The following is a 223,892-nucleotide window of genomic DNA, read 5'->3' as shown; positions in this document are numbered from 1 at the left end:
CACGGGTGCCCCACCTCCCGGAAAAGAACTGTTCAACCCATATTACTGACCGCCAGATCTACTATGGCGGCGGGGCGTCCAATATCGCTGCCGGCATTGCCACCCTTGGCGAGCGTGTCACGCTCCATTCCTGCGTGGGCAGCGATTTTGCCGGGAGTGATTATGACCACTGGATGACGAATCTTGGGATCCGCCAGCAGTTTTTCGTTATTCCGGATGCTCACACGCCAACGGCGTTCATGTTTACTGATGACAACGGCGACCAGATGACCTTCTTCGAGTGGGGGGCATCCCGGGCATTCAGGACCGCGGAGGCGCCCTCCCTGCCGCTCGTGCATATGGCGACAGCGGACCCCGAGTTTAACTGCAGGGTCGCCGCGAAGAGCGAGTTTGTCTCTTTCGATCCCGGGCAGGACGTGTTCTGGTATAACAAAGAACAGCTGGAGTCGATTATCATCAATACCGACATCCTCTTTGCGAACCATCACGAGGTGAAGCAGATGTGCACCACGCTGGGGATCACCCGCGAAGCCCTCATCGGCAAGGTCAATATGGCAATCTTCACCATGAGCGGCGACGGGAGCACTCTCTATACCGGGGGGGCCGAGTATTTCATTCCGGTAGTACCGGTGACACTCGCTGATCCTACCGGTGCAGGGGATTCCTATCGCGCAGGGTTCCTCTCTGCATACGTCCGGGGGTATCCCCCCCTTACCTGCTGCAGGATCGGCACAGTGACCGCATCATTTGTTGTGGAGCATGTCGGCTGCCAGACGCACCTCCCTGACTGGGAGACCATGTTGTCCCGGTACCGCCAGCACTTCGGGGTTCTGGATGCACCACAGAAAAAGGGGGAGGCTGCATGAGCTGGGCGGCGCTCACATCCGGTGGAAAAGATTCGATCCTCTCGTGCCAGAAAGCAATCGACAGTGGCAAAGATGTACAATATCTGGTCACCGCACGCCCGGAAAACCGCGACTCCTATATGTTTCACTCTGCGAACCTGGATGTCGTACCGGTCATTGCACAGGTCGCCAATATGCAGTACGTGGAGATTACCACCGAGGGAAACAAGGAGGAGGAACTTGCTGACCTTGAGTCCGGACTCGCACGTCTGGATGTCGAAGGGGTGATTGCAGGGGCAGTTGCTTCGGAATATCAGGCAGAACGCGTGAAGGCGATCACTGACCGGCTGGGGCTGGAGTTGTTCACCCCGCTCTGGCATATGGACACCGAACTCCTCCTGCGGGAAGTAGCCCTGCTGATGGATGCGCGAATCATCGTCACTGCAGCGGAAGGGCTTGATGCAAGTTTCCTTGGCGCCCGTATTGACGATGCACTTATCCAACGGCTCAAACGCGTTGCCGCAACACGACGCATTAATCTCGCGGGAGAGGGTGGGGAGTATGAGAGTATCACGCTGAACGCACCGTTTTACTCGCGCCCGATCACCTATTCTTCAGCACAGATTCATTCAACACCTGACCGCCATGAACTTGTATTAGGAGGGTTTGCATAATGGCGCAAAGCAGTGATGTGAAACTGGGACAACTCACCCGGTATATTTTCACTGCACCCAACTGGAAACGATCTCTTCTCCTCATTATACTCCTCGGCCTGATCATCGATGGGGCAAATGCCCGTGCATGGCTGAGCCTTCCTTCTTCAGGAATTATCGCATTTCCCGTACCGGCTGTTATTAGTAATTACCTGGCCCTGCCGGAAAAATTCCTGTTTTCCGGTACGATTGCATTCACCATTCCCGCTATCGCCGCACTGGTCCTGACGAAGCCGATCATCGAATACAGCGGGAAGACCATGACCTGGAACCGTTCTGCCCTGCTCGCACTTGCCTGTACGGTTTTCGGTGTTATTATCACGCTCGCGGCACTGGCAGTTTCGGTCAAGCTGATACCCCTTTTATATGCAATCTCACTGGGCTTTATTTTCGGGCTCCGGTTGTTCGTGCTCGTGGCAATAGCGGATTACCGGGTGCCAAAGATGATCATACCGGCCCTCACCCAGAGCGGTGTGGGCGTCCTTGCCGGTATGTTCTTGTTCTCTCCCTCGTTTGGCATTTTCGCACTGGTCCTCCATATCGTTTTCGGGCTTGGTTTTGCCATTCTTATCTGGATGATCGAACGCCCGCTACGGAAAGCATTCAAGATCCGCGGGCTGGCCTTCATCAACGCATTCATCGCCCACATGACGGATGGATCCAAGGGCATGGAGGATTTCTTCCGCGAGATCGGGGAGGAGATCTTTGTCCCTCAGGTGAGTTTCTTCTTCCGGAGAGAGCAGGGAGAACAAGTCATGTTCACCGTCCCGAACCTGCATCCCGGCCCGATGGGGGAGATTGGCGGGGGTAATCTTCCCAAGATCCTGCACGATAGTTTCGACGACGAGACACTGGTTGCACACGGGTGCGCCACACATGACTTCAACCTCGTATCGGAGTCCGAGAGCAACAAAGTGATCGATGCCCTGAAAAGATCCCGGGAGGATCTGACCTATTCGACCGGGGCGGGCAAATCTGACATCGTGTCGGTGGGATCCGTTCAGGTTCTCTGCCAGAAATTCGGAGATTCCGTGCTCCTTGTCACAACGCGCTCTCCTCACAGGACGGAGGACGTAGACTTCTCGATCGGAGCGACGATCATGGCCGAGGGCCACCGCTGGTTCCCCAACGTCGCGGTTGTTGATGCCCATAACTGCATGACCGATCTCTCGTCCCCGGTTCTTCTTGCAACACTGACCGCAACTGAGTACCAGCAGGCATCCATTGATGCGATGGAAAAATGCCATGCTTCCCCCGTTCACCCGTTCCGCATCGGGGTTTCCCACACGAGGCTCCCTTACAGCAGGGAGCAGGGATTCGGCGATCTGGGAATACAGGTCATGCTGGTGGATGTGGTGGGGCAGCGTACTGCCTATGTCCTCATCGATGGAAATAACATCGCTGCCGGGGTGCGGGAAAAAATCCTGGAACACGTCCTCATCCTTGTCGACCGTGCAGAAGTGATGACTACCGACTCCCATGTCGTAAACACCATCACCGGAAAAAATCCGGTCGGCATGCATGTCCCGGTTTCCGAATTCCTTCCCTTTGTCATGCAGGCTGTCCGCGCAGCCGCTGACGACCTGACACCCGCAGAAACCGCAGCCGGCACGGCACACTGCGAGCATGTCGTTGTCTTTGGGTCCAACCGGATATCCCAGCTTGCAAGCACCGTGAATGCGATGCTGGTATTTGTTGCCCCCCTCTCCCTCGCGATGCTGCTCCTCGCGTTTCTCCTCTCGCTGGTTGCCTATGCCGTGATGGTGTAGATGGCATTCCCGAAAAAATATGCATTATCATTCTTTTTTTAATCCGGGTCTGTCTGACCGCAACATATATTCGTGAGCAGGAGGGTATTCTCCTGTAACAGAGGAGGATTGGATACCAGAACGTGCTCCATAATCCAGGTAGTTCGTACAGCGGTTGAATTCCAGATAAGGTTACAGGTGATCAGATTTCATCCAGCCACACTCCTGATGACCCGCTGGATCGGCGTTGACCTCAACACAACCGGCCATGTGGCCGTTGCTGCCGACCCTTACAGCGGAAAAGTAATGAAACTGGGGAAAAATATCCACTATGTTCACAGCCATTCCCTGAAGAACTGTACAAAATTATACAAGGAAGGCAAACTCTGGAAACTTAAAAAAACCAAGACGCGCGAGAGAAAAAAATTCAAATCCGCACTCCATGCCATCTGCCGGCAGATCGTTTCCTTTGCGGAATCGCTCGGGACCGGTATAAAGTTCGAAAGACTCTTTTCCACCCGTTACTCGCATCGCAAAGACTCTTCAAACCCGTTTGTGTTCTCCTTTGAGAACGGGTCGTTCTTCTCACTGCAACACCTGGTAGAGAAGCGGGCGCTGGAAAGAGGAATTCCGGTGATATACGTCAACCCGGCCTATACATCGAAAAGGTGCAGCCGCTGCGGGCAGTTTGGGAGACGGACGCGTAAGCATTTCGAGTGCCCGCACTGCGGGTTCGTGGCGCATGCCGATGTGAATGCCGCATTCAACATCGCCACAACATCGCTGCGGAATGCAGTACCGGACAGCCTATCGGAACGGGTAAGTGAACGGACCCGGTTATCCAAAAAACAACTGCGGAGACTTACACGGGCGGAGATCAAGCCGTATTTTACCATCCCGGTTATTGTCATTCCACCGGTCTGTGACAACCTGCTTGCAGCACCTGAGTAATCCTTTTTTGAAATGTCCAAGACTCAGGATGATTAGGTCACAATCGGCGATGCATGGGCATCGAACGGGTTGGTCCGCATTGCAAGGGAGAACAGGTACGGGTAGTTCGCCTTCAGGTGCTGCATGTAGACCAGCCATTCGCGGATCAGGAACCCGTAGACCCGGTTGATGTCCCCGGACAAGTGGGCATAGTCAGTATCCGGAAGATCGACAAGCCGGTCACGGACCCGCAGCTCCTCGGTCACATGGAAGAGCGCCTGCATCAGCTCCGTGAATGTGTCGTGTTCGATCAGGTACGGGTTCTCCAGCATCGCAAGCATCAGGGGCTTGTTCCGGGATAAAAAACGGTTCAGCTCCGAAATATCGAGACTTGGACTTCGGATCACGGTTTTGTGCTCCGATATGAACGTGCCTGAACGTGCAAAATCACTATCCGACCAGGTGCTGGAGATGACAAGTGCGTCCCGGATTTCATCGATCGCCGGATCGACTGCGGAAAACATCCGGAGCAGGGAGGTCCCGACTTCCGAGAAGAAAACCCCTACAAGCATGTCCATCTTACGCGTGCGCTCGGTATATTCACGCTCGGCAATGAAGTACTCGACGGCATTGGCTGCAACGGCGACGAAACAGCCGACACCGGTCAGGATGATCACAAGGGTAATCACTTTACCCGGGACCGTATGAGGAGAAATATCGCCAAATCCAACCGTTGCAATTGTCACGATGACAAAGTACAGGGCATCAAAGGGGTGCAGGTCTTCAGCAAGCATCAGGCCGATTGTGCCGCAGATGACAACAACTGCAAGGACCGTAATATAGACCTGAAGCCGGAACCGGAGCCCTTCCTGCATGCACTTTTCTCTTACCCGCTGCTATAAAAGTGCTGCGAATACGGATGAATACCCCCGACCAGATTCGAACTGGTGTCGCCGGATCCAAAGTCCTGCATGATTGACCGCTACACTACGGGGGTGGATCGTGTCTTGGATGAATACACTCGGCAAATTTTCATAAAGAAAATTTGTCCTATTCCATTTCGCGCATGAGATATTAAAATCAGCATCAGGAACAAAAATTCAGGATTCACGAGGGAGCCGGTCCGCGGAGCACGTTCGAGTGCGCCGAAGGTGCACGAAGCGTGCGCAGCGGGGCGGCGGTGAGAAGACCAACATGATACCTATCACCATGATCCTTCTGTTGACATGAAGATCGGTCGAGACTGTTCGTTTCCGCTGCACTCCGGCTCGCTGGCACTCGCCTCCATTCCGCTCCGCTCACAGACTCTTCCTTGCTTTCCGGGGTTACCCTGTTGGTACGAAGACGCTGCTGGCGCCGGAGCATCGCGACAAGCCAGGGGCATCATCATTTCAATAAGGCAACTCCAAAAAACAGTGAAGTGATGTGAGTGGAACGGGCGCAAGCCCGTGGAGACGAACATGACCGAGCGTCTGCGTGCCAACCACAACCCTTATGTTGGATCGGTTCAAAAATGAACCATGTGGAACAAAATTTGACCAATGAAATTGTTGCGCTCCTCATCAAAGAGGATCTTCATACCCGGGCCATCGCCGAACAGCTCAGCAGCAACCACGCCACGGTTCTGCGCAAACTCCGCGATCTCACCGAAGAGAACATTGTTGATTTCCGGATGGAGGGGAAGAACAAAGTCTTCACCCTCAAGCGGACCATCGAGAGCAGGAATGCCGCGATAATCGCTGAAATCTACAAACAGTCCTCAGTCGTGAGCAGGTATCCGGTCCTGCGGGGAATTGTCCAGGCTATCCAGGAGATGCCGGAGATCCCACTTGCCATCCTGTACGGGAGCTATGCAAAGGGCCTTGCAACAAAAGGAAGCGACATCGATATCTATATCGAAACATCCGACTCCCACAAGAAGAAACAGCTCGAACAGAAACATTCGTCACTCAGTGTGAAGATCGGAGTATTCGATACCAGGAACTTGCTTATCCGGGAAATAATGAAAGACCACGTTATCATCAGAGGCTTTGAGGTGTACTTTGACAAGACAGGGTTTTTTAAAGAAACTGCATAAGGATGCCACGCTCCAGCTGGTAGCTCCCAGCGATGAAATGAAGACTGCTTACCTGAAAAAGTCTGAAAGCCACCTCACATCGGCCAGGCTGCTACTCGACAATGATCTCTTCGAGCAGTGTGTCTCGATGGCCTATTACAGCATGTACTACTCGGTCCTGGCCCTCTTCTTCGCCACGGGCATCAAGTGCGAGAATCATACGGCAGCAATAATCCTGCTCACAGAAGTCTTTGCCATCGATAATACCGATCTGGAATATGCAAAGACCGAGCGGATTGACAAACAGTATTATGTTACCTCCGCACCGGTCCGTGATGACGTGGTTACACTTATCAGTACGGCGGAATCATTCAATGCAGAGCTCCTTGATGTCATCGACCGGCTGACAAACGAGAAGATTGAAAAGTTCCGGAAGAAATTCACAAGCCTGATCTGATCATCGGTGAATCGGGGAGGTGATGGTTCCCTGAGGTTATCTGTCGCCGCACACGTCGCACGCTTCGCACAGCTTGGCCGTGCTCGCACCTGCTCCACGACCGGCTTACGTCGTTCAACTATCTATAACCCCTATTTTTAGATCTTCGTCGGAAAAAATGACCTTCATATTCGCGGTCCGGTGGCCTTTCCGGGGCCCGTATGGGGTAAAATAAGTGGTAAAAACCGGCACGATTTAAGGGCCGTTGGTGGCCTTTAGGCGGGGTGAAATTCTGCCGTATTTTGGAAAACAGATCAATAATAGGGCTTATTCTCCATAGGAACAGAAAAAAAGAGTTTTTCGGGGTTTTCCGGTATTGACAGGGATATCGGGACAGGAAACGGAGCCCGAATAGGGCTTATTTTCCCTCAGGGTCAGTATCTCCATTTCCCGCTATAAAACAGAAGGGATCCTCTGCCATAAAATTCCCCTCCACGGCATGTGCCCGGACCCGGCATCCTCCGCCACAGAGATCGCGATAGGTACAATCACCACACCGGCCCCTGAACCGGGCCTGCTTTTCCCGGAACCGGGCGAGAACAGGATTGGAACCATCCGACCAGAGCTTACTGAACAGCCGGCCTCTGATATTCCCGACGAGAAATTCCGATGAGCGGGCGAACTGGCAGGGATACACATTTCCTAGTGCGTCGATATTTGCAACACGGGTACCGGCACTGCACCCACCTTTTAATGATTCCAGCAGCTCCCGAGCTTCAGCAAGATCTTCCGATCCGTCCTTTTCCATGGAAGCGAGCAGGTGGATACAATCCTGCGGAGCATCGACCGTGAGGAACTCCATTGCTGCGGGATCGGTCTCCTTTGCTTTCCGGTAGAGGAGACTGAGGGCTTCGATCACCTCGTCCCGGTCCAGTTGCAACCGGGTATAAGAATCACTTCCCCGCCCTGTCGGCACAAGCCAGTACAGGCAGAAGCGGGAGGCTCCGAGCGAGAGTGAGAGATCAACCAGCGATTCAAGTTCCCGGCAGTTCTCCTTTGTGAGTGTAACCCGAACTCCGCACCGGAGCCCAGCTTCCTTACAGGAGGCGAATGCTCTGATCGTCTGCTCAAACGCACTGGGTGAATTCCGGAACCGGTCATGGGTCTCTGCCCGTGCACCGTCCAGCGAGATTCCGGCATACTCGATCCCGCTGTCCTTGATCCTGCGGGCAATCTCAGGAGTGATCAGCGTACCGTTGGTGCTGATTGCCATTTTGAGACCACAGTTTTTAGCATAACGTGCCAGATCCCAGATATCCTCGCGCAAGAGAGGTTCTCCACCGGTGAACAGGATGAGCGGGACACCCATATCCGCAAGGTCATCGATGACGATCAGCGCTTCAGCGGTCGTGAGTTCTCCCTCAGTTGTGCGTCCCGGTCCCGATTTGCTGTAACAATGGGTACAGCTCATGTTGCAGCGATTGGTGAGATTCCAGAAAACCACCGGCCGGTACATCCCCGAGAATGCCAGATAACTGCTGGGCACATCGGTCTGTGGTTTGTGGCGGTGTCGCATCACACCGCTCACGGTTCCCCGTCCATGCATACATTGCGTAATCCGGTTCATAGGATTCCTCCTCCGTTCTCCCTCATCCGAACATTCGGCACACGCTTAAACTCACGGGTGCTGAAGAGGACCGCATAATCCGGGCAGCCGATCTTTTCTGCAACAGCCCTCACTTCGTCAAGCACCTGATCTTTGCTATACCCGTGATGCACGGTATAATGGGTGTACTCCCACCGGCCCGGTATTGGCCTGCGTTCATAGCAATGGGTTACGGAGGAAAATGCAGCGAGCAGTTTTCCAAGGTCGTCTCCTCCGGATCCTGCCGGTTTCCACGCCACAAGGGCATTTGCGGTAATATTTACCTTCCGCTGATCGATGCGGGCACGGAATTTCCGGATGATACCAGCTTCCTTCAGGAGCCGAATCCGATCCATTACTTCGTCACCGCTGAGGCCGAACCGTTTTCCGATCTCTTCAAAGGGGGCCGGGACAAGTGGAAGCCCGTGTTCCAGTTCCCGGAGCAGGTGAATATCAATCGGGTCCATCGGTATTCTCCCTGATTTGTGCGGGCAAAAAGGAGAACCGCACATCAATTTTTATCTTTTTTATCGTTGGCAGATCGAGAACATCAGGTTCCGGTATGTCCGTGCGTTGCAGGATCTGATCCAGCACGTTGCGGATACCGTCCTCGTCTTGTGCAGCTATCGTGAACCAGAGAGAATAGTAATGATCCCGCTGGAAATTATGCGATACTTCCGCATAGCTGCTGATGATGGCTGCGATCTCGTCCATTCTATCCTCCGGTACGTGGAGGGCAACCAGTGTTGCGGCATGCAGGCCGAGATGCCGGGATTCAAGCACGGGGGTTATGCCCCGGATAATTCCTGTATACTTCAACCGGTTCATACGGCTGATTATCTCAGTTTCCGTAATCCCCAGCCGTTCAGAGATCGCTTTCCATGGCCGGGATACGAGCGGGAGATCATCCTGCAGGGCATTGAGGATTGCCAGATCGGTCTGGTCCGGCAGGAACGAGCCGCTCATGAGGTCACATCTCCGGGCTGATACGGGCACCACGGATCTTCACCACAGCACTCCCCGTTGAGCGTATCCGGCGTTGCAAGACCGTCACACCAGAGGGGAGAGGTCGCGTCCTCCCGCCGGTATGCCCGGGCCCGGCATCCGCCGCAGGATGTTTTGTACCCGCACTGCCCGCACTTTCCCGTCAGCCGTGACGGATCGCGGAGTGCGGCAAAGAGCGGGGAGTTGTGCCAGATCTCTGAGAACGGCGTTGTCCGGACATTGCCGGCGCTCACCGGCAGGTATGGGCAGGGGGTTACATCGCCATTGGCAAAAATCCGGCAGTAGGTGATGCCGGCAAGGCAGCCACGTCCCCATACCGGGTTGGTAATACCAAGCTCATCTACTATCCTGCGGAACTGTGGAGCGCAGGTAGGGCGGATGTTGAGGTCGCTGTCCCGGTACCGGATAAGGATCTGTCGGATCATCTCCTCGTATTCCGCCGGGCTGCGGGGCTCGATCTGCCGTGCCCTGCCGGTAGGAACCGGGAAAAAGAGCTGGTAATCATGGACCCCGAGAGACGTCCCGAGTCCGATAACATCTTCTACCTCATTAACGACCGATCGCATCACCGACATGTTGATCTGGACTGCGATACCTACATCGCGGCAGTACCCGATGGCCCGGACTGCTCTCTCCCAGACACCCTCAAGACCACGGAAGAAATCGTGGGTGGCAGGGTCTTTCGAATCCAGGCTTATGGCTACAGCCCGGATTCCCGCTTCCTTAAGTTTTACCGCAGTCTTCTGATCGATGAAGTACCCGCTGGTACCCATGACCATCCGGAGTCCCTGCTCCGTACCATACCGTGCAATGGCATAGAGGTCCTCGCGAAGGAGTGGTTCGCCTCCGCTCAGCACAACGACCGGTTTTCCGGTCTCGCAGATCTGATCTATGACGGAGAATGCTTCCTGTGTGGAGAGCACTCCGGCTGCTTCCTGTTCACCCGCGTCCACATAACAGTGGGAACACTTCAAGGGGCACCTGAGGGTTATGTTCCACGAGATGATACGCGGTGCATCTGCTGTACCGTTCAAAGTTTTTCGTCCCTTTACTACCTGACTCACTTTGAGGTAAGAGAGTAAAAAATATTTGGTGTGGGCATACCGGGGCCGTTAGCCATGGAGGCCGAAGAACCGGAAAAAATCTTTTCCATACGAGCAGAAGCCACAGTATGGGTGTGCCGTTTTACGAAAGTTAATGTGGCCTGAGGGAAAAGGCATCATACAGGTTTTGCCTGGATAGTCTTCCCTCCAAGGCTGAAAATGAGGTGCCAATTCCATGGAAAAGAAGAAACTCATAACCGCTGCCGGCGCACCGGTCCCTGACAACCAGAATGCCATCACGGCTGGTTCCCGCGGACCCATGCCCCTGCAAGATGTCTCGCTTATCAGCACTTCCGAAAGTAAGTATGATGTAGTAATGTTGTAATTTATGGAACAGACACCGATAGGAATGTGATGTTATGACTGACAACAGCAAGTGCCCGGTAACGGGCATGACAAACAAACAAGGAACCGGCCGGGGCAGGTCCAACCGGGACTGGTGGCCGAACCAGTTGAACCTCAGGGTTCTTCACCAGCACACACCCCTGTCCAATCCGATGGGCACGGAGTTCAACTACGCTCGGGAATTCAAAAAACTCGACCTGGCGGCCGTGAAGAAGGATCTGCGGGCGCTGATGACCGATTCGCAGGACTGGTGGCCGGCGGACTTCCGCCACTACGGCCCCTTGTTTATCCGCATGGCGTGGCACAGCGCCGGCACGTACCGCACCGGTGACGGCCGCGGCGGCGCCGGAGCCGGCCAGCAGCGCTTCCCGCCCCTCAACAGCTGGCCCGACAATGCGAACCTCGACAAGGCGCGGCGGCTGCTCTGGCCGATCAAGCAGAAGTATGGCAGGAAGATCTCATGGGCCGACCTCATGATTCTTGCGGGCAACGTCGCCTTGGAATCGATGGGATTCAAAACGTTCGGCTTCGGCGGCGGGCGCGAGGATGTCTGGGAGCCGGAAGAAGACGTGTACTGGGGTTCTGAGAACACCTGGCTGGATGACAAACGCTACTCCGGTGAGCGGAACCTCGAAAATCCGCTCGCTGCCGTGCAGATGGGGCTCATCTACGTCAATCCGGAAGGCCCGGGGGGCAACCCGGATCCGATCGCGGCGGCGAAAGATATCCGCGAAACGTTCGCCCGCATGGCCATGAACGACGAAGAGACGGTTGCGCTCATCGCCGGTGGCCACAGCTTCGGCAAAACCCACGGCGCCGGCCCTGCGTCTCATGTGGGGCCTGAGCCGGAAGCGGCCTCCATCGAAGAGCAGGGGCTCGGCTGGAAGAGCAGCTTCGGCACCGGCAAAGGCGGTGACGCGATCACCAGCGGCCTCGAAGTCACCTGGACCAGCACGCCAACGAAGTGGAGCAACAACTTCTTCCGGATCCTGTTCAGCTACGAATGGGAACTCACGAAGAGCCCGGCCGGTGCGCATCAGTGGCGACCGAAGGGTGGCGCAGGTGCCGGCACGATTCCAGATGCCCATGACCCGTCGAAGCGTCACGCTCCAACCATGCTGACCACCGACCTTTCCCTGAGGTTCGACCCTGCCTACGAAAAGATTTCAAGGCGCTTCTACGAGCACCCGGAGCAGTTAGCAGATGCATTTGCCCGGGCATGGTTCAAGCTGACGCACCGCGACATGGGTCCGCGCACACGCTATCTCGGCCCGGAGGTTCCTGCCGAAGAGCTCATCTGGCAGGACCCCGTCCCTACGGTCAATCACCCGTTGATAGATGAGCAGGACATCGCCTCCCTCAAGGGCAGGATCCTCTCTTCGGGGCTGTCCGTATCCCAACTGGTATCGACCGCCTGGGCGTCGGCGTCCACCTTCCGTGGCTCCGACAAGCGCGGCGGTGCGAATGGCGCACGAATCCGCCTCGCACCGCAGAAGGACTGGGAAGTCAACCAGCCGGCTGAACTGGTGAAAGTGCTGAATACTCTCGAAGGTATCCAGGGTGATTTCAACAGCGCGGCCTCCGACGGTAAGAGGGTCTCGCTTGCGGACTTGATCGTCATGGCTGGTTGTGCAGGCATCGAGCAGGCTGCGAAGAAGGCCGGTCACGATGTGACGGTCCCCTTCTCGCCGGGACGCATGGATGCCGTGCAGGAGCAGACCGATGTGGTCTCGTTCGCCGTGCTCGAACAGATCGCGGATGGCTTCCGCAACTACCTCGGGGGCCTGTACACCGTGTCGGCCGAGGCGTTGCTGGTTGACAAGGCGCATTTGCTGACGCTGACCGCACCAGAGATGACGGTGCTCGTTGGCGGCATGCGTGTGCTGGACACCAACTTCGGACATACCCGGCACGGCGTTTTCACCAAGAAGCCGGGAGCGCTAACCAACGACTTCTTTGTGAACCTGCTCGACATGGGCACGGAGTGGAGGGCGGTATCGGACGCAAAGGACATGTTTGAAGGGCGCGATCGCAAGACTGGCGAAGTCAGGTGGACCGGCACGCGTGTCGATCTCATCTTCGGTTCGAACTCCCAGCTCCGGGCTCTGGCCGAGGTTTACGGAAGCGAGGATGCGAAAGAGAAGTTTGTCCAGGACTTCGTGGCAGCCTGGAACAAGGTGATGAACCTTGACCGCTTCGACCTCGCATGTAGGCCAGGGGTTCGGGGACCTTCGGGAAATTCACGGTAGCAAAGGACATCAAGAATGCGGAAGATGTAAAGAACCCGCCAAAACGTGGCAAAAGCAATATTTAATTTTCATATTTTTCTTTTCGGGCATCATACAGAAAGGGTGAATTCCGGGAGTCCCTGCAACCAAAACCATGCGTGCGGGGTTCCTGCTCCCAGGTATATATGAAGTACATTAAGGATCTCTGAATGGTAAACATCTCAAAAGAGGGGCAGGTCTTTAAGTTCGAGATCTGCGGTAATGTAGTTGTGGTAAAAGAAAGCGGCGGCGGCGAACTGGTCTGCTGCGGCGAACCCATGCAACTGGAGAGTGAGTAAGAAGGGTTGTAAAAAAAGCAGGAGCTCATAAGGCTCCGGTAAAAAAGCCGGTAGCGATGAAAGGATCGGAAAAGGAACTCAGGACCCTTGAGAAGAAGATCGGCAAAGTGCCGAAGTTTTTCAGGGAACTGACAACGAAAGAACCCGAGATGTTCAACCTCGTTATGAGATTCGAGCAGCACATCTGGGATGATGGCAAGATATCGGGCAAGACAAAAAAACTGATCGCGATTGCGATTGCTGCCGCCCTGCGGGACCAGCATGCAGTCCGCGCCCATCTGGCCGGTGCAAAGAATATCGGGGTCACGAAAGGAGAAGTTGAAGAGGCGCTCCGTGTCACATTCCTGCTGTCGGGTATGCCCGCCTATGTCTATGGTAGAGCCCAGCTTGACGAAGTGATGAAATAATCCATTATTTTATGACGAACTGCCGGAATACATTTTTTCCGAATGAAAAAGAGAGAATGATGATCCTTGGTTATTCATTCAGGAAAAAGGTCATAAATTATATGTGGTTGGGGATTATAAGGATACCTTTTATTTTATTAAATGGGAGACGTCAAGAATTGTACTTTGGCGGGATGAAAGGATCCCCGGATTCTTACCGGATATATGAAAAAACAGATATATTAAAGAAAGATATTTGGTCGGATAGATATTTCTTCAGGATCCAATCATAATGTCAGTGGGTTTATCCGGGCTTGCTTTCTTTACCGGTTCTTTTGATTCAGTCATTCTTGTCTCTCCATGCTTCTGTGGGTGGAGAGGTGGCTCTTCATATTTCTGGATCTGTTTTGGGAGCCGGGCCAGTATTTCCTTACTTACCTTGAGTTGTTCTTTCAACACCACGGATAATTCCACCAGGATTTTGTTTTGTGAACTGAAAAGAATTTCAAGTTCGTGACTTTGTATGGTACCCTGCTCGGAATCCTGCGAGCTGCCCTGCTGTTTTTTGATAAATTCGCTACGGCGTTTCCAGATTTTGCTAATGCTGTCAATCCCTTTTTTCCGTGTGGGAAATGCTTCCCGGTAACGCTTATAGAATTCATGGCTGTCATTACATTGAATGACAAGATCCATTTCAGCATCATCGATTTTTTCATATTTTCGTTTCTGGACCCGCGACATAGGTACTCCTGCACTATGTCGACAGACCGGGAAAAAAGAATTGCGGTATTAATTCGATCAGTTTTCCGTATTGTATGCCAAAAACCGCACTATATAATTATTTAATATTGGGATTTTTTTCACATTTTTCTTTATGAATGTCATGTTCCGAGAGGAGTTTTGATTCTTATTTAAGAAAAATCGGAATGCGCGACAATTCACGAGACAATTTGGATTTTCAAATTTTTTTATTTTGTCTGTTTTTTCTCCATAATAATGTCAAAATTCGATTTATCCGGGAATTATTTTTTTTCACGAGAGAAATCGTTTGTCAACTTGCTCATGAATGTAATATACGTCAAAATCCAAATTATTTAAAAATTTTTATTACCGTAGATAATCCGGTATAGATCCATTTTTCCAAATAATTTAGATCGTGAGATTTTCATCGGAATCTCGTATTGTTTGGATAAATCTGGATTTTCGAAAATTCCCAAACAGAATCACGATAATATTTAGGATTTTATGGTATTAGAATGGGAAATTCAAATTAATTTAATTATTTTAAAAATTTCCGAAGGAGATTTGATTTTCAAAAAATCGAAAGAGGCATATTTCTCTCGGCAACAAAGGAAAATTCAATAAATTTAGATATGGTATTATTTAGATAAGTGTCCGTCGATACTAAATTATTTGCTTAGAGCACGGAATTCAATTTTTTTGATAATTATGTTTATACCGAGTGAGATTAGATAATTAAAAAAATGAATTATTTAATTTTTCATTCGTAAAAATTATTAGAATGGAAAAATCTTGGAAATCTCAAAACATTCAGACGTAAAAGCAACAATAATTCTGAAGATCAAATCTTTCCAATTTAAGGGAGGATAATTGATCCGAAGTGAACATATTCCCTATCAATATACATTTTTTATTCAGGCCAATCCAGGCTGACTTCACAATATTACAGATTACATAAAATAACAACAATTTCTGACGTCGGTATATGTGAGAGTCCGTCCAGATATCCTGCTAAATCTTATTGATATCCATCGGTGCCTTACCCAATCGGATTAATCAATAACATCTATTACCATTCGGTTCACTAAACGGATATTGACCATTGACACTTGAGTGAGTGGCATCACTGCAAGATCGGAAAATTAATATGGGATTTGAATATAGCATCATATGGTTTATAATAAGAAGAAATAAAAAAATCAGGCTTTCCCGTTTGATTCGGAAAGGGGGAAATACTGCTGGTATACCTGACGTCGTTCGTCGATATCCGTATGCAGATAAATTTCAGTGGTCTTGATAGAGGTATGGCCAAGATTCTCCTGTACCACTCTCAGGTTTTTCGAGCGTTTGTATAGTTCACTTGCATAACTGTGACGGATTTTATGGGGGGTGATTCCTGAGGGGGCATAGTGCTTAAAAATATGCTGAATTGCTCTCGAAGAAATGTGTTTCCCCTGTTGCCCTACAAACAACGGACCGACAATCCGGTTTCCTATGAATTTAAGGATATCAGCAAGCGTATCCTCATCGACAAAAACAAGGCGGATCTTGTCCCCTTTCCCACGGATCCTGATCGTATGTTCATCGAAATCGATATCTTCGATATTCATATTGCACAGTTCGGAAACACGAACCCCGGTGGCATAGATTGTCCTGACAATGAGTTTATCCCGAGGATCATCAATCGAGTCAATGAGACGAAGCACCTGGTTATGCTTCAGGTACTTTATATCCTGCTGCTTTATCCGGGGGCGGTCGATACCGGTTAAGGGATTCAAACCAACAACCCCTTGGGTACACAGGTAGCGGTAAAATGAACTCATGGTCGATATTATCCGGTGAAATGTTTTCGGCTTATATGTCTGCATTGACGAGACAAAAGTCAGGAAATCATTGATGATGACCGGCGTCACTTCAACAGATGTATCCAACCGGGCCTTTTCAAAATCCTTCCAGTAGAAAACGAGCTTAGTCACGTCCGTATTTCGCCTGAGCCAGACATAATAGCCGAAATGTTTAATGACCTGCTCATAGCTGTCAAGCGTACGGGGAGAGTAATTTCGCATGCGGAGATAGTTCCGGTAGCTTTTAAGCCATTCCGAAAAATACCCGCTTTCCATGCTCTATTCTATTTTATCTCAAATAAATAAAGGTTTGCGCAGAATACCTATTCTGCGACAAATAGAAAACTGCCATATTTCTGCAGTTCTTTGAGTGATTTTTAGAAGCCCCCGGTTCTCGACTTTTATTTTGATCGTTAAGTATAACAAAAGGGATATTTTATCTAGGTATATAAATATCTGTGTTATTTGTTAAACATATATGACCAATTACACATTTTTCCATTGTTGAAAACAGGGGTTTTTTCAATTACATGGTTCAATTATCCCTAGGCCTTGGCTAAACGCTCCCAGATACGCAATATAACGTTTTTCCGTCGGGAGGATAATGGAAATACTCCCCAGCGGGTTTCTGGAAGATTATTAATATATTTTATTCAATATTGGTTATTTGTAAAATTAAACAGGATAAGAGATGCTGCCAGGGTTTATCCAACAAACGGGTCATCTTAATCAACGTCAGTTAACACATTATCAAGCCCTGTCATTAAGGATATTTTCCTAGTAATAATGTCTGATCCGGAGTAACGTTGGATTTTCATGACGATGGGATAAAAACCCAAGGAATTATTTATGAAGTATTCACGAATTTTTATTTCATATATCTCGGGTTCTGGACGAGGAGTAATACCACTCATCAACCCACGATTCGATATAAAATTTATCTAGATATTACTCACGATTCAGGATTGATCCCAAATTGCTCTGATCAGTAAGCTGCTCAATAGTCTATCCGTAAAAATACGACCAGGCGGGTTCAATTATTGAAGCCTTGCAGCATTTTTGTTGTATTCACTTCCAAATAATAATTCAGATAACAGGGGGTTGGTTTTAATTTCATCTTCTTGGGAGCCCTTATCAGGCATTAATTAACGACAATTATAACGGTGTAATGGAAAATCCAGGGAGATTAACCTTTTTTAACTATTTGATGGTTGAAGCCACGCCGAAAAACTAGAACGTAATCATTACGAGTGCCTGGATTAGTTCAAATGGTTCGATTTGTGGTACCAACTGCGACTTTTAGGGTCATAACTCAATACATCGGTTTGGAGTTTTATCGGATATACAGTTTCGCTGAATAAACGATGTAACTGATGCTGGGCAAAGTAATCTTCCGACGAATTTCGGATCCTATACTGGTAAATTGTCTGCGCGTGGGTTCGATCGTTCAGGTTTCAAGAAGATTGGGAATTTTTTCTGCACATCCGTTATTCAGTTAAATTGAGCGATATTTTCTAAAATGGCTTCAAATTTGTTTTATAATAAAAAATATACCATTCTGCAAAATTTGTAATATAAACCATATGATGCTATATTTAAACGTGAAAAGATTGGGATCATTATGTCGATCGGTTAATCCCACATAAGAATACGTCACCCATTCGACACGCCCCCCCTTTCAGCCTCGGCCTCTGGGGGGCGGAGCAGAGAATCTTATGAACGAGAAAACACGTGAAGATCGGGGGGGAGGAATTTCAATTAAATAGCCTTCCGACTTTAAAGAATACTCTATCACTAGGAATATAGAGGTAAGCAAGGGAACCATCGGTAATATTCAATGATGAATGGAAGATATCCAGATGCTGAATCCCCGTCAAGTGGCAGAGATTCTTGGAGCTCATCAAAAACGGTCCACCTTGGCTCCGTTCAGGTAAACTACAAGGAACTAAAATATCCTATCATGCCTAGAGAATATTTCGATCGGCTCTTGATTCCTATATTGCGGGCGATAGTAATACGCAGCTGAAGCAGCAACCGACACGCCCCAAGGGAATGTTGGGAATCGACCAGTTCATTACATTCTAAAAAACTGAAAGAAGATAATAAAGAAGAGCAGGAAATGCGAAATAGATCAGCCCCCCCGTCAAAGATGAAACATCACATTCGGGATATTATGGAAAAGCAACCCACGAAGAATGATTTCTGTCTGCATATCGATGGAAGCAGCTAATGATGAAATAACTGGGTTTGGGTAACGTTTTAGATCATTTAATAGAAGAGTCTTCGCTGGTATACCACATATGTTATCTCTTCTCACCTGAAAAACTCTCAAAAGCCGTGGTTATTTTATAAATAATAAACCACATAATGCTATATACAAAACTGAAAAATTCGATCAATCAGTACTTCATCGACCGATGAAAAGCCGCAGATAAATAGGACGTATACTATATGGACGAAAACGGTATTCAACAGGAAATCAACAAGTATAAAAAATTCAAAAAGGTCGATGGTGCAACCTATCGGAAGGTGAACCAGTTCCTACGTAAACGAACATATATTACCGCACGCGAGTGGGCCCTTGCCAGACTGTGCACGGATTTCCGGACTTCAGGGGGGGCTGAGATGACATTTATTGGAAAACACCTGCCCGAACTCGTCCCCTTTATGGAGGACACTTATACCCCTCAGGCAGTAAACCAGGCGCGGAATTCATTTAAGAGAAAAGTGAGGAAATCCAGTGCAACATTCTTCTATGGTGCGATGTGCGGTTTTTTTACTACCGATGAACTTGACGACCTTCTTTTTGAAGCGAGTGAGGTGTCAAGGTTTCTCCTTGAAGTCGAAGGCACAACCCTTGATATTGATGAGGAGATCGATATCGAAGACAGGATTACCAAAGTAATGAGGAGTGTCGGGGAAACTGCAAAGACTATACTTAAAGCGCGTGCGGAGGAGAGCAATGTTCCCGAAAAAACACAGGATACGCAATCTAATTCCCCTGCAGATCTTCAGAATGTTGTAATAGCCCATTCAGCTGCAATTCATGCTGATAAAAGTCGGATGAGTAGTGCACTCCATGATGAATCCAATCTGCCCAAGATCCCCACAAACAATACAAGCTCACGGCAGGAAACGGTCCTCACGGAAAAGCATATAGAAAATGATCATCAGGATTTTCAGATTTCAAAAGAACAACCTGAAGGTGAATCATCCCCATGAAAATCATTCAGATTGCCGGCAGGTCCAATTCGGGAAAAACTACCTTTATCAGAAAACTTATCCCAGAACTTAAAAAGATTGGTCCCGTCGGGGTTATTAAACATCTCGGGGATCATGAGTATCACCTTGAACCGGGAAAAGACACTACCCTTTTTCATGAAGCCGGCGCAGATATCACGACGGGGATCGATGCAAAAAAGACGGTATCTGTGATACAGGGTACGGATCTCGATGCTGTCTTACACTTTTATGCTGACAGGGGCACGCATTTCGCAGTCATTGAAGGGTATAAACAACGGTCCTTTGCAAAAATCGTGATTGGAAACCTTGAAATCGATCGCTGTGTTATATCCAACCCGACTATTGACGAAGTAATAAAATCACTCAATCTCTTTGACGATTTTAAATAACTACAACATTAATAAGTGGTACCGTATATGACCGTAAAAAAGATGCAGAAAAGATTGTTTGGAACAAATGGCGTAAGAGGAGTTGTGGGAAAAGATCTCACACCGGAACTTGTAATTGCAATCGGTGAGGCTCTTGGTTCAATGCGGAAAGGCAGTATTGCAGTCGGACGTGATACGCGTACTTCCGGTGAAATGTTGATGAAAGCCATTAAATCCGGTCTTCTTGCGGCCGGATGCAATGTTGTCGATTGTGGTATCCTTCCAACACCCGCACTTCAATATATAGTCAAAGGACAGTTCGATGCAGGAGTAATGATTACCGCATCGCATAATCCTCCGGAGTATAATGGCGTCAAAGTTATTGAACCAGATGGAACTGAGATGGGAGATGAGGAAACCGTAAAGTTGGAACAACGAATATTTGATCGATCCTTTATAATTGAGCCATGGGACAAAATCGGAAAGGAGACACTGGCTCCTGCACTTATTGAACAGTACATCATAGCAATAACACACCAGTTTCCGGGTCAGCCCGGGAAAGGAATGGCGGTTGTTGCCGATCCGGGATCAGGTCCAGCATGCCTTACAACGCCGCGAATACTCACGGAAATAGGATGCAGAGTAATAACTATTAACGGGATAATGGATGGGAACTTTCCTGGCAGATTACCGGAACCCTCTGAGGATGGTTTAAAAAATTGTGCTGCACTGGTCAGGAGCAGCGGTGCAGCATTCGGTGTTGCACATGACGGGGATGCAGATCGCGCCGTATTCATCGATGAAAATGGAAGGTTTATTGAAGAAAATCAGGAATTTGCGCTGATTGCACAACATATCTGCCATCACAAAAAAGGGGTAGTTGTCACTCCCGTTAGTACTGGACAAATCGTGGAAATGGTGGTAAAAAGGGAGAATTGTTCATTAGCGTATACTCCCGTCGGGAGCATTTACGTGGCACGTACTATGCGATTGCTCCTGGAGCAGGGAAAACCGATAATTTTTGGGGGTGAAGGAAATGGGGGATTAATTTTTCCTGAACACCAGTTTTGTCGGGATGGAGGCATGACTGCAGCAATGATGGTTTTTCTTCTCGCATCAACCGGAAAAAAACTTTCAGAACTTGTCGATCAACTTCCCAAACGTGCCATTATAAAGGATAAAATTACTACAAAAGAGGGGGTAAAAATACTTGAATTCCTTAAATCGGTTCATCCCCGCGATATACTCGATGAGACAGATGGAGTGAAAATTTTCAAGGGTAATACATGGGCACTTATACGGACAAGCGGAACTGAACCAATTGTCCGTATAATCATAGATTCTGATACCCGTGATAAAGGGATTGAATTCTATAATGAAGTGAAAAACCAGATTGATCGGGCCCTGAAGGAGTAAGAGGTTTTAATCTGAACCCGGAAGGATTCTGATTTTTTTTCGGAAAGTGATTTTGGATTGATTTTCAAAACGATCCGGGGAAATGAGTGTTCCCTGACCGCGTTTATCAAAATTAGCTGAATAATTTTCCACCATTTAGGAAAAAAACGAAAAATTCGGCTTATTATAACTAAATAAAAAAAAATTGCAGGAATACGTTATCGAAAATTTTATTAAATACATCCGTCAAATTCAGTTTACCAATTAGTAGCCAGCCACCTGTGATAAAGAATGGTCCGATCCATCGAGATATTCCGTGATATACAAAAAGTTCTTCCACCCGAAGATTGGAAGTCCCTAGAGTCTATTGTCGCCGGCTTAGAGAATCAGCAGGGTCGGCGTGCTCGAAAAAATATTGTAGCCGAGATTAACAGGGTCATCATAGAAACAGCACTTAAAAATAATAAGCCGGAACTTCTTTTGGCACTTCCGGAAATTCAGAGTAATGAAATCGACGAATTATTCTCACGTATCATTAAACAATATATATCCACGAAAGACAACAGATGGTTAAAATCTGTATTTTCGTTATCAGAAAAAATTAGTAAAAAAAGTAACCAGTCCCAGGTATTTGCAACGATTGCCCGGGATCTCATTGATGCCGGTGTATCCGAGGCTGCCCCAGAGCTCATCGATCAGGGAATGAGTATGTTAGATCGGATCAGTTTCCGAAAATACCGGTCCGACATAATGATCGATATCATCCCATTCCTTATTGACTGGGCAATAACAACACGTAGCCAAAAACTTCTCTATACTTCTCTTTTTCTCATCGAAGAAATCGGAGACATTTCAAAACAGGCCGTATTACACGCAGAACTTGCAAAGGCATTAGCCACCATTGCGATTCTGGAAAAAGATCGTGATTTGTTCTTTGAGGGTCTCCAGAGTGCAACCACGATCCACCAGAAAATTCGGCGACAGGATTGCATTTCAGGGATCATTGAAAAGGGAGCCAAGTCCGTTTTTGGAAAAGAAATGGCAGACATTCCGCAATTTATAGGTAATTTTACAGGTATTTCCCATGATGCCTACCTTGAAATAATCAGTGCACTAACGGAACAGCTGCTTGAGAGAGTAAAAGATAAAAAACAGATCATTACTATTCTCGAACAATTGTGCGGTGATAAACCGGAAATCACAGGAACAATTGTCATTGATCTGTTGAAAAAAGCAGAACGATCGGGAGATCCATGGTTTTTATCTACAGCAATGGATCTCCAACAACATATTTCAGAAGGCGATGAATATCCAATACGTGAAATGGTTCGTGCGGGAATCTCTGTCGCCCGCAATTCAAATGACATGCGCGTTCTTTCCGGGCTTATTCCGGTTATTGACAGTCACTGCAGCACTCTTGTTTTATCCCGGATTTATCTCCAGTTTTCCCAGATTATGCTTTCTTCCGGCGATTTTAGTTCTGCCCTTGGAATCTTTGGAAAAATCAAACATGAAACAGAGAGCCTTTCTCCCTATACAGAATGTCTGGTCCATCTGTTGAAAGAAGGAATTCTTAATGACAGCATCCCCCTGATTTACAATAATATTCTGGTGAAACTGAACCGGGATACAGTGAATAATGCAATCTACCGGGCCATCATAGAAGTGAGTAAGGATTGTGCATTCAAAGATCTGATTGCCCACATTTTATCAATCAGGAATCTCATTCTGCTACACCCGAAACCAGATCACCTTCTCCTTGAAAGTATTACAATTCTTGTAGATCGTGGTTTTCTTGACTTGCATGACCCTAGCATCCTCATCAGGTTTGCTGAATCCATAAGGGAGCAGCCACTTAAAGAGAGGGCGATATCAAATATCGTCATAAAAATTGCAAAAATTGGAGTTAAGGCAAAAAACCGTGATTTCCTCCAGAGAGCTGTTGGTCTGACGTGTGAAATTGACGGTCAGAATACCAGGTCTGCTACCCTGAGCAGTATTATCGATGAGGCATCAATTCTCGCTGCCCAGCAAGGAGATCTTGACCTGCTTCTCCGGATGAAAGTCTGGAGTAATTCGCTTCTTGAAAAAGACCTGGCTTCCTATGCGATGGCAAATATTATCGACGGTGTGATAAAATATGCCATTGATAGACAATCCTGTGAAGCCCTTGAAGAGGCTTATCTCATCGCGGATGAAATCAATGATCCGTCACTAAAAGTGCAATTGTTTGAACGAATTGCCGAATGTTTTGTAAAAATTGGCTGTATTATCCTTAAAAATCCACAATTCCCTACACCCGGTAAAGATTATACAACTATATCTCTGCCATTTGAACGGGGTCTGGAGATAATAAAAAATAACATAAAACCACCACAAATCTCTCTCAAAATTGCAGGTATTATTGACATCATCATTTCGTTTTCCCGAACCAGTAACAATCTGGATTATATTATACCTCTCGCGATGTATGCAGTAGAGATAGAGAATTCCTATGAGCGGGATGCAATGATGTCCCGGATCGTTTCAAGTCTGAACGAAGACATCACACATCCGAATTCCACCGATCCATATGAAACTTTGGCATTTCTTCTTCGGAGAAATGACTTTTCAAATTCAAATCCTCTTGTTATCGGACTGATGCATCGGATTCTTCAGATGGTGAATGATCCCTATATTAAACTCACGGGATTATGCGACCTTGCAGACTTGTTGGTAAGGTTAAGAAAAACAGATCAAGCACAACAGGTTCTTGAAGAGGTCGTTATTGATCTGGGGATTCTTTCCGAGGGGTATCAGAAAGTGCTTGTCCTGACATATCTTGCGACATCATATAGCCAGATCGATGTTGCCGTTGCTGCAGAGTATCTGACACGGGGGATACAACAACTTGACACCGTTGAATTTGACAAAGACGCAATGACACGCCGTCAGATAGTGTTTGCGATTGTCAGATTAAACGCCATTCACCCGGATAATAAATGGTATACGACCGCACTGCATATTGTCGAGAAAATTGCAGAACCTGTGGAATACGTCAACTCACTTATAGCAATTTATAATCTCGTCCGGAAAGATAAAGAACGCTGCAGCGAACTGTTAAATTATATGGAAGATGCCGTAGAGAAGATCTCTTCACCTTATGAAAAAGCTTCAATCATTCTCACTATTGTTCCACTTACAATGCAAAATTCTGATGCTGAACTTACTCTCAAGCTTCTCAAAAAAACGGAACTCCTGACAAAAAAGATCAATATTCCGTCGATTGCAGACACCATCCGAAACAATATCGCTGAGTTCTACATGTTGCTTCACCAGAAAAACCATGATAAAAAGATACTCACACATGCAATCCAAATCACAAAATCCATTGATGATGATGAGGTCCGACTTTACCGTCTTGAAAAAATGGGATACACGGAGATGTATGAGATCACCCCTCAGTTTGTGAAAATCAAGTCCCTTTCAGAAAAGATGGTAGAAGAGGGCATTCATCCCAATCATGTTGCTACGCTGGAGCGACTGGTCAGATCGGTAGCAGATCGGGGAAGAAAGGCAATTTTTTTCTGTTACCTTTCCATTTACTTCAAAAAAGAGGGGCAAGAAAAAATCTCTCGTAAAATGATCCAGAATTCAATAAAGGAGGCACGGATCATTCGTCCCCTTTCCCGCAGGTCATTTGTCATGTGTGATATAGCACTGAAGATATTTGCAGCGGGATGTGAGCACTCTGCACAGGAAATTCTCGATCTTGCCATCGATGCTGCAACCAATATCCGTCAGTCCTCGCTGAGAGATGAAGTATTTGATGAACTGGGTCTTGCGATTAAAATTATGCAGAGAATGCAATGATGAAAACTGTTAAGATTTTTATCACTGGAAGAGTCCAGAAAGTTGGATTCCGGGCTTGTATCCGTAAAATTGCATCTGATCTGAATATCGCCGGAACTGTTGTTAACCTGTCTGATGGGAGAGTCCAGATATATGCAACCGGCGACTCGATGATCCTTGAAAAATTTGTATCAATGATTTATGGCTGTCCCCGTGCAGTAATCCGGGATATTCGGATTATTGAAATTCCATTACGGGCATTCGAAGGTTTTTTCATTGTTAAATCCGAAGAGCGGATCAGTACAGAATTTTAAAATCGCTGTTATTTTTCAGTGAGGTGTAAAAATTGTATACCTGTTCATTGACTTTTTCAGTTATTATCGTCGTGTAAAATGATTTCATGATGGTAGATATTACATCATCAGACATCAGGCATCGATCCTGAGTCAGCTCGAAATCTGAAAGTGTCAGGGATTCTCTTGCCAGATGAAACACAATGGGGTCAACCATTTCTGATTTTAAAGGTTCTATGAGATCATGAACAAGGCTTCCGTTACCTTCATGCATCAGCCCCATATCTGGATTGAGACGCGCTCCAATTACCGCTATGTAACAATTTCCGTATAACATTGCATACCCAAACGAAAGCATTGCATTAATCGGATCGGTGTGTGGTCGTATTGTCCGTCTCCGGAATCCGAGATCCGCCGGCATATTCCGGGACATGATTTCGTAATACATATCCGAAGTAAGTTTGTGCAATCTTCGTATCTCATCCAGTTTAATGAGGTACTCCAGTTCCTCCAGTGATTTTCGGAGAAATTCAAGCTCCCCTTCGTAAAAAAGGGTCACATTCTGAGATTCCTGAATGCGTTCGATGGCAAACAGCCTGGATTTTATCGATGCCTGCGCAATGGCGATCGCATAACGCTGGCGGGGGATGGTCTGCTGGTACTCGCAAATCTCTTCCCGATCCCCAACACTATATGGTTTTATAGTCCCGATGGGTGTTCCATCAGGATCAAAAAACGTAATATATGTTCCATTCCTCACCAGCTGTACAATAGTCATCGAACTAATCGTATGACCTCCGACAACGAGGAGATTTTGTATCTTCTCAAGAGGGTAGTGCTCGGTATTATTTTTCTTCTGAACAATCAGGTGTTTCTGCGTCGATTTGATATGGGCACCAAAACCACTGACCGACAACCAGGGATATTCCAACACTTTCAACACCGACACAATACTGTCCAACTTTTCTAAATACTACCACAGCTCCACGGATTAATTCATCGTTTTGCAATGTGGTGCATATGATGCATGAATTCCCCGGTGCGAACTAAATCCGGAAGTAAATTCATTCGTTTCGGTGGATATAAAACGGTAGCAAGCGCTATATACACTCGTCATGTTATAGCATAACAGGGTGCCACAGATGTTCTGGGATAAAAAAATTGAGACACTGAAACCTGATGAGTTGCGGGAACTTCAGCTCAAACGTCTGAAAAAAACACTTCATCAGGTTCAACACGTTGCATTTTACCGAAACCTTCTCTCAGAGGCCGGCATTAAAAAATCCTCCATCAAATCTCTCGAGGATATCCGTAAAATACCATTTACCAAAAAGCAGGACCTCAGAAACGGATACCCGTTTGGTTTCTTTGCAGTCCCGCTTAAGCAGGTTGTGAGGATCCACACCACTTCCGGAACTACCGGAAAACCAACAGTGGTCGGATATACGAGGAATGATCTGGATACCTGGTCAGACCTCATAGCCCGGAATATGACCATGGTCGGCATTACACAGGATGATGTCTTCCAGAACATGGTCAATTATGGCATGTTTACCGGAGGTCTCGGGTTTCATTACGGGGCAGAGAAGATCGGGATGACCGTTATCCCCAGTGCAACAGGAAATACGAAACGCCAGATCGAGATGATCGATGACTTTGGTGTTACCACGATACACTGCACCCCCAGTTATGCCATGCACCTTTCAGAAGTGGCTGAAGAGATGAAAACGTCCCTTGACTCCCTGAAGACGGGGCTTTTCGGGGCAGAAGCCTGGTCGGAAAGTACCCGAAAAGCCCTCGAAAACCGACTCGGAATAACTGCATATGACTCCTATGGCATGAGTGAGCTTTTCGGCCCGGGTGTCGCATTCGAATGCCAAGAGCGGGATGGCCTGCATATCTGGCATGACTGTTATCTTGTCGAAATTATCGATCCCAAGACCGGTGAGCCAGTATCTGATGGCGAACGTGGTGAACTGGTCGTGACTCCTCTCGCCAAAGAGGCCATGCCGTTACTCAGATACCGCACTGGGGACGTCACCATGCTTATGGAGGATGGATGCCTGTGCAGGAGGGGCAAAAAAATTGCCCGGATTACCGGAAGAAGTGATGACATGCTTGTCATCCGGGGAATCAACGTGTTTCCCTCGCAGATTGAGCATGTGCTCCTGAAAATCCCCGAGGTAGGCAATCAGTTTATGGTATATATTGACAGAATCAATCATCTGGATGAGATGACTGTCGAAGTTGAGATCAACAGGGATTACTTCAGCGGGGAGCTGGCAGACCTTGCACGACTCCAGAAAAAAGTTGTCAAGGAACTACGGGATTCGCTGGAACTGAGAACCACGGTCAAACTTGTTGAACCCGGATCCCTGCCACGGTTCGAAGGAAAATCAAAGAGAGTCATCGATCGAAGAGAGGTGATTTAATGGTGTTGTGGGACCCCCGCATTGAAGAGATGCCGAAAGCAGACCTCCAGAGAATGCAGTATAAGCTGCTCAAGAGTCTCGTGTACCGGCTGTATAGTTTTTCCCCCTTTTATCACGACCGCATGAAGGAGCAGAATGTTCATCCCGACGATATTCGCGAACTTTCTGATGTCCGGAAACTTCCGTTCATGTTCAAACGTGACCTGAGAGACAATTACCCGGACAGGATTTTCACTGCAACCAAAGAGGAACTGGTCCGGTACCATGTCTCGAGCGGGACTACCGGAAAACCAACGGTTGTCGGGTATACCCAGAACGATCTGGATCTCTGGACAACGTCCCTTGCCCGTGGACTGACATCAATCGGACTCGGGAGAGGTGATGTAATCCAGGTAAGCTACGGGTATGGTCTGTTCACAGGAGGACTCGGCGTTCACTATGGCGCTGAACGTATCGGTGCAACCGTCCTTCCGACCAGCGTCGGTAACACCGAACGACAGATCGAACTGATGCAGGATCTCGGTGCGACAGCCATTGCATGCACCCCTTCTTATCTCCTCCACATCGGGGAAGTTGCAGAAAAGATGGGGATAAATATACAGAAAGATACGAAACTCCGGACAGGAGTTCTCGGCGCTGAGCCATGGACAGAACGGATGAGAACCCGGATCGAAGAATGGCTGGGCATCAAGGCGTATGATATTTACGGCACCAGTGAACTATCAGGCCCGATGTTCACGGAATGTTCAGAGCAGAAAGGATTCCATATCTGGTCTGATCTTGCACTTACTGAGATTATTGATCCCAAGACAGAAGAACCGCTGGAAGCTGGTGAAACGGGAGAACTGACCATTACCATACTCCAGAAAGAAGCCCTTCCCATGATACGATACCGCATCGGGGATATTGCATCAATGGAAGACGATGTCTGTCCCTGCGGCAGGACCCATCCGCGGATCCAGAGGATTCAGGGACGGGTTGACGATATGTTGATCATCAGGGGGATCAACGTCTTCCCCTCGCAGATCGAGTATGCCCTGATGACCATCCCGGAAGTGGGCCAACATTTCCAGATTGTTGTTGAAAGGAAAGGCGCTCTTGACGACATGCTCGTCCGGGTGGAATTGAGTAAAGGATCATTCAGTGACAAGATCAATGATCTGATGCAGGTACGGCAGAAAGTAGAGCACCGGCTCAGGAATTCACTAAATATAAATGTCGATGTCGAGCTTGTTGAGCCGGGTTCATTACCCAGATTTGAGGGTAAATCGAAAAAAGTGATTGACAGGAGGTCGTTGTAAATGGACACGAAAAAATTTGTGATTAAACAGATCTCGATATTCTCAGAAAACCGTCCAGGGCGCCTTGCGGCAATTGCCCAAGCACTGGGAGAGGAGAATGTCAACATTCTCGCGTTCAGTATTGCCGAGGCAAATGGGTTTGGGGTGGTCAGGGCGCTCGTTGATCATCCGGAAAAAGCCCATGACAAGTTGCAGTCTCTGGGTTTCAATATTGCCTTTACTGATGTGATAGCAGTCAAAATGAAAGATCAACCCGGGGGATTATTTGAGGTTGCAAAAATCCTGGGAGATGCTGGTATCAACATCGAATATTCGTATGCCTATTCCGGAAAAGAAGGGGCGGTACTCATCCTCCGTGTCGATCAGGTAGAGGACGCGATAAAAAAGATTAAAAATTCAGGCGCAACCCTGCTGGAACGATCTGTCTTCCACTAAAAGGCGTCATTTTTTTTCCCATTTTATCAGTTGTACAACTTCAGAGAGCGTACTTCCCCGTTGGATCTCTTCGCGGATGCGCTCTTCGTTTTTCCTGACTTCGAGCGCCCTGCGGGCAATTTCGTACGCGCGCTCTGCAGGAATGACAACAACCCCGCTTTCATCACCAACAATCCAGTCACCGGGTCGCACATATTGTCCGCAGCACTGGATTTCTGCATTAATCTCTCCCAAGCCTTTGGGTTCACCGGCATTGGGAACGATCGCTTTTGCAAAAAGGGGATACTTCATTGCCCTGATATCATCAACATCACGAACCGCCCCGTCAATGACGACCCCGGCAATCCCTTTTTTCACGCAGCTCAGCGTGGCCAGCTCCCCCCAGGGGGCAACGTGGGTTCCCCCGTCATTGTTGATAACGATGACATCCCCCTTATTGGCCACATCAATCGCTTCAACAGGTTTTGCCCAATCACCGGCAAATGTCTGGACCGTGACCGCCCGGCCAACCAGTTTCACCTTGCCGCATATCGAGAGAACACCAGTCATCGCCCCTTTACGGTGCATCGCATCGGTGATATTAGGTGAAGACACCTGCAGGAAAAGGTTATGCGTTTCTTCATCCGCTGATTTCTTTTTAGGGATTTCTCGTGCAGGCGCGTCCATGCCGGAACGGATTTTTTTCGTTGAGCCGGTTACATCTGCTGAACGGACTATATTTCCTCCGACAATTACAATTTCTGCACCGCACCGGACGGCCTCTCCGGCACGATCTGCGTCGATTCCGCCGGCAACTGCAAGGGGTACATGGATTTGGCCTGATAACGTGATCAGAAGTTCTACTGAATCCTTTCCTGTCATCTGTTGATCAATCCCGACATGCGCACAAATAATGTGAACACCGAGAGATTCCAGATGCTTTGCACGGGATACCGGATCATTGACATTGATCAGGTCAGCCATGATCCGTACTCCATAGAGCTGTGCCGCCCGGATAGACTCAGTAATTACAGAATCATCAGCATCTGCAAGGATACAGATAATATTGGCACCGGCTTTTGCTGCCATCTCCACTTCAAGCGTTCCGGTATCTGCAACTTTCATATCTGCAACAATAACAGAATCCGGAAAATGTTCGCGCAAGGATCGTATTGCCTGCATACCCTCGCTCTTGATGAGAGGTGTGCCGGCTTCGATCCATTCGGCTCCGCCATCTACCGCTTCACGTGCGATCTGCATTGCACGATCCAGATCAAGAAGATCCAGTGCCACCTGAAGGATCGCATGTTTCATGATTATTGATCTGATGTGCCCGATGCTTAATGATTACGAGAGCCGGGCGGAACAGATGCCGGATTACCGATCTCCTAGTGATGAGAACGATTGCCCAGCTGCGGCATCGGATCAATTCAGGTTGACAAAAAGATCCCCTTGTAATTTTTCGAAAAACCCGATTGTCAGCGTGATTTATCCTGACAAACAAAAATTTATGATTCATCATATTTTTCAAAAAACAGGGTTTTTTTCTGGTCTTTTTTGGATGCAAGAGAGATCTCGGAAGGAGCACCGGCAGCGACCAGGGATACCAGCGTATATTTTTCCGGTGCATTTAACAGGGTTCTTACCGCTTCTGCATAGGGTTTTTTGTCTCCAGCCACCCAGCAGGATGACACGCCATATGCCTGTAATGCAATGATCAGGTTCTCAGTGGCTGCACAACAGTCTTCGAGGTAATATGTCTCCTTTTTCTCGCCGAAAATTGCGAAACAGACGGCACAATCAGCAATAAATTTTCCGTTCTCTGCAAGGCCAGCAATTTTTTCAAGTGTCTGTTTATCCCGGATTACGCCGAACAGCCATGGTTGTGTGTTTCGTGCAGTCGGAGCGAGTGCTGCACATTCAACTGCATCGCTGATAACCCTCTCATCGACAGGATCGGGTTTGAATTTCCGGACACTATGACGGGATTTGATGACCGTAGTTACAACATTCATACAACGCAATGGGAAATTCAGGTAATAAAAGATTGCGAATTTTTAAAATGAGATTCTAGTCTTTCTTCAGGAAAAACACTATTCCAAAAATCAGGGCGGCAATAGCACAGGCCGATTCAAAACCCGGGGATTTCGTGTGCACAGCTGCCGGTAGTGTTGTCGCTTCGGTAACCTCTGTCGTCAGAGTTGTGGGTGAAGCGGTTGGTAAAATCGTTGTTGGCGGCGCAGTTGTGATCGCAGGGGCTTTTGTCGGCGTTGCAATTAGTGTTGTCGTCATGGGGGTAAACGTAATCACCGACGTTGTTGGATTTGTTACGTACCCTTTATTTCCACTCAACGGGTTATTGTCCTGGTTGAGCAAACTAACCTGACTACTGACAGTTTTACCGGCCTGTTCATAATTATTCTTCATGGAATTTACATTGCATTCTACCCAGATCTGATAAGTCCCTGTGGGGTACGTGACACGGTTGCTAGTCCCCCAGATCGGCCCGGTATATTGCGGAGTTGAGGTAAGGTGATAATCAACAATGGATGTGACGGTTCCTGCATTGTTGATGAGCGACGAATAAGTCCCCCCGTCCGGACTCTGTACCTTAATCGTAACCGGGACATAGCTAACCCCGGTTCTCTGTGTCATCTGGACAAGGTTAGAATCTATCCTGAACTGGAGATCGTCGTCTGTTGGCACCCATTTGTCAGTGACATCAACATTCACGGTGGTATCTTCAATTCGTAGATCAAGTTGCGGATCCGCAACAGTAAATGCCGTACCGTTGTCCCTGCTGATAGAGGCCATGTGATACCAGTTACCAGTATGCGTTTGAAAGTCTGTTGGGTAAACAGAGAAGCTTGCAGGATTTGATACTGGTATGGTTTTGTCCGGAGCGCTTGTGTGGATGGCTGCTCCGGAAGCCCACCATCCCAAGATCGTATCACCTTCCATCGCTGCTGTAATATCAAGACCCTGTTCTCCGATAAAAACAGTATTGCCAGGACGGATGGTGCTGATAGGTGCAGCAGCTCCGGCGGAGCACGTCAATATAAGACAACTGATTACAAGGATTATGCTTATTGTGATGTAGTTGGTTGTCATATTCATCCATCTCTTTTTTGAATATATAATATTTACAAAAGGGAAAGTCTGAAAAATACATAGGAATAGTACCGAGAAAAGAGAGGGGAAGAATTACGTCTTGTTTTCCAAGGTTATACCATTGAAATTCTCAAAAACACGTTTTCCCTCAAAGGTGTGACTGACTTCCGGGTGCCACTGGAGACCGTAAATATGTTTTTTTGGGAGTGCAATTGCTTCATTATTACAGATGGATGACCGGGCAAGGAGAGTGAATCCTTCCGGTATCTGGGATACTTCATCCGCATGAGATGCCCAGACATTCATTTTTTTCGGGTATCCAATAAGAATTTCATCGGTTTCGCAGATCTCAACACCAACCGGGCCATATCCTCCACTCTGCCCCGTATGCACTTTTCCACCGAACCGGTTGGCAATAATGTGAAGACCGAGGCAAATACCCAGAACCGGTAATCCCAGATCCAGATACTGGCTGCAGTTTCCGGCACGCTCAATCGCCGGTCCCCCCCCCAAAATTATACCGCGACACTCCTCCCTGATCTCTTCGGGAGGAGTCGTATTGGGAATGAGGGCTGCATCAATATCAAGGTCCCGCAGTGCCCTATGGATGAGATGGTTGAACTGTCCGAAATTATTAACCACGTAGATCGGAAGCATTGCTCTAAATATTTATTCTGGAATCCTATAAGTCTGTTCAGCTGCAGGCATTTACAACAGAAAGTATTCGTTCCCGGATAGATTCTTCGGAATGCCCCATGAGATATGCAAGGCACATGGCACCACCGGCTCCGAACCCTTCCTTGACCTCCCCAATACAGTACCTTGCAAGACCGGCATGGCCGAGTGTCCCAAACCCGGGATCTACGTAAAAAATACGTGCGCCGATCCGGCTGGCAAGGTAATCCACATTGGCGGTGGGATCATCCCGTACATAGGAAGTGGTTACAACAGCAGGCGGGGTCATCCCCATTGCCTTCGCGAGTGCCGCGACGGATAACATCTGGGTGCCGCCGGCAAGCAGGATATTCCCGGTATAGGATTTGATCATCCCCGCAGCCACAGGCATCATAGGATCACCGGTATAACGGATGATATCCAGAGGTGTGGTTACCTCATCAGCAGTAATTCGTCCAAGTGCCTTGGAGCATATATCCTCCTTTATGGAGAGAGGATTATCGATGAAACTGCTGCTCACCGCTGCATCATATCCCAGTGCACGCAGAACGCAGAGGGCAGTAGTTGTTCCGCCCGGCACGCATTCCCCGATGACAAGAAGATCGCTGTACGGTGAGAGGAATTTCCCTAAGGTTTCCCCGTGACTGACGAGGGCGTGCGCACGGGGAACTGCATCACGGAACCGGGGGTCTTCGCCAACCATCCCATAGACATCGTAGCACGGGACCGTCGGGGTGTGCCGGAGGCCGGCGTTGACAAACAGGGGCTGGAGCCCGCAAAGGGAGACCATTGCCCGGGTGATAGATGAGGGCGTCGGGCAGCCGGTCGGCGTATTTGGCTTAAAAGGATGACTGGTGACTGTACCGGTTGCAATGAGTTCCGCATCAAGTATCGGCGTGAGCAGGGTTTTTTCAGGAGTTGGACCGGCGCCGGAGACCCCCGGGACCGTGGACAGCAGGGTGTTGGCAAGAATGCCGCAAAAAACCGGTTTTGTAAAGAAAAGTGAGGGCTTTTCCGAGAGGAATCCCATAACAATCAACGTATAAATTCTCACTATGAAAGGTTGAATCTATCGATAAATAAAATCCACAACGATATAATAGCTCAATCAGTACAACTCCTATTGATATGTTTGAGATAGAACAACGGCTGCAGAGTTACGGTATTACGATTGATGACATGGTCTCTGCTGCGATGGGACTCTATGTCTCCCATGGAATGCCGGATGACCAGGCGGCAACTGAAATCAGGAAGAAAATAAAAAAATATCTGGATGATCCCAATGTGGCATCCCTGCTCCTCGGCGCCATCCTCCTCGAGGACGAATTGTATACCAAGCGAAAAAACTCCGAGATCGCAGATGACCCCCTATTCCTGCTCAGTGATGAAATTCTCGGGATGGCAATTGCAGAATGTATCGGGGGAACCTATGCCCGTTTCGAATTTACCCGGTACGACCAGAAAAAACCCGGTATCCTTGCAAAACTTGGGCCGTTCCTCGATGACGCTGTTGCCGGGCTGATCGCGGGTTGCACATCACGGCTCTACAGCGAATCCTTATGAAGACAATTCTTTCATTACTGCAGTTTACAACGGTCCTGCCCCTCGGGAAAGCGCAGGATCTCGAGCATTTCGCCAGACGTTCCTACCTGTATCCCGTTGCAGGGTATGTAATCGGTGCTCTGGTTGCACTGCCGGTTTACTTTATCGCAAACCAGACGATTGCTGCAGCGGTTGCTGTTGCCCTCATCATTCTGATCACCGGTGCACATCACTTTGACGGATTGCTGGACTTTGGCGACGGACTGATGGCACAGGGTGACCGGGAAAAACGTATCCGGGCACTCACAGACCGGAATGTTGGCGCCGGGGCTATTGCACTCGGGATCGCTGTGACACTCCTCCTGTTTGCCGGTCTGCAGGAGACCGCTGCGATCGCATGCGCACTGATCATCGGAGAAGTCTGCGCAAAGTTTTCCATGGCATTCCTGACCGCGTACGGTACACCCTTCAAGGAGGGCATGCACAGTTATCTCCACCGCTTCGCGCAGCCCGGTTTCCCGGCTGTTTCCTTCCTGTTGTGCCTGCCGCTTTTTCTCCTGCCGGTTGCACCGGTAAAAATATTTGGCGCCATGATCCTCATGTTCCTCTGTCCGGTGATCCTTCTGGGGATTTCCCAGCGGCTCTTTGGGGGAGTGAACGGCGATGTTGCCGGTGCATCCAATGAGATAACCCGGGCGCTGGTGATCGTGGGGATTGCACTTCTCTGATTTTTGGCTAGGAAAATATCCCCACTCCGAAGACATGGCATAAGGAGGGGAGCATGACCTTTGTTCATGCGCTGGGTCCGAACCTCGTGAACTTCGTGTAAGTTTTTAGATCAGTTTTCAGGATTGGTTGCAGAGGTAGTGTCGGGAAAAATTTCAATCGCGATAGTGAGGTGTCAGTAAACCTGCCAACAGGTGGATAATTATCCAACTGTTGGATGTACAACTAACACCAGTTCAATTTGTCAGGATGGGGGAGGGATACGATCGATCAGACTCCGCTGAAATTTTTTGAGGGGGTTGTCTGAGATTTTTTTCCATTAGGTTGGGCGCAGATGATCTTTATTATCAGAACATCAGTAGTAAAAAATTCAAAGACGAAAAAAACAGTTTTGAGAAGGAGTCTCATATCTTCATTGTATGGTGTGAAAATCCGGGCATTAAGAGTTGCGGAACTCATTTATTAGTAGAGACCGAGATATCCGCTGTTTCCATCATCGTCACATTCAATTCCTGAACCATCCCGTATGAGCGTATTGAACATCATCGCGGCATTCATCAGGTTTTCATCTCCTGCAACCCCCCGCCGTATGTCATTGAGCACCTGCATCTGGGGAGTTGGTACAACCCGGTTCCCCTCCCGCACACCCTTGCAGTGCCTGCAGTACGCGCAGTGGCTGTATACGGATACATCTCCATCCGTACAGGAAACACTGACCCGATTTTTTTTCTCATCACGCTGGAGCGGCAATGTCTTCATACAATGATAGTTTTCGGGCATCCGATATGATGTTGTCGATGCACTATTTACACCGAAAAATCCGCCCGGTCAATCGAAATAATTTAAATAGATGACTCTCATATAAGTAATACTCGCATAAACTGACTGTAAGCGGACAGTCCCACATTTGGAGGATCACGTAAATGGCATCTGACAAGCCCCATATGAATCTGGCTATTATTGGCCACATCGACCACGGAAAGTCAACCACCGTCGGACGAATGATGTTCGAGACCGGCGCTGTACCGGCACACATCATCGAAGGCTACCGCAAAGAAGCGGAGTCCAAGGGTAAGGCAACCTTTGAATTTGCATGGGTTATGGACAACCTCAAGGAAGAGCGTGAGAGAGGTATCACCATCGATATCGCCCACAAGCGGTTCGACACTGCCAAGTTCTACTTCACGGTCGTGGACTGCCCAGGCCACAGAGACTTCGTCAAGAACATGATCACCGGTGCATCCCAGGCCGATGCTGCTGTGCTCGTTGTCGCAGCTCCCGATGGCGTCATGGAGCAGACCAAGGAGCACGTATTCCTTGCAAGAACTCTGGGCATTACACAGATCATCATCGCAATCAACAAAATGGACGCGGTAAAGTATGATGAGAAGCGGTTCAACGAAGTCAAGAAGGATCTCTCAGATCTCATCAAGATTGTAGGGTACAAACCGGAAGAGACTCTTTTCATTCCGGTTAGCTCTCTTCAGGGCGTCAACATCAAGGTAAACAGCCCAGAAACCCCGTGGTATAAAGGACTGCCACTGATTGCAGCACTCGACACCTTTAAGGAGCCGGCAAAACCAACCGACAAGCCCCTGCGCCTGCCGATTCAGGATGTTTACAGCATCAGCGGTATCGGTACTGTGCCGGTCGGCCGTGTTGAGACCGGCATCATGAAGAAGGGAATGAAAGTCTCCTTCATGCCCGCCAACAAGGATGGGGAAATCAAGTCCATCGAAATGCACCACGAAGAGATCCCGCAGGCAATTCCCGGTGACAACGTCGGGTTCAACGTCCGCGGTATCGGCAAGGGCGACATCCGCCGCGGCGATGTCTGCGGGCCTGCCGAGGCACCCCCGACCGTTGCAGATGAATTTACTGCACAGATCGTCGTGCTCCAGCATCCGAGTGCCCTGACGGTCGGGTATACTCCGGTATTCCACTGCCACACGACCCAGACTGCCTGCACATTCATCGAGCTCAAGAAGAAACTCGACCCCCGTACCGGCCAGACCAAGGAAGAGAACCCCACGTTCCTCAAGTCCGGTGACGCAGCCATAGTCGTCATCAAGCCGACCAAACCGATGGTCATCGAGAACGTCAAGGAACTTCCGCAGCTCGGCAGGTTTGCTGTCCGGGATATGGGTCAGACGATTGCCGCCGGTATGTGTATTGCCATCCAGCCAAAACAGATGAGATAATTTTTTGGTGGGTACCATGCAGAAAGCCAGAATTCGCCTGACAGGAACGGACTTCAAGAAAGTTGAGATGGTCTGTGACAGGATACGGGAGATTGCAGAACGCACAGGTGTGAATCTGGCCGGCCCGATACCGCTTCCAACCAAACGGCTGGTTGTACCAATCCGCAAGAGTCCTGATGGTGAGGGAACTGCCACATGGGACCGCTGGCAGCTCCGTGTCCACAAGCGCCTCATTGACATTGATGCAGATGAGCGTGCACTCCGCCAGCTGATGCGCATTCAGGTGCCAAAAGATATCGGCATTGAGATTGTTTTAGAGAGTTGAGGGTGCGGCGTGCAGCAGGCCGCTCTTTTTTCCCATAAAATCAGACAATTTTTTACGTTTGAACGTGTTTTTCTTTTGATCTTCATTATTGCCATATTCTTACGGTTCTGGCAACTTGATCTTAAATTGTTTCATCATGATGAGGCCATCCATTCATGGTTTTCATACCAGTTATTGACGAAAAGCACCTGGGCATACGACCCGAGTTATCACGGGCCATTCCTCTATTTCGTCACAGCCGGGATGTTCTCTGCATTCGGTGCCTCGGATCTGGTTGCACGGTTGCTGCCTGCACTGTTCGGGGTCCTGCTGATCCCCCTTGTTTACTGCATTTATCGTATCGGGTACATCAACCGGAACCAGACCCTGCTGGCAAGTCTCTTTATCGCCATTTCTCCCGACATGGTATATTTCTCCCGGTTCCTCCGGCATGATATCTTCATGCTCTTCTTCACCTTCCTGCTTGTCGTTGCCCTGTTCTATTACTTCGAACGGGGGCAGTTCCGTTTCGCCCTCATCGCAGCAGTTGCAACAGCAGGGGCACTCTGTTGCAAGGAGGAGATGCCAGTTATCCTGCTTATCTTTGCATCATACTTCCTTTTTACCATATGGCAGGGCCGGTATACCCTGCCTTTGCGGTGGAAACAGGATCTCATTGTATGTATTCTTCTGGTCGTTGCTCTCTGTTGTACTCTTTATACGGGATTTGGTGGGCATACCGAAACTATCGTAGGACAAAACTTCAGTGTGGCAACGAATGGAGTTCATTTTGAGATCACAACAACCGGGTGGTACCAGGCCATTGACCACTGGATAGCGATGCATAATGAGCAGCGCCTAGGGGGGCCTTGGTTTTATTATATTCCACTAGATTTGCTCTATGAACTGCCAATATTTATCCTTGCGACAATAGGAACGATCCAGATCCTGTTTTCAGGTTCCGGTCTTTCATTGTTCTACCGGCGTCTGAAAAACTGGATTGCCAACCGCCACTTCCAGCTTTCCACCAGTGACCTGGCCGCAATAAGCATCGATCAGTTGAAAAAAACGCAACAGTCAGGATCAAAATCAGAGGATTTTTTCAGGTTCTGTGCGTATTGGATGCTCCTGACCATGGCATTCTATGCATATATCGGTGAAAAAGTACCCTGGCTCATCATCCCCCAGCTCCTTCCGATGTGTTTTGTCGCCGTGTATAAACTCAACTGGCAGAAAACTGCAATCGCCCTTCTCGGGTGCATATTCCTTATTGTCATGACCTGGCATGTTGCTTTCATTCCGGCAGATATCAACGAACCCATTGTCCAGGTTCAGAATTCTGAGGATATGCGTGAAGTGATGCAACTCATGGATGCCTCTGACAGGATTGTCATTGCATCCAAGGATTACTGGCCGCTTCCATGGTATTTCCGTGGGGACAGGTGGAATAAGATCACGCTTTACAGTACAGTTCCGGAGGAAAAGGAACTCACGGAAAATCATCCGGGGGTCATTATCCTTCACGATACAGAGAGTCTGCCTTCGATCGCGGGATATGATAAAAAGACGTACAAGTTGTCATACTGGTTCTCCTTCTATGATAACAACCAAAGATTACCCGATTACTATCTCCACCGTGACGGTAAAATGGGCAGCATCAACATTGACGTCTTCACTCTGCACAGAGCCGGGTAACGGGCTCCGTTTCCTTGTATCACCATCACAAAATTACAATTGTTTTGTCTATCGGCGCGGGTAATTGACATCTCCTGTTTCTGGAGGGATAGATAAATTCCTGTATTCCGAGATGATTTCACCTGCATATCCCGGAAATAATCAACGTTTTCCCAAGGGTTACAGGGAAAAAGAGAATGCGGTATTGAAGGGATTAACCGAGCTCGTCCCAGCGTGAGCGTTTACGGTAGATGATCACACCGACTACAGCAAGTACGACAACAATCACACCGATGATAAGGAATATGCCACCCGGTAGTGTCGGAAGTGAGGGTAATTGCCATCCGGACATCAGTTGCTTCTGGCGAGCCAGTGCATCGGTGTAGGATTCATTGCCTTTAGAAAAGGCATCAGAAGCCTTGGAACGGGCCTGATCAAAATTCCCGCTGGTGATCGCGTCATTTGCATTTGAAATATATTCCACCGCAACTTCCCTTTTCGCGACAATGGCCGAAAGCTGTGCATCGTTTGCGGTACTCTGGTTACCTTTGAACCATGCAATGACAGCATCGGCATTATTAATCGGGACCTGTGCGTTTGCCACTTCACTCTCTGCCCATGCCTTGTCAACTGCTGTTTCACCAGCATCGAGAGATGCTTGTGCAGCTGTCAGGTCATTCAAGGCATCAGTATATTGTGTTGCAGGCCTTGATGTGGCTGTTGTGATTTTAGCTTGGGCATCATTATAGTATGTTTCAGCTGCCGATGTATCTATACCAATGGCACTTTTTTCATCGATATCAGATCGAAGTGTCTGGAGGTTGGTGTTTTTATCTGATACTGCTTTTGTTACATCACCGGTATTGATAATGAGCGCGGTTTTATTGACCATTGAACTGGTAACAGTATTTCCATTAGTGTCCACTTCCTTGACGTTAACCATGATCTTTTCAGTGGTCGTATCCACCGTCGGTGTGGTACCTTCAAGAGTGATACGGAGAGACTCATCTACCTTCGAAGGATAGGAAAGTTCGAAACCACTCAGGTCGAGCGTTTTTCCGCCAACGGGGTTCCGGGGATTTTCAACACCATCCAGAATTAGTGTGTAGGTCCATTTCGGGTTCGTCAGATCTGTTGTCAGCACCAGATCACTTCCGGCGGGAAACGTGACGTCCGATGTCGCCGAAAACCCGACCTTGAATGAAACCGTAACTGGAGTGCTGGGCGTCAGAGATCCGGAGGGGTCAATTGTCATCCCTTCAACAGAAAATGCCGATACAGCAGGAATGCATAATATTAAAGCAATAACTGCAAGAATAATCAGTTTCGTTAATCCTCTCATCATCAACCTCACTCAAACAAAGGATCAATCCCTTCTTCAAACATACTCGATTTTTTCTCTTTTGACTTAATAACATCTTCTTTTGTTTCTTTTGCGATATCAAGGAGTTCCTTGATTCTCGGTGCATTGCCAACGGTCGCCAGCATCACGACGGCAGCCACGTACTCGCTGTTGACAGGATAATCCCCACCACGCACTTCAACGCCGGCAATATTTTCTTCCACCCAGCTCTTTGCCTTCTCAACACCCTTACGATCCATCTCATCAGGAGGTCCGGCAAGGAGAACCAGCGCACGCTCCGCCGTTGAGTAATCACAGGGGAGGGTCAGCCGCCCGAGCATCGCCCGGCGCACAAGGGCAACGATCTTGGCTGACCGGTCCTCACCGAGCAATACCTGCTCGCTTGCCTCCTTCTTGGGCCCAAATTTGTCTTTTAAGCCACCAAAGATCCCCTTCTGCTCTTTAGTGCGTTTGCTCATCACTTCACTGATCGCATAACCGACTGAGGTGATACCGCCGCCACGGAGGGTGTTGATGATCTCACTTGAGTCAACCACCATCTCACCGACGCCCATCCGGCTCACTTCACCGGCCCGGAAGAGAACGCCAAACCGTCTCACAACCTCATTGTTCAGGCGCTGGAACGCCGATTTGACACTCTCGCCCTCATTTTTCCAGGCACTATTATCGAAAATAAAAGTATTATCACATTCATTCACCAGTGTTGTAAGACTTCGGGCTGCATTGTAAGAATAGAGCCTCCCTTCCTCGGGTGCGGGAATGATGCCAAGGGCATATACAGGTTCACGGTAAATGCGCTTGAGATGGCGGGCGAGCACGGGAGATCCGCCGGAACCGGTGCCTCCCCCCAGTCCTGCAACAATGACAAATGCATCCACGTCGTGGGTTCCCCGGATGTCAATGGCGCTGATGATACTATCAATTTCATCGGCAGTAACACGGGCCCCGGTCACGTTGTCGGTGCCTACACCGTGACCCTTGACCATCGTTTGGCCTATGAGGATCCTGTCCTTCATCTCGATGTTTTTTAATCCCATCAGGTCCGTTCGCGCGGTATTGACGGCAATGCCTCTGAAGCTGTTCGTCCCGAGCTTCTTGTCCTGCTCGATGAACATATCGACAATTTTGCCGCCAGCCTGGCCAAATCCTATGAAAAATACCCGCATCCGGTGACACCATCCAATGGGCTAACAGATACTTATTTTCTTTTAATTCTTTTAAGTCCTTTTGCTGATATGAACCTTTATTTCAGCAGTTCAAAAACCTTCTTATAAGATCTTCGAGGTAGCAACCACAAATCCGGCGTTTTTTCCGGAGCCTTTTTCATTTCGCCCCCAAAAGTACTATAGATTACCAGCTATGAAGATCGGGATTATCGGGGGAGGATTGACCGGACTTGTCGCAGCCCATGCAGTTGCGGGAGAGCACGAGGTAGTACTCTTCGAAAAAATGCCCTATCTCGGGGGTTGTCTCTCATCCTACAATATGAACGACTATTGGATCGAGCGGTATTACCACCACTGCTTCTCCTCAGATACGGCACTGTTCGCACTCCTGAAAGAGATCGGGGTCTCCGACAAGCTGGAATGGATGAACGGGACAACGGGGTATTTTGCCCGGAACCGGATTTTTCCGCTGAATACCCCGCGGGAGATCCTGGCCTACCCGGAACTCACGCTCCTTGACAAAACAAAACTGGCCTGGCTCGTGTTGAGGGCGAAAAAGATTGATCTCACCGCGCTCGATGACATCCCTGCTGACCAGTATATCATCGAAAACCTTGGAACCAATGTATATTCATCGTTTTTTGAGCCTCTTCTGAAAAGCAAATTCGGTGACCGGAGAAACGAAGTCTCCGCTGCATGGCTGATCAGCCGCATTGCCATCCGGTCAAACAGGGGCGTATCCGGGGAGAGGCTGGGATATCTGAACGGGGGGTTCCACCAGATCATCGGGGCGCTGGAGTCTGCCGTAACCCGAAAAGGCGGAAAGATAGAGAAACAAACCCCGTCATCTTCCCTTTCACGTGACGGAAGTGTCTGGACGCTCAACGGCACCCGGTTCGATGCCGTGATCTCCACCATACCGCCCCAGGAACTGGAACGGATAGGGGGACCAGCCTTGCCACATACCCCTTACCAGGGTGCAGCCTGCCTGACTCTTGCAATGGACCGTCAGGTAACGAACGGGATATACTGGCTGAACATGAAGGACTCCGCACCCTATGGTGCAGTCGTCTCCCATACGAATTTCATACCGTGGGAGCGGTATGGGGAACACATCGTCTACCTTGCGTCCTATTTCTCCGGAACTATCCAGGCTCAGATCGACAAACGGATGATTACTGATTTCTGCCGGAAATTTTCTGTTTCCGAGCATGAGATCCACTGGCACCGGATGGCGATAGACCCGTGGGCAGGGCCCGTTTTTACAACAGGGTATCGTTCCCTCATTCCCGGTTACGAACAGGCAGGCCTCTACATGGCTGGCATGTTCTCGCGGACAAATTATCCTGAGCGCAGCATGGAGGGATCAATACGGGCAGGAAACGAAGTAGCAGAATGCATCAGACAACGGGGGCTGCATGACAAAACCTGAAGTATCCGCTATCATCCCGGTGTACAACGATCGGTTTTCACTGGAGACGGCACTCCCCGTCTCTGTAGAGACCCTCTCCAGAATTACGCCTGCCTTCGAGATCCTTATTGCAGAGGATGGAAGCAATGACGGAAGCGCTGAATTCGTCAAGGAATATCGTAAGAGTGACCCCCGTATACGTCTCCTCCACAGCGATGCACGCCAAGGGCGGGGACGAGCATTGAACAGGGCTATCAGGGATGCTCAAGGATCAATCGTTTGTTACTTTGACGTTGATCTCGCGACGGATATGCAGCATCTCCCGGAGCTTATCGGAGCAATCCGCGAGGGTTATGATATTTCCACCGGCTCGAGGCTTCTTCCCGACAGCAACATTGTCCGTACCGGTGGCCGTGAAATTGCGAGCCGGTCATACAATTTCCTCGTGCGATTGTTTCTGTCCAGCAGGGTTTACGATCACCAGTGCGGGTTCAAGGCGTTCAACCGGGAACGTATATTGCCAATCCTGTCTTCCATAAGGGACAATCACTGGTTCTGGGACACTGAAATTCTTGTACGTGCCCAGAGGAACCGCTACCGGGTCAGGGAATTTGCCGTGCGCTGGCGTACGGGCAAAGGGACAACGGTCAAAGTAAAGGATGTCTTTACGATGGGCGAAGCAATCCTCCGGTTGTGGTGGCAGATCCATGTATCGAAAAATTAGTACAATCGTCGTCCCGACGCTCATAGCCATTGGCATCGTAGGCTATATGCTCTACAACGTCAGGGACGAACTCCTTGTCGCACTCCAACATATCATACCGGCATATCTTCTCCTTGGGATTGTGATCTGCCTCAGTGCCTGGTGGCTCCGCGGGTGGAGATACCACACGATTCTCAGAAGCCTAAACTATTCTGTCGGGATCACGGTATCAACGGCATGTATCTTTGTCAGCCAGACTGTTAATCTTGTCGTCCCTGCCCGGCTCGGGGATTTCGTCCGTGTATTCATCCTGAAGCACGAATACAACACCACATATTCCGAGGGAGTTTCCTCGCTCGTCGTAGAACGGGTCTTCGATATTTTCACGGTTGCACTTCTCGGGGCGATCTCGATCGTGTTTGTTCTCAATGTACCAGCATGGTTCATGACCCTGATCATCGTGCCGCTTGTTGCCGGGGTCGTTTTTTTTATCTTCCTGCTCTTTGTCGGGAAATTTTCCTCAAAGAACAAGTACATCGTCATTATCCTCAACATGCTCCATGAGATCAAGCGGGCCTCGCTCACCCTTCGTTCCATTGCCACCCTTGGGACTTCCTCGATCGTAATCTGGCTCCTTGACATCCTTGCCTGCTTTGCCGTAGTGATGATGTTTGAACAGCAGGTTCCCTTTGCTACCATTGTGCTGGCGGTTGTTATCGGTAACCTTGTAAAAGCGGTTCCGCTTACACCCGGGGGTATCGGCACCTATGAACTCTCACTGGCCGTGACATTCGAGCTTGCCGGGGTCGATCCTGCAGTTGCAACTTTGATTGCTGTTATCGATCACTTAATCAAGAACCTCATCACCCTTGCCGGAGGCATCGTATCGATCTACTACTTCGGCGACTGGGTTATGCCGAGTATCAAAGAGGCATTCAATACGAAATTTGGGGGAGGGAAGAAGCCTGATACCTCCTGAACAGCAGGTTATCGCCGTACTCAGCTGGCTCGTTGTCCTTACACTGCTACAGCTTGCAGTGTATCCTTCCCTGAAGAAGACATTCGGCAGCTTTGCTTTTCCCGTCGCATTCCCTGTTTCATTGCTCATATTTACCCTCGTATCCTGGTACTGTGGCCTCGCGCAACTCCCCATTCATGCAGCGCTCCTCCCGTTTCTCGGTCTTGCAACCTGGCATCTGTACCATCATGCCTACCGGATCGATGAACTGAAAGCGGAATGGCACTGGGAGGCGCTCTTCCTGGTCTGCTTCTTCCTCATGCTGGACGTCCGGTTTGTCAACCCGACGATCTCGTACGCGGAAAAGTTCATGGACCACGGGTTCCTTGCGTCGGTTATCAGGAGCCCGGTCGTCCCGCCCCTTGACCCGTGGTTTGCCGGAGGTTCCCTGAATGTCTATTACTATCTCGGGTACTGGATGCTGGGGTGCCTGGCCATCGTCAGCGGCGTACCATCCACTATCGCGTTCAACCTCTCCCTGCCTACGGTCTTTGCCCTCTCGGCGGTAAGCCTTTACGCAATCGGGACGCTCCTTCTCGATCGCTTCCGGTGGCTTCCGCTTATCGTCCTCATATTGCCCAATCCCGCACTTATCTTCCAGCTCATTACCGGAAGAGCTGTGAACCCGGCCTATGATCCGTCTCTGTCGTGGCTGGGCACAAGGACCATCACAAATACCATCAACGAATATCCGCTCTTCTCGTTTGTCTGGGGAGATGTCCATGCCCACGTCATATCGATCTTTAACCAGATCTTCCTGATCTTCCTCCTCCTCTTCGTGTATCGGCGTTGGGAGACATTAAACCGTACTGCAAAGGGGATGGTGATGGCCCTCATCGCCATCAGCCTTGGTTCGATGCCGCTCTTCAATACGTGGGACGTGCTCATCTATGCCCCCATTGTCCTCGTTATCGGTTTTCTCATTCTCTGGAGGAACCGCACGACCATCGACCGGTCCGCATGGGTGTTCCTGCTCGCGGTCCCTCCAGTATCAATCCTCTGCTACCTGCCGTTCTACCTCCAGCTCAAGACCAATACCGGTGCGGTTGCCTTTGTCCAGACACCATCAGATCCCCTTCAGTTCCTCTTTGTCAACGGGATCTTTATTGCCATTTTCTTTGCCCTGCTGGTACCGGAGGTCCGTAAGAGGCCGTGGCTCCTGCTCGTAGCCCTGCCGTTTGTGGTTGCAGGGTACACTGCAGCAGCAATCGCCATCATCCCACTCGTATATTTTGCGGTTAAAGAAGACCGGGACTTTACAGACCTCCTCGCTGTTTTCGGCCTTACGATCCTCGTCGTCTGCGAACTCTTTTATATGAAAGACAATATGGGGGAGGCTTATTTCCGGATGAACACGGTCTTCAAGTGCTATCTCCCCGCCTGGCTGATGCTCGGCACCGCTGCATTCGTGAAGATGGGACAGTGGCTCTCGTCATGGAACCGGGTACCGGTCCTACCTGCCCGTACTACGATCATCATCTCCGTGATAGTCGTATGCCTGCTTTTTGCAGCGCCCTTTTCAGTGAGGTATCAGTCGGGATACGGGACCGGGACGCTCGATGGGCTTGCCTATCTCTCCACTACCCATCCAGGAGACGCGGGAGCAATTGCGTACCTCAGGGCTCTTCCCGGTAACGAACGCATCGTAGAGGCGGAAGGGGGCGATTACACGTATTATTCGCGGGTCTCGTCCTTTACCGGTATCCCCGCAATCATCGGCCAGCCTTTCCATGAATTTATGTGGAGAGGCGACGATGCCGGCTGGTTTACCACGAGGAAAGCGGATATCCGGGAAATCTACGAAGAACCGGACATGACCATCCCGCTCATGAAAAAATACAATGCAACCCTGTTGTATGTCGGGGACGCGGAACGCGAGCGTTACAATGTCACCCTCCCGGGTACCGGCCTCACGAAAGTATATTCAGCGGATAACACAGAGATTTACCGTCTTTCGGGATAATCCACTCTCCGCTTCTCCCATGAGATCCGGGATTCACACAACCCGATCACGCCGTGGCACAAACATTTATTTCCGTTCCTGTCGAACTGATATGGCTACATCATTATTTACTGATGAGTAATGAAGGAGCATACACTCCTGAATGAGGTGAGTTATGGCAAAAGGTTACGTTAAAACAGAGGCTCCAGAGGAGCTCCAGAACAAGGCGCTCGAAGCCCTTGAAGTTGCAAGAGATACGGGTAAGATCAAGAAGGGATCCAACGAGGCAACCAAAGCCATTGAGCGCAGTATTGCAGCGCTTGTGCTGATTGGTGCGGACGTTGAGCCCGAAGAGATTGTGATGCACCTTGCCCCGCTCTGCGAAGAGAAGAAGGTTCCCTATATCTTCATCAACAAGCAGAATGACATCGGTGCCGCAAGCGGCCTCGATGTAGGCTCTGCCGCGGCAGCTATCGTCAAGCCCGGCAAGGCAAAAGAGACGATCGATGACCTTGCCAAGCAGCTTACCGCGCTGAAGGCGTGAGGGTTCTGTTATGGCAGATGATGCAACGCCAGCCGAAGTGATCGAGGTTATAGGTTCGACCGGCATGCACGGTGAGGCAATGCAGGTCAAGTGCCGCATCCTCGACGGCAGCAACAAGGGACGGATCATCACCCGCAACACCGTGGGCCCGATCCGTGAAGGGGATGTCATCATGCTCCTCGAAACCGAGCGTGAAGCGAAGAAAATGTCGAGGCGGTAAACGATGGTCGAACAACATGTCTGCAGTTTCTGCGGCCACCAGCTCGAGCCCGGCACCGGCAAGATGTTCGTGAAGAAAGATGGGACCATCTTCTTCTTCTGCTGCACGAAGTGCCAGAACAACCACAAGCTCGGCCGTGTTCCACGCCGCGTTGAGTGGACCACCGCAGGCAGGAAAGCGGGTAACAAGAAGGAGTGATTCTGCTATGGACCGCACCTTTGTGATGGTCAAGCCCGACGGGGTCCAGCGCGGTCTGGTTGGCGGGATTGTCTCCCGGCTTGAGGAAAAAGGTCTCAAGCTCGTTGCAGCACGGTTCGAGAAATTACCTGAGCCACGGGTGACTGAGCAGTACAAGGAACACCTTTCAAAACCGTTCTTCCCATCGCTGAAGCAGTATATCATGGGGGGTCCGTGTTTCCTCATGGTCTGGGAGGGCAGGAATGTGGTTGCGATCGTCCGCAAGGCGATCGGTTCCACGAACCCCCAGGAAGCGGCACCCGGCACGATCCGGGGCGACTTCGGCATTGACATCGGCAGGAATGTGATCCATGCATCCGATTCCCCGGAAAGTGCAGCCCGCGAGATCGGCATCCATTTCAAAAACAACGAAGTATTCACTTATACGCGGATCGACGAATCCGTGTTATACGAATACTGATCTTTCCTTTTTTAGACCATAATCTCTATTAGCCTTCCGCACCGCACTATCCATAATGGCCGGGGATTTGCTCAGTTTTACGCTGCTGACTTTTTCTTCGATACTGATTATCGTAAATCCGCTTGGTGCCACCCTCGTTTATGTTTCCTTAACGACTGGCCTTGATAAACCTGCCCGGCATACAATTGCCAGAGATTCCTGCCGGTTTGCCCTCCTGATCCTCCTTTTTGTGGCCGTGCTTGGTGCATGGATCCTCCAGCTCTTCGGCATTGGCCTTGAGGCGTTCCGTATCGCCGGTGGAATCCTGTTGTTTGGCATAGGTATGGAGATGGTTTATGCCAGGACATCCCGGACCAAACTGACTGCAACCGAGAAGTATGAATCCCGGGAGAATGATGATGTTGCCATCATGCCCCTCGCGATCCCGATGATCGCGGGGCCGGGAGCCATCACTACAACCATCGTCATGATGAACGAGGCGATCGTCATGACACCGATTGCCATTGCTGTCGTCTTTATCGCAATCGCGGTGTCAATCGTGATCACGTATTATATGATGCGGAATTCAGATTATATCATAAAACGGGTAGGCCAGAGGGAATACCGGGCGATCAACCGCCTGATGGGTATGCTGCTCATCGCGATCGCCGTGCAGTTTGTCATCAATGGCATCAAGCTGGCGTTCCCCATGCTGACCGGAGGATAAGAATGGGGGACTGGGATCTAATATCGGTTGATCTGGTGCTGATCGGCAGCAGTATCACTGTCACCGGTACCATTATTGGAGCTCTGCTCATGGGCATTACAGTACATATGGCCTCGTTCCTTTTCCTGACAACCGCCGTACTAATCGTCATGAGCGCAGTCCTCGTTGTCTGTAATACGCCGCAAAGCCCTTTCCCGATCTGAAAAAGACATTTTTATGGGTGATTCCACGGTAATCAGGATATGCAGTGCCCAGATCGCGAGCGTCTGGGAAGACCCTGAAAGAACATTGCAGAAAGCTGAAGTGTTTGTCAGGCATGCCGCATCCTCCGGTGCGGCGCTCGTCTGTTTTCCCGAGCAGTTCGCTACCGGCTGGGACCCGCTCCCCCGCAAAAATATCCAGAATATTCATGGGAGCATCGTATCATCCCTTCAAGCATATGCGAAAGATTACGGGATTGGTATCCTGGGATCATTCCGACAGGCAAATGATACCCTCCCAAAAAATACTGCTGTGGTTATTGGCAGTGATGGCAGGATTCTTACAACCTATGCAAAGATGCACCTGTTCTCATTCGGACATGAGCAGGAAGGAAACTCGCCGGGTACAGATCTGGGCATGTTTACCCTTGATTCGCTTACCTGTGGTATTGCCATCTGCTATGACCTGCGGTTTCCCGATCTCTTCAGGCTCTATGCCCGGAAGGGTGTGCAGGCCGTTTTTGTTCCGGCCGCATGGCCTCATACCCGCATCAGGCACTGGGAGCTCTTTATTCAGGCACGGGCCTTAGAAAACCAGATGTATATCATTGGCGTGAATACAACAGGTCAAAGTCCGATCGACCCTTACTCTGGTGCCTCTATGACTGCTGACCCACATGGAACCATCATCAGCAGGGCAAACGAGGCGGAACAACTGCTCTTCTGTGACCTCGACCCGGAGGTTGTTATGACGGCACGGGCTTCCTTCCCGGTAGCAAAGGACCGAAAAGAAGAGGTCTACCGTGTATTATCCAATGAGGATCGCTGACACCGGTTGATGATAACAGGCTTCCCATCCGGAAAACCGCACGCCTATATGTGTAAAGAAGACCAATACTATTCCATGTACCATCTCGAATGCGTCAACTGTGGAGCCACCTATCCCGCTGACGAGATCCTGTATAATTGTACAAAATGTGGTCACCTCCTTGCCGTGAAATACCCGCTTGATGAGATCCACGTCACCCGGGCCGCATGGGACAAGCGACCCCTTTCTGTCTGGAGATACAAGGAGCTGCTGCCCGTCCGCATCGAGCCGGTTACCCTGCAGGAGGGCGGTACCCCTCTTTATCACCTGAAAAAACTCGGCGAAGAGATGGGCATTCCCCACCTTTATGCAAAACACGAGGGGATGAACCCTTCCGGCTCGTTCAAGGACCGGGGCATGACCGTCGGGGTCTCGATGGCACTCCAGCTCGGGAAAAGGAGCGTCGCATGCGCAAGCACCGGAAACACGTCAGCCAGCCTCGCTGTTTATGCCGCAAAGGCCGGCATCCCTGCAGTCGTCCTGCTCCCAGCCGGCAAGGTGGCGATTGGCAAGGTCGCACAGGCCCTCATGCACGGTGCAAAGGTCATCTCCGTCCGGGGCAACTTCGACCGTGCCCTCGAGATGGTCCACGATCTCTGCCTCTCCCACGGGCTGTACCTGCTCAATTCCATCAATCCCTACCGGCTTGAGGGGCAGAAGACGATAGGGTTTGAGGCGGTCGACCAGCTTGGCGGCGTGCCGGACCGGTTCGTCCTGCCGGTAGGCAATGCAGGCAATATCTCGGCGGTCTATAAGGGACTGCTGGAGCTGCAGGAACTGGGATTCATCGACCGGCTCCCGATGATGACCGGGATCCAGGCCCAGGGTTCGAGTCCCGTGGTCCATGCAATCCGCGAGAACCTGCCCGAAGTAGTGCCGGAACTGCATCCCGAGACCGTTGCAACAGCAATACGGATTGGCGCACCGGTCAATGCGGAAAAGGCCCTGACGGCAATACGGAAGACCGGCGGGCTCGCCGAGTCCGTAACTGATAACGAGATCCTCTGGATGCAGCGGGACCTTGCGCGTAAGGAGGGGATCGGTGTGGAGCCGGCCTCAGCAGCTTCTGTAGCCGGCATCCGCAAACTGGCGGAGAATGGCATGATCGACCGGAACGAGCGGATTGTCTGCATTGTTACCGGCCATCTCCTAAAAGACCCGGACACGGTGATCAAACAATGCGAACCCCCGATCGAGATCAACGCGGACCTGCCTTCGCTGCTCTCTGCACTGCACTTGTAATTGTCCTTGCAGTCATCCCTGCCGCAGCGGCGCTCTCGGCAGACTATGCGGTCCTGCCGAACGGTTCGACATACCGGGCGGTAATTGAAGTAACGGATATTTCCCGCTACGAGTTTGCCGATGTTGGGTTCATGGGGGAGAGTGTCCCGGTGCAGGTTGCAGATGTGCAGCTTTCCGGCGACTGTTCCCCGTGCAAGTATAACTGGAGCCGATCTTGGGGAGCTCCTTCATCGATCGAGTTTGAGAAGGGGAACTATACGGTCTCCTATCTTGCACCGCTCCACGACAATAACCTGCAAGGTACATTCACCCAGCCTTATCACGTGAACGTGACCATTCCCCAGGAATTCGATGTGCGCAACCCGCTCCTTGCTGGCATCAGCCAGGGCGCGAACGTGACCCGGTATGCCGACAACACGACCACGGTACAGTGGAACAAAACGGTCATGTTCAATGTACGGTTCTATGATCCTGGACAGGAAGAGATCCTCTGGTTCTTCCTGCAGTTCATGGGCATTCTTGTATTGGTCCTCGTTATCATTCCCTACATCCTGTCGATGAAGAAGATCGAGTAATTTTTTTTAGACCCGTTTTATTACGGAAATCCCTATCGGAAAATTTCCCTTTTCCACGTCATACGGCACGGGAGAAGGAAAGAAACGTATATACGGCACTATCTCCAACAAAATAGAAAAAAGAGGATTATCCATGCTTCTTGAAAATGCAGCAGTAGGAATTGTCCAGCTGATCGTTGCCCTTATCTTTGCAGTTGTCGCCCTGTATATCGGCTTCGCAGTGCTCGGCAAGATCACCAAGGACATTGATGAGGAAAAGGAACTTGCAAAGGGTAATACAGCCGTCGGCATTATTGTCGCAGCGGTCTTTGTTGCCATTGCCCTCGTTGTCGAATCCGGTGTCAGCGGCCTTTCGTCAGGCATCAGCAAGGCGCTCGCTGTCGGGCTCTTTTCAACCGACGGCCTGCTCACCATTGGTCTCTCAATCTTCCAGCTTCTCGCTGGGATTGTCCTTTCAGTCGGATCAATCTACCTTGCGCTGATACTCCTTGACAAGCTGACCAAGGGTGTCGAGGAATTCGAGGAGCTCAAGAAGGGCAATGTTGCCGTTGCGCTCGAGATGGGCGGCGTGATTATTGCAGTAGCTTGGATCATACAGTCCGGTGTTATTGGCATCACTGCGGCTCTGGCCTAATTATTTTCCTTTTTTGTCGTAATCGTGTAATGCTGCCGCTTCAGGATTTCATAGTGCTGGTGCAGCCGCCCCGTATTCACATCAAATTCTGGTGCAGCAGACTTAGGGTGTTTTTTCGGTTTTTCCCGCAAGCATACCTGCTCCGGAACGATTTTGTAACGCACTTATGATCGCGATGAAAAATTTGTAATCACGATCAGTAGGGTCGAACAAAAATTTTCAAGCACGAAAGTGATCGCGATTGAAAAAAATAAAACGCGATCATTGCATATGACCTGAAGGCCCTTACGTCTGATATACCTTTCTTTCCTGTGGAGATTTTTTTGGTTTTCGAACGCGATCGTGATCGCGTTTGAAAAATTCAGAACGCGATCAGTGGGGTCGATTAAAGAATTTCAAACGCGATCACATGGGTCGGTTGGACAATCTTGAGCGCCTTTATATCGATGGGTTATGGGATTGAGCTGAACGCGATCTGGTGCAGATGGTTGGAGTGTTGTGGTGCAGGACAATACTGGATACAGGTGACAAGATCAGGAGAACTGCACCGCATGTACAACCAGACAAACCGGATGATCAGAGCGGATTGAAGGAGCAGCGGATACTACCAGGAAATTATGGAGCAGAACGGAATAAGAAAAGATAGTATTCTGAATTTACTGGTACCCGAATGACTTCAGGGTGACTTCAGGGTTAACCGCACCGACATGGTAAACAACACCTTCAGTGAGCTCGTTGATAATGACTTCGGCCGGCGAAAAGAGCGAGGTATCGATCTGGTAGAAATCGAACTTGGCTTCCTTGAAGATCTCGTAGAACGGCTTGCCGTAACCCTTGGACTTGTTGCTCGGGATCTTTTCAAGATAGTCCTTGATCTCGGGAGCCTTCATGGTCAGCGAGATCCTGCCGTGATAGATGGTCGCGTCGTTCGTCGTGCCCATCGCCTTCGTCGCGTCCTTCTTAACCGGTGGAATAGGTGCGGTTCCCATCGCGGCGATGATCTTCTTGGTATCGAACCCGAGCTCGTTGAGCTTGTAAATTGCAGTCTCGACACAGCGCCCCGAAACCTGGATCGAGCCGACCATGGACGCGGTTGGTGCAACGACCGCACAAACATTTGCCACGTCAACATGGCATTCCTCGGCGATCTTGTTCATGACATCCGCATTCGGGAGGTGATCGCTCTCGAGACAGATGACGGCACAATCATAATCGTCCTCGTACTCGATGACTTCGAAGGTGTGCTTCGGCTTGAGCGAGAGGGCCCGTGCCGGGCCGCTACCCATGGCGAAGTAGTTGCCAACCTTCACAGTCCAGCCCGCTTTCTGTGCGCCAAGACATGAGATGGACGGGAAATCCGTGTTCACGTCGATGAAAGGCATCGGGATGCCCTTGATCTCGCCCATCCGGAAGTTGACTTCCCCCAGACCACCCATGCAGATCTCAGTGAAGGCCCTGCCGGCAGCATAGCCACCGCGGACGCTTACACCACAATCGACGATACGTGCGCCATTGTCCAGTTCATGGTAGGCGCAGTTGAATTCCTCGGCCAGATCTGCCAGATTATCAAAAATTTCCAGTGCCAGTTCGTTAACACTCAGCATTATAGAAAACCCCTGCATTATTACAGAGGGTCTGGGAATAGATAATATTTTTCAAATATTGCGTCATGATATTACGTCGTGATACGAGTTCGCCGTCAGGAGAGGTATTCCAGCACCTTTACCGGGTCGTAGCGGAGGGTGATGATCCGTGTCCTGCCCTTGCCCTCGCGGTACTGCAGATTGATGAGGCGCACTGCATCCAGTTTCTTGACGATCTCGTAGAACCGCGTGTACCCGATCGAGAGTGATTCCTTGACGGACTTGTACACATCCCCGGCGTTCATCTCATGCTCTTTCCGGCTCCGCTCTGCGAGCGATTGGAGGATCTGGCGTTCCTCTCCCTTGAGGGTCTTAACCGTATACGCGAGGTGGAGATACCGGGAGATCTCGTATGCCCCGCAGATGTCGTCCCGCTCGATGTTGCGCCGTGCTGCCCGTTCTGCGGAAAGCGTTGCACGCTTGAGGAGGTCAATCCCGACCCGGAGGTCCCCGCTCTTTAAGGTCTGCTCGACCACAAGGTCCAGCAGCTCCTCGGGAAGGACACCGGAGAACAGGCCATGCATCACGCGGGCCTTCATGATCTCCCGCACTTCCGCATCGCCATAGGGAGGGAAGTAGATCTCGGTGGGCCGGAAGACCGATGCGACCCGGGCGTCCACGGCACGGGTGAGGTCTACGTCCATATCGCTGATGATGACAATCACCCCGATCCGGGTGCCCTCATACGTCTCATGCGAGCGCAGCAGCGTGTAGAGCACTTTGTTGATCTCGTTCTCGTAGAGGAGGTAATTCGCATCGTCGAGCGCGACAAGCAGGACGATCTCCTCCTTTTTCAGGTGACGGGCGACCGCATCGAAGACCTGCTTGAACGATGTGCCGGAGGAGGGGGGCAGGTGGCCGACGAGTTTCTTGTAGATCTGGGAGATAATGGCAAACTTGGTATTGTCAATCTGGCAGTTAATGTAGACCGGCACGAGCTTCTTGGTGGTCTCCTCTATCTCCTGGAAGAGCTTCCGGATGCTCGTGGTCTTTCCTGTGCCGGGCAGGCCCTTGCAGACGCTGTTCATCGGCCTGCCGCCGCGGAGCCCGGGATTGATCTGGAACGCCAGCTCCCGCATCTGGTCGTCCCGGAACTCGAACTGCTCAGGAACGTAATCGATCTCCAGCACCTCGGGATCCCTGAACAGCGTCTCGTCCCACATCAGCAGGTTCTTTTTCATCTCACTACACCTCTACGCGATCGGTATTAACTGCATTGATTAACAGTCCCCGGAAGGATAGGAGTTCTTTACAAAAAGCGTTTTGTGGTGCGGACAAACTTATATCGCCCAACACACGAAACAAAAAACGAGCCTGAGTGCGGCAGATGATGAAAGTTACCCCCACTGATCAATGATGACGCATGGGATCTGATGCCGCACTGCTCATGAAAAGAGGAAGTCGAGGAACCCGACCGCGTTTTTCATCCCCAGGCTTCCCGACCGTGCCGCCTTCTCCGAGAACTCTGACGTCCCGTCCTTTCCTTTGCCACGGACAACGAACGGCACCGGGTCGCGGGTATGGGTCTTGGCGCGGATCGGTGTCGGGTGGTCGGGCAGCACCACCAGCACGCCGTCGAACCCGTCATGGATCATGCCGACGACTCCGTCGACACTCTCGATCGCTTTTACCTTCTCCTCAATACTCCCGAGGTGCCCCGCCTCGTCCGGCGCTTCGATGTGGAGGTAAACAAAGTCGAGATGTTTGATCGCCTCAAGGGCATACTTCCCCTTGGCTTCATAGTCAGTGTCAAGATAGCCGGTGGCACCCGGTACCGTGATAACTTCCATCCCCGCACAGCGGGCAATGCCTTTGAGGAGATCCACCGCAGAGATGATCCCACCCTTTTTCCCGTACTTCTTCTCAAACAACGGGAACGCAGGTTTGCACCCCCCGCTCCACGGCCAGATCTGGGTCGCCGGGCGTTTACCTGCGGCAACCCGGGCACGGTTCACCGGGTGATTGTCGAACACGGTGCGGCTCTTCTCCATGCACTGCAGAAGCAGCTCCGCATCCTTGCCTTTCGGGAGGTACGGGGCGATCCCCTGCCCTACGATGTCGTGCGGGGGAGTGGACGTGGCCCCCTCTCCTCCATGGATGATCAGGAGGTTCCGGTAACTGACACCCGCCCGGACCAGAACATCGGGGATTTCGGGCTGGAGCGAGGTAAAGAGCTCCTTTCCCTCCGCACTGGAGATGTGACCGCCTGAGAAGTCCGCCATGGTGTGATTCTCAACGGTCACGAGGTTGCAGCGGTACGCGACATCATCAGGGGCAAGGTCGATCCCCATGCTCATCGCCTCAAGCGGGCCCCTGCCGGTATAGTATTTTTCCGGTGCATAGCCGAGAACCGCCATGTTCGCGATATCGCTGCCGGCCTCGTAACCGTCGGGGATGGTCCTGAGCATCCCACAGGCACCCTCCCGTGCCATCCGGTCCATATTCGGGGTTCGTGCATATTCAAGGGGAGTCTTCCCGCCCAGCTTCGCAAGCGGCTCGTCCGCCATGCCATCACCGAGAACGACAATGTATTTCATGAAAAGCCTCACCGTTCAGTAAGCAGGTCCTTAACCGCGATCCGGACGCTCTCGCGTGACCCGGTCTGCGGCTTCCACCGGAGCCCCTTGATCTTCTCAATGGAGAGCTGCATCTTCGGCACATCGCCCACCCAGCCCCGCTCGCCACCGGTAAACCGGAACTTCGTATCGGGCAGGTGCATCTCCCCTGTCACGATCTCTGCAATGCTCTTTACATCGATCCAGTCTTCGGAACCGATATTGAATGTGTTGACCTTCCCCCTGGCCTTCCCGGTCGCGTAAAGCATCGCCGCGATGCACTCATGCACCTCGATATAGGACTTGGTCTGTTTTCCATCACCGAGGATCTCAAGCTCTTTCGGGTTCTCCTCCAGCTTCCGGATGAAATCGGTGATCACACCGTGGCCGCTTCGCGACCCGATGATATTGGCGAACCGGAATATCCACGCCTTCATGCCAAACGAGTGGCAGTATGCGGAGATCAGCGCCTCGCAGGCGAGCTTGCTCGCACCATAGACCGAGATCGGTTCGAGCGGGGTATAGTCCTCGGGTGTCGGTATGACGGTGGCATCGCCATAAACTGTGGATGTGGAGGTGAAGACCAGTTCAGGAACATCGTGGAGGCGCATCGCTTCGAGCACCCGGTACGTGGCCATGATATTGTTCTGCATGGTCGGGTCGGGGTTGACCGCGCTCTGCCGCACATCGGGATCCGCCGCGAGGTGGAAGAGCCGGTCTGCACCATCAATGTGTTCCTGCCAGCCATCTTCAAGCAGGTCCATCTGGACGAACCTGACATTGTTATCATCGATATGCCGGGCAATCGTCTCCCTCTTACCGGCACAGAGCGAGTCGATCACAAGGACCTCGTTGCCCTGCGCCACGAGCGTGTCCACAAGATGCGAGCCAATGAACCCGGCTCCGCCTGTCACCAGATCAAACATCAATACCTATTATGTTACCCATGCTATAGGATTACTGCTATGTTCATAGGGATCGATCACGGCACGACTGCTATGCGGTTTGCCGGGGAAGCCCGCGAGTTCAAGCTGTCGCGGGAAGCCGCAAAGGGCTTCCGTATCGCCGATCTCGCCCGCATTTGTCCTGTCGATGAGATTGAGGGCATCGCGGTATGCTATTCGATGGGCGACAACTTCTCTAAAATCACCTGCATAGGAAAAGTGCAAAACCGGGGCCTCGTCAGCCGCGAGGGGGCGGGGAAGCATATCGGCGGTGGGACACGGGTCTTTGACGAGGTGGCAGCAAGCGGCATCCCCGCCATCGCGATCCCGGGGCTCCACCGCGGATCCCCGACCGACCCGCGGTTCAAAGCCTATTCCCACCAGACCAGTCCCGAGAAGATTGGCATTGTCTACGAGATCTGCCATGATCTCGGGGATGATGTGATCGTATCCGATATCAGCTCCAACACCGTCACCCTGCTCATCTCCGGGGGAAAACTGGTCGGCGCTTTTGATGCCTGCATCTTTGCCCCGGGCATGCTCCACGGTGCCTTGGATGTCGATGCGATCCGTAAAATCGATGAAGGAATCTGCACCGCAAACGAGGCATTCCAGCACGCGGGCGTGAACTTCTCCGTCACTGAACCCGAGCGCATGCGCACAGTCGCCATGTTTGCCGCCATGGAATGCGCAGCGATGAGGCTTCTGAACCCCCGCGCTGTGGTGGCGCTGGCTGGCAGCCTTGCACCTGTCGTTGCACCGGAAGTCACTGCCATTCTGGGCTCAAATGTGGCAGTATACGATGAATGGTGCGCTTCGCGCGGTTGTGCAAGAATTGCGCGGGACGTTTTTTCCGGGAGTCAGGAGATCCTTGGACTCGGTGTGGATCTCTAGATTTATATTGATTTATCATGTAAGATTATTAGGGATTTTTCTTGAGAGAACTACGCATCCACGGCAGGGGTGGCCAGGGGTCTGTCACCGCTGCCGAACTCATTGCCGTCGCCGCGTTTGAAGGCGGCGTCTACGCCCAGGCCTTCCCGGCATTCGGTGTCGAGCGGCGCGGTGCCCCGGTCCAAGCCTTTGTCCGGTTCGATAACAAAAAGATCCGGCTCCGCAGCCAGGTGTACGAACCCGATTACATCATAGTTCAGGACAGCACGCTGATCAAGGACGTTAACGTCTTTCAGGGCGTCAAACCCGGAGGAATCGTAATCGTCAACACAGAGAAGAAGCCGGACTATAAAATACCGGAAGGTGTGAAACTGATCACGATTGACGCGACGTCTATCGCTCTCAAGGTACTCGGGCTGCCGATCACCAACACGACCCTGATGGGTGCGTTTGCGGCAGCGTCTGGTGAAATCCAGTTTGCAGCACTGGAGAACGCACTTAACCACCGGTTCCCGGGTGAACTGGCAACGAAGAATATTGCTGCGGCAAAGACCGCGTTCGATACCGTCAATGGGGCAGCATAATGGCGCTTACTGTTGGCTGCCGCGCCCGTCCGGGAAAGTCGCGGGACAACAAAACCGGTTCGTGGCGGGTCTTTAAGCCTATCTTCGACCACGAGAAGTGCTCGAAGTGCGGGATGTGCCAGACCCTCTGTCCCGAGGGCTGCATCCACGAAGATGCGGAGGGCACATTTATTCCTGATTATGCCTACTGCAAGGGATGCGGGATCTGTGCCGAAGAGTGTCCGAAGGAAGCAATTGCCATGAAACAGGAGGAGAAGTAGATGATGGAGATAACAGAGGGATCACACGCGGTCGCAGAGGCAGTCCGGCTCTGCCGCCCGCAGGTGGTCTCCGCCTACCCGATCACCCCCCAGACCCATATTGTCGAAGCGCTGGCGGATTTTGTTGCCAACGGTACACTCGATGCAGAATACATCAATGTCGAGAACGAATTCTCCGCACTCTCAGCCTGTGTTGGTGCCAGCGCGGCAGGCTCACGCACCTACTCCGCCACGACATCGCAGGGGCTCGCCCTCATGTTCGAGGTCTGCTTCAACGCGGCCGGCATGCGCCTGCCGATCGTCATGTCCATCGCGAACCGTGCCCTAGGCGCCCCGCTCTCGATCTGGAACGATATGCAGGATTCCATCTCGCTCCGTGACGCAGGATGGCTCCAGTTCTATGCAGAGGACAACCAGGAGGCCACGGATCTCCACTACATCGCGTACCGCGTTTCCGAGGATTACAAAGTCCTCCTTCCCTCGTTTGTCTGCTTCGACGGTTTCATCCTCTCCCATACCTACGAGCCGGTCGACATGCTGACGCAGGCAGACGTGGACAGGTACCTGCCAAAGTTCTCACCACCGGAACGGCTTGATGCAGCCGACCCGATCAGCTTCGGCATGTATGCAACACCCGAATACTACCTTGAGTTCCGGTACGAGCACGACAAGGCCCTCAAGGGGGCACGGGATGTCATCGCAAAAGCTGGAAAAGAGTTCGCAACACTTTTCGGCAGGGACTACAGTGCGATGGTGGAGGGGTATCAACTAAACGATGCCGAGACGGTCATCGTTGCGATGGGTTCGCTCTGCGGCACGATCAAGGATGCGATCGACGAGATGCGGGCCGACGGGAAGAAAGTCGGGCTCCTGAAGATCCGCGTCTTCCGCCCGTTCCCATCGGAAGATGTAGCGAAATTCATCAAGGCAGCACAACAGGTACAGCGCATCGCCGTACTGGACAAGAACATCTCGCTCGGTGCGAAAGGGGCAACGGCCCTCGAAGTGAAGGATGCCCTCTACGGCTCCGCCGTTCCCATATGGAACTATATCCTCGGGTTAGGGGGGCGTGACGTGAGAAAGAAGGACATAAAGGATATCGTTGCACTTGCAGAGAAGGGGCAGGGCGACCAGTTCTACGGACTGAGGAAGGAGGTGCTCTGATCATGGCTGAGAAATGCAAGACCTGCGAGCTCTTCGATTCCGGCCACCGCGCCTGCGGAGGGTGCGGAGCGGCACTCGCTGCACGCCTCGTAACGAAAGCTGCCGGGACGGAGACTATCGTTGTCTCTTCGACTGGTTGCATGGAAGTTTTCTCCACACCCTATCCAGAGACTGCGTGGAAGGTCCCGTGGATCCACTCGCTTTTCGAAAACGCCTCTGCTGTCGCATCGGGCATCGAGGCTGCGCTGAAAAAACAGGGACGCAAGGAGAAGATCGTCATCATGGCCGGTGACGGGGCAACCTTCGATATCGGGATGGTCTGTATCAGCGGCGCATTCGAACGCGGCCACGACTTCACGTACATCTGCTACGACAACGAGGCTTACATGAACACCGGCATCCAGAGGTCCGGTGCCACGCCCTACGATGCCAGCACCACCACGAGCCCCGCGGGTTCGCACTCGTTTGGCAACAAGCGGCCCAAGAAGGACATGCCGGCAATCCTTGCCGCACACGGGGCTCCCTATGTGGCAACCGCGTCCATTGCCTACCCGGCCGATCTCATGCAGAAAGTCGAGAAGGCGATGGGCACGCCAGGGCCGTGCTACGTACAGGTCCATGCACCGTGCTGCACGGGATGGGGCTTCGAAGGCGACCAGACTATCGCCATCGCAAAGCTCGCCATCGAGACCGGCCTGTGGCCGAATTTCGAGATGGTCGACGGCAAGGTTACCAAGGTCAAGAAGGTTGTCAGGAAGCCGGTCACGGAGTACCTCAAGACCCAGAAGCGGTTCCGCCACCTCTTCAAGCCAAAGCAGCAGGACGCCGAGATTGCCGCTATCCAGGCAATCGCTGACCGGAATGCAGAAAAATATGGTCTCGACATCAAGCTCAAGAAAGAGTGACAGGTTTTTCGAAATATTTTTCTTTTTTTAGGTTCTCATCCAGCGATAGTGGCCTTAATAAAAAAAGGGCCGGAAATCAGCAATGTTATTAATCCCAAGGTCGACATTAGTAAGTTACCGGGCTCGTGGTCTAGTCGGTTATGACGTCGCCCTTACACGGCGGAGGTCGCCGGTTCGAATCCGGCCGGGCCCATCTTCTTATCAATTAAAAAATGTTAATTTTTGGTGATCTCGACCAGCGTGATCTTCAGGGTCAGGTTCTGGCCTGCCAGGTCAGAATTCCCATCCCACGTGACGGTGGTGGGTGTGATATTGATGATTTTTACATGCGCTACCGCATTATCGGACTTTCGTATTATCTGGTAAGGCTGTCCCACAACAAACGTTGTATTCGGCGGCAGCGAAGATAGGCTGACGGTCTGAACAAGCGAGGGCTGGTAGACGCCGAAGGCCTTCTCCGGGGGCAGTATCACTGTTTTGGTCTGATTCTGCTGCATGCCGATTACAGCATCCGGCAGGCCATAGGGGATGGTTGCTGTCTTCCCGATCGTAAACACAAAGGGTGTTGAACCCAGGTTGGATTCTACAACGGTACCATTATCGAGAGTCCCGGTATAATAAATCGCAACAGTATCACCTGTTTTTGCATAAAACGGATTGAAAAAATAAAATGCGATCGCTGTGGCAACGACCAATATAACAACGATGCCGATCGCGTATTGTTTCATCTTTTTTTTACGTGCAGCAACGGCCTCTTTGCCCTTCACCTTCTCTGATTGCTTCATAGTGTTCTTCTGTACCTTGATCTCACAACCATTATACAATTGTCTTTGCTCTCTGAATCCCGGCTGCATTCTCGAAAGGAGCGGGATGAACACAATTCTTTAGGGAAGTAGGGAGACCGCTACTATCACGATTGCACGGTATTTATACCCCAAGAACGAATGTAGTGGTGTTCATTATGCCTGATGAAGTGAGAGTCGCAGACGTGCAGGGAAGGAAGGTCCAGTGGGATCCTGCGCAGATGCGCAAAATCCAGGAGCATCCCTGTTTTTCAGAAAAGGCCTGCCATAATTTCGGGAGGTGCCATATCCCGGTCGCGCCAAAGTGCAACATCCAGTGCAACTACTGCATCCGGGACTTTGACTGCGTCAACGAGAGCCGGCCCGGGGTTACGACACGGATTCTCAACCCCGACGAGGCGATGGACATGGTCAAAAAAGTGGTGGACAAGTACAACTACATCAAGGTCGTTGGTATTGCAGGGCCCGGGGACCCGCTCGCAAACGAGGAGACCTTTGAGACGCTCCGCCGGCTCCACGAACAGTACCCGAATGTCATCAAGTGCATCAGCACCAACGGTCTCCTGCTTCCCGACAAGATCGATCTTTTACAAAAATATGATGTCGGCAATATCACGGTGACGCTCAATGCGATAGACCCGGCAATCGGCGCGAAGATCTACCAGTTCGTCGACTACAAGGGCAAGCGATACGAAGGGATTGAAGGTGCAACACTCCTCCTCTCGCAGCAGATGAAAGGCATCGAGGAAGCGGTCAAGCGCAATATGATTGTCAAGATCAACACCGTCTACATCCCCGGGATCAACGAGGACCATATCCCCGCGATCGCAAAGAAAGTCGGCGAGATGGGGGTCTATACGTTCAACCTGATCCCGCTCATCGCCCAGTACAAGTTTGCGAATATCACCCCGCCAACTCCGGAAATGAAACGGAAGATGCAGGACGAGTGCGGGAAATACGTCAAGCAGATGCGGCACTGCCAGCGCTGCCGTGCCGATGCGATCGGCAAGCTCGGCCACGATGTCCAGTCGTGCATGTACGAGAACAAGTAACCCCTTTTTCAGATCGGCAGCGATCCCTTCCCTACGGCATCCGCTGGTAGTTCAATAAGGCAGATGCCCGTAAGGTTGCCCGCACCCGGACGGGCAGTGCATGCATCCACGCAGAACGTGCCGCTCAGGAACGTCATAGGGGCCGGAGTCAAAAAAATATCAGATCCTGATACCAGCAAGCGATCCCGTCGCCAATTCCTGGGAACGACCAGTGCTGATGATCGCGTTCATCTCGTTGATAACCGGCTGAAGTTCTGTCGGGACAGCAGTATCCTCGGTTATCACGCTCTTGGTATGGTACGTGATGCTGTAACGCATGAAATCCGCGCCGCCATGACGGGAGGTGTAATTCCCCTGCAGCGTATCAAATTCTGCCTGTTCGAACAGCCGGTTTATCCTGGCGAGCTCGGTCTGGTTGACCAGCATCTCACGGTTGACCGCCCTCGTAGAGATCACTGCTGCCCCATTATCAAAAATAACAAGGCGATCATCGACTCCCGCAATGCCTCCGGTACGGTGATAGTCAAGCAACACCACAGGGGGAATAGGACTGCCAGTCACAGGTGTCCTGGCACCGAGACATCCCGATGCCATGACTGCCAAGATGAGGAAGACCAGAAATGACGTTATCCATTTCCTGATAGGCATCACTCCGTTGCAGTAGCGGGTTCCGGAACGATCCCGGTCAGATCTGCAGGACATCCGCCTTTGCCGGTTTCCCCGCGGCTTTCCGTTCCGGAAGAACCTCTTCAAGCGCAGCAACAAGGCTGTCGACTTTTTCGTTGTTGAACGTAGCCCGGAACGCGGCAATCTCGGCAGAGTTCATGATCATGATACCTTTCTTCTTCATCGGAAGTCCGTTGGCCCCAATAGGGTTGATATCGATGGCAAGGGATGCGGCACGGTTCTTTGTCGCAGGGAGCCGGATAATGGAGACGCCCTTTACTGACGTATGTTTGCGTTCCCAGTCCTGCCCTTCTTCGATGAATGTTTTGAGGGTTTCTGTTAATTCCATGACAAGAACTATTGATTTATATATTAAAATGCTATTCGTTCCGAAGCGAAAGTAATCGAACGGTTTTTTTATTACCGCGGTCTGTCACTCTTTTTCTTATGCCAGTACCGGTGAGTTAAAACACGCTTGAATCCTAACTGAATATACGCGCTGCTTCAGCCGGGTGTCATCCTATGCCAGTCATTACTCTTCCTCCGGACCAGCCGTTCTCACTGGACCAGACGCTCGGATGCGGACAGGTATTCCGATGGGACCAGACTCCCGATGGCACATGGTGGGGTGTCGTGGGCAGTCACGTGATCCGAATACAACAGGAGGGACGGGAACTCACATTTGAAGGCGCTCCGAAACAATTCATCCGGGAATATTTTTCCCTTGACATAGATCTCGGGCCGGTCCTCTCTTCCATTGACTGCAACCCCTTCATCCACGCGGCGATCGGGAACTGCCATGGGCTCCGGCTGATCCGTCAGCCGAAATGGGAGTGCCTCGTTTCCTATACCATCGCAACCAACTCCAACATTCCGACGATCCGTCGCAGGATCGCCGCGGTCGCAGAGCGGTTTGGCCATAAGATCACATTTAAAGGCAGGGTGTTTCACTCGTTTCCGAACCCGGATTCGATCTCATGCGAAGGCCAGGACGCCCTCGCCTGCTGCAAGCTGGGATACCGTGAGCCTTATGTATTCAGGACCGCGTGTGCCATACCTGATCAGGAGGTCTGGGAAGACACCATGAAGGCCCTGCCATATAACGAAGCAAGACGGGAACTCATGGAACTCCCGGGTATCGGCCCCAAGGCTGCTGACTGCATCCTCCTCTTCGCATTCCAGAAGTACGAGGCCTTCCCGGTGGACGTATGGATACGGCGCATCATGCAACAGCACTACCTACCGGAACTCAGCACAGGGACACCCCTTACTGGAAAGGAATACGATGCAATCCGCCGGTTCGCCCTGAAGCACTTTGGGGAATATTGCGGCTATGCACAGGAATACCTGTACGCGGCGAGAGAAGGATAAAAAAGAGAGGGCGCGCCGGGAGTTTTTATGTCCCGATATCCCAGCTGCATCTGTATTTCTTCTGCTCCAGACTGAGCGCATCAATCGAAAGACCGAGTGAGGAGAGCTTGAGGTTAGCCACCTGAATGTCGATTTCCTGCGGGACCTCATACACGCCGCCCTTCATCTTTTTGCCGTTCTTCGCGATGTGGAGGGCGCAGAGCGACTGGAGGGCGAAACTCAGGTCCATCACTTCGATCGGATGTCCCATACCCTTGGGGGTCGCGAGGTTGACGAGCCGGCCCTCGGCAAGGACATGGATTGCCTTTCCTTTGAGCATGAACGTCTCGATGCCATCGCGCTGGATGGTCTTGTCGGCGTTCTTGTGGAGCCATCCAATGTCGATCTCAACATTGAAGTGGCCGGCGTTTGCAAGGATCGCACCGTTTTTCAGTTTCCTGAAGTGTTTTGCGGCAATGACTGCCACGTTGCCGGTCGTGGTGACGAAGATGTCGCCGATGGCAGCAGCCTCGTCCATGGACATGACCATGAACCCGTCCATGTGCGCTTCAAGGGCACGCCTCGGGTCGATCTCGGTAACAACGACTTTTGCTCCGAGACCATGGGCCTTCTTTGCAAGTCCGCGGCCACAGTAGCCATAACCAGCGACAACGAAGTATTTCCCGGCGATCAGGGTATTAGTCGTAATCATGATTGAGGTGAGGGCACTCTCCCCGGTCCCGTGGACATTGTCGAAGAACCGCTTCATGGGGGTGTCATTCACCGCAATGACCGGGAACTCAAGCTTCTTGTCCGCTGCCATGGCGCGGAGGCGGTGGATACCGGTTGTTGTTTCCTCGCAGCCGCCGATGACCTTTTTGAGGAGGTCGCGCCGCTTGGTATGGATGTAGTGGATGAGGTCCATACCGTCGTCGATGGTGATGACGGGTTTTGCATCGAGGACGCTGTTGATAGCAGCGTAATATTCCTCAGTCGTGCAGGCACGCTTCGCATAGCAGTGGACATTCTTCACATGGTTGAGCGCCTCTGCCACATCATCCTGCGTGGAGAGCGGGTTGCACCCGGTGATATGCACTTCGGCACCACCGGAAGCGAGGGTGGAGACAAGGTTTGCCGTCTTTGCCTCAACATGGAGGGCCATGCCAATCGTCATGCCGGCAAATGGTTTCTCCTTCACAAACTGTTTCCTGATAGCAGCAAGCACCGGCATATACTGCGCAGCCCATTCGATCTTCAGCTTTCCTGAACTCATGAACATCCTCGTAACATGGGAGAACTGGAAACCAGCGCTCCCGGATACTGACTACCCTATGAATAGGCACGCCAAGTTACATAAAAACTCCGTGAACGGCAGCCGTATGGGAAATGTAATAGTATCCGCCGCCCAAGCTGTATCCAATGGTGCTGACGCGACGGATCATCCCCTGCCTCGATCTCAAGGACGGCAGGGTGGTGAAGGGTACAAACTTCCTCGGGCTCCGCGATGCCGGGGACCCGGTGGAACTTGCCGAGCGGTACAACGAGCAGGGCGCAGACGAGGTGGTGTTTCTCGATATCACTGCTTCCAAGGAGAAGCGGGGCATTATCGTGGAACTGATCAAGCGGGCCGCTGACCAGCTCTTCCTTCCACTCACGGTCGGCGGAGGACTCCGGTCCCTTGATGATATCCAGCAGATCCTCCGTGCCGGCGCGGACAAGGTGAGCGTCAACACGAGTGCAGTCCATGACCCCGCCCTGATCACCCGCGGGGCCGGGGCGTTCGGCACGCAGTGCATCGTGGTCGCAATGGACGTGCGCCGGAATTTTTTCCCCAATGAGAAGGCCATCCCCGTTCATCTTGACGACGGGAGGACGTGCTGGTACGAGGTCGTCATCTATGGAGGGAGCAAACCGACCGGCATCGATGCAGTCGCATGGGCACAGGAAGCAGAGGAGCGGGGGGCCGGGGAGATCCTGCTCACCAGCATGGAGACCGACGGGACCAAGAACGGGTTTGACATCGCGATCACCTCAGCTATCTCTGATGCCGCAGGGATCCCGGTCATCGCAAGCGGGGGCGTCGGGACCCTCGAACATTTCTACGAAGGCTTCACCCGGGGAAAGGCAGATGCCTGCCTTGCGGCAAGCGTCTTCCACTACGGCGAGTTCACGGTAAAGGAGGTAAAAGAGTACCTCAGAGGACGGGATATCCCGGTACGGCTCTGAGGTCGAGCTCAAACGCAACCACGGGGTGCTCGAGCTCAAACGCGTTCAGCACGGCAGGATGGATCTCGCCAAAGACCCCGACTTTTTTATTGCCGACAAGAATATCCGCCCGCCTGCCTTCGATAAATGCGGGATCTTCGGATTCCTTCACGGTACAGGCAATGGACAGCTCGTGCAGCATTGCATCGGCACAGGCATACGCCTCTGAGAAATCTGCATCCGGGTGCGTGCTGACACCGGCTGCCTGCTGGTGGGTGACGCAGCTCTCGACCACGTCGCCGACAGAAAATAGGCGCTGGGGGAGTTCGCGGTGCCGGTTCAGGGTGAGAAATTCGAGGAGCAGGGGGAGGAGCTCGGTCCTGACCACGGTATTTTCAATACTGATCGGGTGGAGGACGTGGAGGACGCCCTTCTTCTCCTCACGCTGCATCTTCTTGTAGAGCACGTCCTCGTTTGTCAGCGTGAACGGCATCACTTCGAGGTAGCCGAGACCACAGAAGCACTCCCGTGCGATCATCGCAAAACTCTGCACCGGATGAGGCTTCCCGACCGTGAAGGTCGACGGGGGCAGGGCCTGGAGGTTCTCGTACCCGTACGCAATCGCGACATCCTCAAAGATGTCCCAGTCGTGCATGATATCGGCACGGTAGCACGGGACCTGCACCCTGACCTTTTCGGCACCCTCCGGCCGCGCACCGAACCGCATCTTTTCGAGGAGCGTTGCCATCGACTGCGCGGTGAGGTCAATGCCCAGCAGCCGGGAGCATTCCTTGACGCTGACGACCCGCTCGGCAGGTGCCAGCGTGGGGGTCTGGGAGCCGTTGATCTCCACGCTTTCGATAGTCGCCCCGGCTTCCGCCATCGCCGTGCAGATGATGTTCACGGCTACACCCACGGCCTTCCGGTCGGTGCCGGTCGTATCGAGGAGGATGTTCTTCGTATCGATCGTCACCCGCGTCCGTTCTCCGTTGATGATCGGGGGGAACGAGAGGACGTGGTCATCGTCGTCCACGATGAGCGGGAAGAGAGGGAAGTCTTTTACAATCTTCGCGTAATCCCTCCCCTTCGGGTGCTTCTCGAGGATCTCATCCATCGTCATCTTCTCGGTGAAGTCGAGGGGGATGAATCCCCGGCTGCGACGCGAGGCGATGTAGTGGAACGGGGGGTTGACCGTGTCGAGATCATGGATACCGATCGCCACCTTGCTCCTGCCCCGGCCGACCGCCCAGTGCAGGGACTCCTGCAGGGACATGATGCTCTGGATCGACTCGTCATCGAACGATACCCCGCGGATCACCGCTGCCCCGAGAACCGGCCGGATATCGGCAAGGGCGGGGTCGACGGTGAATCTGATCCCTGACGGCTTGACCGGGTACACCGGAAGCCCGGTCTCGATACCAAGGAATCCACGCATCGCCCGAGCCACGCCCTCGGGTGAGAAGAGGTCGGGCCGGTCCGGGAAGAACTCCACGTCTGCGTGGTCCTCCTCGGTCCGCTCGATATCGGAGCCGATGAGGGCGATCTTATCAAGGATTGCCTTCCGGTCTGTCCGGGTCAGGCGCTCGAGGTACCGGTAGGGAAGCGAGATGACCGCCATCAGGCACCTCCCTGGATCTTACGGTACGCCGGGGTTTCCCGCAGGAACGCGACATCGCTGCGGTGAAGGTGCCGCAGATCTTTCAGGCCCAGCCGGAGCATTGCAATCCGGCTCACGCCAAGTCCCCACGCGAGGACCGGGTACTGGATGCCGAAGGGTGCGGTGACCTCCTCGCGGAAGACACCCGCACCGCCCATCTCGATCCAGCCGATGCCTTCGACATACACTTCGGCATCGAGGCTGGGCTCGGTGTAGGGGTAATAGGACGGCTTGAACCGTACGCCCTCAAAGCCCATGCGGTGGTAGAACTCGCGGAGGATCCCGAGCAGGTTGCCGAAGTGGACATCCTCGTCCATCACGATCCCCTCGAGCTGCTCAAACTCTGCAAGGTGGGTCGTGTCGATCGTCTCGCGCCGGTAGACCCTGCCGATGCAGAAGGCCTTGACAGGAGGGTTCGGGTTCGCTGCGAGATACTGGATGGAGAGGCTTGTCGTGTGTGTGCGCAGGACACACTGCTCGGCCTTCGCCTCCTTCCATGTGCCGCCCCAGCCGGTCGAGGATGTCTCCCCGCCGGACTCGTGCATCGCCTTCACGCGCTCGTACCCCTTCGGGAGGGGGAGTGTCTCGCCGAGGTAAAAGGTGTCCTGCATCTCGCGGGCCGGGTGGTCCTGCGGCTGGAAGAGGGCATCGAAGTTCCAGTAGGCCTGTTGGACGATGCTGCCGTAAAGTTCGGTGAACCCCATGTCGAGAAGGATCTCCCGCATCTCATCGATGATCCGCTGGTACGGGTGGATCTTGCCGGGATACGCCTTCTTCGGGAGCTTGGAGACATCATACTTCCGCAGGTTTGCAGTCTTCCATGCACCGGAGAGGATCTGGTCGCGGGTCAGCGTGCCGGTCTCTTCCCGCAGGTCAAGGCCCTGTCCCGCAAGTGAGAGCCCTGCCGGGGTTGCCGAAATAACATACTTCACCGATTCGGATTCCCGCAGGATCCCGCGTTTGATCAGTTCCTTTGTCTTCGGGTCAGCGGAAGACGGTTTTTTGAGGGCGGCTTCATCCGCATCGGTTGAGGCGCCCGGTGTTTTTGCCACAGAGGTTCCCTCAACCTTCACGAGCCCCTTCTTGCGCAGCTGGCCAAAGCCGATCCTGAACGCCTCATGTTTCTGGAGATCGGCAAGCTGCGTTCCCGGCAGGAGGAAACGGAGGAGCTGGGTCTCAGGGAGGCCGTTTTTCGCGTAGGTTTTTCCTTCATCCGTATACACGAACTCCTTTACCACAATGCGTTCAACGCCAGCAAGTCCCTTGTCCCCGGCTAGGTGTGCCCACTGCACGACCGCTTCCGGGGTCGCACCCATGACGGAGGCGAGGTGCTCCGCATCTGCCTTGTGTTCCTTCTCGAGCGTTGCCAGCAACCGTTTCTCGTTCTGCGTCAGTTCCGCCATGTCACACCTTGATCCTGTCTGCTGCCGCGTTCATCTTCTCCCTGAAATCGTGCAGGAATGCAACTACCCGCTCAGCGGTCTCCTTCTTGCACTGGCCGCATGTGATCTCCCCCGCCGTGCATTTTCTCCGGATCTCCGCAAGTTCCGCATCGTCTGTCACCATGTGGAAGAGGTTGAGCAGGTAGAGCGAGCACTTGTCCGGCTCGCCGCCGAGGCGTTTCTGCTCCTCAAGGGTCATTCTCCCGCCGGTGATCCCGCTCATCACCTTCTTTCTCACCACAGCCTCGGACTCATAGAAGGAGATGATGCTCTCCGGGATGCTCGAGGACATCTTCCCGCCAGTCAGCCCGGGCATGAAGATATGGTAAGTGGACGAGGGGGTGAAGAATGCAAACCCGCCATGCGCCCGTTCGATCTCGCGGACTTTCCCTTTCACGTCTGCACACTGCACGCCTTTAATGTCGACGTGCCCTTCGTATTTCTTCGCGTGCGGGAACGCCTTCTTCACCGCTTCCATCGCCGCATCAGGGGCATTCTTCGACCGGACGCTGATGTAACCGTCGCGTTCCTCGACCGTGAACATACGCATCTTGTGGGCGATCCCGCGGGTGAGCCGGATGTGCGGGTCCTGGTCAACCCCGACCGGCACCACCGTTGGGGCAGGTTCCCGGTCGATCTGGGGATAAAGGATATCGGCGACCTGCGTGATCACGGCGTCCGCGTGAGCGAGGTCGGTATCGGGACCAAAGCCGTAGATGGCGGTCAGTTCCGAGAAATTGACCTTGGTCGCTGCCTCGAAAGCTAGGTCCTTGAGCCGATTGTTTTTGCTCTGGAAGAAAGTCTCACCTTCAAACCCGAGGGCATAGAGGCAGGCAAGGTACTCCTTCCCGTATTCGTTGCACTTCTCCCACGATAGGCCGCGGACCGCATGGGCCTCGCGGTCGGCGATGGTGATGTAGCCGTTGCCACCCTGCTGCACGTGCCAGACCACCTCCTTCATCACCATCAGGTGGCCGAGGTGCGGGTGGCCGCTCGGCATGAACCCGGTCAGGATATGAAAGGGTGTCCTGTTCCTTATTGCCTGGGCGATGGGACGGTAGTCCCGGTGCCCGACTACGATGCCCCGTCGCATGAAGTAGGGGATCTCCGGGAGTTCTGCCATGACCGGGGCAATGGGGTCGATGCCGAACTCGGCAAAGGTCTTCCCGATATCGAGGGACGGCGTGCTTGACCAAGGGTTGATCTGAGGTTCCTGCATGGTTAGCTCACAGTTTTATCCGTGCGAATTCGACGAACTGGATTCCGGAAGAATGTACGGCGCCAAAGAACATCTTCTTTTTGACGCTGTGCGCCATGCGGACCGACCGCGAGATGACGCTCATGGGAAGGGTAGCCTCCTTCTCCACGGCATGGACCAGCAGGTCGGAGTGGACGTTTTTGCCACAATATACCCGGAAGTGGTGACCGAACTTGTAGCCGGTGCGGGGGGTGAACCCGTGACCGCGGAGTTCGGTATAGACCGTGTGCTTCAGGGTGAGTTCCCGATCGGCCTCGCTTGCCAGGGCAAGGAATTTGTCCGGACTCACGGGCTCGCTGCCTTTTTTCAGGAGGACCGTGCCTTTTCCCATGAGATAGAGGAGCTCCACCGGGGCGAGCATGAGACGTTCCGCATCAAGCCGCTTACCGTAACCGGCCTGCTCGAGCCCGGAGTGGGCCGGCACCCGCACCATGGCGGACTTGCCGGTTAGCATCGCATCAAAACTGGGGAGTTCCGACACATCACTGCAGGCATCCGCCAGCTTCTGGAGCTTGATTTCGTAATACGTAAGCTCCTCCTCGTCATCCACCACCGCAAGGACATACTGCTTCCGCATGTTCCTCGACGTAACCACTTCCTCGATCAGTTTCCCGAAATGGATCGGATCGCGTTCCGAGAGGACCCGCACGAGATAGAGTGACTCTCCGGTACCAGGTTTTTCCCCCCTGCGGAAGACCCGGAAGTCGTGGGGACCGGGCTGGACTACGTACCCCCGTTCCCGCAGGTCGCGGTACACGAGGAAACTGCGCATAAAATTGCGCTGGTCGGCAAATTCGGAAAAGAGAGTATCGAAACTATACCCAGCGACCTCGATCTTCTGGCGGTGGAGGAGATAGAGAGCCTCCTGAGGGGAGAGCCTTATACCCTCTTTCTCCATGCGCCCGTACCCGCTCTGCTCGTACAGGGAGCACCCGTCTTTCCCCAAACGGATCACGGTGCCGTCAAATATTGCCTTCACTGCCGGATCTATTGTTGCTGAAGGATTATAATGGCGCGTGGATACATGGGAAGCGCACCAAACGTGCATGAACGGGCCGGTCTGTATTCCATAGGAAATACAAAAGGGATACCGGGAAATTGCAGAGCAATGCGTTTAAAAGGGGAGATATCGAACCTGTATACTCAGATCGTATCTCATAAGTATGCTTAATTGCACGTCCCTGAGAGTGATTTCATTCCGGGAATATTTGGGTAATACTATAAGATACATCGATTACCCACACCGGAATCATGTAAACAGCCAATAACCAGTGGCGGAAAAATGATGGTGCATCAGATCAGCGACCATGGATGCCGATGCAGGAGCATGCTCAACCTCGCGGGTTTCCTCCCGCGGTCAGCCGCAAACGGCCCCGGCATCCGGGCCGTTGTCTGGGTTCAGGGGTGTCCGATCCGGTGCAGAGGCTGCTTCAACCCGTTATCCTGGTCCTTTTCTCCAATCAATATAGTTCCTGCAGACGAGCTTGCCGGCCGGATCCTCGCAACCTGGGGTGTTGACGGAGTCACCTTCTCCGGCGGGGAGCCCTTTGCACAGGCTGATGCACTCGCATCTGTGGGAGAGTGGGTTCGGGAGGCGGGGCTTACGGTCGTAACATATACGGGATACACGTACGAAGAACTCACCGCACGTGATGATCCTGCCTGGAATCGCCTCCTTGATGTCACAGACCTCCTCATCGCCGGCCCGTATATCGGGACCATGGCATGCAACGACCCATACATCGGTTCTTCGAACCAACAGGTCATAACCCTGACCGGAAGAATCCGCCCGGAGTCCCTGCAAGAAAAGGCACCCGAAGAGATCATTGAATTTTCCATCGCTCCTGACGGTATGGTCACGACCACAGGTTTTCCCAAGGAGACCATGGTTCGTCAGATCGCTGCCCGCTGCCGGGGAGAGTGAGACAATGTCGCATTTCAGCCGTATCAGGACAACCTTCCGGCACCGTGAGGCGCTCATCCAGTGCATGCAGGGGCTGGGTTATACGGTCGAGACCGATACGACCATCACGGGGTACCACGGCCGGCATAACGTGGATATCGCTGTGAAAAAATCCGGAGGATACGGCCTGGGATTCGTGAAGAACCCGGACGGCACGTACGACATGGTAGCAGACTGGTGGGGCGTTTCGGGAAAAGGCGAAAAGAAGATTGCCGAAGAACTGAAACAACAGGCCGAGACCATCCAGAAAGAATACGCAAAAAAAATGGTACTCGAACAGACGGTCGCGGACGGATTTGAACTTGTCTCGGAAACCGAAGAGAACGACGGGACAGTACGGATTGTCGTCAGGAGGTGGAAGTAGGCCATGCAGCTCGCCGAACCCGATTTCTCCCGCAGGCTGAACGTTTCGCTCCGGGCCCGGGTCACCCTGATCGTGGTGATCACACCGGAAGAAGAGAGAGTGGTGTCGCAGATCCGGGAGGTGTGCGAGACCTGGGACCCTCCCCGCCAGTGCATTGCGTGGGACAGCGTTGATGGTTTTTCCGTCATCGCCGGCAATAAAAATTTCCTCAACCAGTCGCGGGACCCCCTCACGGCACTCGACGATATTGTCAAGACCGGTGACGATGCCGTTATTGTCCTCAAGGACTTCCACGAGTTCTGGAACAACCCGCAAGTGAAACGCCGGATCCGCAACTTCTCGCAGCAGTTCCGGTACAACCGTCGGACGATCGTAATCGTGACCCCGACACCCCGGGTACCGGACGAGATCCGCGACGAGGCCGTGATCGTTCACTTCCCTCCTCCGACAGCAGCCGAACTCTCTGCCGACCTCGACACCCTGCTTGCTACGAGCGGCATCACCTGCTCACTGTCGCCCGGAGGCCGGGAAAAGATCATCCAGGCCGCGCTCGGTATGACCCTCAACCAGGCACGCAGGGCATTCTCCAAGGCGATTGTCACCCGCGGCACGCTTGATGACCGGGATATCGATGCAATCATTGCCGACAAGAAGGACATCCTGAGCGCCTCGGACGCGCTGGAGTTTTACAGCTACACCGAGGCTCCGGAGAACGTCGGGGGCCTTGCGGTCCTCAAGGACTGGCTCAGCCTGCGCGAGCGGGCGTTCACGCAGGACGCACGCAACTTCGGACTCCCGGCGCCTAAAGGCATCGCGCTGATCGGCATACCCGGCACAGGCAAGAGCCTGACGGCAAAGATGATCGCTGACCTCTGGCACCTCCCCCTCCTCAGGCTTGATGTGGGGGCACTCTTCGGCAGCCTTGTCGGCGAATCCGAGGAGCGGACGCGGCGCGCCCTCTCGCTTGCCGAGACGATCAGCCCGTGCATTCTCTGGGTGGACGAGATCGAGAAGGCGTTCGCGTTCGGCAGCGGGGATGCCGGCACAAGCCAGCGGGTCTTTGCCCATCTTCTCACATGGATGCAGGACAAGACCTCCCCGTGCTTTGTCGTAGCAACAGCCAATAACATCTCTGCCCTCCCGCCGGAACTGCTGCGGAAGGGCCGCTTCGACGAGATCTTCTTCCTCGACCTGCCCACAATCGAAGAGCGGCGCGAGATCTTCACAGTGCACCTGAAAAAGCGCAAATGCCTCCCTGCAGAGTTCGAACTGGACACCCTCGCAAAGGAGAGCGAGGGCTACGTAGGCGCCGAGATCGAGCAGACGATCATCGATGCAATGTACCGGGCGTTCAGCGAGAACATGCGCCGGGTCACGACCGCTGACATCCTTCTCTGCATGAAGACGCAGGTCCCCCTCTCCGTATCGCAGCGGGAGACCGTTGCCGCACTCCGTGCCTGGCTCGCGGAAGGGCGAGTGCAGTCCGCATCGCGGGCGTCAACCCCCCTTTCAGGGAACGGGAAAACGATCGCGCTGGAGACCTTCGATACCGGGCGCGCGTGAGCCTCGATGAAGATCGTCCCCACATTTCCGGTCATCGGCCCCATGCTCTACCGGCGTTCGGTCAAAGTGATTGCCGGGGATGCGGGGGAAGGGGACGCCCAGGCAGTCCGTACGCTGGCCGGCATAGCCACGACGAGCTCCGATGCATCTGCACGGGCGATCGCGCTCGATGCCCTTCACACCCTTCGATCTCAGGACGCCATCGATGCGTTCTGCAACGAAGTGCTGGCCCTCGGGGACCGGAAGCTTGAAACAATTGCAGTCACTCATGGATATATTCCCTCGGAACCGGGGCTACGGGCACTCTTCCTGTATATCACCGGGCAGGAAGAGACGTTGTGCCGGTTTGATCCAGACGCCCATCATCCAATCCTCGCTTGTGGGTATGCCGCGGCACCGGAAGGGATCAAAGCCAGAACGCTCCGCAGTGCTTCAGACACCCGTATGGGCCGGATTCTCGCGCGTGCACTGATCGGGGCCGATCCGGTCCATAGTGCAGGGACGTGGTCGTATGGCGAGTGGGAGGTTGTGACAGCGAGCCTCACTGTTTCGGACGCATGGGACGTGCTGTGGCTTCTGGTATTTTCCGCACCCCCGTCTCTTGCGGTTGTGGTCCTGAACGACATGAAATCTTCCGGCTGGACTCCGGGTGGCGACGGGAGGCTGGTCTTTGAAGAGCTGGTCCGCGACCTGCCGGAATCATGGGCCTGCCCGGCACCAGAAAAACCCCTGCTCTCCATAGGAAACCATGACAGCCGGAGCCTGCGGCTTGCGTTCTCCCGGGATGGCACGCTCCTTGCCACCGGCAACGGCGACGGGAGAATGGTAATCTGGCAGGTATCATCAGCCCGGCTCCTCGCATCCATTACAACAAATGCCGGATCCATCGGCTTCCTTGCATTCACGCCGGACAACTCGTGCCTGATCTCGGGCGGGAACAACGGAACGCTCAACTGCTCTGCCATTCCTTCAGGAAACAAAATCTGGTCGTACGCGGACAAGAACCACCAGATCTCTTCCATTGCAATGTCCGGTAACGGGGAGGAGATTATTGCCGGGGATGAACGCGGAGGGCTTATCCGTATCGGGTGCCTGACGGGAAAGACTCTTCAGGTTCTGCAGGTGCACCCGTCCCCGGTGACCGCTCTCTCTTCGGCCCCTGAGGGAAAGGCCATCGCACTGGGCCATGCCGACGGGACCATATGCTGCTGTGACGTCGTGACAGGGACGGAGATGTGGACCGTGCCGGGCACCGGTGATGCTATCCGGGCCCTTGCGTTCACGGAACATGCTGACCAGCTGTTCGTGGTCCATGAACGTTCCCTCCCGGTACTCAGAGACGGAAGAAGCGGAGAGCTCGTATGGATATACGCAGGGTACTCCAGTCATCCTGCCTGCCATGCGATATCAGCAGATCGAAGGATAGCCGCAATCGGGGGCGATGATCACATCCTCCGGCTCTGGAACCTGACGGAGAAGAACCCGGCAGCGGAAGTTCCTTTCTACAGCCGCCTGGCGACCTGCTGCGCCATGACTCCTGACGGCACCCTGCTCGCTGCCGGCTGTAACGAGGGAACGGTATATTTTTTCAGCGTTCCCGACGGGAGGAGGATAAAAGAATTCCGGGAATATAAACGGCCGGTCTCTGCCTGTACCGTATCTCCGGACAGCACCCTCCTTGCTACCGCGGGATGGGACGGAACCGTCACGCTCCGGGGCATCCCCTCCGGGGAACTTCTCCGGACCCTCCGGCGCCCGGCCGGGGCCGTAACCGCCCTTGCCCTCACTTCAGGTGCTGGTGGCACCATGATAGTTGCCGGGACTGCGGATGGCACGGCACGGCTCTTCTCGCGGGAGGATGGCTCCCTGGTCCGGTCCATCGATCTGTACACGCCGTCGGTCAGGACCCTCGCGATCAGCCATGACGGGACATATCTTACCTGTGCCGGAAGCGACGCTACCCTCCGTATCTGGGACCTCCCAAAGGGCAGTCTTGTTACCACGTGCGATGGTCTCACAACAACCGTGCGGTGCCTTGCATTCCTTCCGGATGCAACCGCATGTATCTCCGGCGGATGGGAAGGGGTGGCGAGGATCTGGAGCGTGCCTGACGGGAAACCGACAGGGACACTTCCCGGGCACTCCAGCACTCTTACCTGCTGCTGTCTCGATCAGACGGGACAGGTTCTCGTGACCGTTAGTAATGACACAACCGTGCGCATCTGGGAATTGGCAGGGGAGAAGAAGAGCACTGTCATCAGGGATGCCAAAAAAGAGGTGAGTTGCTGTGCAATTTCACGGGACAGTACCCTCCTTGCCACCGCGGGCCCTGACCCTGTGATCCGGCTCTATCATCTGCCCGGAGGTACAGCAGCCGGGACGGTCCCGCAGGTCCCGGGGAAACCCACGGCACTTGCATTCACCGATGACGACCTCGCAATCGTTGCGGGATACGAAACGGGCATCCTTGCGTTCTATTCCGTGTACGGGCGTTCACTGATCCGGACGCTGCCCGCCCATGCAGGAGCAGTCACCGGAATCGTTGCCGTACCCGGTGATGACAGTATCATAACCAGCGGTCTCGACGGGATGATCCGTATCTTCCGGCTCCCCTTCATGCGGCCCCTTTCACAAACAACTCTTGCCGATCTCTATGCTGCACGGGAACAGGAACAGGCGGCCAGCCTGACTGCCGTTGCTGAGCAGTGGAGGTTCCTCCACCGCATGCTTTCCATCCGGTTCCAGAACGAGATCGAACTCTGCCTGGCATTCCGCGATGCCGGGATGTATGATATCCAGATCGTCGGGTGATACTGGTGGACAGGTACGCACATTCCTCCGGGCCGGCCATTCGTCTCAGCGTGGATTTCGGGGCCGGAATACTGGTCGTCGGGATCTCAGAACAGGACGGCTGCGGGTACCGGACCATGGAGTTCCCCGGCTGGTCGCAGGAAATGCCCGGCACAGGAGCCGATGGACCAGTCCATGGCATACCGGTTTTGATCCATTACGATCAGGACGGGAGTCGGACAATCGGCGATGAAGTTGAACGTGCAGGTTGTTCCGATCATCCCTCTACGGCGCGATGGATCCGGAAATACCTGCTGGAGGGAAGCCCGGTGCAGATCCCGGCCGGCACGGACCGACGGATCACGTTCCGCGATACTGCCATGGATTTCCTGGGAACCGTCCTTGCACGCGCTGCACGGGAGTGCCCCGGGAGCCCTGCGGTTGTCTTTGCCATTCCCCCGGATGCGCCCGAATGGTATGCCAGATGGCTCGGGAGCATCGCCCGCGGGGCCGGGATGACGTCGTGGTACACACTCGATGAGCATGCTGCCGCAGCTGCCGGGTACAGGTTGTATGTCGAAGAGGGGAAGGCATTTCTCGTCATCCGTTTTGATGAAACGGGTCTCATTGTGTCCGTTGTCCGGCGGGAGGGATCATCGGTTCATTTCCCTGCCGGGGAGCTGCGGGTGGCAGGACAGGCATGCGATGATACCGGGTGCAGGGCGCTCGATGGCTGGATTGCACAGGATATGCTTGCACGGAACCGCATGAGGTACGCTGGTGCAAAAGCCCGGCAGATACACGAGACGATTATGGGCAGGATCGGGGAGGTGTACGAACAGCTGGCAGCAGCTGACGATGCCGGGCTTGAGGTTGCAGCTCCGCTCACCGGAACAGCCATTTCTGCCAGGATATCCCGGTACGATATCGATCGGATCGTTACGGAACACGGGTTCCCGTCAGTCATAGACCGGACAACCGGCCGTGCACTGGCAGCGGCACGCTCCCGCGGGTGCGGGGAGGAACCGCCCGTCGCCATCCTGATGACCGGGAGGGGGTGTGCGATACCAGCGGTGCAGGAACTGGTTAAAAAGCGGTTTCCAAATGTTCCCGTCCTGTGCGATCGTCCCTTCGACGCTGTTGCCCGCGGAGCTGCGTTGTTCATACCCCGTGAGAACAGGCATGACCGGATCAGGTACGACTATGCGCTCCGGTACTGGGACCCGACAGCCCGCAAGCACCGGTACCGTTTCCTCGTGCGCAGCGGGACCCGGTACCCCAGCGCAGGCCAGGTCGCCCGCATCACCATCAGCGCCGCGTACGACGGGCAGACCCACCTCGGCATTCCCCTGTACGAGATTATCACCGCGGCGGATGCCCATGCACCTGCCTTTGAGCTGGTCTCGGATGCCGCCGGAGGGATCCGGGTGGCCGGACCGCCGGACGATGCCGGTACCGGGAGCAGGCCGGTGCTGGTAAACGAACGGACACCGACGCTGCTGGCCGCCGACCCGCCGGCGTTCAAGGGAGACCCGCGGTTCGAGATGACCTTCACGCTCGATGCAGAAAAACACCTGCGTGTTACGGTACGCGACCTTGTGACCGGGGTCCTCGTAAAAAAGGATGCACCGGTGCACAGGCTGACATAACTGGAGGAGAGGAAATCATGGAAATGCAGGAAATGGAGATCATGATCGACAACGAGGGAAGGATACAGGTTAAAGTGAACGGGGCGCATGGTGCTGACTGCCTTGCACTCACTAAAAACCTTGAGGATGCTGCGGGAGTAGTGGAGGAGCGGATATATTTACCGGCATACTACGAGCAGCCGGTGAGCGAAGAGCAATACACCCGTATCCAGCGATACTAAAAAATTACCGGGCCAGATCCCTCACGGCCTGTATGTTGCCCCGGTCGTCCCGCCGGTCGTCCACGGGGGTCTCACAGATAAGCGGGAGGGCGACAAAGACCCTGTTGTGGAGGATCCGCCGGAAGCCGTCCTCACCGATGAACCCAAGACCGATGTGCTCGTGCCGGTCAAGGCCGCTGCCCCGGTCGCCCTTGGTATCGTTCAGATGGATGACCCGGAGGTTCGAAAGGCCGACCTGCTCATCAAGCTGCCCGAGCGTTTCAGCGATCCCCTCCTCGGTCCGTAATTCATAGCCCGCCGCGAACGCGTGGCAGGTGTCGAAGCAGATGCCGATCCGCTTCTTCTCTTCGATCCCGTCCATGATCCCCCGGATGTGCTCGAAACTGCTCCCCACGCTGTTCTTCTCCCCTGCGGTATTTTCAAGGATCAGCTGCACGGCATTCTCCGATGTGCCGAGCGCCGTATTGATCGCCGTGATCACCCGCGCCCTTCCCCCCGCAATCCCGTCGCCAAGATGGTGGCCGAGATGGGTCACAAGATAGGGGATCCCGAGCGTGCCGCACCGGCCGAGTTCGGCGGTGAGGGTTGATACCGATTTCTCCCAGACTTCCGGTTTAGGTGAGGCAAGGTTCGGCAGGTAAGGCATGTGGTCGACCGGTATGAGGCCGGTGGTCCGGCACTTTGCCCGGAAGGCTTCGCTTACCTCACCGGCGATCGGCTGGTACCCCCATCCCCGCGGGTTGCTCGAGAACATCTGGAACACATCGCATCCGGCATCCTTCGCCCGGTCCACCGCAAGGTCGAGGGAACCGGCAATCGAGACATGGACCCCGACTTTTACCATGCACTGTACTCCTGTATCATCTGATCAAGAATCAGGTAAAGGGGTATTTGGGGGTTGTGATAGGGAGAGCCAGTACCCCTCCATCTCCTGCAGTTGCCGCAGGATCCCGGGCCTGCCGGCTGAGGTACCTTTCGGGGCCCATTCATGGAAAAAAAAGTGCAGGCTTATTTCATGCGGTACGTAAGCAGTGCCGCACCAAGACCCACTGCCCCAATCACGGCAAGCGGCAGGCTGCCGGACTTTGTGGTCGGGACTGCAGTCGGGACGGGAGTGGGGACAGTTGTTGGGGTCTGGAGGAACTGCTGGTCGAAGCCGATCGGCGGCACGACCTTGACGATATAGACCGAGATTGGTTGCGGGCCGGTCATGCCGGTTCGTCCTCCCGCGCAGGTTTCTGACGACCCCTCGCCATTTACAAACGTGACCTCTATGCTTGAGCCATCATTCCTGCCATTGTATAGCAATACCTGGCGGGGTTCGAGGGTCTTTTCTAGAACCCTGGTCCCGCTGCTCAGTACATTCACAGAAGATGTTGCCGCGTTGCAGGTGGTCCCAAAACAGGTGGTGCAGTCGGAAGCCGTGGTAACGTCCAGCGCATAGTCCCCGACCAGCGGGGTCGGAATGGTGCCGGGGTCCCCGACAAGGCCGGTCACGTACTCGCCGGCCGGAAGCGAATTGTAGAGCTTCGCGATGGTGATCCAGGTCCCCCCGGCGCCGCCAAGGCTCGTGGCAACAACCGTATCCCCGACATTGAAGATCGTGTTGGCACTGTCGCTTGGCATGCTCCCGGTCAGGGTGGTGTCGCTCATGGTATTGAACGAACAGACCGGGGCACTGCCGGACGAGTAACTACAGCCGTACTGGAGCGGGTTCTCGATCGTCAGGGTATTATTATCCTTGCTGATTGCCGATATCGTGCCCTTGACCGTAACTTCCTGGATGACTGCGGCGGCCGGCAGCACGCACAGGCACAGGACAAGGGCAGTGATGAGGGTAATGACGGTAATATGTTTCATTCCTGCAGCTCTCCTTTACAGAGTTCTATAACGAGAATCACCGCGGGACAATAAAAAGATCTCCGTCTGGCACGTACTCTTTTTACAAAGGAGGTCGACCATCTTACCATGCAGGTGACCTTCCTTGGTACCAACGGCTGGTACGACAGTATGACCGGCAACACGGTCTCGGTCCTGATCCAGGCAAAGGACTACGATATCATCCTCGACGCCGGCAACGGCATCGCGAAGGCCGACCGGTATATCACGCAGGACAAACCGGCATACCTGTTCCTCAGCCACATGCATATCGATCATATCGCCGGGCTGCATACCTTGTGTAAATTCCGGTTCCGGAAGGAACTGGAGATCTTCACGCAGGAGGGTACAAAAGGAATGCTTGAGGCGTTTGTCGCCGAGCCTTATACGGTGCCGTTCAAGGAACTTCCCTTCAAAAACAGCGTGCACGAGCTGGCCACAGGGACACACAACCTCCCCTTCCCGGTCACCTGCCTCCCGCTCGTCCATCCCGCGCCCTGTTTCGGGTACCGGCTGGAACTCGATGGCAGGGTGATCGCGTACTGCACGGACACCGGAGCCTGTGACAATGCGGTGACCCTCGCACGCAACGCCGACCTGCTGATCACCGAATGCGGCCTGAAGCCTGGCGGGGAGAGCCCGGACTGGCCGCACCTGAACCCGGAGATGGCCATCTCCATCGCAAAACAGGCACATGCCCGTCGGCTTGCCCTCACGCACTTCGGGGCGGAAGTCTACCGCACCCTTGAAGAGCGACGGGCCGTGCAGGAACGGTTTGCACCGGAATGCCCGGGGCTGGTTGCGGCGGTGGATGATCTGACGATTGAGGTGTGAGAATTTTTCCGGGGATGCGGCGGGCTGCCGTGCACCGCTGTAATTTTTAATTTTTCCTGTACTTCGCAGCGGCGGTTCAAAGAAAGAACTTCCGGGTTATACGAATCCAGCCGCAAAATGAGTTCTGATTTTTAATTGCGGTGGCAAATTGCGGTCAGATTTCCGCATCAACCAATTAGTATATATTCGGTTTTTTAAAAAAATTAGGTACTGATGCTGCCCCGTACATCCAGCCCCCGTCTCAAGGCGAAGCACCACCGGATCGTTGCAAGAGGCGGAGGCCGGCACTTTTACAACGTGAGTATCCATACGCGGCCGGTCCGGCGCGAGCTACGGGCCGGTCTGCGGACGGGCGGGGTGATGGCATGAGCCGGGAGCCGCGATCCTACCGGGCGCTTAAGGATGGCTGTGAGATCACCCCGTTGTGGGGCACCGTGCAGGTTGCAGAGTACGGCCCGGAGAGCCGGTATGATTTCACCATCACGGAGACCCTGCCGGTTGCATTTGTCCGCATGAGATTTGCGGGCCGGATCCTTGCAACGCTTGAAGAGATCGCCGCGAACTTCCACGATGACATCCTCCGGCTCCGGCCGATCGCAAACGTGGCCGCCATCTCCCGCGAGCTCTGGCTCCGGTCCAAGCACGGCACCTGGCGGTTCTTCCGCATCGAAAATGCCGGTCTTATCGAACTGGGCCGGGACGGCAGACCGCTAGGTGTGTAGGGGATTGCGTGAACTCAAAGGCCGGAAAAATAAATTTTTGCGGGAATTTTTTGATAAATTTTTAATTTAAAAAATTCTTTTAAAAAAGTCCGAGGGTTTTTTTATTTTTTTGTTAATGGAATCGTTCGATGCAGGCAACGATCTTCTTCACCAGCACTTCGGCCTGCTTCAATGCAAACTCTGCTTCACTATCCGTGATGGTGCCGGCAGTGTCGTAGACAGAACTGTTTCGCTTGCGCCGCATCCGGTCAAAGGTGATGGTGTCGCTCTGGTCAAGAAATTGTTCTGCAAATTTTACGACTGCTACGTGCTGGTTTGCCCCGTCGGGCCGGTAACCTTTTGAGAACATGAGGGCGCGGCCTGCCTGGAGAACTGCGTTGTACGCAATGGTATAGGCCCAATCCTGATCGTTTGCAAGGATGGTTCCGGCAGTGGCTAAATCGCGGCGGGCGTGCGCCAGGGCATCATCCACTTTTTTCTGGTCGAAGGGAAGTTTTCTGATGAGTCCCTGTTGTTCAAGATCGTCAATCATCACAGGTTCCGGTGATCACGATCTTGGGTTCATTGATTACATTCTTTACGAAAGGATCTCCGCTCTCTCTTCGTTTCCGGAATTCACCGGGCTGCATGAGCGTGTAGTTAATCTCGCGTGCGAGGGCCTGCTCACTCTCATGCACGAGGGGAATGAGCCGGTTTTCATCCACGTCGCCTACGATGAACAGGTCGATGTCGCTCTTTGCGCCGGCAGTTCCGCTGGCAAACGATCCGTAGATGAAGATGCACTGGATCTCACCGAGGGCTGCAAGGTTCTCCCCGATGTGCCGGGCTACGCCTTCGGTCTTGAGCACGATCTTCTGCAACTCTTCGTAAAGGTAGAAGTCGCGGTTGACGGTGTAGTACTGCTGGATGCCTTTCTTCTTTCCGGTGATGAGCCCGAACGATTCGAGATTGGCGAGTTCACGCCGCACGGAGTTTATATTTTCGTGGGTCATCCGCACGATCTCGCGGACGTAGACTTCGCCCTCGGGGTTGAGCAGGAAGAGGGTCAGGAGTTTTACCCGGGTCCGGGACGGGATGATCGCTTCGAGCATGAATACATAATGTATTCTCTTGAATAAAAGATGTATCCAATAGGGGGAAGGGGATGATCCTAGATCTGTCCGGAGAGGAGTCTTTTTGGGAGAGATCCTCTCCGTCGGAGAATACCCTGTTTTTGGGGATGGTCGAATCCGGGCCCCTACAGGGCTCCGATTACCCTTTTTGGGGGGTCGGAAGGGAATAATTCGCGAAAATGGGGGTGAGTTTCGGCTGTTTTTGCGATTTTTACACCTGTGACCGGGAGGTCATATTTAGCCACGTTACAGCGAAGAAACGGGTCCCGGGACAGGTTTCAGTTTGTGGGGGGCCCGTTGGGAGGGGGTTTTCTCCGACGGAGACGGGGGGTCTGACGCTCAGGCGCCGCGTGGGCTTGGACCGGCACCGTCGGCCCGCCGCCACCACGCTCATTTGCAGCCACACGCCGGATAGGAGCGAAACATGGCGGACGATCATATGCTGTTTGATAAGTCCTACGAGAAAATTATTACAGAAAAGATAGACAGAAAATCACGATGTATTTAGTTCAACTAGTCCCAATTTTTCCAGAATAGTGTTGGTTTTGAAATGACGTGATCTGGAAAAATGATGGATCGTTGAATTTAATATATGAATGAGACCACTCCTCTTTGAATGAATAATACTAGAAAAGTCGTGAAAATTTTCATCGCGTCCCCTAGTGATATTGTCAAAGAAAGAGAATTTTTTCGAGAGATAAGTGAAGAGACCAATAAAATAAAAGCTAACGCTTTAGGTATACATCTTGAAGCAGTAGGTTGGGCAGAAACAGATCTCGGATGGGGGAGACCTCAAGAAAAAATTAACAAAGATCTGAATAACTGCGAGCTTGTTGTCATTATTCTTTGGATGCGATGGGGAGTAACAACCGGGATCTATTCATCCGGAATCGAGGAGGAATTCGCTGTAGCAAAAAAACGGTATAATGAGACAAAAAAACCTGAAATACATTTATTTTTCAGAGATATCCCCGATGATCGGAGATTAAACCCGGATGATCATATATCACGAGTACTAAAATTTAAAGCGGAAATTGAATCTGCGAAAGAGCTCCTTTTCTCTCGTTATGAAAATCCTGAAGGTTGGAAAAAGCAATTTCGGATTCAATTGAATAATTGGTTCGACAGACAACCATTTGGTATTTCTGAAAAACTAAAAGAAATTGAGAATTATAAGGAAAAGACTGAACGATTAGAACTTTTACAAACAACTATTCAAAATAAAAATGATCGCGTTGCCTTGGATCTAATTATCGACGCAAGAGAGAAGGCAAAGTCAGGTCTAATAACAAAAGCCGAAAAAGGACTTATTGATGCTAATGCACTCTCTCAAAACCCTGCGGTGATTAATCGTTATGGTCTGTTTTTAATCGAAATTGGATTAATTGAAAGAAGCAAAATTCAGTTTAATAAATTATTGGAGATTGAACCATCGAAAAATGATGATCTTATTACCGCTATTGCTTATGGAAATCTGGGAATATCCCATCAACTTTCTGAAAATTTTGAAGAGGCATTAACTTGTTTCAATAAAGCGATAGAATTCAACAAGAAAATTGGTCGAATTGAGGGTGTTGCCAGTCAATTGGGAAAGATCGGTATAAATTTTCGTATGCAAAAGAAATTCGATGAGGCAAAACCGAATTTTATCAATGCTCATAAACTCCTTTTAAAAATCGGAAATACCAGAAAGATTGCAATTAGTTTTTCCAATTTGGGTTGGTTGTATTATGACCTCAAGGAGATAGAAAAGGCACAAAATGTTGTCAAAAGTCTTTACAGTATTATGATGGACAAGAGTTTGACAAAGGGATTGGTTATCTTTGTTTTAATATTGGGATATACCTCACACAACTGAACAGATTCGATGATGCAAAGGATTTCTTTAATTCAGGAGAAAAGATTTTTTCTTCTCTGAATCTACTCCAAATAGTCGCCGATATTTATGGCACTCTTGGAAATTATTTCTTTGACAAGGGTTTGATCCTTGTGGCAATTGATTATTACAATGATGCTCTGGAAAAATACGAGCAATTAGGAGCAGAAGAAAAAATCGCACTTTCTTATTGCAATTTGGGTGTTGCGAACATACAATTACAAAGATATGACGAAGCGAAAGAAAAACTTGAGAAATCATTGGTAATTTATCAAAAATTAAAACATGTTGATGGAATGGCATTAGTTTACAAAAATTTAGGATGGCTCTATGAACAAATTAACGACTATGATAATGCCGAAAAAGTATACGAAGCGTGCGCAAATTGTTATAAAAAGTGATTAATGATCTCTCGGTGGAAAGATTTCATCTGGGTAGGGAAGTTGATCATTTATCCTTCGTAGAAATTCCAGATATCTTCGCACATCAACAAAGAATTCATCGAAAGATCCAATATCTCTGTCTTGATATGCGTGAACTGCATTTCGTCTTTTCTGGATTTTCTCTATCCATGAATCCCACTCTTCGTCTCCGTTTCCCCAGATCCGTTTTTTGAAAAAATGACGCATTCTCTCAAATTCCAAACTGTCAGGATCAATCAAATTCCCCCTTTTTTGATTGTATCCTTATCGTTCTGGTAGTCCATATAATAGACAGACAAGAATAATTTCATAGTTCCTTCAACGAGACTTCCCAGATTGACCCACGCGAGAATCAATTGGCCACTCTCATTATCTGGATTCGGTTCAGCGAACCAAATTTTTAGACATCTCGATAGGGATACTTGCCTATCAAGACGGGACTTACTCAATAGCCGAGACGCTTCTATCGGTGCCCATCCATCTGCCTTCATCCAGAAATGTCTCAAACGATCGTTGAGGGTAACGATACGGTCTACGACTTCATCAATGGACATTTCTTCTTGTTCGGCATACGATTATCAGCTATTTAACACAAGTCACATTTTCTTTATTTTCTACCAATTCTCCTCTGAATGCCTTCCCCAGCACCACCTGCGTCAACCGCCGTGCCTCGGAGAGGCCCTGAGGCGGGGAGCCCGCATAAAATTTTCAGTTTTCCGGTTCTCCTGAACAATTACTTATTGAGTTTTTTCATCACCCACGCCATGTTGGCGCCCAGCGTCTTCATCGTGGCGATCCCCTCGTCATCATGTTTCACGTCGCCTGGCGCGAGGCCGATCCCGACATTCCAGTAGGACGAGCCCGGCACCACCATCTGGTTGATAAAGAAGAAATGGTTCATCGAGTCGAACGCGTGGATTGCCCCGCCACGGCGGACAGCGACCACCGATGCCCCGACCTTGCGCCGGAACATAGCGTCATTGGCCATGGCAACAAAGCCCGCCCGCTCGATCAGCGCCTTCATGTTCGCCGATATGTCGGCAAAGTACGTAGGCGAGGCAAGGATGATCCCGTCGGCATCAAGCATCTTTTCTATGCAATCGTTTACGATATCGCCCGTGATTGCACAGCGCCTGTCCTTCTTCTCAAAACACTTCATGCAGGCGATGCACCCGGGGATCTTCTTTCCTGCAAGCTGCACGAGTTCAGTCTCGATCTTTGCCTTTTTCAGTTCCCTGAACACCGCATTGACCAGGATCGCTGTATTCCCATCCTTACGGGCACTGGCGTTGAATGCAACAACCTTCATCTTACTCACCTTATGACTATCCTCTCACCGGACAGTATAAAAATTCGCCCGCAGCCGGCACCCGGGACCGTCCTCAGTGCGCCATGTTAAGACCCCTGACACCAAATAGTGGTGCGATATGAATACACGTATACAGTTTTCCGATCTGCACCTCTCACGGGAGATCGCGAAAGCAATAGAAGATATGGGCTTTGAAGAGCCCTCACCCATCCAGGCACTCGCCATCCCCCTCATCCAGGCCGGCCGTGACGTGACTGCGCAGGCCCAGACCGGTACCGGCAAGACCGCAGCATTCGGTATCCCCATCATCGAAAAGATCGATCCGTCCCGTCGGACCGTGCAGGCCATCGTGCTCTGCCCGACCCGTGAACTTGCCATCCAGATCGCCGAGGAGTTCTCAAACCTCCTTGCCCACCTCCCCCGCATCACGGTACTGCCGATTTACGGTGGCCAGCCCATCGAACGCCAGCTCCGCGCACTGCAGTCAGGCGTCCACATTGTCATCGGCACACCTGGACGCGTCATGGACCACCTTCGTCGCCGCACGCTCCGGCTCGATGACGTCACAACCGTCGTGCTGGACGAGGGTGACCAGATGCTCGACATGGGGTTCATCGACGATATCGAGCTGATCTTAAAGAAAGTCCCGCAGAACCGCCAGACCCTCCTCTTCTCTGCCACCATGCCACAACCGATCCTCGAGATCTCCCGGAAGTTCCAGAACAAACCGGAGTTCGTCCGGGTCGAGTACGCGGAGCTGACTGTGCCGCAGACCGAGCAGAGCTACATAGAAGTGAAGGAACGCGAGAAACTCGACGTGCTCTGCCGACTCATCGATATGGTCGATCCGCATCTTACGATCATCTTCTGCAATACCAAGCGCCGCGCGGAAGATCTCTCCGGCAAAGTCCGTGCACGCGGGTACCGCGCGGATGAGCTGCACGGGGACATGAAACAGTCCCAGCGGGACCGGGTCATGGGAGGGTTCCGGAAGGGCGTCATCGACATCCTGATCGCGACCGATGTCGCGGCACGCGGTATCGATGTCGAGGATGTGGACATTGTGATCAATTACGATGTGCCGCAGGATGTGGAGTATTACGTCCACCGCATCGGCCGTACCGGCAGGGCCGGGAAGAGCGGCAAGGCTGTCACGTTTGTCGCCCCGAAAGATTTCACCAAACTCCGGGAGATCATGCATTATGCAAAGGTCCAGATCACCCGCATGCCGGTGCCTTCCCCGAGCGATGTTGCCCAGTCCAGGACCCGGGGGGTGCTGGAACGGGTGCGCGAGACGATCCAGGCCGGCGGCCTCGAACAGTTCGTGCGGATCATCGAGGAGGAAACCGAAGGGGATCACAGCACGATCGATATTGCCGCCGCCCTCCTGAAGATGCAGATGGACGTGGGCATCGAGCCGCTGGCAGAGAAACCCGGCGAACTCGATTTCGGGGATACCGGTGCGGAATCAGGCATGGTCCGGTTCTTCCTTGGAGTGGGGAGGCAGCACAAGGTCGCCCCCAAGGATATTGTCGGGGCAATTGCCGGTGAGACGGGAATTCCCGGTAAGGCGATCGGTGCGATCCGGATCCTTGACTCCTACTCATTTGTCGAAATACCGAAAGAGCATGCCGCGGAAGTCTATACCATTATGAAGGAGCGGACGATCCGCAACCAGCCGACGGGAATTGAACCGGCATCAGGAAAACGGGCGTAACCGTCCGGAAGGTAATTCTTTTTTCCATCTTACCCTGAAAAACCGGTGATGGCGAATTTCCTCACCCATCGGGCTATACCGTGCTGCACGATATTCCGGAAAAGATACCTATGGGACAAAACACTCAAATACCCTCCCGTGAAACCTTCCGGTATGAAAAAGATATTAGTCATTGCCTTGACACTGGGATTCTGCCTGGTACTTGCGCTTGTTGCCGGGTGTTCCCAGCCGGCAACACCTGCTGCCACTCCCGCACCGACGACAGTCGCGACGACCGAAGCAACGGTCGCACTCACCAGTGCTCCCACTGCCAGTTCAGACTTCCTCACGCCCGGCGGTGTCGAGACCCTCCCGGAGATCTGGAGCATCGAGATGCAGGTGGGGAGCAACGGGGAGTCCATCAATCCGCAGATCACCACCACGCTCCGTGGCGGCAAGGGAATGAATGTCGTCCCGGAGATCGATGTCAAGATCACGAGATCGGATGGTGTCGTGGAAACTGACAGGATGGTCCAGCCGCTCTCCGTCGGTAAAAACGTCGTTCTTGCCGGCACGACAAAGAATACTGACCGGGCAGAAGTCTGGGCAATTACCCCCAACGGGGATAAAGTAAAGATATATGATGCGTACGTGCCGTTCCGGTCGTACAATTAATTTTTATCTTTTTTTGGCATTCGTTCCTTCAAATTCAGGCATCAGACCGGTCGTCCACCCTTGCAATGTAGAGCGTGATCAGCGTGTTGAAAAGCCCGACTGCAATGATTGCATATCCCTAAGGCTCGTCACAAAATGGCGGCATCAGGACAACCCGGATACCATTGACCATAACAAAAAGATCGATAAGACAACTCATCACTTTCGATAGGGTCTGCATTCTCTGCCTCTGTTCCCTTCACTGGAAGATACCTGCCGGGAGTTTAAGCCCTTGCATTTCAGCAAAACAATTGCCCGCAGGTGATTCAATCTGGTCATCTTCCAGCGATGATAAATGGATAACGGCTACCTTGGCACACCGATATCCATTCATTTTTCTCCTGTGCGGCAGAACAGAATAGGTACGGGTCCGGGACCCCGGGATCAACCGGGAGCCGGGACATTTCCAGGCAAAAGAAAGGGACGAATCTCATGGGTACTGCGCTCCTCACCGACCTCTATGAACTCACCATGGCCCAGAGTTTTCTCGAACACGGGAAGACCGGAACCGCAGTCTTCTCCATCTTTGCAAGGACACTTCCCGATGAGCGGAATTTCCTTGTTGCCGGAGGCCTTGATATGCTGATCAACCAGCTGGAGATGTTCCGGTTTACCCGTGAGGATATCGTATACCTGGAAAGCCTTGCCATTTTCAGTGATGACTTTCTTTCCTACCTTAAAGAGTACCGGTTTGCCGGGACCCTTTCCGCGATACCGGAAGGATGTATCGTGTTCCAGAACGAGCCCCTTGTCCAGATCGAGGGACCACTCCCCGAAATCCAGATCCTGGAGACCCTGGCATTGAACTGTATCCATTTCGGGACCCTCGTTGCCTCGAAAGCAGCGAGGATTATCGCAGTCAGTCGCGGCAGGAACGTTGTCGAGTTTGGTTTCCGTCGCTCCCATATGCCCGATGCAGGAATTGCGGCAGCCCGGGCGGCCTATATCGCGGGGTTCTCCGGTACCTCGAACCTTGAAGCAGGAAAAAGGTTCGGCATACCGGTTGTCGGGACCATGGCACATTCCTATGTGATGCTTTTTACTACTGAAGAAGAGGCATTCCGGGCATACCAGTCCTCGTTTCCCGACCGGGGCCTCTATCTCATCGATACCTATGACACCCTTGCCTGCACGGAGACTATCATCAGGCTTGCCCGCGAGGGTGTGCCCGTAACCGGTATCAGGATCGACAGCGGGGATCTGGCGGACCTCGCAGTGAAAGTGAGGGGACGGTTTGACCGTGCCGGGCTGCCCCACATCAAAATTTTTGTGAGCAGCAACGTGGACGAGTATTCCATCGACCGATGGCTGGCCGGGGGTATCCCGATTGATTCGTTCGGAGTGGGGACACATTTCATCACCTCCTCGGACGCGCCGTACCTCGACATGGTGTACAAGCTGGTGGAATATGAGGGGGGGCCCCGGTTCAAGACCAGCCCCGGTAAGACAACATTTCCTTACCGGCGTCAGGTAGTGCGGCATTACAAGGATGGGGCCATGGATTATGATGAGGTCATCAGGATGGAGGGGCATGAGGAGGGGGGCCTTGTCGAACCGTATCTCCGGGCCGGCAGGCTGGTAAAACCGCTGCCTGCGGTGGATGATATCCGGAAACGGTGTGCGCAGGAACTCATGTCACTGCCGGAACGGTTCAGGACCCTTGCAAAGCAGGAGTATTGTGTCCGGGTGCAGCAATGAGTTGTGCCTCTCCGCAGCCGGGAATATGGGGATTCCCATCGTCTTTTGCAAAAAAAGAGTGTGGTCTCCTGTCGTATTTTTCTCCACGCCGTATGGGGTGATCGCCGTTTCACTTGTACCCATTCCCTTCCGCATTGCCGCCCTGATGCAGGAGCGCAACAGCCTCTTTGAGTACCCCCTGGAAAGGCTCACCGGCATCATCCGGGATGTCGGGTTCCGGTGCACGTGCTGTGCAAAGTGCTGTACCCGCACCTTCAATGGGCATGTCTTCCTGCTCGACCGGGATGTGACTGCCGTGAAGAAAATCGATCCCGCGGCGCTTGAGCCGGCACCGGACCCGGAGTTCTGTGATCAGAACGGCACATTTTATGTCTCCGGCTATGCCCTGCGGGCAAAGGCCGATGAACCGGGTTCCTGCTGGTTTTTGGAGAACGGCCGGTGCCGGATCTATCATGACCGGTTTTCTATCTGCCGCATCTACCCGTACATGCTCCACCGCGAACCGGATGAGACCGGGAAGGTAGACTGGCGGCAGATCTCCGGGATCGATCGGCACGGGGAGTATAACCAGGTGATTCCGGAGAAGGAATGCCTGGCAACCGCCCGGGAAACAAAGGAGTTCGAAAACGCATTCCTGACCCAGGAGATCACCTTTCTCGAATGCATTCAAAAGTATTTTACCCGGCACCGGCTCCGGCACGTGCAGAAGGTGTATGACGACCGGATGCGGGCCTTTAAGAGGGGTGAGCCAATCCGGGTGATGGTGTTTTATGATGGCCGGTTCGAAGAGCATACCAACCTAAGGGAATGAATCCGGAACGTCCCTTCCGCACCTATCCTTTCATAAATGTTAACCGTATCGCCACCCCTTTTTCCGGTTGTCCGGGTATCCCGTTATCAGCCTATACGCGGCCTCCCTAGGCTTCAACCAGCATTTTCATGATATGAAGTCCGAGACCGTAACTCCTGTGCTTCTCCGATCCCTGCATGAACCGATCGAATATACCTTCCTTTGCAGGATCCGTGATGTCCCGTCCCATATCGGTGATCGAGATCTCCACCGTGCCATCGCCCGGAAAACGGGTTGATAGAGGGATTTCCACGTCACACCCGCCAAACTTGATGCAATTTGCCATGATATCAGAAAAAATCGTGGAGAGCATAGGGTCCGCAAGCACCGTTATCCCGCTGTTTTGCCACCGGATAGCGATGCCGGGAAACGAAAGGACCGTGCATCGACGGCCCGGAAAAAACGATATACTGGCTGATGGGTTATACCGGGCGGGATGCTTATGTGCCGCCATCGTGTTGATCCCAGAATGTGGCCAGCACCCTCCAGATCCTTTCACGCAATGCAGTAACCGATCCATCGCAGTCCGAAGATCGGGCAGCGCTGCGAGCCCGTTCCGGTTCGTAGAGCGACCGGTTGATCTCGATCTGGAGCCAGGGAACACCTTTACGCCAGTAATGTGCGTTTGATATAAACCCGCCGGAGAACGGGTTGTTGATCGCCACTTCGCTGCCAAGGGAGAATTCTGACCGGAACTCGTCCGCGAGGGCGTTTATCCAGGATTCGGGGCAGGTCGCAATACTGCTTTTCCTGGCCCGTCCCTTCCGGTCCCCGTTGTTTCCCAGGCAGATCAGCGGCCGCCTCCTGCCTGCATCCTTCTGTTCACCGGATCCCACGGGCAACATCGAATGGCAGTCAAATGCAATCTTCACCCCCCGATGATCGATCAGCTCGTCGATATGCTGGTGATACGGAAAGTACCACGCCATCATGAGACGGTGGATCAGGTTCATATCAGGAAACAATCCTTCGCGATAGACCGTCTTCCCGTCAATCGTCCGCACCTTGATGATGCCATCCGGATCGCGGGGCGGAATGGGCAGCGGGGGACGGTTGAGATCGACCGCCATACGGGATACTGGTGTTTCGATAAAGGCCTGAACAGAACTGCCAAAACTGTACAACGCCCGCGTCACGGGATCGCTGTAATACCGGATTTCGTGCCTGCTGAGCGCAAGACGCCCGGCCAGTTCCTGCGGGATGTCCGTTCCTCCGTGCGGGATGGAGATCAGGAAAGGATAGCGTGGTGTCACGGTACCTGAATATACGATCAACGTGGGAGTTAATGTTTTCATGGTCCCGGAAACCTGTCAGTTCTGGATTTCTCCGGTAAAAATCGGATCAGTCAGGATTTACATATAAAATCAAGAGCAAAAAATCAAGAGCAGATCCCATCCGGATGCCGAAGTACCTTCCTACCGTTCCCAGATGGTATCCCTCTTGTAAGTAATCTTACTGATACGGTGGTACGGAATACACGTGGTTTGATCTCCTGATACGATCTCGAAATAATATGCATCGAGGTTGCAGATGTCCCGGCCACTGACACAGGAGCGATCCCCCGGAACCCCCCGGTTGACATAACACACGATGATGTCAGAAAAAGTATAGCGCTGATCATGCCAGTATTTCAGGAGAAGTTTATGGCTCGTGAGCATAGAACATCAACTGTACTGAGGGGTGGTATATCGCGGGAACGTTTTAGGATTTCCCGAATAACTGCGGGAATCCTCCATCCGGTCTCATGATCATGGTTTTTCGGAAAGGAATGACTGCAATTTCGTGTGCAAATAATCCATTACGGCTTGTGCAGATACCTGCCATGGGAAAACTCTGTAAAGTCTTTTTTACATGATTGGGGCATTTATAAAGTCCGTTCCAGTGGAAAGAAAGGGGTATAAAAGTATTGTCAAATTGCCGGATTGGCTGAATACATAAAAAAAATTTATGAAATCCATAATGCGGTTACAGGAGAACGATTTTTTTTCCTCCGGATCGGCTCCGTTTTGCACGCTGGAAAGAGATTGCTGATACGTTTTATCATAAGCAATTACCCCCGTACCGCAGGTACTTTTTTTCAGACTATATTTTTCAGGATGAACGCAATGCCAAAATCAGATCTTTTTCTGTGTACCGGTCTTTGTCATTCGTTTCGAAGGCTTGATAGGGCCCGGGGGGTTCGTATGAGCGGGCAGATCGTCGCCATGGGGATGTGAATGCGGGGTATGTTTTGGCGGGAGCGGGGGCTTTTTCAGGGTTTTGTGTTCGGGATGGGGGAGCGGATGATTGAGCGGATGGTGACGGGCATCTTCCAGATGTCGCCCCCGGTCCATGCCGGATCCTGACTTTGGGGGGACCTTCTTCCCGGTTTCCTTGGGCCGGTTCGGTTGTCGTGGAGACATAATCAGTAATTGGCTCCCGGATAATAAAGAAAGCGACGGGGATCCTGTCCCCCAATGATCGTGATAAGCGAAAAACCCCGCTTTGCTTTGAAACTGGATCGTATCTCTCAAAAAAGAGTGCCTGTTTTCCCATCCTCTCTTCCTGAGCAGGCCAGATACATCTAGCCCCGCTTGTACCCGAATTTCCTGAGCAGCCCCGTCCTCCACGCAACATCGTCAGGCCCTTCAACTCCTCTCGGTTTCTCTCCATCGATCACGCCCATGATCCCCCTTCCCTGTAAAGATTCCGCGACAATGACTTCCGCAGCATTCGCTGTCGCACAATAGATGGTGCAGACTTCCTGGATCAGCTTGATCGCATTCAGAACATTGATCGGGTAACAGTCCCGCAGGAGGAGGAGGAATGAATGCCCTGCACCGATCACCCGGGCGTTGTCCCGCGCAAGGGCGATCAGATCCTCATCATTCCCGTCAAGACGAATAAGGCAGTCACCGGATGACTCGCAGAATGCAAGACCGAACTTTGCGTTCGGGACAGCCCCGGTAACGGCCTCGCTTATGTCTTCGACTGTTTTGATAAAGTGAGACTGCCCGATGATGATATTCACGTCTTCGGGCTTGTGAATTTTTACCACCCTGAATTCTACCACTCCACTCATCAGTTCACCCCAAGGCTGAGATGGGAGTCGTATAATAAATGGGTTTTCCCTGAGGGAGATGAAGTGACTGCGGATTTGTAGCTGCCGCAAGATTATACGCGCTCCTGCGCATCATCTCCCTTCAGGATACACATGATAAAAATCACGCAGTAGAGTGCCATCGGACTGATAACGGACGAGGGGTAAATCCTGAACAATGAAATGCCCTGCCTTCACCGGAGGCAGTCTGCCTGACAATCCGCGCAATAGAAGAGAGAGGGGTACAGGTTATACCGGCTGCTGACGGTGATGATGCACTCTCTGCAATAAAAAAGATCATCCCCGCAGGTGCAGAAGTGATGAGGGGTTCCTCGAGAACGCTGGTCGAGATTCGTTTCGAGGAATATATTACCGGACGGAAATCCGGTTGGATTGACCTGCACTCCGTCATAACATCAGCGGATGATAATAAAAAACGAGCGGATTTGAGGAGAAAATCCGTAACCGCAGAATATTTCATATCGGGTGCGAATGCAACCGCGCAGACCAGTGAAATTGTTGCCTGCGATGCAAGCGGAAGCCGTGTCGGCGCCTGGCCGTTTGTCGCAGGCCATCTCATTCTTGTCGTGGGTATCAACAAGATTGTGCCGGATCTTGACAGTGCCCTCCACCGGATCCGGGAATATGCGTTCCGGCTGGAAAATGCACGGGCAGGGTGGGCCTACGGGACCCCAAGCACCATCGGCAAATGAGTTATCCTTGCAAACGAGAAAAACACCGGCCGGGATAACCCTGATCCTTGTCGGCGAGGCGCTGGGCTACCGCCAGGATACTACCAGAGGACATTATAATGGCGCTGGACTGTGCTGTTCACGTTCATTCACAGTCATTCCTGATGATCGGGATCGATGAAAAACTGTAATGTACCATCCGTGAATACCGTATCCTTTTAAATACAAACGTAAAATGTCAGTTGAGCAATTCCTGGCATACCGGGAAGAGGTTCCCATGAAGAGAAAAATCCAGAATTGTATCGCATTTTTATTCCTGGCCTGTTTCCTGTTCTCGGTGATTCCCGCATCCGCAACGCAATCAACGGAGCAGTCCATCAGCGATTCCCTGTCACGGGGCAGCCGGTTTACCGTCACCATCACCGGCCTGCCGAATACGTCATATTATATCTGGCTGCCGGGAACGTTCACGATGACAGGTGCACCGTACGACCAGCCCCCCATTATTTCTGATAATACCGCAAACGTCGTCAAGGACCCTCCCGGCGGCCCGTACACCATCGGGTCATACCGGTACAACAACGGCGGCGGGAGCACCATCCGTGACGATGTTGCACCATCAACAGCTGCGATGCCCAACACCAACTATTATGCGCAGGTAAACACGGATGAAACGGGACATGCCCTAGTCGAATTCCAGACCTCGGTCTATACAGCAATCAGGTCGTATTCTGTCAAAGTGGAGAATCCTCTGGCTCCGGAAAGCGGCAACCTTCTAGTAGAGCAGAAGGCCTATAGCCGGAGCGCTTCCCGCCCGATGATCAACACGCCAACGTATACTGTTGTAGCAACCACACCTCCGTCTTCACCCACACCATCTTCCACCCTGCCTCCTGAGACCCTGCCACCAACGACACCCCTTCCGACGACATCACCTCTGCCTACCCAGAAATCCCCGCTTGATGTGGGGATTGCCGTCGTCTCCGCTGGTATCAGCCTGATGATACTAGGAAGGAAGTGACACTCCCGAAGAATAGTGCTTTGCGCTTTCTGCCGGACCGGATGGACGCGATCGAACCTTCATATGACCAGGCAATTTCCCGGTTGAGACCTGATGAGAATCCTTTATGACACACGATACCTGTTCCCCAGAAAAAGAGAACTGCAAAGAAGAGATGGATGCAATCCAGAGGTTTTTTATGCGCCCGTTCTTCCAGAGCTGCACGATCGGCATCCCCTTCTGCATATTCAAGATCCTTTTCGGCCTGACCGCATTACGCCAAGGTATGTCCAGCGGGGGATACTACCTGGGCCTCTTTGGTATGGTTGTGACCGTATGGGCTGTTGCGGACCTTCTGATGAACTCGGGGCGCTCTGCACTCGACCTGCTCCACCGCCCGGCACCGTTTGAATACTGCACCATTGCAGAACTCGGGCGCATATTCGGCAGGCCACTGATCTTTCTTGCATTCGATACCCTCCTGACCTTTGCGATCATCTGCGCCATGCTCTGGACCGGGTGGATTGCGACTCTTAGTAGCGCTGAGGCGTTCCTCTGGTATGCCGCTACGACCATGAACCTGATCAGCCTCTCGCTCGTCTCGCTCTATAACGAGATACGTCATGAGAACACCTGAAGGAATTACCAGCGTCTGTCATCCCGGCAGGTACTGTGAGTACACACCGGCTAATTGAATCATTTCCGGTGTTCTCAATTCAGGATTTTAGTAAAAAAACCGGTTGCATCCGGAAAAACAGGATGATTATTATGTGGTGTCGTCCCCGAGCGCTTCCCGGCTCCGCATCTGGTACAGGACCATCGGGTCCATCTCCCGGTACGTATCGGTACCGGTACGCATGATTACGTTCGCGATCCCGCTGTTGACGATCATCTTGGAGCAGAGGAAACAGGGCCAGATCTGGGTAGTCTCGTTGGTTTCGACATCGAACCCGGAGAGGTAGAGGGTGCACCCGCGGGCATGCTTGCCGGCCTGGAGGAGCGCGTTCATCTCTGCATGGACGCTCCGGCAGCGCTCGTAGTTCGAGCCCGAAGGGATGTTGTGCTCTTTTCTCCAGCAGCGGTTCAGTTCCGTACAGTCCATCTGCTTGCGAGGCGCCCCGGTATACCCGGTGGAAACGATCGTATTGAATTCGTCGACAATGATTGCCCCGAAGTTGCGCCTGAGGCAGGTGCCCTGGTTGGCGCACCGCGTGGCAAGGTCAAGGAAATAATGGTGCCTGTTGGTCCGCATTCAAGAGAGTATGGCCAATCCCGGTATTAAAGAGGTAGGGTTTGCAGTGTCGGTTCCTGAGTGTTACCGGTACGTAATGAGGATGAATGCAAACACGGCACAATGGAGCACCAGAAAGAGCGGAACAAGATAGAATTTCATTTTCCGGGTCTTGTGCCGGAACAGTCTCATAGCCCCAAACGCCCCGAACGGCCCCATGAATGCCAGCACCAGCAGGGTGCCCTCGCTCATCCTCCACGAGTTGTTCTTCGCTTTACGCTTATCCCATGCAAATGCCCATGCCGCAACGATATTCATGCAGAGATAGAGTACGATAAGGACCAGGATCCCATCGATCTTAATCAGCTCCCGGTTGTTTGCTGGGGCCAGGTTCCCCGGAGACCTCCTCATCAATATAAAAACGCCACTGGCAGAACATATCCGGCGGGTGGGGGTCTGGTGGGGCAAACCGGCATTCCACCCGGATCGCCGGATCGATCTCCCGCGCAAAACCGGTAAACTCCGAACGGTGCATCTCCCGGCAGACATATTCGCCCTGCCCCCTGAGGAGACGGGCCTCCTGGGTCGGGCACGAAGGAACAGAGATGATCACTTCATCATCACGTTCTTCGATGGTGTAACCTACGATCATCGCCCACGGGAAATGCCGTAGGGCCCTGACGAATCCGGAGAGTCCCTTTTCGGAAATACCGAAGCGGCGGACAATATCTCTGGCCGCCATACCGGCCACGCGTCCCCAGACCCGTTCATTGATCGTCTCCGCAACGCCCTGACCAAAGGTATCGGAGATGTTGATGAACCAGAAGGCATCCACTACCCGGTAGTGCCAGAGGAGGAATTCCAGGTACTGGTGTTTTTCTGCATCAGTCATCCCATCAAAAAGTTCAAGATTCATGTAACTCATCGCAGATCACGCCAGGGATATTAAGAGTCTTGCCGGTTCTCATATGAAGATTTGGAAAGGAGATGCATGAAAGGAAATGCTGAATGAAAACACCTGAGCCAGGTTCATCTGATTGCGGAACCCACGCGTACTATCGGCACATATGAGGATTTCAGATGCAGGATTTGACGCTGGAAACGATCATCGCGATCCATGACGGGATATTGGCAAAAGACGGGGGGGACAGCCGGGTATTGTCAGAAGGTAACCTGCTCCAACTGGTATTCCGGGCAAACCTGACGGGAGATCCCCTCAAACGTGCAGCATTGGTTTTCTACTCGCTATGCGCATTCCCAGTATTCCGTACGGGAAACAGGAGGAGCCCGGTGTCTTGCAGAAGCAATCCTCGCCTCTGATGGGCATCAGGTCGACATCCCCTGCGAGGATCTGCGTGGACTTGTGCAGGACATCGATATGTTTATTGTTGAGATCGATGATGTGGAGCAGTTCCTGCGCAAGCACGCACGAAAGATATCCTGAACTCTTCTATAACGGAAGGGTGACCTGACCGTTGTCCTGCTTTTCAAAGGACGACAGCCGAATACCCAGAAGCCGTATCTTCCTGCCGTCATAAACCTCGCGGAACAAGGCATGCACCAGCGACCGTACCACTGTTGCATCACCGGAGAGATGCAACTGGCTGCGGCTTTTGCTCCGTGTGATAAAACCCTGGTACCGGATCTTGAGAGTGATTGTCCGGAACCAGAGATGTTCTTCTGCCAGGTTGTCGCAGACACTCTGAGCAAGCGCATCGATCGTGGAAGCAATGACGCCCAGATCGTCCGTATCGGTCTCAAACGTCGTCTCCCGGGAGAGCGATCTCGCTTCCCGGCCTTCCACAATATCACTCCCGTCAATCCCGCGTGCCAGCTGATGCAGGGCGATTGCACTGCGGCCGAAACGCCCGATCAGGTCCTGGACATCGTGCCCTGCAAGATCCCCTATCGTCCTGATCCCCATCTCGAATAGCAGGGCCTCCGCTTTTTTACCGACCCCGGGGATCTTCCTGACAGGGAGGGGATCGAGGAAGTCCTGCAGGGCTGATGGCTGGACGATCGTAAGACCATCGGGTTTCTGAAAATCAGAAGCGATCTTGGCAACAGCCATTGACGGGGTAATACCGACCGAGCATGAGAGCCCGAGCCGGTGGCTTATATTCGCCTTGATCTCTTCTGCAAACTGCTGTGCAGCGGTAAAATTCCCGAGAGGACTTATATCGAGGAAGGCTTCATCTATGCTCATCTGCTCCAGCCGGTACCCGTATGACCGGAGAATGGCCATCACCGCACGCGATGCCCGGACATATGCAGGAAAATCCGGGGGAAGAAAGATCGCTTGGGGGCAGAGGGAAAATGCCTGCGAGATCGACATCGCAGAAAGAATACCAAACGCCCTCGCTTCATAGGAGCATGTCGAGACTACCCCGCGTCCTTTCCCGTGCTTCGGATCTGCACCGATCACCACGGGTTTATGGGCGAGCTCCGGCCTGCGCTGTACCTCTACGGATGCGTAGAAGCTGTCCATATCGAGATGGAGAATGATCCGTTGATACTCCCCTTGCACATCCCTATTCACCAGAGATACATCATCCGGATATGTCGGTGATGGGGGCGGGTTGAACGTGATGGGAACCATAAGATTCATCTCAGCCTGCCGCCGGCATAAAATCACCAAGCCTGCACTGCCGGTCATGGATGGCCGACCGGAGAAGTGATCCTTCTTCGATGAAACGTGTTACCGGAAGCGTGAACTTTCCAGAAAGATACTCAAGAGCGGGTTTTATTCCTTCAAACTCGGAAGCCGGCTGCTGCATCGCGCTCCGGACATTTTCCCGGACATTGAAGACCCCCATCGGCACGTATCCGTGCAGCGCCTCCCGGAGAATGATCGCCCCGGCCTGTTTCTGTTCGCGGGACAGTGCTTCGAGGACCGCCATCTTGCAGGAGTAGTAGCAGCCCCCGAGGGGGGAGTAGCCGGTCTTCTTCCGGGTGCCTTCGTGATCCGAAAAGACCAGTTCCTCGTTTCCCAGCACGTGAAGGAAGGCTTCCGACCATTCGTACTGCCAGCCGGTCGGCATCAGGATGACCGCGTAATTATTGTGAAGGCTGGAGAATTCATGTACCCTCCAGGTATCAATGACAGAGTTTTTCCTGACCCCTGCGAGAAGCCGGTCGCCGATGATCGTGTCGCATGCGGTGATCGACCACCGCGTGGGGACGAGATGCCTCCCGCGCTCCTGTCCCATTGTTCCGACAGAGAAGGCCTTCTGGATACTTGAGAAGGCAACATCCTCCTTATGCAGGTCCATCACGGCATCGGCTGCTTTCAGATCGGTATCGTAAAACACTTTTTCCAGATCACGGTTCCATCGCCCGGTCTCGATATCGAAACGTTCGATCGGCGCACTCGGGCCAAACGGGGTGTGCTCTTCCGAAAAGGACTGCCCCGTTGGTGTGCTGGTGAAGGCAATTTCGCTCTCGAGGGAGGATTCGGACAGCGAGATCTCCTGGAGATTCTCCACAAACCGGTTATCGAGATCGCCGGCATTCACCTGCTTTTTCCCCCGTATGAGGCTGAGCCGGTACCCGATGATCTCTTCCTGGGTCTTGTTCCCCGGTATCCAGGCTTCCGGCATGTCCATGAATGTCGTATCACCATGGAGCGGCGCCACCATGGGACCGGCGAATACATCGGGATAATTCCAGCTCCCGATAAAAACGGAAGGTGGCGTACTGCCTTCAATCTCTTTTCCCATGGCAACGGACTTCATCGGCATCGTGGACGCCGTGAGTTGACGAAGATAGGCACCTTTACCGATCATTGTATACAGGTAATGAGATTGGCAGATCTTTTAAGGTATGAACCGTGCGGGGAGAAAGTGAAACGGAACCTCCATTGTCAGAAGGAGGAAAAAATGTGATCAGGTTCTGATATGAGGAACCGGGGGTGCTGCTATCGCTGCATCAGGACGTCATCAGACCGGAGCCCATCAGCGACTTATCTCCGCACGGTATACCCGGCTCTCCTGAGGATGCGGCACATCTCATCCTCCCATTTTTTGTCATCCGGTTCCTTGTGCTCCTCGATGCAGCTCTCCCATATCTTCGTGAGAAGTGCGTCATCGGAGCAGAGCGTCCGGATATACTTGATGCGTCCCACCCTCCGGCCAGTGTGGTTGAGTATCAACAGTCGCCAGCACCCATAGTCCCGGCATATTTCCGGGCGGGTCAGGTGCACGGTGCAATAGGCCTTCTCACTCCCGGGCTGGTGCCGGAAGAAGGGGCAGGTGTGAGGCAGTTTTTCAAAGATGCTCTTGTCATCAAAGAGTTCGTGCTTGTCAGGATCGACCGTAACCCGCATCTCCTCCCCGGTATAATTGTTATAAATCAGGAAGCGGTAATCTCCAAAATCTTCCTTGATTGCATGGACATATCCGAGGTAGCTGCAGCATTCCCCGCACTGGAAGCATTCGAAAGCCAGAGCGGATCGCCCCCTTCTCAGCGGAGGGTCTGCCAGATCGCAAGGCCGAACTCGAGAGCGATCAGGATGATGACGACCCATTCGAGGAAGTTGGAGTGCTGGATGCGCACTTCATCCGAGAGCATCGAGTAGTTCTCCTGGATCACCTCAATCTTGCGGCTGACGCTTTCGCTCCACTGACTGCTCCTGAGTACTTTGAGCGCCGTTGCATAGACACGGGCATAGTAGACATCCTCGGTGACCTTGATCAGGTTATCCACCTTCTCGATAATCTCGGAGATCTCTGCGGAGGTCTCCATGAGTTTTGCCATGATCGCGTGGTACTGGCGGCCCCGGCGGAACTGGGACATGCGGTCTGCATGCTCGATGTCATCGTACATCTTCCCCATCTCGCGGGTCAGTTCACGGTCATAGTACCGGAGTTCCAGCACCTGCACGTTTGCGAACTCGATGAGATCGATGAGATCAGTCGGGCTGTCCGGGTTGCACAGGAGCGCTGAATCCCACGAGAGGATGGCAAGGTCATCGGTCGTGTAACTGAGGGAGTTCCTCATGATCTCCTCGCGTATCTGCGGGGATATATTCGTCTTTTCCCCGATCAGGAGGGCGACCGGATCAATGGAATCGTCACGGCGGTCCGTGACATAGATCGTGTAATCTTCAAAGAAATCCGGGTTGATGGCAAATCCTTTGATATGCGGGCGGATGATCTCGCCGAGCGTCTTGAGGTACTGCACATAGAAATCTGCAAGGCCTTCCTGCCCGGCGAACAGGAACGCGATCTTCTCAAGTTCTGCAATTTCGGCATCGGTGTTCTGATAAATAAAGCAGAAACTGATCACCCCGATATCGTAGACCCGGGCGACGACAGAGAATTCAAACGGCCTGCCGTCCCGCTCCACCCGTATCGGGTTCATCTGGATCATGAGCGGGGGGTCTTCAAGCATGATGGATTTTGGTTTGACCCGCACAAAACTGGTCCTTGCCGTAAAATAATTCTGGGCAAGCGCCTTTTCGAGCCAGTCGAGATCGATCTCCCTCCCGATATCGTAAATCCGATAAAACCGGAGCGTAATCATGGGTGTATCTCTCCTTTCATGACGTATTTTCTCGTATCTGCAATAATGAACAACCATGAAGATGATAAATCCTTGCGATGGCCGATCATCGGGAAACCGGATACAGGAAACTGGTGTTTTAAACACCGCTAATCCTGCACAAGATTTCCCTTGCATCTCCCGCATGGTTCAAAAAATGAATAGTTCAATCATAAAACTATTAATCCATGAAACAGAAACGTGTGGTAGTGACAGATATCATCAAGGAGAGGATAGCAGAGAATCTCATTGCACTCCTGCCGTTCTATCACAAAAAAATATTCCAGCCAGGACTGGGAAAAACCGGTATGCAGGTAGCACAGTACCGCACGCTCGGTATCCTGATGCGGGAGGGCACTCCCCTTCCCATGTCGGAACTGGGGAAGCGGCTGTACATATCGAAACCCTATATGACAATGCTTGTCAACCAGCTGATCCAAGACGGGCTTGCCCAGCGTATCCCCGACACCCACGATCGCAGGGTAATCAACATCACCATTACTCCGGAGGGAAGCAGGCACCTTAAAAAGTCAGCATCGCTGTATAAGGAGAATATCAAAAACATTCTCTCCGGACTGGACAGGCAGGATCTTGAAGACCTCTGCCAGTCGCTGGAAAAACTCAGGAGCATCATCTCCAGGATCGACTGAAGTGACCCATGGGAAGGTATCAAGGGAATAACCGGTCCGGAACCACCAGAGAGGGAAGACTGAAATGACAGCTGATCACACCACCCATGAGGATATGATAAATACTCATCACGAGCCGGCTGGCAGCAGCATTATCAGGATCGAGCATGTGGTAAAAACATTCAAGAGCAAGGTAAAGACGGTAACAGCGGTCGACGATGTCTCATTCACGGTAGGTCGGGGGGAGATCTTTGGTCTTCTCGGGCCGAATGGGGCAGGGAAAAGCACCCTGATACGGATCCTGACTACCCTGCTCACACCAACATCCGGGACAGCATACCTCGATACCTACGAAATTACCCGGGATCCTGAAAAAGTCCGCGGCATTATCGGCGTCTGTCCCCAGAATAGTACACTCGACGTGGAACTTACTGCCTACGATAATCTCGATTTTTATGGCAAACTGGTCAACGTTCCCGACGAAATTCTCGACAAAAGAATATGGGAACTCCTCAAGATGACCGAGCTGGCCGATCTTGCCAATGTGAGAGTCGGGACCTTTTCCGGGGGAATGCGGAGGAAACTGGAGATCGTCCGTGCTTTCATCCACCACCCGCTTATTCTTTTCCTTGACGAACCAACGATCGGTCTTGACCCAGAGGCACGTCGCGAAGTCTGGCAGCAGATTTCTATTCTGAATAAGGAAAAAACAACGATCATTCTGACGACGCACTATATGGATGAGGCAGAAAAACTCTGTGACCGGATCGCTTTTATCGACAAGGGGCGTCTTATAGCTCTCGATACTCTTGAAAACCTTAAACAATTACTCCCGGCAGGTGACCTGATCGAAATTGGCCTCGACACGATGGATGACCGCGTACTCCCGGGGATCAGGAGCAACCAGCTTGTCAATTCAGCTGAATTCAAGAATAATACCCTCACCATCTCTGCAAAGAACGGGAGCAAAGCCCTGCCCGCCATCATCAATGTCTTTGATAGTTATTCCATTCCGATGAACTCTATCTCGATCCATTCACCATCCCTGGAAGATGTTTTCATCTATCTGACCGGGAGTAAACTGGATGCAGGTAACAACGAAGGGGCAAAACCGGGAGCCAGGGGGAGACCGTCATGATTCGGGGTGCCGTTGCGATATTCACTAGGGATTTCAAGAAATTCTTAAGCAATCCCTTCGTTGTCATCATGACACTGATGATGCCCATCATGTATCTCGTGATATTCGGGAACGCGATGGGTGGGACGATCAGCCATATACCGGTTGCGGTTGTCCAGGAAGGGCCCCCCTACAACAATACCCCGCTCTTTACAAGCGCCGCGTATGAACTCAACCATATCTCGCAGAAAGATGATCCAAAACTCCTCGATGTTACCGTATATTCCGATGAGATCACGGCCAAACATGATCTTGCTAAAGGGCTCGTAACCGCGGTCATCGTATTTCCGTCAGAGGTATCCAATGACCATGCAATCCGCCTTTACGTAGACAGCTCGAATTCGATCACACCGGCCCTCGTTGAGTCCGGAGTCAACAGTGTTCTCGTCAAGTTCATGGCCCACAACCCCGTTTTGATAAACAAGATTTACGGGGATATCAAATATATCCAGTTCTTCGGCGTTGGCGTCATTATGATGGCAATTTTCACGTCCACCATGTTCGGTGGCGGGATCGCGCTCATCAAGGACCGTGAGAATGGAATCCATGAAGGATATCTGGTTACACCGGTCCAGCGGACAAGCATCATTGCCGGTATCATATCGAGCGGAACCATCAGGGCATTCATTGCGGGCTTTACCATCTTCTTAATCGATATCCTTATCACTGGCATCGTCATCCAGAGCCTCGAGGATTTCTTCCTTGCCATGCTGGTGATCCTGATCGCCTGTATTGGTGTCACCAGTCTTGTGGTCTCGTTTGCTTCAAGATTTTCTGCCCAGCAGGAATACGCATCAACGGTCGCATTCCTCAACCTCATCCTGTTCATGACTTCGGGAGCGTTCTACCCGGTTATTGGAATGCCGGACTGGCTTCGCTGGATCACGGTAATCAATCCTGAATATTATGGGGTGGATGCCCTGAGAGGAATTATTCTCAGGGGCCAGGGACTCGATGTGATAGGCATCGACCTCATTGCACTGATGATCTTCTCCGGTGCGATGTTCATCCTCGGGATCGTCACCTACCGCAGGACACTGGAGTGAACGGGGGCGATTGAAGCCTCTCCAAAAAAAGATTATTTCCTGGAGGCGATTGACGCAGCTGCACCTGCAATTACGAGTGCAAGTCCGCAAACCCCTGCTGCCACGGGGGACTTCTGGGTCTGGGTGGCTGCGGGAAGTGTCGTGGTTGTTACCTCCGGGTTGAGCGTTGCATAAAGATCGATTGTTTCACCTTTCGCGGGATACTGGTCGATCGTACCGGTATAGGGTGCATACCCGGTTTTATAGACCGTGAAGGTCTTATAGGGCGTGCCCGTCACATAGACCTGCACCGTCAGGTTACCCTGCGCAATCTGCCCCTTTGCGTCATTGTCAAATGTGACCATTGCACCGTCAATGTTGCAGTGCACCGCATACCAGCCGATATCCCCTCCGATCATTGCCGGGGTGGTCGTTGAGGTCGCCATCGGGTTCAGGGTTGCATACAGATCGATAGTCTCGCCTTTTGCCGGGACATTGGCAATAGTCGCCGAGAACGTTGTGTACCCGTCCTTTTTCACGGTATATTCCCGGTAGGGAGTTCCGGTACTGTATACCGGCACATACACCATTCCCTGCGAGATCTCACCCCTGTTCGAATCATCGAACAGGACAGTTGCACCATCAATGTTGCAATGCACAACATACCAGCCCACATCACCGCCGATAACCGTCTGGGTTGTGGCGGGGAGCTGGTTGAGAGTTGTATACAGGTTAACGATCCCTCCCTTTTCGGGAACCTCTGTAATCGAATCGACGAACGTTGAGTATCCGTACTTCTGGACCCGTATCGTCTTATAGGGCGTCCCGGTTATGTAAACCGGAACGGTGAGAGCCCCTTCCTGAGGTGTCGTTCCGATATATTTGTCATCGAGATATATCTTTGCCCCATAGATATTGCAGTAGATCGCATACCATCCCTGGTCGCCGCCGATAGTAGCATTATCGGCGGCAACGGGGAGGATACAACAACTGATCAGTATGGCCAGAACCAACACAATCCAGTACTCATTTTTCATAAGCATCTCCATTCAGTACTCTTTCCTTTGAGGGAATCTTATAAAAACCCGTGGGAGATGACGCGGGTGTGAAAGAAGTGAGAGAGGATTACCGGCGTGAGCGCCATGCAATGGCTAACCCGGCAATACCTGATCCTGCAAGGAGTGTAAACGGCGAAAGCGGGGATTTTTTTGTTGTTGCAACCGGGGTCGGCGCGACAGTCGTGCTTTCGGGCGCTAAGGTTGTCACGGACTCTGCAGAAGTTCCCGGTGCCATAAGCTGGAAGGTGCATTTTGTATAGATATCATCGACACCGGGCAAGTTGAAAGCATCCGAAAGGGCCTGGGCTGCCGCTGAATCCTGGACGCTCCCCGTCCCGGTGAAGTTGAACACGAGACTGGCGGTCTTGGTGTTCACAACCTGTCCGGAATACTGTCCGGTGGTCTCCATATCGATATTGAGGACTCCGTCCTTGCCGGGGCTTTGCACGATGACGTAATAGGTTGCAGTGGGGAGACCGGTCGTCTGGTACGTCTTTGAAAAAGACCCGTCCGCGCTTACTGGAACGGTTGATACATTCACATAATTACCTGCAAATACCCAGATCTGGACACCCGCGGAAAGATTTCCTCCGGTCGCAACACCGCTGATGGTTACAGGTTTCCCTGCGGTTGCATTCGCGGGAGAAGCGGATGCTGAAATAAATGGCTGACCAGCCGTTGCTGAAGCGGCGGTTGTTACCGGGGCAGCAGTTGTTGAGGATGCGGCGACTCCCGAAGCAGGAAGTACAATCAGCGCGATCAGCAATAATGAACAGAATATAATTCCCGATGAAGACAATTTCGTCATGGGTGAAAGTGGGACAGTTATCGATATTATAGTTATGATTTATTTCATTTATTACCACAGCGTATAACCTTAAGTCAGAATATCACTCACGATCCAGTACAAGACCATGTCCCAAGCAAATGCCAAGCCCGTCAGGAGTATGCCTGACCGACAGATGATGTACTATCTCTTCCTTCTCGGCTTCTTTGCCATTTTTTCTACAACCATCTCAAAAAACCCCGTCCTGCCACTGTATTCCAGCGCAATCGGCGCCAATGATACCGTCATCGGCCTCATCGCAGCCTTCTCTCCGCTTGCGGGAATCCTCTTCTCGTTTCCTGTTGGCGTTCTCTCGGATCATCTTGGCAGGAGGCGACTGCTGATCCTGTCCGGAGCCGTCTTTCTTTCTGCCCCGCTCCTGTATCTTTTTATCACCGATCCTCTCTGGCTGATTCCCGTCAGGTTCTTCCATGGTACTGCGACTGCTATCCTTGGCCCGGTCATTTCAGCCGTCATTGTCGAACGCTTCCCGACGAACAAAGGGGAGATGCTGGGACAATATGCCTCCGCCACCCTGATCGGCCGTACAATTGCACCGCTTGCAGGAGGGGCGATCATCACGTATTTCATGATGTCCCCGGGACTGCTCCCGTACAGGATAGTCTATGTCACTGCAGCCCTTGCTGCCGTTCCTGTCTTTATCATGACACTGATGTACCATGAGAACCGGTCTTCAACGATCGATGTTCTCCCGTTTGCAGTATTCCGTGAGAGTTTTATCACGTTCTTTTCCAATCCCCGCCTCAGGGGGACCGCCTTCGTGGATATGGCAACCTATTTTGCATTCGGCTCGTTTGAAACATTTCTTCCGGTCTTTCTTTCCGGCAAAGGCATCGACCCGTACCAGACCGGTATTATTTTTGCTGTCCAGGTTGTCATTATCGCTGCGACCAAACCCTTCTTCGGGAGGATTGCCGACAAAGTCGACAAACGCATCCAGATTCCTGCGGGTCTCCTGATTACCGGGTGTTCGGTTGCGGTGATTCCTGCTGTATCGTCGTTTGGGATGTTCCTTCTGGTGAGCGCGATATTCGGACTGGGCATGTCTATTTCAACCGTAGCTACGAGTGCCTATATTGCGGATATCGCAAGAAAAGAACAATTGGGAGCCTCCATGGGAGCGCTCTCCTCCATCATGGATATCGGCCAGTCGGCAGGGCCGTTTATCACGGGGGTTGTCATCACCACAGCCGGTTATTCTACCGGCTTCCTTGCAAGCTTCATCCTTGTCATCGCGGTCACGGGTATCTTCGCATGGTCCGTGAGAGGCCACAGTTACTAGAAAGAATATTATCTTTTGAAACTGGTGACAACCTCAGTTTTTTCCAGGGTATGTCCGCTCATAGCCCAGTCAATTGATTCGCGGCTGGCAGCGGGTTGTGAAATATCCATATCTATGGCATATAGCCTCAACACATACCGGTGCGTTGTCCCGACCGGGGGACATGGAGGATAGTACCCCCGGGAGCCTGCACTGCTGTCACCCTGCTGTGCCCCGTTTCCAAGTACCTCCTGGTCTGGCTCTGCGCGGCTCATACTGCCGGACACGGGAGGGATATTGTATACGAGCCAGTGGGTGAACGTCCCTTTCGGTGCATCAGGATCATCAAGGATCAGGACGAGGCTTTTTGTGCCGGCGGGTATCCCGCTCCAGGATACTTCTGGTGATTCACCTGCACCTTTGCAGGTATAGGTATCGGGCAGTGTTGAGCCCGGCTCAAGGGAATCAACGTGAAGGGTAAGCGTTCCCGATGGGATGGCTGACGTAGGAGGGGATGTAACGGTCTGGACTGATGAGGGGGATGCTAAGGACGGTGCCGGGGTTGTACATCCGGCAGCACAGATAAGTAAGATAAGGACAACCGGGAGGAGCAGAGACGACCAGGTTCGCATAACCGTGAAAGGATATGGCGGATAATAAGCCTGGCGGTACTATTTTACACCTATTTGGCTACTTATATACGTTCCCGGCTTCAATAGCTCGTACTGTCCCAGTAGATGGATTTTAAAAAAAAATCGTGCGGAGTCCCCAGGAAAATGCAAAGCAGCCAGCAGACATCCTCCCCCACCCTGCCAGTCTCCCTGAGTTTTTGTATCCTTTTATACCAGGAGGGCAGGATCGATCGTCTGGCAGACTGCACGGTTGAAGACTATATTACTGCTGTAAAAGAGGCCAGTATCGCCTGGATCGATTGCAGTACCAAAGACGATGAGAAGGAGTTCGAGCAGCTCGCCCTGCGTGCCGGTTTTACAAAGGTCCCGATACCCAAGCTCACCCATGGGTTTTATTCGGCATATGAGGATATGATACGGAACTAGGCATCATGCTCCCGTCCATGACAGTCAAAGGAGAGAAGATGACCATTCATCCCCTGTTTATCCTGATCAGGGAAAACCTGGTCCTCACAGTTCACTCGGAGGAGATCAACCGGCTGCTGCGATTCTCCCGGTACGCACAACCGTTCTTCAAACGAATAGCTGGAGAAGATACTCCTGATAAGATTACGCTTACTCTTGAACGGATCATTGATGAAAACAATGACCGGAACTTCGAGTATTTGCGCGAGATCGAGATGCACGGTGATGCGATCAGCAAATCACTTATCGAAGAAAATGTCGCCAAGAAAAAAGTCGCCCATGACATCTACCGGATGAAACATGTCCTGATCGATTACCTCAATGTCCTCTGGGCGACAAAGGATGTCGTCGACTCCCTGCGATATGGCGATGCTGACCTGATCACTAACGATGAAAAACTGCTGGGCAGGATCGGCATCCTTTACGATAACATCGACCGCCATATCGAACTTACCGAACAGATGTCCAACGTGCTTGCATCAGGTCTTGAGGTGATGCAGAGCATCTATAACAACCAGCTCCAGAGCCTGAACAACCGGTTTGCCCTTGTCACCGCGTATCTTACGGTACTCGGCACGGCCTTCCTTGTGCCGAATACAATTGCAACGATTGCAGGAAGTGGTGTCATGCGAGGGACGATGGCGGAACAGTGGTGGTATGTACCATTACTCGCTGTTTCAACACTGGTAGCCACGCTCGGATCGTTCCTCTGGGTTGTCCATGTCTGGAAAAAGCGGGAAGAGGACTAACGTTTTATCTTTTCCTTATCGTTACCCGGCGATAGATCAAAGGGGCATATGCCCGAGTAAGATCCTGATCCCGATAAGGATCAGGATCACACCACCGAGAATTTCAGTTTTCTGGCCAAGGATAACCTCGAGTCGTTCCCCCAGCATTACCCCGGAGAATGAGATACCGGAACACACGACACTGATGACAATCGCAGGGATAAGAATCGCGGCCTGCAGAACCCCAAAACTGATGCCTGCAGCAAGGGCATCAATACTGGTGGCAAGGGACAGGATAACCACAGGAATGAACCGGATCGAATAATTCCGGGACTCTTCTTCTCCGTACAGGCCTTCCCAGCACATTTTTCCCCCGATGAATGCAAGAAGGGCAAACGCGATCCAGTGGGCGTAAGCGGATATAAAACCGGCAAGCTCGTTTCCTGCAACCCAGCCAATCAGTATCATACCGGCCTGGAATGCGCCAAAGAAGAGCGCAATGATCGCTGCCGCAGGGATCATGCGCGATTTGACTGCGGTCCCGATGGCAAGAGACACCGCAAAACAGTCCATCGAAAGGCCGACGCCGATAAGGACAGGCGTGAGGAGATCCATGTGTTGCATAATCTGGGAACACCGGGGGGATAAATTGTATCAATCATCCTGTGTACCGGTTCCCAGCCGTGGATCATCCCGTGCAATCCCAAGGGCGGCAAGCGCACTTTTCTCCTTGTCCTTGATTTCCAGCATGAGATCAAGATCGACAGGCTTCGTCACGGCAAGAAACTTCCTGAAATCCTCCTGATCGATGTGCTCGGCATGTGCACCGACGCGTTTGCCGGGCTGCTGGGTGCTGTAATCGACCATGGGGATCCCGTCTGCCGTTCTCCAAGTCCTTGAAAGGGAGAGGATCAGGTCCTTTATCGGTTCACCGTTGTTGTGAATGGAGTGGTGGAAGACATCGAAGATTACCGGTATCCCTGTCCGCTGGTGGATGGCACGGCAGTCCGCCGCTGAATAGAGCCGCTCGTCATTCTCGATCACGAGCCGCTGCCGGATCATCTCATCGAGCCCGTCATAGACCCGGATGAAGCGTTCCATGCTGGCTCCTTTATTGCCATAGACCCCGCCGACATGCAGCTGGATCTTCGCGGAGCGATCAAGTTCCATCAGGTCGAGGATCCGGGCATGATACAGGAGTTCATCGATGCTCCTCTTGAGAACATCCGGATCCGGCGTGTTTATCAGGACGAACTGGTCGGGATGCATGGATATCCTGAACCGGTATTTTCGTATATACTCTCCGAGCCTCTGGAACTCGTCGAGGAAATGCTCCTGCCAGGGAAAGGTGCAGACTGGGTGCGATCCGAACGGGACTATATCCGAGGTAATTCTGAGAAAGAGCATTCCCTGCGGGACATTGTGTTTCAGGATTGAGCCAAGACAGGAGAGATTGGCCTGCACGGTGTCCCTGAGCCGGTCATCGGAATAGGAGGCGAGCCGGAAGGTGCGGGAGGGCGTGCACCCGATCGAGCGGTTGATGCAGGGGTATCCAATACGCATAAGGAATTTATTTCCGGACTTTTCGGATCTTTAGGCTGGATCCGTAGGGTATTACTTTTTTTTGAGAAGCCGTAGAGCAGCCGAGTTCATGCAGTACCGCTTGCCGGTCGGGACGGAACCGTCATCGAATACATGCCCGAGATGCGCTCCGCACCGTGCACAGAGTACTTCGGTCCGCACCATTCCTCCGGAGAGATCGGCATGCGTGGTGATATTGAGATCCGAGACCGGTGCGTAAAAACTCGGCCAGCCAGTACCGGAATCGAACTTGGTGGCCGAATCGAAAAGACCGGTACCACAACAGGCGCATACATACATTCCGGGTTCCTTGCAGGCGTGGTACTTGCCGGTAAATGCGTATTCTGTTCCTTTTTTACGTGCAATCTCAAACTGTTCTGGTGTGAGGATGGCCCGCCATTCCTCGTCGGTCTTTATCACCGGTACCAGAGGCTCGATCCGGCCGGTCTCAGCGTTGAAGATGAGGATCGAATCTCCTTTTCCGGCAGCAGGACTCATGGGGTCTCATCAGCTCCTGCCGGAGTCATGGCATGGCCGGAGCATAGAGGTTTGCCTTGCGGCATATGGAAAAAAGGGAGTTACAGCCCGAAAAATCCGAGGATCTTGCACCGGGGGTCCTTGTAGAAGATCCGTGCACCGTCCTTGATGTTCCGGACATCTTCGATAGTATACAGGATATAGGGATACTCTTTTGAGATGACACCCAACAGCCGGCCCAGCTCTGTCCGGGGAACGATCATGAAGATGATGTTGACCGTGTTGGTGAAACTGCCCTGCCCTTCGATCCGTGTCATCCCGTACCCGAGCTTGGAGAGGTTGGAGATGACTGGCTGGGGATCCCCGGGCATGATCAGCCTGACGATGACGTGGCCAATCGAGATCATGTTCTCGATCTGCATGCCAAGGAGTGTCCCGATGCCATACCCGGCGAGATAGGTAAACAGATTCCAGTAGTCCGTAAGGTTCGTGAGCACAAGCCCGGTGGAGATCAGCCAGACACCGGTCTTTACGATCCCAACACAGGCAGCCAGGTTCGCATGTCCCTTGCTGATATAGATGGTCCTGATCGTCTCAAGGGATGCCTCAAAGATCCGTGCGATCAGGATAATTATCGGGATTGAGAAGACGATCGCAAGAATTTCCTGCGCGATAACGTATCACTCCTGACTAGAATAGTCACACCGGAAGGCTTGAATACCTTGCGGAATGGGTACCGGATACCTTCCCGCATTTTCCTATGAGGACAGCGGCCGGTCAGCGTGAGAAACAGATTAATGTAGAAATATCAGCAACATGATCCTGACCCTACTCTATGAAGCCCGTGCACCTGATCCTGATCCTTCTTTTCGTGTTGTCACTCGGTGCAGGATGCACCTCGAGATCCCCCAACACCTCGATCCATGTCAGCGGTACAGATATCGAGGATATCACACCGGTGAGGATTGGCCAGTTTGACACGTACACTGCAACATTCCGGATCGAGAATCCCACAAACCAGAGCTTCGGGAATGTGGAGGTCCGGTTCAATATGGTCCCGACAACCATGTATTGCCATACCCAGACACAGGATGTCATGATACCAGTGGTAAATCCCCTGGAGCGTAAAACAGAGCAGTTCGCATTCTCCGAGTTCGCCGATCTCAACTGCGAGTATACCTATACGTACGAGGTCACATCTGACAAGAATTTATTTTGAACACCTCGTGAAGGGGAAATAAAAAAACCGAAGAACACGCACCTCTATTTTTCCTTACCGATCATCCTGAGCACGGCATCCCCGAACTCCCGGGTACCGGCCGATCCGCCGAGATCGCGGGTACAGATTCCCTGCGCAAGCACCCGGCCAATTGCCGATTCCACGCGGCCGGCCCCCTCAGTATCACCGAGATAGTCAAGGAGCATCGCCGTGCTCCGGATCGCGGCAATCGGATTTGCAATATTTTTGCCGGCAATATCCGGCGCACTCCCGTGAACCGGTTCGAACAGGGCGTACCGGTCACCGATATTAGCGCTCGGCGCAAGACCGAGGCCGCCGACCAGGTAAGATGCAACATCGGAGAGGATATCCCCGAAGATGTTTGTTGTCACCACGACATCGTATGCGGCCGGGTGCCGGAGGATGTCCAGCGCGAGGGCATCGATAAACTTGTCATTGAAGGACACCCCCGCGGCCTTTGCCTCAGTAATACAAATGTCGCGGAAGAGGACATCGGACTTGAGCACATTCGCCTTGTGCCCGATGGTCAGATGCCCCCGGCGCTGTTGCACGAGACGGATCGCGGACCGGACAATCCGCTCGCAGCCCGTTCGGGATACCACCCGAACAGTTGTTGCCCGGTCGGGACCGATCTCCTCAATACCGGAATAAAGCCCTTCGGTGTTCTCCCGCACAATCATGATGTCAACCCCACCGCCTTTTATCGGGCGCAGGTTCGCAAAGAGATCGAGCGCCTTCCGGATGCGCAGCACAATGCTCTGGTAGTCCTTCATAGGTGGGGTGGTGATCGCACCAAACAGGATCGCATCGGCCGTCTTGAGCTCGGAAATCTCCCGGTCAGCACAGGGGCACCCCGTCCGCTCCCACACGCCGTATCCCACATCGACCGTGAAGTACTCGTACTCAGGATGGAGTGTTTCAAGGATACTCCGGGCAACCGGGATAACCTCGTGCCCAATCCCGTCACCTTCCACAACAGCAATCTTCGTCATTTCGCTCTCCAGCGTGCAACCAGTTCGTTCACCGACCGGGCAATCATTGCCGGGCTTGCACCCCAGTGGACAATCACACCGGACTTCCCGTTCCAGGTACCAATCCCCTCCCGCTCGGCCCGGCAGCACCGGGCGATGAACGGCTCCTCATTCACCTGTTCAAGGGGACAGATGTTCTCCAGCGTGAAGTTTTTTCCATAGCACTCAGTATAGAACTGCAGACCCGTGAGGCACCCCGCCACACGCTCACCTCCGTGCATTGCATCAGCATCGAGCGTCCGGCTGAATCCTGCTGCACGACAGGGATAGACCTCCGACCCAAGTTCCCGTATGTCCTGTACATGATGACAGAAGAGTACGGAAAGGTCCCCAAAGAGCCCGGCGGACTCAAGCTCCCGCAGGCTCAGGGACAGGCTCGGACGCGGCGGACTGGCATCGTATACATGGATTTTCAGCAGCCCTGACAGGTTGGGATCGAGCACAAAGGTCTTGTGTTCATCAAGGCCGGTAAAGACCGTGCACCGGTACCCGGAATCAAACGCCAGCTGGATGAGGTGTGTGCGGTCGTGCAGCTGCACTTTCTCCGGGTAACAATAAACAGTGTCTGCGGGGGCGAGCACGCTTGAGGAGATAATGTCCCTCATCATCCCCTTTCCCGTGGGATCAGGAGTTACCTCAAGCACCTCATACCCGCTGCCGGTTTCCCGAAGGAGATACCGGCTCAGGAAATAGACGCGATCACCACAAGGCCGGGTTGAGGCATGCCCCACATATTTGCAGTGCTCCGGAAAGATCATCGGTGTTTTCTCCAGTACTCCACAAGGCCGCCAGCCGCAAGGATCTCCTGCATCCGGGGAGAGAGAGGCCGGAATTTATGCCGTTTTCCTGATAGTTCCACCCAGCCCTGTGCAAGGTTGAATTTTACGGTACTGCTCTCATTGCAGGTTATATCCGCTTCAATGAGCGGCAGGCCGATATTGATCGCGTTCCGGAAAAAGATCCTGGCAAACGAAGGTGCAATGACCGCAACAACTCCTGCCTCCCGGATCGCGATCGCTGCCTGTTCCCGCGAGGATCCGCAGCCGAAATTCTTCCCGGCAACGATGACTGCTCCCTTGAGGCGGGGCGCGATGCCGGGATCAAGGTCCTCAAAAACATGGGATTCCCAGATGCTCCGGTCTTTGGTCCGCAGGTACCTCCCGGCAATCACGACATCCGTATCGATATCCTCCGGCAGGCAGACTGCATGACCTTCCTCCTGCATCACACCACCTCCGGGGCAGTGATTTCCCCTTCAAGCGCACTGGCGGCCGCTGTTGCAACGGACGAAAGATAGATCTCTCCACCAACACCCATGCGGTTCTTGAAATTCCGGTTTGCAGTCGAAAGACAGACCTCTTCTTCGCCAAGCACTCCCATGTGATAGCCAAGACAGGGGCCGCAGCCCGGGGTCCCTAGGGTGCAGCCGGCTTCCACGATGTCGGCAAGTACGCCAGTCCTGATCGCCTGGGTGAGGACCGCTGCCGATGCAGGAACCACGATAGTCCGCACGGCGACTTTGTTTCCTTTCACGATCCGGGCAAACCGTGCGAGATCGGAATATCGCCCGTTGGTGCAGGTACCGACAAAGACCTGGTTGAGGGGAAGTCCGGCAAGGTCATCAACAGGTTTGACCGTATCCACCCGGTGCGGGACAGCGACAAGTGGAACAATATCGGAGAGATCGAATTCCAGATCCTTTATATAGGCGCACTGCTCCGGGAGTTGCGGTTTTACGGTATGTCCCCGCTCCCGCAGATACCGTATCGTCACATCATCAGCGTAGAACAATCCCGCCTTTGCCCCGGCTTCCACCGAGAGATTGGCAAGGACCAGCCGCTCGTCGATGGAGAGATCCTTCGCTCCTTCTCCTACGAACTCGAGCGCCTGGTACGTGGCCCCGTCCATCCCAAGTTCCCCAACGAACGCAAGGGCTAGATCCTTTGCCTCGGATGCGCCGGTGAACCGGCCTTCGAGATGGATGCCGATCGACTCCGGGACGCGGAGCCAGGTCTCACCGGTCAGCCAGATCGCCGCCATGTCGGTTGCCCCGACGCCGGTGGCAAATGCCCCGAATGCACCGAGCGTGACACTGTGCGAGTCGGCACCGATCACGATCTCGCCGGGCAGGACAACCCCTTCGCTCATCAGCTGGTGGCAGATACCACATCCGATGTCCGAGAAGTTCATGAACGAACCCGTTGCGAACTCCCGGAGCTCGCGCTGGAGGGTCGCGGTTGTCGTATTGTTGGCCGGGGCGATATGGTCGAACATGATGGAGAATTCCGTTGCATTGGCAAGGCGGCTGGCACCCATGCATTTCCATGCCTCGAGTGCAAGGACCCCGGTACCGTCATGGGCGTACGCCCGGTCGACCTTCCGGTCGACATATTCTCCTGCCGGGGCGTTGAGGATCCGTTCTGAGAGTGTGCTCATGCGGGGGACTCCTGTGCTTTTTTGATCAGTTTCCGCAAGACTTCCGGCGTGATTTTACATTTATGCTCGGAATGGTCCTTGACCAGGTCGAGCACTTTACAGATCTGCTTTTCCGAGAGGTGGCAGCCAAGCGATGCGACAATATGCTCGAGCGCTTTTTTCCCGGTATGCTTCCCGAGGATGAAATGCCGTTCTCCCCCCACGAGATCCGGCGGGAAATACTCGTAGGTCGACGGATCTTCAAGAATGGCTGCGATGTGGATACCGCTCTCGTGCGAGAACGCAAGTTCTCCGGTGACCGGCTTGTTGCGGGGCAGCGTGATACCGGAGTACTTCTCGACCATATGCGAAAGACGGGTCAGCGTTGACAGCTTGTACCGGTCAATACCCTTCTTCATTCGCAGGGCCACGAGCAGTTCCTCCAGGGACGCGTTTCCCGCCCGTTCACCGATCCCGTTCACCGTTGTGTGGAGCTGGAACGCCCCTGCCTCGGCAGCCGTGATCGTATTTGCCACTGCACAGCCCATGTCGTTGTGGCAGTGGGCACAGAACGGCCGGTCTACAGAGGTGACGAGATCGGTCATGATGCGGTTCATCTCGGAGGGAATGAGACAGCCAACAGTATCGGCAAAACTGAGCAGGACCGCCCCGTGATCGGCAGCCCGCTGGTAGACTTCTTTCAAGAAAGCAAGGTCGGTTCGTGACGCATCCTCAGCAGCAAACCGGACCTGTACGCCGTGATCCCGGGCGAAGTCGATCATCGTTAAGGAGTCCTCAAGCACCTGCCCCCGGGATTTTTTGAATTTGAGCCGGACATGAAGTTCAGAAGTTGGGATGAAGATGCTCACCATGTCGACATTGCAGTCGATCGCTGCCTGGATATCGGGCTCCCGGGCCCGGCAGAAACCGCAGATGCGGGCATCAAGCCCGAGGTTTGCGATCGTCTTCACGCACTGTTTTTCGTTCGGGGACACCGCGGGGAAGCCGGCCTCAATGACCTCGATACCGATTTCGTCCAGCATGGTGGCAATCTCTACCTTCTCCTGACAGGAGAACGAGACGCCCGGTGTCTGTTCCCCGTCTCTCAGGGTTACATCGCAGATCTCAATATTCAACAGTTTCATGGCTGCACCCTTCCGGACAGGCCCCGTTCACGACGAGGGTCCGCGGCCTGTCCGTTACCACGAGCTCGTGTTCCAGTGTCATTACATCCTCAGCCCGGCATACCACCGGGTCCGCCCATCGCAGGTACGGGAGCAGGTCATAAGCAGGCTGTTTACCGGTCATCGCCATGCAGTCGTTCTTCATCACGATGCAGAGCAGCGGCAGCCTTTTTTCGTACACATCGATGAGGGCGTTCAGGCCGGAATGGAGGAGTGCATAATCCCCGATCAGGGAGACCTTCGTACTCCGTGCAGCAACCGCAATGCTGGCACCCATCCCATAACTGGCCACCCCGAGCTCGTACGGCGGGTTCATGCCAAGCACCGAGCACCCCGCATCGCAGATCGTGGCCGTGTTCCACTCTTTTAAGATATTCATCATGCCCTTGAACGGGCAGTCATGACAGAACGTGCGGTAGTAGCCCCGGTCCTCCATCGCTTCGGGGCGTTTCTGTGGTACCGGGGGCAGTACCCCCCGGTGGTCGCGGATAAACGTCCTGCCATATTCCCGCACGTCCCGTATGCCCGCTGCCTGTCCCGGCAGGGGATTCACGGTCACAATCCGGGTCTTCCCGGGTGCAGGACCGGCACCGGCAGGCTCACCGTTCCAGCGGTTCAGGGACGATTCCGAAGACCACGCAAACATGGTCCTGTAGAGCTCCTCCGCCGCAGTCACCCGACCGTTCATGGTCCAAGTTCGTTCCGAGAGCCGGCCTTTCCCGTCCTTCCGCTTCACGGGAGTATGCTCCACATCCGCGTCCAGCAGGGGCGGCGTGAGCCGGAGCATGGCAACACGGGAGAACTGTTCCGAGGCTCCCAGTGCCGCCTCCACGCCGGAATAACAGCTCGCGGCATCGGGTTCGATGACCGGCAGTTCCGCAAGTTCCCCGTAATACCGGGAGTCCTGTGCGGTCTGCGACCCATGTGCATCCGGGTCGTCACCGGCTACCAGCACTACGCCCCCGATTAATCCTTGTGCCGTTGCCTGCAGGAGCGGATCAGCGCAGGCATTGACGCCGACATTCTTGATGATTACCGCAGCTCTTCTGCCTTCGAGCGAATCGCCGAGTGCATATTCCAGTGCTGTCTTCTCGTTAATCACCATCTCCGCATGGACGCGGGTGCCAAGATCCGTGATCGGGAATCCAGGTACTGTGTATTGCCGGTCGGTACAGGCAAGCAGCGCCTCAGTAAGTACGTCAATGCCTTTCATTCGTCTTTCCCGGGCACGAGGTCGCAGCCTGCGCAGTTGGTACACATGGTGTGTGCCAGGCGTGGATCGAGCCCCGCTGCTGCAAGAGCCTGCCCGTGCAGCGCGAAGACCCTGTTCAATCGTTCTGCAGAGGGACGGGGTGTCCCGACAAGTTCTGCCACCGGGTTGAGGGGCCGCAGAACAGGAATCACACCATGGGAGGTCAGCTTCCTGATACAGGCTTCCATTTCGGCATCTGTCTCGCCAAGCCCGATGATGACATTGGAGAATACACGGTTCTTGCCGAAGAGTTCGACCGAGCGGTCGAGGACCTGCCAGAGCCGGTCGTAGTCCAGCCCCGGGCACATCTTCGCAAAAAGTTCCGGTGTTGAGGCCTCGAGGTTGAATTTCACCTCAGCAACCCCGAGTTCCTTCAGGCGATCCGGGGTCTTTTCAGTTGGGTAGATGGACACGCCGATGGGTAAGCTAAAGAACGCAAGGTGCTTCACCACTTCGAGGACATAGGCTTCCTCCTCTTCGAGGCTCTCCAGAACCCCGCTCGTGATCGAGATGGCATGGATCCGGTGCCTCACCGATTCAACCATTCCCATGATCTCCTCTATCGACTTGCGTCTGCCGCCAATCCTCGGCACCGAGCAGTAACGGCACCTGAAGATACAACTGCCGGTAACCGTGATGAACGCCTGATCAGGGCAGTGGAAACCTGGCTCCAGCAGCCTGCCGGAGATAAGGTTCCCGTCAAAATAGAGGTCAGCGGTTCCATTGCCCCGGTGGGCGATCTCGATGGTGCTGAGTGGATCCAGCGCGAGCTTGACGCGGTGGCTCCCCATGGCAAAGAAGATTGCACCCCTCCCCCCGGCTCCCGGCCCTGCCGCAGAACGGGCGATGAACTGCTCTGCGGGTTCGCCAGTGAGCTGGACTGACCCGGCAGCCAGCAGCCGGCTTTTCAGTTCTGTCCATTGCATAACTCAAGCGCCTCCTCGTAATTCGTATAAAAGGGGATCGAAGCAACAGCCCCGACAATCCCCCTGCCGTTCATGACAAACCGCAACCGGGGATCTCCGATGGTTTCCAGCAGGCCTGCCTCGACCTCGCCCCGCTTGACCTTCTGTCCGTACGCAAGCAGTTCCTTAGACGGGGTGAAGCCAGTATAGACCGCCATACCGGTCTTTTTGGACAATGTGTACTGTTCCAGCAACCGCTGGAACCTCCCGATGAGTCTCTCTGGATCATTCGTTGCAAACTCCGCAACAAGGCCAACGCAGTTCTTCGTCCGGTATGGTACCGGGAAGAGCTGGACAATCGTGTGCGACAAGTACACTGAACGCTCGTCCTCAACCTCCCGCGCGATGTTATGGACAAGCGTCCATGTCGCTCCCTCCTCAGGAGTGTCGGTATCATCCACCCCAATCAGCACCCTTTGCATCCGGGGGAGCCAGATGGTGGCACCGGCCACTTTTCCCCCGCCGGCCGGATCGCTTTTACTCCGCAGGACACCCGCAGCATCCGATCGGCAGGCAGCTGCACCAACGCCTCCGCCACCCATCCCGATATACGTGATGGCAATCTCCGAGCCTTCGATCGTGCAGGCAGAGATGCCGGCCGCGAAACGCGAGCCTTCCAGTGCGAGATCGACCGTGCCGGTTTTGAGGGAGTACCGCATGGTGGATCCTACGCAGCGGACATCCTGAACAATCGGGCTTTGGGCATAGTGGCACTTCGACCACATAGCACCACCGACACAGTCAAAGAACTCGATGAGTTCCACCTTCCTTCCGGAGTCATCGGCAACCGCAACGATCCGCGGGTAGTGGATCACGTACGGTTCAGAGATGTTCTCCATAGAGTCCCGCCGCCTCGATACCCCGGTTGCCCCAGAGCACGGCACCCAGTGCTCCGATCCTTCCCTTCCTTCCATTGTTGTCAATGAACACGATGCCAAGCGCCTTTGCCGTATCCTCCGCTTGGGCAAGAGTCATGATCTCTGTCTTTACCGCCGCGAATGCAGGTGAGTCTGATGGAAAACCAATACCCCGGTGGTATGCAATCCCCGTATCTTTTGAAAAGGTATTATTTTCAACAAAAGTCCGGATGAAATCCAGAAGCCTGTCGATCGCGTCAGGTCTGGCAGCAAAGTTCAGCGCTGAACCGACGCAGTTCGTGGTCTTGTGGGGTACCGCCGGGTTGAGCTGGACAAGGCGCATGTTCAGGGATTCCACGCCATCGATGCGGCATGCTTCTGCGCATTTCAGTGCCATCACCCATGTCGCACCCTCCGTCTTCGTGTCAGTGTCATCGATGCCGATGCAGACCTTCTCGTACTGGGGCGAGACGATCCTGACCCGGTTGGTACGTGCCCCGCCTACTTTGAGATCATCCTCCGTAGGGTACTCTGCCCGGATCACACCGGGAGCCTGGGGGAGACACGCGGCAATACCGACACCGGCCCCGGCGATACCTACCCACGTAGTGATCACTTCATCTCCGGTGACTTTCACCGATTCCAGGGCCTGCCCCCCGATATCCCCGGATGCGGCACCGAAATTGATGGGATATGTGCCAAGCTTCGCGTTGATCACCATCGCTGTTCCTTCAACAGCACAGCCGGTCACAGCACCACCGGCCCTGCGACGGTTCATTGCATCCCACTCAATCGTTCCCCGTGCCCGGCACTGCTCGATAATTTCTGCTTGGCCGCTGCATTCGTCTACCATCACCAGGAATTTCTGCGAGAAAAGCGGACCGAACCGCTTCTTTGCATCGTCGGGTGTGAGCGTGATCATATTATCGCCGAAAATTTCGTTAACAAAAGAATCGGCAATAACCCTATATATAGAGATCGATCTTTACCAGAATGCTAAAGAAAAAAGATCTGAGAATTATATGGTGTTCAGAGAACTTTGTGGAGTTCGATCTTGTACGGTCCGAGCGTGCCGCCAAAGTTGCCGGCCGAAATGAACTTGACTCCGGGCACCATTGCCGCTGCCTTGACACCGGCTCCCATTGCAGCTGCAACGGATTTCTCATCAACTCCATCAATAACAATCTCGTAGACTGCCTTGATACCTGCGGGGATTTTGCTGTCCGGGACTTTCTCGCGGAGCGTCGGGCAGTACTTCTCGTTTGTCGAGGCAACCATGAACTTGTACTTCAGGCTGCCAACCTTTGAACCGCTCGCCACAATGCCACCGGGGAAGCTGGTGATGGTTCCGGGAACGAGATCGATTGCCCCGATTGCTGCCTCGGCACCCATGAGGGCCGCCATCTGGTTCTCGCCCATGATGAAGAAGTTTCCGCCCGCGACACCCTTGACGATGCCGAACTCTTCCTCACCGACATACTCGCCGTTCATGATCGGGATGACCCAGCATTTGCGGCCGCCAACTTCCTTCTGGTACTCGTAGCCGTCACCGAAGAAGTGGAGCTTGACGGGAATCTTTTCTTCTGCAGTGGTGATGCCGTTGAAGACAGCCGTTGTCGGTGCAGTCAGGACACATTCCGCAAGGCGCTCGACAACCTGTTCTTTCAGCTTCTTCTTGCTTGCACAGATCAGGATAGCGACACCGGGTCGTCCGTCGGGAGTCTCGCTTGCCGGGACATAGCCCTCAATGCCTGCCTCGCAAGGGCAGCCGATAGCCGATGTGGCAAAGCCTGTTGCTTCGGTTGCTGCTTTCTTTGCCCATTCCTTCGTAACCGCAGTGATGATGATACGGCAGACCCATGTCGGGAATGCCTCTGCGTATGTATTGTCAATAGTAACGCCGTTGATTTCCATAGAATGACCTCCGGTACCACAAAGGTACCATGATAGTGGTTGAATAAATTTTCTAATTTGATTTCCCTCCATGACGGGAATTTGTGAGCGCAGGAAAAAAACGAAGAAAAACGAAGAAAAGTACAATAGATCATGTTAACCATAGGGATTTTTACGTTAACCTCCAAATGGCGTATTTAAACTAAAATAATAAAAACCTCTATAAAACGAGTGTACGAACCCGACCAATTTCAGAACATTTATCTATCATCTTCTACCACTTTTTGTTAGTCGATTTTTAGAATCGATCATAGCTGGTGCGTGAAAAGAAAAATGGCATTTGCAGTGCACATAAACATGGAACATTGTACTGGCTGTAATAATTGTGTGGTTGCTTGTCCTGTTGACGCATTAGAGCTTCATATTGTAGATCCAGTATCAACGGAAAAAATCTACATTATCAGGGACGGAAAATCCGTTGTCCTTGATTTCAGAGAGGAGCTCTGTGCCGGATGCGGCGTATGTGTCCAGGCGTGCCCATACGGTGTTATCAGACTTGCAGGCCTCTGGGAATCAAGATCAGTGGCAAATGTGCAATAAGAAACAGCGTGAGGGTTAATTCATGGCATTGTTTCCAAAGTTTTCCAAAAAGAAGGATGGTGTTAACGTTGTGATGGAGCAGAAGCTCCTTCAGAGCGTCAATAACCTCATACTCAATGCAGAGACCTGCACGGGGTGCGGCATATGTGTTGACGCATGTCCTGAGGAGGCAATTGTCCTCGGACTGGTCGGTGCATCGAGGCGAGGCGCGATCAATTACGCTGCCCCGATCGATGTGGACGAGACCAAGTGTTCATATTGTGGCGTCTGCGTCATCATGTGCCCGTTCAATGCATTGACATTGAAGGTGGATGGACAGGAGAGACTCCCGATCATCGAGAAGGAAGGGTTCCCGCAATATGACATGAAAGCGGAAATCGATGACGAGAAATGCGTCCGGTGTACCATCTGTGAAGAGGTATGCCCGAGGGATGCAATCGATCGCAATATCCCCGCGTATGAAGGAACCTACAAGGGACCGGTCGCAGGGGCAAAGGATCGCCAGACCGCGATCAAGACCAAGACGACCTTTACCGTGGACAAGGAAAAGTGTTCGCTCTGTGGCCTGTGCGGTGCCCTCTGCCCGGCACTCGTGGTGAAACACAAGGAGTTCACCGCAGAAACCGGCAAGGTCGAAGGCGAAGTGATCTGGGACGAGACCAAGTGTGATGCCTGCAAGATATGCGTTGAGGCATGCCCCGAAGAGTGCATTACCGTTGAGCGCGAGATCGTTTCCGATAAGGTCGACGGCAAGGTCAGCATCGTCCAGGACAACTGCTGCACCTGCCGGTGGTGCGCGAAGAACTGCCCGACCGAGGCAATCACTGTGGAGAAGATTTTTGAAGGCGATATCGAGTTCCATGCCGAGAAATGTCCCGGCGGCTGTTCGACCTGTGCAGATATCTGCCCGGCGAATGCGATTTACCTGCCAACCCCGATCCCCGCAGCAGACATGAAGCTGGACAGCAGGGAGGCGACCATCGCCGTCAACAAGGACTACTGCATCCTGTGCGGCGCCTGTGTCAATGCCTGCCCCGGTGAGGATATCATTGTCCTGCAGAGGACCGGTATCCGCGTGAAGGGTAAGGAGACCGACCTGTTCAACAAGATCAAGGCGAAGCTTTTCGAGAAGAGAACCTCGGAAGTGAAAGAGGCAATTACCGGCCAGGTCAACCTTAAAATGATGGAGAAGGCGTGATTACCATGGCACGAACAAAAGGTTACCCTGAAGCGCTGGAAAAGAAACTCCACGAGCAGAGATACTTCCGCGAGGACTCAAACCCCGAATTCACCGCGAAGGTGAAGGCTATCTCCCGTACCATCCCCCATATGTGCTACCAGTGCGGTACCTGCACCGGCTCCTGCCCGTCAGCACCCCGCAGCACCTACCGTATCCGCAAGTTCATGAGAAGAGTGGTGCTCGGACTCGAGAACGAGGCGCTGACAGATCCGGACCTCTGGCTCTGCACCACCTGTTACAGCTGCTCTGACCGGTGCCCGCGGGACATCATCCCCACGGATGTCATCATGTCCATGAGGAACCTCGCATTCAAGCGGGATATCATCCCCGTCAACTTTCTCAAGACCGTTACGGCAATCTATGCCTCAGGCCACGGTGTCCCGAACAACGATGTCAACCGTGCAGCCCGGGAGAAACTCGGCCTGACCCGCGACCCGCCGACCACCCACATGTATCCGGAATATCTGCCCGCCATCAGGAAGATCATTGACCACTACAATCTCAAGGCCAATGCAGACCGGATCATCAAGGAGAAGGAGGGCTGACCATGGCTGAATCAGAAGCAAAACACAAGTTTGCATTCTATCTCGGATGCATCGCCCCCAACCGGTATCCCGGTGTCGAATCCGCCTCCATCAAGGCGATGAAGAAACTCGGCGTAGAACTGGTTCCCCTCAAGGGCGCAAGCTGCTGCCCCGCACCCGGCGCGTTCGGTTCGATCGACCTCAGTGTCTTCTATGCAATGGCAGCCCGGAATCTCGTGCTCGCCGAGCAGATGAAGATGGACATTGCCCTTGTCTGCAATGGCTGTTACAAGTCGATCTGGGAGGTCAACCACAAGCTCAAGCACAACAAGGATCTCCGTGATGCCGTCAATGAAGTGCTCAAGGAAGTCGACATGGAGTACAAGGGTACCATCAACGTGTACCATACTGCCGAGCTCCTTTACAACGACAAGTTCATCGGCGTTGACAAGGTTCGCGACAGCGTCACAAACCCCCTGACCGGTGCCCGCATTGCAGTCCATTACGGCTGCCACCTGACCAAACCCCATAAGGACCGTGAGTTTGAGAAGGAAGTCATGCTCAACACCGAGCACCCGACCTGGATGGAAGAACTCGTCGCTGCCCTTGGTGCAACACCGGTGGAATACCGCAACAAGATGCAGTGCTGCGGTGCCGGTGGCGGTGTCCGCGGGTACGATATTGTGCATTCACTGGACATAACGAACGAAAAACTGATCAACCTCAAGGAAGAGAAGGTGGATGCACTCACCGATATCTGCCCGTTCTGTCAGCTCCAGTTCGACCGCGGCCAGATCGAGATTAAGGAGAAATTCGGCGTCTCGTACGGATTACCCGTGCTCCACTTCGCCGAGCTTCTTGGACTGGCACAGGGAATGAGTCCGCAGGACCTCGGGCTGGATCTCCATGGGATCAGCTGCGAGCCCTTCCTGCAGAAGGTCCTGTGAGGTGGTAAACATGGCAGAAAAGAAGAAGACAACCACCAAGAAGACCGAGTCCAAGAAACAGGACACTAAGAAGGTAGTTCCCGTGAAACAGGAAGTCAAGAAGCTGGCAGCTGCTCCGGCAAAGGCTGCAGCAGCACCTGCAGCAACACCCAAGGCGACACCGGCAGCTGCTCCGGCACAGGCAGCAGTTGGAAGCACAACTCAGCAGGAAGCACGTATCGGTGTGTTCATCTGCCACTGCGGTACCAACATTGCCGGGTCAATGGATATCCCGGCCGTGCAGGAATATGCAAAAACCCTCCCGAATGTGGCCTATGTTGACAACTACAAGTATATGTGCTCGATGCCCGGGCAGGCTGTGATTCAGAAGGCAGTCAAGGAGAACCACCTAACCGGTGTCGTTGTTTCTGCATGTTCACCACGCCTTCACGAACCAACGTTCAGGACGGCAACCAAGGAAGCCGGCCTGAACCCGTTCCGGTTCGAGATGGCAAACATCCGTGAGCAAAACTCGTGGGTGCACATGCACGACCGCGAAGGTTCAACCGAGAAGGCAAAGGATGCGATCAGGATAGCAGTAGCAAAAGCTGCACTCCTCCAGGACCTCTTCCCGAAGACCGTGCCGGTGGAAAAAGCGGCAATGGTCGTCGGAGCGGGGGTTGCCGGCATGCAGGCAGCCCTTGACCTTGCAGCAGCAGGGATCAAGACCTACCTTGTCGAAGCCGATACCAGTATTGGCGGACGCATGTCCCAGCTCGACAAGACCTTCCCGACCCTCGACTGTTCGCAGTGTATCTTAACACCCAAGATGGTGGACGTGGGAAGGGCCCAGCTGATCGAGCTGATGACCTGGTCCGAGGTCCATGAAGTGGAAGGGTACATCGGCAACTTCGATGTCACCATCCGCAAGAAGGCACGCGGTGTCATCTCCATGGCAGAGGGTGAAGCACGTGGCATTGTCGGTGGCGGCTGCAATGGCTGCGGTGACTGCGAAACAATCTGCCCGGTTGTCAAGCCCAATGAGTTCGAAGTCGGCATGAAGCCGAGAAAGGCGATCTACATCAACCACCCGCAGGTCGTTCCCCTTCTCTACACCATCGACTTCAACTCATGTGTCAAGTGCGGCCTCTGCGTCACCTCCTGTGGTGAGAAGAAAGCAATCGACCTCGAGGCCAAGGACGAGTTCATCAAGGTCAAAGTTGGAACAGTCATCCTCGCAACCGGCTTCGATATCTTCCCCATCGAGAAGAAAGAGGAGTGGGGCTACAAGCGGTACGAGAACGTCATCACGAGCCTCGAATTCGAGCGACTCATCTGCGCCTCCGGCCCGACCGGCGGAAACCTTATCCGTCCGAGCGACGGCAAGACCCCGAAGCGCGTGGCATTCGTGCTCTGTGCAGGATCCCGTGACAACACCGGAATCGGCAAACCCTACTGCTCGCGGTTCTGCTGCATGTATTCACTGAAACATTGCCACCAGATCATCGAGAAGGTCCCCGGATGCATTCCCTACATCTTCTACATGGATATCCGTTCCTTTGGGAAGATGTACGAAGAGTTCTACTACCGTATCCAGGACGAGGGCGCGAAGTTCATCCGGGGCCGTGTTGCCAACATCCTCGAGGATAAGGCAACAAAGAACCTGCATGTCTACGCTGACGACACCCTCCTCGACCGCCCGATCGACATGGAAGTCGATCTCGTCGTGCTCGCAGCAGCAGTCCAGCCCAAGGACGATACCAACAGGACCCGCAAGCTCTTTGGTGTTTCCTGTTCGAGCGATGGATGGCTTCTCGAAGCCCACCCGAAGCTGAACCCGTGCGGAACCACTACAGCCGGTGTCTTCCTTGCCGGTGTCTGCCAGGGCCCGAAGGATATTCCCGACACAGTAGCATCAGCAGAAGGCGCAGCGTCGGCAGCGAGTATCCCGATCCACAAGGGAGAGGTCGAACTCGAGCCGTACTTCGCCACCTGTATTGAGGAGAGGTGCGCAGGCTGCGGCATGTGCGTCAACCTCTGCCCCTACAGTGCACTGGCACTCGTTGAAAAGAACGGGCGCACAGTCATGGAGGTTACCGAAGCCAAGTGCAAGGGCTGCGGTACCTGCGGCGGCTTCTGCCCCGGCGGAGCGATCTGGATGAACCACTTCGCAACCCCGCAGATCGTGGCACAGATCAATGCATTCCTGCTCGGAGGTGAGCAGTAATGTCAGCACCCGGAAATTTCCCTATCCCCAAGCGCGGGCCCGGTATCTGGGAGCCCAAGATCATCGGTCTTCTCTGCAACTGGTGTTCCTATGCCGGTGCCGACCTTGCAGGTGGCGGCCGTATCCAGTATCCACCCGATGTCAGGGTAGTCCGTGTCATGTGTACCGGACGCCTTGACGCACTGTTTGTCCTGAAGGCATTCGCTGACGGAGCCGACGGTGTCCTCGTCTCGGGTTGTCACTTCGGTGACTGTCACTATCTCGAGGGCAACTTCAAGGCAGCAAAACGCATGTTCATGGTCAAGCGCCTGATGAAGAGCATCGGCCTTGACGACCGCCGCTTCAGGATGACCTTCGTATCGGCATCCGAAGGCGCGAAGTGGGGCGCAGTCATCACTGACGTGGTCAAGACTATCAACGAACTTGGCCCCAGCCCCATCAAGGAATTCAATAAATAACGCACTGCAAATCCATGGGTTGAAAGGAACCCCCTCAACGCATCGGGACTCGGTTCCCAACCCCACATTTTTTATACACAGCGCATACAATAATCAGAAATTTTATGTGTTACATAACAATCCGTAACACTATTTTCTGTTTGTTTAATACTGCGTAAAAAAATGAAACGAGAAATTTATGTTGTATTTGAACATTGCTTCATTTTTCGTTTTGATTCTTCGTCGAATATAAAAATCCGTTCTGATATAAAATAGGAACGCTTATATGGCGAAATTAAGAATCATTCAATGTCCCATCTTAGGGGACGTGCAATAGCGACTTTCAGACACTACCAGTACCCTGATAGGGTACTCTCTCTCTCAGTGACAGTACTGTACCGCGGTTAAATGAAAATTTGGAGGAATTAACATGAAGCAGAAAGATACAATCGACCTTTACGACGATGAGGGTAAGCTCTTAAAGAGCAATGTCAATATTGACAAGATCAGCCCGCTGGTCAACAAGGGTGCATTGAATGTCATCGACCTCACCAAGAGGACAGTGGCAGTCAACCTCGCCGGTATCGAGGAAGCATTAAAGACCGGAAAAATGGGCGGCAAGTCGAACCAGATCCTCGGCCGCAGCATGAGCTGCAGCTGTGTCAAGGACTGCGACGCACTTTCAGCCAAGATCAAGGAGATGGTCCAGGTTACCGACGGTGACAACACCAAGATCACCAAGGTCGGCGGCGGCAAGATGATCCTCGTCGAAGTCCCGAGTGCACGTCTGGACGCAGCAGCAACCTACGATGCGGCATCAACCGCCGTTGCAGCAGCGACCACCTATGCACTGGTTGACCAGTATAAGGTCGGCATGATGGACGGTTCCTATGTCAAGAGTGCAGTCTGGGGGACCTACCCGCAGACCATGAGCATGGATGGCGGCAACATCGTCACGATCATGTCCATCCCGCAGAACAACGAAGGTCTCGGCTACGCACTGAGGAACATCCCAGCAAACCATGCGGCAATGATGACCCACCGGAATGCAATGCAGGGTGCAGCACTCTGTTCGACCTTTGAACAGGCCGGCGAGTTCGAGATGGGCATGGCAATCGGCCCGTTCGAGCGTGCCCAGCTCCTGCTCTATGCATACCAGGGACTCAATGCAAACAACCTCGTTTACGACCTTGTGAAGGCAAACGGCAAGACCGGTACCATCGGTACTGTCGTGCAGAGCCTTGTCGAAAAGGCCATTGAGGACAAGGTCATCAAGGCAGGCAAGAAGGGCAAGAGCGGCTACATCTTCTACGAGACCAAGGACCCGATGCTCTGGAACGCCTACGCATCAGCAGGTACCCTTGCAGCAACCATGGTCAACTGTGGTGCTGGCCGTTTCGCACAGGCAGTCTCCGCAACCCTGCTCTACTTCAACGATCTGCTCGAACACGAGACCGGCCTCCCAGGCTCCGACTTCGGTCGTACTATGGGTGTCGCAGTCGGGTTCTCGTTCTTCAGCCACTCGATCTACGGTGGCGGCGGCCCCGGCGGGTTCAACGGTAACCACGTCGTGACCAGGCACGCAGCCGGTGTCGGTATGCCCTGTATCGTTGCAGCCTGCTGTCTTGATGCAGGTACCCAGATGTTCGGCCCCGAACAGACCTCGAAGATCTACCAGGACACCTTCGGACAGCTCGACGCATTCAGGAAGCCGATCCAGGCAGTTGCAAAGGGTATTTAAACCCCCCAAAGGATACAAATGACCGAAGCCACGTTCCCCCAGTGCAGGATTGTCACCGAGCGGTTGCTCAACCCCGAGACGACGGAGCACCTGCTGAACAAAGTTGTCAGTGTCACAGGAGTACGACGGATGGTCCTGAACGGACCCCGCCTTCCCGCAACAGTTACCTACGGACCCGCCAAAGGCATGGCCAATCCTCATGTTATGAGGCAGACAATCCATGTCGGGGACCAGGAACTGGAACTGCAGGTTCATGTAGGCACTGTCGTGCTCGAACTCGAGAGCCGTGATGTGATCCCCGCACTGAAGACCGCGATCGAACCAGTGTTCACGAACTTTACCTTCCGTATCCAAGAAGGCAGGTTCATGAAGACTGAGCCGTCTCTTGTCGATTACTGCAAGTACGGCCAGGACGCGGACAAAGAAATGCTCGGACTGACCGATCCAAACAGCAAGTCCAAGCCGATAATTCTCCAGGGAATTAAATAATGCCGATTGGACGAGTAACCCAGGTTGTAGACTGCCGCGAGGCGATGGGCATGGGTAAAGGAGGCGGTCTAGCCCAAAGGGGCACCATCTCCGAATGCCGGTACCCGGATGTGATCGTGGTCGGGATGTCTCCCGGACGCCGCCACGTGACCAAGCCGGTGTGCGATATCACCTCAGGCCTGCGACAACAGGGCGTCGAATACAGCATCAGTACGCTGGTGCTGAATGCCGGAAGTGGCGTACCGCCGGACGCACCGAAAATAGGCGGTGGCGTTCTCGGCGCACATTTTGGGTTATCCGACAAAGAGATCGCGCAGATCGAAAAACACAAAGTTGCCATCCTTCACCACGGGAACGTACGTTCCCATGTGGTGCACAAGGTGAGGTTTATTCTAACAGCCTGTGATGTGAAGGCAGTTGTTGTTTCCCAGTCCCCTGTTGATTACGAGGATCTCGCAAAAGAGGGAGTGAAGACTGCGATGGTAATGCCGCCCGCTGACAAGATCCGTACGAAAGGTACGGTGATGGCCATTGTGAGCGGCGTGACCCGGGGTCAGACCCCCACGCGAGAGAAGATGGCAGAAGTCATTTCGTCAGTGATGAGAATTGTGAAAAAGAAGGAATCATTGGAGTGATAAAACAATGGCATATAAACCCCAGTATGGTCCCGGCCAGACTCAGATCGCCGAGAACAGGCGCAAGCAGATGAACCCGGACCACAAGCTGGCAAAGCTTCGGGATATCTCCGACAAGGACATTGTCCTCGTTATGGGACACCGTGCACCAGGCTCAGCCTACAAGAGTGCACACCCGCCGCTCGCCGAGCAGCAGGAACCCGCGTGCCCGATCCGCAAGCTCGTAACCCCGACCGACGGCGCAAAGGCCGGCGACCGCATCCGCTACATCCAGTTCACCGACTCGATGTACAATGCTCCCTGCCAGCCCTACCAGAGAAGCTACCTCGAGTCCTACCGCTTCCGCGGCATTGACCCGGGTACCCTCTCAGGCCGCCAGATCGTCGAGTGCCGCGAACGCGACCTCGAGAAATATGCAAAGGAACTCGTCAGCACCGAGGTCTTTGACGCAGCACTCACCGGTATCCGGGGCTGCACGGTGCACGGGCACTCGCTCCGTCTCGATGAGAACGGGATGATGTTCGACATGCTCCAGCGCTTTGTCCTCGACAAGAAGGCCGGCGTTGTGAAGTATGTCAAGGACCAGGTCGGCGTACCGCTCGACACCGAAGTCAAAGTCGGTAAGCCGATGGATACAAAGTGGCTCAAGGCAAACACCACCATGTTCCACTCCGTAGCAGGGACCGGGTTCCGCGAAGACGCCGAATACGTTGAGTATATCACGCGCATCCACGAGCTCAGGGTTAAATACGGCTTCATGCCAAAGGAGGCGTAATCATGGCAAAAGCAGCAAAAATCGAAAGGACGCAGAAGCTCTTCCTGAAGGCAATGAAGGAGAAGTTTAGTGCAGACCCGCAGGCAATGAACACCGTCTACCTGCGCAAGGGTCTTGAGCAGTCCCCGAGAAAAGTCGAGTTCATGAAGGCCGGTAAGAAGGCCGAGATGGAACGCGGCATTTCCATGTACGACCCCAAGCGCTGCCACTGCGGCGGTATCCCGCTCGGCCAGCGCCAGCTGACAAGCTACGAAGTCAGCACCACAGGAGTCTTTGTAGAGGGCGATGACCTGCACTTTGTCAACAACGCTGCGATGCAGCAGATGTGGGACGACATCCGCCGGACGATCATCGTCGGCCTCGACCTCGCCCACGGCACGCTCCAGAAGCGTCTCGGCAAGGAAGTCACCCCTGAAACCATCAACGAGTACCTCCACGTGCTGAACCACGCGATGCCCGGTGCAGCCGTTGTTCAGGAACACATGGTTGAGACCCACCCGGGACTCGTGGACGACTGTTACGTCAAGGTCTTCACGGGCGACGACGAGATGGCAGATGACCTCGAGCCCCAGTTCGTGCTCGACCTCGACAAGCTCTTCCCGGCCAAGATGGCAGCACAGCTGAAGGCAGCAGTCGGCAAGTCGCTGTGGCAGGCAGTGCATATCCCCACGACCGTCAGCAGGACCTGCGATGGCGGAACCACCTCCCGGTGGTCTGCAATGCAGATCGGTATGTCCTTCATCGGAGCGTACAAGATGTGCGCAGGCGAAGCAGCAGTCGCTGACCTCGCATTCGCAGCAAAGCACGCTGGTGTCATCCAGATGGCAGATATCCTGCCCGCCCGCCGTGCACGTGGCCCGAACGAGCCAGGTGGCATCAAGTTCGGACACTTCTGCGATATGATCCAGTCAGACCGCAAGTACCCCAACGACCCGATCAGGTCATCCCTTGAGATCGTTGCCGCAGGCACGATGCTCTTCGACCAGATCTGGCTCGGATCCTACATGAGCGGTGGTGTCGGGTTCACCCAGTATGCAACCGCTGCATATACCGACAATATCCTTGATGACTACACCAGCTACGGTGTGGATTACATCAAGAAGAAACACGGTGGCATCGGCAAGGCAAAGTGCACCCAGGAAGTCATCAGCGACATCGCAACCGAGGTCAACCTCTACGGTATGGAGCAGTATGAGGAGTACCCGACTGCACTCGAGAGCCACTTCGGCGGATCCCAGCGTGCATCCGTCCTTGCCGCAGCATCAGGTATCTCCGTCGGACTCGCAACCGCGAATTCCAACGCCGGCCTGAACGGCTGGTACTTGTCCATGCTCATGCACAAGGAAGGCTGGTCACGTCTCGGCTTCTTCGGCTACGACCTGCAGGACCAGTGCGGTTCCGCAAACTGTATGTCCATCCGCCCAGACGAGGGATTACTCGGCGAACTCCGTGGACCGAACTACCCCAACTATGCAATGAACGTCGGTCACCAGGGAGAGTACGCCGCAATCGCAGGCTCCGCCCACATTGCACGCGGAGATGCGTGGACCCTGTCCCCACTGATGAAGATCACGTTTGCAGACCCGTCGCTGAAGTTCGACTTCTCCGAAGTCCGCCGCGAGTTCGCAAAGGGTGCAATCCGCGAGTTCATGCCCGCCGGCGAGCGCTCACTGATCATCCCAGCAAGGTAAGCACAAGTCCCCATAAAAAAATTTTTTTCTTTTTTCCGGTTGTTTCATACCCATTCAATAACAGCCCAGTTTTTTGTTGAGAGCCCACGCTCCCTCCTTTTCGTAATCCTCTTACCCTCACAGGAGAAATCCAAGTACATGAAAAATCCCTTCCACGTGATGCTCATCCCGACGCTGGGATGTCCCTCAAAGTGCAAGTACTGCTGGAGTTCGGAGGAAGGGTCACCGGTCATGAGCACCGATACGGTCAAAGACGTGGTCGCGTGGCTGAAGAAATTCCGGAGTGACCGGGTCACGTTCACATTCCACGGAGGCGAGCCGCTCCTTGCCGGCGCGGAATTTTACCGGCAGGCACTGCCCCTGCTCGCGGATGAACTGAAGGAACTCACTCCCGATTTCGCGATGCAGACGAACCTCTGGCGGATGACGCCGGAGATTGCAGAGGTTCTGGCGAAGTACCACGTCCCTCTCGGGTCGAGCATCGACGGCCCGGAGGATATCACCGATTCCCAGCGGGGTGACGGGTACTTTGGAAAGTGCATGAAGGGCTACGAGATCGCCAAAGCTCACGGTCTCATGGTACGGTTTATTTGCACCTTCACGAACAAATCGGTGAAGCGCCGGGAGGAGATCTTCAGGTTCTTCAAAGAGAGGGGGTTCGTCTTAAAACTCCACCCGGCCCTGCCGTCGCTCCGCTCGGAGAACCCGAAGGAATGGGCGTTGGACCCGGCGGATTACGGGGACCTGCTCGTTTTCCTGCTCGACAAGTCGCTTGAGAACCTCGGCACCATGGAAGTGATGAACATCAACGACCTCTGCCGGTGCGTCTTCACCCGCCGGGGGAGTGTCTGCACGTTCGTCAACTGCATGGGCAACACGTTTGCCATCGGCCCTGACGGCAGTATCTATCCCTGTTACCGGTTCGTGGGGATGCCGGAGTGGGTGATGGGCCACGTGCGGGACCGTCCGACGCTGGAGCACCTCATGCAGTCCGATCCCGGCCGTCGCATGACGGCATTCTCCGAATATGTGGACCTGACCTGCAAGGACTGTTCGCATATCAAGTACTGCCGGGGCGGCTGCCCCTACAACGCGATCGCTCCCTCGGGCGGATCGCTCGATGGCGTGGATCCCCACTGTGTGGCCTACACGCGGATCTTCGACGAGCTCAACGAGCGGCTGAACAAGGAGATGTTCGAGGAGCCGATGCCGGGGATGAGCGTTGGGATGCCTTCGCCCCGTAAGCCGAAAAAGCCAGGCGTGATGGCACTGATGCGGTCGGTTGTTGGAAGATAAAAGACCGGATTCCTGGCATTAAAAAGGGGGAAGTCAGCACCCGACCCCCTCCCCCCCTTTGCATTTCAAATCGTTCAGACCCCCCCCTCCATGGGGGGTGGGGGGGTTACCGTCATACCCCCCCACCGTTTGGATTTTAAAACGCGGATACCCTTCCCATGCAGAGCCGGAAATGTTCCGGCCGCGGGGGGTTACCCGGAATTTTTCGAATCATGGAGTTACGTCGGGAGATGCCGTTGGAAAGGTGGTTGGGGCCGATGATGAGGAGGAGGGGTGTATTCAGGAGACCCCCCTCAGGATTTTAAAGTGGGGAGGGGGGTCCCTGGCCACTGAGGGCGGGGGAGCTACCTTCCCTCTTTTGGGATGTACAAATATGTACGTTGTCCAGCGAGAGGGGGTAGAATAGGGTTGGGGGGGGCATGGCTGGGTGGGGGAGAATGGGTGTACCCCCCATAAGTGGAAGGATTTTGAGCGGGATGTGGTTCCGCAGCACAGCCTGATAAAACAGGAGAACAACCGCAGGATAGAGATTCCCTCTGATTATATCCCTTTAAACAAACCCGATTGATCCCAACACAACTAAATTTTCATTAACGCAAATCCACATGAGTGAATAACCCGGAATCAGCGCCAGATTTTTAATCCGCGCGTTTTATACTCTGATTTCGTCGAAATAAATTCGAAACCTTTTAATCAAGATCACGCCAATTTTACACTAACCACAAAGAGTTTTTACTCGATGTGCGTGGCATTGCATTTTGAATACTCTCGTGCATTCGCACGCAGGGAGGAGGCTAAATGGAACAAATTGTATTTGGCATTGGAATTACTGCATTGACAGGAGCTCTTGCCACTGTAGCCGGTGCTGCGGAAGATACTGAATCCAACATCGGGTCCCAGGGTGACCCGAACTCACAGGTTCAGCTCGCACCGCAGATGGGTTTCCTGCACCGCATCTTCAACAAGGCGGTCGCAGGCGAACCCCCCGCATACGGTCTCTGGTGTTGTCTGGGCGCAGGTCTCGCATGGGCCTTTATGGCAATGCAGTTCAACGCGGTTCTTGCTATCGTTCTTGGTTCTGTACTCGCAACCTTTGTACAGGGCGTTTATGCAACGACCGCATACGTGGGCAGGACCGCGAGCCTGTCCAAGTTCGGGCAGCCGGTCTACGTGGACATATTGAAGTCCATGACGACGGTTACCATGGCACATGCCTTCATTGCAATCTTTGCAACCGTGGCACTCTGTCAGCTGATCAACGGAGCACTGGGACACCCGTTCCCGCTACCGCTGCTCGGCCTGATCTGGGGTATTGCTCTCGGTGCAGCAGGATCTGCAACAGGCAACCCATACTACGGTAAGGAACGCCAGTACCAGAACCAGAAGTTCGGTGCAGGTGTCCCGATCTCCGCGTCCGGTAACATCGTCCGTTATGCCGAAGCAGGCGAGCGCAACTCCCTTGACAACGGATGGTTTACCACGAAGATCGGCGGTTCCGCAGCCGGTGTCTGTTTTGGTCTGATTGTATTCCTTGAACTCTGGCGTACTGTCCTCTTCGACAAGGTCAGCGCAGGGTGGGGTGCAATCGTCGTCGGTGTCCTCATGATCCTCGTCTTCACAGTCGTTGACCGGTATATCGAGGTCTGGGCACGGAAGAACTACGGACCCTACACTGAAGCAAAGGAGGTGTCCTCATGACCGCAGTAGCAGCAAAACCACAGGCAGGCTCAGCAATGAACCCGACCGCAATGGCGGTGGGTGTAGTCCTGCTCCTTATCATCCTTGCAATCTGCTGGTATGTTTCGCCGGGCATCGGATTCATGGCGCTCATCGCAGTCATCATCGGTGGTGTCCTGATCGGGTTCGGAACCCACTTTGTACCCGTCGGTGGTGCTCCCGCAGCAATGGGACAGGCACCCGGTATTGCGACCGGTGTCGCGATGCTTGCAGCCGGCGCAGGTCTTGCCGGTCTCTTCGGAGGCGCATGGGCAGCAGCAGCCGGACAGGATACCATTGTAGTTATCGTTTCCGGCGGAGTCGGCGGCGGCCTGATGATGGCGATCACCTGTATGATGGTGAACTTCGTCTATGTCTTTGGCATGGGCATTCCTTCAGCATCAGGCAAGGTTGCAAAGGACCCGATCACCGGGGATACCCAGGCGGAATTCAAATCCCAGGGAACTGAAGGTCACGGCCTTCCCTTCGTCTCATTCGTTGGGGGCGTAATTGGCGGTTTTCTGGGAGGCGCTGGGGGTACGCTCATTTACTTAGCGCTCCTCAAGCTCTACAAGGCAACGCTCCCGTCAGTCATGGGTGTCACGGCAGCACAGGTAATGCCAATTGCGATCTCTGCAGCCGGAATATTTGCGGTGGGATTATTCCTCGTGAATGCGGTGCTCACTGCCTACAATATCACGGGAACCATCGAAGGTCCCCACGACCCGAAATTCAAGCGCTGGCCACGGGCGATCGTTGCATCCGCCGTGGCATCTGCTCTTTGCGGTCTTGTGGCGGTCCTGATCGTTGCATGGTGAGGTGTTGAAGATGACAGTAAAAATTGAAGTAATTGAAGGGGGCATCCCGCACAATAAGATCCTGATCGCGGGCCTCGTGAGCACCCTCGTGTGTCTCTACCTTACGTACCTCAATGTGCTCACCAGCACCCAGATGTTCTCATTCTTTGGAGGTCTTGCAGTGATCACTGCATTGATCTGGGGGAGCCACACCATCAAGGTGCTCTGCAGTTACGGTATCGGTACCGGTGTGCCCTCAGCAGGTATGATCGCATTCGGCTCGGGAGTTATGGCGATGCTGTTTGCCACCAAATTCGGCATCTATGCGCCGATCGTGGCAGCAGTTCTTGCAGCCGTCATCGGTTTCATCCTCGGGTACGTTGCAAACAATATCCTGAACATGAAGATCCCGGCCATGGTGCAGGCGCTGACCGAGATGGCAGTTGTCGGTGCACTGACCCTTATGGGCTTTGCAGCACTCATCACGGGAGGATTCACCTTTGCAGGCCTGACAACAGGAAGTGTAACCGCCCAGGGCATGACCCTGTTGACCCACCAGCAGTCATTCCTCGGTGGATGTCTTATTGCAGTCGCATTCCTGCTTGGAGCAATCGCAATCCAGCACCCGTTCAACGCGTGCCTCGGACCTGGCTGGAAACAGGACCGGATGCTCATGCTCACTGCAGAGTGCGGGTTCCTCTCCATGCTCGTTGCAGCCATCATGTCCTTTGCCCTGATCAGCATGGGATCAGCACTCATCTCGCTGGTTATCGCCATCATTGGTTGGGCATACACCTACTGCCAGTACATGGAACTGTCGAAGCGCGACGCAGCAGCATGGCTCGATGCAAAACCGATTCCTGAAGTGGAGGGACACTGACATGGCATACATTCTGGTACTCCCGGAATTCGGGCTTGTTGCTGACCCGTTGATCGGCGTTATCACTGCAGCAGGTGAATCACTCGCACCCGTCATCGAGAAGGTCGCAATCCTCGAGGCAACCAGTGACGATCTCGTCAACATGCTCTCAGGAGAAGGCAACTTCCTGGCCTCGTTCCCGAACAGGGAACACGGGCTGGCAATCGGTGGTACGATCACTTCGTTCTGGTACGGGCTTGCCATCGGACTACTCATTGCAGGAATCATTGCATTCCAGTTGATCAAGGTGAGCTGATATGGCAGACAAGAAATCACCAGCAAGTGGATGGCCGCTCATTAAGGGTGACTTTATCTCGGGTGACGCAAACAGCCCGGTGGCTGTTGTCACCATGGGGTCTCACCTCGACGAAAAGGGCATCTGTGACGCAGGCGCCGCTCTCTGCGGTTCCTGTAAAACGGAAAACCTCGGTCTCGAGAAAGTCATCGCCAACGTCATCGCCAACCCCAATATCAGGTTCGTCCTGTTCTGCGGTACTGAAGTCAAAGGACACCTCTCCGGCCAGACCTTCGGGGCACTCCACAAGGGCGGCGTCAAAGACGGCAGAGTCGTCGGCGCTGAAGGCGCTATTCCCTTCATCGAAAACCTCACGGACGCCCATATCAAGCGCTTCCAGGAACAGACGGAAATCGTCAATATCATGGAAAGCGAAGACGTGGGCGCCATCAAGGCGAAGATGAACGAACTCAAAGCCCGTGACCCGGGCGCGTTCGCCGGAGATGCTGTCGTCGTGGAAGTCAAAGAGGCTGGCGGTGGCGCTGAAGAGGCAGGCGGGGAAGTCCGTCCGCTCTCCGGTGAGATGGCACTTATTACTTCCCGCTTGAAGGTCATCGAGAAGATGGTCACGGATATCGGATACCGGGACAAGTTTGCCGCCGGGGTCTATTCAGGAAAGATCGAAGGCCTGATGATCGGTCTGATCATCTCGTTTGCCCTGGTCGGATTCCTTATGCTGGGGTGAACAAGATGTCAGAAGAAGCTAAATCAACCGGACCCGTCAGGATGGTGGCGATCGAGAACATGGTGGAGAACATCCGCTACAAGTCGCAGATCCTCGCCAGGACCAACAAGATTGACTCGGCAGTCTCTGCAGCCGGCTTTGTCGGCTTTGTCGCAGGGTTGCTCACGGCACTGATCCTGATTCTACTGCCGGCATTACTGATGAGGTGAAAGAGATGGCAGACAAGAAATCACCAGCAAGTGGATGGCCGCTCATTAAGGGTGACTTTATCTCGGGTGACGCAAACAGCCCGGTGGCTGTTGTCACCATGGGGTCTCACCTCGACGAAAAGGGCATCTGTGACGCAGGCGCCGCTCTCTGCGGTTCCTGTAAAACGGAAAACCTCGGTCTCGAGAAAGTCATCGCCAACGTCATCGCCAACCCCAATATCAGGTTCGTCCTGTTCTGCGGTACTGAAGTCAAAGGACACCTCTCCGGCCAGACCTTCGGGGCACTCCACAAGGGCGGCGTCAAAGACGGCAGAGTCGTCGGCGCTGAAGGCGCTATTCCCTTCATCGAAAACCTCACGGACGCCCATATCAAGCGCTTCCAGGAACAGACGGAAATCGTCAATATCATGGAAAGCGAAGACGTGGGCGCCATCAAGGCGAAGATGAACGAACTCAAAGCCCGTGACCCGGGCGCGTTCGCCGGAGATGCTGTCGTCGTGGAAGTCAAAGAGGCTGGCGGTGGCGCTGAAGTTGGCGCTGCAGCTGCAAACCCGCAGTTCCTCGAACTCGAGAAGAAACTCGACAAGATCGAGAAGAAGATCGAGTTCGTGGATGCAGAGGTTGCACAGCGTGTTGGACGAAAGATCGGACGGGATATCGGTATACTGTACGGCCTCATGGCAGGCGTTATCGTATTTATTATGCTGCTGTTCCTGTACCAGAAACTGATGGCAATGGTATAACGGAGGTGTAAACGAAATGTTCAAATTCGAAAAAGAACAGAGTGTCTGGGACTTCAACGGCACCAAGATCGGTGGACAGCCTGGTGAGTACCCGACTGTATTAGCGGCCTCAATATTCTACAACAAGCATGAGGTCGTGCTTGATGACAAGACAGGAAAGATTGACAAGGAAAAGGCAGAAGCACTGTGGAACCGGTGTCAGGTACTCTCTGACACGACCGGTATCCCACACTTCATCCAGATCCTCGCAGAATATCCAGAGGCATTCGAGAAATACATCAGCTGGTTTGACAGCATCGACAACAAGACCGCTTTCCTGATGGACTCATCAGTACCGAAGGCACTGGCACATGCATGCAAGTATGTGACGGATATCGGGCTTGCGCACCGTGCGATCTACAACTCGATCAACGGTTCGATCACACCGGAGAGCATTGAAGCGCTCAAGAACAGTGATGTGGATGCAGCCATCGTCCTCGCCTTCAACCCTGCAGACCCGTCCGTTGCCGGCAGAGAGAAGGTGCTTGTGGAGGGTGGGGTCGCAGGACAGGTTAAGGGAATGCTCCAGATTGCAGAAGAGTGCGGTATCAAACGCCCGATTCTCGACACTGCAGCGACCCCGCTCGGTCTCGGTTCAGGAAGTGCATACCGTGAGATCCTTGCCTGCAAGGCAATCCACGGGTACCCGACTGGTGGCGCATACCACAACATGACCGTTGCCTGGACATGGCTCCGCCGCTGGAAGGGGACGAGCAAGACCCCCTCGCTGCTTGCCGCAGGATACGCGGGCAAAGACGCCCTCCTCCAGCAGATGTCGCACCACTACCTTGGTGGTATTGAAGGCATCAAGCAGGCTGCCTGGTCAGCACCCGATATCGGCTGCAACATGATTGCAAGCACGCTCGGTGCAGATCTCATCATGTACGGACCTATCGAGAACGTCGAGGCAATGATCACAGCACAGGCCTATACAGACATCGCTGTCCTTGAGGCAATGCGCCCGCTCGGTATCGATGTCAAGGCAGATAACCATCCAATCTTCAAACTTATCTAAATTTTTTTATGCGAAGAATTCCGCAAAGCGGGATTCGAGCAGGAGAAGAAATTCTCAAATTTCTTCGATTTCCGAAGAACTACACGTAGTGCAATTCGAGTTAGAAAAGAACTCATCAGAGTTCTTCGAACTATTGAGACTGTTGAGCCAAGAGAAACTCTCTATTCAAGAAAATACAGATACAACGTTACCTGAAAAAAAATTGTTGAACGAGAAATTTTCAATAAACAATCCGACGATCAAACGTGGGAATAAAAAGAGTTTTGGGAATAATCACTCTTTCCGGGAGAGGATGCAGATGCAGCCGGCGATTGTTATACCGAGGATTGCAGCGAATGGGAGTGCCGCAGATTTCCGTGTGGGCGTGCTGGTCGGCACGGCTGTTGTCACGGTAGTATCCGGCACCACAGTTGCAGGCGGACTGGTGGGCAGCGCGGTGGTGACGGTGGTTGCAGCAACGGTATCATCTGTCAGCCGACCGGGATGGAGGGTATAACTTGTCCCGACACTGACCCTGTCTTTTGATAAACTGCTATCCTGAAGGTAGACACTCAGCGTCTGGTAACTGTGGCCGGCAAGGCCGGATTTGTCAACAGGTGCGTTCACTACATACACGGTATAAGTCCCAGGCTCGATCCCATTCCCATTGTTATTGTAATTTTCAATCCGTGAGGTATCCCATCTGAATGCCCACTCCTGGCTGCTGTCGACGCCAATCACAGTAAAATGTCCCTGATCGGCCCGCATTGATGTGTCTGTCAGAGTCACACCGTTCTCAGGAAGCCCGGGGCCTGTCATGAAGAGATAGACCTCATCACTATTGTAGGACACCCCATGAAGAGCGATAGTCTCTCCAAGATATCCTTCGTAATCGGTGCTGTAGCCATAGCCGGATACGCCTATGACCAGCACGCCGGCACAGAGGCAGAAGATGAGCGCACATGAACGGAACTTGTTAAACGGGTCCCGTGAAAAATATGCCATGGGTATCACCTGTTATAGAGTAAACCGCCGACGGGTTTATAGATTTGTAAACATGATGCCTTATCAAAGTTAAAGCGATAACAACAAGATATCAAAAGGATAGGAAGAATATGCTGATTCATCGCATAAGTAGAGCCGGTAGTATTGTATATGAGGGCCTTGAGCTCCTCGTTCACACGGCGGATCTCACGGGTCTTCATCTTTCCGGGTATATCGGAAGGGTAGGCATCGATATCAAAATAGGCAAGGAGGGTGTCACAGCAGATCAGCGAGAGCTTTTCTGATACCGTATGTTCCGCACGTAATGGTCGCCTCGGCATCCGAGAGGACGAGATATGCTTCATCATTCCCGTTGAAAAATGCCCTGAAATTATAAAGGGTTTCCCGCGATTCCCGGAGGGTTTGCAGATTAACATTGGAGAAAGACTGCCAGAGCCGGCCGTTTTTAGTAGAATAGGGGATCCTGTATGCCTTGCATCCGGTGATCCAAGTACACTATTTCCGTCGATGCAGTCGTGTGTTTACCGTGAAGGATGGAGGTTTAAGATGATAAGTTCGTGCGTTTTTCGGGTACACCAGCGCCCAATCAGGTGTTTATCACATACCACAGAGCATGGAAAAACGGGAGGGGATTCTGGAATTCCGATTAGAATTCCAGAGGGGAAAAGCCGTGTTTGAGTACTTTGCCAAACCCGTCACGGATTGTGGCATCAAGTGCGCACACGGGACAACAATAGTCATCCGGAAGATCCTCAAATTTCGTTCCGGGTTTAATACCACGGTTCGGCTCTCCTCGTGCTTCATCATATATGTAATTGCACAGCGAACAGAGGTAGCGAGTGGGCCGCCATTCTTCAAAGCCCCATTTGCCGATCCGCCCCTTACCCTGCTGGCCGCAGATGGGGCAGACATAATCGTCCGGAAGATCATCGAATGCCGTCCCTGCCGGGATACCGTTATGCGGTTCCCCGCGGAACGGTGAGTAGATGTAGCCGCAGAGCTTGCAACGGTACCGGGTCATATCCTTTGAGGCTTTTTTTACTACCGGTTTTTTCCTTGCCGTAGTTACGGGTTTCTTCTTTGCTGCAGCAGGTTTTGCGGCCTTTTTCAGACCACTTTTTTTTGACGCTGTTACTGCCTTTGCCATGAAAACTTCACCCTTGCGGCCTTTCCCGCACATGACGGGGAAAAGAATCCGCTCTACTGGAACATGGAGGGTGCCGGCTATTATATATTATGGATAATGCAAGCTGCAGGAGAAACACTGACAAGAGTGCCGGCCGTTTGGTTTATCCGGACACCACGTCCCCTGGACATTCGTGATATTGATATATGGACAGGACAAGAGAAAAACAGAGAACGGATACGGACGCGGGGGCACGCGTGACAGAAAACAGGGCCTACAAACGCTCGTTGGGATTATTCGAACTCGTCAGCCTTGGGGTAGGCGGGACAATCGGTTCCGGTATCTTCGTTGTTCCCGGGGTGGCAGCGAGACTCAGCGGACCCTGGTCCCTGCTCGCATGGGCAATCGTCGCCATATCGGCATCCTGCGTCCTCCTTTCGTTGTCATACGTTTCCAACCGGTTTACCCAAGGGAACAGTTTTTTTTCCCTGTTCGAATCTGTTTTCAGCGTGCATGTTGCCATCCCTCTCGTTGTCCTGTATATCATCTCGTCCATATTCGGCGTCTCGACTATTGCAGCAGGTATCGGGCAGTACATCGGGTTTTTCGATCTCTCCCACATCCTGCTCATCGAGATGGCTCTCATCGTGTTGTTCTGTCTCATCAACATTATCGGCATCTCATTTTCCGGTATGACGGAGAATGTCCTGACCACGCTCAAGATCGTACCCCTTGTCGCAATCTCACTCCTGCTCATACCGTTCATCCGGCCGGAGAATTTTGCCAGTACCTTGCCCCTGACCGGCTCCGGCCTGCTTGCGACCATCATCATCGTCTACTGGCCGTTTACGGGTTTTGAGATCAGTGCGATCCCTGTTGAGGAGACCCGGGACCCATCTCAGATCCGGAAATCACTCCTCATCGTGATGGGAATCGTCGTCTCACTCTATCTTGTTCTCAATATCGCACTGATCGGCAGCGTGGGGGTTGCATCCCTTGCAGCATCACCGGCCCCGATTGCGACGGCGGCGGGGATCATTTTCGCGCAGTCCGGTACGGTCGTCGCATTCATCGGGATCGTGGCAATGCTCTCCGCGCTGAATGCATATATTATCGGTACGTCCCGGGTGCTCCATTCGCTCTCCAGCCGGTTGTCCGTACCAAAACTCAGGAACCTGAACGGACGCGGCACTCCCGCATACGCCCTTGCCGCCGGTTGTTTTGCCAGTGCCGCACTCCTACTCCTCTCCAACCATTTCGAGGCGCTGGCAACCATATCCGTCATCACAACGCTCATCCCCTACATATTCTTCTGTTGTGCCTCGTGGATCCTGGTGACCGATACAAAATCGAGGCTGGTCTCGGCAGCCGGGGCATTCTCGACCGCTGCTATACTGGTCATCTACTTTATCGTCTAGGCCGCTTTTAACGGTCGGTCCCCGGAACACAAAAGACCCTCCAATTTTATCCCTCATTAACACGTATAAATTTGGTCAGACGACAATGGACCTCATTCCCGCCATTATCTACTCGTTTGCGGCCCTGTTTATCATCCTCGACCCCCTCCTCTCCGTGCCGATCTTCGCGGCGATGACCAAGGGCCAGTCCCCGGCTGAAATTCACAAGCAGGCGTTTATTGCAGTTGCTGTTGCAGGCAGCCTGATGTACCTGTTCCTGATCTTCAACAAGATGATCTTTGACATCCTCGGGCTCAACCTGCCCAGTTTCCAGATCGCCGGTGGTATCCTCCTCTTTATTCTCGGTATCCAGGAAGCACTCGGCATCGAGATCGGCCATTGCAAGGAGCATGCCAAGACCGCCGCAGGTGTAGTGATAGGAACACCGCTCCTTTGCGGGCCGGGGACCATCACCACGGTGATGCTCCTTTCAAAGGACTACGGGCTCCTCATACCTTTCGTAGCAATCACCCTCTCGCTGCTTGCCACATGGCTCGTCCTCTACTATTCAGAACTCATTCAGCGTGTCCTTGGAGAAGTTGTCACGGACATCATGGGAAAAATGCTCGGCATGCTGGTGGCCGCAATTGCCATCAAGATCATCGCATCCGGTATTATCGCGATCGCGGTTGTATAGAACCGGATACGCTTTTTTCTGCGGGTAACGATCACGAGTCCCGCTTCATTGAGAAGATTTCGACCATGTGGTGAGGGTGATACCTCATTTTTGCCTCGCGGAGACCTGCAACCCCGAGATCGCTTTCCCGGTTGATATACGTAAAATTCTTTGCCAGGCGTGTGGCGGTCTCGTTGTTGATTGCCTTGTAAATACCCTCGCAGTCGGGCAGGCCTTTCTCAAAATGCACGAGCGCCGTGTCACTCGTCATGGGTTCATAAAGGGATATGGCACCGACTTTTGAAAAGACCCTGATGACAAGCCCTTTCAGCGGAAGTTCATCGAAGTGGTCGATGGCAAAAAAGACCGCTTCCTTCTCATGGGCAAGCACCGGGTCGCCTTCGCACCCTTTCCACTCACACCACTCGATGAGGAACCGTTTCGCTTCCTCCCAGTTCTCTTTTTTTATCGGCTCGACAACATTGGTACAGTTTTTCCGGAACTTGTTGAGCTGGCGGCGGATCGTGAGATAATTTTTACCGGGAAGTTCTGCAAGGTCAGACGCCAGGTAGACATATTCAGAGTGGTTACGGTCAAGGACCAGGTTGATACCCGGGCAGACCTCCTGCATCCATGCCGCCGTCTCCGGGTAGATCAGGACGATCGGTTCATTGTCGCTGACATCGGATGCCAGCCGGATCAGGGAGTGGAGAAGCGCCGGGTTGCGGGGACCGATCGGAGAACGGAACCGGGTCACGCTGCCGATGGTACTGGCGATTATGACATTTTTCTCCACGTACGCATAGGTATAGTGGGCGTAATGGTTCCAGCAGACCATGTTCGTGAAGGTATTGTCCGAATGTACCTGCGGGTAATGTGTATAGTGCTTTTCGAAAAATGCCCGGTCCACGAGAGTCACGGGTTTGAAATCTTCCTGCCTGAGCATTATCGATCACTCTTCCACAACAGCGGGATATACCCCTGCATAGGATGGAATCCCAGCGGGCGGTAAAAGGTTTCTGTCCCCGGTTCTGCGATAAGACCGATCCAGGAAATGCCGGCACAGGAGCACACCCTTACGAGCGCTGCTACGATCTGTTTTCCGATCCCTTTCTTCCGGAATACCGGAAGAACAACAAGGTCCTGGATATATCCGTCAGAGATACCATCCGAGATTACCCTCCCCATGCCTATCGCATGTCCGGTCTTTTGATCCACGGCAACGGCGAATGCGAAACTCCCTTTCACAAGCCCGGGAAGAGTGTTCGGATCATACTTGTCCTTCCACCAGCCACCCGCGCGATAGAGATGCACGATCTCTTCCTCATCCCATGCATCCACGAGCCGGATGACCACATCATCGTCCACTGCAGTCACACCTTCCATTAATGGTTACATGGGTTTTGATGAAAAATTCTCTGTATGTACCATCATCCAAAGGAGATAGTTCAATAAAACAGGATACCACCGGGAATGAATGATCACGGATTATGCCGGCTTTGCTTTAGCTGGGCAATGGACATGTCGATGATTGCACCCAGCCCTTCCACGCCCCAGTGCTCGGAGTTCAGGATGATATGATAGATCGAGAGATCTGCAATGTCGATATCGTAGTACGAGCGGTAGCGGTCCGCTTCGCACTGTTCACGTTCAAGCGTCAGGCCCTTGGCAGTCTCTTCATCGGCCACCTGGTCGCGGAAGGCGATCCGCTTGATCCGGCAGCCAATCGGGGCATAGAGCCAGATCCTGAGATCGGCGTTGTCCACCATCCAGCCGGAGAGCCGGCCTTCCACAATGATGTCGTCCCGTTCCTGTGCGATCTCTTTCTGGCGGGCATCGATCATCATGTCATAGGACGGGTCCTGCCGTGCAAGATTGCCAAACCGGGCAAGTTCCATGTTGTGCTCTTTTGCCAGCTGGCGGAAGACCTCGCCGGCAGAGATCATAGAGAACCCGTGACGCTCCGCAAGGTACCGTGAGAGTGAGGTTGTCCCGCTCCCGGGCAACCCGCTCACGGTGATCCGCATCAGAGTCCCCCGATGTTCAAGGATTTGCGGATGACCTGGCTTAAGGTAATAGAACAGATCATGTACCAGAAGATCCACGCGGGAATGATCCAGATAGCCGCATCGTGCAGGTTGTGGGTGCCGAAATACGGCATGGTTATCGTGCTCTGGATCTGGGCAAGACGATACAGGAGCCAGAAGAAGATCGGCACGGTCAGAACGAGGATGTAGGCCATCGGCTTGAACTGCTGCTGGGACAGTTCAAGCTGTTCCTTCATCACCCGGTCTTTCTTGGCTTCCAGTTTCTTGATCTTCTTCTCGTCCTGGGAGAGCTGGGCCTCGCGGTATTCCGTCTGGAACTCCTTCATTCGCTCCTGCGACTCCGTCATCTTCTCATAATCGATGGTATATTTCTGCACGATCGAGGAATACAGGCCGGTGAGTGCAGAGAGGATAACGATCAAAATATAGAACGGGATCTTGAACTCCGTGACAAATGGGGAAAACAGACTATCCATGCCATGGCCGACCCCTTCACGCAACCACGGGACCGTGTACGCCCACATCATGAGGAACATGAAGCCGAACGTGATCCAGATGCTGTATTCATCCCAGAGCTTTTGGAAATTCATGCGTTCACCGGAGGACTTCCGCAAGCTCGGCCGCTGACCGGTCGAGCAGGAAATCGGCATTTGTGATCATTTTTATGGTGCAACCGGTCATCATCGCATACGCCGCGGCAATAGACCGGTTGAACTGCTGGTGTTCGGCGATCGAGCGGGACCCTTCCTTGTCCCGCGACCGTGTCTCGTCGGTAAGCCTCCGCATGAGGATCTGGTCATCATCGGTTTCAACGAGAATAATGATATCCGGCATGATCTCGCGGAGCACCCATTCAGGCAGTCCCGCAAGATAGCCTTTTGGTGTCTTTACCGAGGCATGGGTATCGATCAGGACATTTCCCGGGACCTGCGCAATGGCCTGTGCGGCCCGCTGCTGCAGCCGTTTCTGGACGGCGCGGTCCAGGGTCCGCATCTGGTCCCGGTCCCTGATGATGTTGTCGTTTTTGGCAACCTCGAACATGAAGGTGCCGAAATTGATCGACTGGTACTCGATGCCCTGCTCCTTGAGATTTTTCAATGCTTCGTTGACGACCGTTGTCTTGCCGACACCCGGTACACCGGTGATGATGACCTTTTTTCCTTCCATCCTCGTCCCTTTCCTAGAAATCACTCTTTACCAAAGAATGTCCGCATGAACGGATACATCTCCATGATCTGCTGGCTTGCGATCTCCTCGTAGAGGCGATAGGTAATACTCACCGTCAGCAGCAGTCCTGTTCCGCTCACCGAACCAATGACACCAAAGAGGTTTGCAACTACACTGAGCACACCAATGAAGACACCCCCGATGACGGTGACACGGGGGATATACCGGTCAAGGTACTTTTCCAGTACCTGCGGATTCCGGCGGTAGCCAGGGATGGACATACCCGAGAGCTGGATCTGGCGGGCAACATCTTTTGAGTCGAGCCCTGCCGTTTTGATCCAGAAGAGCGCGAAGATCGCACCTCCGACCACCATAAACGTGATATCTATTCCCATCCGTAATAGCACCTGCCATACCGCATGCCCGAGATCGGTTGTCCACCACATCCAGTTCGATGGACCGTTGATGGGGGCAAGATACCACATGATACCATTCTGTGGTGTCGAGCCGCTGAACGTCCCGAATATCGTAATGTTGACATTGGAAAGGAACATGCCCACCATCTGGATATTCGCCTGGAGCACACGTACGAGGATCATCGGCAGGACACTGGCATAGATCAGTTTGACCGGGAAGCGCGCCCGTGCCCCGCGCACCTGCGCGTGGGCAAGCGGGATCTCGATACGGGTGGATTCGACATAGACGATGATTAAGAAGATCGCGATGGTGGTGACGAATGCCAGCATATCCGTACCAAAGTAGGAGAGGTAATTACCACCGTCAAGACCGATGGCAACAAGACGCGGGAAGAACCCGACGGGATACTGGTCCTTGACATGGGCCCAGCTGATAAACCCGTTCACAAGTGCCTGGGATATACCGGCAATGATGAAGAGTCCTACACCGGAACCGATACCCCATTTTGTCACCACTTCATCCATGAAGAAGATGAGGACGCCGCCGATACAGATCTGGAGGAAGATTAAGAGGGATACTGCAAAGAGGTTGCCACCGAAGAACTGGTTTGCGATGACCGAATCGGGCTGCAGGAAACCGCCTACCAGGTTCGGGGCGGCTTCGACCACGATCATGACCATGATGAGGATCTTCTGGAGACCCATGTACATGACCTGTCCGCGTGTCTCGCTCGTGTCTATTCGCAGGATATCTGCGCCTTTGAGGAGCTGGAGCACGATGGATGCCGTGACAATCGGTCCGATACCGAGGTGAACGATCGAACCACTTGCTCCGGCAAGGAGTGCACGGTAAGCAGCGAGGATATCCGCGCTGTTGGGTGCCAGTCCAAACACCGGAATGTTCGTCAGGACAAAATACAGAACTAAAATTCCCACGGTCCAGATCAGTTTATTCTTGAAATGAACGTGGCCCTCCGGGCTCTTGACTGCGGGCATCGCAGCGAGCAGGGGTTCCATTCGATCCAGCAGGTCTCCCATTGTTTCACCAAAAAATTATGGTCGCCGTCAGACAACCTGGGTCTTTCCACCCATTTTCTCGATCTTTGCCTTCGCAATCTCGGAGAATGCCTGCGCGGAGATATTGATCTTCCGGGTGACCTTGCCGCTGCCAAGGACCTTCTCGATCCCCATGTCAGCAGTGTTGATCACGATCGCATCCCCTTCCTTCTTGGCAATACCCTGCGCGAGGAGCGAAGGAACGATCTGATCCAGTGCCCCGACATCGATGGCTGTTACTTCGGTACCGGTCTGATTGCAGAACCCGTCCTTACCGAATACCGGTCCACCCATCTCCTTGTACCACTTGACAAAGTGGTGGGCGTTGATACCGGCACGTCCCCTGCCGCCGCGGTTTCCTGCGCCACGCCGGTTCTTGTGGGTGCCGCCGCCGCATGTCCGCGATCCGCGGTATTTTGAGCGTTTGTTGGTTGGCATCCTGTTCACCTCATTTTATAGAGGAGAGTATTGATCTCCTGACCATAATAGCCAAGCGCTCCACCCTGGGGGAATGTACGCTTGGTGGTTTTGTATCCCTTGCGCGGGGGATGAAGGCGGAGTACAGGCTTGAGTCCCGGTACTTCGCGCAGCTTCGTCTCACCGCTCGCAAGCGCCTTTGCAAATTCGGTAATACCGCTATAAGTTGAGTTGGATTTGATATACTCATCCGTGAGCGGCGCATCCCCGATAACCCTGCCACGGGTCTGCAGGAGGGTGTCGATGGTTGCTGCATCCACTTCACCGTATGCTACGTAATCCTTGACTTTCCGGATCATGCCGAGGTTCTCGGGGGTATCCGGAATCAGCACACAGTGGTTAATGTGGTGCAGGCGCAGCATCTTCAAGGTGTCCTTGACATCCTGGCGGGTTTTCACGACGCCGCGGACCTGAACGACGGCGTACATTTACGTTGACCCCCCGGTCCGGATCATGTTGGTCTCCTTGAGGGCGTTGAAGGTCGCCTTGGCAAAGTTGATGGTCGTGCGGGTCTGTCCGCGCGCGAAGGTCCAGACATCCTTGATGCCGGCGAGTTCCAGCACTTTCTTGCTGATGTCACCGGTCACAAGCCCGATACCCTGGGGTGCCGGTTTGAGTGTGATCCTGACACTGCCTGCGGTCCCCTGCACCTGCATGGGGATCGAGTGCGTGACGTTGCAGCCGCATTCCCAGCTGCCGCAGCCACGGCGGACCTTGATGAGGTTCATCTTCGCTTTTACGATCGCTTTCTTGATTGCGTCGCCGACCTGTACGTCCTTGCCCTGGCCAAAGCCGATGTACCCGTTGCGGTTGCCGACAATGACAACAGCACGGAACTGGACACGCCGGCCGGAGTCGGTCATGCGCTGCATCATGGCGATATCGAGGACTTCGTCCTCGAGATCCGGAAGGAACGCATCAACGATCTGGGGTTCCTTGATGGGCCTGCCGCTTTCAAGGACCTGGTCAATGTTTTTGATTTCGCCCGAGGCGACGAGCTTGCCAAGACCGGTGACCGGGTGCCACTCTTCTCGTTCGTATGCCATTTATGCCAGCTCCTTTTTTATGGCTGCTGCCACCTGTTCGACATTTTTCACGATATCCCCTGCATTCTTGTTGTATGCGGCGATATGCGCTCCTTTGGCACGCTCATCCGACGGGAGGATCTCCTCGCCGTGGGGGATTGCGAGACCCGCCTCGACAGCTCCTTTCAGCGCTGCAAAGACACGTGCCCCCGGGGTTGCCCGGTTAAGACCGATGTCAAGGATTGCACTCTCCTGCTTTGCTTTCTTTGCTTTTACCGCAAAGAGCATGCCCGTAAGGTATGCCGCCGGTGTGCTGGAGGTTGACCCTTTGTATCCGTATTTTTCCAGCTCAGCAGAATTTGCTGCCACGAGGGTACGGTCGCCGTCCAGCTCAGCCGTGACGAGCTGCACGATGATGTGCCGGTTAGTTTTGCGGACGACCATCCGTGGTACGTCTGCAACGATCAGCCTCGTCCGCTGGTAGTAATCGGTTTTGCCTTCCCTCCGCCTGCGGAAGGGGACAAAATACCGTGGTCCTGTTGCCATATTACTTCATCCTCCCTGAGAGGATCTCCATCTGCGCTTTCATGTGTGCAACACTTCTGAACTGTCCGCCGGCCGCTTTCCGGTAGAGAATGCGGTACATGTGCCGGTCAATTGTTTTGGCTTCGCGGAGTTCAACGAGCACTTTCCTGATTGCACGGATCTTCTGGACCCATGCGGTCTTACTCGGGTTGCGGGCACCTGCTGCACCCTTCCTTTTTCCGGGTCCCTTGCGGTGGCCGTAGGAGCGCTGGGCGATCCGTGCCCGTGCCCGGCCGCGACTGACGCCTTTCTTCTGGCGGGCCTTGATGACACCATCAGTGATAAGAGCCCGCAGGTCTTCCCGCGAGATAGCGTTTTCGATGTCCGAGATGCGGGTCGGGTCGAACCAGACGCGGTTGACACCGCATTTCAGTACCGACGCGACAATGCGTTTCTGGCTGGCGACGTCACTCATTCTTCTTCACCCCTTTAGCAGTCGTCTTTTTTGTTTTGGGTTTTGCGGTTGCCTTGGGCTTGGCTTCAGCGGACTCCGTGGACTTTTCAGCCTTGGGTTTTGCCGGTGCCTTTGTGGACTTGGCCGGTGCCTTCGCTTTCTTTGCGGGTTTTTCCGCGGCCTTCTCGGCAGATTCTGCCTTGGGCTTGGCTGTCCTCTTTGCCAGAGCCTTCTTCTCTTCGGTCTTGGGCGCCGGTTTTTCCTTCTTGGCCTCTTTCTTGGCCGGGGTTGCTGTTGCCTTGGACTTCGTGGGTTTCTTCTCTTCCTTCTTCTGTTTCCCCTCGTCCTTCGCTTCAGCCTTTGCCGGTGCCTTCTTTGCCACCTTGGATTTTATCGTACGGGCATTGAGCACCTTGAGACCGGCTGCAATTGCTGCCTCCTGAAGTGCGACACGCTTGCGGTCGCCAACGGTTGCCGCAATCCTGACGGCATGGGTCTTGGGATCTAGTCCCTCAAGTTCCTTGATCGTTGAGACGAGAGCCTCGAAAAAGCCACTGGGGTGCATGCCGCGGACTGCGACAGGGCTGCCGAATCCCGGCTTGGGGAGTGCTCCCTTTGCCTTCTTCTGCTCTCTCTGCTTGTTGTGCTGGCCGCGGGGCTTTCTCCATGAATCGGAGAGCTGGCGTTTCTTGCCAAACCCGTCGCGCTTGAAGCTTGCTCCCTTCTCAACGCGCACCCGGATTAATCGCTTTACTTCTGTTGCCATTGACTTCAGCCCCTCTGGACCATATAGATGCCGTCCTGGAACACACGCGGGTCGCGGTTGCGGATATGCGTGGCATGCTCGATGTTTGCTGCCGAGTTGCCGACCAGTTCGCGGTCGATGCCGGTAAGAACGACCTCGTCGTTTGCAACCTTTGCAATCACACCGGTCTCGATCCTCGCGTACCGTGCCTTCTTCTCACCAAGGAAATTGGCAATCTCAAGCCTGTTACCCTGGAGTTTGAGCTGGATGGGGAAGTGGCTGTACACCACTTTCATGCGGTACTCGAATCCATCGCTTACACCACGGCACATGTTCTTGGTATGCGCCTCAAGGGTACCAACCATTGCCGTAATCTCTTTCCGTCGGGATTCCGTGGAAATGGTTACTTCCTTGCCGTCACAGGTAATCATGACCTGGGGGAAGCGCATGTTACGGGAGAGCTGCCCCTTGGAACCGGTCACCCGAAGCTGCGTGCCGTCAAGCTGGGCTTTTACGCCCTCAGGAATTTTTACTTTTCTTATTGCTGACATCATCGCACCTTCTAGTAGACGTACCCGAGCAGTTCGCCGCCGATACCTTCTTTCCTTGCCTGTTCATGGGACATGATGCCACGTGAGGTTGAAAGCATAAGGAGACCGAAGTTCTTCCCGGGGAGATACTGTTTCTCCCAGTATTCCATTTCGTCAAGCTGCACCGAGAACCGCGGGGTGATCGCACCGCAGCGGTTGATCCGGCCCGTCAGGTTGACCTTGAGCTGTCCGCCCCTGCCATCCTCGATGAACTCGAAGCTGCCGATGTATCCGGCGTCCTGCATAATGCGGAGCATTGCGCCGAGGAGCTTGCTTGCGGGTTCGATGACGCACACGGACTTGCCGGTGTCACCTGCATTTTTCAGGGCACACATTCCGTCTGCTATGGTATTAAGTCGTGTCATTCTTGCTCACTCCTCAGCTCATCTTCTTGAAGCCCATCTTCCGGGCCCATTCGCGGAAGCACTGCCTGCAGAACATGATATGGTATCTGCGCACGAGCCCCTGCTTGCGCCCGCACATCTTGCACTCGTTCGCACCGCGACCGTAGATCTTCTTCCTTTCTCCAGCCATTAGCGCACCTCTGCCTGGTACTTCTCCTTGAGGAACGCGATCGCATCCTGTTTGCTGACGCGCTGCTTTGCCGGGAGTTTCTTCTGCTCCATGCGCCTGCGGGTGATCCGTATGCCTCTGCGTTCGAGCACGACATTGACATCCATGCCGTAGATACCGATCTGCGGATCGTAGGACATGCCGGGGAAGTCCGTGTGCTCTTCAATACCGAATGAGAAATTCCCGCTCTTGTCGAGCTGGCTCTCAAAGAGTGTCTTGTTGATGATCTTCAACGAGGTTTCCAGGAAGTCGCGGGCGGGTTTGCCACGGAGGGTCACCTTGCAGCCGATTGGCATGCCTTTCCTGACAGAAAACGCAGGCTGCGTCTTCTTGGCAATGCTCCTGATCGGCGTCTGCTTGGTGATCGTCTTCATAATGTTTTCTCCCTTCACAAGTTTATCGCCGGCCTCGCCGACTCCCATGTGGACGACAACCTTGTCGACGTAGATATCACGCATTGAGGTCACTCTTCATGCCCCCATTTTGCTACTGCAGGTGTCTGCTTTCCTACCATGTAGATGTAGGGCGCGATCGTGTCGAAACGGATTCCCGTCTTCTCATCCTCAAGGATGATCTTGTTGGGGACACTGCCTGGCATCTTGACGATGTCAACAATACGTGCAACATTGCCGGAGTGACGGCCGCCAATGATCATGGCCATGTTGCCAACCGCGAACGGGAAGTGATCGACAATCTTGAACCGGCTCTCGGGCTCAAGGGATACGACAACGGAATCGCCGGACTTGTAGGTGTTGTCCGCGAGAATGTTGGCGCCGTCCCGCATGTTCAGCTGGACCTTGCCACCGGTGATCGTAGTCTTGTTCTTGACCTTGCATAGGCGCGTCTTGGCTGCCTCTGCATCGATCTCGATGGATACATGCCGGCCGTTCCGGTCGCGCAGGATGCGGTAATACTTGTTGATCTTCGGCATGGCGATGATGTCGAAGATGCCGATACCCATCTTGGGATCACGGCACGGTCTTCCGTTGATGATAACGTCGTTCTGGCCAAGGATCTGCTTGACCTCTTTCATGTTCCGTGCATAGTCCATGTGGTCACGGAGCCAGACGGCAATCGGCATCGCGTTCGCATTGTGCGGGCCGGGTGCGGTCTTCGTTATGAACTTCGTGGTCTTCTTAGCGATATGCCACGAGTCCGGGGCGTTTAATCGCTTCAGGTGCTCTGACATTATTCGACCTCCCCGAGTTTTGCAACGCGGCGCTTGTCATCGAGTTTGAGCTTGGTGAGCTGGACGTTCGAGGCATCGATTGCCCGGGGTACTTCCGTTCCGTCGGCCTTCGTTGATGAAACACCGTGGACAACAATCTTTGATTTGCCGGTGTCAACTGCATCAACAACGCCCTCACTGCCCACAAAATCCCCACGGGTTACCCTGACGGTGTCCCCCTTGATGACGCGCAGCGTCTTCTTCTTGTATTGTTCCTTCAGTGCCTCTGAGAGGGGTGCATTGAGGAATTTGGTCCTCACGTGGGAAGGTGCGTTGTAGCGTGCCTTTCTCTGTTTTCTTGGCTGTTCGCTTTCAATTCTTGCCATGTGCACACCTCAGACGATGATCGTTGCCATGGAGCCGAGCTTGGGAAAGCGCTCCGCAACTTCACGGGCGACCGGTCCCTTGATCTCGGTCCCTTTCGGCTCGTTCTTCTCATCCACGACAACAACGGCGTTGTCATCAAAGGATACCCGCAGGCCGCTTGGCCTGCGCATCTCCTTCTTCGCGCGGATGACCACTGCACGCACCAGCTTGCGGCGCATATCAGGGGTGCCTTTCTGGACGCTCGCCGTGCAGAGATCCCCGAGGCCCAGCTTGGGCTGACGGCGCCTGACACCATGGTAGCCGAAGACAGAAATGATCTGTACTGTCCTGGCACCGGTATTATCGGCGCATGCTAGCCTCGTCCCTGTCGCAAGAGCCCTCGGCGTCTTGGACTGCTTTGCCTTCATGGCTTCTGCACCTCCACAACGACAAAGGTCGTGCTCTTCGACAGCGGTCTGCACTCAGCAATCTTCACCATGTCGCCAACCTTTGCCTGGATGCAGGGGGGGTTGTGGGCATGGAGTTTCGAGCTTCGCTTCTCATACCGCTTGTACTTACGGACGTAGTGCATGTAATTCCGTGCAACTACGACCGTTCCCATCATACGATCGCTCACGACTTTGCCGGTGATCACCTGGCCGCGCACCGGTAAAGTGCCGTGAAACGGACAATTAACGTCCCTGCACTCTTCTTTCGGTGCCTGGACGTTCAATCCAATGTTTTGTGCCATTATGGTATCCTCTTCTTTTCGTGCAGGTTGATCCTTTTCTCAGGAGCCAGAACCATCACGGATCCGTTAATCTCAACAAGTTCCCTGCCACCAAGACGCACCTGGAATGTGCTGTGCATCTTGGGGATGCATCTGACCCCGTTGGGGGTCTCGATCACCAGCAGGTTCTTTGTCTCATCGATGATACGGCCGGATAGTCCTCTCTGCTTTGGATTTGCAGCTCCCGATACCAGAATGTCCAGACCGATCAACTCGTGACGGAGGACATTCTGGGAAGAGATCATGCAGTTCTCCTGCGGTTCTGCTCGGTCAACATACGGGCAATGGTTCGCCGGAGTTCACGGATATGTCCGGAGTTCTCGGTAGCGCCGCCGGCACTGACTTTACCATAGTGCTGGACAAGCTCCATCCGGAATTTTCCCATCTGTTCCTGCAGTTCCACATCGGAAAGCTGCTGGACATCCTTGGCCCTGAATATCGCCATTACTGGTCCTCCCCTAATTTCTCATCAGGAAGTGCCGGCTCTTCCATGTCTGCATCGCCAACCGGTGTAACGCCGGGCTTCTGGGCCGGGCGCTTCTTCTCCTGTTCGATGATCGAGAAGTGGTCGGGCAGCTTCGCTCCTGCGGGCACGAGCTTGACCTGGACACCGATGACACCGAGTTTCTTGATCGCGACGGCATAGCCTTTCTCGACGATCGTGTTGCTCGGCTCACCGCAGTGCTTGATGTACCCTTCGGTAAACTTCTGGGTACGGGCACGTGCCCCGGTCAGTTTCCCGGCGATGACAACTTCACAGCCGAGCGCACCGGAATCCATGACGCGGCGCATGATACTGCTTCCTGCCTTGCGGAAGTACCAGCCACGCTCAAGGGCGTTTGCCAGTCTCTCCGCCATGATCTGGGCATTGAAACTGGGGTTGTTGACCTGCTGGACCTCGATTTGCGGGGATTCAACACCGTATTTCTGGGCAAGGTCCAATGTGAGCTGGTGGACCAGCTTGCCGCCCTTGCCAATGACAATCCCTGGCTTTTCGGCGAAGATCGTGACCTGGGTCCCGAGGGGGGTACGGGCGATATCCATACCGCCGTAGCCTGCGCGCTTGAGTTCCTTCGACAGGTACTTCTCTACGCGGGCTTTCCTGACGCCCTCATCGATGAATTTTCTCTCGACTGCCATATTACGCCACCTCGCGGACGATGATCTCAAGGTTCACGGACTCGCGGACCTTGGGGGTTGCCCTTCCCATTGCCCGCGGGAAGAACGCTTTCTGGGCGCGCCCGCGGTTTGCGGAGGCGTGGATAATCTCGAGATTTTCTGCGTCGAGACCAATATACTCGGCATTCTTCTTGACCGATTCAAGAATCCGAATATATTCCCTGGATGCCTTGACCGGGTACCTGCCCGCATCCCAGTTCCCCGGGAGGCCGCGCTTGTGCGCGACATTCCGGTTAAAGTACCGGAACGGGACCGCCTTTTTCAGCTTGACGACCTCGTTCAGGTACGCGATTGCTTCGTTCACGCGCATGTGCCTGATGAGCCCGGCAATCTCGATCGAGTGCTTGGGTGACATGTTCAACTCGTTGGCCTTTGCCTTTGCTACGTTGTCACCCTTGATTTTGTTGGAATAATCAATGCGTGCCATGTCCATCACTTCAGCGGAACGTACTTGCTTCCTCTCGTTGCACCGATACCGGCGCTTCCGTGAGCAACCCTCTTTCGTGTCAGGGCAAATTCCCCGAGATAGCGGAAGACCGACTCCGGCTGGAATTCGACCTTGATGAATTCCTTGCCGTTGTAGATCTCAATGGTCTTCCCGATCATTTCGGGCATGACGATCATTTCACGGAGGTGCGTCCGGATCTTCTCGTTGCCGTCGCGGATCTTTGCCAGTAAGGTCTCTTCACCGCGGGAGAACCCGCGGGTGATCTTGCGGCGCGGACGGGCAGGCATCAGGGGGAGGAGTTCGCTGATCCCCATCGCCTTGAGCTCGTCAATCTTGTAGCCGCGGTAGGTGAACTCCTCACGCCGTCTTGGCATTCTCTTCTGTGTCTTCTTAGGTGCTGCCATACCCATCACTTCCTGCTCTTACCTGTCCTGCGTGCTGCCACATGTCCTACAGTCCTGCCCGGGGATGTGCCTCGTGCAACCGTCTTCGGGCGACCGGTGTGCTGGTGACCACCGCCACCGAACGGGTGATCGATGACGTTCATCGCGACACCACGGACGCGTGGCCAGTTGGATGCGGTATTCTGCATCTTGTGGTACTTGTTGCCTGCCTTCACAAACGGCTTCTCAACGCGGCCGCCGCCGGCAACAATGCCGATGGTTGCACGGCAGCGGTGGTTGAACCATTTCGTTTTGCCGCTGGGCATCCTGATACCGACGCGGTCTTCGATCTTGTCGACCACGACCGCCTGGACTCCCGATGAGCGAACGAATTTGCCCCCATCATTGGGCCGGGCCTCGATGTTGCAGATGAACGTACCGGTGGGAATGTTCTGGAGCGTGAGCGTGTTGCCGTTCTTGACTTCACCGCTGGATCCCCAGATGATGACTTCCCCGATGCCGAGCCCTTCAGTGACGAGCATGTAAACTTTCTTCCCATCCTCGAGTTTCACCAGGGCGATTGGTGCATTGCGTGCCGGATCATGTTCGATGTCGATGACGGTCCCGGTGATCTTCTGCGTGTCATTGCCGATGTGCCTCAGCTCAGCCTTGTACCGGTGGGATGGAGCGCGGTATGTCGGGCCTCCCTTGCCACGGGCTTGTGTTGTGATTCGATGTCCCATGTTCCCCACCTACATTATACCGAGCCGGCTGAGGATCTCCTCGGCGGCCTTGTTGTTCTCAAAGCTCACGATGGCCTTCTTCTGACCGTGCGTGTTCATGAGCGTGCGGACGCTCTTGACCTTCTGGCCGAATGACTTCTCGATCTCGCGCTTGACGTCGTCCTTGGTTGCCTCGCGGGTGACGAGGAACTGGAGCTTGCTCTGGTTCTCAAGGAGTACCATTGCCTTTTCCGTGACAAACGGGTATTTAAGGGTCATTTACCTCCCCTCCAGGCGTATAAGTGCGCTCTCGGTCCAGACGGTCAGACGACCGGCCTGCATACCGGGTGCAAGGTGCTCGACATTCAGCTGGTCGACAGTAACGACATCGACACCGGAAAGGTTGCGGGCTGCGAGCAGCGGTTTCTCTGCGGTGACAATCAGCAGGCTCTTGCGCTGCTTGAACCTGCGGCCACGCATCTTGCCTCTTCCTGCCTTGACCTTCTTGCTGTCCTTTGCCCGTTCGATGTCGTTGTAGACACCTACGGTGGTGAGTGCGGAGATAACGTCCTGAGTGCGACCGAGCGCCTCGAACTTGTCCTCGAAGACAATCGGAACTGCACCGTCGAAGACGTGGCCCCGTCCCTTGATAAGTTCAGCACTGATGCTGGCGGCAACCGCTGACCGGAATGCCTTCTGTTTTTCCTTCTGGTTGATCTCCTTGATCAGGATCTTTGCAACCTTCGGGGGGTGTGCCTCACGCCCGCCCTTTGCCTGCGGGACTTTTGCCGCGCGGGAGCCGTTCTTGAGACGGGGGACGTGGGATGAACCGCGACCGCTACCCCAGCCGACTGCAGACGAACGGATGCCCGCGAACGGGTCGGTCCCGTGCGGCTGCCTCCGTACGCTCTGGAGAGCCATGACTGCCTTCTTGATCAGATCGGGGCGGTAGTCCTCATAGAAGATCTCCGGAAGTTCGATGTCTTTTGTGACTCCGCCGTCAAGTGATTTAACCTGTGCTTTCATCTCTGATCATCCCTGCTTGCTCTGGACGCTCACAAACTGGATTGTCGGCATCCTTACGACATGTTCACCCTGGCGGATTGCGGGCCTGATACGGATAAGCCGCTTTACCGGGCCGGGAATGGACCCCTTGACGAGCACGTACGGGTTCTTGAGTACCCCGTAGTGGAGGAATCCGCCGGCGGGAGTGACCTCACTTGCGTCCTCGCTGACTTTCAGGATACGCTTGTTGAACTCGGTGCGTTGCTGGAATCCCATCTGACCGATCTGCGGGACTTCCCAGCGGACGTGGTGCGGGTTCCAGGGTCCCAGAGTACCGAGATGGCGTTCCTTACCGCCAACGGAGTGTTTGCGCTTGCGCAGTGCAATACCCCAGCGTTTTACTGCCCCCTGTGTTCCCTTACCGGTGGTGATCGCTGTGATATCGGCGTATGCTCCAGTCTGGATCACATTGTTGAGGGTGACTTCCTTTCCAAGGAGCCCCTGTGCAAACTCGAAGAGTTTCTTGATGTCTGCCCCGCCGACCTTGATCTCCATAAGGTCGGGGACTTTCTTGGGCACACCGCTCATGGAGGCCGGCTGCGTATAGGTAACAGCGTAAATCTCGGCAATGGTTCCGGCAGTGACGGCATCGGAGAATTTCTTCAGTGCTGCATCCCGGTCGTATTCCTTGGGCAGGGTAATCCTGCGCCCAAGAACGCTGTCGAGCTGGTCAGCCCAGACCTCGGTGAATGCGTGTTTGCCATAGGTGTCCCTGCTGTAGGCACGGATCGCTGCTACCTTCATGGAAGGGACTTCAATGACAGTGACGGGGACCATAATCTCCTTTCCCTCGGTCGGACTGCTCTTGTGGTCGTCCACCATGATAACATGCGTCATACCCACTTTATATCCTGCAAATCCCTGCAGGATCGGTGCTCCCTCGCTGGAGGGCCACGACTGGTATTTCGGGATCGGGCTCTTTGCACGCTTTCTCGGGCTGAATGCAAGAGAACCACGACGTGGTCTGTTAATTTTTGGCATGTGTTAATCCATCCTCATCTTGCGTGTAGGTTATTCTCATTGCGACACGTTTGTGAGATTAATCCGAGATTGTGTGATAACTTCGCTTGTTCCAGAAGCCAACACGCGACACGGGCGATTTACCGGTAAACAGTGCAGGTTATCCCTGAGGGATCCATTACACTGCCTCCGCGATTCGTTTCGCCCGGTTATGGAGATGCGTATGAGATGCTATCTCAGCGCTGTGCTGGTGTGCACCAGCATTCCTGTCTCGCGAAAGAAGATCCTGACAATAGCGCATCTCCATACGGTCGTTAGACCATATGGAGAGGGGGCTCGTTGCACGAACGTCGGCCCATGCGCCTGATCAGACCCACTCTGTCAGCCTGTTGTGACGAATCACAACTCCTTCTCGGGATACCCTCGCCATTGCGGGAGGGTCCACCAATCGGGGTTTTCCCACGGCATAACCGCCTTTCCTGTGTCCGGAGGCAGAGTTCCGCCGTTTACAGATTCATGCACGCTCCAGACGAAGGAACATGCAGATCTGCATAGGATAACCTCATATCGGCTTCCATAATTATTGCATAAAAGAGCATATAAATATATGCCAGTTTTTCAGGGAATAACAGGATAGTTTCCGGATATTGATCCGATCTTTTTGTAATCTTTTTACTAGTTTATCCGAAATACAGTTCTCCCTGATCTGTAATGTAGACGATGATATCCTCGCATACGACCCGGGCCTTGCAGGCTTGTGACCGGGATTCCCTCAGCCGGTTTATCAGGGAGATGGTATCGTATTTGACCTTGATATTGATCTTCTCCGCTTCGCCGAATATGATTGCGGGGACATTGAAGAGATCGGTTCCGGACGGTATTGTGCAGAGATGGGTTGCATCAAGGGTGTAGAGGAATTCGAGGGTTTCTTTTGCCCGGCGGATATTCTCCATTGCACTTTTTTCAATGGTGCAGACATTGGCTTTTGAGGTGGATATGATATTAGCAATCTGCTGCTGGGTCAGTCCCTGCTTGCGATATCTGAGTACCTCCATCTGGCGGTCTGTAAGCAGCCCATCCTTCATAGTAACACCTTTTCAATCCGAACTTAAACACTTTTCGTTAACTTTTCATTTCACGATTCCGCCTCGTATGATGAACACATTGAACACCCATTATATAATGTGAAAAAATTGTTTATTGCATTTTTACGGAGAGATACGACATTTCAAAATGTTTATATGAACACCGGGTCATATTAACGTGCTATAAAAAAATTTTAGGTGATATCAAATGGTAGTTAAAGTAGGCGTTGCGAAGTTAGGCAACATTGCAAGTGGTGTAATGGCCGAGCTGCTTCTCGATGAGAGAGCAGACCGTGAAGACATGCAGACATTCATGGCAACCAGCGGCACAAAACTCGAGCCGGCGGATGTTGACCGTGTAGTTTCCAACCTGAAGGCATATAAACCGGACTTCTGTATTGTAGTCTCCCCCAACGGAGTTCTCCCAGGACCGACCGGTGCACGCGAACAGCTTGCTGCAGCAGGTATCCCGGTTGTCATCATCACTGATGATGTAACCACGAAGAAGGAATGGGAAGGTGTCAAGGCAAGCAAGTTCGGGTACATCATCATGAAGGCAGACTCCATGATCGGTGCACGCCGCGAGTTCCTCGACCCCGTCGAGATGGCCGACTACAACAGCAACCTCGTCAAAGTGCTGGCACTCACCGGTGCATTCCGCAAGATGCAGCTTGCTCTGGACAAGGTCATCGACCAGGTCAAGGCCGGCAAGAAGGGCGACGCAATAGAGCTCCCCAAGCTCATCATGACCACCGACAAGGCTGTTGACGGCGAGTTCAACAACCCCTATGCACTCGCAAAGGCACGCGCTGCCCATGAGATCGCAATGGCTGTTGCAGGTCAGAACGTCAAAGGCTGCTTCATGACCAAGGAATGGGAGAAGTACATCCCGATCGTTGCAAGCGCTCACGAGATGATGAAAGTCGCAGCACAACTCTGTGACCAAGCCCGCGAGCTCGAGAAGGCAGGAGACAGCATCAAGCGCCAGCCCCACAAGAAGGATGGAACACTTGTCTCCAAGAACAAACTTGTAGCAAAGTTTGAGTAAATTTTTTTTATTTTTTTCCGTTTCTGTAGAGTGCTCCCATATCTTCCGGGAGCGTCATTATGACCGGCTCAAAGTGCATCCGTTCCATGAATGCCGAATCGCTCATCGACGCCGGGTTGGGATTGATCCGGGAAATAAGAGAGCAGAACGCATGAAAACCGTGGTCCTCTCGCGGCTTGTCGAAAAAAACGGACAGGTTGAACGCGTACGTACCTAGGTTCCGGTAGAACGAGAGCACTTCAAGAATTCCCCGGGCCAGAAGATCAATATACGGCTCTATTTCGTTAAGTGATGCTACCGGTAGGATCCCTCGTACCTCACGCTCACCGCATGGTACTGCATGGGCGGACCAGAGCGTCTCCTCACCAAACAGATAGCGCCCGGACTTCCGCTCCTCGTCCTTCAGTGCTTCCCAGTAATTCCTGCCATAGTGGTTCTGATATTCCCGACCTGCCAGCAGGTATCGTTCCATGATGAGGGACGGCCGGATATCGCAGAGCCCCTGCATGTGCGGGTGGATCATGCTTGCACCCGCGGACGGGAGGAAATTCATATTAATACTGGCATAGCCGTCGTAGTGCCGGAGAGCTTCGACCTGGCCCGACAGTGCATCAACAATCTGCTGCCGGCTGAACACATCTACCCAGTGCTCGTTGGTAATGACCGTCACCACATGACCCTGCCCGAAGGGGAACATGTTGGGAAACGTAACGCTCTCGCCATGGATGATACGCCTGCCATCAGGAAATACCGGGGTGACAGAAAAAATACGGTTCCGGCAGAACGGGCAGTCCCCGGTGTCCTGAGGAATGGAAAGGGGCTGGGGAACATGCCGTTTCGACCGATCCGGACTGATCCTGCACCGGCAGCCGGTGAACCGCTCCTCCCGGTACTGCACGGTTCCTTTAGGAGTAGAGACTTCTGTAACGGAGAACATGCCCTTCACGATCATATTTCCGGCAGGATCAGATAGTCGTTTGCACGATAATGACCCTGTTGATGTGAATCAGCCTGAATAAAAATAAAAAAAAGATTTTCTGCCAAGGCACCATCGCCGCTTTCGGTTGTATGGGGGCAGGTATTTTGTTCTACCCTTATACGACGTACTTGCCAAGGAGGCGAATCGATGTGGTCATGTCAGGACCAAGGGGTGAGCCGAAGATGATCTGGGTCACACCGGCCTTGGTGAGGGCATCACACTTTGCCTTCACCATTTCAGGGGTACCTGCAATGGTAAATGCATCGATTTCCTTGTCGCCGACGAGTTCTCCGACCGTCTTGAAGTCGAACTTCCCGAGTGCTGCCTTGATCTTGGCAACATTGTTCAGGTCGAGGCCATGGCGGGTCAGGAGGTCGGGCGGAGAGCCTGCTGCAATGAATGCTGCAACGATCTTTGCTGAATTGCGTGCCTTCTTTTCGCTCCGGTCAATGGACATGGCGGTGTATGCACCGATATCAAAGTTCTTCTTGCCGACTTTGTCAGCTGCGGCCTTGATGATCGGGATTGCAATGGCAAAGTCCTTGGGGTTGGATGCGTTGATGAGTGCACCGTCACCGATTCTTCCGGCAAGCTCCAGAACCTTGGGTCCCTGTGCGCCGATATAGATTGGGACACCCTTCTTTCCGGGGAGAGTGACACCAGTCAGCTTTGCACCGTCGTAGTCAAAGAAATTCATTCCTGATTTCTTTATTTCCTCACCGGCACAGAGCTTGCGGATCTGCATGACAGCTTCCTCAAGGTGTCCAACAGGCTTATCGGCGTGGATAGCCAGCTTCGGAAGCGTCGAGAGGTCACCGGGCCCGATACCGAGGGTCGCGCGTCCATCTGAGATCTCGTTGAGCGTGCAGAAGAACGATGCCATTGCGGCGGGTGTGTCCGTGAATGCGTTCATGATACCCGGGCCCATCTTCAGGGTCGTGGTTGCCTGCGCGATGGCGGCGAGAGTGGGGTAGCAGTGGCGGTTGTTGTAGTGGTTTGTGATCCATGCGAAATCTATGTCTTTGGATTCGGCAAGTTTACAGAAGTTAACAACTTGCTTTACGTTGACATTTCCTGGTACGAATTCAATTCCATATGTCAAGGCTTGTTCACCTCATTGAGTATTACCGTACACGCGTTTAAATAAATTATCATTTTACGTTGACAGGTTCAGGGGAGCCATTCGTAAAAAGCCCATTCTGGCGTTTATTTCAGAAAATAACCCGGTATTCTTCTGAAAACGGGGGTGAACGCAGGATGATCTCCCCATTCAGGAACCATATTTGGTCCTTTACTACCTGCACGATCCTGTGACCGGATCTATACCGGACATGCAATAAAAACTTATTTCTCCGGGACTAATTATCCTATAAGATATTGAACTCTGGCAGGGCTATATTATTATACGGTGTACAATGGCTACAGGGTGAATCGGTTTTATAGGTTAACTCTATGCGTATAGTGGCAATCGGATTGGGAGGGGCGGGATGCAGGATTGTGGACAGTCTGTACGCCACCGACCGGCACAGCAGCAAGGTCGCCTGCGTCCAGGGACTGGCTATTGACGTAGATGAAACTACCTTACACCAGCTGGAAGGGATGCCGGACTCTGCAAAAATTTTCTTCCCCCCATTTGATCCGGAAAATCCCGACAGTTCCGAGGGGGCCGGCCCGACCGCTACCATCGATATCGCAGAGATCGTTTCGCGTATAAATAATTTTGAATCGGGAGAGACCGATGCGATTGTCGTCTGCTGCGGTCTTGGCGGGAGTATGGCGGATATCGTACCGCATGTTGTTGCAGGACTCCGGGCCTCGATTGTTGAACCCATTTTCGGGCTTGTCACGCTTCCCTGTCTTGCTGAAGGCAAAAAGCGTTCCGCCAAGGCAGCCGATGATATCGATATCCTCTCGCCGCTCCTTGACGGCATGATCCTGTTCGACAACGAGACCTGGTATAAAAAGATCAAAGCAGGAAATGCCAAACTTGTAAAAAAAGAGAAGGGACTTGCCCAGATGCTCGGGTTCGGCAGGGATGAGCCGAAGATCTCCCCGGAACTGGCCACCTACCTTCTCCTTAACGAGGCAATAGTCAGGAGAATAAGTCTTATTCTGAGAGCAGGGGAATTCCGGGCGGACGGAGGCATCGATCTCGCGGAGGTCGTACTGGATTCCGGAGAGGTGCTCAATACCATGAAAGATGGGGGGTTCATCACCATAGGCTATGCGGTTGAGAGGCTCCCCAGCAACCCGCTGGCATTCCTTTCCCAGTTGAAACCGGCGGGGGTATTCAACGAGGAGAGTAAAAAGAAGGCATCGCGTATTGTCGATCTGGCAAAACAGGCAATCTACCATGAGGTTTCGACGCCGTGTGACATGACAAGCGCTCACAAGGCTCTTGTCCTTATTGCCGGACCTTCCCATGAGCTCTCGATGCAGGGGTTCATGACCGTAAGAAAATGGATTGACCGGAGCATCAAGGGCCTTGAGATGAGATCCGGCGATTACCCGGTCGTGAACACAAAAAATGTTGCCATCATCGTCATGCTGTCGGGTCTTGAGAACATTCCCCGTGTCAGCGAACTGAGAGAGATCCGGGAACAGGCCCGGCTCGGGCCATCACGTGGAACCGTATCGGGTGCTGATGACAAGACCATGCCCCGGCTCCAGCAGGGCTCAGGATCCCTTCGGGACGAAATGATCACCCTCCCGACAAAAATGCAGAAGGGGACTAGGAGCAACCGTTACTCTTCAGAAGATGCTCCTCGTCACGCAAAAGTACCGGTTAACGAGAAAGATGAGAGCGCTGGTCCCCCTGTGCTCAGATATAATCCTCAACTGCGAGAACCTGCCCCGGCTCCGGAAACCAATACCGGACATTTGCCAAAGGAAGAAATTCCTGTTAAAAGAACATATGCAACAGAGGAGGTACTCCCGGAGACATCAGTCAGCCCGGGTATACAACCCCATCGCCGTATCGTATCACATGACCGTGAGATCAAGGCAGAGAACCAACCGGCACAACAACCGACATCCCATGAACCCGCTCCAACGATAAGTACCCCACCCGGGAGTGCGATGGGTGTACACTCGAATGAGATCGCACGAAAAAGGATAGAACAGGAATTGCAGAGGCAGCGTATGATGGCACTCTCCGGAAGCCGGGTAAGAACTGACGCCGCCATAGTGAAGCCCAAGGGGGGATCATCTGAGATTATACGGCAAAAACGGGAAATCACGCACCCGGGCCCCCCGCCCCTTCCTGTATCCAGACCACCACAACCGGAACAAGAGATCCAGCAGGTGCCCGTAAAGAAAACAGTAATTATCCGGAAACGGACTCATGCTCCGGATGTGCCGGAAACCCGGCCGCCCAACACCCGTGATGATGTCCCCCCACCTGTGGAAGATACCAAGACCGGCGATCCATTTTCTTTCCAGTACCTGCAGGTGCCGGAGCCAGAGGAAGGAACCGTTGAGGTAAAAGACCCGTCATTCAGGGCAAGGGACGGGATCTTCTCGGGTAAAAATATCCGGGGCGCTTCCGTGCCCAAGGTACAGGATGCCTCACTCCTTCATACGAACCTGAAACCAAAAAAATCTGCGGAAAACGCAGATAGTGATGATGCACAGGATAAGACAACCGATCGCGATGGAGGATCGTCCCCTGCCCGGTCTCAGGGCAAAAAGACCAAAAAACAGGATGATATATCCTGGATCTGATCAGTTCGTTTCCAGTATTTTTGAAAACTGTATGTTCCCGGCACCGATCTCCGTCTTGATTTTTATGCCGTGCTCAACAGTATTCCCGATATAATTCAGGCCACTGAATGCGACTATCGAGAGGCGGTAGGGGTTGAGGGGCAGGTTGAACAACTGGTTTCCCATGATAACCGGGAATACAAAGCCACAGGCATTCATCTGGCGGATTGTTTCCTCGACCTGGGGCCTGGCAGCACAGGGAACTTCCCGGACATTTGCAAGGGCGATGCCCGTCTTTGATCGCACAAAGCCGGATATCGAGGTGAGGCCGGATGATATGAACAATTCAAGGGGATCGATAGTGGTACCCCGGTACGCGATGAGATCTTTGAACTGACGGGGAACCCCGTTCTCGATCTCGAGTCTCCCGCCAAACGCCATCCTGACCGGTATCCCTCTTCGCTGGAAAACACCATCCATGGAAATACTGCAGATGGTGATAAACCCGACATGGCCTTGAGGTACGCGGGGGTCATGGTCGATGATCCGGTAGGAGTTGAAAAAACCACATCCTGACTTGACTACTTCATCAAACGCGGTTTTTACCTGCTCTGCAGACTCTGACGGAACAATGGAGAGGTTGTATGCCACATCACCGGTGCTGGTGACAGGATCAAACGTGCTGCGGTACGCGAGGCGCTCCAGTTTCGAGATGATAAACCCGATCCTGTCATCGACAAGGGCGTTATCGGTCTCTTCCAGTCCTACGGGTGTCAGGATTCTTCCCTGGTTCCCGACTTTTTCTGTAAAACCCATAGTGTCGAGGTAACTGAGGTAATACTGGACTGCCCGGTCGCTCAGGACAAAACCGCGTTCTGACATGAGTTCAGAAAGCCTTTTTGCACCCACCGGGTCTTGGTGTTCCTTGAGGATCCTCAATATTTCAATGTATTTTCGTTCTGTCCGGATCATGGTCACTTTGCCTCCACGGCGCCGATGCTGTCCTGGTATCGGCCTGAGTACCTGTCGCCTCCTCCACGTACTTCATGGAGGATCATCTGGACGATGCGGTCGTTTTTACGCACAATGAGGTCACTTCCTATATTCGTAAGGCATAAAGTAAGCTGTCCGCGGAATCCCGGATCAATATACCCGGCCCCGAGCAGGACACCCTGCCTGCCAAATGATGACCTGCACCGGAGGGTTCCGGCAAGGTCCGTGGGGAGTTCTACCCATTCCAGCGTTGGCACAAGGGCGCATTTTCCCTGTGCCAGCGAAATATCCGAAGCAGCACGGAGATCGTAGGATGCTGGTTGCTGGCATTCCCGCATGTACGGGTTGATGATGAGCTTTCCTTCCCCCGGTTCGCGTTCAAGGCGGCGGACAATCTCGGATGCTGATAAGATCATTAATTAGTTTATCGGTAGAAAATACTTAATATCTTTTGATGTAAAGATGATGAGAAGGATCCATGGGGTAGAGGATATCCTCTTGGGCTTCGAACCCAAGGACGCGGGTTCGATTCCCGCTGGGTCCGTTTTTAACTGCGTGGAACCCTGCTGATATGTTTCCACCGTTTTTACCTGCATTCCCTTCAATAGTGAAAAAATATAAAAATGGCGTGAAAATTTTAAGTTCGTGCGATCGTGATCGTACTATCAATTATGTGAGTAGGTAAAAACAGGGATGAAAGGCGGGAACCTTTCATGCATAGTTGATGAAAATCCGTGCAGGATTTTCACGCTAACATCAGATCTCGTTTCTCCGCATGACGTGCCGCCGCTTCCTGCGCCCAAACATCCTGATGGCAGCAAACAGGATGAGAACCCCTATCGCCCCGAGGGCGATCATGCCGATAAGTCCCCAGTCAAGGCTCTTTTCCAAGACAAGTGTGGTTGTTGCTGTGCCATTTCCCTGAATGACCTGGTTCTGGACTGACAGGGGGGTGTAACCGTCTTTTGTCACCGTGATATTTACATTGGTATTGAATGCGACATGGGTAAGCAGCTGACCGTTGTCATCAGTAACACCGGCAACGTTTCCATCAACAGCGATCGAGGCGTTCGGTACAACCTTCTTGTCCTTATCCTGGACATTGATCGTGAGTGCGGCACTTTCATACGGCAGGGTAAAGGTGTAGTCCTGGCTCTGGCCCGATATACTTACGGCCCGGTTCTGCGTTGTATACCCGGACTTCCTTACTTCCAAAAGGTAGTCCCCGGTTGTAAGATTCGGGAAATTCGTGCGCCCGTACTCGTTGGTGGTTCCCGAAAGGGTCCCGTTGATATACACATCCGCGCCGCTCAGCGGCATGCGCGACTCGTCAATGACATAGACAACGGCGCTGACAGATGCTTTCGACAGGGACGCATAATATACGGCATCGGATGTACTGATGGTCCGTAATTCGGTATACGTCTGGTACCCATCCTTTTTGATCTCGATGGAATAGGATTTACCACGGCTGACCGGAGTGATAAGGATCCCGCGAGCATCTGTTTTCCCGGTGAGTATGGCATTGAGGCGCACTTCTGCATCGGGAATCGCCTTACCGGAGTCCTTATCGGTCGCGACAAACGAGAAACTGTTCCCGGAGAGCAGCTTATACTGTATCTCCTGGTTCACTGCTCCCATATCCACGGTATCGCTCCGTGCTTGGTAATTGGGAGCATTGATGTCCACGGAATAGAGGGTTGCCCCGTTCACGGCGAAGATGGCAGAACCTGACGCACCCGTCTGCTGCATTATTGATGCATTCAAAGCAGTGACATTGATGTTTGCCCCGGAGATGGGGCTGAGAGTATCTGAATCGAACAGGGTTACCTTGAGCGTGAGAGTCTTGCGGCTCAGGTTGACCAGCAGAGTGGTGGTATTCATGTCTACGATCTGTTCCCAGTCGTTATATCCGCTCATGGAGACTTTTATGTCCTGGTTTGACAAGCCGGCATGCGTGAGAAGTGCCTGTCCGTTATTGTTGGTCAGGGCAAAGTTTGCACTATTGACAAACACCGTGGCATGGGGAAGAGTAGTGTTATCGAGACTGTCCTGCACGGTAATCAGCAGGTTCGTCGTTGCCTGTGCCGAGCTGCAGAGAAGGAGAACTAACAGCAGGGAAAAAAGGAAACGAGGTCGAGGATTATACATGATAAATTATCGCCACCTGCTCATATATCAGCACATCGGTCTACATCTCCCGATCAAAAGGCACCCGGTCAAGGAGCATCCCTTCCACGAGCACGGGCATGAGACGCCTACCTTCCTCGATTGCTTTCTGCAGCCTCCAGTTCCTGTCAGCGAACAGGGTGAAGAGCGGTTCACCGGCCTTCACGAGTTTACCTTTTTTGGCATGGAGTAAGATCCCCGCTCCACGGTCCTGGGGCGCCCCGGCAGTCCTCGCAAGGGTGATCAGGGACTGGTTATTCATCTCGATCACGTATCCAGAGGCAGGTGCCTTGACCACGAACTGGTATTCACCGGGAACGATGTCGGAGGACTTGATGTTCGGGTTCCCTCCCTGGATCTCAATGATCCGTCGCATCTTCTCAAGCGCCTTCCCGCTCGTAAGAATGTCCTGTGCCATGGCCGCACCCCCGCCCCGTTGTGCCTTGCCTGCCATCTCCAGCGCAATTCCCGCTATCGAGATGCTCTTCTGGATAAAGGAGTTGGGTTCCGTTGAACCCTCGAGGACGCGCAATGCCTCGATAACCTCCAGTTTCGGGCCGATGCTGTGCCCGACCGGAGTATCCCCGTAGGTCAGGGCGCACTCGACCTTCATGTCAAGCCGTTCGCCGAGTTCGATAAACTCCCGTGCAAGTTTCCTTCCTTCCTGCATGTTCGCTACCTTGGTGTGCTGGCCGACAGGGATGTCGATGACCACGAGGTTTGCACCGACCGCAAATTTTTTTGCCATGACACTGGCAAGCATCTGGCCCCGGGCGTCGATCTTGAACGGGTATTCCTGGATGATGATCCGGTCATCAGCCGGGGCAATGTTCGTGGCCCCGCCCCAGACAATACATCCCCCGACCTTATCGGTCATCTGCTGGACTTCGGCAGATGTGAACTCAACAAATGCCAGCACTTCCATGAGATCGGCGGTACCACCGGCGCCGGTGATTGCGCGCGAGCTTGTCTTGGGGATCTTGAGGCCGCTTGCTGCGATGATAGGGACGATGAGGAGGCTGATCTTGTTCCCGGGAACACCGCCGATGGAATGTTTGTCGACAATGGGGCGGGATGCAAATTTGATCTGTTCGCCGGTTTCCACCATCGCCCGGGTGAGGTGTTCCACTTCATCCATATCAAGCTGGTTGATGTATGAGGCGGTGATGAATGCCGTAAGTTCCGCAGAAGAGATATCATCGCGTACTACATCCTTGATGATCGTCAAGGTCTCCTCTTTGGTGAGTTTGCCCCCGTCCATCTTCTTCCTGATGAAATCGAGGGATGCGGGCCGGCCGGCTTCCCGGATCTCGATCTCCGCACCATCCTCAAGTTGCAGACGCTCGTTCGTGATGCGGTAGACGCCGAGAGTTCCCTGCTGTGCGATCGTTGATGTTGTTTCCACAAATGCTGTTACGGACATCCCGTTTTTCGGATTGATCACCTGGACACGATCGCCATTGAGTACACCAATGCCCCGGGCGTCCAGCCGGTTGAGAAGGACCCCCCGTGTTGCGATATCAAGGTTTTTTACGACCAGTTTCACTCTTCTAGCACCTCCATTGATCCTGCTTTGCACCGGATCGGCGTTTTTCAGATCTACGTTGACTGTCCCGGGCTTAAAAGGATGCCACACGGCAGGTGCAAACGGGGACGTAAAGAGTACACAAGAATACAAAATGGCAGGTTTGACTGCGATAACGTTTTTTTTTAAACTGCTGTTGCGAAAAAAAAAGATGTTTGGATTTAGTTCAGTGCCTGCGCACAACGACGAACGCAACTGCACCAAGGCCGATCAGTGCAATGAGTGCACCGAAACCGGGTGACTTGGTTGGGGTTGCGGTCGGGGCTGCAGTTGCGACAGTTGTCGGGACTGCAGTTGCGACGCTGGTCGGGGCTGCAGTTACAACTGCGGTCGGGGCCACTGTCTGAGCAGAGGTCTCGAGCACGTTGAACAGTGCAGTTCCGGTCGCGACCTGGATGACTGCGTCTTCAGTAACAATGTACTCGTCCGGCTTGAATGTTGAGGAGTCAACATCGAACGAGAGCTTGTTCATGCCGCTGTCGCCCTTGGTAACCTTGATGGTACCGGTAGCGCCGCTGAACTCGCCGCTCTGGCTCTTCTCAGTCGGCTTGAATGATGATGAGTAGACCTGAACGAGGACTTCGTCATCTACGGCGAGGTTGGTCTGTGCAGTGATGGTGAACTTGTCACCAACGTGCTTGTCGCCAATCGCATCGACACGGATGATGGGTTCCTCGATAAGGAACTGGAGCTTGGTGTAGGTATCGTCGACGTTAGCGTCGTTGATGCCCTGTGCAAGTGCTTCAGCTGCATCGGATCCCTGCAAGCTTCCAGATCCGAGGAGCTTGAAGATCCTGGTGTAGTTGGTAGTACCCTGTGTCTGGAGCTGCTTGTTGACGACGTATTGGCCAACAAGGTCGACATCGAACACTTTGTTCTGCATCGGGTGCTGGACAACGACGAAGTACTGGCCGCTGGAGAGTAACTTGGTGGTCTCCTGCTTGATTTCATACTTGAACGATGCGTCAGAGTTGACAGATGCGGTTTCCAGATCTGCATAGTTCTTGCCCATGATCCAGATCTGGACACTGTTCGGGTCGCCTTCTGCGGTACCGGTGACGTAGATTCTGTCACCCTTGGCAACCGTAGACTGGGATGCAGTTGCAGAGACGAACGGTTTCTTGATGATGACAGAGACCGTGCCATAGGCTGCCTGACCCAGGTCGTCCTTGTCATTGGGCTGGCTTACTGCGTAGATGGTGTAGGTACCTGCATCAAGTGCATAGTTGGCGGTTCCCCACTTCCATGACCAGGTGTTGTCACCGTTGACATCGATTGCCTTGAAGGTGCTCGCGTCGCCGTTCGAGACTTCATGCTGCCGGGGATCTAGGTCCGCGGGAGCGATCTGTGAACCCTTGGTCTTCAGGTTGGGTCCGACAATGAACAGGTAGGTCTTGTAGGTCTCGGTGTTGGTACCGGAGAACTTGATCTCTTCGCCGAGATAGTAGGACTGGTCGCCAGCTGCTACGATAGTGACTGCGCCCTTCTCGACGTTGACATCAACTTCATCGGACTTGTAGTCATGGCCGCCAAGCGGCTTGAAGTCCTGTTCTACACGGATCGTGTATTTCTGTGCCTTGGTCCAGTTGGTAGTAATAAACTCGATGGTCCTTGTACCGGTGTTCGAGAGTGTGATGTTGGCGTAGTACCGGGTCTGGTTGTATGTCGGAATAGTGCTTTGTCCAACATCTTGGAAGATGGCATTACCGGCACCATTCTCATACAGGTATTTACCATAGGGATGGGTAACGGTACCCGCTGCAACTGGGAGATTAGTGACTGGGTCGATACCCGATGCCAAAATCGAGTTGTCGAAAGCGACCCCTGCTTGGCCGTCCTTCATCATGGGCGGCTGGTCATCGTACCCGCTGGTCATCGCCGAGGTGCCCTTGACCCACAGATAGTAGGATTGACTGGGCTTACCCGTGACCGTCACGGAGAACGACTTGGAGCGGACAACCGAGTCCTTGTTGGCCTCGATCTTGACGCTGTTGGAGATGAGGGTAACCGTGCCGGTTGCCGAAATGGTCTTGCCGGTGTAGTCAGAGCCTGCGTTCTTGTAGTTGTCCTTCATGTTGTTGAGCAGGGATTCTGCCCAGACGCTGTAGGTTCCAACCGGGTATATGTACTGGCTGTTGGCATCAACGGCATCAGTAACCCAGTAGGCGGCTGCACTACCTAAGTACCACGGCTGATTGTTGACAAACTGCTTGGTGATGCCTGTTGAAGCGTATGGGCCCCCCTGCACACCAACCATCAGGTGGTCGAGTACTGCACCGGACTCATCCTTGACCTTGAGGGTGATATACCCGTCAGTTGCTTTATTGGGGGCCAGCAGGTTCATGGGAACAGCATTGTAAGACGTTCCGGCCATGCCCACATGGTTCCAGTCCTTGAATCCTGCAACGGATGGATAGAACGGGACAAGTCCTTGATCATCTCTGGTAAAGTTCTGTGCCGTCCAGTTGATGCTGGTGCCACCGAAGGGACCGTCTCCGGAACCTACGACTGCGCTGTTGTTAAAGTACAGGACGTCATACCCGGTGTTGATCGGGAGAGTCTGTCCAAAGACGCCAAAGACGGCCTCATTGCCGTTAGCTGGATCGGTGACGTTCTGATAGTTGCGGATCTCCCAGACATTATTGGCATTCTGCGCTGCAATGTAGGAACCGTTTTGAACGCCGGTCCAGTTGTAGTCGCTCCATGTTGCTGTTGCAGCAGGAGTGCCAGTCGGCCAGAGCGCCGGCCCTGTTCCAGTGCCCAGTGCAGCGTATGCTGTTGCTGCAGTGTTACCAACTTCCCAGAGCGTGTTGTTCCGGCTGCCGAAGGTTACAACGTACATGTTGGTGTTGACCTGGACATCAAGGTTTTCACCCTGCGGAATGGACAGGCCGGTTACATCCTTGGCCTGCTGCCAGTCCCAGACACCCACGGAAAGGGTCGGGTCCTGCACGTTGAATAACGCGTTGTATGTGGTAGCTAGCGGTACTCCTGGATACGGGGTCTGCCCGTCAGGCTGGAGCAAGTACCAGTTTCCGGTATATCCCACGAAGTCCGCGGGTGCAACCTGGAAGTTGAGGTACCTGCCTGCAACCTGAGGTCCGATATCCAATGATTTGGTCGGAGCAGTGGTTCCCACCGCTGCGGCGGATGCCCACCAGCCAATCTTCGTGGCGAGTGGCCCGTCATCAAATGTACCGTTGGCCTGTGGGGCAACGGCGCCATAATAGACTTCATTCATTGCATGAGTCAGGTTGAGACCCTGCTCACCAATAAATACAGTTGCGCCGGCATCAATCGCGTTTCCGTTCAGGCTGGTTTGAGTTATTGCCGATACCGGCATAACTGCAAGCAGGACGAACAGAGCGACTGCAACCAGTGCAATAGATAATCGCTTAGTCATTTGTTCAATTCCTCCAAAGTTTACATCATACATTGCAAGCCGAGAACCGCGTTCGACAAATGCCGAATAACGATTCTACGAGCCCCATACTCCGTTTAGACGGAATATGAAACAGTATTTGTAAAAGAGCCAATATATCCTTTGTGGTTGTTTTTGACGGTTAATCCGGACCTTAAAAAACGTTGTTTTTCAATTCAGGGCAAATAAAACCGTTTTTTTGTCCCGCATCCAGCCCGCATCCATACAGAGTGTAGTAACGTTCATGTGTGGTTTTGGTATATATCACGCGCATCGAATCGTAATATACAATAATGTTGTTGTATACATTAATGTACTTATACATTCATCCGATTTTTGCTTCTCGCACCATTCCAGTGGGAGCAGCGTTGACCCGTGTTCACATCATAATTCCAACAGTGCACCTGATGAGGATTCTAAGAAACAGGTATTGGGCAGAACAGGAACGGGCCTGCGGTTACATTTCAACAGATATACAACCTGTTATGACAAACATCAGGGCATGAGAGTTATCCGGGCACCGAGCATCGGGTTGGCGCACGAGCAGGTCATCAGGATGATCCTGGAGAAGGGCCGGGTGCTCACAACAGAAGATGCCGAAGCAACGGTTGAATTCGAAGAGATTGCCCTGCAGGTCGATACCCCTCTCGCAGAACCGATGGTGAGCCCGCACTCAAGGTTCCAGCAGAAGTTCGTCGAGCAGTATGCAAAGGACCTGCTGCACGGCTCCCACGCATCGTTCGAATATGACTACCATGGCCGGCTCTTCGAATGGGGCGAACGGCTGGCAGTAAACGGGCAGCCGGTGCATGTCGACCAGATCGCGTATATCGTGGAAAAACTCCGTTCCTCCCCGGTAACGAGACGGGCGATCGCCATCACCTGGAACCCGGTCATCGACGAAAAACTCGACGACTGCCCCTGCCTCCAGCTCGTCCAGTGCGTGCTGCGGGACGGGAAACTGTGCATGCGGGTGATCTTCCGCTCCAATGACATGCTGACTGCTGCCGGTGCAAACATGTACGCCCTCGTGCAGCTCCAGAAATCCATTGCCAGCCAGCTCGGCGTTCCGTGCGGGACCTACACCCATATCTCACTTGTCCCCCACATCTACTACCTCCGGGACGTGCATGACATCGAGCCGTTCTGCGGGAGCGGCAAGCTCATCCAGCCGGTAAAAGAAGTCTGCAGGGCCTGCCAGCGCTGTGACCGGGCAAAGTCTGTATAACCTGATATGAGTGCTGGCGCGAGTGGCCGTCACCTTAATTAAGCAACAGCGGCAAAAAATATGGGTCACACAGCCCGGTAGTGTAGCGGTCAATCATGGGGGACTCTGGATCCCCCGACAGCAGTTCGAATCTGCTCCGGGCTACTTCTTTTCGTGCAGTTTTGCATTCAGCACCAGGAATATCCGTTGCTGACCTTGTCAGGCAATAAGGGCTGAAAGGATACATGCAAGGAATATCGCACCGAACATCCCGGCGCCGCCAATGCTGACTTCGGATATTTCCATGTCCCGGATACGGGGGAGCTGCGCGATACCTGCGCCGAGTAGTGTACCGGCAGTACCGGCCACGAACGCAGTCACTCCCGCCAACAGTCCCGTTCCCCCGGTCAGCAGGAGCCCGCAGAGGAGTGCCGCAAGACCGGGAATGAAGAGGGGGGCCCGGAGACCGTAGCCAGGCACGGAACGCGTCGCCATCCACGCGATGACGGCAACAATCACAATGCCGACAGCAACGGGCTGGAGGACCGCCACGTCTGCAACGGCGGTCGCCCGGTAGAGGAGATAGATCGATACTGCTGCAGGGATCAGCGCCCCTCCGAGGTTGAGCGAGATCACGGTCTCCCAGATGGGTGGGGGGGCAAACGGGTTCCCTGCCCCGGCAAACGGCTGCGCTGCATTGTCGAAACGGATCATATCACGCTTTATTCGGTACAGCGGGATATTCACAAAACTCCCAAACAGCATCAGCAGGACAAGTGCGAGCGCCGCGATCCACGAGAACCCGAGCCGGGTGAACGCTGCACCAACGAGCCCGAGGAACAGGAGCGGGACGATAAGGATGACAAGGCCGACAAGAAGGATCAGGGCAAGGACGGAAAGCGGCCCGACCGAATGCATCCGGATGCCGTTACTCATGGGACACCCCCACAGGGTGTTTTGTGCAGACGATAGCTGCGTGGTCCTGGTGGAACTGGGAGAGCCAGACGCTTTCCACAATCTCAAGCCCGGCAGCGGCGAGGCCGGCAATCGTTTCGCGGAACACCTCTTCCGGGGTCTTCCGGACATCCACGCTCCGGGTCTTGAGCATGAGGATTGCCTGCCCCCCGGGCCGGAGGAATGCGCAGTTTCTCACAAGGATGGCAGCCTGATCCGGCTGCGCCACATCCTGGTAGATCAGGTCGACCGCCTCGACCAGGGGGGCATACTGCTCCGGGCGTGACGCATCCGCCATGATCGGCACGAGATTTTTTCGCCGCCGGGCCACTTCCAGCAGGTCCTGCATCGGCCGCGGGGCAAACTCGACCGCGTAGACCACCTCCACGTAGTCGGCCACGTGTGAGACCGTCGTCCCGTTCGCTGCCCCGAGATAGAGTACCCGCATCCCCGGGGTTAGTTCCACCCCGGTGCCCGCGTAATAGAGCGCCGCCAGCTTGCTCCGGAACGGGTCCCAGACCCGGGCACCGGCAAGCATCCGTTCACCGTACACCCCTCCTTCGCCGTGCGATACCAGCACATCCCCGATCCGTATCATGGCTCATCTCCCTTTCCAAGACTATCAATACGTTCCTGTGCACGATCGAGGAACTCCGGCACCGGAACACCACGGAAGTAATCGAGCCGGGCGGCGATGGCAAGTTTCCCGGCAAGCGCCCGGGCCACCTTTCCCCGGCGTTCCTTAGGCGCGTTGTGCACCCGCCGGTGCTGGAAGATGATCCCGTGCTTGGGGGAGGGCGACTGTGTCCGCAGGTGGGCAAAGAGGGCGGTCCGGGCCCCGAGCACCTGGATGGCGCTCGCCGGCAGCCGGGAGAGCGGGAGAAGTCCACCCGCGTGGGACATGAGCCGGGCGGCAACCAGCCCGCCGATCAGCGCACTGGTATTGGGCATCACCTGGTTTGCCCGTGCCGAGACCTCTTTGGCAAGATCAGTTCTCGCCGCTGCAAGCTGCTCGACCTGCAACGCAACCTTTCCAAGTGCCCCCCGGCCTCTCTGCGAAATGCTTCTGACCAGCACGTGCGCCGGCGTCCTGTGGTACTTGCGGGAGAATGTCGGGTGCCGTACCTGGTGCCACTCTGCCACCCGCTCGGAGAGCAGGTTGATCACTTCATCCATCCCGTCAAGCGTCCGCACCATCTGGAGCAGCTCGGTATCCTTGCCCGCGTACTGCTCGCGTATCTCCTGCTCAGCGGCAGCAAAACAGAGCTCGCGGAGTGCCGAGAGGTACTCTTCGCGGCTGCCAACAGCTTCGCAGGTGATCGCATTCTTCCAGTCCAGGGGGACAAAACCGTCCATCGTGGTCCGGAGGGATCGCACGCGCCGTGCGCGGGCAACGGCATCACCTGCAAGAGGCGTGCACGCATCCCCGTCCACATCCCCGAACCAGTAGGATTGCATGAAAATGGATGGATGCCGGCGGCAATAAAGATCACATATCGCGGCGACCGATCACAGCGATCCGCGGCACCCGTCAGGTCCATGCAATGCCAAAGGAGTAGAGCATCACGGGGATCATGATCGCACCCATACAATACATACGTGGCACATTGACGAGGTGGGGGACGAGGCCGAGCGCTGTGGCAAGAATGAGAACCACGAGACCGAACGGGCCGGTGAGGAGGATGCTGAGGATGACGACAAAGAGGATCACTGCCCGGTTCAGTGCATGGCTGTCGATCATACCGATCCGGTGGGCCGAGCGGGAGAACCAGATCGTGATCCCGTACGCAACGCAAGCGGCAAGCACGCCGGCCACCATCAGCTCGCCCATCGAGGGGAGTGTGAGTTCAGAGAGCGCCACCATCACCCCGTTCCGCATCCGGGACAGGGCGAAGAGCGCGGCAAGACCGATATATGCATTCGCCGTGTTTGCCGCATTGGTCGCAAGGAGGTATGCCCGCCGGTCCTTCTCGTACCCGATAAGGGATGCCAGCACGCCGTTCGCGGAAGCGTTCGAGAGCCCGGGAAGCCATCCCACGGCAATTCCGGCAAACGTCCCGAGCAGCGAACACTTCACCACAGTTCTGTCCTCCATCCGGATCCCCCGGTACAGCTGCACGGGAATTGTTCCCCGCGTTGCGGTGAGGAGAACAGAGATGCCAAACAGACCGGTGAGGAGCGGCATCAGGATTGCGCTCCCACCGGCAAGGGTGTGCCAGCCAAGGAAGGCATAACGGAGGGCAAACATCCCGAGGATCCCTGATACGATAAAGACTGCAAGCCCCCATCCGGGTGCCTCACTCGTGACGACCATGTAGCCCACCGTCGCCACCAGCAGGATGCCGATCCACCAATCGAAGTACGGCTGGAGTGCGGGCAGCAGGAGAAAGCAGAGGATCGACAGCGGCACCGCAATGACCATCGAACAGGCGCTGCCGAGCGCCGCGATCCGGACCGCCTCCTCACCGTTGCCTTCCAGGCAGAGCGCATGTGCAGGAAGCACGGCAAGGGATGTGTCCGCATCCGGGATGCCGAGGAACGTGGATGGGATGGCATCGACAAACGTATGCGTGATCAGGGCGGCAAACAGTGCGCAGGCGAGTGTAACCGGGCCGAGCACTGCAAGGAGGGGCACCTGGAGGCTGAGGAGGACACCGGCGAGGGTATTTGAGTGCACGCCGGGGATGATCCCGCTGATAGTACCGAGGATGACGCCAAGGAGGGTGCCAAGCAGGATCTCGATCATTGACTAAAAATATGGGGGAACGAATATAAATTAACCGAAATGCATACCATCATCTCATCATATCGCGAATATAATGACGTAGCGACACCCCTTATGAAGATCGCAGTCACCCGCCTGAAAGGAAAGGAGAAGAGCGATGCCGGACGCTGCTCGGAGTATGGCCATTCATGTTACAGCGTCCACCCCCTCCGTTCGGAGCTCCGCATGCCGGAGATTGCGGCATTCACCGATGCGGTCGCGAGCGGGAAGTTCGACTGCATCTTCTTCACGAGCGCCCTCCCGGCAAAGATCATCGCCCCCCGCCTCACGACCCACCCCCGGGTGATCGCGATCGGTCCCCAGACGGCAAAGGAGCTCCGGGAATACAACATCGACTGTGAGACCCTGTCAAGTTTCTACTCGCGGGACTTTGTACCATACTTAGGCGACTGGATCAAGGGGAAACATATCGGCATCCCGAGGGCAGACGTACCTAACCCAAAACTTCTCGATGCCATCACGGCCGCCGGGGGCATCGTCCACGAGTTCCGTTGTTACGGGCTTGAGTCGACCGGTGAGCCCCTCGACCTGCAGAGGGCCGGTGCAGTCTTGTTCACGAGCGCAATGTCGTTCGGACAGGCCCGCTGGACCCCCCGCCCCGGCCTGCTGGTGATGGCGATCGGCGACATCACTGCCGCTGCCATGCGGAAGGCAGGTACGGAACCTGTTATCGTGGGCGACGGGTCGCTCGAGGGGACCTTAAGGGCCCTGAATACATACATCAGCAATCAGGAGACAACCTAGGATGGACGACCACACGACAGGGAAGGAACCGGTCCATCTCTGGGACCACGCGGGGATCATCGTTATCGACAAGCCCCGGGGCCCCTCCAGCCACCAGGTCGCCGCGTGGGTGGGGCAGATGCTGGGATGCCAGGTGGGTCACTCGGGGACGCTCGACCCTCAGGTCTCCGGCGTGCTGCTCATCATGCTCGGCAATGCCGTGCGGCTCGCCCCGCTCCTCCTCCAGCATGATAAGGAGTACATCTGCCTGATGCGGCTGCACGGTGACGTGGACAGGGAGCGGATCGGCACACTCGCGGAAGAGTTCACCGGCAGGCTGTACCAGCGCCCGCCCCGTAAGAGCGCGGTCAAGCGGAACCTCCGCATCCGGGAGATCCGGAAACTCGAGATCCTTGATGTTGACGGTCGCATTGTCCTCTTCCGGGTGCAGTGCGATGCCGGCACGTATATCCGGTCGCTCTGCCACCATATGGGGCTCGCCCTCGGCGTCGGGGCGCACATGCAGGAGCTGCGCCGCACGCGGTCGGGGACCTTCTCGGAAGAGTCGATGTATACCCTTTACGACGTGCAGGATGCGGCGGTGGCTGCCCGTGAAGGCGACTGCTCAGCGCTTGAGGCAATGGTCCTGTCTGTCGACGCAGCGGTCCCGGAGCTGCCGATCGTGGTCGTCCGCGACTCGGCGATCGACGCGCTCTGCCACGGCGCCTCGCTTGCAGGGGTCGGCGTGATCAGTTGCATGGAGTTTGGCAAGGACCAGACCGTTGCAGTCCTTTCGGAGAAGCAAGAGTTCGTCTGTCTCGGGCAGGCACTTGTCCCCTCCGGTTCTTTCAAGCCCGGCGACACCGGGCTTGTCATCGCGCCGACCACGGTGTTCATGGCGCCCGGCACCTATCCCCGGGGCTGGACAAAATCCGACAAGGTCTTCCCGGAGAAGAAAAAGCCCGATAAAAAACCGGACAAGACGCCGGCCCCGCAGCCTGCGGGGAGGCGGGAGAGGCGCCCGGGCCGTAAGCCGTTCGGGAAGACCGACCATAAGCCGGAGGAACAGCCCCGGAAGAAGAGATACCATTAAAAAAAGCCCCGGCAAACAGATAGGATACACTTTTTGCTGAGGTAGTCTAGCGGTAGGGCGCAGGCCTGGAAAGCCTGTGGTGCGAAAGTGCCTCGGGGGTTCAATTCCCCCCCTCAGCGTTTTGTTGTTTTTCTGATTTTGAGAGGGGGGGTATACCATAGACCCCCCCTCCATGGGGGTGGGGGGGTATCCGGCAGACCCCTCCCCCCTTTGGCCGGATCAGACCCCCCCTGATCATTTTTGAGTGGCCTCCCGTAAAGCTCGTTCCGTCTGAAGCCTTATGTCATGGACACATAAAAAAACCGTGCAATATTGCGTACATCCCAGTTTTGAGGAGGGGGGTCTCCGGTATACCCCCCCACATGTATTTTTTTAAAACGCGTTGACCCCCCCACCATTTGCTTTTCAAGTTGGAGATACCCCCCACTCCACTTCAAAATTTGAAGGGAGTCCCTGCTTCGGATCCGATTCAGGATCTTGGCAGGTGTGGGTACCCTCTACCCCATGCGTTGTAAACCGTAACTGATCTCCCATCCCAACTGGATCGCACGGTGGGATTGGTCCCGGTATATTCAGCGCTTTTGCAGGCACTCGTTGGCAAATGCAAAATACTCCGGCACGATCTCGAAACCAAGAAAATGCCGGCCTTCCTGCTGTGCCACGACCGCCACGGTCCCTGAACCGAGGAACGGATCGAGGACAAGATCGCCGGTATTGCTGGAATAGAGCAGGATCTTCCTGACCAGGTCCGGGGGAAGTTTCGTCGGGGTTTTTTTCCTTCCCTTCCAGTACTCGCGGTTGATCACCCACACGTCTTCGGGGTAGTGGTCGATCTTGTTGAACGTATACTGCTTCGGGTCCTTTGCCACAAACAGGATGTGGTAATGGCTGGTCACGTATTTCTTCTTCGTGAAGACGCCGAACTGGTATTTCCAGATCAGGTGGTTGATCGTAGTCAGTCCTGCCGCATCAATCCCTTCGAGGATATCCCGGAGTCGGTTCCAGCCGGAAAAGATGTACATGCTGCCGGTCGGGGCAAGCACACGGGCCGCTTCCGCCATCCAGGTGCGGGTGAACTCCCCGTACTCTTCTTCCGGAATCTCCCGGTATCCCTCTATGACATTCGACCCCTTCCGGTTGTAGTTGAGCCGCTGGGCCCGGAAGTCGATGGCAAATGGGGGATCGGTAACGATCAGATCAACAGCCCCATCGGAAACAACCGGGAGAAGCGCGAGTGCATCCCCCTGGTACAGGGTGTCCTGCCAGAATGCGCCCAGCTTCTTCTTCATTCAGCTCTTCCCGCCGGCAGCCCGTCCCATCTCAAATGCTTTCACATTGATCTCGATCGTCTTCTTGGGGACCAGCCGTTTTACCGATTCGAGCAGGGTCTCCGGTTTCAGGGGCATCCACTTGGACGCAGCCCCAAGCATCACCACGTTCTGGGAGAGGGGGCTCCCCGCCTCGGCCGCAATCCGGTCCGCATCGAGGAGGCAGAGCTCATGGTTCTTCAGCCCTGCGATGATCTCCTCTTCCGAAGGGGCCGGAAGCTTCTGGGTATAGACCGAGGTCGGGAGCACGAGATGCCGGTTTACAACGATCTTCCCGTCTTTCTTGAGGAAATGGGAGTACCGGAGCGCTTCAAGGAGATCGAACGAGACGAGCAGGTCCGCCTGCCCGGGGGCAATGAGGGGCCCGTACTGGCCGTCAATGCGGATGTGGCTCTCGACCGAACCGCCGCGCTGGGCCATGCCGTGGGTCTCCGCACCCTTGACATGCCGGCCCTCGATGAGGCAGGCCTCGCCGAGGATATTGGAGGCAAGGATCGTGCCCTGGCCGCCGATCCCGACGATCAGGATATCGTAACTGCCGGTCATTTCTTCCCCTCCCGCACGATCGCCCCCACAGGACAGAGCAGGGCGCAGACCGCACAGCCGCTGCAGAGCTCGTTGATACGCGCCTTCTCGTCCGCAAATTCGATCGCGGGGCAGCCGAACCGGACGCAGGTCCCGCATCCCGTGCAGGTCTCGGGGTCAACTGCGTACCTCCCGCGTTTTACCTCTGCACGACGGGCGGTGATCACGCACATCTGCCTGGCGATGATCACTTTCACGCCTTTTCGCTTCTTTGCCTCCTGGAGCACGTTCACCATGCTGGTGATATCGTACGGGTCGACGGTCTCGACAAAACTGACCCCGCAGGCGCGGCAGACCGCATCAAGCGAGACTGCCTGTGTCTCAACGCCGCATGCCGTGATACCGGTATTCGGGTTCGGCTGGTGGCCGGTCATCGCCGTGATCCGGTTGTCGAGGATGACAACGGTCATGTTTGCACCGTTGTAGACCGCGTTCATCAGCCCCTGGATGCCGGTGTGCAGGAACGTGGAGTCCCCGATCGTGCAGACCACGTCGCGGGTCTCACCGGAATGTGCGATCCCGCTTGCGACCGTGATCGACGCACCCATGCAGATAGTGGTGTCCACAACCCCGAGCTGGAGGCCCAGCGTGTAACACCCGATGTCGCTTGGGTAGATCGCGTCTTTGAACACCTTCTTGATTGCATAAAACGCCCCGCGGTGCAGGCATCCCGCGCAGAGGATCGGGGGGCGCACCGGCAGGTTCTGGACCGGCCCGGCAGGTGCGAACGGGTTCTTCTTTAAAAACCCTGCCTTTTCCATGATCGCCGCAACCACCGTCGGTGACAACTCCCCTTCATACGGGGCATAACCATTCTTCTTGCCGAAGACCGGGACAAGACCCGCGACCTGCCGGACCGTCTCCTCGACTTCAGGAGCAAGCTCCTCGATGACAAGCACCTTCTCGTGCTTCCGGATAAACTCCCCGAGCCATTCCTCGTCAATCGGGTAGGCGCCGATCTTCATGAAGGAGACACCGTCGGGCAGGAGCTCCTGCACGTAGGTCGCACCAATGCCGCTTGCAATGATCGCCGTCTTCCCCCGGATCTCGTACCGGTTGAACCCTTTCTCGACCAGCCGCTTCCGGATCGCCGGCTGCTTCTCATTGAGTTTTTTGTGAAGTATGCGGGTGTGGGCCGGGATCACGACATACTGCCGAGGGTCCTTGTGGAACTCTCCCTTGCGCGAGCCCGCAACCACGGGTCCCAGTTCCACATCACCTTTCGAATGGCAGATGCGGGTCGTGGGGCGGAAGAGCACGGGCAGACCGAACTCCTCGGACAGTTCGAATGCCGACCGGATCATATCGTGCGCTTCCTGCACGCTGGCGGGATCGAGACACGGCACCCGTGCAAAATGCGCATAGCAGCGGGTGTCCTGCTCGTTCTGGGAACTGTGGGCAAACGGGTCGTCCGCACTCATGATGACAAAACCACCGGTCACGCCGGTATACGCGCTCGTCATCAGCGGATCTGCCGCCACGTTCAGCCCCACGTGCTTCATGGTGCAGAGTGCACGGACACCGCACCAGGCCGCAGCGAGGGCATTTTCCAGCGCCACCTTCTCGTTGACCGACCATTCAAGATAGTACGACCGTTCCGGCTGTGCCCGCAGCGTGTCGATGACTTCGGATGACGGCGTACCGGGGTAGCCGCTGACAAAATCCACACCCGATTCAAGAGAGGCATGCGCTATCGCTTCATTCCCGAGGAGATATCTTCGTTCCATGATCCCAGATCCGTATAAGTACCGTGGTTTTTTTACACATATCCCTATCTGAAGAAATGTATACGTTCGCTCTTGGATTCACAACCTATAAAAACTCTGATGGAGTAGTAATTAGGGTAAATTTCAGGCAAACTTTTGGGCCCGTAGCATAGCCCGGTGGTGCGCCCGGCTGATAACCGGGAGGTCATGTGTTCGAATCACATCGGGCCCATCCTTGTTTTTCTCATTTTTTTTAATAATTGCATATTTCCCTTATTCCCCTCGCGGGACAGCCCCCAGTCCGCATGAAATACGGGAGAAATAAGGGAAAAAACGCGAAATTCCACATGGTCTGAAAAAGAGATCCCGGTTTTGAAAACCGTCTGTCCTCCGTTCACGGTTTTTTGGCAAACACGTACCCGACCACGATCTCAAGGGCATCGACAAGTTTCTTCTCATCCGTGAGATAGTCCCGCATCGCCCGGTAGAGCATGTACATGACATCGTACCCGTAGAGTTCCAGTGCCTTCTTTGCATCGAGTGGGTTGAGGTAGGAGTCCGTAAGGAACCCGTCAAAGCTGTACATCAGCTCGAAAAATTCCCCGTCTTCCGAAAGGACGCAGAACTGGTCGGTGACGGGCATAGCCGGGTTGTCAGGACGGAACGCGGCGAGTTCGGATTTCCCGAGAATGATCATCTTCTGAGGGTAATACATAGGATCATACATCTCCCCCTTCGTGTCCTGCTTGCCCTTCTTCAGCATGTTGAGACCCACGATCTTCACAACGGTGACTGAAGAGGCGGCCATCTTTTTTAAGAGCTTTGCATCGTTCTCCTTCAGTTTCCCGGTCAGGGCCTTCTCGTCCTCCTGCAGCTGTGCGATCTTCTGCTCCAGGGTCTCAAACCCTTTTTCGATTTCATCCATTGTCGTTCACCACGTTCCGTCACGCTGACTATTGAGAGATAAGAAGTGTTCATGCCGGGCTATAAAACCACTCGTTTCGTTGTTTACCAGCCGTATCCGGGAACAGATCCGGGCAGGACTTGGTTTGGGGTAAGACCAAACTTTATGCTGGATTGAGGACAGATCCATGTATATGGAGAACAGAGAGGGTCTTGAGCTTTCACCGAGAAAAGTGGAATACCTCAAGTACCTGTCCGAACAGGGAGGTACTGCGAGGACAACGAAGATCGCCTCGCATTTCGGTGTCGACCCCTCAACAATAACCAAGACCATCAGCGAGCTGGCAGATGCCGGTTACCTGCTCCATACGCCATACCGCGGCGTTTCCCTGACCGATAACGGAAAACAGTACGCGGGATTTCTCGTCAAACGCCACCGCATACTCAGTCTCATTCTCGTCCGTAACGGGCTCTCCGATGCGGAGGCCTGCCACGAGGTCTCCCGGTTCGAGAGTTTCATCTCCCGGGACGCGATCGATACGATGTGCCGATCGATGGGTCATCCCCAGCAGGGTATCTGCGGAAAGATCACCCACGATGACGGGTGCATGGCGGAGACAAAACAACCGTAATAACAGAGAGGATACTATGACGACAGGAGCGTGCGTTCTGCCATGAGCCCGGCAATGATCTCTGAACATATCCCGGATATCGATCTTATTACGACCTATGCGGAGCGGCAGGATTCTGCATTCTCCCGTATCAGCCCATGGACAAAGTTTATCATGCTCATTCTCGTTGTCCTGATGATCACCCTCCCCAGCAGCATGCCGATCCTCGTCGCCATGTATGCTGCGATCCTTCTCATCTGCTTCATGGCAGGCCTCCCCATGAGAAAGATCCTTGCCTGGTATTTCATGCCGGTGATCTTTGTGCTCTCCCTTGTAGGAATCATGGCATGGAGCCAGCCAGGTGTACCGGTTTTTTCATTTGCTATCGCGGTGTTCGTTCTCACCCTTACTGACCAGGGCATCCTCCTGGTGCTAACCCTCCTCCTCAAAGCCCTGATCTCGGTCACATTTTCACTCTTCTTCCTGATGACCACGAAATATGCCCACTTCTCCGCCATGATCTCCCGCATCTTCCCCTCGCCGCTCGACCAGATCTTTCTCCTCGCATACCGGTTCCTGTTCCTCACGCTTGCCATGGCAGCGTCCATGCTCAAGGCGGTCCGGTCCCGGGGTGGCGGGATCGCCCATTCCCTGCGTGTCCAGGGAGGTCTCTTTGCCGGGATGTTCGGCCTTGTCTTCATACGTTCCTTCGAGCAGGCTGAACGGGTCCAGAAAGCGATGACCGCAAGAGGCTACAATGGCACCTATACCGCACGCACCCTCATCCCGAAACCGGGTTTTGCCGAGTACGGAATTCTCTGTGGAGCCGGCCTTGCCGTGATCATGACCCTGTGGCTGGTACCGCATGCCGTGGGATGGTGAGCGATGACGATCACGCGCCGGGACCCGCACAATGCCCATTGCCCGCCCCTTGATCCCGCACGGGAACTGATCCACGTGGACTGCGCAAGCCACATCTATCCTGACGGGAGTGTCGGGATCCATGAGATGTGCTTCTCTGTGATGAAGGACGAGATTGTAGCTTTGTGCGGGCCCAACGGGGCGGGCAAGTCAACCCTGATCGAGCACCTGAACGGCCTTCTCATACCATCTGACGGGGATATCTGGATCAATGGCAGGTCAGTCACCCGGGGTGAATGCGCGGACCTCTGGAAAGAAGTGGGTGTCGTGTTCCAGCGCTCCGAAGACCAGCTCTTTGCCCCCACGGTCCTCGACGATGTCATGTTCGGGCCGCTGAACCTTGGGTTGTCACCGGAAGAGGCAAAATCAGCAGCAATGGGGGCACTCGAAGCGGTCGGAGCAGCGGACCTGATCCACAAACTGCCCAATTACTTAAGCGGGGGCCAGAAGCGGCTGGTCTCCATTGCCGGTATCCTTGCCATGAAGCCGCAGATCATGGCGCTAGACGAGCCCACCTCTGACCTCGACCCGGTCCACTGCGGGATGATCGAGCGGCTGATTGTCGGTGTAAAGGAACGGTTCGGCATCAGCGTGGTGATCGCAACCCATGATCTCGAGCTTGCCGCCCGGATCGCTGACCGGGTCTGCCTCGTCAGGAATGGGGCCGTATTTGCCGAAGGCAGCCCGCGGGAGGTGTTTTACGACACCGCGCTCATCGAAGAGGCGGGGCTGAAATTACCGGACACGGTGATGACCTGGCTTGAGTATTGCAGGGAGATGGGGCTGGATCCAGCAGACCAACCGATAACGAGAACGGAGCTAGTCAAGATGCTGGAGAAGATTTCGGGCGACGCTGGCCGGAAAAATTTGGACTGAGTCCAAATTTTTCATTACGTTTTTATGCTCCATTCAATAATGGTTGATCATACAATCCGGTGCGGGTTTCTTCGCCGGTAAGGAGATCGTTCTTTGGCACACATACATCTTGAAGACGGATCGTTCTCACTATTCTGGGTGATGGTCTGGTGGATTATCGCTCTCGTCTTGATCGGGGCTGCACTCTGCTTCCTGCGATCGGGACGCCGTAAAAACCAGAACACAATCACCATCGCCGCATTTGTCACCGCCGCTGCGTTTGTCATATCCCAGATCGAGATACCATTCTTCGGCGGAGTGCACCTGAACCTGACGCCCCTGATCGGCATCCTCGCGGGACCGGTCCTTGGCGCCCTTGTCGTCCTCGTCATCAATACACTCTCCGCGGCAATCGGTCACGGGGGGTGGGGGCTGATCGGGGCAAACGTGCTGGTAAACCTGAGCGAAGTGACGATCGCGTTCCTCGTCTTCCGTGGCGCACGGGGCCTCCTTCCGGATCTCTTTTCCCGGGCAGGGATTGCCACCTTTGTCGGACTGTTCTGCGGCAATCTCGTGATGGTGCTCATTATCCTCGTCTCCGGTATCCAGGGCGTCACCCAGTCATCATCCCAGGTCCTTGCCGGCCTCACCCTGATCATTGCGGTGAATATGGGTGTTGCCATCATCGAAGCCCTCCTCACCGGCCTCATTGTCAGGTATATTGGAAAAATCCGGCCGGATATTCTTGGGGAGAAAACTGCGTAACTGCAATTTGGGAGGGCAGGCACATTTCCGATGTGTTCCCGTGATTCAGGAAATCCGTTCCCCGATGAAAAAATACTTCCGGTCTTTTTTAAGGATCGCCCATCCCACAGTACCGCACGGGAGATCCTCGTTGATCACAATGCCCTGGTACGTCGGCGAACGGGCCATGACCGATCCTTTCCTGACTGTTTCGGTAACGATGAACGGGACCGCCTTTCCAAGACAGCCCGCATTCACCGAAGCGTAGATCTCCTCAGCACAGGCAAGCAGGAAGCGCGACCGGTCCTTCTTGACCGAATCGGGAAAGTCACGTTCCCGCGAGAGGGGGGTGAACGGCCTGCAGGAATACCGGGTCACATTCACTTTGTTGGGCTGTATGCGGCGGACAAGGTCAAGCGATGCGGAAAAGTCCTCATCGGTCTCACCGCAGATGCCGACGATCATGTCGGTTGCGATGGTAATATTCGGATACCGTTTCCGGAAGGCTGCGACGATCTCCAAAAAATCCGCCACGGTATATCGTCTCCCCATCCGTTCCAGCACCGGGTCTGATCCGGACTGGACCGGGAGGTGGACAAATTTAAAGATACGATCACCGGAGAAGGCATTAACAATACCGTCGAGATCCTCCATCACTGTTGCAGGGTTCATCATGCCGACGCGGATATGGTAATTCCCGGGCACGTCTCCGATATCTGCCAGCAGTCCGGCAAGCGAATGCCCTTTATCCATCCCGTAGGAACTCACGTCCTGAGCGGTGAGCTGGATCTCCGCTGCCCCGGCAGCGGCAAATGCCCTGACCTGCCGCAGGATCTCTTCCGGTGGGAAACTCCGGAGCGGTCCGCGGGCAAAGCGGGTGAGGCAGTAGGTGCAGGTGCCGTTGCACCCCTGAGCAAGCTGCACGATTCCCACGCTGCTCCCTGCCACGGTCCCGACTTCCCGGTAGCAGTCCTGGATGGCATCCGGAAGGATGATAACGGGATCGCAAACCGAGAGGATCGCTTCACGCTGGACTGCCGGCAAACAGCCGGTAACATAGAGTTCATGGCCGCTGAGAGCCGAGAGCCGCCGTATCATCCGCCGTTCCGTGGGGCCGACCACCGTACAGGTATTGACAATGATCGCATCCGCCTCATCAGGAGATTCCGTGATGGTGCATCCCTGGTGTTTCAGGATCTCAACCAGCTTCGCAGTATCCCCGAAGTTATACCGGCACCCGTACGTTTCGATAAACACCAGTCGGTTGCAGAGTGCGCCCAGTGCTCCACCCGTCAGTTCGCCCTCGCAACCGGTACTGCACACGGGCCGCGAATGGCGGAGGATCGTTTCAGGAGGGGGGCGCATATACTATTCAATAATGCCATTTTCACGTTATATCTAATTTCTGAACACAACACTTAACCGATTGTACCCGTAACCTGTTTACCATGATGAGAATCGGGCTGCTTGGCTGCGGCAACATCGGGCATATTATTGCACGCCATTCCGGCAGCTTTACGATCTCAGCGGTCTTCGACCAGGTCTTCGAACGGGCAGCCGGGATCGCATCGATCTCGGGCGCAACCGCGTACCATGATTTTGACTCATTTATCAATGCCGATTTCGATATCGTTGTCGAAGCGGCATCGGTCAGCGCAGTAAAACTGTACGCCATTGATGTTATTGCCCACCGCAAGGACATGGTTATCATGAGCGTCGGGGCCCTTACCGATAGAGGATTCCGGGATATAATCCGCACGAAGGCACGGGAAAACGCCAGGAAGATCTACATCCCCAGCGGTGCGATCTTCGGCCTCGACAATCTCAAGATTGGCAGGATATCGACAATAAAACGGCTGCTGCTCAGGACAACAAAGAGCCCGGCTGCACTCGGCATCGGGGCACAGGAGCGGAGGCAGATCTTCTCCGGCAAGGCCAACGAGTGTATCAAGGCCTATCCCAAGAATGTCAACGTCTCCGTTGCCATGAGCCTTGCAGCGGGGATGGACACCGATGTCGAGCTTTTTGTCGACCCGGCAGTAGACCAGAATGTGCACGAGCTCTTCATCGAAGGGGATTTTGGCGAGGCCTATATCCGGGTGACCAATATGCCCAGCCCGGACAACCCTGCGACCAGTTACCTTGCCGCGCTCTCTGTTCTCTCGCTGCTGGAAAAGATTGAAGATCCGATCATCGTCGGTACATGACGGGTAAGGGGAATTGTGAGCGGTATGACCGATCTTGACGATCTGTTGCAGTTCCTCAGAGAAGACGCACCTGCCGGGGATGTGACCTCCGATGCGATCATACCCGAGATCAGCTGCACAGCGGTCATCCGGGCCGAGCAGGACGGGATCCTTGCCGGTATCGAAGAAGCATCCGCACTCTTCTCCCATGTAGGTGTCACCATAACCTCAAGGAAAAACGACGGGGATACCGTGAGGAGGGGTGAGGTGGTCCTGTCGCTCTCCGGCAGGGCAAAGGATGTCCTCCTTGTTGAACGGACGGCACTCAACATTCTCGGGAGGATGAGCGGCATTGCAACCCGGACAGCGGCCATGGCCGCGATCGTGAAGGCCGTAAACCCGTCCTGCCGGGTAGCTGGCACCCGCAAGACCTGTCCCGGGTTCCGCAGGTTCGACAAGAAAGCGGTACAGATCGGCGGAGGCGACCCCCATCGCATGAACTTGAGCGACGGGATCCTGATCAAAGACAACCATCTTGCGCTGGTACCCCTCGAAGAGGCCCTGCATGCAGCGCGGAGCCATTCTGCATATAAAAAGATCGAGGTGGAGGTGGAGTCCGCCGCTGACGCAATGAAGGCCACCACTGCCGGCGCAGATATCATCATGCTCGACAATATGACACCCGGTCAGGTGCAGGAGACACTTTCCATCCTGAGGAACAAGGGCCTCAGGGACCGTGTCACCATCGAGATATCCGGAGGGATTGATGAGGAATCACTCCAGGATTACGCGGCCTGCGGTGTTGACATCATCAGCATGGGCGCACTCACGCATACGGTGAAGAATTTTTCCCTGAGCCTAGAGATCCAGCCGGTCCGGGCAGGTAAGGAATAACCACGTTTTCTTAAGGTCAGGTAACCCGTAAATCTGCCGTGGTTCCCAGGGTAATGACACGAGCGGGCGCAGGAATTAAGAGAAAAGCTTAATCGTGCGATGTACCCCATGGGAGGTTGTGGGGATGTGGGATGGCAGACGCGGAAGTTCCCGTTCGTGCAGCAGAAGAGCCGCATGAACCGAAACCGGTTGAACCTGTGGTAATTGAAGAGCGGAGGAAATTACGCGTCAGGGACCTGATCACTCTTCTGAAGGATCCGAACCTCAATTACCGCTGGCATGCTGCGGAGCTGCTGGGGGAAGAACGGGACGCTGAAGCGGTCGGCCCGCTCATTGAGGCGCTGAAAGATCCGTTCGTGGACGTCCAGTGGCTTGCAGCCAAATCACTCGGGCAGATTGGCGACACCCGGGCACTCGTCCCCCTGCTTGATGCGACGACGTCGAACGATAAATGGCTGAGGGCCGGTGCCGCGTGGGGTCTTGGGAAACTGAAGGACCCACGCGCAGTCGAGCGGCTTCTCATCCTCTTGAAGGACAAGAAAACCCGGGTGCGAAAGGAGGCTGCATGGGCCCTTGGTTCCATTGCTGACAACCGGGCAGTGCCTGGTCTGACCGAAGCACTCACTGATCCCGATGAAAGTGTCCGGGACGCGGCAAGGAAAGCGCTGGCTTCTATTCAGGGTGCGCCGGTGGAAAAGATCGAAGGCATCTCAGGTAAACCTATACAATAAGTGATCTCATGCAGCTGACCGGCAACGAGCTGGTATAAGACGATCTCTTTTTGCCGGCTTCACACCGGAATCTGCGAAAATACCGCATCAAGGGATTGTCGTGATGCGTATATCTTCAGCAGAACTGATGACGATCTCTTTCTTTCCGCGATACGTCTGGACGATACCATACGCCAGAATGCTGTCGCCTTTATGCACGCTCAGGTTCCGGGCAGCCGTTGCAGGAATGAACACGGAGATATTGTTTACCTGCAGGGCGAGGTGGCCACCATTTTCTATGAGCGTGGCCTTCTCAACAGCTCCTTCCACGATTACCAGTTCACCATCCGCAGAGTTTTCGGAAAACGGGTGAGCGAAGGGTTGTTTTCCGATCATAGTGAGGACGACCTGTGCTGCAACAACCGTCACGGCAACTCCCACCAGCAGGAGCAGGGCCACGCGTTCCTGACGCCCGAGCATACCAGATTGTATAAAAATAATGATATAAATTACCGACAGGTTGATATGTTAACAGTGTTAACACTATCACCATGTATCCTACAACATTACCACCCTCATCGAGGACGGTGCTCCAGATACTGGATGCAGGCGGAGCGATGACCCACAAGGATCTCGTCCAGAAAAGCCACCTTGCGCCGCGAACCGTGCGCTATGCATTGAAGAAACTCAAGGAACGCGAGCTTATTATCGAGAAGTTCAACTTCCGTGATGCGCGCCAGATCATCTACCAGAACAGGACTGCACAGACAGCCAAACCCCAGCAGGCGTTTGTATGACGAAACATACCTGTACCCTGATGCACTGCGACACTATGGTCAGGAACCTCCTGCCCCCGATGCGGGCCGAGATGGTCGTCCGGCTGGTACAGAGGCAGGGACTGAGCCAGAGCGATGCAGCAAAACGGCTTGGCGTCACCCGTGCAGCAGTCTCCCAGTACATGAGCAGGAAGCGGGGGGCAGGCGAGGTCGAGATCTCCTCAGAACTGGATCTCATGATCGACCGCTGGGCGCTGGCCGTAGAGACCGGGGAGAGCGATATTAACCTCTGCGATGTATGCCAGTGTGCATTAAAAAAATTCTGAACTCCCGACTCTGAACTCCCGACTCTTTTCTCCGCCAGCCTTGATATGGAGAAACTTACCTTCTCCTGTGACGGTACCCGTATACCAACAGGACTGCAATTACCAGTACACACAATGCGATCTTGAGGTGATCTGCCGTTGTCTCCGGGGATGTGACGGCGGGATTCCAGTCGTCCTCGAATACCGCCATGAAATAGCCGGCAACTCCCGGATGGTCGATGATAACGCCCGCCTCGCGATTGAAATTGGGAGAGTTGCTGTTCCAGTTGATGCTGCTGACAAGGACCCGTTTCCCGTCGACAATCACCCCCTTGGTGTGGATCTTCTCGATCTGGTTTTCGCGGAGCTCTGCACACCGTGCCTCAAGAGGGAGGTGTTCGGCAGCCCCGATGCGATTGATCAAAGCAACCATCTCGTCGTTGTCATTCTTCCCATCGATATTGTACCAATAGGAATCCAGCAGGACGCGGACCCTGACTCCGCGCCGCGAGGCATTGATCGCTGCGGAAAGATACGGGTTCAGGGTGAACCTCGTCTCGTTGGTGATGTAGGCCTCCTCGATATCGATGCTGTAGTTCGCGGAAGTGATAAGCTCCGTGATTTGGGTGCTGGTATCCGGTGCCAGGACCGGATGAACCGTTGCCCCATCAAATGTCTGCGGTGAGAACTTCACGGCATGTTTTTCTGCAGGCGGCGTCTCGTTTCTGCCCGGTTCACCCGCGTAGGGGACTACCGATGGGCCCTGCAGATCGGTGAATACCACGGATGCATAATACGAAGCCGTCTGAGGGTCCGTCAGGACAACGCCCCACCCCCGGTTACCCGTTATCCCCTCCGGTGCAAAACCGCTGTACTTGAAATTTTCACTGACAACAAAAACAGTGCGACGGTCGATCACCACGTACTTGGCATGGTCGTAGCGGTAGGGGGCATGCACGGTTTTTGACGAGACCATTGCGTACACGGGAATGCCGCTCCGGTTCACCAGCCACAGCGCCGCCTTCTCTTCCAGCCCGATGCCGCCTACCGGTCCACCCTCGACGAGCATTCGCACATCAACACCCCGGGCCCGGGCGCGGGCAAGCGCGTCTGCCATCGAAGGGCTCGAGAACTCATACACGTTGAGCAGGACATCCCCCGTGGCATTACTGATGACCGAACTGAACACCTCGTCCGAACAATCGGGGGAGACGAATGTCGTCACCGTCACGTTCCGGAACTCCGCTGGCGTGAAGCGGGACTGGCCAAGCATGAGGGGGCGCGGGTCCCATGCATCACCTTCAAGGAAATGCACCTGCCCTTCACGCGGCCTGACGGTGCCGGGCCATGTGATCTTCTGGACGAGCTGCCCGTTCTCGTAGAGCATCAGTGAATCATTCGCGTTGGCCATGCGGAGGGGTTTGCCATTGATCACATCCGGTACATCCGGTGACGTGTCCAGCCATTCGAAATCTGGCGGCCTCCCATGGCTCTGCACAAACGCGGTCCCGCTCCGGGCAATCGTAAGATTCCCCGAGATGGTCGTACCCGGAGGGAACCGGAACCCTCCCTTCCCGTCCGTTACCGTAATCCCGTCCAGCGGGCCGAACCCGGAAAGGACAATATACTCATCGGCATCATCATGAAGATAAGGATCCGGGCAGAACTCATTGATGCGGACAGGGACGGTCGCTCCCGCGTGCACTACGCACATCAGGAACATGATGAAGACGAGGAGCCGGCGCATAGAAACTTCGTTTGCCGCTCTACGATATATAATATGCGAAATATTATCAGAGTGATATGACAATCACCCTCCGAACCCCTTCCGGATTGACAACAAAACCCCTTGTAGTGAAACTCGGGGGGAGCCTGTACAACCATGTTCCAGGACTGGTCCCCATCCTCCGTTCATCCATGTGCCCGCTCTTCATCGTCCCCGGCGGGGGACCCTTTACTGATGCCGTGCGGCAGGCCGGTCTCGATGATGAGACCGCCCATTGGGCGGCGATAGCGGCCATGGACCGGTACGGCCGCTACATCGCTTCGCACGGGCTTCCCATAACAGACCGTCTCGTAGTGCCGGACCAGCCCGTTATCTTCCTTTCCGGCCGCAGCCTGCGGGAGCAGGACCCCCTCCCCCACTCGTGGGACGTCACTTCCGACACCATCGCAGCATGGACGGCAGCGGAACTCCGCCTCGATCTCCTCCTCCTCAAATCCGTGGACGGGATTATGGATGGCGGCATTCTGCAGGAGCACATAGACCTCCCCCGGGAAACGGACGTGGTCGACCCGCTGCTCATCTCTTATGTCCTCGAAAAGCAGGTCGATACGTTCATAATCAATGGATCCCGCCCGGAATTTCTCATTAAATACCTCCGTGGGGATCCGGTCCCGGGCACCCGCATCAGTACAACCTTTTAAAGGTTCCAAAAGAGATACTATAGGAATCCTTGGAGGAGTCATCATGTCAGATAAGAAATGTACGTCCTGCAATGCTCCGCTTGCAGATGAGGGCGCAACGGAATTCGGCTGCCCCGCGTGCGGTGTTGAGATCAACCGGTGCTACCGGTGCCGGGAGCAGAGCATCCCCTATACCTGCCCCAAATGCGGATTCGGGGGACCGTAAAACATGGGGAGTGTCGCAGTCATTATGAGGGTCATGCCCGAGTCACCGGAAGTGAATCTCGAGCAGCTCAAAAAGGCTCTCAAAGAGAAATTACCCGGCATCCAGGATATCAGGGAAGAGCCGATCGGCTTTGGCCTTAAGGCCATCAAGTTCGCCGCAATCGTCAATGATGCCGGTGGAGAAACGGACACCCTTGAAACAAAGATCAGTGCAATACCCGGTGTTGAACGGGCAGAGATCATAGAAGTAACGTTGACATAAAAAACCAGTTCAGACGGTTTTTTATTTTTTTATTATCCCTTATTTCTCTCTTCTTCCAGCGCTTCGAGCACGCTCTTCGTCCTGACGCGGATCTTTTCCACGGACTCTTGGAACGCGATGACTTCCGGTTCATCAAGCCGTATGGCAATCGGGAAGACCCCGTCCCGGTTGATGCGGGCAGGGACGCCAATACAGACAGCGCCAATCCCGTGCACTTCCGTCCGGATATAGGCGGAAACGGTCAGGATGCGGTTTTCATCCGACAGCACGGTCCTGACAAGGGATGCAATCGCTTCCCCGGGCCCATACACGGTGGAGCCCTTGTTCTGGATGATCTGCTGGCCGCTGCCCTTGACCGACTCGATGATCTCCTTGATCGGCAGGTGTGCAAACTCCGGCAGGTTCGAGATCCTGATACCACCGATGGTGGTCGCTGACCAGAGCGGGACCAGGCTGTCGCCGTGTTCCCCGATTATACGGGTATGGACCTCGCTCACGTGGACGTGGAAATACGAGGCAATAAGCGACTTGAGGCGCATCGAGTCCAGGTGCGTCCCGAGACCGAAGACCTGGCTGGTTTTCAGCTTCGAGTATTTCAGGGCAACACTGGTCATGACATCGACCGGGTTCGTGACCACGAGAATTTTGGTATCGGGCGCAACCGCACCGATCGTCTCGGCAAACGAGGCGACAATCCGTGCATTGCCCATCGCAAGGTCAAGACGGTCCTGTGACGGGGTACGCGGTGATCCGGCGGTTATGACAATGACATCAGACCCGGCAACGTCCTGTAAGTTTGTCGTCCAGTTGACCCGGATATCTGTCCCCAGTGCGGCAAAAGAATCGCACAGGTCCTGTGCGATACCACGCAGAAGAGATTCCCGGCCTTCCCTTCCATACAGGAGGATCTCGCTGACAGGCGGGATTGCCGAAATGGCATGAGCGGCAAACATCCCGACATTGCCCGTTGCACCGATAATGGTCACTTTTGCCATGGTAATCGTAAATGGGGACGTGTTCTCGATCGACTGTACGTTTCTCCGTTCACCAAAGCACTCATCCTCCGCCCCGTTACCCCATGGGCGCCGGATGTCTGCGGTAAGTCTGCTCCCTTCCGGGCCTGAACCGGTCCCCGCAGCAACAGGTCGCCATTCCCTCCGGAATTTTGATTCCTGGCCATCGACCTCATGGGACGAGGTTTCACAGTCAGAACGCACAGGATCCCGCAGGCCGTTGCAGCCTCAGTCAAACTTCGCCCCCCGCATACCGACGGTTTCGGGTTACAAGTGACGCCGAGCCACCCGGGCTAGTCCCCATATACTTTTGTACACCGGTCAATAAAGACTTGTTACCCTGTGCGGGAAAAGAGCCACGCGGTCCCGGCAGAAAAACCCGGTTCACGGTATGAAAATATCGCCGCCCACCCGGTCCCGCCATTCTTTTTGGATCTTTTCAGTCGCAAAACGGTCCTTCTTTTCAAAGAGGTCGAGCGCGGTCAGCGGGGGAATCCCCGACACCAGCACTGAGGGGAGCTCGCGGAAATCTCCCTGGTATACCTCAATGATCTGGTCGCCTTCGGTCTCTGCAATCTTTACCGGTTCCCGCACCACCGGGTGCTTTGCCATGTCCTGGACCTGTTCGAAGATCTTTACACGGCTGATGGAGAGGTACTCCCGGTTCACCTCGAGGTTGAAGGCAGACCAGAAGGCCGAGGCGTACCAGGCATCGTTCATGACGACGTGGGGGACGCCAAGGCATGCAGCGGTGAGACCGAGGGTCCCAACGCCGGAACAGGCATCGATAAAATACGGCACGGGGGGGGTTCCGACATGCTGCTCCACGGAGCGGATCTTCGGGTAGCCTGTCCGGGGGAACTCGATGTGGACAAGCGACTGCTGCTTGTACATCACCAGCGGGCCCGTGGCCAGCGGGAAGACGTCCGCCCGGACATCGCAGCCGGCGAGGAGCTCGTATACTTTCGGTACTGAATTCAGGTCTGCCGTCGTTATCCCCGGGACAAAGTCACCGGTCCTGACCACCCCCCGCAGTTCGGGAACCTCCCGCACGAGGCGCTCCGCGGTCTTCCTTGTCACCCGGGGCGAGAGAAGGACAAGAGACTTGTCAGGAAGAAACGGCGGCCGTTCCATGGCAAACCCGGGGTGGACGAGGGGCGATCCCGCCGCGATCAGCGGGTCCGTCTTTTTCAGGTCCCCTTCCTCCACCATGACCACCCAGATGTGGGCAAATACTTCGTCGATGAACCGTTTCCCGCAGGAGCAGGGCTCCCCATACTCAGGAGATGGCGGGGGCAGGCGCTTGTCCAGTATCCGCACACTGCAGTCTGCGCAGGGTAAAAAGATGGTCGGGAGCGTGGCAAGGATGTCCTTTGCGGATTTCACACAGTCCATCCCGCACACGGGACACTTCATGCTGCTTCCTATGCATGTCCCATGATACAAAGGTTTTCAAACAGTGCTGCACGCGGCCGGCCGTAGAAAAAACCGGCGGTTCGGAAAAAAAGTGAAAAACTGGCAGTGGGCCCGAAGGGATTCGAACCCATGACCGCCCGGTTATGAGCCGGGCGCTCTAACCGGACTGAGCTACGGGCCCCTAAACGCCCCCCACAGGGCTCGAACCTGTGACATTCGGATTAACAGTCCGACACTCTACCAACTGAGTTAGGGAGGCACGCTCAATGCGTTCTAATAGATTCTTTCTGAGTACTTTTAAAGGTAACTATGAGGCCGTCATGACGGCGAGATCGTTCCTGGAGGGAACAATCGCCGGGCTATGCATCCCTCTTCATCGTTTCCAGCATCCGGACAAGTTCATCCAGGTCCTCGTTCAGGTGGCCAAACAGCTCGACGGCCCGGGCAGTCGCCACTGCACCATCGGGTGATGCACGGATATATCCCAGCTGCTCCAGCACGTGCAGGGAGTAGCGGATGCGGTGGGAGGGCTGTTCCAGCAGCTCGGAGAGTTTCATGATCCCGATCGGCTGGTGATCTGCCACTGCACGTGCCACTTCGAGGTGGCGGCAGACCAGTTCAATCTCGTCTTTCATCTTTTCAAGCATGTGCTCCCTCACCCGCTCCTGGGGGTACTACTCATCTTTTTGCCCAGCTTCCCTTTTATCCGGTTGCTCATGAAGCCATGCCCGGGTTTCAAAGTAATGCTTCCGGAAGTCAACGGACAGGATTACAGCGGCAAGGAGCATGACCGCGATCAGGGGAAACCGGTAACCCACCAGCCGTTCCGGCAGGATGAAGAGGAGGAGGACGGATACGGCAACAAGGAGGATGATGATATTCAGCTCCACCGCAAGACGGTAGAATTTCCACCGGAACAGGTCTTTGGCTTTTGCGTCCATCGCTTCTAGGTCACCTCCGGAATAAAAGTACTTGACGTTTCACTGCACATATATAGACAGATGGATCCACTTTCCGATGCGATCAAGAAGAGCGGGGCCGAAGCCTACGTCATGTATGCCTCCTCGCACGACGCCGATATGCGGTACCTGACGAAGTTCACCACGAGCGACCCGTTCGTTTATTTCAAAAAGCCGGGCGAAAACGGCACCATCATCATCTCCCAGATGGAAGTCGGGCGCGCATCCCGCGAGTCCCCGGCTGCAGTCATGACCCGGGCCGAAGCCGGCTTTCCGGAGATCCTGAAAAAGGAGAAGGACCCCTCCCGTGCGACCGCGAAGATGATCGCGGGCCAGGCGGGGAAGAAGATCCTCGTGCCGCCCCAGTTCCCGCTCGGGCTTGCCCGTGCACTTGGCAAGTACTGCACCGTCTCCGTGGACAGCGGGACGGTCCTGTCCATGAGAGCCAAGAAGACAAGGGCAGAGATCACAGCAATGCGACGTGTCCAGAAAGTGACGGAGACTGCACTGGGGCTCGGTGTCGCGCTGATCAAAAAGTCCGTGGCAAAAAAAGGAGTGCTCTACCGTAAGGGCATGCCCCTCACGGCAGAACAGGTGAAATTTGTGATGCACAGTCACCTGCTTGCCTGCGGCTGCACGGCGGTGGATACGATCGTCTCGTGCGGGGAGGATACTGCGATCCCCCACATGACCGGCACCGGTCCCCTCCATGCAGACGAACCGATCATCATCGACCTCTTCCCGGTGGAGGAGAAAAGCGGCTATTACGCCGACATGACCCGCACGGTTGTCAAAGGCGAAGCCACGGACGAGATCCGCGAGATGTACGAGACCCTGCGCGAGGCAAAACGTCTCGCGATCGCTCTTGTGAAACCGAAGGTTCCGGGATCGGAGGTATATCAGGCCGTCGTCGACTTCTTCGCGGAGCGGGGATACGAGAGCAATACGAGGGGGTTCGTGCATACCCTGGGGCACGGTGTAGGCCTGCAGATACACGAGCTCCCGACCGTGGGCCCTGCGGGAAAAGCGCTCGCCGCCGGCAACGTGATCACGGTGGAACCGGGTCTCTATTACCCCGGGACCGGCGGGGTCCGGCTCGAAGATATAGGAGTCGTTACCGCACGGGGTTTTGATAAGTTCACAATATTTCCGGAGGAGCTGGTCTTGTGAATGACGAAGTTTTTGAAAAATACCGCACTGCCGGCGCCCTCGCCTCACGGATCCTGCGGGAGGGTGCGCAGGGGATCCGGGTCGGGGAATCCTATCTCGGGCTCGTCGAATCGATCGAGGCCCGGGTCAGGGATGAAGGGGCGGCGCTCGCGTTCCCGCTCAACCTCTCCTTAAACGAGGATGCTGCACACGACACCGCCTCCTACGATGACGAGCGCGTCTTTTCGAACGGCGACGTGGCCAAGCTCGACCTCGGCGTGCAGATCGACGGGTACATCGCGGACACAGCGACCACGATCGACCTCGGGAACAACTCCCTGCTCCTCGACGCCTCATCCGGGGCGCTGGAGGCTGCCATCCGTGAGGTAAAGCCAGGTGCAACCGCGGGAGCACTCGGGGCTGCCGTCCAGAAAGAGATTGAGGGACGGGGATACCGCCCGATCGCAAACCTCACCGGCCACGGGCTGGACCGCTACGTCCTCCACCGCTCCCCGACCATTCCCAACATCGGGATTAAAGGCGGCGGCGTTCTCGAGGAGGGGATGGTCTTTGCCATAGAACCGTTCGCCACCACCGGCTGCGGCCACGTGAAAGAGAAGACGAGGATGGAGATCTACTCCCAGCTCTCAGCACGGCCCGTACGGGCCCCCGCAGGCCGTATCATCCTTGACAAGATCAGGGACCGCAACGGCCTGCCGTTCTCCCACCGCTGGCTTGGCGACAGGAAACTGGACCTCGCCCTTCCTGCACTGATCCGGTCCGGCAACCTGCATGTTTATCCCGTCCTTTCTGATGTTGCCGGTTCCCTTGTCTCCCAGCACGAGCACACCGTCATTGTAACAGGCGACGGCTGCATCGTGACCACGCGATGAGAAGACTTATGCATGCCGGGGGAGAATAATTAAGGTTACGCCATGTCTGGAGATTCTGATACCCTGCGCATCATGGAGATCGTTCTGACCGCCGAAATATTCAATCAGAACCCAGAGCTCGACATCAACGACCTCACGCCCCCGTGCCGTGAAATCTTCAGTTCCGCCGGTGCAGCGGATGTCAGGCGCCCGGTCTATGTCAGCGACGGTCTGATCAAGCGCTCCCTTTCCATTGCCGACGCCCACACACGGCTCGCCTCCAACCCGTTCGTCTCCTATGAGGAGTTCGGCCAGCGGCTCCGCATCACGGCTCTCGAGCCGGCGGGGCAGTGGTTCCTCAAACAGGGCGGCAAGCCGTTCGTCGAAAAGAACCCGGCGCTCGCCTTTTATTTCGAGAAGGCCGGCTCCAACGGCATTACCTATGCCGGGGTCCGGAAGGCAAACCCCCCCTACGAGGACACCAAGGCATATCTCGATACGAAGATCTCGAAACTGGTCAGCGAGGATGAGAAACTCCGGGGGGCGCTGGACCTTGTCATCGTCAGCGCTCCCGACGAGATCGAGCAGCATATCGAAGACCTTGTCTGCACGAGTGACCAGCTTGCGCTCATCGGCAAGCTCCAGCATGCCCTCGACCACCGGGAGTTCCTGCACCGCCACCGGATCTACGAGATCGGCAAGCTCCTGTTTGTCGGCCCGCCCGGCACGGGGAAGACCTCGCTCGCCCTCGCGATGTCCCGCACCATGCACATGCCGGTCCTCGAGGTCCGCCTCTCGATGGTCACGTCCCAGTACCTCGGGGAGACCTCCAAGAACATCGACCGCATCTTCGATCTCGCCAAGCAGCTCTCGCCCGCGATCCTCTTCGTCGATGAGTTCGACTTCGTGGCAAAGAGCCGCACCACCGATGACCACGGCGCAATGAAACGGGCGGTCAACTCACTCTTAAAAAATATCGACCGGATCAACCTGATAAAGAACGGCGTGCTGCTGATCGGTGCCACCAACCACCCGCAGCTGCTCGATGAGGCGGCCTGGCGGCGCTTCGATGAAGTGGTGGCGTTCTCCCTTCCCGACGAGGAGATGCGCAGGGACATCATAAAGAAGGTGACCTCCACACTCCACTGCACGGTCGATTATGCGGCGCTTGCGAAAAAGACCGAAGGGTTCTCCGGCTCGGACCTCCGCATGATGATCAAGGAAGCGATCCTCTCGGCGCTCATGGACAAGCGGGAGGAGATCCGTCTGGACGACATCGAGAAGGGCATCACCATGGTTCGGAACCGGGACGCAATCCGGCACCAGAACTGGTTATAACATGAAGATCACGCTGCTTGGCACCGGCGATGCGATCGGCACGCCCCGCATCGGGTGCGACTGCCCCCAGTGCACGCACGCGAAATCGACCGGCGCCACCCGGCTGCGGACTTCGCTTCTCGTGGAAAACGGGGGGCGCCACCTCCTCATCGATTCGTCGCCGGACCTGAGGCAGCAGCTCCTCCGCTGCGGCTCGCCCCATATCGACGCGGTGATCTGGACCCACGGACATTATGATCACTTCATCGGGTTCGGCGAGTTCTACCGGGTCCAGAATATCCCGCCGGTCTTTGCTGCCCCGCCGGTGCTCACCTACTGCTCGGAGGTATTCCGGTTCCTGAGTTTTGAGAAGGGCGCAATCGATCCGTATGTGCCGTTCGATATCTTCGGTATCACCATCACCCTGTTTGTGGTCAAACACCCACCGGCGTTCACCTGCGGCATACTTTTTGAAACGGAGGAGTCCCGGGTCGGGTTCACGTCCGACACCAACATCGACATCCCGCAACAGAGCCTGGACCTCCTCGGGGACCTCGACCTCCTCCTGCTCGACGCTCTCGTGCCTTCCCGCATCAGGATCTCCAAGCACATGAACTACCTTGATGCCTGCATGCTTGCCGGGCGCCTTGCCCCGGCCGATTTCCGGTGCGTGCACATGAGCCATATGATGCCATGGGACCTCCCCCACACCGGGAAAGACGGGGAGACTTTTGAGTTCCCGTAAATCCCCCTCGCAGCCCGACCCATACCTTAATAGTTTTCAGGTGCCCAAACATAGGTGCATGATTGTAAAAGTACTCGAGCTCGAGAAAGACAAGGTGCGGCTCATCATCCAGGGGGAGGGGCACACGTTCATGAACGCCCTTGTTGAAGAGATCTTAAGTGACCACGACGTCGACGTCGCACGATACAACATCGAGTTCCAGTTCTCGGACCCGGAACTCCTCGTCACCACCAGGAACAAGAAAAACGCCCTGCCCATCATCAAGAAGGCCTGCAAGCGGATCACCGGCCATTGCGACGAGCTCCTCAAGGGGTTAAAGAAGTCAAAAGCCTGATCCCCGGGCCGGTATTTTCCCCTCCCGATACTTTTTTGTCCTGCTTAATACCTCACCATTCCTTCCCGTGTACTGTACCCGTCAATCGCGGCAGCGGGAAACACCTCCCTGAACCGGATAACCTCAACTGAAACGGGAAAAAAGCGTGTGAGTGTTATTCCTGCTGTGTGCTCACACGGTTGCTGTAGTTGCTGACGGGCTGACGACCGGGCTGGTCGCAGTGCCTGCCGTCTTGGCCGCACTGGTTTTTGCTGCCTTTGCTGCTGCACGGGCTGCGGTATAGTGTGCCTTGACGGCGTCCTTCATCTCCTGATCGAACTGTTTCCAGAGCGATATAAGGTTCGCGTTGATGGTCTTGAGAGAGGCCTGATCCTTACCGGTCAGTGCGGTGTCAAGCGCCGAGCGTTCGCTGCTGATGCTCGCAAGGGTTGCCTGCGCCTGGGTCGTATCGATGCTGTACTTGCCGAGAATGCCGATCACATTGTTTGCCTGCGTGACATGGTTGTCGAATTCCTGCAGGCGGTACGTGCTGTGGCTGGCCCAGAGATCGTCTTTGAGTCCTTGGTCGATGGCGGACGTCGTGGCTGCCTGCCCTGCTGCCGCTGCCGGGAGCATGAGCACGCCGATGATACAGAAGGCGAGAAGTGCGCCTTTCATAATGGTCTTGTGGTTCATGGTGTTCCTCCATTTGTGCCGGTGGGTTCTCCCCACCCTGATCACCAGTTGCTTCAAGGAGCTTATGTATTCGTAAAATGGGAACGGTATCCCGTGTACCATGCACCGGGTAAACGTTGAACCCGGGAGTTATATCAATACGGCCAGGGGAATCGCCGGCAACAGGAGAGGGAACAAGCAACCGTTCCGTATCCACCGGTTTTTATTACATATTCTCCGCGCCGTCCCCCGGGTCCTGTCCGGGTCATCACCGGGTAACGGCTCTTAGCCGGATACCAACCTTTTTTTTACTCGTCAGGACGATACTACCGTAGAACGTCCTGGTAAGGGGATTATAATAAAAGAGAATGGGGTGTTCTGCCATACCCGAAAGAAAAACCGTCCTTGTTTCATCCGACCCGGAGTTCCTTTCAGAATTATCCGAATACCTGGAAGTCCTGTCCAGCCCGGTCCGGTTGAAAATCCTCAAGTTCATTGAGCGCGAGCCGCGGGAGATCACGGCCATCTCCGAGCACACCGGCATGACCTACCAGAACACAAAAAAACACATGGACCGGCTCCTCAACACCGGCCTTGTCAGGAGGAACGCGGGGTTCGGCCGGGAGACCGACCGTGGCATTGCCCCGGTCTGGAAATACCTGCTGGCCGACGGCGGGATGGAGACCCTGGTAAAAACCCTGGGCCTGTTCTCCAGCATTGCAATCCCCCCGGGGTATAATGATATCCGCAGGCGCATCGAGTCAGCGCGATCTGAGGTCGCAAAAACCGCCGGGGAAACCGGGCCCCTCCTCTGCCTCATCGGGGGCCCGGCAGACGGTCTCGCATTCATTCTTAAAAAAGATCGGATACGGATCGGGCGGGAGGATCCTGATCACCCGCTGCCGGAACGCGGGGGGGCTGCCGTTGTGCCGGACCAGTACAAGGCAGTGACACGGGTCACAAAACCCCATGCGGTGCTCGTACGCACCGGGGAATCCTGGGAGATCGAGGATAACGGCAGTACCGGTGGAACATTTGTAAACTCCGTGCGCCTGAACCCCCGCCAGAGAACTGCGATTTCCAGCGGTGACATCATCGATCTCTCGGTGGGTCCGGATGCTGCACGGCTGCTGTTCGTGGCCGGGGACTGAAATGTCCGGGCGGATTTTACCTGCAGGAAACATTATCACGCCGCAGATAGTTCCACACATAACCCGTGTACTAGTTCCTGTCCTGGTTCTCCTTGTCCTGATGATGCAGGTACAGTCACTGGCAACGGCAGAAGACCGCGGCACGTCACCATACGGGTATTTGGGGATTTCCGTACAGGGCAGCACGGTCATGACCGGCAGTATGCCGGTTACCTATGGACCGGATACGGCAGCCACCGTAATCAAAGCTGCGCAGGAAAAAACCCTCACCTTGCCACCGGTCCGGCAGAACAGGACAGCCCTTCTCCAGGCCGTGGTAAAAAGCGTTATCCCGCGGCCGATGATCGCGATCCCCGTCTTCTGGCTCCTCGTGCTCTTCGGTAGTGCGTGTGCCGGTCTGTGCGCACTTCTCTATGTCCTGATCCGGGGCCGATATGCTGCTGCATCCAGGAAAAAAAGACCGGATGGGGACGCGTCACGAAACAAGACGGTGATCGGCCCGGTTTCAGATGCACCTGCCAGCCGTGCAAAAAAGGAGCAGCAGGGCCCTGCAGTGCAGTTTCCCCCGTCGCTCGAAAAGAGGTTTATCCATGCCGAATTCATCGGAGAGGGCGGGCTTGGCCGTGTCTTCCGTGCACAGAATGCAAAGACCAAAAAGACCGTTGCCGTCAAAGTACCAATACGATTTGACGATGTAACGGGCACACATTTTTCCCGGGATATCTTCCTGTGGCAGGGGCTCCATCACAAAAACATCCTCGAGATCTTTTCCTACAACATCCTTCCGGTCCCGTATGTCGAGATGGAGTATGTACCGTCATCGCTTGCGGATATGCACTTCCCGGTACCCGAGGACCAGGCACTCGCCCTCACCAGGGATGTTGCCGCAGGCCTTGCCTATGCCCACGGGAAGGGGATCATCCACCGTGATATCAAGCCGGATAACATCCTCATCACTGCTGACGGGACGCCCAAAATCACGGATTGGGGGATGGCCAGAGCCATTGACGATATGAGAAAATCCAGCATGATCGGGTTTTCCCCGGTATATGCTGCACCCGAACAGATAGCTCCGAAAATGTACGGCACACCGGGGCCTGGAACCGATATCTACCAGATCGGGGTACTCCTGTATGAGATGCTTAACGGTAACGTGCCATTTGAGGATGGGGACCTGCACAACCTCACCCAGGCACTTCTTTATGACAAGGTTCCGCAACCCTCATGGGAGGGAACCCATAAAAAGGAGATCTTTGCCATTATCGAAAAATGCCTGAGAAAGAGACCGGAAGAACGGTACGATTCGGTCGCATCCCTGATTGAAGCTCTTGAATCGGTTCATACAAGAGGATAAAAGGGCGATTGACTCCTGCACTATAGCATCGAAATGATCCACCTGGTTCTGATACATTAACGGTTGATGTCCGGTTTTTCATCTCAAAAAAATTTCCTGCTATCCGTCAACTTATCAGAATCGTTTCTTAAAAAAAACAGCTGATATAAAAGGAGAGGGGATTATTCCGCCCGTTCGGTGAAGACGATGGATCCCGAAATACGGGAGATCTTGATCTTTACTTTCTGGCCGGGCTTTGCATTGGCCACATACATGATGTACCGGCCCATCTTGACGACCCCGTCGCCGCGCTTCGAGATCGACTGGATCTCGACATCCATGATCTGGCCTTCCTCGAGGTTCTCCGATACCGGCTCGGTTCTGGCCTTCCGCTTCCGGACCGGGCGGTGGCTCCCGCAGGCATCGCACCGGAGGATCATGACCCGGTCGTCTTTCACGAGGCGCGTGTCCGGCTTGCCGCACTCGGAGCAGATCACGTAGTCCTCGACATAGCTCTTGATGATCGCCTTGATGAGTGTGATCTCGAACTTCCCGTTGAAGATCGCGCGGTTCCCGTCGATCTTCCCGCTGGTGCCCAGTTCACCGAGCAGAAATTTCATCAGGTGGTCTGGTTCGCGGCGGACCTTCCCTACGATATCGGTAAAATTTTCAAGGACGGTCGTCTTGCCTTCGACATAGGCCTTCGCCTCGGGGACTACAAAACGTTCCGAGGACTCGGTCTTTTCCGTGATATTGGAATAGGCCTGTTTGAGGAGTTTTTCATACGGGTCCGTCATAATTGTATACAATAATAGCGCCGGCTGACAAAAAGGCTTTCCCCGGTAACAACAGGCAGCCGTATACGGAGTTTTTGCGGCAGGATTATGCACGATGCAGGAGATACGGCGCGTATTCCCACGATTTTTAAGGAAGAAACAACACCCCTGCGAGAAAAGGGGATATGCCCCGGGTCCGCACCACCGGACGGGGGCTGGAATTATGCGGAATGTAAGTCCTTGATCAGGAGGGAGACCAGTTCCCTGGTCTTCTTCTCGTTCTCGATATCGTTCTGGTGGATGTTGCCGTTCCCCACGCATTTCATGCCGCGTGCCTCGATCCATTTCTGGAAGACTTCGGCGGTCTGCCCCGGTCTGCCACCGTGCGTGCAGAACGCGGTCGCCTTCTTTCCCTCACACCCTTTCAGCGCATCGATCGCGGCGTGGATTGCCGGCGTCGGCCTGAACGCCCAGACCGGAGAACCGAACACGAGCTGGTCGTAACCGGAGACATCGATGGCTGCCGGTTCGACAGGTATCTTCTCTTCCCCCTGCGCCATTTTGCACCGGACAAGGAACCGGGTCAGCCGGTTATAGCTGCCCTTGTCCATGATCTCGATCAGCTTCCCATCGCACGCCGAGGCAATATGCTGGGCCACGTGGCGGGTATTGCCGGTCTCGCTGTGATAGATGATGCAGATTTTCATTGTGGTAGTATAGGAGGAACGGATTAAAAAAACTATGAATGGGGTTGTGCTGGTGAGGGAGGTATATCAGATTGTTTCAATGATAAAAAGACGTTCTGTAGAAAACCATTTTTCCTGAGATGATTCCCCCTCTTGCGCCTCTGAATGGTTCATCAGAGCCATGAGGATGAGAAGAACTCATCAGAAAATACACAGTCAACTGTGACAACCTCAATTCCTATTACGGGTAGTAATAATAACGGGTCTTGACGTGTGATTTCGTAGGCAGGATTCGGGGGTTTGGGTCAAGCATGATATTTTCCAAACATGATATTTTCCGAGTTACTCTACATGAGCCGAGAGGGGCGCCCCTACGGGGCGGCCCCACCCCCACGCCCGCTGCGGCCGTGGGAGTCTTTTGAGTTACAAGTTTGCCGTATGAGTGGGTTCCCCTCCCGTCCCCACAAGCCGACCCCCGCGCCACAGGCAGGGGGGTCTTTGTTGCGGGGATGCCATCATTAGAGGGGGTATAGGAAGGACGCCACGGTGGTTTAAATCGCAAAAAAGGTTATTCGGCAGGGGTTCTCCAATCATACTCTTTTGGAATCTCAATCATAACGTTGGGACCGTGGGAATCTTTTACGGGATGTTCTCGGGAGACTTTCTGCAACGCGGCGATAATCTTCTTTTTGTCCTCGTCGGAGCCCGTTTTTAGTGCTCCCTCGACAGCATCGGCTATCAAATACATATTGTTAAAAACGAAGCGCATGTCTTCAATTTCCCGCTTCATTTCGTCGTGATTTGCGGCCATCTGCTGTTTTAAAGCGATTTTTTCCTTTACCAAATCCTCAATAATCTCGCTGTGGTTTTGCATCTTCGCCTTAAATTCGGACTCAATTTCCTGTAATTCCTTCGGCGTTTGTATCGTCAGGAGGTGCTGTCCTTTGAGGTATTCTTCGGCAAGTTGCTTTTTCGTATATCGACGGTAAGCCCCTGTGAGATAGCCGCTGTGACCTGCAAGCATTTCGGCAATCTCCTTCGATACGATGAGGGAGAGTTGACTAATGAAGAATTTTCTGAACTGGTGATAATGGAGTTGTTTTCTATTCGTGGTTTTATCCCGTGAGAGGAGCCCCGCGTTGCCCAGGGCGGTGTCCCAAATCGCGCTCGCGTTCTGGTCACTGAACGGGAACAACCGACCGTCGTCATCTCCTGACTTTTTGCCACCGCGCCCGCTTTTTACGAGGCCATTGTTGCGTTTCGCCGACGAGCGGAGATAATCGCCCCGCACCTTGAGCCATTCGTTCACCGCTTGTGTTGCTTCCGATGAGATGAAGGTAATACGGGCGTCCCCCGTTTTTGTTTTTTCTCCCCGAACGGAGATGCAGGAGGGGGTAACGTTAAGGGCTACATCATCGAGGGTAACAGAGAGAGCCTCATTTATCCTCATGCCTGACGACGCGAGAACCAAGACCAGCGCCCGCCCTTTTACGTCGAGATGTTGGAGGATTGTCCGGATGGTTTCAATGTCCATGTCCCGTTCCATCGTCCGAGCGTTCCCCTTCGGTAGTTTGTTGCGTATGAATTTCAAATCCTTTGACGACAATTCCCTGTTGTAGTAGTTGAAAAATTCCTTAACGCGGATGAAAGTGTGTCGAGCGGTCAACGGGGGGCGGTCGTGCATGGATACAACAAAGTTGGCCATATCTTCGGGGTAATTCCGTTTTGATTCGAGGTATTTATCAACCAGTTTCTCGTATTTCTCCCGTTCCCCATCGCCGACGCGGTATAATTTCCGCTGTTTTCCGTAGATGAAGTCAATGAAGTGATAGACGGCGGAGTAATAGCCCTGTGCCGTGCCGCTGTTGTTGTAATTCTTCAGATAGTCAGCGATTTTTCCCATACTGGAATATACGCGGGGTGGGATAATGAGTTTTTCCCAGTTGTCAATGTGTTATCATCAGAGTTCTTCGAAAAAGCTGAGACTCATCAGAGCCGAGGCAGGAGAAGGATCCATCAGGATCCTACGAAAACAATCCAGTCGAAGAACCCTTCAGGTTCTTCTCCAGCCTGCCCTTCCCTTCGGGAACGGCAGTCTCCCCAAGAGCGTCATAAAGAGGATAGAATGATTTCTAAAGAGCAAAGCAAAAAGGGAGAAAGGATTATTGACGGAACTGCGGCATCATGCCGCGGACTTCTTTGCCCACTTCCTCGAGGAGGTGGTCCTCATCCGCCTTTGTCAGGGCAGTGAACATCGGGCGGTTCACCATGTTCTCGAGCATCCATTCCCGGGCAAACTTCCCGCTCTGGATCTCCTCGAGGATCTCCTGCATTGCCTCGTAGGCTTCCGGCCCGATGACACGGGGTCCCCGGGTGAGGTCGCCGTATTGCGCCGTGTTGCTGATATACTGGCGCATGTTGGTGAGGCCGCCTTCGTAGATGAGGTCGACGATCAATTTCAGCTCGTGGCAGACTTCAAGGTAGGCCATCTCCGGCTCGTAGCCGGCTTCTACAAGGGTCTCGAACCCGGCCTTCACAAGTGACGTGCAGCCGCCGCAGAGCACCGCCTGCTCGCCAAAGAGGTCTGTCTCGGTCTCCTCGCGGAACGAGGTCTCGAGGACGACAGCGCGGGTCGCGCCGATACCCTTGGCATAGGCTAGGGCGATCTTGTGGGCGTTCCCGGTGGGGTCCTGATGGACGGCAATGAGCGCGGGCACACCCTTGCCCTCCTCATACTGCCGGCGCACCATGAAACCCGGTCCCTTGGGCGCGACCATGATCACGTCGACCGTTGCCGGTGGGACGATCTGACCGAAGTGGATGTTGAACCCGTGCGAGAACATGAGGCACTTGTTTTCCTTGAGGTGGGGGAGGATCTCGCTTTTGAACACCGCGCCCTGGAGCTCGTCAGGAAGCAGGATCTGGATGATGTCGGCGCCCTTCACCGCATCGGCAACCTTCAGCACCTTCATGCCATCCTTGACCGCCGCATCCCAGCTCTTCCCGGGGCGCAGCCCGATCACGACGTCGAGCCCGCTGTCCCGTAGGTTCAGCGACTGCCCCCTGCCCTGCGACCCGTAGCCGATCACGGCGATCTTCTTGCCTTTCAGCACGCCGAGATCCGCATCTGCCTCATAGTACTTTTTTAACATAGGTGATCCCTTTGATATCAGCAACAAAGCACATAAATATTATATGAAAAGACTAAAGAGACACACGAAAACCATCTGGATGCGATGACCTATTACCCGCACACCAACTGATTCGATATCCGATAAATCATCCTTCAGCAAAGAACTGCCGGACGTCCAGGCCTCATCTCCCGACGTCCGGATCAACCTCACGAGGGTCGGCGTGAAAAACGTCAAGAAGCTCGTTGAAGTACACCGCAAAGGGAAACGGCCGATGATCTTTATCTCCAATTTCGATGTGTTCGTCGACCTGCCCGGCAGCCTCAAGGGCGCGAATCTGTCCCGCAATTTTGAAGTGATCGACGAGGTTCTCCAGCAGGCGATTGATGGGGAAGTCAACGAGATTGAGAAACTCTGCAGCATTGTCGCCCGCAAGCTTCTCGACAAGCATGAATACGCGGACCGGACTGAAGTCCTCATGCGCAGCGAGTTCATGGTCAAGCGCGAGACCCCGATCAGCCATACCACCTGCCACGAGGTCGTCAAGGTGCATGCACGGGCGATCGCCCGCAGGACGTTCCGGACCCCGATCGTGCGAAAGAGCATCGGCGCGGAGGTTACGGGCATGACTGCCTGCCCCTGCGCCCAGAATATCATGAAGGAGCGCGCCATGCGGGTCCTCGAAGGGCTCGATGTCAGCAAGGACAAGATCGACGAGTTCTTTGACGCAGTACCCATGGCCACCCACAACCAGCGCGGCAGGGGGTTCCTCTGCATCGAGACCGATGATGACCAGCACGTGGACCTCGAGAAGATCATCTGTATCCTCAAGGACTCGATGAGCAGCGGCATCTACGAGCTCCTGAAGCGCGGCGATGAAGGCGCCGTGGTGCTTGCCGCGCATAAAAATCCCCGGTTTGTTGAAGACTGCGTGCGGGAGATGGCGAAGAAAGTACTGGCCGAATTCGAGTACCTCTCCGGCGATTCCATGGTCACGATCAAGCAGACCAACGAGGAGAGCATCCACCAGCACGATGCCTATGCTGAACGCAGGGCCACGATTGCCGAATTGTTCGATGAACTGAACGGGGACAAGCACAATACCGAGTGAAATTTTTTTTATTCCTGAAAAATAATTACAAAATTAAAAAATTCCGTTTTTATTTAAGTTTTCGGGACCGTTTTGCGCCGAATATTCAGGATCTGCTGATTTCGGGATAGGCAGATGAAAATAACCTCAATTTGTGGTGTTTTCCGCCCTGCGACCAAGTCATAAAGGTTATAAAATGGGTGGTACAAGATAGAGTGAACGTACTATGTACGGTCAATTATCTCTAGAGATGAGAGATCTTTCATAAATTTGTACCGCAATACGAACAACTCAACATAACATGAGGCGATAATATTGTCGAAAGTTGTAGAGATTTCCCCAACCACAAGACACGAGGGACACTCAAAACTCGTCTTGAAGGTTAACGACGCTGGTATCATCGAGACGGGTAACTGGTGCTCCATTACCCCGGTGAGGGGCGTCGAGAAGCTTGCTGTTGGCAAGACGCCCGAGCAGGTGCCCAAGATCGCGTCCCGCGTCTGTGGTATCTGTCCGATTGCCCACAACCTCGCGGCCACCGAAGCGATGGAAGCATCCATCAAGTGTGAGATTCCCAAGGACGCACTGATGCTCCGTCACATCCTTCAGCTCGCAAACCGGCTGCACAGCATTGCACTGCATGATATCCTGATTCTCCCTGACCTGTATTTACCGGGCACCGAGGTCAAGATCAACCCGTTCACGGCAGAAGAGCCGGTGCGCACCGTTGCAAAGCGCATCCAGCGACTCCGTGAGATCGGCCAGACTGTTGGCCAGATCGCCGGCGGCGACTGCATCCACCCGCGGAACACCCGTGTCGGTGGTATGTACCGCAACTGCTCCGAACAGGCAAAGACCAAGATGTACGACCTTGCCAAGGAAGGACTTGTCCTTGCACATGCCCAGATGGATCTCATGATCGCGATCCTCCGGAACTACCAGGCACGCGAGTCCGTGGATGTCGGCGGCATGAAGGTCGCACTCCCGAAGACCCTCGGTTACCACAACCAGGGCTACTTGGCAACCCACGCGTTCTACGGCAGCTCAAGCCTGGACGAATGCCCCAGCTGGGACATCGACCGGTTCAAGGAAGTCCGGCCATGGGACTGGTACATGGGCGAGATGGACGTTACCCTCGAAGAGCCCCGGTACCCGATCGGCGGAACCACCAAGATGGGAACCAAGGTCAACCCGCAGATGGAAGCCTGCACCGGCATCCCGATGTACGACGGCCAGCCTGTTGAAGTCGGCCCGCGTGCCCGTCTCGCAACCTACAAGGGTTACGACGAGAAGGGCACGGTCGGCCAGAACGTTGCCCGTGAGATGGAGTACACTGACTCCCTGTACGAGATGATCGACTGCATTGACGCCCTGAACCCGAACGGCAAGGTCGTTGCAGACTACATCCCCGACGGAGACGGCTCCCTCGGCTGGGCGTCCAACGAGGCCCCCCGCGGTACCGATGTCCACATTACACGCGTCAAGGACTGGAAGGTCCAGTACTTCAGCATGCTCGTCCCGACCACCTGGAACTTCGCGACCTGCAGCGCTGCACTCACCGGTGCACCCTGGCAGCTCGCCGAAGTCATCATGCGCGGATACGACCCGTGCGTATCCTGTGCAACCCACATGATCGTACTGGACGAGGACAACAAGGTAGTGGCTCAGAAGCTCATCCAGTGAGTGTAACCTGATGCTGTATCCGGAGATCGTGATAGCAGGGTGTGGAAACCCCCTGTTTGCCGATGACGGCTTTGGCCCGGCAGTAATCGAAGAGATGGAGAAACTCACGCTTCCCGACAATGTACTGATAGTGGATGCGGGCCTTGGCGGCCCGCACTTTATTTTTACACTGCTCGACCCGGAAGTGACGAAGAAGCTCGTCATCGTCGATATTGCCGATTACGGGGCAGAGCCGGGGTCCATTACCAAACTCCGCGTCGAGGACCTGCCGCCAGGTGCGTACCGGGACGCCCATTCATGGGATCTCGCCGAGCCGCTCCAGCGGATCAAGGACCGGATTGACGTAACGATCATCGGGTGCCAGCCGGCAAGGGTTACAGCCCCTGAGTTTGAACTCGGGCTTTCTGATGAAGTTCAGGAAGCAATTCCGAAAACGATTCGGGTAATACTGGAAACAATAGGGGTGGATTATGGGACTACTATCAATCTTCAAAAGGAAGGACGCCAGCGCGGAACCGCAGAAACCTGCAGCTCCGGCAAAAACAGCTGACGTAAGCGTAAAAAAGGATTCAACTAAAAAGGAGGTTAAGCCTGTGGCAGACAAAATTACATTGGGCTACACACACCTGAGTGGGTGTACCGGTTGTACTGTGGCATTAGCAGACAACTATGCCGGATTATTAACACTCCTCGACAAGTATGTCGACCTGAAGTACATGCCAACACTTGCAGACGCAAGGCACGTCCAGAAAGTCGATGTTTCATTCGTCGAGGGTTCAGTCTGTATTAACGACAAACTCGCAGTAGAAGAGCTCAAGGAAACCCGTGAAAAGTCAACCATCGTGGTCGCTCTCGGCGGCTGCGCGTGCTACGGCAACATCACCCGGTTCTGCCGCGGTGGTCAGCAGAACCAGCCGGCACAAGAGGCATACCTGCCGATCAACGAACTGGTCAAGGTGGACGTGTTCATCCCTGGATGCGCACCGACCCCGCAGATGATCAGGAACGTTGCCGTTATGGCATACCTGCTCCTCAAGGGAACCAAGGAACAGAAGGACCTCGCGACTGCATTCCTCAAGCCTCTCATGGCCCTCCCGGTCCAGGGAACTGCTTGCGGCGCATCGACAGCCTGCTTCTGCGACCTGATGACCAATGTCATCGACCAGGGTCTCTGCATTGGATGCGGCAGCTGCGCAGCAGCCTGCCCGGTCAATGCAATTACCCATGAGTACGGCAAGCCCCAGGGCGAGCGCGACCTGTGCATCAAGTGCGGTGCCTGTTACAACCAGTGCCCGCGGAGCTGGTTCAGCTTCGACGTGGTCGAGAACTATGAGGCGATCAACGAGGCCATCATGGCGGCACTCCAGTGAAGGTGATTGAAATGGGAGCAGAACTCGGTAAATACAAATCATGCGTCTCAGCCCGGAGCACCAACAAGGAGCTTCTCAAGCACGCCCAGGATGGCGGTATCGTCACCTCGCTGTTTGCATTTGCGCTTGACGAAGGCATCATTGATGGCGCGATTGTCGCAGCAACCAAAGACTTTGCAGCAAAGAACCCGTCAAAGATCATGAGGGACAACTCGAACTGGGATATGATTGAGCCCTGGAGGCCCATCCCGGCGATCGTCACTACCAAGGCTGATCTGATTGCTGCAGCAGGCACCAAGTACAACATCAGCCCGAACGTCTCCATGATCAAGGAGGCAACCCGCAGCTTCGGTCTCGACAAGGTTGGTATCGTCGGTACCCCCTGCCAGATGCAGGCAATCCGGAAACTCCAGCTCTACCCGATCGGTGCCCGTGATGTCGGCGACAGCATTGCACTTGCAGTCGGTATCTTCTGCATGGAGAACTTCCCCTACCAGAGCATCCTCCAGCTCGTGGAAGACCACGCGGCAATGAAGATGGAATCCGTCAAGAAGATGGAGATCGGCAAGGGCAAGTTCTGGGTATACGGCAAGCGCGGACAGGTCGTCCAGCTGCCGCTCAAGGTGACCCACAAGTACGAGCAGCCCGGCTGCCACGTCTGCCTTGACTACGTTGCAAACCTCGGTGACATCTCCACCGGTTCCGTCGGCAGCCCCGATGGATGGAGCACCGTCTTTGTCAGGTCAAAGATCGGAGACTCGGTCTGGGCAAAGGCAATGGCAGCAGGTTGCTTCGAGACCCAGCCCATCGAGAAGGTCAAGCCCGGCCTTGAAATGGTGACCAAGCTCGCAAACGAGAAGATCACGAAGAACAAGGCAACCCTCGAGGCCCGCAAGACCTTCGGTGTCGGCAAGGCACTCAGGAGCCCATACATCTAAATTTTTTACCTTTTTTTTGGTGAGGGTCATCAGACCCGAACCACGAGAAGAAATCATCAGAATTTCTTCGAAGACCCCCGGGGTCTTCTCGTTTCTCAGGTCTGCCGACCTTCGAAACTTCGAATTGTTGAGAGAGTCATCAGACCCGAACCAGAAGAAGAAACCATCAGGTTTCTTCGAAATTGCGAAGGTTATCAAACCTGAGCCATGAGAAGAACGAAGTTCTTCGAAATTGCGAAGGTTATCAAACCTGAGCCATGAGAAGAACGAAGTTCTTCGAAATTGCGAAGGTTATCAAACCTGAGCCATGAGAAGAACGAAGTTCTTCGAAATTGCGAAGGTTATCAAA

246 protein-coding genes, 8 tRNA genes and 1 other RNA gene (1 of these 255 running past the window's edge) are annotated in these 223,892 nt (G+C 54.0%); 126 read left to right on the top strand and 129 right to left on the bottom strand.

Annotated features, from left to right (window positions below):
• The 4 genes from ABSG49_RS04195 to ABSG49_RS04180 form a co-directional block, all read left to right on the top strand.
• A protein-coding gene (locus ABSG49_RS04195) for a carbohydrate kinase family protein (RefSeq protein WP_424024848.1) crosses the window boundary here: on the top strand, window positions 1–866 show its 3' portion. 40 nt of this gene lie to the left of the window's left edge; 866 of the gene's 906 nt are visible here — the last part of the coding sequence; its start codon lies beyond the left edge, outside the window; its stop codon occupies window positions 864–866.
• A complete protein-coding gene (locus ABSG49_RS04190; protein ID WP_424024847.1) occupies window positions 863–1,519 on the top strand; it encodes a diphthine--ammonia ligase in 657 nt (218 codons plus the stop codon). Before ABSG49_RS04195 ends, ABSG49_RS04190 begins: the two co-directional genes overlap by 4 nt.
• The gene (locus ABSG49_RS04185) at window positions 1,519–3,327 is read left to right on the top strand and encodes a DUF2070 family protein (protein ID WP_424024846.1); all 1,809 of its coding nucleotides are present in this window, start codon (window positions 1,519–1,521) and stop codon (window positions 3,325–3,327) included. Before ABSG49_RS04190 ends, ABSG49_RS04185 begins: the two co-directional genes overlap by 1 nt.
• A 207-nt stretch (window positions 3,328–3,534) precedes the next feature.
• On the top strand, window positions 3,535–4,257 hold the full coding sequence (locus ABSG49_RS04180; RefSeq protein ID WP_424024845.1) for a zinc ribbon domain-containing protein: 723 nt from the start codon (window positions 3,535–3,537) through the stop codon (window positions 4,255–4,257).
• Window positions 4,258–4,289: 32 nt separating this feature from the next.
• Here ABSG49_RS04180 and ABSG49_RS04175 read toward each other — a convergent pair whose 3' ends face one another.
• Window positions 4,290–5,111, bottom strand: a complete 822-nt coding sequence (locus ABSG49_RS04175) for a potassium channel family protein (RefSeq protein WP_424024844.1) — start codon at window positions 5,109–5,111, stop codon at window positions 4,290–4,292.
• A gap of 49 nt (window positions 5,112–5,160) precedes the next feature.
• Window positions 5,161–5,233 (bottom strand) — tRNA-Gln (locus ABSG49_RS04170).
• Between the two features lie 537 nt (window positions 5,234–5,770).
• On the opposite strand from ABSG49_RS04170, the gene ABSG49_RS04165 reads away from it, so the two are divergent.
• Window positions 5,771–6,313: a nucleotidyltransferase domain-containing protein gene (locus tag ABSG49_RS04165; protein WP_424024843.1), complete on the top strand. Its 543-nt coding sequence runs from the start codon at window positions 5,771–5,773 to the stop codon at window positions 6,311–6,313.
• Entirely contained in the window at window positions 6,279–6,749 is a 471-nt protein-coding gene (locus tag ABSG49_RS04160; RefSeq protein ID WP_424024842.1) for a HEPN domain-containing protein, read from the top strand. The genes ABSG49_RS04165 and ABSG49_RS04160 overlap by 35 nt, the downstream gene beginning before the upstream one ends.
• 397 nt (window positions 6,750–7,146) lie before the next feature.
• On the opposite strand, the gene ABSG49_RS04155 is transcribed toward ABSG49_RS04160, so the two are convergent.
• Genes ABSG49_RS04155 through ABSG49_RS04140 form a run of 4 tightly spaced genes read right to left on the bottom strand, consistent with a single transcriptional unit; the run spans window position 7,147 to window position 10,442 of the window.
• On the bottom strand, window positions 7,147–8,355 hold the full coding sequence (locus ABSG49_RS04155; protein WP_424024841.1) for a radical SAM protein: 1,209 nt from the start codon (window positions 8,353–8,355) through the stop codon (window positions 7,147–7,149).
• Window positions 8,352–8,840 (bottom strand): siroheme decarboxylase subunit beta, encoded by a 489-nt coding sequence (ahbB, locus tag ABSG49_RS04150; protein ID WP_424024840.1) that lies wholly within the window; start codon window positions 8,838–8,840, stop codon window positions 8,352–8,354. The genes ABSG49_RS04155 and ahbB overlap by 4 nt, the downstream gene beginning before the upstream one ends.
• The gene (locus ABSG49_RS04145) at window positions 8,827–9,339 is read right to left on the bottom strand and encodes an Lrp/AsnC family transcriptional regulator (protein ID WP_424024839.1); all 513 of its coding nucleotides are present in this window, start codon (window positions 9,337–9,339) and stop codon (window positions 8,827–8,829) included. The genes ahbB and ABSG49_RS04145 overlap by 14 nt, the downstream gene beginning before the upstream one ends.
• Window positions 9,336–10,442, bottom strand: coding sequence for a radical SAM protein (locus ABSG49_RS04140; protein WP_424024838.1), 1,107 nt, complete (start codon window positions 10,440–10,442; stop codon window positions 9,336–9,338). Before ABSG49_RS04140 ends, ABSG49_RS04145 begins: the two co-directional genes overlap by 4 nt.
• A 214-nt stretch (window positions 10,443–10,656) precedes the next feature.
• Here ABSG49_RS04140 and ABSG49_RS04135 point away from each other — a divergent pair, with 214 nt between their 5' ends.
• From ABSG49_RS04135 to ABSG49_RS04120, 4 genes are all read left to right on the top strand, one after another.
• Window positions 10,657–10,806 (top strand): hypothetical protein, encoded by a 150-nt coding sequence (locus ABSG49_RS04135; protein ID WP_424024837.1) that lies wholly within the window; start codon window positions 10,657–10,659, stop codon window positions 10,804–10,806.
• A 34-nt stretch (window positions 10,807–10,840) separates the two neighbouring features.
• A complete protein-coding gene (gene katG / locus ABSG49_RS04130; RefSeq protein WP_424024836.1) occupies window positions 10,841–13,075 on the top strand; it encodes a catalase/peroxidase HPI in 2,235 nt (744 codons plus the stop codon).
• Between the two features lie 188 nt (window positions 13,076–13,263).
• Window positions 13,264–13,392 carry a desulfoferrodoxin FeS4 iron-binding domain-containing protein gene (locus ABSG49_RS04125; RefSeq protein WP_424024835.1) on the top strand — a complete coding sequence of 43 codons (129 nt, stop codon included), beginning with the start codon at window positions 13,264–13,266 and terminating at the stop codon, window positions 13,390–13,392.
• A 56-nt stretch (window positions 13,393–13,448) separates the two neighbouring features.
• Window positions 13,449–13,799, top strand: a complete 351-nt coding sequence (locus tag ABSG49_RS04120; protein WP_424024834.1) for a carboxymuconolactone decarboxylase family protein — start codon at window positions 13,449–13,451, stop codon at window positions 13,797–13,799.
• Window positions 13,800–14,054: 255 nt separating this feature from the next.
• Here the strand turns inward: ABSG49_RS04120 and ABSG49_RS04115 are convergent, their stop codons facing one another.
• Window positions 14,055–14,519, bottom strand: a complete 465-nt coding sequence (locus ABSG49_RS04115; protein ID WP_424024833.1) for a hypothetical protein — start codon at window positions 14,517–14,519, stop codon at window positions 14,055–14,057.
• A gap of 1,199 nt (window positions 14,520–15,718) precedes the next feature.
• Window positions 15,719–16,639 (bottom strand): site-specific tyrosine recombinase/integron integrase, encoded by a 921-nt coding sequence (gene xerA / locus ABSG49_RS04110; protein WP_424024832.1) that lies wholly within the window; start codon window positions 16,637–16,639, stop codon window positions 15,719–15,721.
• Between the two features lie 2,175 nt (window positions 16,640–18,814).
• Between xerA and ABSG49_RS04105 the strand changes: the two genes are divergently transcribed.
• The 5 genes from ABSG49_RS04105 to ABSG49_RS04085 all read left to right on the top strand — a co-directional run bounded on the left by ABSG49_RS04105 (window position 18,815) and on the right by ABSG49_RS04085 (window position 25,514).
• On the top strand, window positions 18,815–19,585 hold the full coding sequence (locus ABSG49_RS04105) for a DUF5806 family protein (RefSeq protein ID WP_424024831.1): 771 nt from the start codon (window positions 18,815–18,817) through the stop codon (window positions 19,583–19,585).
• A complete protein-coding gene (mobB, locus tag ABSG49_RS04100; protein WP_424024830.1) occupies window positions 19,582–19,995 on the top strand; it encodes a molybdopterin-guanine dinucleotide biosynthesis protein B in 414 nt (137 codons plus the stop codon). Before ABSG49_RS04105 ends, mobB begins: the two co-directional genes overlap by 4 nt.
• A gap of 27 nt (window positions 19,996–20,022) precedes the next feature.
• The gene (gene glmM, locus ABSG49_RS04095) at window positions 20,023–21,390 is read left to right on the top strand and encodes a phosphoglucosamine mutase (protein ID WP_424024829.1); all 1,368 of its coding nucleotides are present in this window, start codon (window positions 20,023–20,025) and stop codon (window positions 21,388–21,390) included.
• Between the two features lie 270 nt (window positions 21,391–21,660).
• Window positions 21,661–25,221, top strand: coding sequence for a hypothetical protein (locus ABSG49_RS04090; protein WP_424024828.1), 3,561 nt, complete (start codon window positions 21,661–21,663; stop codon window positions 25,219–25,221).
• Complete coding sequence (locus ABSG49_RS04085; protein ID WP_424024827.1) at window positions 25,218–25,514, top strand: acylphosphatase; 297 nt, start codon at window positions 25,218–25,220, stop codon at window positions 25,512–25,514. The genes ABSG49_RS04090 and ABSG49_RS04085 overlap by 4 nt, the downstream gene beginning before the upstream one ends.
• Here the strand turns inward: ABSG49_RS04085 and cas1 are convergent.
• Window positions 25,498–26,454: a CRISPR-associated endonuclease Cas1 gene (cas1, locus tag ABSG49_RS04080; RefSeq protein ID WP_424024826.1), complete on the bottom strand. Its 957-nt coding sequence runs from the start codon at window positions 26,452–26,454 to the stop codon at window positions 25,498–25,500. The two genes, ABSG49_RS04085 and cas1, sit on opposite strands and share 17 nt — an antisense overlap.
• A 181-nt stretch (window positions 26,455–26,635) precedes the next feature.
• On the opposite strand from cas1, the gene ABSG49_RS04075 reads away from it, so the two are divergent.
• Genes ABSG49_RS04075 through ABSG49_RS04065 form a run of 3 tightly spaced genes read left to right on the top strand, consistent with a single transcriptional unit; the run spans window position 26,636 to window position 29,661 of the window.
• Window positions 26,636–27,925, top strand: coding sequence for a phenylacetate--CoA ligase family protein (locus ABSG49_RS04075; RefSeq protein ID WP_424024825.1), 1,290 nt, complete (start codon window positions 26,636–26,638; stop codon window positions 27,923–27,925).
• Window positions 27,925–29,226, top strand: coding sequence for a phenylacetate--CoA ligase family protein (locus ABSG49_RS04070; protein ID WP_424024824.1), 1,302 nt, complete (start codon window positions 27,925–27,927; stop codon window positions 29,224–29,226). The genes ABSG49_RS04075 and ABSG49_RS04070 overlap by 1 nt, the downstream gene beginning before the upstream one ends.
• Window positions 29,227–29,661 carry an ACT domain-containing protein gene (locus ABSG49_RS04065; RefSeq protein ID WP_424024823.1) on the top strand — a complete coding sequence of 145 codons (435 nt, stop codon included), beginning with the start codon at window positions 29,227–29,229 and terminating at the stop codon, window positions 29,659–29,661.
• A 6-nt stretch (window positions 29,662–29,667) separates the two neighbouring features.
• Here the strand turns inward: ABSG49_RS04065 and ABSG49_RS04060 are convergent, their stop codons facing one another.
• From ABSG49_RS04060 to cobT, 5 genes are all read right to left on the bottom strand, one after another.
• Window positions 29,668–30,954: a bifunctional hexulose-6-phosphate synthase/ribonuclease regulator gene (locus ABSG49_RS04060; RefSeq protein ID WP_424024822.1), complete on the bottom strand. Its 1,287-nt coding sequence runs from the start codon at window positions 30,952–30,954 to the stop codon at window positions 29,668–29,670.
• Window positions 30,955–31,148: 194 nt separating this feature from the next.
• Window positions 31,149–31,655: a nitroreductase family protein gene (locus ABSG49_RS04055; RefSeq protein ID WP_424024821.1), complete on the bottom strand. Its 507-nt coding sequence runs from the start codon at window positions 31,653–31,655 to the stop codon at window positions 31,149–31,151.
• Between the two features lie 55 nt (window positions 31,656–31,710).
• The gene (locus tag ABSG49_RS04050) at window positions 31,711–32,751 is read right to left on the bottom strand and encodes a DUF3821 domain-containing protein (RefSeq protein WP_424024820.1); all 1,041 of its coding nucleotides are present in this window, start codon (window positions 32,749–32,751) and stop codon (window positions 31,711–31,713) included.
• Between the two features lie 93 nt (window positions 32,752–32,844).
• Window positions 32,845–33,408: a GMP synthase subunit A gene (locus ABSG49_RS04045; RefSeq protein WP_424024819.1), complete on the bottom strand. Its 564-nt coding sequence runs from the start codon at window positions 33,406–33,408 to the stop codon at window positions 32,845–32,847.
• Between the two features lie 37 nt (window positions 33,409–33,445).
• The gene (gene cobT / locus ABSG49_RS04040) at window positions 33,446–34,456 is read right to left on the bottom strand and encodes a nicotinate mononucleotide-dependent phosphoribosyltransferase CobT (protein ID WP_424024818.1); all 1,011 of its coding nucleotides are present in this window, start codon (window positions 34,454–34,456) and stop codon (window positions 33,446–33,448) included.
• A 98-nt stretch (window positions 34,457–34,554) separates the two neighbouring features.
• Between cobT and ABSG49_RS04035 the strand changes: the two genes are divergently transcribed.
• A complete protein-coding gene (locus tag ABSG49_RS04035; protein ID WP_424024817.1) occupies window positions 34,555–34,989 on the top strand; it encodes a phosphatidylglycerophosphatase A in 435 nt (144 codons plus the stop codon).
• Window positions 34,986–35,696: an adenosylcobinamide-GDP ribazoletransferase gene (gene cobS / locus ABSG49_RS04030; RefSeq protein WP_424024816.1), complete on the top strand. Its 711-nt coding sequence runs from the start codon at window positions 34,986–34,988 to the stop codon at window positions 35,694–35,696. The genes ABSG49_RS04035 and cobS overlap by 4 nt, the downstream gene beginning before the upstream one ends.
• A gap of 460 nt (window positions 35,697–36,156) precedes the next feature.
• Here cobS and ABSG49_RS04025 read toward each other — a convergent pair whose 3' ends face one another.
• Entirely contained in the window at window positions 36,157–36,453 is a 297-nt protein-coding gene (locus ABSG49_RS04025) for a hypothetical protein (protein ID WP_424024815.1), read from the bottom strand.
• Between the two features lie 164 nt (window positions 36,454–36,617).
• Here ABSG49_RS04025 and tuf point away from each other — a divergent pair, with 164 nt between their 5' ends.
• The 3 genes from tuf to ABSG49_RS04010 are packed head-to-tail and all read left to right on the top strand — an operon-like array spanning window position 36,618 to window position 39,894.
• Window positions 36,618–37,895 (top strand): translation elongation factor EF-1 subunit alpha, encoded by a 1,278-nt coding sequence (gene tuf / locus ABSG49_RS04020; protein ID WP_424024814.1) that lies wholly within the window; start codon window positions 36,618–36,620, stop codon window positions 37,893–37,895.
• Between the two features lie 16 nt (window positions 37,896–37,911).
• Entirely contained in the window at window positions 37,912–38,220 is a 309-nt protein-coding gene (gene rpsJ, locus ABSG49_RS04015) for a 30S ribosomal protein S10 (protein ID WP_319376669.1), read from the top strand.
• Window positions 38,221–38,229: 9 nt separating this feature from the next.
• Window positions 38,230–39,894: a flippase activity-associated protein Agl23 gene (locus ABSG49_RS04010; protein ID WP_424024813.1), complete on the top strand. Its 1,665-nt coding sequence runs from the start codon at window positions 38,230–38,232 to the stop codon at window positions 39,892–39,894.
• A gap of 193 nt (window positions 39,895–40,087) precedes the next feature.
• Here the strand turns inward: ABSG49_RS04010 and ABSG49_RS04005 are convergent, their stop codons facing one another.
• Window positions 40,088–41,218 carry a hypothetical protein gene (locus ABSG49_RS04005; protein WP_424024812.1) on the bottom strand — a complete coding sequence of 377 codons (1,131 nt, stop codon included), beginning with the start codon at window positions 41,216–41,218 and terminating at the stop codon, window positions 40,088–40,090.
• A 5-nt stretch (window positions 41,219–41,223) separates the two neighbouring features.
• Entirely contained in the window at window positions 41,224–42,402 is a 1,179-nt protein-coding gene (locus ABSG49_RS04000; protein ID WP_424024811.1) for a tubulin/FtsZ family protein, read from the bottom strand.
• A 193-nt stretch (window positions 42,403–42,595) separates the two neighbouring features.
• Here ABSG49_RS04000 and ABSG49_RS03995 point away from each other — a divergent pair, with 193 nt between their 5' ends.
• From ABSG49_RS03995 to ABSG49_RS03930, 14 genes are all read left to right on the top strand, one after another.
• Window positions 42,596–43,834, top strand: coding sequence for an NAD(P)/FAD-dependent oxidoreductase (locus ABSG49_RS03995; protein ID WP_424024810.1), 1,239 nt, complete (start codon window positions 42,596–42,598; stop codon window positions 43,832–43,834).
• Window positions 43,821–44,537, top strand: coding sequence for a dolichyl-phosphate beta-glucosyltransferase (locus ABSG49_RS03990; RefSeq protein WP_424024809.1), 717 nt, complete (start codon window positions 43,821–43,823; stop codon window positions 44,535–44,537). The genes ABSG49_RS03995 and ABSG49_RS03990 overlap by 14 nt, the downstream gene beginning before the upstream one ends.
• A complete protein-coding gene (locus ABSG49_RS03985) occupies window positions 44,521–45,495 on the top strand; it encodes a lysylphosphatidylglycerol synthase transmembrane domain-containing protein (protein ID WP_424024808.1) in 975 nt (324 codons plus the stop codon). Before ABSG49_RS03990 ends, ABSG49_RS03985 begins: the two co-directional genes overlap by 17 nt.
• Window positions 45,464–47,497: a DUF2298 domain-containing protein gene (locus tag ABSG49_RS03980; RefSeq protein WP_424024807.1), complete on the top strand. Its 2,034-nt coding sequence runs from the start codon at window positions 45,464–45,466 to the stop codon at window positions 47,495–47,497. Before ABSG49_RS03985 ends, ABSG49_RS03980 begins: the two co-directional genes overlap by 32 nt.
• A 154-nt stretch (window positions 47,498–47,651) precedes the next feature.
• Window positions 47,652–48,020: a 50S ribosomal protein L7Ae gene (gene rpl7ae / locus ABSG49_RS03975; protein WP_292545078.1), complete on the top strand. Its 369-nt coding sequence runs from the start codon at window positions 47,652–47,654 to the stop codon at window positions 48,018–48,020.
• Between the two features lie 10 nt (window positions 48,021–48,030).
• Window positions 48,031–48,240 carry a 30S ribosomal protein S28e gene (locus ABSG49_RS03970; protein WP_424024806.1) on the top strand — a complete coding sequence of 70 codons (210 nt, stop codon included), beginning with the start codon at window positions 48,031–48,033 and terminating at the stop codon, window positions 48,238–48,240.
• Between the two features lie 3 nt (window positions 48,241–48,243).
• Window positions 48,244–48,438 (top strand): 50S ribosomal protein L24e, encoded by a 195-nt coding sequence (locus tag ABSG49_RS03965; protein ID WP_424024805.1) that lies wholly within the window; start codon window positions 48,244–48,246, stop codon window positions 48,436–48,438.
• A gap of 7 nt (window positions 48,439–48,445) precedes the next feature.
• Window positions 48,446–48,898 (top strand): nucleoside-diphosphate kinase, encoded by a 453-nt coding sequence (gene ndk, locus ABSG49_RS03960; RefSeq protein WP_424024804.1) that lies wholly within the window; start codon window positions 48,446–48,448, stop codon window positions 48,896–48,898.
• 55 nt (window positions 48,899–48,953) lie between these two features.
• Window positions 48,954–49,604 (top strand): MarC family protein, encoded by a 651-nt coding sequence (locus ABSG49_RS03955; RefSeq protein ID WP_424024803.1) that lies wholly within the window; start codon window positions 48,954–48,956, stop codon window positions 49,602–49,604.
• A gap of 2 nt (window positions 49,605–49,606) precedes the next feature.
• The gene (locus ABSG49_RS03950; RefSeq protein WP_424024802.1) at window positions 49,607–49,807 is read left to right on the top strand and encodes a hypothetical protein; all 201 of its coding nucleotides are present in this window, start codon (window positions 49,607–49,609) and stop codon (window positions 49,805–49,807) included.
• A 13-nt stretch (window positions 49,808–49,820) separates the two neighbouring features.
• Entirely contained in the window at window positions 49,821–50,633 is an 813-nt protein-coding gene (locus tag ABSG49_RS03945) for a nitrilase-related carbon-nitrogen hydrolase (RefSeq protein ID WP_424024801.1), read from the top strand.
• A gap of 75 nt (window positions 50,634–50,708) precedes the next feature.
• The gene (gene thrC / locus ABSG49_RS03940; RefSeq protein WP_424025146.1) at window positions 50,709–51,914 is read left to right on the top strand and encodes a threonine synthase; all 1,206 of its coding nucleotides are present in this window, start codon (window positions 50,709–50,711) and stop codon (window positions 51,912–51,914) included.
• Complete coding sequence (locus ABSG49_RS03935; RefSeq protein ID WP_424024800.1) at window positions 51,851–52,489, top strand: DUF5803 family protein; 639 nt, start codon at window positions 51,851–51,853, stop codon at window positions 52,487–52,489. The genes thrC and ABSG49_RS03935 overlap by 64 nt, the downstream gene beginning before the upstream one ends.
• A 133-nt stretch (window positions 52,490–52,622) precedes the next feature.
• Window positions 52,623–53,123, top strand: a complete 501-nt coding sequence (locus tag ABSG49_RS03930; RefSeq protein ID WP_424024799.1) for a DUF350 domain-containing protein — start codon at window positions 52,623–52,625, stop codon at window positions 53,121–53,123.
• A 656-nt stretch (window positions 53,124–53,779) separates the two neighbouring features.
• Here ABSG49_RS03930 and mch read toward each other — a convergent pair.
• From mch to ABSG49_RS03910, 4 genes are all read right to left on the bottom strand, one after another.
• Window positions 53,780–54,727 (bottom strand): methenyltetrahydromethanopterin cyclohydrolase, encoded by a 948-nt coding sequence (gene mch / locus ABSG49_RS03925; protein WP_424024798.1) that lies wholly within the window; start codon window positions 54,725–54,727, stop codon window positions 53,780–53,782.
• A gap of 95 nt (window positions 54,728–54,822) precedes the next feature.
• Window positions 54,823–55,947: an ORC1-type DNA replication protein gene (locus tag ABSG49_RS03920; protein ID WP_424024797.1), complete on the bottom strand. Its 1,125-nt coding sequence runs from the start codon at window positions 55,945–55,947 to the stop codon at window positions 54,823–54,825.
• Between the two features lie 204 nt (window positions 55,948–56,151).
• Complete coding sequence (locus ABSG49_RS03915) at window positions 56,152–57,303, bottom strand: cofactor-independent phosphoglycerate mutase (protein ID WP_424024796.1); 1,152 nt, start codon at window positions 57,301–57,303, stop codon at window positions 56,152–56,154.
• A gap of 8 nt (window positions 57,304–57,311) precedes the next feature.
• Window positions 57,312–58,247 carry an NAD-dependent epimerase/dehydratase family protein gene (locus ABSG49_RS03910; protein ID WP_424024795.1) on the bottom strand — a complete coding sequence of 312 codons (936 nt, stop codon included), beginning with the start codon at window positions 58,245–58,247 and terminating at the stop codon, window positions 57,312–57,314.
• 39 nt (window positions 58,248–58,286) lie between these two features.
• Between ABSG49_RS03910 and ABSG49_RS03905 the strand changes: the two genes are divergently transcribed.
• The 6 genes from ABSG49_RS03905 to ABSG49_RS03880 all read left to right on the top strand — a co-directional run bounded on the left by ABSG49_RS03905 (window position 58,287) and on the right by ABSG49_RS03880 (window position 62,265).
• On the top strand, window positions 58,287–59,159 hold the full coding sequence (locus ABSG49_RS03905) for a methanogenesis marker 12 protein (RefSeq protein ID WP_424024794.1): 873 nt from the start codon (window positions 58,287–58,289) through the stop codon (window positions 59,157–59,159).
• A gap of 41 nt (window positions 59,160–59,200) precedes the next feature.
• Window positions 59,201–59,743, top strand: a complete 543-nt coding sequence (locus tag ABSG49_RS03900; RefSeq protein ID WP_424024793.1) for a pyruvate ferredoxin oxidoreductase subunit gamma — start codon at window positions 59,201–59,203, stop codon at window positions 59,741–59,743.
• A complete protein-coding gene (locus ABSG49_RS03895; protein WP_424024792.1) occupies window positions 59,743–60,003 on the top strand; it encodes a 4Fe-4S binding protein in 261 nt (86 codons plus the stop codon). The genes ABSG49_RS03900 and ABSG49_RS03895 overlap by 1 nt, the downstream gene beginning before the upstream one ends.
• A complete protein-coding gene (gene porA / locus ABSG49_RS03890; protein WP_424024791.1) occupies window positions 60,004–61,167 on the top strand; it encodes a pyruvate ferredoxin oxidoreductase in 1,164 nt (387 codons plus the stop codon). It abuts the gene before it with no gap.
• A gap of 2 nt (window positions 61,168–61,169) precedes the next feature.
• Window positions 61,170–62,072 (top strand): pyruvate synthase subunit PorB, encoded by a 903-nt coding sequence (gene porB / locus ABSG49_RS03885; protein WP_424024790.1) that lies wholly within the window; start codon window positions 61,170–61,172, stop codon window positions 62,070–62,072.
• Window positions 62,073–62,191: 119 nt separating this feature from the next.
• Window positions 62,192–62,265: transfer RNA gene (locus ABSG49_RS03880), tRNA-Val, on the top strand.
• Between the two features lie 22 nt (window positions 62,266–62,287).
• On the opposite strand, the gene ABSG49_RS03875 is transcribed toward ABSG49_RS03880, so the two are convergent.
• The gene (locus ABSG49_RS03875) at window positions 62,288–62,857 is read right to left on the bottom strand and encodes an FKBP-type peptidyl-prolyl cis-trans isomerase (RefSeq protein WP_424024789.1); all 570 of its coding nucleotides are present in this window, start codon (window positions 62,855–62,857) and stop codon (window positions 62,288–62,290) included.
• A gap of 176 nt (window positions 62,858–63,033) precedes the next feature.
• Between ABSG49_RS03875 and nifB the strand changes: the two genes are divergently transcribed.
• A complete protein-coding gene (nifB, locus tag ABSG49_RS03870; RefSeq protein WP_424024788.1) occupies window positions 63,034–63,927 on the top strand; it encodes a nitrogenase cofactor biosynthesis protein NifB in 894 nt (297 codons plus the stop codon).
• Window positions 63,928–63,935: 8 nt separating this feature from the next.
• Here the strand turns inward: nifB and ABSG49_RS03865 are convergent, their stop codons facing one another.
• From ABSG49_RS03865 to ABSG49_RS03855, 3 genes are all read right to left on the bottom strand, one after another.
• Window positions 63,936–64,064 (bottom strand): hypothetical protein, encoded by a 129-nt coding sequence (locus ABSG49_RS03865; protein ID WP_424024787.1) that lies wholly within the window; start codon window positions 64,062–64,064, stop codon window positions 63,936–63,938.
• 22 nt (window positions 64,065–64,086) lie between these two features.
• On the bottom strand, window positions 64,087–64,521 hold the full coding sequence (locus ABSG49_RS03860) for a hypothetical protein (protein WP_424024786.1): 435 nt from the start codon (window positions 64,519–64,521) through the stop codon (window positions 64,087–64,089).
• A 91-nt stretch (window positions 64,522–64,612) separates the two neighbouring features.
• Entirely contained in the window at window positions 64,613–64,942 is a 330-nt protein-coding gene (locus tag ABSG49_RS03855) for a hypothetical protein (RefSeq protein ID WP_424024785.1), read from the bottom strand.
• Between the two features lie 173 nt (window positions 64,943–65,115).
• On the opposite strand from ABSG49_RS03855, the gene ABSG49_RS03850 reads away from it, so the two are divergent.
• Window positions 65,116–65,964: a DNA-3-methyladenine glycosylase family protein gene (locus ABSG49_RS03850; RefSeq protein ID WP_424024784.1), complete on the top strand. Its 849-nt coding sequence runs from the start codon at window positions 65,116–65,118 to the stop codon at window positions 65,962–65,964.
• Between the two features lie 25 nt (window positions 65,965–65,989).
• On the opposite strand, the gene ABSG49_RS03845 is transcribed toward ABSG49_RS03850, so the two are convergent.
• Window positions 65,990–67,216 (bottom strand): adenosylhomocysteinase, encoded by a 1,227-nt coding sequence (locus tag ABSG49_RS03845; RefSeq protein ID WP_424024783.1) that lies wholly within the window; start codon window positions 67,214–67,216, stop codon window positions 65,990–65,992.
• Window positions 67,217–67,362: 146 nt separating this feature from the next.
• Here ABSG49_RS03845 and hisF point away from each other — a divergent pair, with 146 nt between their 5' ends.
• Window positions 67,363–68,169, top strand: a complete 807-nt coding sequence (hisF, locus tag ABSG49_RS03840) for an imidazole glycerol phosphate synthase subunit HisF (protein WP_424024782.1) — start codon at window positions 67,363–67,365, stop codon at window positions 68,167–68,169.
• On the opposite strand, the gene pheT is transcribed toward hisF, so the two are convergent.
• Genes pheT through endA form a run of 4 tightly spaced genes read right to left on the bottom strand, consistent with a single transcriptional unit; the run spans window position 68,138 to window position 73,484 of the window.
• On the bottom strand, window positions 68,138–69,766 hold the full coding sequence (gene pheT / locus ABSG49_RS03835) for a phenylalanine--tRNA ligase subunit beta (protein WP_424024781.1): 1,629 nt from the start codon (window positions 69,764–69,766) through the stop codon (window positions 68,138–68,140). The two genes, hisF and pheT, sit on opposite strands and share 32 nt — an antisense overlap.
• Entirely contained in the window at window positions 69,766–71,208 is a 1,443-nt protein-coding gene (gene pheS, locus ABSG49_RS03830; RefSeq protein ID WP_424024780.1) for a phenylalanine--tRNA ligase subunit alpha, read from the bottom strand. The genes pheT and pheS overlap by 1 nt, the downstream gene beginning before the upstream one ends.
• A gap of 1 nt (window position 71,209) precedes the next feature.
• Window positions 71,210–72,466: a tryptophan--tRNA ligase gene (locus ABSG49_RS03825; RefSeq protein WP_424024779.1), complete on the bottom strand. Its 1,257-nt coding sequence runs from the start codon at window positions 72,464–72,466 to the stop codon at window positions 71,210–71,212.
• A 7-nt stretch (window positions 72,467–72,473) separates the two neighbouring features.
• The gene (gene endA / locus ABSG49_RS03820) at window positions 72,474–73,484 is read right to left on the bottom strand and encodes a tRNA-intron lyase (protein WP_424025145.1); all 1,011 of its coding nucleotides are present in this window, start codon (window positions 73,482–73,484) and stop codon (window positions 72,474–72,476) included.
• 303 nt (window positions 73,485–73,787) lie between these two features.
• On the opposite strand from endA, the gene ABSG49_RS03815 reads away from it, so the two are divergent.
• Genes ABSG49_RS03815 through ABSG49_RS03790 form a run of 6 tightly spaced genes read left to right on the top strand, consistent with a single transcriptional unit; the run spans window position 73,788 to window position 81,055 of the window.
• Complete coding sequence (locus tag ABSG49_RS03815) at window positions 73,788–74,429, top strand: 4Fe-4S single cluster domain-containing protein (RefSeq protein ID WP_424024778.1); 642 nt, start codon at window positions 73,788–73,790, stop codon at window positions 74,427–74,429.
• A gap of 4 nt (window positions 74,430–74,433) precedes the next feature.
• Window positions 74,434–74,832 carry a DUF1257 domain-containing protein gene (locus tag ABSG49_RS03810; RefSeq protein ID WP_424024776.1) on the top strand — a complete coding sequence of 133 codons (399 nt, stop codon included), beginning with the start codon at window positions 74,434–74,436 and terminating at the stop codon, window positions 74,830–74,832.
• Window positions 74,833–74,835: 3 nt separating this feature from the next.
• The gene (locus ABSG49_RS03805) at window positions 74,836–76,395 is read left to right on the top strand and encodes an AAA family ATPase (RefSeq protein ID WP_424024775.1); all 1,560 of its coding nucleotides are present in this window, start codon (window positions 74,836–74,838) and stop codon (window positions 76,393–76,395) included.
• A 6-nt stretch (window positions 76,396–76,401) separates the two neighbouring features.
• A complete protein-coding gene (locus ABSG49_RS03800) occupies window positions 76,402–79,206 on the top strand; it encodes a WD40 repeat domain-containing protein (RefSeq protein WP_424024774.1) in 2,805 nt (934 codons plus the stop codon).
• A gap of 5 nt (window positions 79,207–79,211) precedes the next feature.
• Window positions 79,212–80,834, top strand: a complete 1,623-nt coding sequence (locus tag ABSG49_RS03795) for an Hsp70 family protein (protein WP_424024773.1) — start codon at window positions 79,212–79,214, stop codon at window positions 80,832–80,834.
• A gap of 17 nt (window positions 80,835–80,851) precedes the next feature.
• Window positions 80,852–81,055, top strand: a complete 204-nt coding sequence (locus tag ABSG49_RS03790; protein ID WP_424024772.1) for a DUF2997 domain-containing protein — start codon at window positions 80,852–80,854, stop codon at window positions 81,053–81,055.
• Window positions 81,056–81,059: 4 nt separating this feature from the next.
• Here ABSG49_RS03790 and ABSG49_RS03785 read toward each other — a convergent pair whose 3' ends face one another.
• Together ABSG49_RS03785 and ABSG49_RS03780 are read right to left on the bottom strand one after the other, a co-directional pair.
• Entirely contained in the window at window positions 81,060–81,899 is an 840-nt protein-coding gene (locus ABSG49_RS03785) for a deoxyribonuclease IV (RefSeq protein WP_424024771.1), read from the bottom strand.
• Between the two features lie 164 nt (window positions 81,900–82,063).
• Window positions 82,064–82,915, bottom strand: coding sequence for a hypothetical protein (locus tag ABSG49_RS03780; protein WP_424024770.1), 852 nt, complete (start codon window positions 82,913–82,915; stop codon window positions 82,064–82,066).
• 108 nt (window positions 82,916–83,023) lie between these two features.
• Between ABSG49_RS03780 and ABSG49_RS03775 the strand changes: the two genes are divergently transcribed.
• The 3 genes from ABSG49_RS03775 (at window position 83,024) to ABSG49_RS03765 (ending at window position 84,489) form a co-directional block, all read left to right on the top strand.
• Window positions 83,024–83,767, top strand: coding sequence for an MBL fold metallo-hydrolase (locus tag ABSG49_RS03775; RefSeq protein WP_424024768.1), 744 nt, complete (start codon window positions 83,024–83,026; stop codon window positions 83,765–83,767).
• Window positions 83,768–83,980: 213 nt separating this feature from the next.
• The gene (locus ABSG49_RS03770) at window positions 83,981–84,136 is read left to right on the top strand and encodes a hypothetical protein (protein ID WP_424024767.1); all 156 of its coding nucleotides are present in this window, start codon (window positions 83,981–83,983) and stop codon (window positions 84,134–84,136) included.
• A complete protein-coding gene (locus tag ABSG49_RS03765) occupies window positions 84,133–84,489 on the top strand; it encodes a hypothetical protein (RefSeq protein WP_424024766.1) in 357 nt (118 codons plus the stop codon). Before ABSG49_RS03770 ends, ABSG49_RS03765 begins: the two co-directional genes overlap by 4 nt.
• A gap of 112 nt (window positions 84,490–84,601) precedes the next feature.
• Here the strand turns inward: ABSG49_RS03765 and ABSG49_RS03760 are convergent, their stop codons facing one another.
• Both ABSG49_RS03760 and ABSG49_RS03755 read right to left on the bottom strand, forming a co-directional pair.
• Window positions 84,602–85,021 (bottom strand): HEPN domain-containing protein, encoded by a 420-nt coding sequence (locus tag ABSG49_RS03760; RefSeq protein WP_424024765.1) that lies wholly within the window; start codon window positions 85,019–85,021, stop codon window positions 84,602–84,604.
• Complete coding sequence (locus ABSG49_RS03755; protein WP_424024764.1) at window positions 85,014–85,580, bottom strand: nucleotidyltransferase domain-containing protein; 567 nt, start codon at window positions 85,578–85,580, stop codon at window positions 85,014–85,016. Before ABSG49_RS03755 ends, ABSG49_RS03760 begins: the two co-directional genes overlap by 8 nt.
• A 637-nt stretch (window positions 85,581–86,217) precedes the next feature.
• Here ABSG49_RS03755 and ABSG49_RS03750 point away from each other — a divergent pair.
• Entirely contained in the window at window positions 86,218–87,459 is a 1,242-nt protein-coding gene (locus ABSG49_RS03750) for a tetratricopeptide repeat protein (protein ID WP_424024763.1), read from the top strand.
• Window positions 87,414–87,878 (top strand): tetratricopeptide repeat protein, encoded by a 465-nt coding sequence (locus ABSG49_RS03745; RefSeq protein ID WP_424025144.1) that lies wholly within the window; start codon window positions 87,414–87,416, stop codon window positions 87,876–87,878. Before ABSG49_RS03750 ends, ABSG49_RS03745 begins: the two co-directional genes overlap by 46 nt.
• Window positions 87,879–88,632: 754 nt before the next feature.
• Here ABSG49_RS03745 and ABSG49_RS03740 read toward each other — a convergent pair.
• Window positions 88,633–89,208, bottom strand: a complete 576-nt coding sequence (locus ABSG49_RS03740; RefSeq protein WP_424024762.1) for a flavodoxin family protein — start codon at window positions 89,206–89,208, stop codon at window positions 88,633–88,635.
• A 118-nt stretch (window positions 89,209–89,326) separates the two neighbouring features.
• On the opposite strand from ABSG49_RS03740, the gene ABSG49_RS03735 reads away from it, so the two are divergent.
• The 4 genes from ABSG49_RS03735 (at window position 89,327) to ABSG49_RS03720 (ending at window position 94,127) form a co-directional block, all read left to right on the top strand.
• Window positions 89,327–90,925: a DEAD/DEAH box helicase gene (locus tag ABSG49_RS03735; RefSeq protein WP_424024761.1), complete on the top strand. Its 1,599-nt coding sequence runs from the start codon at window positions 89,327–89,329 to the stop codon at window positions 90,923–90,925.
• Window positions 90,926–91,078: 153 nt separating this feature from the next.
• Window positions 91,079–91,579 carry a hypothetical protein gene (locus ABSG49_RS03730; protein WP_424024760.1) on the top strand — a complete coding sequence of 167 codons (501 nt, stop codon included), beginning with the start codon at window positions 91,079–91,081 and terminating at the stop codon, window positions 91,577–91,579.
• A 471-nt stretch (window positions 91,580–92,050) separates the two neighbouring features.
• Window positions 92,051–93,316, top strand: a complete 1,266-nt coding sequence (locus ABSG49_RS03725) for a nicotinate phosphoribosyltransferase (protein WP_424024759.1) — start codon at window positions 92,051–92,053, stop codon at window positions 93,314–93,316.
• A gap of 58 nt (window positions 93,317–93,374) precedes the next feature.
• On the top strand, window positions 93,375–94,127 hold the full coding sequence (locus ABSG49_RS03720; RefSeq protein ID WP_424024758.1) for a YkgJ family cysteine cluster protein: 753 nt from the start codon (window positions 93,375–93,377) through the stop codon (window positions 94,125–94,127).
• Window positions 94,128–94,233: 106 nt separating this feature from the next.
• On the opposite strand, the gene ABSG49_RS03715 is transcribed toward ABSG49_RS03720, so the two are convergent.
• From ABSG49_RS03715 to ABSG49_RS03695, 5 genes are all read right to left on the bottom strand, one after another.
• Complete coding sequence (locus ABSG49_RS03715) at window positions 94,234–94,479, bottom strand: ATP-binding protein (protein WP_424025143.1); 246 nt, start codon at window positions 94,477–94,479, stop codon at window positions 94,234–94,236.
• A gap of 127 nt (window positions 94,480–94,606) precedes the next feature.
• The gene (locus tag ABSG49_RS03710; protein ID WP_424024757.1) at window positions 94,607–95,461 is read right to left on the bottom strand and encodes an N-formylglutamate amidohydrolase; all 855 of its coding nucleotides are present in this window, start codon (window positions 95,459–95,461) and stop codon (window positions 94,607–94,609) included.
• A gap of 120 nt (window positions 95,462–95,581) precedes the next feature.
• Window positions 95,582–95,824 carry a DUF504 domain-containing protein gene (locus ABSG49_RS03705; RefSeq protein ID WP_424024756.1) on the bottom strand — a complete coding sequence of 81 codons (243 nt, stop codon included), beginning with the start codon at window positions 95,822–95,824 and terminating at the stop codon, window positions 95,582–95,584.
• 456 nt (window positions 95,825–96,280) lie between these two features.
• The gene (locus ABSG49_RS03700; RefSeq protein ID WP_424024755.1) at window positions 96,281–96,568 is read right to left on the bottom strand and encodes a hypothetical protein; all 288 of its coding nucleotides are present in this window, start codon (window positions 96,566–96,568) and stop codon (window positions 96,281–96,283) included.
• Window positions 96,569–96,729: 161 nt separating this feature from the next.
• Complete coding sequence (locus ABSG49_RS03695; RefSeq protein WP_424024754.1) at window positions 96,730–97,227, bottom strand: adenosine-specific kinase; 498 nt, start codon at window positions 97,225–97,227, stop codon at window positions 96,730–96,732.
• 206 nt (window positions 97,228–97,433) lie between these two features.
• Between ABSG49_RS03695 and ABSG49_RS03690 the strand changes: the two genes are divergently transcribed.
• The 3 genes from ABSG49_RS03690 (at window position 97,434) to ABSG49_RS03680 (ending at window position 99,574) form a co-directional block, all read left to right on the top strand.
• Window positions 97,434–97,958 (top strand): lactate utilization protein, encoded by a 525-nt coding sequence (locus ABSG49_RS03690; protein WP_424025142.1) that lies wholly within the window; start codon window positions 97,434–97,436, stop codon window positions 97,956–97,958.
• A 256-nt stretch (window positions 97,959–98,214) separates the two neighbouring features.
• Window positions 98,215–98,958, top strand: coding sequence for a hypothetical protein (locus tag ABSG49_RS03685; protein ID WP_424024753.1), 744 nt, complete (start codon window positions 98,215–98,217; stop codon window positions 98,956–98,958).
• A gap of 106 nt (window positions 98,959–99,064) precedes the next feature.
• Window positions 99,065–99,574, top strand: a complete 510-nt coding sequence (locus tag ABSG49_RS03680) for a hypothetical protein (protein WP_424024752.1) — start codon at window positions 99,065–99,067, stop codon at window positions 99,572–99,574.
• A 129-nt stretch (window positions 99,575–99,703) separates the two neighbouring features.
• On the opposite strand, the gene ABSG49_RS03675 is transcribed toward ABSG49_RS03680, so the two are convergent.
• The 8 genes from ABSG49_RS03675 to ABSG49_RS03640 all read right to left on the bottom strand — a co-directional run bounded on the left by ABSG49_RS03675 (window position 99,704) and on the right by ABSG49_RS03640 (window position 105,691).
• The gene (locus ABSG49_RS03675; protein ID WP_424024751.1) at window positions 99,704–100,189 is read right to left on the bottom strand and encodes a deoxycytidylate deaminase; all 486 of its coding nucleotides are present in this window, start codon (window positions 100,187–100,189) and stop codon (window positions 99,704–99,706) included.
• A gap of 63 nt (window positions 100,190–100,252) precedes the next feature.
• Window positions 100,253–100,579 (bottom strand): DUF1294 domain-containing protein, encoded by a 327-nt coding sequence (locus tag ABSG49_RS03670; RefSeq protein ID WP_424024750.1) that lies wholly within the window; start codon window positions 100,577–100,579, stop codon window positions 100,253–100,255.
• Window positions 100,527–101,084 (bottom strand): DUF6125 family protein, encoded by a 558-nt coding sequence (locus tag ABSG49_RS03665; protein WP_424024749.1) that lies wholly within the window; start codon window positions 101,082–101,084, stop codon window positions 100,527–100,529. The genes ABSG49_RS03670 and ABSG49_RS03665 overlap by 53 nt, the downstream gene beginning before the upstream one ends.
• Window positions 101,085–101,384: 300 nt before the next feature.
• Window positions 101,385–101,594 (bottom strand): hypothetical protein, encoded by a 210-nt coding sequence (locus ABSG49_RS03660; protein ID WP_424024748.1) that lies wholly within the window; start codon window positions 101,592–101,594, stop codon window positions 101,385–101,387.
• Between the two features lie 24 nt (window positions 101,595–101,618).
• Window positions 101,619–102,695, bottom strand: coding sequence for a DNA polymerase IV (dinB, locus tag ABSG49_RS03655; protein WP_424024747.1), 1,077 nt, complete (start codon window positions 102,693–102,695; stop codon window positions 101,619–101,621).
• Window positions 102,696–102,777: 82 nt separating this feature from the next.
• Complete coding sequence (locus ABSG49_RS03650) at window positions 102,778–103,953, bottom strand: Nre family DNA repair protein (protein ID WP_424024746.1); 1,176 nt, start codon at window positions 103,951–103,953, stop codon at window positions 102,778–102,780.
• A gap of 176 nt (window positions 103,954–104,129) precedes the next feature.
• Complete coding sequence (locus tag ABSG49_RS03645; protein WP_424024745.1) at window positions 104,130–104,492, bottom strand: YkgJ family cysteine cluster protein; 363 nt, start codon at window positions 104,490–104,492, stop codon at window positions 104,130–104,132.
• A gap of 137 nt (window positions 104,493–104,629) precedes the next feature.
• Window positions 104,630–105,691 (bottom strand): RMD1 family protein, encoded by a 1,062-nt coding sequence (locus ABSG49_RS03640; RefSeq protein ID WP_424024744.1) that lies wholly within the window; start codon window positions 105,689–105,691, stop codon window positions 104,630–104,632.
• A 206-nt stretch (window positions 105,692–105,897) separates the two neighbouring features.
• Between ABSG49_RS03640 and ABSG49_RS03635 the strand changes: the two genes are divergently transcribed.
• The 3 genes from ABSG49_RS03635 to ABSG49_RS03625 all read left to right on the top strand — a co-directional run bounded on the left by ABSG49_RS03635 (window position 105,898) and on the right by ABSG49_RS03625 (window position 108,561).
• On the top strand, window positions 105,898–106,359 hold the full coding sequence (locus ABSG49_RS03635; protein ID WP_424024743.1) for a MarR family winged helix-turn-helix transcriptional regulator: 462 nt from the start codon (window positions 105,898–105,900) through the stop codon (window positions 106,357–106,359).
• A gap of 64 nt (window positions 106,360–106,423) precedes the next feature.
• The gene (locus ABSG49_RS03630) at window positions 106,424–107,476 is read left to right on the top strand and encodes an ATP-binding cassette domain-containing protein (protein WP_424024742.1); all 1,053 of its coding nucleotides are present in this window, start codon (window positions 106,424–106,426) and stop codon (window positions 107,474–107,476) included.
• Window positions 107,473–108,561 carry an ABC transporter permease gene (locus tag ABSG49_RS03625; protein WP_424024741.1) on the top strand — a complete coding sequence of 363 codons (1,089 nt, stop codon included), beginning with the start codon at window positions 107,473–107,475 and terminating at the stop codon, window positions 108,559–108,561. The genes ABSG49_RS03630 and ABSG49_RS03625 overlap by 4 nt, the downstream gene beginning before the upstream one ends.
• A 32-nt stretch (window positions 108,562–108,593) precedes the next feature.
• Here ABSG49_RS03625 and ABSG49_RS03620 read toward each other — a convergent pair whose 3' ends face one another.
• Window positions 108,594–109,577 (bottom strand): PEGA domain-containing protein, encoded by a 984-nt coding sequence (locus tag ABSG49_RS03620; protein ID WP_424024740.1) that lies wholly within the window; start codon window positions 109,575–109,577, stop codon window positions 108,594–108,596.
• 88 nt (window positions 109,578–109,665) lie between these two features.
• Window positions 109,666–110,406 carry a hypothetical protein gene (locus ABSG49_RS03615; protein WP_424024739.1) on the bottom strand — a complete coding sequence of 247 codons (741 nt, stop codon included), beginning with the start codon at window positions 110,404–110,406 and terminating at the stop codon, window positions 109,666–109,668.
• A gap of 139 nt (window positions 110,407–110,545) precedes the next feature.
• On the opposite strand from ABSG49_RS03615, the gene ABSG49_RS03610 reads away from it, so the two are divergent.
• Window positions 110,546–111,727: an MFS transporter gene (locus tag ABSG49_RS03610; protein WP_424024738.1), complete on the top strand. Its 1,182-nt coding sequence runs from the start codon at window positions 110,546–110,548 to the stop codon at window positions 111,725–111,727.
• 8 nt (window positions 111,728–111,735) lie between these two features.
• Here the strand turns inward: ABSG49_RS03610 and ABSG49_RS03605 are convergent, their stop codons facing one another.
• Window positions 111,736–112,338, bottom strand: coding sequence for a YbhB/YbcL family Raf kinase inhibitor-like protein (locus ABSG49_RS03605; protein ID WP_424024737.1), 603 nt, complete (start codon window positions 112,336–112,338; stop codon window positions 111,736–111,738).
• Window positions 112,339–112,545: 207 nt separating this feature from the next.
• Window positions 112,546–112,725 carry a hypothetical protein gene (locus ABSG49_RS03600; protein ID WP_424024736.1) on the bottom strand — a complete coding sequence of 60 codons (180 nt, stop codon included), beginning with the start codon at window positions 112,723–112,725 and terminating at the stop codon, window positions 112,546–112,548.
• Window positions 112,726–112,781: 56 nt separating this feature from the next.
• Between ABSG49_RS03600 and ABSG49_RS03595 the strand changes: the two genes are divergently transcribed.
• Window positions 112,782–113,552: a CorA family divalent cation transporter gene (locus tag ABSG49_RS03595; protein ID WP_424024735.1), complete on the top strand. Its 771-nt coding sequence runs from the start codon at window positions 112,782–112,784 to the stop codon at window positions 113,550–113,552.
• Between the two features lie 36 nt (window positions 113,553–113,588).
• On the opposite strand, the gene ABSG49_RS03590 is transcribed toward ABSG49_RS03595, so the two are convergent.
• The 4 genes from ABSG49_RS03590 to ABSG49_RS03575 form a co-directional block, all read right to left on the bottom strand.
• Window positions 113,589–114,146, bottom strand: a complete 558-nt coding sequence (locus ABSG49_RS03590) for a manganese efflux pump MntP (protein ID WP_424024734.1) — start codon at window positions 114,144–114,146, stop codon at window positions 113,589–113,591.
• 39 nt (window positions 114,147–114,185) lie between these two features.
• The gene (gene uvsE / locus ABSG49_RS03585) at window positions 114,186–115,094 is read right to left on the bottom strand and encodes a UV DNA damage repair endonuclease UvsE (RefSeq protein WP_424024733.1); all 909 of its coding nucleotides are present in this window, start codon (window positions 115,092–115,094) and stop codon (window positions 114,186–114,188) included.
• 51 nt (window positions 115,095–115,145) lie between these two features.
• Window positions 115,146–115,610: a peptide-methionine (R)-S-oxide reductase MsrB gene (gene msrB, locus ABSG49_RS03580; protein WP_424024732.1), complete on the bottom strand. Its 465-nt coding sequence runs from the start codon at window positions 115,608–115,610 to the stop codon at window positions 115,146–115,148.
• Window positions 115,611–115,690: 80 nt separating this feature from the next.
• Entirely contained in the window at window positions 115,691–116,170 is a 480-nt protein-coding gene (locus tag ABSG49_RS03575; protein WP_424025141.1) for a DUF5698 domain-containing protein, read from the bottom strand.
• 254 nt (window positions 116,171–116,424) lie between these two features.
• Here ABSG49_RS03575 and ABSG49_RS03570 point away from each other — a divergent pair, with 254 nt between their 5' ends.
• Complete coding sequence (locus tag ABSG49_RS03570) at window positions 116,425–116,808, top strand: hypothetical protein (protein ID WP_424024731.1); 384 nt, start codon at window positions 116,425–116,427, stop codon at window positions 116,806–116,808.
• 44 nt (window positions 116,809–116,852) lie between these two features.
• Here ABSG49_RS03570 and ABSG49_RS03565 read toward each other — a convergent pair whose 3' ends face one another.
• The 10 genes from ABSG49_RS03565 to fhcD form a co-directional block, all read right to left on the bottom strand.
• Window positions 116,853–117,821: an isocitrate/isopropylmalate dehydrogenase family protein gene (locus ABSG49_RS03565; RefSeq protein WP_424024730.1), complete on the bottom strand. Its 969-nt coding sequence runs from the start codon at window positions 117,819–117,821 to the stop codon at window positions 116,853–116,855.
• Window positions 117,818–118,618 (bottom strand): DUF7714 family protein, encoded by an 801-nt coding sequence (locus tag ABSG49_RS03560; RefSeq protein WP_424024729.1) that lies wholly within the window; start codon window positions 118,616–118,618, stop codon window positions 117,818–117,820. Before ABSG49_RS03560 ends, ABSG49_RS03565 begins: the two co-directional genes overlap by 4 nt.
• Window positions 118,615–119,085: a LeuD/DmdB family oxidoreductase small subunit gene (locus ABSG49_RS03555; RefSeq protein ID WP_424024728.1), complete on the bottom strand. Its 471-nt coding sequence runs from the start codon at window positions 119,083–119,085 to the stop codon at window positions 118,615–118,617. The genes ABSG49_RS03560 and ABSG49_RS03555 overlap by 4 nt, the downstream gene beginning before the upstream one ends.
• Window positions 119,085–120,296 carry an aconitase/3-isopropylmalate dehydratase large subunit family protein gene (locus ABSG49_RS03550; RefSeq protein WP_424024727.1) on the bottom strand — a complete coding sequence of 404 codons (1,212 nt, stop codon included), beginning with the start codon at window positions 120,294–120,296 and terminating at the stop codon, window positions 119,085–119,087. Before ABSG49_RS03550 ends, ABSG49_RS03555 begins: the two co-directional genes overlap by 1 nt.
• Entirely contained in the window at window positions 120,293–121,420 is a 1,128-nt protein-coding gene (locus ABSG49_RS03545; protein ID WP_424024726.1) for a homocitrate synthase family protein, read from the bottom strand. The genes ABSG49_RS03550 and ABSG49_RS03545 overlap by 4 nt, the downstream gene beginning before the upstream one ends.
• Window positions 121,401–122,672: a thiamine pyrophosphate-dependent enzyme gene (locus ABSG49_RS03540; RefSeq protein ID WP_424024725.1), complete on the bottom strand. Its 1,272-nt coding sequence runs from the start codon at window positions 122,670–122,672 to the stop codon at window positions 121,401–121,403. Before ABSG49_RS03540 ends, ABSG49_RS03545 begins: the two co-directional genes overlap by 20 nt.
• Window positions 122,669–123,637 (bottom strand): radical SAM protein, encoded by a 969-nt coding sequence (locus tag ABSG49_RS03535; protein WP_424024724.1) that lies wholly within the window; start codon window positions 123,635–123,637, stop codon window positions 122,669–122,671. Before ABSG49_RS03535 ends, ABSG49_RS03540 begins: the two co-directional genes overlap by 4 nt.
• Entirely contained in the window at window positions 123,619–124,515 is an 897-nt protein-coding gene (gene mmp11, locus ABSG49_RS03530; protein ID WP_424024723.1) for a methanogenesis marker protein 11, read from the bottom strand. Before mmp11 ends, ABSG49_RS03535 begins: the two co-directional genes overlap by 19 nt.
• A complete protein-coding gene (locus ABSG49_RS03525) occupies window positions 124,499–125,455 on the bottom strand; it encodes a tRNA(Ile2) 2-agmatinylcytidine synthetase (RefSeq protein ID WP_424024722.1) in 957 nt (318 codons plus the stop codon). Before ABSG49_RS03525 ends, mmp11 begins: the two co-directional genes overlap by 17 nt.
• A gap of 107 nt (window positions 125,456–125,562) precedes the next feature.
• Window positions 125,563–126,447, bottom strand: a complete 885-nt coding sequence (gene fhcD / locus ABSG49_RS03520; RefSeq protein WP_424024721.1) for a formylmethanofuran--tetrahydromethanopterin N-formyltransferase — start codon at window positions 126,445–126,447, stop codon at window positions 125,563–125,565.
• A gap of 312 nt (window positions 126,448–126,759) precedes the next feature.
• On the opposite strand from fhcD, the gene ABSG49_RS03515 reads away from it, so the two are divergent.
• The 20 genes from ABSG49_RS03515 to mtrH all read left to right on the top strand — a co-directional run bounded on the left by ABSG49_RS03515 (window position 126,760) and on the right by mtrH (window position 145,425).
• Entirely contained in the window at window positions 126,760–127,026 is a 267-nt protein-coding gene (locus ABSG49_RS03515; RefSeq protein ID WP_424024720.1) for a 4Fe-4S binding protein, read from the top strand.
• 22 nt (window positions 127,027–127,048) lie between these two features.
• Entirely contained in the window at window positions 127,049–128,224 is a 1,176-nt protein-coding gene (locus tag ABSG49_RS03510) for a 4Fe-4S binding protein (protein ID WP_424024719.1), read from the top strand.
• Window positions 128,225–128,229: 5 nt separating this feature from the next.
• On the top strand, window positions 128,230–128,811 hold the full coding sequence (gene hdrC, locus ABSG49_RS03505) for a CoB--CoM heterodisulfide reductase subunit C (protein ID WP_424024718.1): 582 nt from the start codon (window positions 128,230–128,232) through the stop codon (window positions 128,809–128,811).
• A 2-nt stretch (window positions 128,812–128,813) separates the two neighbouring features.
• On the top strand, window positions 128,814–129,737 hold the full coding sequence (gene hdrB, locus ABSG49_RS03500; RefSeq protein WP_424024717.1) for a CoB--CoM heterodisulfide reductase subunit B: 924 nt from the start codon (window positions 128,814–128,816) through the stop codon (window positions 129,735–129,737).
• A 10-nt stretch (window positions 129,738–129,747) separates the two neighbouring features.
• Entirely contained in the window at window positions 129,748–131,943 is a 2,196-nt protein-coding gene (locus ABSG49_RS03495) for a 4Fe-4S dicluster domain-containing protein (RefSeq protein WP_424024716.1), read from the top strand.
• Window positions 131,943–132,401, top strand: a complete 459-nt coding sequence (locus tag ABSG49_RS03490) for a hydrogenase iron-sulfur subunit (RefSeq protein WP_424024715.1) — start codon at window positions 131,943–131,945, stop codon at window positions 132,399–132,401. Before ABSG49_RS03495 ends, ABSG49_RS03490 begins: the two co-directional genes overlap by 1 nt.
• A gap of 409 nt (window positions 132,402–132,810) precedes the next feature.
• Entirely contained in the window at window positions 132,811–134,121 is a 1,311-nt protein-coding gene (gene mcrB, locus ABSG49_RS03485; protein ID WP_424024714.1) for a coenzyme-B sulfoethylthiotransferase subunit beta, read from the top strand.
• A gap of 18 nt (window positions 134,122–134,139) precedes the next feature.
• Window positions 134,140–134,610: a methyl-coenzyme M reductase operon protein D gene (gene mcrD, locus ABSG49_RS03480; RefSeq protein WP_424024713.1), complete on the top strand. Its 471-nt coding sequence runs from the start codon at window positions 134,140–134,142 to the stop codon at window positions 134,608–134,610.
• Window positions 134,610–135,245 carry a methyl-coenzyme M reductase I operon protein C gene (mcrC, locus tag ABSG49_RS03475; protein WP_424024712.1) on the top strand — a complete coding sequence of 212 codons (636 nt, stop codon included), beginning with the start codon at window positions 134,610–134,612 and terminating at the stop codon, window positions 135,243–135,245. The genes mcrD and mcrC overlap by 1 nt, the downstream gene beginning before the upstream one ends.
• Window positions 135,246–135,252: 7 nt before the next feature.
• A complete protein-coding gene (gene mcrG / locus ABSG49_RS03470) occupies window positions 135,253–136,020 on the top strand; it encodes a coenzyme-B sulfoethylthiotransferase subunit gamma (RefSeq protein ID WP_424024711.1) in 768 nt (255 codons plus the stop codon).
• Window positions 136,021–136,022: 2 nt separating this feature from the next.
• Window positions 136,023–137,711 (top strand): coenzyme-B sulfoethylthiotransferase subunit alpha, encoded by a 1,689-nt coding sequence (mcrA, locus tag ABSG49_RS03465; protein WP_424024710.1) that lies wholly within the window; start codon window positions 136,023–136,025, stop codon window positions 137,709–137,711.
• A 138-nt stretch (window positions 137,712–137,849) separates the two neighbouring features.
• The gene (locus ABSG49_RS03460; protein ID WP_424024709.1) at window positions 137,850–139,007 is read left to right on the top strand and encodes a TIGR04083 family peptide-modifying radical SAM enzyme; all 1,158 of its coding nucleotides are present in this window, start codon (window positions 137,850–137,852) and stop codon (window positions 139,005–139,007) included.
• 798 nt (window positions 139,008–139,805) lie between these two features.
• Window positions 139,806–140,705, top strand: a complete 900-nt coding sequence (gene mtrE, locus ABSG49_RS03455; RefSeq protein WP_424024708.1) for a tetrahydromethanopterin S-methyltransferase subunit E — start codon at window positions 139,806–139,808, stop codon at window positions 140,703–140,705.
• A complete protein-coding gene (gene mtrD / locus ABSG49_RS03450) occupies window positions 140,702–141,541 on the top strand; it encodes a tetrahydromethanopterin S-methyltransferase subunit D (RefSeq protein WP_424024707.1) in 840 nt (279 codons plus the stop codon). The genes mtrE and mtrD overlap by 4 nt, the downstream gene beginning before the upstream one ends.
• A gap of 10 nt (window positions 141,542–141,551) precedes the next feature.
• Window positions 141,552–142,400 (top strand): tetrahydromethanopterin S-methyltransferase subunit MtrC, encoded by an 849-nt coding sequence (gene mtrC, locus ABSG49_RS03445; RefSeq protein ID WP_424024706.1) that lies wholly within the window; start codon window positions 141,552–141,554, stop codon window positions 142,398–142,400.
• Between the two features lies 1 nt (window position 142,401).
• On the top strand, window positions 142,402–142,695 hold the full coding sequence (gene mtrB, locus ABSG49_RS03440; protein WP_424024705.1) for a tetrahydromethanopterin S-methyltransferase subunit MtrB: 294 nt from the start codon (window positions 142,402–142,404) through the stop codon (window positions 142,693–142,695).
• A gap of 1 nt (window position 142,696) precedes the next feature.
• On the top strand, window positions 142,697–143,419 hold the full coding sequence (mtrA, locus tag ABSG49_RS03435; protein WP_424024704.1) for a tetrahydromethanopterin S-methyltransferase subunit A: 723 nt from the start codon (window positions 142,697–142,699) through the stop codon (window positions 143,417–143,419).
• 5 nt (window positions 143,420–143,424) lie between these two features.
• Entirely contained in the window at window positions 143,425–143,628 is a 204-nt protein-coding gene (locus ABSG49_RS03430) for a tetrahydromethanopterin S-methyltransferase subunit F (protein WP_424024703.1), read from the top strand.
• A 5-nt stretch (window positions 143,629–143,633) separates the two neighbouring features.
• Window positions 143,634–144,371, top strand: a complete 738-nt coding sequence (mtrA, locus tag ABSG49_RS03425) for a tetrahydromethanopterin S-methyltransferase subunit A (RefSeq protein ID WP_424024702.1) — start codon at window positions 143,634–143,636, stop codon at window positions 144,369–144,371.
• A gap of 16 nt (window positions 144,372–144,387) precedes the next feature.
• Window positions 144,388–145,425 (top strand): tetrahydromethanopterin S-methyltransferase subunit H, encoded by a 1,038-nt coding sequence (gene mtrH / locus ABSG49_RS03420; RefSeq protein WP_424024701.1) that lies wholly within the window; start codon window positions 144,388–144,390, stop codon window positions 145,423–145,425.
• A 273-nt stretch (window positions 145,426–145,698) separates the two neighbouring features.
• On the opposite strand, the gene ABSG49_RS03415 is transcribed toward mtrH, so the two are convergent.
• The 3 genes from ABSG49_RS03415 to ABSG49_RS03405 form a co-directional block, all read right to left on the bottom strand.
• Complete coding sequence (locus ABSG49_RS03415) at window positions 145,699–146,409, bottom strand: hypothetical protein (protein ID WP_424024700.1); 711 nt, start codon at window positions 146,407–146,409, stop codon at window positions 145,699–145,701.
• Between the two features lie 5 nt (window positions 146,410–146,414).
• On the bottom strand, window positions 146,415–146,756 hold the full coding sequence (locus tag ABSG49_RS03410) for a hypothetical protein (RefSeq protein WP_424024699.1): 342 nt from the start codon (window positions 146,754–146,756) through the stop codon (window positions 146,415–146,417).
• Window positions 146,757–147,055: 299 nt separating this feature from the next.
• Window positions 147,056–147,556, bottom strand: a complete 501-nt coding sequence (locus tag ABSG49_RS03405; protein WP_424024698.1) for a rubredoxin — start codon at window positions 147,554–147,556, stop codon at window positions 147,056–147,058.
• A 236-nt stretch (window positions 147,557–147,792) separates the two neighbouring features.
• Between ABSG49_RS03405 and ABSG49_RS03400 the strand changes: the two genes are divergently transcribed.
• Both ABSG49_RS03400 and ABSG49_RS03395 read left to right on the top strand, forming a co-directional pair.
• Window positions 147,793–148,953 carry an APC family permease gene (locus tag ABSG49_RS03400; protein ID WP_424024697.1) on the top strand — a complete coding sequence of 387 codons (1,161 nt, stop codon included), beginning with the start codon at window positions 147,793–147,795 and terminating at the stop codon, window positions 148,951–148,953.
• Window positions 148,954–149,038: 85 nt separating this feature from the next.
• Window positions 149,039–149,629 carry a MarC family protein gene (locus ABSG49_RS03395; RefSeq protein WP_424024696.1) on the top strand — a complete coding sequence of 197 codons (591 nt, stop codon included), beginning with the start codon at window positions 149,039–149,041 and terminating at the stop codon, window positions 149,627–149,629.
• A gap of 31 nt (window positions 149,630–149,660) precedes the next feature.
• Here ABSG49_RS03395 and ABSG49_RS03390 read toward each other — a convergent pair whose 3' ends face one another.
• The 30 genes from ABSG49_RS03390 to ABSG49_RS03245 all read right to left on the bottom strand — a co-directional run bounded on the left by ABSG49_RS03390 (window position 149,661) and on the right by ABSG49_RS03245 (window position 166,850).
• A complete protein-coding gene (locus ABSG49_RS03390; RefSeq protein ID WP_424024695.1) occupies window positions 149,661–150,554 on the bottom strand; it encodes a DUF2156 domain-containing protein in 894 nt (297 codons plus the stop codon).
• Complete coding sequence (locus ABSG49_RS03385) at window positions 150,554–150,985, bottom strand: GNAT family N-acetyltransferase (RefSeq protein ID WP_424024694.1); 432 nt, start codon at window positions 150,983–150,985, stop codon at window positions 150,554–150,556. Before ABSG49_RS03385 ends, ABSG49_RS03390 begins: the two co-directional genes overlap by 1 nt.
• Before the next feature lie 104 nt (window positions 150,986–151,089).
• Window positions 151,090–151,635: a (d)CMP kinase gene (gene cmk, locus ABSG49_RS03380; protein ID WP_424024693.1), complete on the bottom strand. Its 546-nt coding sequence runs from the start codon at window positions 151,633–151,635 to the stop codon at window positions 151,090–151,092.
• Window positions 151,635–152,246: a DUF106 domain-containing protein gene (locus tag ABSG49_RS03375; RefSeq protein WP_424024692.1), complete on the bottom strand. Its 612-nt coding sequence runs from the start codon at window positions 152,244–152,246 to the stop codon at window positions 151,635–151,637. Before ABSG49_RS03375 ends, cmk begins: the two co-directional genes overlap by 1 nt.
• Before the next feature lie 4 nt (window positions 152,247–152,250).
• Entirely contained in the window at window positions 152,251–152,823 is a 573-nt protein-coding gene (locus tag ABSG49_RS03370) for an adenylate kinase (protein WP_424024691.1), read from the bottom strand.
• 20 nt (window positions 152,824–152,843) lie between these two features.
• Window positions 152,844–154,277, bottom strand: a complete 1,434-nt coding sequence (gene secY / locus ABSG49_RS03365) for a preprotein translocase subunit SecY (protein ID WP_424024690.1) — start codon at window positions 154,275–154,277, stop codon at window positions 152,844–152,846.
• A gap of 27 nt (window positions 154,278–154,304) precedes the next feature.
• Window positions 154,305–154,733, bottom strand: coding sequence for an uL15 family ribosomal protein (locus ABSG49_RS03360; RefSeq protein ID WP_424024689.1), 429 nt, complete (start codon window positions 154,731–154,733; stop codon window positions 154,305–154,307).
• Window positions 154,734–154,738: 5 nt separating this feature from the next.
• Entirely contained in the window at window positions 154,739–155,200 is a 462-nt protein-coding gene (locus ABSG49_RS03355; protein WP_424024688.1) for a 50S ribosomal protein L30, read from the bottom strand.
• The gene (locus ABSG49_RS03350) at window positions 155,201–155,818 is read right to left on the bottom strand and encodes a 30S ribosomal protein S5 (RefSeq protein WP_424024687.1); all 618 of its coding nucleotides are present in this window, start codon (window positions 155,816–155,818) and stop codon (window positions 155,201–155,203) included.
• Window positions 155,819–156,343 (bottom strand): 50S ribosomal protein L18, encoded by a 525-nt coding sequence (locus ABSG49_RS03345; protein WP_424024686.1) that lies wholly within the window; start codon window positions 156,341–156,343, stop codon window positions 155,819–155,821.
• A 1-nt stretch (window position 156,344) separates the two neighbouring features.
• Window positions 156,345–156,797, bottom strand: coding sequence for a 50S ribosomal protein L19e (locus tag ABSG49_RS03340; protein ID WP_424024685.1), 453 nt, complete (start codon window positions 156,795–156,797; stop codon window positions 156,345–156,347).
• Window positions 156,790–157,542: a 50S ribosomal protein L32e gene (locus ABSG49_RS03335; protein WP_424024684.1), complete on the bottom strand. Its 753-nt coding sequence runs from the start codon at window positions 157,540–157,542 to the stop codon at window positions 156,790–156,792. The genes ABSG49_RS03340 and ABSG49_RS03335 overlap by 8 nt, the downstream gene beginning before the upstream one ends.
• Window positions 157,543–157,547: 5 nt before the next feature.
• Entirely contained in the window at window positions 157,548–158,072 is a 525-nt protein-coding gene (locus ABSG49_RS03330; protein WP_424025140.1) for a 50S ribosomal protein L6, read from the bottom strand.
• 11 nt (window positions 158,073–158,083) lie between these two features.
• A complete protein-coding gene (locus ABSG49_RS03325; protein WP_424024683.1) occupies window positions 158,084–158,476 on the bottom strand; it encodes a 30S ribosomal protein S8 in 393 nt (130 codons plus the stop codon).
• A 13-nt stretch (window positions 158,477–158,489) separates the two neighbouring features.
• Window positions 158,490–158,645 (bottom strand): 30S ribosomal protein S14, encoded by a 156-nt coding sequence (locus ABSG49_RS03320; protein ID WP_424024682.1) that lies wholly within the window; start codon window positions 158,643–158,645, stop codon window positions 158,490–158,492.
• Window positions 158,645–159,142 carry a 50S ribosomal protein L5 gene (locus ABSG49_RS03315; RefSeq protein ID WP_424024681.1) on the bottom strand — a complete coding sequence of 166 codons (498 nt, stop codon included), beginning with the start codon at window positions 159,140–159,142 and terminating at the stop codon, window positions 158,645–158,647. The genes ABSG49_RS03320 and ABSG49_RS03315 overlap by 1 nt, the downstream gene beginning before the upstream one ends.
• A gap of 5 nt (window positions 159,143–159,147) precedes the next feature.
• Window positions 159,148–159,873, bottom strand: coding sequence for a 30S ribosomal protein S4e (locus tag ABSG49_RS03310; protein ID WP_424024680.1), 726 nt, complete (start codon window positions 159,871–159,873; stop codon window positions 159,148–159,150).
• Window positions 159,873–160,238, bottom strand: a complete 366-nt coding sequence (gene rplX / locus ABSG49_RS03305) for a 50S ribosomal protein L24 (RefSeq protein WP_424024679.1) — start codon at window positions 160,236–160,238, stop codon at window positions 159,873–159,875. Before rplX ends, ABSG49_RS03310 begins: the two co-directional genes overlap by 1 nt.
• A gap of 9 nt (window positions 160,239–160,247) precedes the next feature.
• Window positions 160,248–160,646, bottom strand: coding sequence for a 50S ribosomal protein L14 (locus ABSG49_RS03300; RefSeq protein WP_424024678.1), 399 nt, complete (start codon window positions 160,644–160,646; stop codon window positions 160,248–160,250).
• Complete coding sequence (locus tag ABSG49_RS03295; protein WP_424024677.1) at window positions 160,643–160,969, bottom strand: 30S ribosomal protein S17; 327 nt, start codon at window positions 160,967–160,969, stop codon at window positions 160,643–160,645. Before ABSG49_RS03295 ends, ABSG49_RS03300 begins: the two co-directional genes overlap by 4 nt.
• Window positions 160,969–161,253, bottom strand: coding sequence for a ribonuclease P protein component 1 (locus tag ABSG49_RS03290; RefSeq protein WP_424024676.1), 285 nt, complete (start codon window positions 161,251–161,253; stop codon window positions 160,969–160,971). Before ABSG49_RS03290 ends, ABSG49_RS03295 begins: the two co-directional genes overlap by 1 nt.
• Window positions 161,250–161,453, bottom strand: coding sequence for a 50S ribosomal protein L29 (gene rpmC / locus ABSG49_RS03285; protein ID WP_424024675.1), 204 nt, complete (start codon window positions 161,451–161,453; stop codon window positions 161,250–161,252). Before rpmC ends, ABSG49_RS03290 begins: the two co-directional genes overlap by 4 nt.
• Complete coding sequence (locus ABSG49_RS03280) at window positions 161,453–162,148, bottom strand: 30S ribosomal protein S3 (RefSeq protein ID WP_424024674.1); 696 nt, start codon at window positions 162,146–162,148, stop codon at window positions 161,453–161,455. The genes rpmC and ABSG49_RS03280 overlap by 1 nt, the downstream gene beginning before the upstream one ends.
• Before the next feature lies 1 nt (window position 162,149).
• The gene (locus ABSG49_RS03275; protein WP_424024673.1) at window positions 162,150–162,614 is read right to left on the bottom strand and encodes a 50S ribosomal protein L22; all 465 of its coding nucleotides are present in this window, start codon (window positions 162,612–162,614) and stop codon (window positions 162,150–162,152) included.
• A 5-nt stretch (window positions 162,615–162,619) separates the two neighbouring features.
• On the bottom strand, window positions 162,620–163,039 hold the full coding sequence (locus tag ABSG49_RS03270; protein WP_424024672.1) for a 30S ribosomal protein S19: 420 nt from the start codon (window positions 163,037–163,039) through the stop codon (window positions 162,620–162,622).
• A gap of 5 nt (window positions 163,040–163,044) precedes the next feature.
• Window positions 163,045–163,761, bottom strand: a complete 717-nt coding sequence (locus tag ABSG49_RS03265; protein ID WP_424024671.1) for a 50S ribosomal protein L2 — start codon at window positions 163,759–163,761, stop codon at window positions 163,045–163,047.
• Between the two features lie 9 nt (window positions 163,762–163,770).
• Window positions 163,771–164,019, bottom strand: a complete 249-nt coding sequence (locus tag ABSG49_RS03260) for a 50S ribosomal protein L23 (RefSeq protein ID WP_424024670.1) — start codon at window positions 164,017–164,019, stop codon at window positions 163,771–163,773.
• Window positions 164,020–164,766 (bottom strand): 50S ribosomal protein L4, encoded by a 747-nt coding sequence (gene rpl4p, locus ABSG49_RS03255; RefSeq protein WP_424024669.1) that lies wholly within the window; start codon window positions 164,764–164,766, stop codon window positions 164,020–164,022. It lies immediately after the preceding gene.
• Between the two features lie 6 nt (window positions 164,767–164,772).
• Window positions 164,773–165,786, bottom strand: a complete 1,014-nt coding sequence (locus ABSG49_RS03250; RefSeq protein ID WP_424024668.1) for a 50S ribosomal protein L3 — start codon at window positions 165,784–165,786, stop codon at window positions 164,773–164,775.
• Window positions 165,787–166,445: 659 nt separating this feature from the next.
• The gene (locus ABSG49_RS03245; protein WP_424024667.1) at window positions 166,446–166,850 is read right to left on the bottom strand and encodes a Tfx family DNA-binding protein; all 405 of its coding nucleotides are present in this window, start codon (window positions 166,848–166,850) and stop codon (window positions 166,446–166,448) included.
• A gap of 208 nt (window positions 166,851–167,058) precedes the next feature.
• Between ABSG49_RS03245 and ABSG49_RS03240 the strand changes: the two genes are divergently transcribed.
• The gene (locus ABSG49_RS03240) at window positions 167,059–167,898 is read left to right on the top strand and encodes a F420-dependent methylenetetrahydromethanopterin dehydrogenase (protein WP_424024666.1); all 840 of its coding nucleotides are present in this window, start codon (window positions 167,059–167,061) and stop codon (window positions 167,896–167,898) included.
• A 7-nt stretch (window positions 167,899–167,905) separates the two neighbouring features.
• Here the strand turns inward: ABSG49_RS03240 and ABSG49_RS03235 are convergent, their stop codons facing one another.
• Both ABSG49_RS03235 and ABSG49_RS03230 read right to left on the bottom strand, forming a co-directional pair.
• Window positions 167,906–168,850, bottom strand: a complete 945-nt coding sequence (locus ABSG49_RS03235) for a galactose-1-phosphate uridylyltransferase (RefSeq protein WP_424024665.1) — start codon at window positions 168,848–168,850, stop codon at window positions 167,906–167,908.
• 142 nt (window positions 168,851–168,992) lie between these two features.
• Entirely contained in the window at window positions 168,993–169,979 is a 987-nt protein-coding gene (locus ABSG49_RS03230; RefSeq protein WP_424024664.1) for a 5,10-methylenetetrahydromethanopterin reductase, read from the bottom strand.
• A gap of 350 nt (window positions 169,980–170,329) precedes the next feature.
• Here ABSG49_RS03230 and ABSG49_RS03225 point away from each other — a divergent pair, with 350 nt between their 5' ends.
• Window positions 170,330–172,600: a tubulin/FtsZ family protein gene (locus ABSG49_RS03225; protein WP_424024663.1), complete on the top strand. Its 2,271-nt coding sequence runs from the start codon at window positions 170,330–170,332 to the stop codon at window positions 172,598–172,600.
• On the opposite strand, the gene ABSG49_RS03220 is transcribed toward ABSG49_RS03225, so the two are convergent.
• Window positions 172,601–173,551, bottom strand: a complete 951-nt coding sequence (locus ABSG49_RS03220; protein WP_424024662.1) for a DUF128 domain-containing protein — start codon at window positions 173,549–173,551, stop codon at window positions 172,601–172,603.
• 2 nt (window positions 173,552–173,553) lie between these two features.
• The gene (locus ABSG49_RS03215) at window positions 173,554–173,988 is read right to left on the bottom strand and encodes a dCTP deaminase (protein WP_424024661.1); all 435 of its coding nucleotides are present in this window, start codon (window positions 173,986–173,988) and stop codon (window positions 173,554–173,556) included.
• 56 nt (window positions 173,989–174,044) lie between these two features.
• On the opposite strand from ABSG49_RS03215, the gene ABSG49_RS03210 reads away from it, so the two are divergent.
• A tRNA-Arg gene (locus ABSG49_RS03210) sits at window positions 174,045–174,116 on the top strand.
• Between the two features lie 212 nt (window positions 174,117–174,328).
• Here ABSG49_RS03210 and ABSG49_RS03205 read toward each other — a convergent pair.
• From ABSG49_RS03205 to ABSG49_RS03195, 3 genes are all read right to left on the bottom strand, one after another.
• Entirely contained in the window at window positions 174,329–175,723 is a 1,395-nt protein-coding gene (locus ABSG49_RS03205; RefSeq protein ID WP_424024660.1) for a carboxypeptidase-like regulatory domain-containing protein, read from the bottom strand.
• Between the two features lie 40 nt (window positions 175,724–175,763).
• On the bottom strand, window positions 175,764–177,287 hold the full coding sequence (locus tag ABSG49_RS03200) for an AMP phosphorylase (protein ID WP_424024659.1): 1,524 nt from the start codon (window positions 177,285–177,287) through the stop codon (window positions 175,764–175,766).
• A 205-nt stretch (window positions 177,288–177,492) separates the two neighbouring features.
• Window positions 177,493–180,729, bottom strand: coding sequence for an MEMAR_RS02690 family S-layer glycoprotein (locus tag ABSG49_RS03195; RefSeq protein ID WP_424024658.1), 3,237 nt, complete (start codon window positions 180,727–180,729; stop codon window positions 177,493–177,495).
• 520 nt (window positions 180,730–181,249) lie between these two features.
• On the opposite strand from ABSG49_RS03195, the gene ABSG49_RS03190 reads away from it, so the two are divergent.
• Window positions 181,250–181,975, top strand: coding sequence for a thymidylate synthase (locus ABSG49_RS03190; protein WP_424024657.1), 726 nt, complete (start codon window positions 181,250–181,252; stop codon window positions 181,973–181,975).
• 71 nt (window positions 181,976–182,046) lie between these two features.
• Window positions 182,047–182,119 (top strand) — tRNA-Gln (locus ABSG49_RS03185).
• A 54-nt stretch (window positions 182,120–182,173) separates the two neighbouring features.
• On the opposite strand, the gene ABSG49_RS03180 is transcribed toward ABSG49_RS03185, so the two are convergent.
• The 4 genes from ABSG49_RS03180 to ABSG49_RS03165 all read right to left on the bottom strand — a co-directional run bounded on the left by ABSG49_RS03180 (window position 182,174) and on the right by ABSG49_RS03165 (window position 185,654).
• Window positions 182,174–182,890: a DUF1614 domain-containing protein gene (locus ABSG49_RS03180; RefSeq protein WP_424024656.1), complete on the bottom strand. Its 717-nt coding sequence runs from the start codon at window positions 182,888–182,890 to the stop codon at window positions 182,174–182,176.
• Window positions 182,883–183,506 carry a fibrillarin-like rRNA/tRNA 2'-O-methyltransferase gene (locus ABSG49_RS03175; protein ID WP_424024655.1) on the bottom strand — a complete coding sequence of 208 codons (624 nt, stop codon included), beginning with the start codon at window positions 183,504–183,506 and terminating at the stop codon, window positions 182,883–182,885. The genes ABSG49_RS03180 and ABSG49_RS03175 overlap by 8 nt, the downstream gene beginning before the upstream one ends.
• Window positions 183,503–184,366, bottom strand: coding sequence for an NOP5/NOP56 family protein (locus ABSG49_RS03170; protein WP_424024654.1), 864 nt, complete (start codon window positions 184,364–184,366; stop codon window positions 183,503–183,505). Before ABSG49_RS03170 ends, ABSG49_RS03175 begins: the two co-directional genes overlap by 4 nt.
• Before the next feature lie 73 nt (window positions 184,367–184,439).
• Window positions 184,440–185,654, bottom strand: coding sequence for a tripartite tricarboxylate transporter permease (locus ABSG49_RS03165; RefSeq protein ID WP_424024653.1), 1,215 nt, complete (start codon window positions 185,652–185,654; stop codon window positions 184,440–184,442).
• Window positions 185,655–185,747: 93 nt separating this feature from the next.
• On the opposite strand from ABSG49_RS03165, the gene ABSG49_RS03160 reads away from it, so the two are divergent.
• From ABSG49_RS03160 to ABSG49_RS03150, 3 genes are all read left to right on the top strand, one after another.
• The gene (locus ABSG49_RS03160) at window positions 185,748–186,437 is read left to right on the top strand and encodes a uroporphyrinogen-III synthase (RefSeq protein WP_424024652.1); all 690 of its coding nucleotides are present in this window, start codon (window positions 185,748–185,750) and stop codon (window positions 186,435–186,437) included.
• 1 nt (window position 186,438) lies between these two features.
• Window positions 186,439–187,509: an RNA-guided pseudouridylation complex pseudouridine synthase subunit Cbf5 gene (locus ABSG49_RS03155; RefSeq protein ID WP_424024651.1), complete on the top strand. Its 1,071-nt coding sequence runs from the start codon at window positions 186,439–186,441 to the stop codon at window positions 187,507–187,509.
• 35 nt (window positions 187,510–187,544) lie between these two features.
• Window positions 187,545–187,628, top strand: a tRNA-Ser gene (locus ABSG49_RS03150).
• A gap of 453 nt (window positions 187,629–188,081) precedes the next feature.
• On the opposite strand, the gene ABSG49_RS03145 is transcribed toward ABSG49_RS03150, so the two are convergent.
• From ABSG49_RS03145 to iorA, 3 genes are read right to left on the bottom strand one after another with little or no spacing between them, the layout of a single operon-like run.
• Window positions 188,082–188,798: a DNA-methyltransferase gene (locus ABSG49_RS03145; RefSeq protein WP_424024650.1), complete on the bottom strand. Its 717-nt coding sequence runs from the start codon at window positions 188,796–188,798 to the stop codon at window positions 188,082–188,084.
• The gene (gene iorB / locus ABSG49_RS03140; protein WP_424024649.1) at window positions 188,799–189,383 is read right to left on the bottom strand and encodes an indolepyruvate ferredoxin oxidoreductase subunit beta; all 585 of its coding nucleotides are present in this window, start codon (window positions 189,381–189,383) and stop codon (window positions 188,799–188,801) included.
• Entirely contained in the window at window positions 189,380–191,149 is a 1,770-nt protein-coding gene (gene iorA / locus ABSG49_RS03135) for an indolepyruvate ferredoxin oxidoreductase subunit alpha (protein WP_424024648.1), read from the bottom strand. The genes iorB and iorA overlap by 4 nt, the downstream gene beginning before the upstream one ends.
• 137 nt (window positions 191,150–191,286) lie before the next feature.
• Between iorA and ABSG49_RS03130 the strand changes: the two genes are divergently transcribed.
• Window positions 191,287–191,360: transfer RNA gene (locus ABSG49_RS03130), tRNA-Ile, on the top strand.
• Between the two features lie 162 nt (window positions 191,361–191,522).
• Here ABSG49_RS03130 and ABSG49_RS03125 read toward each other — a convergent pair.
• Window positions 191,523–192,053 carry a hypothetical protein gene (locus tag ABSG49_RS03125; protein WP_424024647.1) on the bottom strand — a complete coding sequence of 177 codons (531 nt, stop codon included), beginning with the start codon at window positions 192,051–192,053 and terminating at the stop codon, window positions 191,523–191,525.
• Between the two features lie 172 nt (window positions 192,054–192,225).
• Here ABSG49_RS03125 and ABSG49_RS03120 point away from each other — a divergent pair, with 172 nt between their 5' ends.
• The 4 genes from ABSG49_RS03120 (at window position 192,226) to ABSG49_RS03105 (ending at window position 195,183) form a co-directional block, all read left to right on the top strand.
• Window positions 192,226–192,663 (top strand): metal-dependent transcriptional regulator, encoded by a 438-nt coding sequence (locus ABSG49_RS03120; RefSeq protein WP_424024646.1) that lies wholly within the window; start codon window positions 192,226–192,228, stop codon window positions 192,661–192,663.
• A gap of 42 nt (window positions 192,664–192,705) precedes the next feature.
• Window positions 192,706–193,524 (top strand): cobalt ECF transporter T component CbiQ, encoded by an 819-nt coding sequence (gene cbiQ, locus ABSG49_RS03115; protein WP_424024645.1) that lies wholly within the window; start codon window positions 192,706–192,708, stop codon window positions 193,522–193,524.
• Window positions 193,525–193,527: 3 nt separating this feature from the next.
• Entirely contained in the window at window positions 193,528–194,439 is a 912-nt protein-coding gene (locus ABSG49_RS03110; RefSeq protein ID WP_424024644.1) for an energy-coupling factor ABC transporter ATP-binding protein, read from the top strand.
• Between the two features lie 93 nt (window positions 194,440–194,532).
• Entirely contained in the window at window positions 194,533–195,183 is a 651-nt protein-coding gene (locus tag ABSG49_RS03105; protein WP_424024643.1) for an energy-coupling factor ABC transporter permease, read from the top strand.
• A 45-nt stretch (window positions 195,184–195,228) separates the two neighbouring features.
• Here the strand turns inward: ABSG49_RS03105 and ABSG49_RS03100 are convergent, their stop codons facing one another.
• On the bottom strand, window positions 195,229–196,527 hold the full coding sequence (locus ABSG49_RS03100) for a tRNA (N(6)-L-threonylcarbamoyladenosine(37)-C(2))-methylthiotransferase (RefSeq protein ID WP_424024642.1): 1,299 nt from the start codon (window positions 196,525–196,527) through the stop codon (window positions 195,229–195,231).
• Window positions 196,528–196,610: 83 nt separating this feature from the next.
• Between ABSG49_RS03100 and nadX the strand changes: the two genes are divergently transcribed.
• The 3 genes from nadX to ABSG49_RS03085 all read left to right on the top strand — a co-directional run bounded on the left by nadX (window position 196,611) and on the right by ABSG49_RS03085 (window position 198,973).
• Entirely contained in the window at window positions 196,611–197,369 is a 759-nt protein-coding gene (gene nadX / locus ABSG49_RS03095; protein ID WP_424024641.1) for an aspartate dehydrogenase, read from the top strand.
• Between the two features lie 24 nt (window positions 197,370–197,393).
• Window positions 197,394–198,242, top strand: a complete 849-nt coding sequence (gene nadC / locus ABSG49_RS03090; RefSeq protein ID WP_424024640.1) for a carboxylating nicotinate-nucleotide diphosphorylase — start codon at window positions 197,394–197,396, stop codon at window positions 198,240–198,242.
• A 131-nt stretch (window positions 198,243–198,373) separates the two neighbouring features.
• Window positions 198,374–198,973: a HEAT repeat domain-containing protein gene (locus tag ABSG49_RS03085; protein ID WP_424024639.1), complete on the top strand. Its 600-nt coding sequence runs from the start codon at window positions 198,374–198,376 to the stop codon at window positions 198,971–198,973.
• A gap of 87 nt (window positions 198,974–199,060) precedes the next feature.
• On the opposite strand, the gene ABSG49_RS03080 is transcribed toward ABSG49_RS03085, so the two are convergent.
• Window positions 199,061–199,432 (bottom strand): hypothetical protein, encoded by a 372-nt coding sequence (locus ABSG49_RS03080; RefSeq protein WP_424024638.1) that lies wholly within the window; start codon window positions 199,430–199,432, stop codon window positions 199,061–199,063.
• A gap of 71 nt (window positions 199,433–199,503) precedes the next feature.
• Between ABSG49_RS03080 and ABSG49_RS03075 the strand changes: the two genes are divergently transcribed.
• Window positions 199,504–199,749 (top strand): MarR family transcriptional regulator, encoded by a 246-nt coding sequence (locus ABSG49_RS03075; protein WP_424024637.1) that lies wholly within the window; start codon window positions 199,504–199,506, stop codon window positions 199,747–199,749.
• A complete protein-coding gene (locus ABSG49_RS03070) occupies window positions 199,746–200,054 on the top strand; it encodes a transcriptional regulator (RefSeq protein ID WP_424024636.1) in 309 nt (102 codons plus the stop codon). Before ABSG49_RS03075 ends, ABSG49_RS03070 begins: the two co-directional genes overlap by 4 nt.
• 55 nt (window positions 200,055–200,109) lie before the next feature.
• On the opposite strand, the gene ABSG49_RS03065 is transcribed toward ABSG49_RS03070, so the two are convergent.
• The gene (locus ABSG49_RS03065; protein WP_424024635.1) at window positions 200,110–201,780 is read right to left on the bottom strand and encodes a phospholipase D-like domain-containing protein; all 1,671 of its coding nucleotides are present in this window, start codon (window positions 201,778–201,780) and stop codon (window positions 200,110–200,112) included.
• Window positions 201,781–201,836: 56 nt separating this feature from the next.
• On the opposite strand from ABSG49_RS03065, the gene ABSG49_RS03060 reads away from it, so the two are divergent.
• The 3 genes from ABSG49_RS03060 to ABSG49_RS03050 are packed head-to-tail and all read left to right on the top strand — an operon-like array spanning window position 201,837 to window position 202,926.
• Window positions 201,837–202,460 (top strand): uridylate kinase, encoded by a 624-nt coding sequence (locus ABSG49_RS03060; RefSeq protein WP_424024634.1) that lies wholly within the window; start codon window positions 201,837–201,839, stop codon window positions 202,458–202,460.
• A gap of 43 nt (window positions 202,461–202,503) precedes the next feature.
• Window positions 202,504–202,665 (top strand): zinc finger domain-containing protein, encoded by a 162-nt coding sequence (locus tag ABSG49_RS03055; protein WP_299968223.1) that lies wholly within the window; start codon window positions 202,504–202,506, stop codon window positions 202,663–202,665.
• A gap of 3 nt (window positions 202,666–202,668) precedes the next feature.
• A complete protein-coding gene (locus tag ABSG49_RS03050; protein ID WP_424024633.1) occupies window positions 202,669–202,926 on the top strand; it encodes an elongation factor 1-beta in 258 nt (85 codons plus the stop codon).
• A gap of 32 nt (window positions 202,927–202,958) precedes the next feature.
• Here the strand turns inward: ABSG49_RS03050 and ABSG49_RS03045 are convergent, their stop codons facing one another.
• The 7 genes from ABSG49_RS03045 to ABSG49_RS03015 all read right to left on the bottom strand — a co-directional run bounded on the left by ABSG49_RS03045 (window position 202,959) and on the right by ABSG49_RS03015 (window position 206,296).
• Window positions 202,959–203,921, bottom strand: coding sequence for a malate dehydrogenase (locus tag ABSG49_RS03045; RefSeq protein WP_424024632.1), 963 nt, complete (start codon window positions 203,919–203,921; stop codon window positions 202,959–202,961).
• An 11-nt stretch (window positions 203,922–203,932) separates the two neighbouring features.
• Window positions 203,933–204,243, bottom strand: an RNA gene (gene ffs, locus ABSG49_RS03040) — signal recognition particle sRNA.
• 80 nt (window positions 204,244–204,323) lie between these two features.
• Window positions 204,324–205,355, bottom strand: a complete 1,032-nt coding sequence (locus tag ABSG49_RS03035; protein ID WP_424024631.1) for a hypothetical protein — start codon at window positions 205,353–205,355, stop codon at window positions 204,324–204,326.
• Between the two features lie 106 nt (window positions 205,356–205,461).
• A tRNA-Ile gene (locus tag ABSG49_RS03030) sits at window positions 205,462–205,536 on the bottom strand.
• Window positions 205,537–205,541: 5 nt separating this feature from the next.
• Window positions 205,542–205,614, bottom strand: a tRNA-Asn gene (locus ABSG49_RS03025).
• A gap of 100 nt (window positions 205,615–205,714) precedes the next feature.
• Window positions 205,715–206,002, bottom strand: coding sequence for a hypothetical protein (locus ABSG49_RS03020; RefSeq protein ID WP_424024630.1), 288 nt, complete (start codon window positions 206,000–206,002; stop codon window positions 205,715–205,717).
• Window positions 206,003–206,029: 27 nt separating this feature from the next.
• Window positions 206,030–206,296 carry a hypothetical protein gene (locus tag ABSG49_RS03015; RefSeq protein ID WP_424024629.1) on the bottom strand — a complete coding sequence of 89 codons (267 nt, stop codon included), beginning with the start codon at window positions 206,294–206,296 and terminating at the stop codon, window positions 206,030–206,032.
• A gap of 60 nt (window positions 206,297–206,356) precedes the next feature.
• Between ABSG49_RS03015 and ABSG49_RS03010 the strand changes: the two genes are divergently transcribed.
• The 5 genes from ABSG49_RS03010 to ABSG49_RS02990 are packed head-to-tail and all read left to right on the top strand — an operon-like array spanning window position 206,357 to window position 210,731.
• Window positions 206,357–207,484, top strand: a complete 1,128-nt coding sequence (locus tag ABSG49_RS03010) for a M24 family metallopeptidase (RefSeq protein WP_424024628.1) — start codon at window positions 206,357–206,359, stop codon at window positions 207,482–207,484.
• A complete protein-coding gene (gene map, locus ABSG49_RS03005; RefSeq protein WP_424024627.1) occupies window positions 207,481–208,356 on the top strand; it encodes a type II methionyl aminopeptidase in 876 nt (291 codons plus the stop codon). Before ABSG49_RS03010 ends, map begins: the two co-directional genes overlap by 4 nt.
• Window positions 208,357–208,398: 42 nt before the next feature.
• Window positions 208,399–209,673, top strand: coding sequence for an ATP-binding protein (locus tag ABSG49_RS03000; RefSeq protein WP_424024626.1), 1,275 nt, complete (start codon window positions 208,399–208,401; stop codon window positions 209,671–209,673).
• Between the two features lies 1 nt (window position 209,674).
• Window positions 209,675–210,397: an MBL fold metallo-hydrolase gene (locus ABSG49_RS02995; protein WP_424024625.1), complete on the top strand. Its 723-nt coding sequence runs from the start codon at window positions 209,675–209,677 to the stop codon at window positions 210,395–210,397.
• A 58-nt stretch (window positions 210,398–210,455) separates the two neighbouring features.
• Complete coding sequence (locus ABSG49_RS02990) at window positions 210,456–210,731, top strand: DNA-directed RNA polymerase subunit L (RefSeq protein ID WP_424024624.1); 276 nt, start codon at window positions 210,456–210,458, stop codon at window positions 210,729–210,731.
• Window positions 210,732–210,902: 171 nt separating this feature from the next.
• On the opposite strand, the gene ABSG49_RS02985 is transcribed toward ABSG49_RS02990, so the two are convergent.
• The gene (locus tag ABSG49_RS02985) at window positions 210,903–211,406 is read right to left on the bottom strand and encodes a hypothetical protein (RefSeq protein ID WP_424024623.1); all 504 of its coding nucleotides are present in this window, start codon (window positions 211,404–211,406) and stop codon (window positions 210,903–210,905) included.
• Window positions 211,407–211,753: 347 nt separating this feature from the next.
• Between ABSG49_RS02985 and ABSG49_RS02980 the strand changes: the two genes are divergently transcribed.
• The gene (locus ABSG49_RS02980; RefSeq protein ID WP_424024622.1) at window positions 211,754–212,536 is read left to right on the top strand and encodes an FHA domain-containing protein; all 783 of its coding nucleotides are present in this window, start codon (window positions 211,754–211,756) and stop codon (window positions 212,534–212,536) included.
• A 100-nt stretch (window positions 212,537–212,636) separates the two neighbouring features.
• The gene (locus tag ABSG49_RS02975; protein ID WP_424024621.1) at window positions 212,637–213,890 is read left to right on the top strand and encodes a serine/threonine-protein kinase; all 1,254 of its coding nucleotides are present in this window, start codon (window positions 212,637–212,639) and stop codon (window positions 213,888–213,890) included.
• A gap of 161 nt (window positions 213,891–214,051) precedes the next feature.
• Here ABSG49_RS02975 and ABSG49_RS02970 read toward each other — a convergent pair whose 3' ends face one another.
• From ABSG49_RS02970 to ilvC, 4 genes are all read right to left on the bottom strand, one after another.
• Window positions 214,052–214,666, bottom strand: a complete 615-nt coding sequence (locus ABSG49_RS02970; RefSeq protein ID WP_424024620.1) for a translation initiation factor IF-2 subunit beta — start codon at window positions 214,664–214,666, stop codon at window positions 214,052–214,054.
• A gap of 200 nt (window positions 214,667–214,866) precedes the next feature.
• On the bottom strand, window positions 214,867–215,352 hold the full coding sequence (locus ABSG49_RS02965) for a flavodoxin family protein (protein WP_424024619.1): 486 nt from the start codon (window positions 215,350–215,352) through the stop codon (window positions 214,867–214,869).
• 547 nt (window positions 215,353–215,899) lie between these two features.
• The gene (locus ABSG49_RS02960; RefSeq protein WP_424024618.1) at window positions 215,900–217,234 is read right to left on the bottom strand and encodes a tyrosine-type recombinase/integrase; all 1,335 of its coding nucleotides are present in this window, start codon (window positions 217,232–217,234) and stop codon (window positions 215,900–215,902) included.
• 259 nt (window positions 217,235–217,493) lie between these two features.
• The gene (gene ilvC, locus ABSG49_RS02955) at window positions 217,494–218,483 is read right to left on the bottom strand and encodes a ketol-acid reductoisomerase (protein ID WP_424024617.1); all 990 of its coding nucleotides are present in this window, start codon (window positions 218,481–218,483) and stop codon (window positions 217,494–217,496) included.
• A 115-nt stretch (window positions 218,484–218,598) separates the two neighbouring features.
• Between ilvC and mptA the strand changes: the two genes are divergently transcribed.
• The 6 genes from mptA to ABSG49_RS02925 all read left to right on the top strand — a co-directional run bounded on the left by mptA (window position 218,599) and on the right by ABSG49_RS02925 (window position 223,754).
• A complete protein-coding gene (gene mptA / locus ABSG49_RS02950) occupies window positions 218,599–219,573 on the top strand; it encodes a GTP cyclohydrolase MptA (protein ID WP_424025139.1) in 975 nt (324 codons plus the stop codon).
• Window positions 219,574–219,867: 294 nt separating this feature from the next.
• A complete protein-coding gene (gene frhA / locus ABSG49_RS02945) occupies window positions 219,868–221,235 on the top strand; it encodes a coenzyme F420 hydrogenase subunit alpha (RefSeq protein ID WP_424024616.1) in 1,368 nt (455 codons plus the stop codon).
• Between the two features lie 10 nt (window positions 221,236–221,245).
• A complete protein-coding gene (frhD, locus tag ABSG49_RS02940; RefSeq protein WP_424024615.1) occupies window positions 221,246–221,785 on the top strand; it encodes a coenzyme F420-reducing hydrogenase, FrhD protein in 540 nt (179 codons plus the stop codon).
• Window positions 221,786–221,828: 43 nt separating this feature from the next.
• Window positions 221,829–222,605: a coenzyme F420 hydrogenase subunit gamma gene (gene frhG / locus ABSG49_RS02935; RefSeq protein WP_424024614.1), complete on the top strand. Its 777-nt coding sequence runs from the start codon at window positions 221,829–221,831 to the stop codon at window positions 222,603–222,605.
• Between the two features lie 11 nt (window positions 222,606–222,616).
• Window positions 222,617–223,543, top strand: coding sequence for a coenzyme F420 hydrogenase subunit beta (gene frhB / locus ABSG49_RS02930; protein WP_424024613.1), 927 nt, complete (start codon window positions 222,617–222,619; stop codon window positions 223,541–223,543).
• Between the two features lie 16 nt (window positions 223,544–223,559).
• On the top strand, window positions 223,560–223,754 hold the full coding sequence (locus tag ABSG49_RS02925; RefSeq protein WP_424024612.1) for a hypothetical protein: 195 nt from the start codon (window positions 223,560–223,562) through the stop codon (window positions 223,752–223,754).
• Window positions 223,755–223,892: the final 138 nt, after the last annotated feature.

It is taken from the genome of Methanoregula sp., from assembly GCF_049510175.1.
Classification (GTDB): Archaea; Halobacteriota; Methanomicrobia; order Methanomicrobiales; family Methanospirillaceae; genus Methanoregula.
The sequence above is the reverse complement of the archived record's forward strand: the minus strand, read 5'-3'. Positions and strand labels throughout refer to the sequence as shown.

Bases quoted from the DNA above. Each gene is read 5' to 3' on its own strand.
- ABSG49_RS03930 (WP_424024799.1), top strand. From the start codon at position 52,623: ATGCTTCTTGAAAATGCAGCAGTAGGAATTGTCCAGCTGATCGTTGCC.
- ABSG49_RS02980 (WP_424024622.1), top strand. From the start codon at position 211,754: ATGGGGTGTTCTGCCATACCCGAAAGAAAAACCGTCCTTGTTTCATCC.
- ABSG49_RS03510 (WP_424024719.1), top strand. From the start codon at position 127,049: ATGGCATTGTTTCCAAAGTTTTCCAAAAAGAAGGATGGTGTTAACGTT.
- ABSG49_RS03395 (WP_424024696.1), top strand. From the start codon at position 149,039: ATGGACCTCATTCCCGCCATTATCTACTCGTTTGCGGCCCTGTTTATC.
- ABSG49_RS03800 (WP_424024774.1), top strand. From the start codon at position 76,402: ATGAAGATCGTCCCCACATTTCCGGTCATCGGCCCCATGCTCTACCGG.
- ABSG49_RS04070 (WP_424024824.1), top strand. From the start codon at position 27,925: ATGGTGTTGTGGGACCCCCGCATTGAAGAGATGCCGAAAGCAGACCTC.
- ABSG49_RS04145 (WP_424024839.1), bottom strand. From the start codon at position 9,339: ATGAGCGGCTCGTTCCTGCCGGACCAGACCGATCTGGCAATCCTCAAT.
- nadX (WP_424024641.1), top strand. From the start codon at position 196,611: ATGATGAGAATCGGGCTGCTTGGCTGCGGCAACATCGGGCATATTATT.
- ABSG49_RS03905 (WP_424024794.1), top strand. From the start codon at position 58,287: ATGTTCATAGGGATCGATCACGGCACGACTGCTATGCGGTTTGCCGGG.
- ABSG49_RS03700 (WP_424024755.1), bottom strand. From the start codon at position 96,568: ATGTCTCCACGACAACCGAACCGGCCCAAGGAAACCGGGAAGAAGGTC.
- mtrH (WP_424024701.1), top strand. From the start codon at position 144,388: ATGTTCAAATTCGAAAAAGAACAGAGTGTCTGGGACTTCAACGGCACC.
- ABSG49_RS03330 (WP_424025140.1), bottom strand. From the start codon at position 158,072: ATGTCAGCAATAAGAAAAGTAAAAATTCCTGAGGGCGTAAAAGCCCAG.
- ABSG49_RS03855 (WP_424024785.1), bottom strand. From the start codon at position 64,942: ATGGAATTAACAGAAACCCTCAAAACATTCATCGAAGAAGGGCAGGAC.
- ABSG49_RS03650 (WP_424024746.1), bottom strand. From the start codon at position 103,953: ATGATCGGTAAAGGTGCCTATCTTCGTCAACTCACGGCGTCCACGATG.
- ABSG49_RS03695 (WP_424024754.1), bottom strand. From the start codon at position 97,227: ATGAGTGGAGTGGTAGAATTCAGGGTGGTAAAAATTCACAAGCCCGAA.
- ABSG49_RS03410 (WP_424024699.1), bottom strand. From the start codon at position 146,756: ATGATGAAGCATATCTCGTCCTCTCGGATGCCGAGGCGACCATTACGT.
- ABSG49_RS04065 (WP_424024823.1), top strand. From the start codon at position 29,227: ATGGACACGAAAAAATTTGTGATTAAACAGATCTCGATATTCTCAGAA.
- ABSG49_RS03320 (WP_424024682.1), bottom strand. From the start codon at position 158,645: ATGGCTGGAGAAAGGAAGAAGATCTACGGTCGCGGTGCGAACGAGTGC.
- ABSG49_RS03125 (WP_424024647.1), bottom strand. From the start codon at position 192,053: ATGGATGAAATCGAAAAAGGGTTTGAGACCCTGGAGCAGAAGATCGCA.
- porA (WP_424024791.1), top strand. From the start codon at position 60,004: ATGATGGAGATAACAGAGGGATCACACGCGGTCGCAGAGGCAGTCCGG.
- ABSG49_RS03065 (WP_424024635.1), bottom strand. From the start codon at position 201,780: ATGCGCCGGCTCCTCGTCTTCATCATGTTCCTGATGTGCGTAGTGCAC.
- ABSG49_RS04120 (WP_424024834.1), top strand. From the start codon at position 13,449: ATGAAAGGATCGGAAAAGGAACTCAGGACCCTTGAGAAGAAGATCGGC.
- ABSG49_RS02995 (WP_424024625.1), top strand. From the start codon at position 209,675: ATGAAGATCACGCTGCTTGGCACCGGCGATGCGATCGGCACGCCCCGC.
- porB (WP_424024790.1), top strand. From the start codon at position 61,170: ATGGCTGAGAAATGCAAGACCTGCGAGCTCTTCGATTCCGGCCACCGC.
- iorB (WP_424024649.1), bottom strand. From the start codon at position 189,383: ATGACCGGCAGTTACGATATCCTGATCGTCGGGATCGGCGGCCAGGGC.
- ABSG49_RS03350 (WP_424024687.1), bottom strand. From the start codon at position 155,818: ATGGCATACGAACGAGAAGAGTGGCACCCGGTCACCGGTCTTGGCAAG.
- ABSG49_RS03570 (WP_424024731.1), top strand. From the start codon at position 116,425: ATGAAGCCCGTGCACCTGATCCTGATCCTTCTTTTCGTGTTGTCACTC.
- ABSG49_RS03495 (WP_424024716.1), top strand. From the start codon at position 129,748: ATGGCAGAAAAGAAGAAGACAACCACCAAGAAGACCGAGTCCAAGAAA.
- ABSG49_RS03355 (WP_424024688.1), bottom strand. From the start codon at position 155,200: ATGTACGCCGTCGTTCAGGTCCGCGGCGTCGTGAAAACCCGCCAGGAT.
- mcrC (WP_424024712.1), top strand. From the start codon at position 134,610: ATGCCGATTGGACGAGTAACCCAGGTTGTAGACTGCCGCGAGGCGATG.
- ABSG49_RS03865 (WP_424024787.1), bottom strand. From the start codon at position 64,064: ATGACGTTCCTGAGCGGCACGTTCTGCGTGGATGCATGCACTGCCCGT.
- mcrA (WP_424024710.1), top strand. From the start codon at position 136,023: ATGGCAAAAGCAGCAAAAATCGAAAGGACGCAGAAGCTCTTCCTGAAG.
- ABSG49_RS03790 (WP_424024772.1), top strand. From the start codon at position 80,852: ATGGAAATGCAGGAAATGGAGATCATGATCGACAACGAGGGAAGGATA.
- frhD (WP_424024615.1), top strand. From the start codon at position 221,246: ATGCTGTATCCGGAGATCGTGATAGCAGGGTGTGGAAACCCCCTGTTT.
- ABSG49_RS02985 (WP_424024623.1), bottom strand. From the start codon at position 211,406: ATGAACCACAAGACCATTATGAAAGGCGCACTTCTCGCCTTCTGTATC.
- ABSG49_RS03260 (WP_424024670.1), bottom strand. From the start codon at position 164,019: ATGACCCTTAAATACCCGTTTGTCACGGAAAAGGCAATGGTACTCCTT.
- ABSG49_RS02965 (WP_424024619.1), bottom strand. From the start codon at position 215,352: ATGAAAATCTGCATCATCTATCACAGCGAGACCGGCAATACCCGCCAC.
- ahbB (WP_424024840.1), bottom strand. From the start codon at position 8,840: ATGGACCCGATTGATATTCACCTGCTCCGGGAACTGGAACACGGGCTT.
- ABSG49_RS03270 (WP_424024672.1), bottom strand. From the start codon at position 163,039: ATGGCAGCACCTAAGAAGACACAGAAGAGAATGCCAAGACGGCGTGAG.
- ABSG49_RS03895 (WP_424024792.1), top strand. From the start codon at position 59,743: ATGGCGCTTACTGTTGGCTGCCGCGCCCGTCCGGGAAAGTCGCGGGAC.
- ABSG49_RS03535 (WP_424024724.1), bottom strand. From the start codon at position 123,637: ATGCAATGGACAGAACTGAAAAGCCGGCTGCTGGCTGCCGGGTCAGTC.
- ABSG49_RS03335 (WP_424024684.1), bottom strand. From the start codon at position 157,542: ATGGCAACAGAAGTAAAGCGATTAATCCGGGTGCGCGTTGAGAAGGGA.
- frhB (WP_424024613.1), top strand. From the start codon at position 222,617: ATGGGAGCAGAACTCGGTAAATACAAATCATGCGTCTCAGCCCGGAGC.
- ABSG49_RS03295 (WP_424024677.1), bottom strand. From the start codon at position 160,969: ATGGCACAAAACATTGGATTGAACGTCCAGGCACCGAAAGAAGAGTGC.
- mtrE (WP_424024708.1), top strand. From the start codon at position 139,806: ATGGAACAAATTGTATTTGGCATTGGAATTACTGCATTGACAGGAGCT.
- ABSG49_RS03415 (WP_424024700.1), bottom strand. From the start codon at position 146,409: ATGGCATATTTTTCACGGGACCCGTTTAACAAGTTCCGTTCATGTGCG.
- thrC (WP_424025146.1), top strand. From the start codon at position 50,709: ATGTACCATCTCGAATGCGTCAACTGTGGAGCCACCTATCCCGCTGAC.
- ABSG49_RS03190 (WP_424024657.1), top strand. From the start codon at position 181,250: ATGAGAGTTATCCGGGCACCGAGCATCGGGTTGGCGCACGAGCAGGTC.
- ABSG49_RS03515 (WP_424024720.1), top strand. From the start codon at position 126,760: ATGGCATTTGCAGTGCACATAAACATGGAACATTGTACTGGCTGTAAT.
- ABSG49_RS04125 (WP_424024835.1), top strand. From the start codon at position 13,264: ATGGTAAACATCTCAAAAGAGGGGCAGGTCTTTAAGTTCGAGATCTGC.
- msrB (WP_424024732.1), bottom strand. From the start codon at position 115,610: ATGAGTCCTGCTGCCGGAAAAGGAGATTCGATCCTCATCTTCAACGCT.
- mch (WP_424024798.1), bottom strand. From the start codon at position 54,727: ATGCTGAGTGTTAACGAACTGGCACTGGAAATTTTTGATAATCTGGCA.
- ABSG49_RS04025 (WP_424024815.1), bottom strand. From the start codon at position 36,453: ATGAAGACATTGCCGCTCCAGCGTGATGAGAAAAAAAATCGGGTCAGT.
- ABSG49_RS03635 (WP_424024743.1), top strand. From the start codon at position 105,898: ATGAAACAGAAACGTGTGGTAGTGACAGATATCATCAAGGAGAGGATA.
- ABSG49_RS04085 (WP_424024827.1), top strand. From the start codon at position 25,218: ATGATGAAAACTGTTAAGATTTTTATCACTGGAAGAGTCCAGAAAGTT.
- tuf (WP_424024814.1), top strand. From the start codon at position 36,618: ATGGCATCTGACAAGCCCCATATGAATCTGGCTATTATTGGCCACATC.
- ABSG49_RS03770 (WP_424024767.1), top strand. From the start codon at position 83,981: ATGCTGCCCCGTACATCCAGCCCCCGTCTCAAGGCGAAGCACCACCGG.
- ABSG49_RS03035 (WP_424024631.1), bottom strand. From the start codon at position 205,355: ATGAAGTGTCCCGTGTGCGGGATGGACTGTGTGAAATCCGCAAAGGAC.
- ABSG49_RS04060 (WP_424024822.1), bottom strand. From the start codon at position 30,954: ATGAAACATGCGATCCTTCAGGTGGCACTGGATCTTCTTGATCTGGAT.
- ABSG49_RS03600 (WP_424024736.1), bottom strand. From the start codon at position 112,725: ATGGGTGAGCTTGGGTATCGGGACCTTTGTAAAACCGGCACGCAGGGC.
- ABSG49_RS03390 (WP_424024695.1), bottom strand. From the start codon at position 150,554: ATGCTCAGGCAGGAAGATTTCAAACCCGTGACTCTCGTGGACCGGGCA.
- ABSG49_RS03540 (WP_424024725.1), bottom strand. From the start codon at position 122,672: ATGAAAGGCATTGACGTACTTACTGAGGCGCTGCTTGCCTGTACCGAC.
- ABSG49_RS03850 (WP_424024784.1), top strand. From the start codon at position 65,116: ATGCCAGTCATTACTCTTCCTCCGGACCAGCCGTTCTCACTGGACCAG.
- ABSG49_RS04185 (WP_424024846.1), top strand. From the start codon at position 1,519: ATGGCGCAAAGCAGTGATGTGAAACTGGGACAACTCACCCGGTATATT.
- ABSG49_RS03075 (WP_424024637.1), top strand. From the start codon at position 199,504: ATGTATCCTACAACATTACCACCCTCATCGAGGACGGTGCTCCAGATA.
- ABSG49_RS03080 (WP_424024638.1), bottom strand. From the start codon at position 199,432: ATGCTCGGGCGTCAGGAACGCGTGGCCCTGCTCCTGCTGGTGGGAGTT.
- ABSG49_RS03290 (WP_424024676.1), bottom strand. From the start codon at position 161,253: ATGATCTCTTCCCAGAATGTCCTCCGTCACGAGTTGATCGGTCTGGAC.
- ABSG49_RS03225 (WP_424024663.1), top strand. From the start codon at position 170,330: ATGCGTATAGTGGCAATCGGATTGGGAGGGGCGGGATGCAGGATTGTG.
- mcrB (WP_424024714.1), top strand. From the start codon at position 132,811: ATGAAGCAGAAAGATACAATCGACCTTTACGACGATGAGGGTAAGCTC.
- ABSG49_RS03100 (WP_424024642.1), bottom strand. From the start codon at position 196,527: ATGCGCCCCCCTCCTGAAACGATCCTCCGCCATTCGCGGCCCGTGTGC.
- ABSG49_RS03705 (WP_424024756.1), bottom strand. From the start codon at position 95,824: ATGCTCACGAGCCATAAACTTCTCCTGAAATACTGGCATGATCAGCGC.
- ABSG49_RS03610 (WP_424024738.1), top strand. From the start codon at position 110,546: ATGCCTGACCGACAGATGATGTACTATCTCTTCCTTCTCGGCTTCTTT.
- ABSG49_RS02960 (WP_424024618.1), bottom strand. From the start codon at position 217,234: ATGGGAAAAATCGCTGACTATCTGAAGAATTACAACAACAGCGGCACG.
- ABSG49_RS03715 (WP_424025143.1), bottom strand. From the start codon at position 94,479: ATGCTCTCCACGATTTTTTCTGATATCATGGCAAATTGCATCAAGTTT.
- ABSG49_RS03970 (WP_424024806.1), top strand. From the start codon at position 48,031: ATGGCAGATGATGCAACGCCAGCCGAAGTGATCGAGGTTATAGGTTCG.
- mobB (WP_424024830.1), top strand. From the start codon at position 19,582: ATGAAAATCATTCAGATTGCCGGCAGGTCCAATTCGGGAAAAACTACC.
- ABSG49_RS03460 (WP_424024709.1), top strand. From the start codon at position 137,850: ATGAAAAATCCCTTCCACGTGATGCTCATCCCGACGCTGGGATGTCCC.
- ABSG49_RS03205 (WP_424024660.1), bottom strand. From the start codon at position 175,723: ATGTATAATCCTCGACCTCGTTTCCTTTTTTCCCTGCTGTTAGTTCTC.
- ABSG49_RS02970 (WP_424024620.1), bottom strand. From the start codon at position 214,666: ATGACGGACCCGTATGAAAAACTCCTCAAACAGGCCTATTCCAATATC.
- ABSG49_RS03015 (WP_424024629.1), bottom strand. From the start codon at position 206,296: ATGGACGCAAAAGCCAAAGACCTGTTCCGGTGGAAATTCTACCGTCTT.
- ABSG49_RS03525 (WP_424024722.1), bottom strand. From the start codon at position 125,455: ATGATCACGCTCACACCCGACGATGCAAAGAAGCGGTTCGGTCCGCTT.
- ABSG49_RS03725 (WP_424024759.1), top strand. From the start codon at position 92,051: ATGGGTACTGCGCTCCTCACCGACCTCTATGAACTCACCATGGCCCAG.
- ABSG49_RS03955 (WP_424024803.1), top strand. From the start codon at position 48,954: ATGGCCGGGGATTTGCTCAGTTTTACGCTGCTGACTTTTTCTTCGATA.
- xerA (WP_424024832.1), bottom strand. From the start codon at position 16,639: ATGGAAAGCGGGTATTTTTCGGAATGGCTTAAAAGCTACCGGAACTAT.
- ABSG49_RS03375 (WP_424024692.1), bottom strand. From the start codon at position 152,246: ATGAATTTCCAAAAGCTCTGGGATGAATACAGCATCTGGATCACGTTC.
- ABSG49_RS03805 (WP_424024775.1), top strand. From the start codon at position 74,836: ATGCAGCTCGCCGAACCCGATTTCTCCCGCAGGCTGAACGTTTCGCTC.
- ABSG49_RS03825 (WP_424024779.1), bottom strand. From the start codon at position 72,466: ATGCAGGAACCTCAGATCAACCCTTGGTCAAGCACGCCGTCCCTCGAT.
- ABSG49_RS03845 (WP_424024783.1), bottom strand. From the start codon at position 67,216: ATGAGTTCAGGAAAGCTGAAGATCGAATGGGCTGCGCAGTATATGCCG.
- ABSG49_RS03780 (WP_424024770.1), bottom strand. From the start codon at position 82,915: ATGAAACATATTACCGTCATTACCCTCATCACTGCCCTTGTCCTGTGC.
- ABSG49_RS03050 (WP_424024633.1), top strand. From the start codon at position 202,669: ATGGGGAGTGTCGCAGTCATTATGAGGGTCATGCCCGAGTCACCGGAA.
- ABSG49_RS03990 (WP_424024809.1), top strand. From the start codon at position 43,821: ATGACAAAACCTGAAGTATCCGCTATCATCCCGGTGTACAACGATCGG.
- ABSG49_RS03985 (WP_424024808.1), top strand. From the start codon at position 44,521: ATGTATCGAAAAATTAGTACAATCGTCGTCCCGACGCTCATAGCCATT.
- ABSG49_RS03405 (WP_424024698.1), bottom strand. From the start codon at position 147,556: ATGGCAAAGGCAGTAACAGCGTCAAAAAAAAGTGGTCTGAAAAAGGCC.
- ABSG49_RS03240 (WP_424024666.1), top strand. From the start codon at position 167,059: ATGGTAGTTAAAGTAGGCGTTGCGAAGTTAGGCAACATTGCAAGTGGT.
- ABSG49_RS03000 (WP_424024626.1), top strand. From the start codon at position 208,399: ATGTCTGGAGATTCTGATACCCTGCGCATCATGGAGATCGTTCTGACC.
- ABSG49_RS03810 (WP_424024776.1), top strand. From the start codon at position 74,434: ATGTCGCATTTCAGCCGTATCAGGACAACCTTCCGGCACCGTGAGGCG.
- ABSG49_RS03775 (WP_424024768.1), top strand. From the start codon at position 83,024: ATGCAGGTGACCTTCCTTGGTACCAACGGCTGGTACGACAGTATGACC.
- hdrB (WP_424024717.1), top strand. From the start codon at position 128,814: ATGGCTGAATCAGAAGCAAAACACAAGTTTGCATTCTATCTCGGATGC.
- ABSG49_RS03785 (WP_424024771.1), bottom strand. From the start codon at position 81,899: ATGGTAAAAGTCGGGGTCCATGTCTCGATTGCCGGTTCCCTCGACCTT.
- ABSG49_RS03145 (WP_424024650.1), bottom strand. From the start codon at position 188,798: ATGAAGAAGAAGCTGGGCGCATTCTGGCAGGACACCCTGTACCAGGGG.
- pheT (WP_424024781.1), bottom strand. From the start codon at position 69,766: ATGGCGGTCATCTCGCTTCCCTACCGGTACCTCGAGCGCCTGACCCGG.
- ABSG49_RS03630 (WP_424024742.1), top strand. From the start codon at position 106,424: ATGACAGCTGATCACACCACCCATGAGGATATGATAAATACTCATCAC.
- mmp11 (WP_424024723.1), bottom strand. From the start codon at position 124,515: ATGGAGAACATCTCTGAACCGTACGTGATCCACTACCCGCGGATCGTT.
- ABSG49_RS03055 (WP_299968223.1), top strand. From the start codon at position 202,504: ATGTCAGATAAGAAATGTACGTCCTGCAATGCTCCGCTTGCAGATGAG.
- ABSG49_RS03670 (WP_424024750.1), bottom strand. From the start codon at position 100,579: ATGAGGAGGTCTCCGGGGAACCTGGCCCCAGCAAACAACCGGGAGCTG.
- rpmC (WP_424024675.1), bottom strand. From the start codon at position 161,453: ATGGCGATATTCAGGGCCAAGGATGTCCAGCAGCTTTCCGATGTGGAA.
- nifB (WP_424024788.1), top strand. From the start codon at position 63,034: ATGCCTGATGAAGTGAGAGTCGCAGACGTGCAGGGAAGGAAGGTCCAG.
- ABSG49_RS03110 (WP_424024644.1), top strand. From the start codon at position 193,528: ATGACGATCACGCGCCGGGACCCGCACAATGCCCATTGCCCGCCCCTT.
- ABSG49_RS03250 (WP_424024668.1), bottom strand. From the start codon at position 165,786: ATGCCAAAAATTAACAGACCACGTCGTGGTTCTCTTGCATTCAGCCCG.
- ABSG49_RS04175 (WP_424024844.1), bottom strand. From the start codon at position 5,111: ATGCAGGAAGGGCTCCGGTTCCGGCTTCAGGTCTATATTACGGTCCTT.
- ABSG49_RS03560 (WP_424024729.1), bottom strand. From the start codon at position 118,618: ATGATCTTTCCGGAGCACTGCAAATATGTGGGGCATGCCTCAACCCGG.
- ABSG49_RS03735 (WP_424024761.1), top strand. From the start codon at position 89,327: ATGAATACACGTATACAGTTTTCCGATCTGCACCTCTCACGGGAGATC.
- ABSG49_RS03235 (WP_424024665.1), bottom strand. From the start codon at position 168,850: ATGATCGTGAAGGGCATGTTCTCCGTTACAGAAGTCTCTACTCCTAAA.
- ABSG49_RS03020 (WP_424024630.1), bottom strand. From the start codon at position 206,002: ATGCTTGAAAAGATGAAAGACGAGATTGAACTGGTCTGCCGCCACCTC.
- ABSG49_RS03945 (WP_424024801.1), top strand. From the start codon at position 49,821: ATGGGTGATTCCACGGTAATCAGGATATGCAGTGCCCAGATCGCGAGC.
- ABSG49_RS03490 (WP_424024715.1), top strand. From the start codon at position 131,943: ATGTCAGCACCCGGAAATTTCCCTATCCCCAAGCGCGGGCCCGGTATC.
- mtrD (WP_424024707.1), top strand. From the start codon at position 140,702: ATGACCGCAGTAGCAGCAAAACCACAGGCAGGCTCAGCAATGAACCCG.
- ABSG49_RS03615 (WP_424024739.1), bottom strand. From the start codon at position 110,406: ATGACGAAATTGTCTTCATCGGGAATTATATTCTGTTCATTATTGCTG.
- ABSG49_RS03245 (WP_424024667.1), bottom strand. From the start codon at position 166,850: ATGAAGGATGGGCTGCTTACAGACCGCCAGATGGAGGTACTCAGATAT.
- ABSG49_RS03590 (WP_424024734.1), bottom strand. From the start codon at position 114,146: ATGGATCTCCTCACGCCTGTCCTTATCGGCGTCGGCCTTTCGATGGAC.
- katG (WP_424024836.1), top strand. From the start codon at position 10,841: ATGACTGACAACAGCAAGTGCCCGGTAACGGGCATGACAAACAAACAA.
- ABSG49_RS04075 (WP_424024825.1), top strand. From the start codon at position 26,636: ATGTTCTGGGATAAAAAAATTGAGACACTGAAACCTGATGAGTTGCGG.
- mtrC (WP_424024706.1), top strand. From the start codon at position 141,552: ATGACAGTAAAAATTGAAGTAATTGAAGGGGGCATCCCGCACAATAAG.
- ABSG49_RS03275 (WP_424024673.1), bottom strand. From the start codon at position 162,614: ATGGCACGCATTGATTATTCCAACAAAATCAAGGGTGACAACGTAGCA.
- nadC (WP_424024640.1), top strand. From the start codon at position 197,394: ATGACCGATCTTGACGATCTGTTGCAGTTCCTCAGAGAAGACGCACCT.
- ABSG49_RS03370 (WP_424024691.1), bottom strand. From the start codon at position 152,823: ATGGAAGGAAAAAAGGTCATCATCACCGGTGTACCGGGTGTCGGCAAG.
- rpsJ (WP_319376669.1), top strand. From the start codon at position 37,912: ATGCAGAAAGCCAGAATTCGCCTGACAGGAACGGACTTCAAGAAAGTT.
- cobT (WP_424024818.1), bottom strand. From the start codon at position 34,456: ATGGGATTCCTCTCGGAAAAGCCCTCACTTTTCTTTACAAAACCGGTT.
- secY (WP_424024690.1), bottom strand. From the start codon at position 154,277: ATGGGAGACCTGCTGGATCGAATGGAACCCCTGCTCGCTGCGATGCCC.
- pheS (WP_424024780.1), bottom strand. From the start codon at position 71,208: ATGGCGGAACTGACGCAGAACGAGAAACGGTTGCTGGCAACGCTCGAG.
- rpl4p (WP_424024669.1), bottom strand. From the start codon at position 164,766: ATGAAAGCACAGGTTAAATCACTTGACGGCGGAGTCACAAAAGACATC.
- ABSG49_RS03430 (WP_424024703.1), top strand. From the start codon at position 143,425: ATGTCAGAAGAAGCTAAATCAACCGGACCCGTCAGGATGGTGGCGATC.
- ABSG49_RS03950 (WP_424024802.1), top strand. From the start codon at position 49,607: ATGGGGGACTGGGATCTAATATCGGTTGATCTGGTGCTGATCGGCAGC.
- ABSG49_RS03545 (WP_424024726.1), bottom strand. From the start codon at position 121,420: ATGAAACTGTTGAATATTGAGATCTGCGATGTAACCCTGAGAGACGGG.
- ABSG49_RS03815 (WP_424024778.1), top strand. From the start codon at position 73,788: ATGATGGTGCATCAGATCAGCGACCATGGATGCCGATGCAGGAGCATG.
- cobS (WP_424024816.1), top strand. From the start codon at position 34,986: ATGAAGACAATTCTTTCATTACTGCAGTTTACAACGGTCCTGCCCCTC.
- ABSG49_RS03645 (WP_424024745.1), bottom strand. From the start codon at position 104,492: ATGCGGGTTACGGTCGATCCTGACAAGCACGAACTCTTTGATGACAAG.
- ABSG49_RS03220 (WP_424024662.1), bottom strand. From the start codon at position 173,551: ATGATCCGGACAGAACGAAAATACATTGAAATATTGAGGATCCTCAAG.
- fhcD (WP_424024721.1), bottom strand. From the start codon at position 126,447: ATGGAAATCAACGGCGTTACTATTGACAATACATACGCAGAGGCATTC.
- ABSG49_RS03740 (WP_424024762.1), bottom strand. From the start codon at position 89,208: ATGAAGGTTGTTGCATTCAACGCCAGTGCCCGTAAGGATGGGAATACA.
- ABSG49_RS02975 (WP_424024621.1), top strand. From the start codon at position 212,637: ATGATGCAGGTACAGTCACTGGCAACGGCAGAAGACCGCGGCACGTCA.
- ABSG49_RS04055 (WP_424024821.1), bottom strand. From the start codon at position 31,655: ATGAATGTTGTAACTACGGTCATCAAATCCCGTCATAGTGTCCGGAAA.
- ABSG49_RS04180 (WP_424024845.1), top strand. From the start codon at position 3,535: ATGACCCGCTGGATCGGCGTTGACCTCAACACAACCGGCCATGTGGCC.
- ABSG49_RS03685 (WP_424024753.1), top strand. From the start codon at position 98,215: ATGAAGAGAAAAATCCAGAATTGTATCGCATTTTTATTCCTGGCCTGT.
- mtrB (WP_424024705.1), top strand. From the start codon at position 142,402: ATGGCATACATTCTGGTACTCCCGGAATTCGGGCTTGTTGCTGACCCG.
- ABSG49_RS04155 (WP_424024841.1), bottom strand. From the start codon at position 8,355: ATGAACCGGATTACGCAATGTATGCATGGACGGGGAACCGTGAGCGGT.
- rpl7ae (WP_292545078.1), top strand. From the start codon at position 47,652: ATGGCAAAAGGTTACGTTAAAACAGAGGCTCCAGAGGAGCTCCAGAAC.
- ABSG49_RS03180 (WP_424024656.1), bottom strand. From the start codon at position 182,890: ATGAGTAACGGCATCCGGATGCATTCGGTCGGGCCGCTTTCCGTCCTT.
- ABSG49_RS03965 (WP_424024805.1), top strand. From the start codon at position 48,244: ATGGTCGAACAACATGTCTGCAGTTTCTGCGGCCACCAGCTCGAGCCC.
- ABSG49_RS04045 (WP_424024819.1), bottom strand. From the start codon at position 33,408: ATGCTTCCGATCTACGTGGTTAATAATTTCGGACAGTTCAACCATCTC.
- ABSG49_RS03215 (WP_424024661.1), bottom strand. From the start codon at position 173,988: ATGATCTTATCAGCATCCGAGATTGTCCGCCGCCTTGAACGCGAACCG.
- ABSG49_RS03170 (WP_424024654.1), bottom strand. From the start codon at position 184,366: ATGCAATCCTACTGGTTCGGGGATGTGGACGGGGATGCGTGCACGCCT.
- ABSG49_RS04105 (WP_424024831.1), top strand. From the start codon at position 18,815: ATGGACGAAAACGGTATTCAACAGGAAATCAACAAGTATAAAAAATTC.
- ABSG49_RS03010 (WP_424024628.1), top strand. From the start codon at position 206,357: ATGGATCCACTTTCCGATGCGATCAAGAAGAGCGGGGCCGAAGCCTAC.
- ABSG49_RS02990 (WP_424024624.1), top strand. From the start codon at position 210,456: ATGATTGTAAAAGTACTCGAGCTCGAGAAAGACAAGGTGCGGCTCATC.
- ABSG49_RS03345 (WP_424024686.1), bottom strand. From the start codon at position 156,343: ATGGCAACAGGACCACGGTATTTTGTCCCCTTCCGCAGGCGGAGGGAA.
- ABSG49_RS03755 (WP_424024764.1), bottom strand. From the start codon at position 85,580: ATGCTCGAAGCGATCATCCCGTCCCGGACCCGGGTAAAACTCCTGACC.
- ABSG49_RS04005 (WP_424024812.1), bottom strand. From the start codon at position 41,218: ATGATGAGAGGATTAACGAAACTGATTATTCTTGCAGTTATTGCTTTA.
- ABSG49_RS03765 (WP_424024766.1), top strand. From the start codon at position 84,133: ATGAGCCGGGAGCCGCGATCCTACCGGGCGCTTAAGGATGGCTGTGAG.
- ABSG49_RS03175 (WP_424024655.1), bottom strand. From the start codon at position 183,506: ATGATACGGATCGGGGATGTGCTGGTATCGCACGGCGAAGGAGGGGTG.
- ABSG49_RS03550 (WP_424024727.1), bottom strand. From the start codon at position 120,296: ATGAGCACACTCTCAGAACGGATCCTCAACGCCCCGGCAGGAGAATAT.
- ABSG49_RS03595 (WP_424024735.1), top strand. From the start codon at position 112,782: ATGACAGTCAAAGGAGAGAAGATGACCATTCATCCCCTGTTTATCCTG.
- ABSG49_RS03620 (WP_424024740.1), bottom strand. From the start codon at position 109,577: ATGAAAAATGAGTACTGGATTGTGTTGGTTCTGGCCATACTGATCAGT.
- ABSG49_RS03325 (WP_424024683.1), bottom strand. From the start codon at position 158,476: ATGACACGACTTAATACCATAGCAGACGGAATGTGTGCCCTGAAAAAT.
- ABSG49_RS03625 (WP_424024741.1), top strand. From the start codon at position 107,473: ATGATTCGGGGTGCCGTTGCGATATTCACTAGGGATTTCAAGAAATTC.
- ABSG49_RS03565 (WP_424024730.1), bottom strand. From the start codon at position 117,821: ATGACGAAGATTGCTGTTGTGGAAGGTGACGGGATTGGGCACGAGGTT.
- ABSG49_RS03265 (WP_424024671.1), bottom strand. From the start codon at position 163,761: ATGGGACATCGAATCACAACACAAGCCCGTGGCAAGGGAGGCCCGACA.
- ABSG49_RS04115 (WP_424024833.1), bottom strand. From the start codon at position 14,519: ATGTCGCGGGTCCAGAAACGAAAATATGAAAAAATCGATGATGCTGAA.
- ABSG49_RS03640 (WP_424024744.1), bottom strand. From the start codon at position 105,691: ATGATTACGCTCCGGTTTTATCGGATTTACGATATCGGGAGGGAGATC.
- cbiQ (WP_424024645.1), top strand. From the start codon at position 192,706: ATGAGCCCGGCAATGATCTCTGAACATATCCCGGATATCGATCTTATT.
- uvsE (WP_424024733.1), bottom strand. From the start codon at position 115,094: ATGCGTATTGGATACCCCTGCATCAACCGCTCGATCGGGTGCACGCCC.
- ABSG49_RS04190 (WP_424024847.1), top strand. From the start codon at position 863: ATGAGCTGGGCGGCGCTCACATCCGGTGGAAAAGATTCGATCCTCTCG.
- ABSG49_RS03915 (WP_424024796.1), bottom strand. From the start codon at position 57,303: ATGAAATACATTGTCGTTCTCGGTGATGGCATGGCGGACGAGCCGCTT.
- cmk (WP_424024693.1), bottom strand. From the start codon at position 151,635: ATGCGGATCACCGTGAGCGGGTTGCCCGGGAGCGGGACAACCTCACTC.
- mtrA (WP_424024702.1), top strand. From the start codon at position 143,634: ATGGCAGACAAGAAATCACCAGCAAGTGGATGGCCGCTCATTAAGGGT.
- ABSG49_RS03155 (WP_424024651.1), top strand. From the start codon at position 186,439: ATGGACGACCACACGACAGGGAAGGAACCGGTCCATCTCTGGGACCAC.
- ABSG49_RS03045 (WP_424024632.1), bottom strand. From the start codon at position 203,921: ATGGCAAAAGTGACCATTATCGGTGCAACGGGCAATGTCGGGATGTTT.
- ABSG49_RS03680 (WP_424024752.1), top strand. From the start codon at position 99,065: ATGACACACGATACCTGTTCCCCAGAAAAAGAGAACTGCAAAGAAGAG.
- ABSG49_RS03910 (WP_424024795.1), bottom strand. From the start codon at position 58,247: ATGTTTGATCTGGTGACAGGCGGAGCCGGGTTCATTGGCTCGCATCTT.
- ABSG49_RS03995 (WP_424024810.1), top strand. From the start codon at position 42,596: ATGAAGATCGGGATTATCGGGGGAGGATTGACCGGACTTGTCGCAGCC.
- ABSG49_RS03070 (WP_424024636.1), top strand. From the start codon at position 199,746: ATGACGAAACATACCTGTACCCTGATGCACTGCGACACTATGGTCAGG.
- ABSG49_RS03195 (WP_424024658.1), bottom strand. From the start codon at position 180,729: ATGACTAAGCGATTATCTATTGCACTGGTTGCAGTCGCTCTGTTCGTC.
- ABSG49_RS03280 (WP_424024674.1), bottom strand. From the start codon at position 162,148: ATGGCAGTCGAGAGAAAATTCATCGATGAGGGCGTCAGGAAAGCCCGC.
- ABSG49_RS04000 (WP_424024811.1), bottom strand. From the start codon at position 42,402: ATGCGGGTATTTTTCATAGGATTTGGCCAGGCTGGCGGCAAAATTGTC.
- ABSG49_RS03160 (WP_424024652.1), top strand. From the start codon at position 185,748: ATGAAGATCGCAGTCACCCGCCTGAAAGGAAAGGAGAAGAGCGATGCC.
- ndk (WP_424024804.1), top strand. From the start codon at position 48,446: ATGGACCGCACCTTTGTGATGGTCAAGCCCGACGGGGTCCAGCGCGGT.
- ABSG49_RS03315 (WP_424024681.1), bottom strand. From the start codon at position 159,142: ATGCGTGATATCTACGTCGACAAGGTTGTCGTCCACATGGGAGTCGGC.
- ABSG49_RS03120 (WP_424024646.1), top strand. From the start codon at position 192,226: ATGGAGAACAGAGAGGGTCTTGAGCTTTCACCGAGAAAAGTGGAATAC.
- ABSG49_RS03310 (WP_424024680.1), bottom strand. From the start codon at position 159,873: ATGTCAGAGCACCTGAAGCGATTAAACGCCCCGGACTCGTGGCATATC.
- ABSG49_RS04135 (WP_424024837.1), top strand. From the start codon at position 10,657: ATGGAAAAGAAGAAACTCATAACCGCTGCCGGCGCACCGGTCCCTGAC.
- ABSG49_RS03085 (WP_424024639.1), top strand. From the start codon at position 198,374: ATGGCAGACGCGGAAGTTCCCGTTCGTGCAGCAGAAGAGCCGCATGAA.
- ABSG49_RS03710 (WP_424024757.1), bottom strand. From the start codon at position 95,461: ATGAAAACATTAACTCCCACGTTGATCGTATATTCAGGTACCGTGACA.
- mcrD (WP_424024713.1), top strand. From the start codon at position 134,140: ATGACCGAAGCCACGTTCCCCCAGTGCAGGATTGTCACCGAGCGGTTG.
- mtrA (WP_424024704.1), top strand. From the start codon at position 142,697: ATGGCAGACAAGAAATCACCAGCAAGTGGATGGCCGCTCATTAAGGGT.
- ABSG49_RS03665 (WP_424024749.1), bottom strand. From the start codon at position 101,084: ATGAATCTTGAACTTTTTGATGGGATGACTGATGCAGAAAAACACCAG.
- ABSG49_RS04035 (WP_424024817.1), top strand. From the start codon at position 34,555: ATGTTTGAGATAGAACAACGGCTGCAGAGTTACGGTATTACGATTGAT.
- rplX (WP_424024679.1), bottom strand. From the start codon at position 160,238: ATGGCAAGAATTGAAAGCGAACAGCCAAGAAAACAGAGAAAGGCACGC.
- ABSG49_RS03750 (WP_424024763.1), top strand. From the start codon at position 86,218: ATGAATAATACTAGAAAAGTCGTGAAAATTTTCATCGCGTCCCCTAGT.
- ilvC (WP_424024617.1), bottom strand. From the start codon at position 218,483: ATGTTAAAAAAGTACTATGAGGCAGATGCGGATCTCGGCGTGCTGAAA.
- ABSG49_RS03165 (WP_424024653.1), bottom strand. From the start codon at position 185,654: ATGATCGAGATCCTGCTTGGCACCCTCCTTGGCGTCATCCTCGGTACT.
- hdrC (WP_424024718.1), top strand. From the start codon at position 128,230: ATGGCACGAACAAAAGGTTACCCTGAAGCGCTGGAAAAGAAACTCCAC.
- hisF (WP_424024782.1), top strand. From the start codon at position 67,363: ATGGTGCTGACGCGACGGATCATCCCCTGCCTCGATCTCAAGGACGGC.
- ABSG49_RS03555 (WP_424024728.1), bottom strand. From the start codon at position 119,085: ATGCAGGAGGAAGGTCATGCAGTCTGCCTGCCGGAGGATATCGATACG.
- ABSG49_RS03605 (WP_424024737.1), bottom strand. From the start codon at position 112,338: ATGCGAACCTGGTCGTCTCTGCTCCTCCCGGTTGTCCTTATCTTACTT.
- ABSG49_RS03730 (WP_424024760.1), top strand. From the start codon at position 91,079: ATGAAAAAGATATTAGTCATTGCCTTGACACTGGGATTCTGCCTGGTA.
- ABSG49_RS03340 (WP_424024685.1), bottom strand. From the start codon at position 156,797: ATGAGTGACGTCGCCAGCCAGAAACGCATTGTCGCGTCGGTACTGAAA.
- ABSG49_RS04050 (WP_424024820.1), bottom strand. From the start codon at position 32,751: ATGACAACCAACTACATCACAATAAGCATAATCCTTGTAATCAGTTGT.
- ABSG49_RS03675 (WP_424024751.1), bottom strand. From the start codon at position 100,189: ATGCGGACCAACAGGCACCATTATTTCCTTGACCTTGCCACGCGGTGC.
- mcrG (WP_424024711.1), top strand. From the start codon at position 135,253: ATGGCATATAAACCCCAGTATGGTCCCGGCCAGACTCAGATCGCCGAG.
- iorA (WP_424024648.1), bottom strand. From the start codon at position 191,149: ATGGAACGAAGATATCTCCTCGGGAATGAAGCGATAGCGCATGCCTCT.
- ABSG49_RS03300 (WP_424024678.1), bottom strand. From the start codon at position 160,646: ATGAAGGCAAAGCAGTCCAAGACGCCGAGGGCTCTTGCGACAGGGACG.
- ABSG49_RS03760 (WP_424024765.1), bottom strand. From the start codon at position 85,021: ATGATTGACGATCTTGAACAACAGGGACTCATCAGAAAACTTCCCTTC.
- ABSG49_RS04090 (WP_424024828.1), top strand. From the start codon at position 21,661: ATGGTCCGATCCATCGAGATATTCCGTGATATACAAAAAGTTCTTCCA.
- ABSG49_RS03920 (WP_424024797.1), bottom strand. From the start codon at position 55,947: ATGAAAAAGAACCTGCTGATGTGGGACGAGACGCTGTTCAGGGATCCC.
- glmM (WP_424024829.1), top strand. From the start codon at position 20,023: ATGACCGTAAAAAAGATGCAGAAAAGATTGTTTGGAACAAATGGCGTA.
- ABSG49_RS03860 (WP_424024786.1), bottom strand. From the start codon at position 64,521: ATGGCATCGGGATGTCTCGGTGCCAGGACACCTGTGACTGGCAGTCCT.
- ABSG49_RS03360 (WP_424024689.1), bottom strand. From the start codon at position 154,733: ATGCCAACCAACAAACGCTCAAAATACCGCGGATCGCGGACATGCGGC.
- ABSG49_RS03060 (WP_424024634.1), top strand. From the start codon at position 201,837: ATGACAATCACCCTCCGAACCCCTTCCGGATTGACAACAAAACCCCTT.
- ABSG49_RS03935 (WP_424024800.1), top strand. From the start codon at position 51,851: ATGCGAACCCCCGATCGAGATCAACGCGGACCTGCCTTCGCTGCTCTC.
- ABSG49_RS03875 (WP_424024789.1), bottom strand. From the start codon at position 62,857: ATGAAGCAATCAGAGAAGGTGAAGGGCAAAGAGGCCGTTGCTGCACGT.